Origin of the sequence: Phyllobacterium sp. CCNWLW183, assembly GCF_037203775.1 — a bacterium.
GTDB classification, from domain to species: Bacteria; Pseudomonadota; Alphaproteobacteria; order Rhizobiales; family Rhizobiaceae; genus Phyllobacterium; species Phyllobacterium ifriqiyense.
In genome coordinates, this window is record NZ_JBBCBN010000009.1 from 1 (window position 1) to 228200 (window position 228200).

Sequence of the window (228200 nt, forward strand, 5' to 3'; positions counted from 1 at the left end):
TTATCTTGCCAGCAGTGAGGCTGCCTACGTCACTGGCCAGACGATCCATGTAAACGGTGGCATGGCGATGATCTGATTAATCACTCACGCATCCTGCGATCGAGTGAAGTATAGGAAACAATCACATTTATGAGATTGAGGCCGTGAATAAAGCGTGATAAGTCGCGCACCAGTTGTGACATCAAATGGATTTGCCAAATCGATTAGATGCCCAAGAAATTCCGCAAGGAATAAGCCGCAGGGGTTGGTGTTTTAGCTGTTAAACAGCACTGAACCATCATCTTATTGCTTGATTAGAGTCATCCGTGCCGCTAACCAAGGCATAGGGAAAAACAAACAGGTTGAGGTTTCCACATGAGTGATACTGCAGAACGCGTCAAGAAAATCGTTATTGAACATCTGGGCGTTGATGCCGAGAAAGTCACCGATGGTGCGAGCTTCATCGACGATCTGGGCGCAGACAGCCTTGATACTGTCGAGCTCGTGATGGCTTTTGAAGAAGAATTCGGCGTTGAAATTCCGGATGATGCTGCTGAAACGATTTTGACTGTCGGCGATGCCGTCAAATTCATCGACAAAGCACAAGCCTAATTTTTGTTATGCCTGGCGGCGCATGAGTGAATGAAGTGGCGTAACGCCTTTCTCATTCATGCGTTCGAGGGATACAACCATGTCGCATATGATAATTAAGGATCGGCCATGAGGCGCGTTGTCATAACCGGCCTTGGGCTGGTTTCTCCTCTCGCATCGGGTGTTGAGCTCACTTGGTCAAGGCTTTTGGCCGGCCAGAGCGGTGCCCGGCGCGTTACAGAATTTGATGTTGAAGATCTGCCCTGCAAGATCGCATGCCGTATTCCGGTGGGCGACGGGTCCGATGGCACTTTCAATCCTGACGATTGGATGGAGCCGAAGGAACAGCGCAAGGTTGATCCATTTATTATTTACGCAATGGCAGCTGCCGATCAGGCGCTTGCTGATGCCAAATGGGCACCTGAAAGCGATGAAGACCAGATTCGCACTGGTGTGCTCATCGGTTCAGGTATCGGTGGTCTCGAAGGGATTGTCGAAGCAGGTTACACCCTGCGTGACAAAGGCCCGCGCCGCATTTCGCCCTTCTTTATTCCCGGACGATTGATCAATCTCGCTTCCGGTCAAGTTTCCATCAAACACAAGCTGCGTGGCCCAAACCATTCGGTCGTCACCGCTTGCTCTACCGGTGCGCATGCCATTGGCGATGCGGCCCGTTTGATTGCTTTTGGCGATGCAGATCTGATGGTCGCTGGTGGAACGGAATCTCCAGTCAGCCGTATTTCGCTTGCCGGTTTTGCGGCCTGCAAGGCGCTTTCCACGGAAAGAAATGACGATCCTACAGCTGCTTCCCGCCCGTATGACAGAGACCGCGATGGCTTTGTCATGGGTGAGGGCGCCGGTATCGTTGTTCTTGAAGAGCTGGATCACGCATTGGCTCGCGGCGCCAAGATTTATGCCGAAGTCATAGGCTATGGCCTGTCGGGCGACGCCTACCATATCACCGCGCCTTCCGAGAGCGGTGAGGGTGCACAGCGCTCAATGGAAATGGCGCTCAAGCGTGCGGGCATTACCCCGTCGGATATCGATTACATCAATTCGCATGGCACTTCGACCATGGCTGATACCATTGAGCTTGGTGCGGTGGAGCGGGTTGTCGGCGATTCTGCGTCAAAAATTTCGATGTCGTCAACGAAATCGTCGATTGGGCATCTTCTCGGTGCTGCAGGTTCCACGGAAGCAATCTTCTGCGTATTGGCGATTCGCGACAACATCGCGCCACCGACGCTTAATCTTGAGAATCCATCTGTTGAAACCAAAATCGATTTGGTTCCGCATAAAGCGCGCGAACGGAAGATCGATATCGCCTTGTCTAATTCTTTCGGATTTGGCGGAACCAATGCTTCGCTTGTTCTGCGGCGTTATCAACAGTGATCGGACTTATGGCGAGGGCGCTCGGCGCTTTCGCCATATTACAGTCGATTTTACCGCATAGTGGCTGAATCAGCTTTGATTTGAGCTGTACTATGCGCCATCTGCAAAGTTGCCGTTCCTTCATCCACTGGGTGAACGGCAAAATAACCGCTAATTCGTCCCGAGGTGCTTGCGTGAGTTCAGATCAGCAGTCTGGAGAGACAAATAGTTCCGGTACGCCGGAGCGTAAGCCTATTGTCCCGCAGTCGGCATCTGAAGCTTTGCGTCCAGAACCAGGCACGCCTCCACCAGCGCCGAAACGCCGCTCACGCCGCGCCAGAAGCCAGATCGTCGTTTTTGCAAACTTCATGCTGTCATTGGTTGTGCTGGTTGTGCTCGCCGCGGCTGCTGTTGTTTATTTTGGCAAGGTCGAGTTTAACGAACCCGGCCCAAATGATGTGACCACCAATTATGTGGTCAAGAGTGGCTCCGGTATTATTGAAATAGCCGACGGACTTGAGCGCCGTGGGATTATCTCTGACGCACGCATATTCAAATATGGCGTACAGGCCTATGGCCATCAGGGCAGCATGAAGGCCGGCGAATACGAGATCAAGGCGCACGCATCCATGCGCGAGATCATGGACCTGCTGCGCAGCGGAAAATCTGTTCTGCACTCTCTCACCATACCGGAAGGTCTGACTGTCGAGCAGATATTCCAGCGTATCAGCGAGGATGACGTTCTGACCGGCAATCTACCAGCTATTATGCCAAAGGAAGGCTCGCTTTTTGCTAATACGATGCGGTTTTCCCGTGGCACGACCCGCGAAGAACTCGTGAAGAAAATGCAGGCGGACCAAAAGAAGCTGGTTGAAGATATTTGGGAGCGCCGCGATCCAAGCGTGCCGCTAAAAACCATTGAAGAGTTTGTCACGCTCGCTTCTATTGTCGAGAAAGAGACGGGCAAAGCTGACGAGCGCCCGCGTGTTGCCTCCGTATTCATCAACCGGCTGAACAAGCGCATGCGCCTGCAATCTGATCCGACGATCCTCTATGGTCTCTTTGGAGGAAAGGGCCGCCCTGCGGACCGCGCGATCCTGAAATCGGATATCGAAAAGCCCACGCCATATAATACATACACAATTAATGGTCTCCCGCCTGGTCCTATTGCCAATCCGGGTCGTGACGCTCTTGAGGCTGTTGCCCATCCTTCGCAGACGAAAGATCTATATTTCGTTGCCGATGGCACTGGAGGCCATGTCTTTGCCGCGACGCTGGAAGAGCATAATGAGAACGTAAAGCGGTGGCGCGAAGTCGAAAAGAACAGGCTTGATGAAGCCGCAAAAGCCGCGACGGGGGACGAGAATGCCGTGCCGGTTGAGGGCGGCGTCGCAAATTAACCGGAAAGAATGCCGGGCCAAGGGGGAAGCATATGTCATTGCAGAGTATGACGGGTTTTGCCCGTCACCTCCGGACCTTTCCCGGAGTGCAGATTTCGTGGGAAATCAAATCGGTCAATGGCAAAGGGCTCGATGTACGCTTTCGTCTGCCGCAAGGCTTTGAAGCGATTGATCAAAAAGCCCGGGCTCTTTTCGGACAGCATTTCAAGCGCGGCAATTTTCAGGCCGCATTGACTGTCGACAAAACGGAAGGCGCTTCTGCCAGGACTGTGGTTAACCGGCCATTGCTTGAGGAATTGGCATCAATTGCCGGGCGGTTGCGTGAAGAATTCAATCTCGCGCCCTCAACGCCGGAAGGGTTGATGGCGCTGCGCGGCGTGCTTGAAGTGCCGCAGGATATAGTCACACCGGAAGATCAGTCAAAGCTGGATGATTTAGCGCTAGCGGTTCTCGAAGAGACGCTTGTAAGGCTTGAGCAGGATCGCCGGGCAGAGGGAAGCGCGCTCGGCGAGATATTGTCGCGGCAAGTGTCTGCCGTTGAAGCGCTGGTTGAACGGGCAAAGCGCGATCCAAGCCGGTCGCTTGAAGCGATAAAGGGCAGGCTTTCCGCACAGGTCGCCCTTCTGCTTGATGCCGCACCAGCGCTCGATGAGGCAAGGTTGCATATGGAAGCGGCGTTCCTGGCAACAAAGGCGGACATTCAGGAAGAGCTTGATCGTCTTGAAATGCACGTGACATCAGCGCGGCTTCTTTTGGCGGATGGAAACGGCGCTGGGCGAAAGCTGGATTTTCTGACACAGGAATTTAACCGGGAAGCAAATACACTTTGCTCAAAGGCAAACGCCGCATCAATTACAACCATAGGTCTTGACCTTAAGGCCGTTGTAGATCAATTGCGCGAGCAGATACAGAATTTGGAGTAGATATGCTCAACGCTATCAAAAGACGCGGCCTCATGCTGGTGCTTTCATCGCCCTCCGGTGCCGGTAAATCGACGATCGCCCGCCTGCTGCTGAACGATAAAGAAAAGCTCGAATTGGCGCTGTCAGTCAGCGTTACAACACGAACACGCCGCCCAAGTGAGATCGAGGGTGTCCATTACCACTTTATTTCGGTGCGTGAGTTCGAACGATTGCGTGACAGCGACGAGTTGATCGAATGGGCAGAGGTTCACGGCAATTTTTACGGCACGCCTCGCGAGGCTGCCGAAAATGCGCTCGCCGATGGTCAGGACATGCTGTTCGATATTGACTGGCAGGGTGCTCTTCAACTTCAGGAAAAGATGAAGGGGGATGTTGTGAGCATTTTCATTTTACCGCCTTCCATGGCCGATCTGAAGCAACGTCTGCATCGCCGCGCCGAAGATACGGAAGAAGTGATCGAGATGCGCTTGCGAAATGCGCGCAATGAGATCGAGCGTTGGCGTTCTTATGACTACGTTATCGTCAATAAGGACCTCGACCGTGCCTATAATCAGGTCCAGTCTATCGTCACCGCGGAGCGTCTGCGCCGTGATCGCTCGCCCGGCCTGTTTGATTTCGTCAACGGACTACTGGAAGAAAAGCTGGACTAGAGCGAATTTGCAAGCGCCACAAACTCATCGATAGACAATGTTTCGGCGCGCCGGGTGGGATCAATTCCCGCCTTTGCCAGCAGAGCCTCGCCACCCAGCGATTTGACGCTTTGCCGTAGCATTTTGCGGCGCTGACCGAAGGCAGCCTGCGTAACCTTGCCTAAAACCGTAGCATCACAGGACAATGGTGCCTCCCGTGGCACCAGATGCACCACTGATGAGGTAACCTTTGGCGGCGGGGTGAAGGCCTGCGGCGGCACGTCAAAGGTTATTCTCGCCTCTGTACGCCACCCTGCAAGCACACCAAGTCGCCCATAGGAGTCCGATCCCGGTCGTGCGACGATGCGTTCGGCCACTTCGCGCTGAAACATCAGGGTCAGCGAAGAGTAGAATGGCGGCCAGGGCTCTGCCAATAGCCAGCCGACCAGCAGGGGTGTTCCAACATTATAGGGCAGGTTTGCGACGATCTTTATCTTGCTGTCGCCTGCCAGAGCCGCAAAGTCGGTTTCCATTGCATCGCCCGGGATGACGCGAAGACGGCCCGGGTAATGGTCGGCAATTTCCTGAAGAGCAGCCAGACAGCGCTCATCGCGTTCGATGGCGATGACATTGGCGCCTTGTGCCAAAAGCGCGCGCGTCAAACCACCGGGGCCGGGGCCAACTTCAATAACAGTCTGCCCTTCAAGATCCCCGGCTTGACGGGCGATCTTTGCGGTCAGGTTCAGATCGAACAGAAAGTTTTGGCCGAGTGATTTTCTCGCCATCAGTTCATGACGTTCGATGACTTCGCGTAAGGGGGGAAGGTCGTCGATGCTCATGCGATATTCTTTTCTTCTTTGTTCGATGCGAGTTCATCGGCAAGGCGGATTGCCGCGATCAGGCTGTCGGGCTTGGCCTGTCCGGTCCCCGCAATATTAAATGCAGTGCCGTGGTCGGGCGAGGTGCGTATGAAGGGCAAACCAAGCGTAACATTGACGCTGTCGTCAAATCCAAGCGTCTTTGCCGGTATCAGTGCCTGATCGTGATACATGCATATCGCAACATCATATGTTGCTCTGGCTGCCGGATGGAACATCGTATCGGCTGGCAGGGGCCCGCGTGCGTCAATACCTTCGGCACGAAGAATCTGGATAGCGGGCCCGACGATGATTTCATCTTCGGTACCCATGCTGCCGCCTTCGCCCGCATGCGGGTTAAGCCCGGCTATTGCAAGCCGAGGTTCGGCGATACCAAACTGGTTTTTAAGCGCTGCGGCGGTGATACGGCATATTGCAACGATGGTTGGGATATCCAGAACAACCGGAACCTGAGCAATGCCTATATGTATGGTCACGGGAACCGCTCTAAGCAGTGGCCCGGCAAGCATCATGACGGGCGTGACGTCATGTCCGAGATGTTGAGCGGCAAGATGTGCAAGAAATTCTGTGTGGCCCGGAAAACGAAATCCAGCATCGTAAAGCGGTTTCTTTGCAATGGGGCAGGTAACGACAGCGCGCGCTTCGTCTGACAGGCTTAATGCAACTGCGCGCTCGATAGCCTCCATCGTTCCCGGGGCATTCTCAGCTAGCGGTGTTCCCGGCTGGTCAATTTGTGCGTTTTCAAGCGGCACGACGGGGAGCGCATCAGCGAATAGGCCTTCGGCCTTCGCCGGCGTTGAAACAGCAATCGTGCAATTCTGCCCTGTAAGCTTTGCGCGCGCTTTAATCAGCGCCGGGTCGGCGAGCAGAAAAAACGGCGGCAGACCCAATTGCTTACGCTTCAACCAACAGGCAATGGCAATTTCAGGACCGATGCCCGAAGGGTCGCCGCAGCTTACAGCGATGGCAGTCATGGGCACGCCCCGTCTTCTATGAGGTAGAGCAAGTCTTGTTTATTCGACGCGGCATCGTGCCGGAGGCGAGTATTGCTATTCGTTGGTGATTTTGGCTTTGGCGCGCAGTTCATCAAGGTATTTCTTATCAACGGCCTCTGCTGTCGCATCGCCTTTGCCGCTATTTTGTTCTTGCGCGAATACCATACGGGCTACGCGGTCATCGGAGACCTGGCGTGTTGCACAGACACCCAGATATTCAACGCCCTTATCGGTATCAAGCGTAGCGGTGGCGTGGCCAACTGATGTCGATTTTACCTGAGCTGCCCATTCAGGGGGAAGTTCCTGCTCGATAAACTTGCCAAGGTCACGCACGGTAACGTCAAGCGTACCTTTTGCAATATCGCGCGTGCCATCGCAGCCGTTGAACTTAGCGCGCATTGCATTGGCTTCGCCGCGACGCTTTGCAAGTCTGTCGCGCTTGTTTGCCGGTACAACGAAAATCACCTGTTGAAGCTGATATTCAGTAGAAACAGGTTTCTTGCCGCCATCTTTGAGCATGCGTTGAACTGCATCCTGCTCGGTAAACTTAGCGCCGCCCTGCGAACGATTGCGGGTCGCCAATGCGCGGCCCCAGCTCATCTGAATGCGGATATATTCCTTAAAGTGCTGGGCGGTAACGCCAGCCTTGTCCAGGACGCTATTAAGTTGAGCCAATGTCATCTTGTTATTGGTTGCGAAGCGGGTGAAAGCATCGTTGACTTCGCCATCGCCAACAAGAAGGTTGAGCCGCCGCAACTCCTGGCGCTTCAATGCTTCTTCGGTCAATTCCTCTTTGGCATCGCCCTTTTTACGCTGCAACTTCAGGAAGGCGGCGCGCCGTGAAATATCGTAATCGGTGATGGGAGCACCATTGACAACAACTTTGATTTCGCTTGCGGCTGCAGGTAGAATTGTTCCCACCGTGAGACTCGAGCCGATTACGGCAAACAAAGCCGCTGCAATAATATGGTTCCTCGCCATCATTCCTAATTATCCAATCATTGTCCGCATGTAATAAGCGGGCTGTAGCCTTAGTGCTTTGGTGTAGTAGCGTAATTACTGTCGCTTTACTAAGGCAAAAGCGTGACTGACCGCAAGAGCGGTCGTCAAACGTGATGGTTAGATGCCGCCAATATCAACTGGCTCACCAACGCCCCAGAGCGTTCTGAACGAGATATTGAACCCGAATTTCGTTGTCTTGTCGCCCTCTGCGCCATTAACGGTCACAGGCTGCTCTTGCTGATAATACATGCTGTATGTGAAGCATTCATCATCATAGGCCAGCGCTGCGGTGCGCTTCACCAACGTCTCGGATACGAGATCATAGGTCCCTGAGCCGAGAACACGCCAGTTCGGTGTTACCTTGGCAGAGCCGCCTACCGTCACCTCGTGGCGGTCTGTCGGAAACCCGTAAGTCTCCTGCTTGTCAATGAATGCATATTTGACAAAGGCTGAGCCATACTTGCCATCCGCTGTGCTGGCAACTTCGGCGCGGCGAACCTCAAATGTGTCCTTGTCGAAGCGCCCGCCAGTTGTCACGTTGAACCGGCCATAATTGGCACCGATCATCGCAACATAGTCTGAACGGTCATCTTCAAGGCCAGACTCTGCGCCAACATTCACGAAATCATTCGTATTGAACGAATTTTTTCCGGCGATATGGAATGACTGGCCAGCAATACCATTGAGCGACAGGCCATTGCTGAACGTACCGGAGTAGCGAACGCCGAGATTGACGCGCGTGCCACCTTCAACCCGGTCATAACCGGAGAATTTGTCACGCTCGAACAGGCTGGATGCGTCGAAAACAAAGCTCTGTGCGTCTTCGTTCGGCATCTCGCCCGCATAGGGCTCATTATTACGAACGAATAGCTGAGCAGTCGGCTCAAGCACATGCGTCGAGCTGGTCGTTGAGAACAGGATAGGCCATCTGGCCTCAAGACCCGCTGTTGCCATGCCGCGGAAGGCTTCAGAACGCACCACAGCGGCCGTGTCGGAGTCCACATACATTCCATCGCCGCGCAAAGCGAGGAGGGGTGTAATAACCAGGCCGTTAGGCGCGATGAATGTACGTTTCCATTCCGCTTCAGCGGTCAGACGCCCATCATTGCCTTTGATGCCGGAAATATAGCCTTCACGTGTAAGGTCGCTGAATCCGGTACCACTTAGCCTGTCGCGATGAAGCGCTTGCAAATTAACATCGAAATTCAGTTCGCCGCCTGCAACCGACTGTGTGGGCGTGAAGGCGTAATCCAAACTTGGCATTACCCAAGGCTGCTTTGTTTCCTGAGCACCGGGATTATCATTATCAATCGATTCCTGAACGAGGAAATTATAGAATCGAAGATCGAAGAAATTTCGATCATTGATGCCCGTCAGGTAGACTTCATTGGTGATATCGTAATTGTCGTATTGATCAATGCCATATCGATAGGCGAACGCCTTGTCCGATTGGGCCATGACATTCCAGCCAACAGTCCATCGCGGATTAATCTGCAAAGCACCCTTGGTAGCGATCATGCCCCGGCCTTCGTTGTCGCGGTCAACCTCTTCACCGGGGTTGAAGGCTTCCGGCTCACGCTGGCTGATGCCGGCAACCTTGATCGAATATTCGCCATTGGTCACGCGGTGGCGCCATTCAGCTTCACCGAGGAAACCCTGCTTGCTGTAATAAGTACCGGTAAGCGTCAGGTCATAATTGGGTGCAAGGGCCCAGAAATACGGCACGGAAACGCCTGATCCGAGGTTGGTTTCATGCTTGTAGCTTGGAATGAGAAAGCCACTTTTGCGCTTGACCGTCGGATCTGCAATTTCGAAGGCTGGCAGGAAGGCCAATGGCATGCCGAACATTTCAAAGCGGCCACGCTCGAAACGAATTGTCTTCTTCTTGCCGTTCCAAATGATCTTTTGCGCACGGACCTGCCAGAGCGGAGCTTTGTCCGGCTTTGTACGGCAAGGCTCGCAGGCAGTATATATACCGTTGTTAAAGGTTGTAATTTCGCCGCCAATACGCTCGGCGCTTTCGGCTGCGAACCGCGTATTGTCAGCGGACTCAACGCGCAGGGCATTGACAAAGCCTTCGCGGAAATCGTCGGTGACATCGAGATTCTCGGCATAAATCCGATTGCCGTCTTTTTCGACAATCTCAACTTTGCCCATGGCTTTCAGGCGGCCGGTATTCTGGTCATACGTGACCTGACGCGCGACAAGCCGGTTTCCATCATAGTCAATCTGCACACCACCAACGGCGGAAATCGTCTTGGCATTGATGTCGTAGACAAGCTCGTCTGATTCCAGAAGAAGCTGTGCATTTGGATTAGTCTGGACAGTGCCCACAAGTGCATCACTTGTCTGGGCATAGGCTGGGAGCGAAATCCCGCCTGCTAGGCATAGCACTGCCGTCCCGCACAACAAACGTGCGAGCCACGACGGTAACACCGAGCGCGTTACATTCAATCCCACTCTAACCATCCTCCTTGTGCAACAGAAAGGAGACCCCAAAAAATGTTGCAATCAACACGGGTGTCCATGCGGCTATGAAAGGCGGGACGAATCCCGCATTGCCAAATGCCTTGACCACAACAGTGACGACATAAAGCACGAAGCCCGCCAGGACGCCACCCAGAATCATCGTTCCGGATTGTCCAAAGCGAACAAATTTCAACGAAACTGTCGCGGCGATCAAAGTCATCGCCATCAACAAAGCCGGTAAAGCCAGCAAAGACTGGAAATGCATGTCAAAACTGTTGGCTGAATAACCAAAAGAACGGGCTGCGGCAATTTTGTTACGCAGCTCAAAAAAAGGAATTGTTTCAGGCTTGGCGAGGCTTTCTTCAACGAATTCAGGGCGAAGATGCGTCGGAATACGTATTGAATCCAACGGAACCGGGGTTTCGCCAAGCACAAACTTGGTCACATTGTTCAGTTCCCAATAGCCATCTTTCAAGTCAGCGGTTCGCGCATCAAGCCGTTCCCGAATGTCCTGATTCTTGTCCAGCCGAATGAAAGTCGCGTCAACCAATCGTAAACCACGATTGACGATAGATTTGGCTCCGATGATGGTTTCACCATCTTCAGTCTTTTGGCGGAGCCACGGAACGCGGTTCGTGCCAACATCATTGGCTTTGCCGGAACGCCAGGCAGAGGTGATTTGCTCGCTTCGCTCATAGCCGTGAGCGGCGAGGGGATTGACCAGTAATATGGCAATAAGACCAAAAAGCAGGGCACCTGCGCAGGCTGGCAACAGGAACTGCCACGCTGAAACCCCAACTGAACGAGCGACAACAAGTTCGTACTTGCGATTCAGGGAAATCAACGTTGCCATTGCCGAAAACAGGGCGATGAACGGAAAGACCTGCTGCATGATGAAAGGGATGCGCATCGCCGATATGCCGAATGCGGCGAGCGGCGAATAGTCGGGTAATGCTGATAATTTGCCCGACAGCTCCGTAAAATCGAGAATGAGTGCCAGCGCGAAACTGCCCAGCAAAAAATATGCCGTGATTGTCACGTAGCGCAAAAAGAAATAGCGACCCAGAGTCCAACCTATCATTTGCGGTTGCCTCCGCGTTTGCGACTGAACAGCTTCGTGCCTACGCCGGCAAAAGCTTCCTGCCGCGCCGCCAGGTTTGATTTCAGCCACTTCGTCCAACTATCAGGCAAACCGATTTGCCGGTTTGTGACCAAAGCATAGGTTGCAGCCAGACCCGCAAACAGTGGTATCGCGACCAGCAGTGGCAGCAGGTCTGCATTTTTATTGGTGTTTTGCCCCGTCGAATAGGCCATCCAGAATACGATGAGGCTGAGCGTAATGGCGGTAAACGAGGCCGAAATCCGGGCCTCGCGATGGGAGCGTGAATCGGCAGCCGCCGCCAGCGCAATCAACGCAAACACAAAGGCATAACTCCACTCAGTGAATCGCTTGTATAGTTCAGACGTGTAGCGCAGTGGGTTGCTCTTATACTGCTTGTCGTTCGGATCAGGATTCAACAGTTCATCCAGAGGGCGGTCTTTCGCAAAAATGGTCGGCTCTTTCTCATCTGCCGCCAAAAATGCTGCAAGATCAAGCGCATATGTATTGAACTTGATGATGGAAACATTCCCGGTCTGGACATCGCGGCGATCGATTTCACCGTCTTTCATGACCAGCAGATTCTGGTTGCCCGTTTCAACGACCAGTCCTTCCTTGGCGTAATAAATGAGGTCTGTCGTTGGATCGCGGGAATCGGAAACAAATAGTCCCTTGATGGAGCCGTTGGAATCGCGTGCTTCGATCTGAATGTAAAGATTGTCCGCCAGTTCCTGAAAAGCGCCTTGCTGCACCACAAGATTAACGACGTCAGCATTCGCGTCGGCAATCATCTGGCGCATATTAAGTGTGGAGTAGGGCGCGATGAAATTTGCAATCACGAATGACGATATTGAGACGAAGGCGGCAAAAAGCAGAACGGGGCGGATCACCGCCGAGCGCGGCGCGCCCGCGGCATTGATAACGACAAGCTCTGAATCCTGGTTCATTGTCGAAAGCGTCTGCGTAACAGCAATCACCAGCGCAAATGGCATAACAAGCGGGAAGGCGGATGGAAGCAGATTGGAACTGAATTTGAGAACGTAGAAAAAGCTTTGCCCACTGGTCGTCAGGAAGTTGATGCGCCCCAGCACCTGGACAATCCACGTCACGCCGACTGCCGAAAGCAGCACAGCAAAAAACATGACGACGATCCGTCGCAAGATATATATCTCAATCAGGCGCATGTCATGTTTCGCAAGAAGAGTTCCGCCACCTTGTTTAACCACCGGACCGGAAAGACCGGCTGTTCAGTTTATCCCATGAAGCCCATGGAATTTTGGGACGAACCCGTTACGTGTTCTATATATCGATTTTAGTTCAATCTAGTCAGGCTTGGCTAAAAATAGGCGAAGAAAGCTGGTTAACAAGGTGTTAGTCCACATACTTCGTTGAGTCCCTTATTTCATCACGTTTGATAAATAAGAAAATCACGTTTTGTTCAATCTGGAGATATCATGTCCAAACGCCCATCCATCAGTTTTGCGAAGCACGCGCCAATCGAAGGCAAGACTGCCATTTTGCTGGCCAATGCTGAAGGTAAGATCTCTGCAGAGGCCGAATCTGTTATCGGTGCCGATGCGCTGTCGCGTATCATCAATGTTTCGGATTTTAAAGGTAAACTGGCTTCGGGTATTTCCACAATCGCTCCTGCGGATACTCAACTTGATCGGCTGGTGCTGATAGGAACGGGTGATCCAGACAAACTTAAGGCCGATGATTGGCTGAAAATGGGCGGTGCCGCTCTTGCGAAAGTGGCCGGTGTGAAAGACATATCGATTGTTCTGGCGCTTCCGGATACGCAAATTTCGGCCACAAGCGCCGCTGATTTTGCACTCGGCATATTGCTGCGCTCCTATAGTTTCAACAAATACAAAACAAAAAAGAACAGGGACGGCGAAAAGGATTATCGCTCAGCCCGCATAACCATTCACGTGGCAGATCCTCAAGCGGCAAAAAAAGCTTTTGCTCAAGCCGAAGCGGTCGCAGAAGGCGTTGTGCTGGCGCGTGATCTGGTGAATGAACCTGCCAATATGCTTGGACCCATCGAATTTGCTGAACGCATTGAGGAGCTGAAGAAGCTCGACGTGAAGGTCGAAATATTGTCCGAAAAAGATATGAAAAAGCTGGGCATGGGCTCGCTTCTCGGTGTTGCACAGGGTTCTACCCGCCCGGCGCGTCTGGCCGTGATGCATTGGAACGGAAGCAAGGGCAAGGACCAGCCGATCGCATTTATCGGCAAGGGGGTCACCTTTGATAGCGGCGGTCTCTCCATCAAAACCGCGGGTGGCATGGAGGAGATGAAGGGCGATATGGGCGGCGCTGCTGCTGTCACCGGTCTGATGCATGCTTTGGCCACGCGCAAGGCAAAAGTAAATGTCGTCGGCGTGATCGGCATCGTGGAAAACATGATCAACGGCGATGCACAACGTCCGGGCGATATCGTGACCTCTATGTCGGGGCAAACCATAGAAGTGCTCAATACCGATGCCGAGGGACGTCTTGTTCTGGCGGATGCGCTTTACTACTGCAATGATCGTTTCAAGCCAAAGCTCATGATAAATCTGGCCACGCTAACCGGCGCGATCATGATAGCGCTCGGTCTTCATCATGCGGGTCTATTCTCCAATAATGACGAGCTTGCGGGGCAACTTTTGGAGGCCGGACAGGCTACGGGAGAAAAACTCTGGCGCATGCCTCTTGGGCCGGAATATGACAAGCTTCTCGATACCAAGAATGCCGACATGAAAAATATTGGCGGGCGCTATGGCGGCGCGATCATAGCTGCACAATTCCTGCAGCGCTTTGTCGGCGATACGCCTTGGGCGCATCTGGATATCGCTGCCACGGCGATAGGCGCTCCCACCAATGAATACAGCCAGTCCTGGGCTTCAGGATTCGGCGTGCGGCTTCTGGACAGATTTGTTCAGGATAATTTTGAGGGTTGACCGTGGAGATCAACCTCTATGGAACGCTTGAGAGCGTATATGTACGCATTGTCAGACTTGTCCTCCTCACTAAGGGAGCCAAATTTTCAATGGTGGAGGCTGACCCTTTCGAGGGAGGAAAGCTCCCGGCTCACTATGACCAGCTGCATCCATTCGGAAAAATCCCGGCGATAGAAATAGATGGTTTCGGTCTTTATGAGACCGATGCCATTGTGCATTATATCGACGCAGTTTTTGACGAGCCTGCATTGATACCGTCATCTGTAAAGGATGCAGCACGCATGCGGCAGCTCATGCGAATTGTTGATGCATATGCCTACCGGCCATTGGTCTGGGGGCTTTATGTTCCGATCTATTGGCGTGATGGACTGGCACCGACGGACGAGGCAATTACCCAATCCCGACAAGTGCTGGGTGTTATCGAGGGAATTCTTGACAAGTCGCCTGCCTGCGGCTTCACAACGCCAACACTTGCCACATTCTATATGATGAGCACGCTTGCCGCTGCCGATACAGTGGAACCAGGGGCCGCGCTGATTGACGAGAGGCCACGCTTGCGGGAATGGTGGGATTCGATGCGTGTATCCGCCAGTATGGTCGAGACACGACCGGACTGCATGAAATTCTGACATACGGAATGAAATGACTGAAATTCTCTTCTACCACTTGACTGAATCGACCCTGGAAAATGCGTTGCCCGGGCTCGTTGAGCGTTCGCTTGACCGGAAGTGGAGAGTTATCATCCAGACTGGCTCGCAGGAACGGCGCGACAGCCTGGATAATCATTTGTGGACCTGGTCGGATTCGTCATTTCTTGCCCATGGCACGGATCAGGAGGCCAATCCTGAAGAACAGCCGGTTATCCTGACGACAACGGATGCCAATCCCAATGCGGCAACGGTCCGGTTTCTCGTTGACGGGGCCCTTCCAAGTGATGCCGAAAACTATGAGCGCCTTATTTTGATGTTTGATGGCCATGACCAGCAGCAGCTTGAGCAGGCTCGGGCCCAATGGAAATTATTGAAAGATCAGGGCCATGCGTTGACCTATTGGCAGCAGAATGCCGAGGGGCGCTGGGAAAAGAAGGCTTAAAGCAATTTCAGGAAAAGTGGACACCGGTTTTCCGTCCGGAATTGCGTAAAACAAAGACAGGCAATTTCAGGAAAAGTGGACACCGGTTATCCGTCCGGAATTGCGTAAATTGGAATTGCTTTTGAGGGGAGGCGCCGATGCGTTTCGTTTTCCTGTTTCTGCTTGTTCTAGGTGTTGTTTTCGGCATTGGCGGGCCTTGGGCAGCCTTGAATTTCTCTGGAGAGGAGATCGGAACCTGGCGTGTTTATGACCGGCCCGGCCCATACAAGCCTGTCACGGTTGCCTTGAAAGCTGAAGATGCGCCCGTGCGCGCCTTTGTCGATATGCAAACACTTCGCAATTTTATCCCGACGGTAAGCCGCACCGCCTTAACCGCAGTTGTGACCCATAATGGCAAAGACGTTCTTGTTGAAACATTGAACTATACCGGCTCAAAAGCCACCAATAAAGGTTCGCCACAAGGGCAGCAGATCTATCGCGATGAGATTGGCGATATCAACCCTGCCCAAGACGGAGATTATCTCTTCACGATAGGGCCAGGCGATTTTGATGGGTTGGAAGTGGCTCATGTCGATCTGGTTTTGCGAAAAAACGCTTCAATTGTCGATTGGCGTATCATGCCCGCTGGCATTGCCTTGATCGTAATCAGCATAGTCGGGCTTTTATTTTTGCGTCGCCGCCGCAAGGCAACGCCAGTTTCGGTTCCGCCGCAGTCGAAATGGGGCAGATGATGGCCAGTCAGGCCACAAAATTTCCTGTTATGGTCACGCAAAGACTGCGCTTGCGTCAGTTTGAGCCGAAGGACGATAAGGGTCTCCATGCTTGCCTCGGCAATCAGGAGTTGGTGCAATATTGGGATTTCGCGCCTTGTAGGAATATCCAGGAAACACGGGGTTGGGTAAGGGCTCTTGCGAAGGGAGCCCAGCCGGAAACAGCCATTGCTTGGGCCGTGGCCGATATCAAGACAGATGAATGTATCGGAATGGTCAATTATCACCATCGCGAAGCCTACAGCCGCAAGCTTGAGATTGGCTATATTCTTCGGGCCGAATATCACGGCCAAGGCCTGATGACGGAGGCTGTCCGAAAAATCATGACCCACTGCATTGATGAGCTGAAAACGCGGCGCATTGCGGCGATTATCCATCCAGATAATGCACCTTCAATCCGATTGGCGACGAGACTGGACTTTGCACTCGAAGGCGGACCCCTTCGCGATTATTGGCGGGTAGGGGATCGTTTCATCAGTCCGATGGTCTACAGCTTCATCGCAAGCTGATCGCTTTGTTTTGGCCTTGCTGCAATTGTATAAGCACAACGCCGCGCACCTTTGAGGATGTGCTCGAAACGTGTAACTTCAACATCAGGCCCAAGTGCTGCTTGAAACACTTCAAGCTCGGAGCGGCAGAGTTTTTGACAGGCCTTTGCAGCAACACAAATAGGGCAATGATTCTCGACAAGGACGAGTTTGCCTTCTGCGTTGCGGGTGCTGGTGGCCATATATCCTTCCGCTGAGCGAATGGCTGCAAGCTGTTCCACCTTGGCTTCAAGGGTTTCAATTGGTTCAAGTGCAAGCTGATATTGATTAAGCGTCGCCTGTTCGCGATGAGAAATCAGTTGATCCAGTCCGGACTCCCCGAATACCGCAGAGATTGAAGCGATGAGATCTCTGGTTAACCCGGCATGGTTATCCGGAAACTGGGCGTTTCCTGCCTCAGTCAAATGCCAAAACCTCTTGGGTCTTCCCACGCTCTCACGGCTGTCTTCATAATCGACAAGGCCGGCTTCATGCAGTCGCCCCAGCATCTGGCGAACAGCCACCGCGGTAATATCCAGACGTTCCGCTAATGCCGCAGCCGTTTGAGCCCCGGTCACTTTCAAGGAATATAGCATGCGATTTGTCGTGCGATCCTGCATGGTGCCAATATAGGCATAAAAATTAAAAAAGCTATTGCTTGTTTTATAAAGCGGAATATAAAAACATAAAACTAATTAAATTGAGGAAATGCCATGAGTGACCATGCTCAACCCAGCGATGCCCGCTGGTCGGAACTGCTAACCGCCGACTATTCGGCAGCCACAACGACACTTTGTCTGGGCGTTGCCCTTTTCGCCTTTAACGGTTTTCTGGTGTCGACATCGCTTCCCACTGCCGTGGGCGAAATTGGCGGTATTGAGCTGATATCCTGGGCATTTACCCTTTATCTGGTGTTTTCTATTGTCGGCGGCGCCAGCGGTGCCTTGCTGAAAGCCCGCTTCGGCTCTCGTACCGCGCTTGTCGGTTCGGCCCTGGTATTTTTGGCTGGTACATTGATTGCGGCCTTTGCCTCATCCATGACCGAAGTCCTGATAGGCCGGGCCCTCCAGGGCGTGGGCGAGGGCATTATTGCTGCCACCTGTTACGCGCTGATCCCGGAACTCTTTCCGTCCCGGCTTGTCGCCAAAGTGTTTGGTGCTGAAGCGGTCGTTTGGGCTATTGCGGCATTCGGTGGTCCGTTGGTGTCCGGCATGCTGACCGAGCATCTTTCGTGGCGCGCAGCCTTCCTCATCAATGTTCCCTTGGGGCTGATCTTCATCGCATTGACATTCCGCATCGTTCCGCGCTTTTCCGGCGAGATACAGCGATTAAGCGTACCATTTTTTCGGCTATCTGCCATCGGTGCCGGTATCATGCTCGTTGCGTTAGCCAGCATCATGCAGAGCGTGCCCATGGAAGTGCTTTTCGTGGCCGGTGCAGCCATAGTCCTTGCCTCGGTCATCCTAATTGATCGTCGCAGCGACACACCACTCTTTCCGTCAGATGCCTTTTCGCTCAATTCCACAGTTGGCATTGGCCTTTGGATTGTGCTGCTTATGCCGGTCGCGCAAGCTTCCACCTCGGTCTATCTGGTTATGACCCTGCAAAACCTTTGGGGTTATGGTCCAACCAAAGCTGGTGCTTTCAGCGCAACTTTTGCAATTGCATGGAGCCTTTTTGCCATTCTTGTCGCAAATATTCAGGATCCGCGCCGCCGTGCCTGGATGATCCGCCTTGGACCAACGCTGCTCGTCAGCGGTCTTGCGATCATCGTCTTTGGTTTCTCGCTGGACGAACCTCTGGTGGTCATGCTCGGGCAAATATTGATCGGCACGGGCTTTGGCATAAGCTGGGGCTTCCTCAGCCAAACGGTGATGGAAGCTGCCAAGAGCGGCGAGCGTGATCGCGCTTCTGCCTTGCTGCCAACCCTGCAATCTGCCGGCTATGCGATTGGGGCCGCCATAGCGGGGCTGGCTGCAAATGCTGTCGGCTATCCGCTCGCAACGACGCCAGATGCCTTACGGCATGCATCGATAATCATCTTCGCCGTATCGACGATTATCGGCCTCGGCGCACTGCTTGCCGGCTATGCTTTGCCGCTGCGCAAAAAGACAATGCTTGCAATCGATGTGCCCAAGCTTTGACCGACTTTCGGAGGGCTAGGGTCTTGGCCCTGAAACTCTGAAAAATCCAGGAGAGGGGACTGTTTCGACCTGCACGTTCCCTCTCTTGCGATGTTCTTAATTATAAATCAGCCATGGCCTCTTCATATTCGCTGGAGAGCGCCAGCCATTCTTCCTCGGCACGCGCCAGTGAAGATTTGGCATAGCCAATCTCTTTGCCGATCTGCGTCGCCTTTGCAGGTTCGCGGGAATAGATGATCGGGTCCGCGAGTTGGACTTGCAGCGAGTCGATCTTCTTCTGGAAGCGCTGAACCTGTGCTTCGGCTTCCTGAATCTTTTTCTGCAACGGCTTTAATGCCTCGCGCTTTTGGGCAGCCAGCTTCCGCTGTTCTGCTTTGCTGAGCTTCTGGCCTTCTTCGACCACGATCTTGTTGCCCGAGCGCTCGGCCTTGGCATCAGCCAGAACCAGTGAACGGTAAGCATCAAGATCGCCATCATAAGGCGCAACTGCGCCATCGCGCACCAACCACAGCCGGTCCATTGTCGCTTCGATCAGGTGGCGATCATGGGCAATCAGGATGACAGCGCCGTCGAACTCGTTTAGCGCGTGCATCAAGGCTTCGCGGCTGTCTATATCAAGGTGGTTGGTCGGTTCGTCGAGGATCAGCAGATTTGGCCCTTCAAACGTCGCAAGTCCCATCAAAAGTCGGGCTTTTTCACCACCAGAGAGGTCTTTCGCCGCCGTATTCATCTTGACCGTAGCAAGACCCATGCGCGAGACGCGCGCGCGCACCTTCGCTTCTGGTGCATCCGGCATCAGCTTGCGGACATGCTCGATGGCATTGTCTTCCGGTACGAGATCGTCCAGCTGATGTTGGGCAAAGAAGGAAATTTTCAGGTTCGAAGCAACCGTGATCTTGCCTTTTTGCAAAGGTAGGCGGCCACTGATTAGCTTGGCAAGCGTGGACTTACCATTGCCATTCGACCCGAGCAGCGCAATGCGGTCATCCGCATCGATGCGCAGGTTCAAATGCTTGAGAATGGGTTTGCCCGGCGTATAGCCGACTTCACCGCTTTCAATAGCGATAATAGGAGAGGCCACGACCTTTTCCGGTTCCGGAAAATGGAATGGCATCACATGATCCTCAATGTGCGCGGAAATCGGTTTGAGCTTCTGCAAGGCTTTCAAGCGTGATTGCGCCTGCTTGGCCTTGGATGCCTTGGCGCGAAAACGCTCCACAAAGGCTTCCATGTGCTTGCGATGCGCTTCCTGCTTGGTACGCGCCTTCTGCTGCAATTCCAGTGCTTCCGAACGCAGACGTTCGAACTGATCGTAATTGCCCTGCCAAAGTGTCAGCTTGGTCTGATCCAGATGAATGATAGAGTTGACGGCGGAGTTCAAAAGGTCGCGGTCATGGCTGATGAGGATGACGGTATGCGGATAACGGCGCACATAATCTTCCAGCCATAAGGTGCCTTCCAGATCGAGATAGTTGGTTGGCTCGTCGAGCAGCAGAAGATCCGGCTCAGCAAACAGCACCGCCGCCAGGGCAACGCGCATGCGCCAACCGCCGGAAAAAGACGATGCCGGTCGTTTTTGCGCTTCCGCATCAAAACCAAGGCCAGAAAGAATTGCTCCGGCGCGGGCTTCAGCCGAATGCGCGTCAATGTCGGCCAGTCGGATGTGAATATCGGCAATACGATGCGGATCGGTTGCAGTCTCCGCCTCCGCTAGCAGTTCCGTACGTTCCTTGTCGGCAGCAAGCACGATTTCAATCAATGAATCTTCTGTGCCGGGCGCTTCCTGCGCCACCTGACCGATACGGATATTCTTCGGCAGGAAGAAATCGCCGGTTTCAGCGTGAAGTTCGCCCGTGATGACCTTGAACAGTGTGGATTTGCCCGCACCATTGCGGCCCACAAGCCCGGCTTTTGTGCCGGATGGCAGGTTGAGACTGGCGTGATCGATCAGCAAACGGCCGGCCATCCGCACGGATATATCGTCGAGAATAAGCATGGCCGCGCTTTTGCACGGGAAATCTCATTTCCGCAAGGTATTCGTGTTTAAAAGTCAGATTGCACGGCTGCTATGCGGGGTTCGCCCTTCGACAAGTTCAGGATGGCTCACCATGACGAAGGTTGATGCTCCGCAATAATATCACTGAAGCTGCAATTCTTGATGCCTGCAACCCACCACCTTCCTCATCCTGAGTTTGTCGAAGGGCGCTATTGCGTTCTTGCAAAGATTTTCAATAGTTTGAAGGAAGAGTTCAAGAATAAGGCCTACCTTCTTCAGTCCTTTGAAATTGAGCGAGATCAAACGAAGGCAAGGTCTTTCCAAGACTCGTCAAAATACCGTGAGCCTGACCGCGATGGTGGGTTTGGTGATTAAACAGATGCGCCAGAGCTGGTGCCAGCCGTTGGCTGATGGTGCGCATGTCACTCACGGTCGTATAGGTGAAACGAGAGGCGATTGCCTTGCTGTCCAAGCTCCGTACCCAGTTTAAAATGCGGGCATCTTCCTGCTCCCGCGCCGCTTTCAGCTCATTGAACCTGTCAAAGAGTAGGGCATCGAGAGCCTTGGGAGCATCGCCTTCGCCGCTAAAGCGAAACATCCAGATGCGGTCAGTCACCAGCAGGTGGTTTAGCGTCCTGTGCAACGAGCCAAAAAAGGCGCCCATGTCACGGCGATATTCCTCGTCCTCCAGCTCGGCCACTGCCATATAAAGCCGCTCATTTACCCAGCGGTTATATGCCGCCAGCATCTGAAAATGCTGTTCCATCCGTTGACTTCTCCATTACAAGAGTCAGTATTGCTGACATATTATATCGAGCGAGGTAATTTGCCATGGGAATTGTTCTGCACGAGCTTGTCGGTACTGACAAGAGCCGCCCATTTAGTCCTCATTGCTGGAAGACAGTAATGTCACTCGCTCATAAAGGCCTGCCATTTGATAGGAATGCGGTCTCTTTTATTGATATTCCGAAACTTGAAAACGGCTATTCCGCCAAGGTCCCGGTGGTAAGGGATGGCGAAAAGCTCGTTGCTGATTCATTCGACATCGCGCTCTATCTGGAGGATCATTATCCGGACCGTCCTTCACTTTTCAAAGGCGAGGGCGGCCGCGCCATGGCTCGTTTTGTCGAGGGGTATTCGCAAATGATCCTGCATCCCTTCCTCAATCTGGTCGTGCTGATGCCGGTACACGATGTGCTGGACACACCAAACCAGGCTTATTTTCGCGAAAGCCGCGAACAGATTTTTGGCCGCAAGCTTGAAGATGTCGCCGCTGATCGCGATAGTAAGCGCGACGCATTTACCAAAAGCCTGGCTCCGATCCGCAAGATGCTGCTCTCGCAGCCATTCATTGGCGGTGAAACCCCGCTCTTTGGCGATTACATTATTTTCGGCGCATTCCAATGGGCAAGGGTGTTGACGCCTTACGAGCTGTTTGATGAGGGAGACCCGGTTGCAGACTGGTTCGAGCGGTGTCTCGATCTGCATGGCGGCATAGCCCGTAAGGTATTGGCTGCGGCATAAGAGGGCGGTTCAGGAGGGCATTCAAGCGCATCGGGTAAAAGGTCTCTTGGCAAACGCACTGCCTGCCGCTATAGACCCGCCATCCAATCTCCCCAAAATGACAAGGTTTCATTTCCATGGCAATTGAACGCACTTTCTCGATGATCAAGCCCGACGCGACACGCCGCAACCTCACTGGCGCCATCACCGCCAAGCTTGAGGAAGCCGGTCTTCGTGTTATCGCTTCCAAGCGCGTCTGGATGAGCCGCCGCGAAGCTGAAGGCTTCTACGCAGTGCACAAGGATCGCCCTTTCTTTGGCGAACTGGTAGAATTCATGTCTTCCGCTCCAACCATCGTTCAGGTTCTTGAAGGCGAAAACGCAATCCTGCGCAACCGCGAAGTCATGGGCGCCACCAATCCAGCCAATGCTGACGAAGGCACAATCCGCAAGACTTTCGCCCTGTCGATCGGTGAAAACTCGGTACATGGTTCCGATGCACCTGAAACAGCTGCAGAAGAGATTGCTTACTGGTTCTCCGGTACAGAAATTGTCGGCTGATTCTTAAAAGCTGATGAATAAAAAGCCGGGTTCGCCCGGCTTTTTTATTGGTCTTATGCCACGATTGACAGGATAACCAGCACCAACACTGCGATAAACCCAACAATCAGCGAACCTGTTGCGAGCCGGTTCACAGGCTGTGCCAACGTTTGAATGCGTCCTGATCCTTGGTCCTGGCTTCGACCCAGCCGCGTTCTTCGCCCGTATTCAAATGTTCTTTTTTCCAAAACGGGGCTGTGTTCTTCAGATAATCCATCAGGAATGAAGCGGCATTGAATGCCGCCTCGCGATGGATTGATGCCGCCATGACAAGAACAATGTTCTCTCCGGGTTTGATCAACCCGAAACGATGAATGATTGTGAGGCCGGTAAGTGTCCAGCGGTCCAGCACTTCGGCTGCAACGCGGGTCATTTCTGCTTCCGCCATGCCGGGATAATGTTCAATCTCAAGCGCCGCCAGCGTTCCAGCTTCGTCGCGGCAAAGACCGCTGAATGTTACCACAGCGCCTATATTCCGGTTCTGTCCGGAAATCTGGCTCATCTCAGCGGCGATATTGAAATCGTCACGCTGAACTATGATCCGTGGCTGTACCGCGTCCATATCATCCCCCGGTCATCGGCGGGAACAGGGCGATTTCGGTTGCTCCTTTTACAAAAGCGTCGTGTTCCACATGTTCCTGATTGATGGCAACGCGGATCACATTCTCATATTCGAGAGCCGCGGCATATTCTTCACCGCGGGTTTTCAAATGAGCCAGTAAATCGCTGACTGTGACAATTGCCGGGTCAAGCTCAATCACTTCCTCGCCTTTTCCGATCCGCTCACGCACCCATGCGAAATAGACGAGTTTGGTCATTGATCAATCCACCACATGTTTCAGGCCAGCGCGGAAATAATCCCAGCCGGTATAGAGAGTTATCAGTGCGGCACTCCACAAGAGCACGATACCAAGAATTGTGATGATTGGCACGATCTTGTCGCCAGCCGGGCCCGCAAGGAGAAAAGCCACCGCGACCATCTGAATCGTGGTTTTCCATTTTGCCAGACGGCTCACAGGCACGCTGACTTTAAGCTCTGCCAGATATTCACGCAGGCCAGAGACCAGAATTTCGCGGCAAAGAATAATAATCGCGGCCCAGAGTGTCCAACCGGCGATAGTTTGATCTGCTGCCAAAAGAAGCAGGCAAGCGGAGACGAGCAACTTATCAGCGATAGGATCAAGCATGCGGCCTATTGTTGATGTTTGCTTCCAGATGCGCGCCAGATAGCCGTCAAAAAAATCGGTAACGCTGGCAATGATGAATATGGCAAGCGCGGCCCAACGGGCTGTATCGCTTGATTGCAGGCTTCCTTCAATGAAAAAGCACAGGACAACCAGCGGCACAGCAATAATACGGGCATAGGTCAGGATATTCGGTAGTGAGTAGGCGTTGTTCTTGGGCATATTTCCAACCATTCAAATCATTACCGATCAAAGGGACTTAAGCACCTTACGTCAAGCTCATCATGGCCAAGTCAGGCGCAATTATGTCTGATAGCAGAGCAAAGTTCGCTCCGACCAGTTTCCTTCCTATGTACGGAAATGATCGCGAATTGTAATAGCCATCGCTTCAGATATACCGTCGACCTTCATCAAATCTTCGACAGCAGCCCGGGAAACGGCCTTGGCAGTACCAAATTGATGCAGCAGCGCGCGTTTGCGTGATGGTCCGATGCCTGCAATTTCGTCGAGCGGGTTCTTTATCATCTCTTTTTTTCGCTTCGCTCTGTGCGTGCCAATCGCGAATCGGTGGGCCTCGTCACGCAGCCGCTGGAGGAAATATAGCACCGGATCGCGCGGGGGTAGGGTAAAGGCTGGTTTGCCTTCCATGAAGAAGCGCTCGCGGCCCGCATCGCGGTCCACGCCCTTCGCGACACCAATGGCAGTGACCTTGTCGGTAAGACCCATTTCGTTGAGGATACCTCGCACCGCGCTCATCTGACCTTGCCCGCCGTCGATGAGAATAATATCGGGCCAAGCCGGGAAGGCATCTGAATCATCATCGAATTCATCGATTTCGACATCTTGTGCCGGCATATCCTTGTTTTCAGGCGTGCCATGTTCTTTGACCAATCGGCTGAAGCGGCGCTCAATCACTTCACGCATCATGCCGAAATCATCGCCGGGCGTAATATCTGTCGAGCGGATATTGAATTTCCGGTACTGGTTTTTGACGAAACCCTCGGGTCCGGCAACAATCATGGCGCCTATCGCGTTGGTGCCCATAATGTGGGAATTATCATAGACCTCGATGCGGCGCGGCGTCTTTTCCAGTCCGAATGTCTCCGCTACACCTTTGAGCAAGCGCGATTGCGACGATGTTTCTGCCAATTGCCGCCCTAGAGCTTCTCGCGCATTGCTCAAGGCATGCTCGACCAGATCTTTCTTTTCGCCGCGTTGTGGAACAAGGATCGTGACCTTGCGTTCGGATTTGGCTGTCAGCGCAACTCCCAGTAATTCCTGATCCTCCACTACTTCGGAAAGCAGGATCATTGAAGGGCAGGGCTTGTCATCATAGAACTGCGACAGGAATGCCCCCAGAACTTCGGCACCAGACAAGGATGAATCCGCCTTGGGGTAATAAGCGCGATTACCCCAGTTTTGCCCGGTGCGGAAAAAGAACACTTGAATGCAGGTGACGCCGCCATCCTGGTAGATCGCAAAGACATCTGCTTCCTCGACACCTTGCGGATTGATGCCTGAATGGGATTGCACATGGGATAGGGCCGAAAGCCTGTCCCGATAGATTGCTGCCCGTTCGAAATCGAGATCGGCAGAGGCATCCCGCATCGCATTTGAAAGATGCGTCTTCACCGCCTGACTCTTGCCCGAAAGAAACGCCTTCGTCTCGGCAACGAGCTCATCATAATCGCGCTCGTCAATTTCGCCGGTACAAGGGCCAGAGCAACGCTTGATCTGGTAGAGCAGGCAGGGGCGCGTGCGGTTCTCATAAAATGAATCCGTGCAAGTGCGCAGCAGAAAGGCACGCTGTAGCGCGGTGATTGTTCTGCCCACTGCACCGGCAGAAGCGAATGGGCCGAAATAGTCTCCCTTGCTTGACCGCGCACCGCGATGCTTGAAAATGCCGGGGGCAATGCGCCGCTCTCCCGGTTTTGGCGCTGTCAGCAAAATATAGGGAAACGACTTGTCATCGCGCATCAGCACGTTAAAGCGCGGACGCAAGCGCTTGATAAGATTCGCTTCCAGCAGCAGGGCTTCCGTCTCGGTACGGGTAACCACGAACTCCATTTTCATGGTTTCGCGGATCATGCGCGCAATGCGATTATTGTGGCCCTGTCCACGTGCATAGTTTGAAACGCGTTTTTTCAGACTGTGTGCTTTGCCAACATAAAGCACGTCGCCTGCTTCATTGAACATGCGATAGACGCCAGGTTTGTTGGGCAGGCGTTTGACAAGTTCGGCAATGACATCGGCGCCACTATTGCCGTCGCTGACAATTGCTGAATCCCATTCGATAGCGCTAATCAGCGCTGCAACGTTCCGCACCGGTTCATTGGCCACTCTGGCCGTTTCGTCAGTGTTTTCCGCCATGTCGAAATCGGGGTCGTCCCGTTCGAGGTTAGTCGCTTGTTTTGCCGGTTCGATCATTCTGCGATTCCCGTCGCATCGGCGGTTTTCCAGGCCAGATGCTGTCCGCCATCAAGGGCGATCATTTGCCCCGTAATGGAGCGTGTCTCCCAAAGATAACGAATTGTACGGCCAAATTCTGAAAGGTCCGGGCCTCGCTCCAAAAGGAGGCTGCTGACTTGTTGATTGAAATCATGCTGGTCCTGTCGGTCGCTCGGCATGGTCGGTCCAGGTCCAATCGCGTTGACGCGAAGACGGGGAGCCAATGCCTGCGCCAGCGTTTGGGTAGCAGTCCACAGGGCGCTCTTCGACAAAGTATATGACAGGAATTTTGGGGTCAGTTTCCAGACGCGCTGGTCAATAATATTAACAATCAGCCCATCCTGTCCATCGGGCAGCAACGAGGCAACGGCGTCCGCAAGCAGCACCGGCGCCTTCACATGCACCGCAAAGTGGTTGTTCCAAACAACATCATCTGCGAGATTGCCAATTGCGTCTTCCTGAAAAACCGAAGCGTTGTTGACCAGAAGCTGTACCGGCCCAAGCTCGTGCTGCACCTGGGAAACAAGCCGCCTTGTTGCGTCGCTATCAGTTAGGTCAGCTTCAACAACGCAACCCTTGCCGCCTTTGCTCTCGATTGCGGCAAGTAGGGCCTCACCCTCAGCGCGTGAATGGTTGCTGTGAATTGCAACAGCAAACCCGTGACCGGCCAAATCTTCAACAATTGCCTTGCCGATGCGCTTGGCACCACCAGTTACAAGGGCAATCGGTCGATCAAGCGTCACAGTTTTCTCCTTCATGGGGTGATTCAACGCTAAATATAGGCATGAGCCCGATAAAGCGCGAGGGGCTAACGTCAGCAATGAACAGTTCTAGTCGAACTTTAACGCGGATTGGAAATCAAACACGGAAAACTCTGATAGAGACAGAAAATCATCATTATCGCCAAGTCCAATGTAAATCTTAAGCAAGCGTTAAGTATACTATATTGACCGGCAATATTGTATGACTTTGAATGAAATTTGATTCAAATAGTGTGCGATTTCTATTTTGTAAGCTTATTTATAAATGATTGAATTTGCAGGGAAATTCTAATTGTTGCTGAAAAACCACATCGCATTTCGGCCATTTTCCTGACAGTTTCTTTTCACAGTCCGGCACGAGTCCCGCCACATTGAAGAGCGAATGTCATTCTCGTCAAGCGGACGTAATTTTGGTTTCCCCCCCGACCAAAGGCCCGCTGCGTGTAAATAGAGTTTAAAAAGGAGATTGCGATGCGCACTCTTAAAACAATGATCCTCGCTTCGGCGGCTGTGCTTACGCTCTCCGCCCCGGTTCTCGCTGCTGATGCTATCGTCGAACAGGCGCCAGCTCCTGAGGCTGCACCGTTTGAACAGCCAGTTGGCGGCTGGGATGGTGCTTACGTCGGTGCTTATGGCGGCTATGGCTGGAACAAGAACAAGACATCCGAAGGCAAGCTTGATGCCGATGGCATGAAGGGCGGCGTTTACGGCGGTTACAACCTTCAGAATGGCCAGTTTGTTTACGGTGTTGAAGGCGACGTTGGTTACTCCGGTGCCAAGGAACGCAGTTTTGGTTATAGAGCCAAGCAGGGCGTAGAGGGTTCAGTACGTGCCCGCGCCGGTGTCGCTCTTGATCCGGTCCTGCTTTACGGTACAGGCGGTGTTGCCATGACTGAAGGCAAGCTTAGCGGTCCTGATGGCAGCGATTCCAAGACACATATCGGCTGGACAGCCGGTGTTGGTGCAGAAGCCAAAATCACCGAAAATATCGTTGGCCGTGCTGAATATCGTTACACCGATTTCGGCAAGAAGAACTACGATCTCGGTGGTATCGACGATGTATCGAACAAGATCACAACGAATGAAATTCGTCTGGGTGTTGGCTACAAGTTCTAATACTAGGGTGATTTAACGGAAAAAGCCGGACAGGAGACTGTCCGGCTTTTTTCGTTTCAGGCCTTCCGCAAAATTACTTCGGCAACAATGCCGCCAGTTCGGGATGCAATTCCTCGAACCGCTTTTGCCAGCGTGTCAGTTTAGAGCGCCCCTTTTCCCATTTGCCTTCGAACCGCAAGCTTGCATAGGCGAGGGCTGCCGCCAACGCGATATGGCCGCCATGCAGTTTCTTGCCAAGACGGGGAGGTGCTGCGTTCAAAACATCAAGCACACGCACTGCCTTGACCCATTGGCGATCCAGCCACGGCTCGTAGACTTTTTCTACTGGGCGGAAGCGGCGCTCATAAACATGCGCCAGCAGAACATCACAAAGTCCATCGGCGATAGACTCAAGCTGCTCTGCCTCAAGGCGTTTTTCCGCGTTGCGCGGGAAGAGCTTGTTGCCGGAAAGGCGATTGAGATATTGCGTAATGACGCGGCTATCGAAAATCGCCTTGCCATCATCGAGGATCAGGGTTGGAATTTTACCAAGCGGATTGGCATTGACCAATTCCGGCGGCTGCGCATTGCTGTCAACGAGAACGGCTTCAAGCGGAATATCCGCATAATGCGCCGCCATACGCACCTTGGTACTATAGGGCGATGCGGGTGAATAAAGAACTTTAGTCACGATGAACTCCGATTTTGCGACTCGATGTGAAACGGTAAACTTCGTGTGGGATTATGAAAAGCGCGCATTGATAAAGTGAGTTGCAAGACGGCAAGCGTGTTTTCTTTTCAAAACATACCTTGTCGAAGGGCGAACCATGCAAGAACATTAGTGCAAGCTAAAACGCTCCCGGCATATCAACAGCGCGTCTACGGCACGAGGACCTATCGACCTGCGGGCAGGAACGGAAATTCAGATCCCTTGTCAGGCAGATGCGCACCTCCCGCAAATAATCACGATCGCAGGTCACTGCTATGCCATCTTTCTGCATACCCGGATTGGCGGCTGTGAAAGCCTGTTCAAGCACTAGCGGGTTAATCGGGCTGCGCTGGCTTGGTTGGCGATATGCGGAGGGAATGGAAACCCGCTGCATTGCCTGACGCATCGTTGCAAAATAATCGCGTTGCGTCAGACCGCTGCAAGAGCCGTGCTTGCGCCACTGATAAGTGACGAGGCCTGTCGAAGGCATTATATCGGAGAGCTGCTTGGCTTGGGCAAAAGGTACATTGCGAGGTTGCGAGTTATCGCAATCCTGCGGAAACCCCTGTTCATATTGCGGCCAAAGTCCGTGAACTACAAAACCATAAGGTCTGCCGGAGGCGCATTGCTGCCCATTAGCGCGGTCGCCTTCTGCCGCGCAATAGCTTGGAGACCAGGAGAGCGCGAGAACATAAAAATCAAATCCGCTTCCCGTCGCCAATTTCTCGCCCGAAGGCTGTTTGGGCAACTGGCTGGCTGGCACATTCTCCCTATCCTGCGTTGCAGGGCGAGGTGCCGGAACGTCCTGTTCTCGCAAATAGGTCAGAATACTGATGCCGATCAGCGCCGCAAACAGAAGATAGCGGGCAATCTTTCCAGCTGGCATCAGCTGAATTCAATCAGCGCAGTGTACGGCAGCTTCCGCTATAAACATGCCAGCGATCAAAACCGGCAAGACAGAATTCGACATTGTCTCCAACACCGACAAACCCTTGACCGTGCTCCACGAGATACCAGACAGGCTGCTGGCTTCCGTCGGAAAGATGAGCCGTAGCGCGGCAATAATGCCGTTCAACCGCATCCATTTCAGGATCAGCACTGGGTTCGTGGCGTGTCTGCTGCACATCGGTAAAATTGTCGATACCAACCTGCGGCAGGTTTGGAACATGCCTTACCTGATAAGAAAATTTGTTGACGATGCGGTTAAGCACGCGGGCCTGTCCGCAGGTCTCGTCATAGCTTTGAGCCGGGCCTTCGACGTAATCTGCGGCCATGGCAGGGGCGGCAGATGACAGGGCAACACCAACGGCGAAGCTTGCAGCAATCAATGACGAGAAGCGTGACATGGATATATTCTCCGGGACATATTTTATGTGTGCAATTTCAACCAGGGATAGCGTCAGGTCAAGCGTCAACTTGCTCACCCCTTATCCAATCGACCCTGAACCCCGCATTCGGTTCATCACTGAGGATTTTTGACAACGCCGGAAGGATGGTTTGCAACTCAGCTTCCAGTGTAAAGGGCGGATTGACGATGATCATCCCCGTTCCGTCGAGTCGCGGTTCTGCTGACGGCGCTCGAATCATCAGCTCGGTTCGCAATATCTTGGGAATACCAGTATCCGCCAGCATGTCCGTAAAGCGTCGCAGCTGCTGGATATCTTTTACAGGATACCACAATGCAAATGTGCCGCCCGAAAAGCGCTTATGCGCCCGCGCCAGACCCTCAACCAGGCGGTCGAATTCGCCGCCAACCTCGAAGGGAGGGTCGATCAGCACCAATCCTCGCTTTTCCTTGGGCGGAAGATGGGCTCCAAGCGCCAGCCAGCCATCAAGCTCGGTGACACGGGTTTGAAAATCGCCTTCAAAAACCTCTGCCAGCAGTTTTGCATCCTGAGGGTGCAGCTCCAGTGCTGAAAGCCTGTCCTGTTTGCGCAGCAAATGCCGTACAATAAGCGGACTGCCGGGATAATGACGCATCTGGCCATCGACATTCTCGGCGCGGATAATATCAAGATAGGGCGCCAGTAATTCGGCTACCTGTGGATTGAGCTTGGCTCCCATAAGCCGCCCGACACCGTTTACCCATTCGCCGGTCTTGCCAGCTTCCGTGCCCTTCAAATCATATCGGCCAATGCCCGCATGGGTGTCCATCACACGAAACGCCTGTTCCTTGCGTTGCAGATAAAGGACAATCCGCGTCAGGATGATGTGTTTGACCACATCGGCGAAATTGCCGGCATGATAGGCGTGACGATAGTTCATGCGCCGCTTGTTTCATGATGTTCGCACTCTCGCAAGATGGTTGATGTTAAAGATCAGATTATCCAACTTGCTGCTGTATGCATTTCTGTCATAGAGCAGAAACGTGTGCTCCATCATGCGGCATACGGCAGGTAAATATATAAATGTCCGGAACCGTAGTCCTCGTTGTGCTTTTTGCAGCGCTCATGCATGCAAGCTGGAATGCTGTCGTCAAATCCGAGGGCGACAAATTTCTCAATACAGTCGTGGTTGTCACCTCGGCAGGATTGATAGCAGCTGTCTGCCTGCCGTTTTTGCCTGCTCCCGCACCGGAAAGCTGGCCATTTTTGGCGGCGTCAGGCGTTGCACAGGTTATTTATCTTGCGCTGGTTGCCGCTGCCTATCGCAGCGGTGATATGAGCCAGGCCTATCCTATCATGCGTGGCACCGCTCCCTTGATCGTTGCACTTGCCAGCGGACCTTTGGTTGGGGAAGTTCTTTCCTTGCAAAAATGGATAGGAATAGCCCTGATTTGCGCCGGTGTTCTTGCCCTCGCATTAGAGTCGCGCCGCCGCGTAGGGGCAAATCGCACCACAACTATTCTCGCCTTGGTCAACGCAGTCGTTATTGCGTCCTATACGTTGATTGATGGCTTGGGCGTACGCCATTCCGGTGCGCCTGCAGCCTATACAATGTGGGTGTTCGTGCTCAACGCCGTGCCGCTTCTGGTGTGGACACTTATCATGCGACGCGGCGAGCTCTGGCCGCATTTTGTCAAACGTACCCGCCTGGCAACAATCGGCGGTGTCGGTACACTCGGCTCCTACGGTCTCGCTCTTTGGGCAATGACCATGGCGCCGGTTGCTGCGGTGGCGGCATTGCGGGAAACCTCGATTCTCTTCGCTGTCGCCATTTCTGCATTTATCCTGAAAGAGCGAATTGGCTCCAAGCGTCTCGCCGCAGTGGCGTTCATCGCTGCGGGTGCCGCCGTAATGCGGATCGCCTAATTTACACCAAATCCGGGCACCGCGATCGCAAGTTTGTCACCAAGACAAAAAGCTGCATTTCTGTCGTTGAATTTTTGCGCTATGCCTAGGGTCATGAACAAACCAGTCCTTCTTCGTACAGGGCATTCCGCATGCCCTCATGATTGCCCGTCAACCTGCGCTCTTGATATCGAGATACTCGACTCAGGCATGATTGGACGTGTGCGCGGTGCAAAGGACAACAGCTATACGGCTGGCGTGATCTGCGCCAAGGTTGCCCGTTACGCTGAGCGTATCCACCATCCTGATCGTCTGTTGAAGCCGCTGGTTCGCAGCGGTGCAAAAGGTGAGGGCATCTGGAAAGAGGCAAGTTGGGAAGCAGCGCTTGATCTGATTGCGGAGCGCTTCCTCAAAGCTGAAACCGAATACGGCTCGGAAAGCATCTGGCCCTATATTTATGCTGGAACAATGGGGCTGGTCCAACGCGACAGCGTACACCGGCTTCGCCACGCCAAGAAATACACCAACACATTCGACAGTATTTGCACCAACCTTGCGACGACCGGATTTTATGCCGGAACGGGGAAGTTAGCCGGTGTCGATCCGCGCGAGATGACGAAATCCGATTGCGTGGTTATATGGGGTACGAACGCTGCGGCAACGCAGGTCAATGTCATGACCCATGCCGTCCGTGCCCGCAAGGATCGCGGTGCGAAGATCGTTGCCATCGATATTTATGAAACTGCAACAGTTCGGCAGGCTGATCTTGGTCTTGTGCTGAAACCCGGCACAGACGGTGCCTTGGCCTGCGCGGTCATGCACATTCTGTTCCGCGATGGCATGGCGGATTGGGACTATCTAAACGCTTATACAGATGATCCAAAAGGTCTGGAGCGGCATTTGCAAAGCCGCGGGCCCGACTGGGCGGCAGCCATCACAGGGCTTGCAGTCGCTGAAATTGAAGAATTCGCCAGACTTGTTGGAACGACCAAGAAGACCTTCTTCCGGTTAGGCTTTGGCTTCACCCGGCAACGTAACGGTTCCGTTAACATGCATGCCGCCTTGTCAATTCCAGCCATCACCGGCGCGTGGAAATATGAAGGCGGCGGCGCATTCTATTCGAACGGCGGCATTTACAGCATGGACAAGCGGGAGATTGAAGGCCGCGCCTTTGCCGACCCTTCCATCCGCCATATTGATCAAAGCCGTATTGGCGCTGCGCTGACCGGCGATCCGAGCGCGCTTTATGGTGGTCCGCCTGTTATGGCGATGCTTGTCCAAAATACCAATCCGGCCAATGTTGCACCCGAACAGCGCCTTGTCCGTCAAGGCATGCTGCGCGACGATTTTTTCATGGCTGTGCATGAGCAATTCATGACCGACACCGCCAAGCTGGCAGATGTCGTGTTGCCAGCAACGATGTTCATGGAGCATGACGATATTTATCGCGGCGGCGGCCAGCAGCACATTGTGCTTGGCCCAAAGCTGATTGATGGGCCGGGCGAAACGCGCCCAAATCTGTTCGTTATCAATGAATTGGCTAATCGTCTTGGCGTTGGCGATCTTCCCGGTTTCGGCCTCGACGAAAAGACGTTGATCGATAATATGATGCATTCCAGCAATCTGCCGGGCTTCGACATGCTCAAGGAATTGCGCTGGCTCGATATGCAGCCGGATTTTGAAACGGCGCATTATCAGAATGGCTTCAGCTGGCCCGATGGGAAATTCCGCTTCAAGCCTGACTGGACCGGAACGCTATCGCCAAACAGGCCACCCCAATCCATGGGACCGCAAGGGCCATATCAAACCTTGCCGCAATGGCCCGATTATTTCCAATCTATCGAGCTGGCCGACGAGAAACATCCGTTCCGCCTGGCGACATCGCCCGCGCATAATTTTCTCAACTCGACTTTTGCCGAAACGCCGACATCCCTTCAAAAGGAACGCAGGCCTGAATTATTGATCCATCCGGAAGATGCGGAAATGCTCGGCATTCATGAGGGCGACCGTGTGGAAGTTGGCAATGTTCGCGGTGAGGTCATTCTTCACGCGCGTGTTCAACCTTTGACAAAACGCGGCGTGGTGATTTCAGAAGGAATCTTCGCCAATTCGTCCTTTGAGCGCGGCGAAGGGATCAATGTGCTCACTGGCGCCGATGCACCAGCACCCTATGGCGGCGCGGCGTTTCACGACAACAAAGTTTGGGTGAAGGCGGCGACATAAGGCCCTGCTACAGAGCTTTGGTCTTCTAATCGCTAAAAACCGTCCGCCCATCTTTCATCACGGCCTTGCCTTGTGCAACCAGCGCCAACGCGCGGGTATAGGTCTCGTGCTCTACGGAAAGCACACGCTTAGCAAGCATATCCGGTGTATCGCCGGTTTTCACAGGCACTGCGGTCTGGGCAATGATTGGGCCGTCATCCATACCGGCAGTGACGAAATGCACCGTACAACCATGCACGCGCACGCCTGCTTCAAGCGCCTGCTCATGCGTATGCAGGCCCTTGAAGAGTGGCAGCAAAGAAGGGTGAATGTTGAGCATCTTCCCTTCCCATTGCGCGACAAATTCGGGTGAGATAATCCGCATATAGCCTGCCAGACAGACAATATCCGCTTTGGCTTCGACAAGCGCTGCGCAAACAGCTGCTTCATGCTCGCTCTTGGACGCATAGTCACGGTGAGGAATGGCAATTGCAGGGATGCCTTCTGCCCGGGCCGTTTCCAGCCCACCAGCATCCGCCTTGTTGGCGATGACCGCAACGATTTCCGCCGGATAGTCGTCATGTTTGGCTGCCTCCACAAGCGCGCTCATATTGGAGCCACGCCCGGAAATCAGCACTGCAACGCGTTTCTTGGTCACAGCGCCCTGGATCACAACGCCAATGCGCCCTGATAAACAACGCCGCTATCAGTGCGTGCAATCATTGTGCCTAGCCGTACTGTCTTTTCGCCTTGTGCGTTCAATGCGGCCAATACAGTATCGGCATGTTCCGGCGAAACCACGACTATCATGCCGATGCCGCAATTGAATGTGCGCAGCATCTCATCGCGTTCCACGCCGCCGGTCTTTGCCAGCCATGAAAATACCGCAGGCACGTTAATCGCAGAAAGATCGATGCTCGCCGTCAGATTCTTCGGCAGCACGCGTGGGATATTATCTGGAAAACCGCCACCGGTAATATGCGCCAGCGCCTTGATCGCATTGGTCTCGCGGATCGCTGCAAGCAGCGCTTTCACGTAGATGCGCGTTGGCGTCAGCAGTGCCTGTCCCAGCGTCTTGCCGGTTTCGAATGGTGCATCTGCATCCCAACCAAGACCGGAAAGCTCAACAATGCGCCGCACCAGGGAAAAGCCGTTGGAGTGAACGCCGGAAGAGGCGAGGCCGAGTATAATATCGCCTTCTTCTATATCGCCGGTCGGCAAAAGCTGGTTGCGCTCGGCCGCGCCAACAGCAAAGCCTGCAAGATCATAGTCGCCATCGCGGTACATGCCCGGCATTTCCGCCGTTTCACCGCCAATCAACGCGCATCCAGCTTGCAGGCAGCCTTCGGCAATACCACCGACAATCGCTGCACCCTGATCGGGGTCGAGCTTGCCCGTGGCAAAATAGTCGAGGAAGAAAAGCGGTTCGGCTCCCTGTACGACCAGATCGTTGACGCACATTGCGACGAGATCTATCCCCACAGTGTCATGAACACCCGCATCAATGGCGATCTTGAGCTTCGTGCCCACGCCATCATTGGCTGCAACCAGTACAGGGTCCTTGAAACCCGCGGCCTTTAGATCGAAAAGACCGCCAAAACCGCCGATTTCGCCATCTGCGCCCGGGCGGCGTGTTGAACGCACCAGCGGCTTGATTTTTTCGACAAGCAAATTGCCTGCATCGATGTCGACACCGGCCTGCGCATAGGTAAGGCCATTCTTGCCGGGCTGTTCTTCGGTGCTCATGGTCAACTCCAGATTATTGCCCGCGAAATGACACGACTCTGACCAAGCTGCAAGGTCTGAGTGCCGCAAGGGGCTATAAAACGCCACTTATTGACAGTTAGAGCCTTGACCGCACCTCTACTGACTGCCTATCTCCAGACTGAACAACGAGAATGGCGGTTATGAGCAAGACTCCGGGCAAGGCTGTAACGACAAAAAAACCTCCCGTTCCCGTGGAGATTCCCGACAAGGATATCCATGTCGAGGTGCAGCTAAATTCACTTACCAGCAGTTTCCGTCGTCAGGCCATTTTCTGGACTGCTGCGATGGTCGTGTTTGCGCTGTTCCTGTTTGTATTTTCCTCAATCCTGTTGCCGTTCGTTGCTGGCATGGTGTTGGCTTACTTTCTTGATCCCGTCGCTGACAGGTTACAGCGCCTCGGTCTGTCGCGTCTGCTTGCAACCGTTGTTATCCTTGTCCTCTTCATTGTCACGTTCACGGTTTTGCTGATCATTCTCGTGCCCGTCCTGGCATCGCAGATGAGCGATTTCATCGCGCGGCTGCCAAGTTATGTCTCGCGGCTCCAGGAGCTGATCGCCAGCCGGGATTCGCAGTGGCTCAAGGATTTCATAGGCGTTGATGCTTCCGTTATCCGCAACAGCCTCGATTCGCTGCTTCAGCAGGGTGCTGGCTTCCTCACTACCTTGCTGCAATCGATCTGGAGTTCGGGCAAGACGCTTATTGATGTTGTTGCACTCTTCGTGGTGACGCCTGTGGTGGCGTTTTACATGCTGCTTGACTGGGATCGCATGGTTTCGAAGATCGACCAGCTGGTGCCCCGCGATCACCTCTATACAGTGCGCGGCATCGCTACTGACATGAACAAGGCTATTGCCGGTTTTGTGCGCGGGCAGGGCACCGTCTGTCTGTTGCTCGGGATGATTTACGCAGTCGGCCTTACTGTTGTTGGTCTTAATTTCGGGCTGCTCATCGGGCTTTTCGCAGGCCTCATCAGCTTCATACCCTATGTTGGATCGCTGGTTGGTCTGGTATTGGCCCTCTGCGTGGCATTGGTGCAGTTCTGGCCGGAATGGGGCGGTATCGTCGGTGTCGCGATCGCATTTGGTATCGGCCAGTTCATCGAAGGCAATATCCTGCAGCCAAAGCTGGTTGGTCAATCTGTTGGTTTGCATCCTGTCTGGCTGATGTTTGCGCTTTTTGCCTTCGGCTCGCTCATGGGGTTCACAGGCATGCTGATTGCCGTGCCAACTGCCGCCGCTATTGGTGTGCTGGTGCGGTTTGTCATCAATCGTTATCAGCAATCCCCGCTCTACACAGGCGATTTCCGCAAAACCGACGAGACAAAACAAATCAGGTGACAGTGCGCCGAGCTAGGTTGTATTTGTTCGCGCCATGAATGACACGACAAAGCCCCGCCAACTGCCGCTGGACCTTGGTCACGAGCCAGGCTACTCCCGCGACGATCTCATTGTTTCCGGCACCAACATGGCCGCTGTCGACATTGTGGATCGATGGCCAAACTGGATTTCACCGGTCGTCATACTGGCGGGCCCGACAGGCTCCGGTAAAACCCATCTTGCAGCTGTCTGGAAGGCGGAATCGAACGCAATGGTCATCGATGCGCGCAATATCGCTGCCGCCGCTGGTCAAACCGGGCCTTTTTTGATCGATGATATAGGAACAGGACCAATCGATGAGTCCGCTTTGTTCCATTTGATCAATAATGTCCGACAAAGCGGCAGCAGTCTTTTGATGACCTCGCGCATCTGGCCGGCAAATTGGCCTGTAACCCTGCCGGATCTTGCATCGCGCCTGAAGGCCGCTACCACCGTCGAGATTGGCGAGCCGGATGATCTGCTGCTCTCCGGCGTACTCTATAAGCTTTTCGCAGATCGCCAGATTGCCGTGGACCCGAATGTCATTGGTTTCCTGGTCAGCCACATTGAACGGTCGCTCTCGACCGCGAATCGGGTGGTGGAGCGACTCGACCGTGCCGCCCTTGAGAAAAAATCCAAGATAACCCGCGCTCTGGCGGCGGGGGTCGTTACAGCATTGGACGAAGGGCAGGCGGCTTTCGACCTCTGAGCGCTGCCAAAACCGCTGTCAAACCTGCGACCTTCCGGCACGGTTCAGTTTTTTATTGGATTTGTTGAATTTATAGCTTGCTTCTCGTCTCCGGAAACTCTAGTCAGGCAACCGTTGAAGAACACGGAGCGTAGCGCAGCCTGGTAGCGCATCTGGTTTGGGACCAGAGGGTCGGGAGTTCGAATCTCTCCGCTCCGACCACTTCAACGACGATTGCTGCTGGAACTGAAGCAAAGCCTGTAATATATCGGAATTGCAGACAAAAGGATTTCTTCAATGGCCGCGCGCATTTATCGCCCCGCAAAAACCGCAATGCAGTCCGGCAAGGCCAAAACCGAGGCCTGGATGCTTGAGTTTGAGCCGGAACAACCACGTAAGGTTGAGCCGCTTATGGGTTATACCTCATCGGGCGATATGAAGAGCCAGATACGCCTTTCCTTTGAAACCAAGGAAGAGGCAATAGCTTACGCCCAAAAGAATGGCATTGCCTATTCGGTGCAGGAACCCAAGGAAACACGCCGTCGCGTTGTATCCTATTCGGAGAACTTCCGATTCGACCGCATGCAGCCTTGGACGCATTGATTTACAACAGATTGGTCCCGTAGCTCAGCTGGATAGAGCACCGGCCTTCTAAGCCGACGGTCACTGGTTCGAATCCAGTCGGGATCGCCACTTCTTCAAAATTCAATATTTATGGATGTTCAGGTTTCTTTGGGCTCGGCAATAAGGCCGTTTTTCTGATCGTGCCGCGATATTATTTCTCGTAAATGATGCGATAGCCGCCGATAATGATCTGCTGTCTGTAAAGATATATCTTCTTTTTGCCCGTCGCGAGACGATCGAAATACTTTTTCTTGGCCGCTTTCCAAACGGATAATCCGCTCCTCGTGTTCCCGGACGGCTTTTCTCAGTCTTTCAACAAACTCGCTATGCATAATTCCCATATAACGGCTCCGAGAAAATCCATTATCCAATATAATCGATTCTGCGCATGACACGGATATTGATGTCATTGCACCGGTCTGCCTGCGAACGCAGATCCCCCGCCCACCTCGATATGACAATTTCCTCCTGGGTACCTTGATGAATATCAAGGCGAGGTGAAAGCTGTTGTCATAATACTTAAAATTGTATGCATTCCATGTCGAGGTTTATTTAACCCCATTTTCACAATGTCCTGCCGCTTGCATTGCTGCGCTATAGAGCGCATTCCCCAGGAATCGCCTTTATGAAGTACCATGAAAACGGCGTTTCGCGTCAGCTTGCGCGTCGGTAGAAGGCGAGAGACCCGGCAAGGGCCAGCAATGCGCCGCCACAAATCCGGTCCAGCCACAATGCGCCTGATTGCTTCAACAGCTTGACCGCGCGTGACCCAAGCAGTGCATAGCCAAACATGACAATGGCGTCGATCATTGCAAAGGTCAGTGCCAGCGCCAGATATTGTGGAAATTGGGGCTGATCAAGCACAACGAATTGAGGCAGGAACGCCGAAAAGAACAGGTAACCCTTGGGATTGGTAATAGCGACAAAGAAGCTCTTGAGGAGCACCGAGCGGGAAGAGGGGCCTCCGCCAGCCTCCCTATGCGAATTCGTAACCTCGAGCGTTCCTCTGGACCGCAAAAGCATGATCCCGAGGAAGGTCAGGTATCCAACGCCTATCCATTTGACCACGGAAAACCAGAATTCGGATGCAGCCAAAAGCGCGCCCAAGCCAAGGGCCACTGCCCCGATGAGCACGAAGTCTGAAAGAACTGCTCCCACCATGCCCACGCTTGCTGTTCGAAGGCCGTAGCGCGAACCATTGGTCAGTGCCAGTAATACTGTCGGCCCCGGCGTGGCTATGCCTATGAACGCCACCAATGCGAAAGCCAAAATCGTCAAACTTGTCATCATCTATCCCCCATACGTCAGAACATGGTGACCTCATTCTTGCCCGCCATCAACATAAAATTAAGCCAGCCACAACGCTTCCTGTTCGCAAAATCACCAGCGCCGCCATGTCGGAACTTATCGGTGTCGGGAGAATTGAAGTCTTCAACAGGGTGCGCAAGCTCTCCGGCAGAACGATACTATTTGAGCAAGAACGCGCTCCGGTGTCCTTCGCCATTGATTTGCCGTGGCTTAAAGCGGTAATGCTGACCGATGAATGACGGAGTTGCCAGATAATACATGGAAACCAAAGCCAATTATTTTATCGTGGCGGTCTTTACGGTCGTGGTGGCGCTTCTGGCGGCGGGGTTCTTTTACTGGATCGGACGTTATGGCGAGCGGCGCGATACGAGCACGCTTGAAATCAGAGTTCCAGGCTCCGTGACTGGTCTTACCGTCAAAAGCCCGGTTTTCTTCAATGGCCTGAAAGTTGGTGGGGTAAGCAGGCTTTTTATTGATCAGGAAAATCCTGATGCGGTTATCGTTCAGACTGAAATTGCTTCCACGACGCCGATCACCCGCTCGACAGTGGCAACCTTGGCTTTCGAAATACTTGCTGGCGCTGCACGTATCGAGCTAACCGGAGGCAAGTCCTATGAGCCAAAGCTGCTTGAAGAAGCTGCCAAGGAGGACACGGTTGCACGCGTCGATGTCGATCCAAGTTCGTTGAAAACGCTTGTCCAGACCGCGCAGGACTGGATCGAGCGTGTGGACAAGGCAACTGACGTTACCGAGCGCTACATAGAACAGGCGCGGGGCCCATTGCTTGAAAGCGTTCGCAGCGCCAAGGCTTTTTCCGAAGATTTGGCCAGCAGCACTGAAACCATTGATGAATATGGCCGCAAGGCGCAAAAGCTGGAAACAACAATGCATGATGCACGCGATGTAATTTCGCGCGTCAACAAGGCTTCGACGAAGGTCGATGAGACTTTGCTAAAGGTTGATAAACAGCTTTCCAATGACAAGGACAGCATGGTCAGCGAAATACGCGGCAAACTTGAGGATTATCAGAAACAGGCAAAGGAACTGGATGCGCGCCTGCAAGCGATTGCAGGCAATCTTGACACTCTGACCGGTGAAAAGCTCCGCAACGCCCAGAAAGTGATTTCTGAAAGCCGTCGTGCCGTTGAACGTATTGAGAGGGGTGTTACAAACTTCCAGGACGATCCGCAAAAGTTGCTTTTTGGCGAGGACGATACCGTTCCGGAATATACACCAAAGCGCTGACCGAAAGGTCAGGGCTGATTAAAAGAATTCCAGTATCCGCCATATTGGTGGCCCAGATATAATACGATGGGGATGATAATAAGAAAAAGAATGAGATAGCCCCAAACCGGCGTCAGGTAGGGCGCATAATCGTCTTTTTCTTTGTCACCCTCGTCCATCATGGCTTCAGCTGCCTATCCGTAGGTATTACAGCTAACAAATACGTCGAAATAGAAAGATGCGCCGCGCAAACCAAGCCGCACAGCGCACGCTTCTATAATATATCACAATGCTCCTTGAAGCGTATGCGCCACAAGCACCTATAATTATTTAGAATGCTGCTTGAAACGCCGGTGAGTGAAACCACCTTTGGCGCGTTTCAATATATCCGACAGCTTATTGCTGCTAGCCGGCTTGGTAGGCATTTCCGAGCGAACCTTCTGCAATATTTGTGGGGTCGCGCAGCTTGCATTATGGGGCGTATGAAGGGTCACTTCTCCCATGTTTGTCACTCCCTGAAGAAGAGTAAATATTAGCCGGTTTAAGCCGGTACTCTCCACCCGAACAAGCAGAATACGCCCAATTAATTATTGGCACAATAAATTTTGACATAAGGGATCGATCAGCGCCTGCCGATACATTCAACATGCTGTGATAGCGGTATAGGCAGACACGGCTGGGAAGCTTTAGGCTGGCGCTCCGCATTTTCTGCGATCAATCGAACGGCTCATCGACTCAATCTGACCTTGCAGCGCTCCGGCCTTTTTCTGATTTTCGGTACGATAATCCGGCAGGACGGGACCAAGACCGACAATCACGTCCGGGTCCTGATAGCCTTGGCCATTGGTAAGGCGGCTGACTTCCGCCATGGCCTGGCTGCGCTGTGCAATCAGGGCCGGGCATTGAACCGTGTCATAGCGCAGCGACGAAATTTTCTCGTTATCAAGCTGTCCCTGGATATTCCCGCAACCTGCAAGCAGGGCGGTGAACATGATTACTGGAAAGAGCCTCGTTCTCATATGCCAATATCCTCGATGGTGGGCAGCGGGACATGAATGGGGCAATGAGTTTGTTTTGGCAAGGCGAAACGCGGGTAATCTGCATCAAATTACCAGTTATGGTTGCGTATGTGCCGGAAACACCATCTCGCTTGGTGCATAAATCGATCCCGCAGCGGAAAGCCACTGGTTGATCCTTCGCTGGGTCAGATCGCTTACCCGTCAACTCAAGAGTATAAAGCCCCCGCATTTCTTTAAACATCGTCACACTCAGTCTAAACGATTGAATTATTTGGCGGGTCGAGAAGGAAAACTCAATAATATTAGGCTTTTGGCAAAATTAAATAAGAGTGCAGATTAATAATGAACAGTAAGCCCAGTGCTATCGTTTGATTTAATTAAAAAACTCGATTGAATAAGTATGGATTAACAGTTTTGGCTTGCGGTCCATGGCATGTCGCACGTATGATTCTGTTTCCGGGAGCCCCCGGCAGTGCAACACAAAAGTGAGGAGACAGGAATGCCTGGTTTGCTGCACCCACTTCATGAAGGCCATGCGCCTATCATCTTGCATAACGCCTTTCAGGACGCGATTGACGCCTTGGAAGACTGGGAACTCGGCAGGGACGAACCCGTAATAGACGTCAATGAGAGACAGGTTGCTATCAGCACTGTGTTCCGGCGTTTGGGAACCTGTACGGACATACTCCCAGCGCGCACACTGGCTGTCGTGGAGGATCTTTTGCCTTTGCGTTCAGCCGAATTCAAAGCCGGTACATCGACTTATGCCGATGCCGCCTATAGCCTTTGGGAACTCTGCCTGCAGAAGCGCGCTGCAAGCAATGAAATACGCCAATAGGCTAAACCGACAGTTTGCGTAAAAACACCCGCCGGTCAGTTCAGACCAGCGGGTGTTTTCTTACGTCGCTGAAAGGACCAGCTATTAGCCGCCATTTTTCTCCAGCCAGGCCTTCATATCTTTGATTTCGCCTTCTTGAGCGGCGATGATCGTTTCGGCCAGCTTGCGGATTTCGGCGTCCTTGCCATATTCGAGTTCAACCTTTGCCATGTCGATCGCACCTTGGTGGTGGGCAATCATTCCGAGAACGAAATCCTTATCGGCATTGCCTGTGAACTCGATGGCCATATCCTTGTGCATTTTCGTATTGGCTTCCACGAACGCTTTTGAGGAGGGGGACTGATCACCCTTCTGCGCCTTCATGGAATCCTGTTTCATGGCCTCGTGCCCGCTATGCTCCTGCGCCAAAGCAGGCGAGGCAAAAGCGACGAGGCAGATGAGGGCAGCATTTCGGATGAGTTTCAAAGTCATGATTCAGTCTTTCATCTAAATGATAGTGGCGCTGTTTGATAACAGCCGTTGCTCATCACATTGAAATCAACTTCGGGTTATGCGGCGCGCGCGGCCGCTAATCCTTTGGCAATATCGGCAATCAAATCTTCCCTGTCTTCCAATCCGATCTGCAACCGGATAACGGTCCCTGCATAGTTCTTGCCGGTGATCTGCCTGTCGTTGAGCCGGACATGAACAGCCAGACTTGCAAAACCGCCCCATGAATAGCCCAGGCCGAATATCTCAAGCGCATCCAGAAAAGCGTGCGCCTGTGCCTTGCCGCCCTCAATGACAATCGAAAAAACGCCGCCGCCGCCCGTAAAGTCGCGCTTGTAAATTTCGTGTCCCGCATGACTTGGCAGGGCCGGATGCAGAACTTCCAGAACGCCATCCTGCTTTTCCAGCCATTCGGCAATTGCCAGCGCATTTTCTGCATGCCGTTCCATCCGCAGCCCCATGGTCCGCAAGCCGCGCAGAACCTGATAGGCATCATCACCACTGACGCATAGACCCAGCGCCGTATAGGTCTGCTCCAATGTCTTGAAGTGTTTTTCATTGGCGGAGACTGTGCCCATTAAAATATCCGCATGGCCGGAGGGATATTTGGTCACGGCGTGAATCGAAATATCAACGCCATAGTCCAAGGCCTTGAAATGAATCGGTGTTGCCCAGGTATTGTCCATCATAACCACGGCCCCGGCTGCGTGTGCCTTTTCGGCAATTGCCGGAATATCCTGCATCTCGAACGTGTTTGAGCCGGGCGATTCGGTGAAGACCACTTTGGTGTTTGGCTTAATGAGCTTTTCAATGCCGGCACCGATGAGCGGATCGTAATATTCGACTTCAACACCCAGTCTTTTCAACGTTGTGTTGCAAAAATAATGTGTATTGCCGTAGCAACTATCGACCATCAGCAGATGATCACCCGGCGAAAGGAAGGCCAAAAGTGGCAGCGTTACCGCCAATAGGCCGGATGGAACGAGCAGCGTGCCAGCCGATCCCTCAAGCTCGTCGATAGCGCGGCAAAGCGCGTCTGTGGTCGGTGTTCCGTGGGTGGCATATGTGTAGGGCTGATTGCCCGTTGCCATGGTCTGCGCGTCCGGAAACAGCACGGTTGAAGCATGCACGACCGGCGGGTTGACGAAACCATGATAGTCGGTGGGATCATAGCCGCCATGTGCAAGTCTCGTATTTATCCCAAGTTTTGAACGAGATTGCTTATCCATGACAGGTCCTCCAAATTGTCGGCTTAATTTTAGGCTTGTAGGGTTACGTCGATAATCGCACTGCATGACGGTTGCAACAGGAGAAGGATTTTTGATTGGCTGATACATCGTCCATCGCGCAACGATTGAATCGTTCTCTTGCCCGCTATTTGCATGTCGTCACCGCGCGTCCACATCCGGATGGAGCGGCGGCCTGGACGAGATCAATGTCCATGGCGGTCGCGTTGATCGTCTTTCTTGTACTGTCACTGCATCCTTATGACGAGTATTTGTCGCGCATGTTCACATCGCCGGACAGTGATCTACGCAATCTGCGCTTGATTACAGATATCGGACTGTCAAAATGGTATGTAATTCCGGCCTTCATTATCATTGTCTGCCTGATCGCGATTGATTGGCAGCATTTGCCAGTCCCTCGGCGAAAGCGGCTGCATCTCGTTTACACGCAGGCAACCTATGCCTTTTGGGCAATCTCTCTGGCCGGAACATGTACCGCTATTGCCAAATTCTTTATCGGTAGAGCCCGCCCACCCTTCATTGATACGCTTGGCACGGGTCATTTTTCTCCATTTGCAGGTGGTGATGATCTTGCCAGCTTTCCTTCCGGCCATTCAACCACCATGGGGGCTGTCGGGGCGATACTGGCTTTATGGTTTCCCCGCTGGCGGCTTCCGATCATCCTTGCCACCATGTTCATCGCTTTTACCCGAATCGTTGCACAGGCGCATTATCCGACCGATACCGTGGCGGGCTATAGTATTGGCTTCCTCGTCGCGATAACGCTGGCCAGATTTCTTGCTCGCCGCCACGTTATTTTTCGTTGTGAACGGGGTCGATTTTTCCCGGTTATAGGCTCGTGAATACTTTGCGGCAGTAGTGATTCCATACAGCATCATGGAAATACATCGCGGCATGAGTGCTTTGCGGTCCAATGAGAGCTTGCAATAACCAGTGCTGATCTACTGAGTCCGAATTTCCGGCTTTGGCCGCGAATTTGAAAATTTTGCGCCCGTTTTCATCGAAAAAAGAAAAACTGAGTAGAAAATCAGCGGTTTTTCGCTTCGCGTGCAGCAATTTTGACGTTCTTGCTTCAAAATTGAGCAAATATTCTCCCTTGACCAAACCCTCAGAATGCCCTTCGATAGATAGGTGAATGGGAGAGGCATTGGGGCCCTTTTCGGGGCTGGGGTAAATAAACCGATGTAAACTTACCTCTCTGGGAACGACTACAACAACCAAAGGGCAAATTAATTATGAAAAATCTTGTTTTGAAGGGCGTACTGGCGGCTTCGGCGTTGGTCCTTCTTGCCAACGTCGCTTCAGCAACAGTGCTTGAAGATGTAAAGAAGAAGGGCTTCTTGCAGTGCGGCGTTAACACAGGTCTTCCTGGCTTTGCAGCGCCGAATGACAAGGGCGAATGGTCTGGTTTTGACGTTGACTATTGTAAGGCTGTTGCTGCTGCTGTGTTTGGCGATGCAAGCAAGGTTAAATATACGCCCTTGTCTGCAAAGGATCGTCTTCCTGCTCTGCAGTCCGGCGAAATCGACGTGTTGATTCGCAACACCACATGGACACTCAGCCGCGATACACAGGGTTTTGATTTCCCGGGCGTCAATTATTATGACGGCCAGGGCTTCATGATCAATGCGAAGAAGCTTTCGGGAATCAACTCCGCGCTTCAACTATCGGGCGCATCGGTATGTGTTCAGGCCGGCACAACGACCGAGCTTAACCTTGCTGATTACTTCCGTACCAATAAGATGGAATACAATCCTGTTGTGTTCGAAAAGGTTGAAGAGGTTAACGCGGCTTACGATTCGGGTCGTTGCGATGCTTACACGACCGACCAGTCTGGTCTTTATGCCTATCGTCTGGCGCTGACTGCTCCTGATGACCATGTTGTTCTGCCGGAAATCATTTCCAAGGAGCCACTTGGACCGGTTGTCCGTCAGGGCGATCCACAATGGGCCGATATCATTCGCTGGACTCATTACGCCCTGTTGACTGCTGAAGAATTCGGTATCACCCAGGCCAATGTCGAAGAGTTGAAGAATGGTGAAAACCCTGAAGTCAAGCGTATCCTTGGTCAGGAAGCCAATACCAAGCTCGGTACAGACCTCGGTTTGACCAATGATTGGGTTATCAACATCGTCAAGGCAGTTGGCAATTACGGCGAGATTTTCGAAAAGAATCTCGGTTCCGGTAGCCCGCTCAAGATTGCTCGCGGCATCAATGCTCAGTGGACCAAGGGTGGCTTGCAATACGCGATGCCAATTCGCTAATCGCATATAGCTAATGATGAAATCGGAGAGGGGGCGCTGGCCTCCTCTCAATTTACTATAATAATAAAAATAATAAGAACAAGAACTTAGCAGAAATGAGGGGCCAATGGCATCGCAGGATATTTCGCCTGGCACAGATAGCGGCAAAGTTTCGCTTTTAAACGACCCAAAATTCCGTGGTTATCTTTTTCAGGCTTTAGCACTGCTTATCATCGTTGTGCTGGGGTACTGGATCGTTAACAACACCATCGCCAATCTTCAGCGCGCGCGGCTCGCTACGGGTTTCGGCTTTCTCGATGGCCGCGCTGGTTTTGATATCAGCAGCAGTCCGTATGTCTCCTATTCCAGTGATTCCACTTTTGCCAAGGCGCTTCTGGTCGGCATTCTGAATACGCTGACTGTGGCGATTGCGGGTATCATCACTGCAACCATTATCGGCTTCATTATCGGTATTGGCCGGCTTTCGCATAACTGGCTTATCCGCAAGATTTGTACGGTTTATGTGGAGCTTTTCCGCAATGTTCCGCCGCTTCTGGTTATTTTCTTCTGGTATTCTGGTGTGCTCGCTGTGTTACCGCAGGCACGCCAAAGCATAGCTCTGCCTTTTGGGACATATCTGAACAATCGCGGATTTTATGTTCCGTCATTGATTATGGGTGAGGGTGCCTGGCTGGCGGGTGTCGCTTTCCTGATAGCTGTCGTGGCGACTTTGCTGGTTCGACGCTGGGCCCATAAGCGTCAGATGGCAACAGGTCAGCCGTTTCCGGTTGGTCTGACAGCGATTGCCCTCATTGTCGGTCTGCCGTTGTTGGCGCTGGCCGTCAAAGGCTTTCCTATGACGTTGGACTATCCAATCCTTGGCGCCTTCAATCTGAAAGGTGGCTCGCAGGTCGGACCTGAGTTTATCTCGCTCTATCTGGCTCTGTCGTTCTATACGGCGGCCTTTATCGCCGAAATCGTCCGGGCTGGCATTCGTGGTGTTGGCAAGGGACAGAGTGAAGCTGCCCATGCTCTCGGCTTACGTGCAGGCACGACAACACGGCTTGTTGTTGTGCCACAGGCAATGCGCATCATCACGCCGCCGCTGGCCAGCCAATATCTGAATCTGACCAAGAACTCCTCACTCGCGATTGCAGCCGGTTATCCGGATCTCTTTGCCGTCGGGGGAACGATCCTGAACCAGACGGGCCGCTCGCTTGAAGTGGTCGTTATTTTCATGATCGTTTACTTGAGCCTCAGTATTCTGACGTCGCTGTTCATGAATTGGTACAACGCCAAAATGGCACTGGTGGAGCGCTGATCATGACAGACACCAATATTAGTTTCGTTCGTCAGGAAATGCTGCAGGGTCAAACTCCGCCCTTGGGTGAACGCGGCATTGTGCGATGGGTGCGGGTTAATTTGCTTGCAACGCCGGTCGATGCTGTTCTGACCGTCTTGGCACTTCTCGTTCTGGCATGGTTTTTACCGCCACTGATCAACTGGCTATTTATTCAAGCTGCGTGGGTCGGGCCGAACAGGTCGGTATGTGCGACCGTGGCACAGGGAGGTTTGCAGCCAGATGGCTGGTCCGGCGCATGCTGGGCCTTCGTGAACGCCAAATTCGGCCAGTTCATGTATGGTCCTTACCCCATTGACCAACGTTGGCGGGTCAATCTTGTGGGCATCATGTTCGTTGCCCTCCTGATTCCACTTCTGATTCCAAAAGCGCCCTACAAGGTACTGAATGCGATCGTCTTCTTTTTCGTATTCCCGATCGTCGCATTCTTCCTGCTGGTCGGTGGCTGGTTCGGCCTTCCCTATGTCGAAACCTCCGTTTGGGGTGGCCTGCTGGTTACGCTGGTTATTTCCTTCGTTGGTATTTCCGTCTCGCTTCCTCTCGGCATAGCACTGGCACTTGGACGGCGCTCGAAAATGCCGGTCATCAAGATGCTGTGCGTCATTTTTATCGAAATGGTGCGTGGTATTCCGCTGGTGACGGTCCTGTTCATGGCCAGCTATATGCTGCCATTGTTCCTGCCGCCGGGCGTTTCATTCGATAAGTTCCTGCGGGCGCTGATCGGTGTTGCGCTGTTCGCTTCGGCCTATATGGCGGAGGTGGTGCGTGGTGGTCTGCAAGCCATCCCGAAAGGGCAATATGAAGGTGCGGATTCGCTTGGACTCGGTTACTGGCAGAAAACTGGCCTCATCATTCTGCCACAGGCGTTGAAACTGGTAATCCCAGGTATCGTCAACACCTTTATCGGTCTGTTCAAGGATACATCGCTTGTTTCGATCATCAGCATGTTCGATTTGCTCGGGACGGTGCGTCAGCACTTCAACGATACAAATTGGTCATCGCCGCAAACCCCCATGTCCGGTCTGGTTTTTGCCGGTTTCGTCTTCTGGATTTTCTGCTTCGGCATGTCGCGCTATTCCATCTTCATGGAAAATCGTCTCGACACTGGCCACAAACGTTAGGAGCATACGTATATGACAACTGAAAACATTATCGACCCGGAAGAAATCCACGTCGACCATTCGCTCCTGCAAGTCTCCACGACAGACGTTGCCGTTGAGATCATCAATATGAACAAATGGTACGGGGATTTTCATGTTCTGAAGGACATCAATCTCAAGGTGATGCGCGGCGAGCGCATCGTCATTGCTGGTCCGTCCGGTTCAGGTAAGTCGACCATGATCCGCTGCATCAACCGTTTGGAAGAGCATCAGAGCGGTAAGATTCTCGTTGACGGTATCGAACTTACCAACGATCTGAAAAAGATCGACGAAGTTCGGCGCGAAGTCGGCATGGTGTTCCAGCATTTCAATCTATTCCCACATTTGACTATCCTGGAAAACTGCACGCTGGCCCCAATCTGGGTACGCAAGATGCCGAAGAAGAAGGCGGACGAAATTGCGATGCACTTTCTTGAGCGCGTCAAAATCCCCGAACAGGCCAATAAATATCCGGGTCAGCTTTCCGGTGGTCAGCAGCAACGCGTAGCCATTGCCCGTTCGCTCTGCATGAATCCACGCATCATGCTGTTTGATGAGCCGACGTCGGCCCTTGATCCGGAAATGATCAAGGAAGTGCTCGACACAATGGTGCAGCTTGCTGAAGAAGGCATGACCATGGTTTGCGTAACCCACGAAATGGGCTTTGCGCGCCAGGTTGCAAATCGCGTTATCTTCATGGATCAGGGCCAGATCGTTGAACAGAACGCCCCTGCCGAGTTCTTTGATAATCCGCAGCACGAACGCACGAAGCTATTCCTCAGCCAGATTCTTCATTGAGATAGTTTTCTGCAATGTTACCAAACGGCGGCCTTATGGCCGCCTGTTTGATACTGCAATCCATTTTTCTTATATTTGGCCTGCAAGCCCTTTTGGGCGCTCATGACCCTCGCTTCGGCGAGGGTTTTTGCATTCAAATCTGGCCATCATATCCATAGAGCCAATCCAGCCCTTCGATAAACTTTTCGGCAGGGCGTTTGCGCATAACCATATTGCGCGCCATGGCGATTGGCCCCTTGGCATGATAGGCGAGCTGGTTCATCGCGCCGCGCCGCACCACTGCTTTGATACGTTTGCTGCGGGTCTTGTCAAACGCGTCTAAAGCCGATGGCCATGCTGCGATATTTTCCCCCAAGGCAGATGCCAGCGCCCACGCATCCTCGATGGCCATGGCCGCTCCCTGCGCTGCATATGGCGTCATCGCGTGGGCAGCATCCCCGATCAGCACCAGGCGATCCTTTATCCGGTATCGGCATTTACGCTGCTCAAACAATGGCCATGAAGTCCAAGGTCTTCCCGCCAGCATGATGTCGCGAATACCGGGATGCCAAAGATTGAATTCCCGGATAAAATTTTGGCTTGGCGTTTCCGGCACAGCCCCAGCGTCCCATCGCCGTCCGCCTTGGCGATCCGGGGCAACAGCAATGAAATTGAACATTTCACCGGAACGTATCGGGTAGGCGACCAGATGAGCGTTTGAACCAACCCAGGCAACAACATTGATGCCCTGAGGCAGCAGGGACGTGAAGCTCTTTGGCAACTGGTCAGCGGCGATGGTCGAACGCCAGGCAATCGTCGATGTATAGCGCGCGCGCTCCATGTCGGACATGGCAGTGCGCATATTCGACCAGACGCCGTCGGCACCTACGAGCAAAGCCCCGCGATGTTCCTCGATACGATCGTGATATTGAACGCGAACGATAATGCCATCTGCGCCAGGCTTGTACTGTGTCACCGCTGATTGCAGCTGGATAGCTATATTGGGCTGGCTTCGCGCCTGTTCCAGCAAGGCATTTTGCAGATCGGCCCGGTGGCAGACAATATAGGGTGAGCCCCATCTCGTGCGGGCCACATGACCAACATCAAGCGAAAGCAACATTTCGCCGCTCGAACCATCTGCAAGACAAATCGCCTGCGGTTCAACCGAGGATGGCGTTAATTGCTCGAGAACACCGAGCCGCTTCAATATCCGCGTGGCATTGGGGGAAAGCTGCACTCCGGCACCGGCTTCGGCCAGGGTCGCGCTTTTCTCAAATATCTGAACTGGAAAACCCTTGGTGCTCAAGGCAAGCGCCAGCGTCAATCCGGCAATGCCAGCACCGGCGATAATAATCTGGTCAGGATTGGGATCGCGCCTGTTTCGTTCGGTCTTTAAATCGATGAGCGATGCGTTCAAGCGGCCCTGTCCACATAGGTGCAACCTGCTGGGACTGTCTCATCGGCATGCAGCGAAGCGTCATAGCGATAAAGCGTGGAGCAATAGGGGCAAACTTTTTCATTGTCATCGCCCAGATCGAGAAACACATGCGGATGGTCGAAAGGCGGGTTGGCACCCACGCACATGAATTCCTTCACGCCGATGGCAATGGTCGCATGTCCTGCGCTGTTCTGGAAATGAGGGATGCTGTGACCAGCCATTTTTCGCTCCTGAATCGTCTCGTCAAATACGCATGTTTGGCATTTGACTTCTCTTTCGCTTCGGTTTGTATCATCCTGATTACGATTTCAAGACGATTGCTATCAAACTGTCAAAAGACTTGTCTATGGTGCGCTCTTAAGTCCGCATTTTGCGGGAAATTTTTTTAGCTGGAGAATATTGATGAACGACCAATCGCCCACCATTCCGCAGCCTGTTGAGAATGTCTCTCTGCCGGATCTGCACACCAGCGTTGATCGCTTCGTCAACCGCGAATTCTCCTGGCTGCAATTTAATCGCCGCGTGCTTGAAGAAGCGCAAAATACCCATCAGCCCTTGCTTGAGCGCCTGCGCTTTCTGTCTATTTCGGCTGCCAATCTGGATGAGTTCTTCATGGTGCGCATTGCCGGTCTGGCCGGGCAGGTGCGCGAAAACGTCTCCAGTCGCAGTGATGATGGACGCACGCCGCAGGAACAGCTGGAATTCGTTCTCGAGGAAGTCGGCAAACTTCAAGCCGCCCAGCAGCTGCGTCTGAGTGCCTTGCGCGAGGAATTGATCAGGGAGAACATCGAAATTGTTCGGCCTGATCGTTTGACCAAAGCTGAGCAGGAATGGCTGGAGGATCATTTTCTCGAAACCATCTATCCTGTGCTAACACCCTTGGCCATTGATCCGGCGCATCCTTTTCCATTTATCCCGAATCTCGGCTTCACCATTGCCATGCTGCTGAACCGCAGCACGGATAACCGCCCAATGACGGCGCTCCTGCGCCTGCCGCAGGCGCTCAAGCGCTTTATCCAGATACCGGATGATAGCGGTCGCTACCGTTTCTTGTCTCTTGAAGATGCGATCAGCCTTTTCACGGGGCGGCTGTTCCCTGGCTATGAGGTCAAGGGTGCCGGCACGTTCCGCATCATCCGTGACAGCGATATTGAAGTTGAGGAAGAGGCGGAAGATCTGGTTCGCCTGTTCGAAAGCGCCCTGAAGCGCCGTCGCCGCGGTCAGGTGATCCGCATCGAATTTGATGATGAAATGCCTGAATCCCTGCGCAGCTTTGTGGCTACGGAGCTGGGTGTGCCAGATAATCGCATCAGCGTGCTTGGCGGTCTGCTTGCGCTCAATATGATTTCGGAAATTGTCAGCATCGCGCGCCCGGACCTGAAGTTTGTTCCTTACAATCCGCGTTTTCCTGAACGTGTGCGGGAACATGGTGGCGACTGCTTCGCAGCGATTCGCGAGAAAGACATCATCGTCCATCACCCTTACGAATCCTTCGATGTCGTGGTGCAATTTCTGCGTCAGGCCGCTGCCGATCCGGATGTCGTTGCAATCAAGCAGACACTTTACCGTACTTCAAATGATAGCCCGATCGTGCGTGCGCTGATTGATGCCGCAGATGCCGGTAAGTCCGTTACTGCCTTGATCGAACTTAAGGCGCGTTTCGATGAAGAGGCCAATATTCGCTGGGCCCGCGATCTGGAGCGCGCTGGCGTACAGGTCGTTTTCGGCTTTATCGAGTTGAAAACCCATGCGAAAATGTCGCTGGTCGTGCGCCGCGAAGAAAACAAGTTGCGCAGCTATGTGCATCTGGGCACCGGCAATTATCACCCCATCACCGCAAAGATTTATACGGATCTGTCGTTCTTCACATGCGAGCCTTCAATTGGCCGCGACGTGGCGCAAATCTTCAACTACATCACAGGCTATACGCCGCCTTCCGGCGAAATGCAGCTTGCCGTTTCCCCGATCACGCTGCGTCCTCGCATTCTTCAGCATATTGCCGAGGAAATCGCCCATGCGAAAGCTGGCCGTCCTGCCGCAATCTGGATGAAAATGAATTCGCTGGTCGATGCGAAGATTATCGATGCGCTTTATGAAGCCAGCAGTGCCGGTGTGGAAATTGATCTCGTCGTGCGTGGCATTTGCTGCCTGCGTCCGCAGGTGCCGGGGCTTTCGGAGAATATTCGCGCAAAGTCCATCGTGGGCCGCTTCCTTGAACACAGCCGTATTTTCTGTTTTGGCAATGGCAAGCCGCTCCCATCGGAAAACGCTCTGGTCTATTTCGGTTCAGCCGATATGATGACCCGTAATCTTGACCGCCGTGTTGAAACTTTGGTGCCCATCACCAATCCAACTGTGCATCAACAGGTTCTTTCACAGATTATGCTGGCAAACCTTCTCGACAACCAGCAGAGTTATGAGCTACTTGCAGATGGAACCTCGCGGCGGATCGCTCCCGCCGATGGGGAGGATGCTTTTAATGCGCAGGAATATTTCATGACCAATCCTAGCCTTTCAGGCCGTGGCAAGTCGCTGAAATCTTCTGCGCCTCGATTGATTGCCCATCGCAAGCGGAAAGCGGCGAAAGAAAAATGAATTTAATTGCGACTTTCTCTGGTGACTGCCGATATACCGGTTTGGGAACCCAGACTTTATGATATCGGCAGCACAGGGACGTGTGCAGGGACGCCGCCCGGCCGCTGTCATCGACATCGGCTCGAATTCCGTGCGTCTTGTGGTTTATGAAGGTGTTACGCGTTCGCCCACGGTTCTTTTCAATGAAAAGATATTGTGTGGACTTGGCAAGGGACTGGTCAAAACCAAAAAGCTGAATGCCAAAGCCGTGCAGAGCGCCTTGCGCGCTCTCCGCCGGTTTCGCGCGCTTGCCGAGCAGGCTGGTGCCGTGTCGCTGGATGTGCTTGCCACTGCCGCCGCACGTGAGGCGGAAAATGGTTCGCAATTTATCCGCGAAGCGGAAGCCATCCTTGAAGAACCCATCAAGGTTCTGTCGGGCCGGGAAGAAGCCTATTATTCGGCGCTTGGCATCATTTCCGGTTTTCATGATCCTGACGGCATTGCGGGCGATCTTGGCGGCGGCAGTCTGGAACTTGTCGACGTCAAAGGCCGTAAAATCGGTGATGGCATAACCTTGCCCCTTGGTGGTCTGCGCCTGCAGGATATGTCTGAAGGCGATTTGACCGAAGCGCTGAGCATCGCTCAAAAAACCCTGGGCACAGCCAAGCTTCTTGCCAATGGCAAGGGCAGGGCCTTTTATGCGGTTGGAGGAACGTGGCGAAACCTTGCCAAGCTGCATATGAGTGCGGAACATTATCCGCTCCACGTCATGCATCATTATGAAATTCCGTTCGAAGAAGCCCAACGCTTCCTCAAGCGCGTTGCTGTCGGTGATGTGGACAATATGCGCGGCATTGAGGATGTCTCAAAAAACCGCCGGGCGCTCTTGTCCTACGGCGCCATTGCATTGCTTGAAACAATCAAGATCATGAAGCCGTCGAAAGTAGTCTTTTCGGCACTTGGCGTGCGTGAGGGCTTTCTCTATTCGCTCTTGCCCGAGAGCGAGCAGTTGAATGACCCGCTCATTTCTGCCGCCGAGGAACTGGCGACACTGCGTGCACGTTCGCCTGCCTATGCGCGTGAACTTGCCGACTGGAGCGGCGATGCTTTCGCGGCGCTGGGTTATAAAGAGACTGATGATGAGAAGCGCTACCGGCGCGCGGCCTGCCTGATTGCAGATATAAGCTGGCGGGCGCATCCCGATTATCGCGGCAGTCAGGCGCTGAACATGATCTCCAATGCCGCTTTTGTCGGCATTGATCATCCTGGCCGCGCCTATATAGCGCTTGCCAATTTCTTCCGTCATGAAGGGGTTGCCAATAGCGTACCGGACCCGGAGCTTGCGGCGATTGCCAGCCCGCGACTTTTGGAGTTCTCGCGTCTTCTGGCCGCCATCATGCGGATTACCTATCCATTTTCGGCTTCCATGTCCGGCGTCGTGCCGTATCTTTCGTGGAAAAACACCTCTGATGGCATCAGCCTTGTGGTGGATAAATCGAAAGCTGATCTCATCGGCGATGTCACCGAAGGACGCTTGCAACAATTGGCAAAGCTCATCGGCAAGCCGCTTAAAATGGAAGTCGGCAAGTAGGCGGCTTTCATTTTTGACTTTTACCGGACCGTCGTTTCTCAATGGCTGAAGATCAAGTGGCTGCGGCCATTTTTGCTTGGGGAATATGCAGATTTAGAACCAACGGTACCGTGATTGCGTAAACTGCTATGGCGGAGAGCCAGATTGCGCCCGGCCATTGTTTCTGCACGACAAAGTAGAAGCTTGAAAAGGCAAGCGGGGCGATGATTGATGCGAGGCTTATTGCAGAGGCCAGCACGCCCTGGAATTGGCCCTGTCGGTCATTATCGACCATGCGAGTGGCGAGAGACTGGAGCGACGGCACGCCAATCCCGCCAAGGACAAACACCGGCATGATGGCGAAGACCATCCAAGGATGTGTCGTCAAGCTCATGACGATCAATGCGAGAGATGTACCTGCGACGCCAACCAGAATTGTAGCCCGCTCCCCGAGAAGTTTTACGGCGGGTCCAGGCAAAAAAGCTTGAGCCAATGCTTGGCAAACACCATAGGTTCCCAGCGAGAGGCCGATCCATAAACCGTTCCAACCGAATGCGTCGTGGCCCCACAAGGCCCAGCAGGTGCCGTAAACTTCGCCGACGCCGCTGAAAATGAAAAACACTACGATGATCGGCATCAGTCCTTTCATCGAGAAGATCCAGCGGAATGGGCGAAGCGGATTGAGTGCGGCAAAGTCGATAGGCTGGCGGCTTGGTTTGCGCGACTCCGGCAGCATCAAAAAAGCGAGCAGTAAATTGCTCCCATTGAGAATCGCAGCAGCGATGAATGGAAGTCGCAGCCAGCAATCGCCGAATATCCCGCCAAGAACCGGCCCAATGATGAAGCCTGCGCCAAAGGTGGCGTTGAAAAGACCAAAGCGGCGCGCGCGTGTGTCCTCGGCTGAGATGTCAGTGATATAGGCTGTAGCAACGGAGATATTGGCGCTGGTCAGCCCTGCAATGGCGCGACCGATCAGGAGCATCCATAGTTGCGGCGCAAAGGCCATAATCAGATAGTTGATGGCGGCTCCACCCATTGAAATCAATAAGACCGGTCGGCGCCCAAGCCGGTCGCTAAGTGCGCCAAGCATGGGGGCAAAGACGAATTGCATCATGGCATAAAGGGCGGTCATGATCCCGATCCAGGAGGCCACGTTGCTGGCATGTGTAACCTCTTGGATCAGTCGCGGCAGAATGGGGAAGACCAAGCCAATCCCGACAGCATCGAGGCCTACAGTCGCAAAAATGATGAGAAGAGATCTATTCATCTATTTATACCGAGATTAAAAATGTACTTGGTACATAAATCTACAAGCAATTGCGATATGTCAACGGAAATATGTACTCAGTACAGAAAATGCGTTATCAAGCGGCATGAACCAGCCATCCGAATCAAAACCCGATCTTCGATCGCGTAAGCGCCTTGCCACCCGTCGTGCTATCTCGCGGGTGGCCGATCGCCTGTTTCTCGAACGTGGTTTCGACAACGTCACAGTGGACGATATTGCGGCAGCTGCCGATGTGGGCAGGATGACGGTGTTCAACTATTTTCCCCGCAAGGAAGACATGTTCTTTGATCGTGACGAGGAGGGACGCGAAATTTTGCGCAATGCCTTGCTACAGCGCGATCCCGGGGTTTCTCCGATTGAAGCTCTGCGCCTGCTGGCCCATCGGCTGGTAGCCGAGCAGCGCCCTTATGTTGAGTTTTCGAGCAGGAGCCAGGGCTTTACCAAGACGATTGAGGGCAGCGAAACTCTGAAAGCTCGCGCTCGTGCAATACGAGACGAGCTTGCGCATGTCGTGGCCGTAGAATTATCGGAAGGCGCAGGGCGCGGGCACACAGATGCTGACGCCAATCTGGCCGCGGCGCTTCTATTGGCAGTTTGGAGCGTGGCCTTTATTGAGGCGCATAAGGCCTATCGGCAAAGCGGAGATACCAAGGCAGCGGAAGCCACTTTTCTCGGTATTGTCGATAAGGGGACCATCGGACTGCAAGCCGCCTTGGCGGGTACGCCTTATATCTGACAATCCAGTTTCTGCGACAAGCCGGTATGATCACACGCATGTGAGCGGAGTTGAGTTGCCGTACCGCTTCATGCTCGTCAAAGTCGTCGCATGAAAACCTATCCGGTTAATCGCCGCAGCTTCATCTTGGCCACCCTTGCTGGTGGAGCGGGCGCTTTGGCCCCTTCGATCTCTTTTGCGCAGGTTCCAGGCAAAGCTGTGGCTTTGGATAGTGTTGCGACGAGCCAGATCATTGAACAGGCTTCGTCTTTTCCGGCACTCCAGACGATGATCGTATATGCCGGCGGGCAGACCCAGATTGAGCACCGTTTCCATGGTCCCGCCATAGATCGTCCCGTCAATGTAAAATCCGTTTCCAAGACAATCATTGCGACCTTGGCTGGCATAGCCATTGAGCGCAAAGTTTTTTCCGGGTTGGACGAGCTTGTTGCGCCAATCCTGTCGAATAAGCTGCCGCAGGATCGTGATCCTCGGCTGGCGCGAATAACGCTCGGCAATCTGCTTTCCATGCAGGCGGGGCTTGATCGTACATCCGGCCCCAATTATGGCCGCTGGGTCGAGAGCTCCGATTGGGTTCGTTATGCGCTCGCTCGAGATTTCGTCGATGAGCCGGGCGGGCGCATGCTTTACTCAACCGGCAATTCGCATCTCATATCCGCAATGCTCACCCGCAAGACGGGTCGAACGACATTGCAGATTGCGCGCGATTGGCTGGGCGAACCGCTGGACATCACTATTCCACCTTGGCCACGTGATCCGCAGGGCATTTATTTCGGCGGCAATGACATGGAATTGTCGCCGCGGGCCATGCTCGCCTTTGGCAAAATGTTTCTCGAGGGCGGAAAGAGCGGCGGCAAGCAAATCATGCCAGCTGCCTGGATCGAAGAATCGTGGAAGCCTCGAACCAGCTCGCCATTTACTGGCGATAGCTATGGTCTGGGCTGGTTCATCTCTTATACGCCGGATAGCAAGCCGTTCTATTATGCCTGGGGCTATGGCGGCCAGATGATCTATGTCGTGCCTCATGCATCCGTGGTGGCGGTGATGACCTCAAACACCGCAGCGCCTTCCGGTCGCTCCGGCTATGTGCGCCAATTGCACGATCTTTTGGCAACCCGAATTGTCCCGGCAGCAGAAGCTGCCATAGGTTGATCAGGCGGGCACAGTCTTCTTGCGCGATGGAAATGTCATGGCGGCAACGCCGATGACAACGAATACAAGTCCGATCAATGCGGTCGAGGCCAAAGTTTCACCAAGAAAGATGACGCCGATTCCCACACCAATCGGAACGCGCAGATAGGCCTGCGATGTCGTACTCACCGAGCCAAGTGTGTGGATAAGCCGGAAATAGATAACAAAGGCGAGGGCGGTCGAAAACACCGAGAGACCGAGCAGTGCCAGCAGCGAGTCAGCCGATGGCGCAATGGTCCATGGCTGGTCCACAACCAAGCTGACGGGGATAAGTATCACCGCGCCGCAAACCATTGAACCGGCGGCCGGCATCATCGGATCAAGCCCCTTGAAGCCCCGTCCGAATATGGCAGCGGCGGCATAAGAGATTGTTGCAGCCACAATTGCCAGTTGCGCTACCAGTTCCTTGCCGACCCCCTGAAAGGCTTCCATTCCGATAATCAGGCTGATCCCGATGACACCGGCAATTGTTCCCAAAAGCTTGCGCATCGTCACCGCTTCGTGCCGCGTAATCAGCACCGTCAGCAGAAAGGCGAAAATTGGCGTGGTCGAATTGAGGATAGTCGCCAGTCCGGCATTTACCGTCTGCTCGGCCCAGGCAATCAGGGTAAAGGGGATAACACTGTTGATACAGGCTTGAATGAAAAAGCGCTTCCAGATCGCCGGGTCCTTAGGCAGCGAAAGTCCACGCATTTTAATGATCGCCACCAACAGCCCTCCGGCTATCAATGTGCGTGCAGCAATAAAGGTGATCGGCGGGATGGTTTCAACACCAATTCTGATGAAGGTGTAGGAGGCACCCCATAAAGTTGCGAGTACAGCAAGGAGCGCAACCTCTTTGGCGAGAGCGGGCGTTGTGGTGGAGGAAGCAGTCATGGTTTAAACCTTCGCGGCATAATCATAGCAATGATCAATGTCCTGAATCCTCAGCCCGATGCTTCGATGATGGCCGAATTATCGAAACTCAATAGTGTTGATTGGCCGAATTGAGCAATTTGCAGGAAAACAGCCGGGTCTTCACAGAAAAACCGGCTGTTTTGACTGAATTTTTGTAACTATGGGCTGCAAAATGAGTGCGGTCAGTTGCAACCCTCATTCACTGGGAAGAACCAGCGCCCGAATTTTCTTGTTTTCGAATTTCAGGCAAAGCTCGCCATTGATCAGTTGAAGCGCCTTTTCTCCAAAGACTTCGCGACGCCATCCTTGCAATGCCGGAATGTCATCAACATCACCTTCCGAAGCGATCCTGTCGATTTCATCGGAGGTAGCCACCACCTTTGCGGCAACGCCATGCTCTTCGGTAACAAGCCGAAGAAGCACCTTCAAAAGCTCCGAAGCTGCTCCAGCGCCTTCCGGGGAAGCGCTTTGTTTCGGCAAGCGGGGCATCTCATCCTTCGGCAGGTCGAGTGCCAGATTGACAGCGTTGAGCAAGCCTGTTGCCATGCTGGAGCGTTCCCAACCCTTTGGAATCGTTCGCAAGCGTGACATTGCTTCCGCATCGCGCGGCTGCTGTTGTGCGATCTCGTAAATCGCGTCATCCTTGATGACACGCCCGCGCGGCACATTGCGTTCGCGCGCTTCGCGTTCGCGCCATGCTGCCACACTGCGTAGGACGGCAAGTTCCACCGGCTTGCGCAGGCGCATCTTCAGCCGCTTCCAGGCATCGTCCGGATGCATGTCATAGGTTTCGCGCGCGGTGAGAATTTTCATCTCGTCCAGAACCCATTCGGTGCGGCCCTCGGCTTCAAGGCTTTCCTTCAAATGGAGGTAAATATCGCGCAGATGTGTCACATCCGCCAAAGCATAGTCGAGTTGCTTTTCGGAAAGAGGACGCCTGCGCCAATCGGTAAATCGTGAAGATTTGTCGATTTGTGCCCCAACCACCTTTTGCACCAATTGGTCATAAGCGATGGCATCGCCAAAGCCGCAAACCATCGCCGCAACCTGTGTATCGAACACCGGGTGCGGGATCAGATTGCCAAGGTGGAAGATGATTTCAATGTCCTGGCGGGCCGCATGAAACACTTTCACGATTTTTTCGTCGGCCATCAGCTTAAAAAACGCTGCAAGATCAAGGCCAGGGGCCAGCGCGTCCACAATCGCCGTATGATCGGGCGATGCCAATTGGATAACGCAAAGCTCCGGCCAGAACGTGGTCTCGCGGATGAATTCCGTGTCGACAGTCACGAAGTCTGATTGGGAAAGGGCGGCAACAGCCTGTTCAAGCTGATCTGTGGTTGTAATCATGGTCATGATTTTTCTATAGCGAATGAGAATGGGTTTGTCTCGGTTCTTGACAAATCAGCTCCAAAATGCGCTTGTCCGCCCAAATTCTTTGGCGTGTCGAGGGCTTATCCTCGGTCTTTTCGCCATATTTAATCAGAGGCACATATCATGCACCGTTACCGCAGCCATACCTGCGCCGCCTTGCGTAAATCGGACGTTGGTTCGACAGTTCGTCTTTCAGGTTGGGTCCACCGCGTCCGCGACCATGGCGGAATTCTCTTTATTGATATCCGCGACCATTATGGCCTGACGCAAATCGTCGCCAATCCCGATTCGCCAGCTTTCAAGCTTGCCGAAACCGTACGGGGCGAATGGGTTATCCGCGTTGACGGTGAGGTGAAGGCACGTACCGAAGATACGGTAAATGCCAACATGCCGACCGGCGAGATCGAAGTTTTCGCGCGTGAGATCGAAGTTCTCTCGGCTGCGAAGGAACTACCTTTGCCGGTGTTTGGCGAATTGGATTATCCGGAAGATATCCGCCTGAAGTACCGCTTCCTCGATCTGCGCCGCGATACACTGCACAAGAACATCATGCAGCGCACGAAGATCATCGCTGCGATGCGCCGCCGTATGAGTGAGATCAACTTCACGGAATTCTCGACGCCAATTCTGACAGCTTCTTCGCCGGAAGGCGCGCGAGACTTTCTCGTGCCGAGCCGTATTCATCCCGGCAAGTTTTATGCTCTGCCGCAAGCGCCGCAGCAATATAAGCAGTTGATCATGATGTCCGGTTTCGACCGTTACTTCCAGATCGCACCGTGCTTCCGCGATGAAGATCCGCGCGCGGATCGTTTACCGGGCGAGTTTTATCAGCTCGACGTTGAAATGAGTTTTGTTGAACAGAATGACGTTCTGACCACCATGGAACCGGTTTTGCGCGGCGTTTTCGAAGAATTTGCTGAAGGCAAGCGCGTTACCAAGGAATTTCCGCGCATCGCTTATGATGATGCCATGCGCAAATATGGTTCCGATAAGCCGGACTTGCGTAACCCTATCGAAATGCAGGCAGTGACCGAGCATTTCGCCGGTTCAGGCTTCAAAGTCTTTGCAAACATGATCGCCAATGACCCAAAGGTCGAGGTATGGGCGATTCCTGCCAAGACCGGCGGCTCACGCGCATTTTGTGACCGCATGAACTCCTGGGCGCAGAGCGAAGGCCAGCCAGGTCTTGGCTATATTTTCTGGCGTAAGGAAGGCGAAAGCCTTGAAGGCGCTGGCCCGCTCGCCAAGAATATTGGACCGGAACGCACGGAAGCCTTGCGTGTGCAGCTTGGTCTTGATGATGGCGATGCAGCCTTCTTCGTTGCCGGCGATCCTAAGAAGTTCGTGTCCTTTGCAGGCGCTGCGCGTACGCGCGCTGGTGAAGAGCTGAACCTTGTTGACCGCGACCAGTTTGCGCTTTGCTGGATTGTCGATTTCCCCTTCTTCGAATGGCTTGAAGATGAAAAGAAGATCGACTTTGCCCATAACCCATTCTCAATGCCGCAGGGCGGCATGGATGCGCTCGAAAATCAGGATCCTCTGACGATCAAGGCATTCCAGTATGATATGGTTTGCAACGGTTTCGAAATTGCCTCGGGCGGTATTCGTAACCATCTGCCGGATACAATGGTCAAAGCATTTGAAGCTGTCGGTCATTCACGCGAAACCGTGGAAGAACGCTTCGGTGGTCTTTATCGTGCATTCCAGTATGGCGCACCGCCCCATGGCGGCATGGCAGCTGGTGTTGACCGCATCGTCATGCTGCTAGTCGGTGCGAAGAACTTGCGTGAAATCACCATGTTCCCGATGAACCAGCAGGCCTATGATTTGCTGATGAACGCTCCATCGGATGTTTCGCAGGCGCAATTGCGCGACCTGAATATCCGTCTTAACCCGGTGAAGAAGGAAGTTTAGAGACCTTCTCTAACCGACTCTGGACAAACAAAAATCCCGGCATCGCTGCCGGGATTTTTTCGTTTTATCGCCAGGATTACTGGTTCGCAATAACCGTAACACCGAGTGTCTTGAGCAGAGACTTTGGATCGGCCATGCCGCCCGCTGCAATGATTGCGAATGGAACTGACTTTGGCGGAGCTGCCTTGATCTCGAGGGTCTTTGGATCGTCGAGATATTCGCCGACTGCCGTGCCGAGTGTCTGGGCGAATTCTGCATCGCCCAATTGTGCCGCAGCCATTGGCACGATTGCCTTTGCCTGATTGATCAGGTCTTCGCGCTTGGCGTTCTGCTGCTTGGCAACATAGTCAAGCGCCTTGTAGGTGACTGAGTCGTCCTCAAAACGGATCGAAGCGCCGGTAAAGCTCAACTGCTGCATAAGGCCGAGCATCGCCATGCCTTGTGCGTCGTCAGGCTTGCCTTCCATATTCTTGGTGGCTTCCTGCAGACCCTTGATGAAGTCCAGCGTGTAACCGGAAATGTCGAGCTTAACGCCGAGTGTACCAGCATCATCGGTGATGAAATCCATCTTTTCGATGTTCAACCGGCCATCTGCAACATTCCACGTGCCGTTCATATCGATTTTCCCGGTCAGTGTCTCATAACCAAGAGCGGTCAATGCTTCCTTGGTCTTTGGATCTTCGACTTCTGACAGATCGGCTTTGAAGCTTTCAACATTTGTCGTGAAAGCTACAGGTGACGTTTCAGTCAGCGGGGAAATCGTTGCGGTAAGCGCGTCGGCAACGAAAACATCCTTGCCTTTAGCATTAAAGGCGACGTGCTTTATTTCCGCTTTTTCATACTGCAAAAACTTTGCCAATGGCTCAGTTGCGCCTTCCGCCGGAAGGGTGATCCCTTCAAACGCTATGCCTTCCAGCTTAATTGTTCCCTTGTCTTCGCCTTCAGGAGAAAAGCTGACATCGGGGACCGTCAACGATCCGACCTTGAAGCCACCACCGGAAACGTCGCTCACATCGGAAAGCGTGACGTCACCGGCATTGAACGTTTCTTTAATGCCTGTTGTTGAAACCTTGGCATCCTTCAACACGACTGTCGTGCCGTTTGTTTCAACATTGCTGTATTCAAGGACACCGCCCTGTTCGGTATAAACAGCCTTCAGGCGCGCAGCGACAGCGTTTCCGTCGATGGCATAGGCTGAACCGGCAAATACGACAACGAGAGCAGAGGTTGCAGCCAGCAGACGCAAGCCGGACTTCACAGGGTTTGGACGCATAATTTGTTCCTTGTTGAGATCAATGATCATACCTATTGCATGAGGCGCGGCAAAACTGTGACAGCCATCAACCAAGCGGCAATATTTACGATTCGGGCGCTAGAAAGTCAGATTTGCCGTTCGAAGGCAAGCTTTGTTCAGCAGAACGGTGATTATGGGGCTATCAGCCTGTGATCTGGGCGAATCATTGCTTGCCCGCGAATCCTTGTCTTGATAGTCCATTCACATGGGAAAAAGCCTGATTCCGCCAGACAATGGCGATGATAATGTCGAACCGGTTGATCTGAAGGCAGCGCTGGAAGAGCGCTATCTTGCCTATGCTCTGTCAACGATCATGCATCGTGCCTTGCCGGATGTGCGGGACGGGCTAAAACCCGTTCATCGCCGCATCATGCATGCCATGCGTTTGCTGCGCCTGTCGCCTGATCAATCCTATGCCAAATGCGCCCGAATCGTCGGCGAGGTCATGGGTAAATTTCATCCCCATGGCGACCAGTCGATCTATGACGCGCTCGTTCGCTTGAGCCAGGATTTTGCCGTACGCTATCCCGTGGTCGACGGGCAGGGGAATTTCGGCAATATTGACGGCGATAACCCGGCAGCGATGCGTTATACCGAAGCGCGCATGACCGACGTTGCCATGCTGCTGCTAGAGGGCATTACCGAAGATGCCGTCGATTTCCGCCCGACCTATAATGAGGAAGACGAAGAACCAATCGTTCTTCCCGGAGCCTTTCCAAACCTGCTTGCCAATGGTTCGTCGGGCATTGCGGTCGGCATGGCCACCTCGATTCCACCGCACAACGTATCGGAACTCTGCGCTGCGGCACTGCATCTGATCAAGCATCCTGACGCGACGGTGGAAGAGCTCATGACTTCCCCGGAGGAATGGGCGGCCATCGAAGCTTTGGCGAAGGACGACCCTAAAGCCCTGCTTACCTGCAAGGTGCGTGGTCCCGATTTCCCGACGGGCGGCATTCTTGTCGAAAGTTGGGAAGCAATTGTTGAAGCCTATAAAACCGGCCGTGGCGGTTTTCGTCTGCGTGCCCGCTGGGAAACGGAAGATCAGGGCCGAGGCACGTGGAACATCGTCATTGGCCAAATCCCTTATCAGGTTCAAAAGTCACGGCTCATTGAAAAGATCGCGGAACTCCTGATCGCCAAGAAGCTGCCATTGCTGGATGACGTACGCGATGAGTCGACTGAAGATGTCCGCCTTGTGCTTGAACCCAAGAGCCGAAGCGTCAATCCGGACATTCTCATGGAGTCGCTGTTTAAGCTGAGCGAACTTGAAACGCGCTTTCCGCTCAATATGAATGTTCTGTCGCAAGGCAAGGTGCCGAACGTTCTTTCCCTGCGTGAGGTGCTTAAGCAGTGGCTTGAACATCGCAAGGAAGTGCTTATTCGCCGCTCGCGCCATCGTCTTGGTGAAATAGAGCGGCGTCTTGAAATTCTGGGCGGCATGCTCATCGCCTATCTGAATATTGATGAAGTTATCCGCATCATCCGCGAGGAGGATGAACCGAAGCAGGAGATGATCCGCCGCTTCGAACTCACCGATAATCAGGCGGAAGCTATCTTGAATATGCGCCTGCGCTCCTTGCGCAAGCTTGAAGAGTTTGAAATCCGCAAAGAATTTGACGGATTGAGCGCCGAAAAGAAGCAGATCGAGGAATTGCTGGGATCAGAGCCAAAACAATGGCAGACGATTTCGTGGCAGATCGCTGAAATGCAAAAGAAGTATGGACCGGAGACCTTGGTTGGCAAGCGTCGCACAACCTTCGCCAATGCGCCGACACATGACCTGACCGACATTCATCACGCCATGATCGAGCGCGAGCCGGTGACGGTCGTGGTGTCGGAAAAGGGCTGGCTGCGCGCCATGAAGGGGCATCTGGCAGACTTTGCTACTTTGACCTTCAAGGAAGGCGACAAGCTGAAGCTGGCATTCCACGCTGAAACAACAGACCGCATCCTCGTTCTGACTACCGGCGGCAAGTTCTACACCATCGGTGCAAACAGCCTTCCCGGTGGGCGTGGTCATGGCGAGCCGATCCGCATCATCGTCGATATGGAGAACGACCAGGATATTGTCACCGCTTTCGTGCACAATCCCGAGCGTAAGCTGTTCCTGTCATCGCATGTCGGCAATGGCTTTATCGTTCCTGAAGCAGATGTCATTGCCAATACGCGCAAGGGCAAGCAGGTGATGAACGTCAAGTCTCCGGACGAAGCGCGCCATTGCGTGCCGGTCATCGGCGATAGCGTTGCTATTGTTGGTGAAAACCGCAAGCTGCTTGTCTTCCCGCTGGCCGATGTACCAGAGCTCGGTCGCGGCAAGGGCGTGCGTCTGCAACGCTACAAGGATGGTGGCGTTTCCGATATCCGCATCTTCACAATGGAGCAGGGATTGACGTGGCAGGACGCTTCCGGCCGCAGCTTCACGCGTGGAAAACTCGAGCTTTTGGAATGGGTCGGCCCGCGCGCCACGGCCGGCCGCATGGTTCCAAAGGGTTTCCCGCGCTCGGGCAAGTTCTCGTAAGTCGGGCCCTAGATCGGATGGCGGATTGCCGTCGTCCGGGCTCGCCTGCGTGAGTGGACCATCTGCCAGAGCGAATGGCCGATTAAGGCAGAAATGATGATGATGCCACCCAAAAGGGTGGCGTCGGTTGGGCGTTCGGAAAATACCAGCCAGACCCAGATGGGCGTCAGCACTGTTTCAAGCAGATAAAACATCGCGACTTCCGGTCCTGAAAGAAAGCGCGGGCCGGTTGCGAGGCAGATGAAGGCGATTGTGGTGACCACCGCGCCGTTGAAGATGATCCAGCCAGGAACGGCGACGTTGAATCCATTTTGCGATACCATGAATGCAGCAACGGCTATAGGCACTGCGGTGCCCATCATTGCAGCAAAGCTCATATCCTTGCCGGACGCGCGCGTGACCGTGATGGCCGATGCGAGAATGAACGTCGACAACAGCCCCATCAAATCGCCGAAGACATGACCTGCCGATAAGCCTTCATACACGATGATTCCGACGCCGATCAGCATCAGGAACATGGCAATGAAAGTGATCGCCTTGGGCCGTTCTTTCAGAAATACCCAGGACAAAAGCGCAGCGAATACGGTGTTGAACGCCAAAATGAAAACGAGATTGGCTGTCTTCGTATTATACACTGCGGTCATGAAGGCGATTGAAGCCAAGCCATACAGCGCTGCAACCAGATACCCGATCTTGCCCGGAAGGACTTCTCGGCGCTTTCCGGTGACGAGATTCCAAACGGCCCAAATGATGAGCGCGCAGATGAAGGTTGTCGAGCTGCGCAGCAGCAGCGTCGACCATGTTTCCCCTTGGCCAAGGCGCAACAAAGGAATGTCTGCCGAAAGCACCAGACCTCCGATGCCGGTGATGAGCAAACCTTTGCGATGGTCGAGGTGAAGCTGGGACATGCGGCAGATTTCCGGGGGGATTCATTTGAATTATGCCGCGTTGTCTAGCGGTAGAACAGGCTGCCGTCCAGCGTACCCATCAGGGCGCGCGGCGCTCCCAGCCTTTCATGCCCAGATGTTCCTGCGGCTGGTAGCGGATTTTATATTGCATCTTGCGCGAGCCCTCGACCCAATATCCAAGATACACATGCGGCAGGCCTGCGGCAGCTGCGCGCTGAATATGGTCGAGGATCATAAAGGTGCCAAGAGAGCGGCTTGCATGGTCCGGATTGAAGAATGAATAAACCATGGAAAGCCCGTCACCCATGATATCGGTCAATGCCACGGCAATCAGTTCACCTTCGCCCTTTTGCGTAATGAAGCTATCGGGGCCGCGCCGGCGATATTCGATGATCTGGGTGGGCACGTGGGTGTCTTCCACCATCATGGCATAATCGAGGACGGTCATTTCCGACATGCCGCCCTTATTGTGGCGCGCATTGAGATAATGCCTGAACAGTGAATATTGTTCGGTCGATGGTTCGGCGTGATGAATATTGCCGATCAGGTCACGATTGCGATTCCATACACGTCGCATGGATTTATCCTGCGTGAACTCACCGGCGAGAATGCGCACGGAAACACATGCCCGGCAATTCTCGCAGGCTGGCCGGTAAGCGATGTTTTGCGAGCGCCGAAAGCCACCTTGAGTCAGCAGATCATTCAGCTCACTGGCTCGCCCGCCCACAAGGTGGGTAAATACCTTGCGTTCAAGCTGTCCCTCAAGATAAGGGCATGGCGAGGGGGCTGTCAGAAAAAACTGCGGTGATTGCTGCGGTTGATGGGTCATCCAAGTTCCTGGCACGCTCTGTAACAACTATAGAATCGTATGACCGCCTAAAACGTCAATTCAATTATATTGCATTGCAGAGTGAATGTCGCGTATGTCGTATCAGTGCACGGGTCTTTCGGGGCAGCGTGACCCACTCCATGAATGGATGGGCGGATCGAAATGGCCATTGGTTGAACCACCCCACGCCGCTTTGAAACTTTGATAATCGCTGCTGAAATGTAAAGAGACGAGGCCCGTGCCATCCTTGTCCGTCCAAATCAGCGTGCGGTCTGTCGGGCTGGTTTGGTCTTTTTCGATGACATTGCCATCGGTGCGTCCGGCCAACCCATCTATTTTATACGTCCCGGTAATTCGCCCGTCACGGTCCACGCTTAGATTGGTTTGGATATCCTGGTAATCGCCATAGGAAATAACTTCGCCGCAGAATTTTCCCGCAGGCGAAGCCGCATAGCTCACGCCGCCTGACAAAACGAGCAGGGCAGCTGCTACAGCAACGGATTTGTGTCTGTTCATCATTTCAATGCCGAAGAAGAAAGGCTCCCGGACGGGAGCCTTCAATGTTTAATTATATGCCCTGACGACAACCGTTCCGAGCAGAAGGTCATGCAATGTACGTTTGCGGTCAAGGAAGAAGGTTGCGAGCAGAATAAATGGGGTCAACACGACATTGAGGCCCCAGAAGAGCACAGTATGAACGATTGCGAGCAGTCCGTCCACTTTCCCGCCATCCAGGCGTTCAAGCTTCAGCCCCATCATCTGCATACCTTTGGTAGCCTGACGCGGTCCGCCAAGGGTGCCGTAAATATAAATCAGGGCAACAGCTGGAAACATTACGCCGTAAAGCATCCAACCAAGGCCCAGCGTCGCGATCCCCAGAATGAAAACGAGGATAGCTACCGGAATGCAAAGCAGAAACACGATCGCATAGTCGATCAGGAAGGCAAATATGCGGCTGGTACGCACGCCCTGATACAAGCGCCAATCGTCGAAACGATCAGTAATTATTTCGCCATCAAGGGTTTTCGCGTTCATTTTGTTTCCTGTTTTCAAGTGATAGCCAAATGGCCATTACCCTGAAATTGGGAATTCAGGCAGATAAATTCAAGCGCCCGCCTTCAATCGTTCTGCAACAATGGGTGCGAAGTAGGTGAGAATGCCGTCGCAGCCAGCGCGTTTGAAAGCCAGCAGCGTTTCCATCATCACCCGTTCTTCGTCGATCCAGCCATTGGCGCCGGCGGCTTTGATCATCGTGTACTCGCCCGAAACCTGATAAGCGAAGGTCGGCACAGAAAATGTGTCCTTCAACCGGCGGATAATATCAAGATAGGGCAGGCCGGGCTTTACCATGAGCGAATCTGCGCCCTCGGCAAGATCCTGCTCTGCCTCGCGCACCGCTTCATCGGTGTTGGCAGGGTCGATATAATAGGTTTTCTTGTCGCCCTTCAGCCGACCGGACGTGCCGATTGCTTCGCGGTAAGGGCCATAAAACGCCGAAGCGAATTTGGTGGCATAGGCCATGATCGCGACATCTTGAAAGCCATTTTGATCCAAGGCATCACGAATGGCACCAATGCGGCCATCCATCATATCCGATGGCGCAATAATATCGGCGCCTGCAGCAGCTTGCAGCACTGCACCTTGCGTAATTTGAGCAACAGTCTCGTCATTGATGATGATACCGTCGCGCAAAATACCATCATGGCCATGGCTGGTGAACGGGTCGAGCGCAACATCGGTAATCATGCCAATTTCAGGCACGGCATCTTTGATCGCGCGCGTAGCCCGGTTGATCAAATTGTCAGGGTCAAGAATCCCTGAACCCGTATCGTCGCGCAGGTCAGCGGCAATATTGGCAAATGTAGCTATGGCAGGAATGCCAAGCTTGGCGGCCCGTTCTGCTTCACGCACAGCCATATCCACTGAAAAACGCTGTACGCCCGGCATGGCGGCAATGTCTTCTCGTCGGTTCTCACCTTCGCAAAGGAATATCGGCCAGATCAGATCATTGACTGTCAGCTGGTTTTCCTGAACCAGACGACGCGACCAGTCGGCCTTGCGCATGCGGCGCAAACGGCGGCTCTGGGTAATTTCGTCAACAGTTCTTGGCGCGTGCCTTTGAAATGCGGGATGTTTGTTCATGTTTTCTGCCTGCTGTTTGGAATAGTTTTAACAGGATCGCCACAATAGCATAACCCCAAAATTGCGGCTCGTTCTTGGACCAAATGCCCAAGCTGCCAGCTCTACCTTTGTCCTGAACCACGTCATCCATTGACGCGCCCCGCCGGAGTTTCCTACTTTCGCTTGCAAATAACGGAGAAATGCATGGAAATCGATTTTGGCGGGATGGGTGAAATCGCATTTGAGCGGCGCGGCAAAGCTGGTCTGGTTCGCCTGACGCGGCCAAAAGCGCTTAACGCGCTGACGCGGATTATGGTCAGTGCATTGCATCGTGCGCTGATTGCCTGGTCTACCGACGAGGCGGTCCATTGCATTATCGTTGAAGGCGAGGGACGGGCCTTTTGCGCTGGCGGCGATATTCTCGCCGTTTATCATGCTGGCCGTTCCGGTGCCCCGCTCTATGATTTCTTTGCCGACGAGTATCGACTCAACGCCTATATAAGACACTATCCCAAGCCTTATATCTCGCTGATTGATGGCATTGTCATGGGCGGCGGTGTTGGCATTTCGGTGCATGGGTCGCATAGGGTCGTCACGGAAAACGTCACTTTTGCCATGCCCGAAGTTGGCATCGGCTTTTTCCCGGATGTCGGCGGCAGTGCTTTCCTGCCGCATCTGCCGGAGCATTTCGGCACTTATCTCGCTTTGACCGGCAATAGAATCAAGCAGGGCGACTGCCTGCAAAGCGGTATTGCCACCCATGCGATCAAGGCGGAAGACAAGGAAAAACTCAAACGCAGCCTGATCCGGTCGGGTGATCCCGAAAAGGCGTTAAAGGGCAAGACGATCAATCCTGACTTTGAAACACCCGAAGCAATGCGCGACATGATAAGCGTTCTCTTTGACTCGCCAACATTAAGCGGTTGTCTCATCCGTCTTGCTGCCGCAGGGGTGAACGGCAGCGAAGAAGCACAAAAACTTCTTGATCTGATCAAGACTCGCTCGCCCACAAGTCTGCATGTCAGTTTCCGTCAGATAGAAGAGGGACGCGAACTTGATATGGACCAGTGCATGCAGATGGAATACCGCATTCTTTGCCGTATGCTTGAAAATCACGACTTTTATGAAGGTGTAAGGGCACTTCTTGTGGACAAGGATAATTCGCCCGTGTGGAGTCCCGCAAAAATCGAAGATATAACGCCTGAAATGGTCGATGCCTATTTTGCATCATTGGGCGAGCGGGAACTACAACTGACATGAATGACAAGCCCACCCATTTGCCTTTCGACCCGACTATGGCCCAAACAGGCTTTGTCTGGTTGTTGCGGCTTGTAGCCATCTACTCACTTGTCGCCGGGGTAGGCTACTGGGCGCAGATCAGTGGCTATTATGAAGGGCTGCTCTGGCGCTTCGACCTCATGCCATGGCAATGGAAGGTCGCCTCCGTTTCGCTGGCAATGCTTTATCCCGTTGCTTCAACCGGCCTTTGGATGATGGTGTCCTGGGGGCCGGTTATCTGGTTTGTCGCCGCACTCGGCGAAACGCTGATGTTTACAGTATTCTCGGAGTTCTTCTTTTACAGGCCCCAAATTGCTATTATTCATGGCTGCGTTGCACTGCTTTACATCGTCTTCCGGATAGTGCTGTTTTTGCAGAAACGTCAGCAGGCCATGCCAATCCGCTAATTCTCAAAATATGCTGGCGGTAAGTCTTCATTAAGGTAGAAATTGATTCTGTGATGGTAAGATACTGTTAAGTCTATGTTTTAAGTCGAATTTTATGCGTATTCGATAGTGTCTGCTCAACGGTGAGAAAAATACACCGAAACAACAGTGAGGCAGGTATTATGAACAGCATACAGAGAAAGTCTGGCGCAAGCTCGCATTCTACAGTAAATGACACAGCATTGCGTACATTATATCTTGAAGCACTTCAGTTGGTCGAGCGGTTACATCGCCGGTTGCTTGATGTAGTCAAGGATGAATTCGATCGTAATGGCCGCAGTGACATCAACGCCATTCAGGCATTGCTGCTTTTCAACATCGGCAATGCGGAACTGACAGCCGGAGAACTTCGCAGTCGCGGCTATTATCTGGGATCGAACGTTTCCTACAATCTCAAGAAACTGGTCGAACTCGGCTTTATCTCCCACGAACGCTCACGCACAGACCGTCGTTCGGTTCGCGTCAGCCTCACGGAGAAGGGTTCTGAAGTGGCCGAACTGGTTGCCGGCCTCTATGAGCGCCACGTTGCATCGATCGAGCATGTTGGAGGCATAAAGGCTGAAGAATTCCAGTCCATGAACAAGGCACTTCAGCGTCTTGATCGCTTCTGGAACGACAGCATCGCCTACCGCATGTAATTTTGGGGTAGCTGCAATAACAAAAGCCCGGCTTTGCGCGCAGCAAAGGCGGGCTTTGTCTATTGGTTCACAATACTTGAAGTCCACACGGGGGCAATTCGACTTTGGGCCGAGTTAAGACAGGTTCTGCATCTCGGTGACTGCTCTAGCCCAAGTCATTAATCCGCCATAATGGAATGCAACTGCACGATCCTATACTCAAGTCAGTGCAGCATCATTATCGCCTCAATGGGCGCATATCGCGTAATCATCACAATCGCGCTATACTTCGCGGAAAGTTGATGTTTGTTAACGATGTTCCTGATATTTTTGGAAACCATATCTGCTCGCGCGCATTGCTGTGAGCAGCTTGACTGCGAAGCTTCCAACAGGTTGGACAAGAACATGAAAAAATTTGGATCGTCAGCGCTGGACCGCCGCGCATTTTTGACCGGTGTCGCAACAGCAGGCATGGCGGCCGTTGCTTCGTCTGCCTTTGCGCAACAATCCGATATTGGTGACATTCTCTCCGCTCCAAAACGCGGCAACTGGGATGATCAGTTTGATGCGCGCTCGACAAGCCGCGGCAAGGTTGCAAGTTTCCAGCCTATCGCCAGTCCTGAAACAGTGTCCTTCATCGAGAATGCTATCAACACCTATAGCCAGATTGTCGGCAATGGTGGTTGGCCGACCGTCCCCGGCAATGTGAAAATGCAGCTCGGCGTGGTCGATCCCGCCGTCTCGGTCATGCGCAAGCGCCTGATCATCGCGGGTGATCTTTCGCAGAGCGCCGGCGTTTCCAATTCTTTTGATACGTATGTCGATGCGGCGGTCAAGCGCTTCCAGTCGCGCCATGGTCTGCCCGCCGACGGCGTTATGGGCCAATATTCATTGGCAGCAATGAACGTTACGGCTGACGTTCGTCTCGGCCAGTTGCAGACAAATCTGGAGCGCGTTCGTAAGCTTGCTTCTGAGGATCAAGGCGCTCGTTATGTCATGGTCAATATTCCTGCCGCGCAGATTGAAGCAGTTGAAGCGGGCAGGGTTGCCCAGCGTCACACGGCCATTGTCGGCAAGATTGATCGCCAGACACCCATCCTCGACTCCAGGATTCACGAGGTCATCCTTAATCCATATTGGACAGCGCCGAAGTCGATTATCCAGAAGGATATCATTCCGCTGATGCGTAAGGACCCAACCTATCTGGAGAAGAACAAAATTCGCCTGTTTGACGAACGCACCCGCGAGGAAGTTTCGCCGGAGAGTGTTGACTGGTCAACCGACGATGCTGTCAAGCTGATGTTCCGTCAGGATCCAGGCAAGATTAACGCCATGTCCTCGACCAAGATCAACTTCGCAAATCCCTATGCGGTTTATATGCATGACACGCCCTCGCAGGGCCTGTTTAACAAGCTGATGCGTTTCGACTCGTCAGGTTGTGTCCGCATTCAGAACGTACGCGATCTCAATGTCTGGCTGCTGCGTGACACCCCGGGCTGGGATCGCCAGACAATGGAGGCGACAATTGCCTCCCGCGTCAACACACCGATTGCCGTGACTAACCCTGTTCCCGTGCATTTCGTCTATGTGTCGGCATGGTCCACGGGTGACGGCGTTGTTCACCTGCGTGACGATATTTACGAGATGGATGGTCAGAAAGCCCTGTCGATCGGCACCAACACCTAATTCTGTCTGACTGAGAATTGAAAAAGACCGCTAGTAGCGGTCTTTTTTATGATGGCGGTTTCAAACCATTGGTTTTCGTCCATCGGCCATTGGCCTCTGCCATTTAAGTATGATAATGCGCGGCAACTACCCACGAATATCCAAATGGCAAATGAGGGTTCAGGCACCATGTCGAATGCAGATACATTTTTCAACGCATCGCTCGAAGATATCGATCCGGAAATTTTCAGCTCGATCCGCAAAGAGCTGGGCCGTCAGCGCCATGAAATCGAATTGATTGCATCGGAAAATATCGTGTCGCGCGCTGTTCTTGAAGCGCAGGGTTCGATCATGACCAACAAATATGCCGAAGGCTACCCGGGCAAACGCTATTATGGCGGCTGCCAGTTCGTTGATATTGCTGAAGAACTTGCCATCGAACGCGCCAAGAAGCTGTTTGGATGCAATTTTGCCAATGTGCAGCCTAATTCCGGCAGCCAGATGAACCAGGCCGTGTTTCTGGCCCTGTTGCAGCCCGGCGACACATTTATGGGCCTGGATCTGAATTCCGGCGGTCACTTAACCCACGGTTCTCCGGTCAACATGTCCGGAAAATGGTTCAAGGTCGTTTCCTATGGCGTTCGTCAGGACGATCATTTGCTGGATATGGATGCCATTGAAAAGCAGGCACAGGAAACCAAGCCGAAGCTGATCCTTGCTGGTGGTACTGCCTATTCCCGCATTTGGGATTGGGAGCGGTTCCGTAAGATTGCCGATAGCGTCGGTGCCTATCTGATGGTTGATATGGCTCATATTGCCGGTCTGGTCGCTGCCGGTGTTCACCCTTCGCCGATACCGCATGCCCATGTTGTTACCACCACCACGCATAAATCACTGCGCGGCCCTCGCGGCGGCATGATCCTCACCAATGACGAGGATATTGCGAAGAAGATGAATTCAGCCGTATTCCCCGGTTTGCAGGGTGGCCCCTTGATGCACGTCATCGCTGCAAAGGCAGTTGCCTTCGGCGAGGCGCTCAAGCCTGAATTCAAGGTCTATGCACAAAACGTTGCTGACAATGCCAAGACATTGGCCGCGACATTGAAAAAGAACGGCCTCGACATCGTTTCCGGCGGTACAGACAACCATCTTATGCTCGTCGATCTGCGTCCAAAGAATGCAACCGGCAAGCGGGCGGAACAGGCACTTGGCCGCGCAAACATCACCTGCAACAAGAACGGCATTCCCTTCGATCCGGAAAAGCCATTCGTCACGTCCGGTGTCCGTCTTGGAACGCCAGCAGGCACTACGCGCGGATTTGGCGCAGCAGAGTTCACCGAAATCGGTAATCTCATCTCGGAAGTGCTTGATGGCTTGAAGGTCGCCAATTCCGATGAGGGCAATGCGGCTGTGGAAAAGGCAGTTCAGCAGAAGGTTATTACCCTGACTGACCGCTTCCCTATGTACTCCTATCTGGGCCAATAAGCCTGTTTTGCCTTGGCGATACGCACTTCATTGACAGTGCGTTTCGCCGAGGCGCTTTAATCTCGCTTCGAAAAACACTATCTTCGCGGTGATCTCAGAATCATCTTCGGAAAGTTCCTCGATGCGTTGTCCATATTGCCAGTCTGAAGATACTCAAGTGAAAGATTCCCGTCCTGCTGAGGATGGGGCTGTCATTCGCAGGCGACGTATTTGCACGGTGTGTGGTGGAAGGTTCACGACCTTCGAACGCGTGCAGTTGCGCGATCTTTCCGTCATCAAGAAAAGCGGCCGCCGCGTTCCATTCGACCGGGATAAGCTTATGCGTTCCGTCGAAGTCGCCTTGCGCAAGCGTGAGGTGGATCAGGAACGGGTTGAGCGGGCTGTCTCGGGCATTGTACGCCAGTTGGAAAGCTCGGGTGAACCGGAAGTAAGCTCCGACGAGATTGGCCGTCTTGTCATGGACGCGCTCAAAGGCATTGATGACATTGCCTATATCCGCTTTGCCTCGGTTTATCGCAATTTCAGCGAAGCCAAGGACTTCCATGACGTCATCGATGAAATTACCGCGAGCGATATCGCAACTGGCCCGATCGAGGACGATTGATCCCCATGGCAGCAACTGCACTTGATCGCCGCTATATGGCTGCGGCTATTCGTTTTTCGCGCCGCCATCATGGACTGACCGGCACCAATCCTTCTGTCGCCACGCTTATCGTCAAGGACAATGTCATTGTCGGGCGCGGTGTCACGGCAATTGGCGGACGTCCCCATGCGGAAACGCAGGCCTTGCTTGAAGCAGGCGAACATTCACGCGGCGCAACAGCTTACGTTACGCTTGAACCTTGCGCTCATCACGGCAAAACGCCGCCCTGTGCCAATGCGCTGGTCACTGCGGGCATAACCCGCGTTGTATCGGCCGCGAATGATCCTGACGATCGGGTGGCCGGCAAAGGCTACGCTATTTTGCGGGATGCGGGCATTGAGGTAGTAACGGGTGTGCTTGCCGAAGAAGCAGCTGATGAACTGGCTGGATACTTGATTCGATCTTCCAGGAAACGCCCGGAAGCGACTCTAAAACTTGGGCTTTCTACCGATGGATTCATCGGGAGGAAAGGTGAGGGTCAAATAGCGATAAGTGGTCCCATTTCGAGAGCGCAGGCGCATGTCATGCGTGCCGAGACTGACGCCATCCTGGTTGGCATCGGAACTGTGCTCGCGGATAACCCGCAGCTGACCTGCCGCTTGGCTGGGCTGGAACATCGCTCGCCGATCAGGATTGTCCTCGACAGCCATCTGCGGATTCCGATGGACAGCGAGTTGGTTAAAACAGCTGCAACTGTACCGGTGTGGATTGCCGCCAGAGCAGATGCGGACCCTGCCAAACGGCAAGCGCTCATTGCAGCAGGATGCAAAATTCTAGCAACTGAAACCGATTGCGGAACAACAGCTCTCCCGGAATTGATGGATGATCTTGCCGCGCAAGGCATTTCGACATTGATCGTCGAGGGCGGGGCAGTGGTGGCTGACTCGTTCCTCGAAGAAAAACTGGTTGACCGCATCGTGCTGTTTGAAGGTCCCGTGGAGCTTGGTGAGGGTGGGGTTGCAGCCCCCGACCTGCGCTCCCATATGGCTCATGAATTCAAGCTGTTGTACGAATCCCGCTTCGGCGACGACCGCTACAGCGAGTATGTAAGACCGCTTTAAGGAGCCGCGAATGTTCACGGGAATTGTTACCGATATTGGCAAGGTCGGACAGATCAAGCCACTTAATGAAGGTGTATTGCTGCGTATTGAAACCAATTACGATCCCGAGACGATCGAGATCGGCGCATCCATTTCCTGTTCGGGTGTTTGCCTGACCGTAACAACATTGCCGGAAAAAGGCTCCAATGCCCGCTGGTTTGAGGTTGAAGCGTGGGAAGAAGCGCTACGCCTGACCAGCATTGCCGATTGGAAGACTGGCACGCGTATCAATCTGGAGCGCTCGCTAAAGCTTGGCGATGAAATGGGTGGTCATCTCGTTTCAGGCCATGTAGATGCCATGGCTGACCTGATCAAGCGTGAAGAGGAGGGCGACGCCGTTCGCTTTACCTTGCGTGTCCCGGAACACCTTGCACGCTTCATTGCACCAAAAGGTTCCGTGGCGCTCGACGGCACGTCGCTGACAGTCAACGCGGTGAATGGCAATGAGTTTGACGTTCTCCTCATCCGTCACTCACTGGAAGTTACCACCTGGGGCGACCGTAAGGTCGGAGACAGAATTAATATCGAGATTGATCAGATGGCTCGATATGCTGCCCGACTTGCAGAATATCCTAAATCAGCCTAAAGCATCGAACCGAAAAGTGGAATCCGGTTTTCGGATCATCCGATGCGACAAACAAAAGCCAGATCGCCACTTTGCGCCCGTAAGGGCGTATAGCGATCTGGGACGACACAATCGGCCTTAGCCGATCAAAATTCCTGGAGCGAGCATGTCCAAAAACAAGGCGCGTGCGCCACATCTACTGATTGTGGAAGCACGTTTCTATGAAGAATTGTCCGATGCATTGCTGAACGGCGCCAAGCTTGCGCTGGATGAAGCCAATGCGACCTATGATGTTGTGACTGTTCCAGGCGCGCTTGAAGTGCCCGCCGTCATTTCTTTTGCCCTTGATGGTGCCGAAGATGGCGGCAAGAAATATGATGGCTTCGTAGCGCTTGGCACCGTTATCCGCGGCGAGACTTACCATTTTGATATCGTCGCCAATGAATCATGCCGGGCCCTGATGGATCTGGCTGTGGCTGAAAGCATCGCCATTGGCAATGGAATCCTGACTGTTGAAAACGAGGAACAGGCTTGGGTTCGCGCGCGCCGCGAAGACAAGGATAAGGGTGGCTTTGCCGCCCGCGCAGCGCTGACAATGATTGCCCTCAAGGATAAGCTCGGAGCCTGAACCATGGTCAACTCTAATGATGGACAGACCCCGGCGGTAAAGACCGCAAACAAGCGTGGCGTTGCGCGGCTTGCAGCTGTACAGGCGCTTTATCAGATGGATGTAGCCGGAACCGGCGTGCTGGAAGTTGTTGCTGAATATGAGGCGCATCGGCTTGGCAAGGAAGTAGACGGAAAGCAATATCTGGATGCTGACCCGCAATGGTTCAGAGGTATTGTATCCGGCGTTGTGGCCGATCAAACGATACTAGATCCCATGATCAGGCAGGCATTGACCGAAGACTGGCCGCTATCGCGGCTTGATTCCACATTGCGCGCTATTTTGCGTGCCGGAATTTGGGAACTTCGCGGCAAGGCCGATGTGCCAACTGCCGTTATCGTTTCGGAATATGTTGACATCGCCAAGGCATTCTATTCGGAAGATGAGCCGAAGCTGGTCAATGCCGTTCTGGATCGTCTTGCTTTTGAGCTTCGAGGCGAGAGCAAGGGCGTCAAAAGCCCGAAACGCTGACTACTTCATATCGCGGCGATGCTGATGCTTTGCCGGATATCTCCAGTCATATAAAAAGACAGCACCTGCGAGCAACAGCCAGCCGCAGGCATAATCATAAATGAGATCATTTGTAAGGTTGTCACTGTTTCATCCTCTTCAGGAAGCGGCTTGCTATGTAAGGCAATAGCAGTCAGAAAACTAACGGCGCTCATAAAAGAAATAAATAATGTCGGGCCGGTTTGCCCGTTGAGGCTGGTTATCAGGGGTGCCAATCCTCCTACAGCCAATATCGCCACACCCACACTATTCAGGAATGTAGCAAATAGTTTGATCCGTTCATTGTAGATCACGCTAATGGATACCCTTCCTAGCCATTTCCCCACATAGATTGCCGCGCCATTTCCCTGCCAGCAATCCCTACTTTGGTCTATCGTTTTGATCCGGATACGAAAGACCTTGACGTTTTCGCATTTGCTTCGTTACTCCTTACACATGCGGTCGCGTTTCTGCCGGCCTGGCAGCTGCGTGTGCCGTACTGAACCTGACCCGGGGAGGGGTTTTCCGGTCAAATCTGAGGGAGTGGCATGACAATACTGTTTTTGGTCATTGCCTGCGGTCTGCTGTCCATCGTCTATGCGGTTCTAGCTACCAAATCGGTGCTTGCTGCGGACCAGGGCAATGCGCGCATGCAAGAAATCGCCGGTGCAATTCGAGAAGGCGCACAGGCATATCTCACACGTCAATATACCACGATCGCCATTGTCGGCGTGGTCGTATTCATAGCGGTCTGGTTCCTGCTTACAGGTACAGCCGCTATCGGCTTCCTCATTGGAGCGGTGCTCTCGGGTCTGGCAGGTTTCATAGGCATGCACGTCTCGGTTCGCGCGAATGTGCGAACGGCACAGGCGGCTTCGCGCAGCCTGGCAGCAGGGCTTGAGATCGCGTTCAAATCCGGTGCTATCACCGGCATGCTGGTTGCGGGCCTCGCTCTGCTTGGCGTTGCAGTCTATTATTGGGTGCTCACCGGGCTTCTCGGCTATTCTCCGGCAGACCGCACCGTCATCGATGCACTGGTATCGCTGGGCTTCGGGGCTTCGCTCATCTCTATCTTTGCGCGTCTCGGCGGCGGTATTTTCACCAAGGGTGCGGATGTCGGCGGCGATCTTGTTGGCAAGGTTGAAGCCGGTATTCCGGAAGACGATCCACGCAACCCGGCAACCATCGCCGATAATGTTGGCGATAATGTCGGCGATTGCGCTGGTATGGCCGCTGACCTGTTTGAAACCTATGCGGTAACGATTGTTGCGACAATGGTTCTCGGTGCGATCTTCTTTGCAGCAACGCCAGTATTGAGCAGTGTCATGCTCTACCCGCTGGCGATCTGTGGGGCCTGTATCCTCACTTCAATTGCGGGTACTTTCTTCGTCAAGCTTGGAGCCAATAATTCCATCATGGGCGCCTTGTATAAGGGGCTGATCGTGACAGGTCTTCTGTCGATTGTCGGTCTTGCATTGGCGACGTGGGCAACTATCGGTTGGGGTGAGGTTGGTACGGTAGATGGCCAGAGCATTACAGGGCTCAATCTGTTTTATTGCGGCATTCTTGGTCTGGTCGTCACGGCGCTGATCGTCGTGATTACCGAATATTACACCGGGACTAACAAACGCCCCGTCAATTCAATCGCTCAGGCTTCGGTTACGGGTCACGGAACGAACGTGATCCAGGGTCTTGCCGTATCGCTTGAATCGACTGCTCTGCCGGCATTGGTTATTGTTGGCGGTATCATCTGGACCTACCAGCTGGCCGGTTTGTTTGGGACGGGTATTGCGGTCACTGCCATGCTCGGCATCGCTGGCATGATCGTTGCGCTGGATGCATTTGGTCCTGTCACCGACAATGCCGGTGGTATCGCCGAAATGGCCGGACTTGACCCGGAGGTTCGCAAATCCACTGATGCGCTGGATGCGGTCGGCAATACAACGAAGGCTGTCACCAAGGGCTATGCCATTGGCTCGGCAGGTCTGGGTGCGCTTGTCCTCTTCGCTGCCTACTCCAATGATTTGAAGTTCTTCATTGCTGAGGCCGATAAGGCTGGATCAACTGCTTTCTCTTACTTCAAGGGAATCGGCGCAGTATCGTTCGAGCTGTCCAATCCCTATGTGGTGGCCGGCCTGATCTTCGGTGGTCTTATCCCTTACCTCTTCGGTGGTATCGCGATGACCGCTGTTGGGCGCGCAGCGGGTTCTGTTGTCGAAGAGGTTCGTCGCCAGTTCCGCGAAAAGCCAGGCATTATGGCAGGCACAGAGCGTCCGGATTATGCCCGCGCCGTGGATATTCTCACGCGTGCTGCCATCAAGGAAATGGTTATCCCGTCACTCCTACCGGTTCTTGCGCCGCTCGTCGTCTATTTTGGCGTGTTGCTTATTTCCGGTTCGAAGGCTTCCGCCTTTGCGGCGCTGGGCGCATCGCTTCTTGGTGTTATCATCAATGGTATTTTCGTTGCCATCTCGATGACATCGGGCGGTGGCGCTTGGGACAATGCGAAAAAGTCCTTTGAGGATGGCTTCGTTGACAAGGATGGCGTTCGCCATCTCAAGGGTTCCGATGCCCACAAGGCGTCGGTAACGGGCGATACGGTCGGCGATCCCTATAAGGATACTGCCGGTCCAGCCGTCAACCCGGCAATCAAGATCACCAATATCGTGGCTTTGCTTTTGCTTGCGGTGCTCGCACACGGCTAGCTTTGATTTGAAACGCTTCAAATCTTGATAATAAAAAACCCGCGAAACATGCTGTTTCGCGGGTTTTTGTTTGCTTGAAATTCTATTGACCGGTTGGTCCGCCACCGCCAAGGGATGGCGGAGCCTTGCCTACGCCTTGCAGTAGCTGACCGAGGAAGGTCAGGTCTTTACCGCCTGTAGGTGTGGTTCTGCTGATGAAGTCAAAAACCTTGCCATCCTGCAGACCGTAATTGGCGATGCTGGAAACCTTGCTATCCTTGTCAAAGTAGACAGCAAGGATGCGCCGGTCCGTAACCTTGGGCTGCATGAAAGCCACGCTGCGGTGCCGCTTCTGTGAAATATAGTAGAATACTTCATTGTCGAAGGTCGCGGTTGTCGACGGGCTGCCGAGCGAGAGAATGACTTGTTCGCGGCTTGATCCGACAGGAACGAACTCAAGCGTCTTCTCGTCGAGGACATAGCCTTGGCTCAATGTTTCCGAAGGATTGAGGCTTGCGGTATTGCAACCGGCAAGTCCTGTAGCCAAAACGAAAGTTCCCGCGAGAAAATATCCGCGTGAACTATGGGTCTTGAAAATCCGCTGCAGCAACGACATCTCCATTTCAAAGTGGGCGCAAGTCTTTCGCTGCCCGCAGAACTTCGGTAAACCACCTTGAAGTCCGATGCAACACGCGACTCGTGTTGTGTCCCCGGTTCAAGCGAAAGCCCAATTAATGATTCTCAGTTTATTCAGCCGCAAGGCCAAGGCAAATGAGGCGATAACGATTGCCATCTACGAAACAATCGTGGCGGCGGCGCGGCAGCCCTATTTTTATTCGGACATTGGCGTGCCCGATTCACCCTTAGGCCGCTATGAAATGCTGTCTCTGCACATTTTCCTGTTTATCCGGCGCATCAAGGGCAGGAATGACGCGTTGAAATCAATCGGGCAGGAAGTCACCGATGAGTTCTTCCGCGATGTTGATCATTCGTTGAGAGAACTCGGAATTGGCGATTCCGGTGTGCCAAAACGCATGAAGAAACTTGCGCGAATGTTTTATGGCCGTGTCGAGTCTTATGATAGGGCGCTCGAAAACAACGATCAGACCGAGCTGGCAACTGCCCTGGCGCGCAATATACGTCCAGATAGTGCTGATTGGATTGGCGGCGGCGTGGCGCTGGCAAATTACGTGGAACAGGTGGTATTACTGCTGGAAACGCAGCCAGACGACGTTTTGGCGAGTGGAAAAGTAATATTTCCCGATGCCGCGACCACGCTGCCCGGACAGAGAGATTAAGGAGACCTCAATGGCTAGAAAAATGGATGGGGCTTTGAGTTTTCCGGTTCAGGTCAAGCGATTGCCGCAAAAGGGCCTGACAATTAAAATCGAAGCGGACAGCAAAGAGCGCGATGCGTTGCGTGATTTTCACGAACTCGAGGATGTAAAATCCTTCAAGGCAGATTTGCAGATCGTTCCTTGGAAGAAGGACGGTATCCGTATTCGCGGCAGGGTTAAGGCCGATATTGTTCAATCCTGCGTGGTTACCCTTGAGCCTATCGTCGCAAAAATCGATGCGGAGATTGATAGCCTTTTCGTTCCGCAGGACTCGCGCCTGGCCCGCTTGCCGCTCGATGAGAATGGTGAGTTGATAATCAGCGCCGATGGTCCGGACATACCGGAGACATTTTCTGGCGATAGTCTGGATGCTGGAGCTATCGCCGAGGAGTTTTTCGAGTTGGCAATCGACCCTTACCCGCGCAAGCCCGAGGCGGAAGCCGCCCCGCCAGTGGAGGTAACGTTTGGCACGGACGGAACCGAGGAAAAGCCCATCAATCCATTTGCTGGCTTGAAAGACTGGAAACAAAAAACTTGATTGGCATATCCGTGACGATTTTGTTCGCCCGCGTGCAAATTCAATGAAGGTGTGAGGGGAAACTTGACGATTATTGTCGCCAGCAAGCCGGTTGCGATTAGAATCCGGTTGTGTCTGCGAGCAAAATGGCTATTTTCGCCGAGTCTTTTCAAAAAACATTAAGAACTGAACAGGACAGGACAATCAAGAGTGATTAGAATTTCTATTGACGCCATGGGCGGCGATTTCGGTCCTGAGATCGTAGTTCCCGGCATGGCGACGGCGCTGGAGCGCCACCCCGATATCCACTTTGTGATTTTCGGGCGCGAAGAAGAAGTTCAGCCGCTCTTGGCAAAGCATCAAGCCTTGTCCAAAGCGTCCACGTTTCATCATTGCGATGTATCGGTACGGATGGATGAAAAACCAAGTCAGGCCTTACGCAATGGCCGCTGGAAGTCATCCATGTGGCGTTCGATTGAAGCGGTCAAGACGGGCGGGTCGGATGTTTGCGTTTCAGCAGGCAACACCGGTGCTCTGATGGCCATGTCAAAATTTTGCCTGCGTACCATGGCAAGTGTTGAAAGGCCGGCGATTGCAGGCATTTGGCCAACACTTCGCGGCGAAAGCATTGTTCTGGACATTGGTGCAACCATTGGTGCCGATGCCCAGCAGCTTGTTGATTATGCCGTCATGGGATCTGCCATGGCGCGCGCGCTGTTCGAGATCAAGCGCCCGACGATTGGTCTTTTGAATGTTGGCGTTGAGGAGATCAAAGGCCAGGACGATGTGAAGGATGCAGCACGCATCCTGCGTGAGATACCCTTGCCAAGCCTGGAATATTACGGCTTCGTTGAAGGCGATGATATTGGCAAGGGCACCGTTGATGTCGTTGTGACTGAAGGTTTCACCGGTAATATCGCGTTGAAAGCTGCGGAAGGCACGGCAAAACAGTTTGCCCAATATCTTCGCGAAGCCATGAGCCGCACGCTGATGGCAAAGATCGGTTATATTTTCGCCAAGGGCGCGTTTGACCGCCTGCGGGAGAAGCTCGACCCGCGCAAGACCAATGGCGGTGTGTTTCTCGGGTTGAACGGAATTGTTATCAAGAGCCATGGCGGCACGGATGCTCTCGGCTTTGCTGCTGCCATAGACGTAGGTTACGACATGGCCAAGAATGGGTTGCTGGATAAGATTGCTGCCGATCTGAGCCACTTTCACAAGAGCCCGGTCGGTGTTGCCTTCAAAGGTGAGGGTGATGCCGAGGCGGACGTTGAAATAGACCAACAGGAAATTAAATGATCCGCTCCGTTGTCAAAGGGATAGGGTCGGCAAAGCCGGCTCGTCTGGTAAAAAATGCCGATCTTGAAGGCGTTGTCGAAACCACTGATGAATGGATCGTACAGCGTACAGGCATCCGTCAGCGATATATTGCAGGCGAGGGCGAGACAACTGTAACGCTGGGCGAAGCAGCGGCTCGTGCTGCGCTCGACAATGCGGGAATGACGCCCGACGATATTGATCTCATCATTCTGGCAACATCCACGCCGGACAATACGTTTCCAGCCTCCGCTGTCGACATTCAGGCCCGTCTTGGCATGACCCATGGGTTTGCCTTTGACATGCAGGCTGTATGCTCCGGCTTTGTCTATGCTGTTACAACAGCCGATCTCTATATTCGCGGTGGCATGGCCAAGCGTGTTCTGGTGATAGGCGCTGAAACATTTTCGCGCATCCTGGATTGGAATGACCGCACCACCTGCGTGCTCTTTGGAGATGGCGCTGGTGCTCTGATTCTTGAGGCCAATGAAGGACGCGGCTTGACCTCTGACCGTGGCATACTGACAGCCAATCTCCGGTCGGACGGTTCCCACAAGCAAAAGTTGTATGTCGATGGCGGACCGTCCTCGACGCAGACTGTTGGTCACCTTCGCATGGAGGGCCGCGAGGTTTTCAAACATGCCGTGGGCATGGTCACGGATGTTATTGAAGCATCGCTTTCCGATGCAGGAATTACAGCAGCGGATATCGATTGGTTTGTTCCACACCAGGCCAATAAGCGCATTATCGATGCCACCGCAAAGAAGCTGGATTTGCCTTCCGAAAAGGTCGTCATAACCGTTGACCAACACGGAAATACTTCTGCTGCTTCAGTACCCTTAGCGCTTGAGACGGCTGTTTCGGACGGTCGAATCAAAGAGGGTGATGTTGTGCTGCTTGAAGCCATGGGTGGGGGCTTTACGTGGGGTGCAGTTCTGCTACGTTGGTAGTAATCCGGTTGGGTTGGCAGATTAGGTAACGAAGTTCCCCATCCTGCTTGCCCGATCAGTTTTCATCCTATAACTTCCGCTGTCACCGATAGTTTTGCAATAAAACGAGAGCTTTGAGATCGTATGGGGGGTAAAACCATTACGCGCGCTGATCTGGCTGAAGCAGTCTATCGCAAGGTAGGGCTTTCACGCACCGAGTCAGCGTCACTTGTCGAAACCATTCTTGACGAGGTTTGTGATGCAATCGTCCGCGGCGAGACCGTAAAACTGTCGTCTTTTGCGACATTTCAGGTCCGGGACAAGAATGAACGGATCGGGCGCAACCCGAAAACAGGGGAGGAGGTTCCGATCCTGCCGCGTCGCGTCATGACATTCAAGGCGTCCAATGTGTTGAAGCAGCGCATTTTGCGTTCGCATCAAACCCGGAAGAAAAAGTCGGCCTGATCGGTATTATCATGCATGCTTGGACGAGATTGCTGTGGGCCGATCTCGGACTGAGCTTGAAAAATTGCTGATAAACCGCTGAAATAGACGTCGAATCAGAATTCTCCTTAACGCACCATGCGCTGTAGCATCGGCCAAAAAGTGGAATCCGGTTTTCGGGCAAGCCGATGCGAAAATAAGGATGGATTGAGACCTTGCGAAAGTAAGGCTTGGACTATCCGGCGCAAAGGGTGCAGTAACGCTTTGGCTCAAAGGTGGAATCATGGACAAGAGTCCCGACGCATTTAGAACCATCAGCGAAGTTGCCGAAGATCTGGATTTGCCACAGCACGTCCTGCGCTTTTGGGAAACCAGATTCACGCATATCAAGCCAATGAAGCGGGGCGGTGGACGACGTTATTACCGTCCGCTCGACGTCGATCTGCTCAAGGGCATCCGTCATCTTCTTTATGATCAGGGTTATACGATCAAGGGCGTTCAGCGTCTTCTGCGCGAGAATGGCACGCAATTCATCATAGCTCTCGGCAGTGGTGATATTGCTGCGGCAGAGACGATCAGTCAGCAGAAACAGGCTCATGCACGCCAGGAAGAAGCTTTGGCGGCGGAACAGAGCAGGGCAGATGCTGATGAAGAAGCCGCTGTTATGGGCGCACCAAAAGCGGCGCCACATGGGCGCCGCCTGTTCGGATTGATCAAGGGCGATGATGAAGGGCCTGTAGCTGCCGATGGCAAGCGCTTGTCGAAAGATAATCGCGCTCTGTTGCAGGAAACATTGTTTGATCTTCTTGAATGCAAGCGCCTGCTCGATCAGGTTCGTTAAAGTTTGCCTATCATATGAACCCGGCACTAGGGCCGGGTTGCCAGCATTCCGATGATAACGCCGAGACCGGCGATCATTACCAATGTCGAAATTGAATTTTGGGTCGGAATGTCACCGATCCGTTTGGCCTGATGACCGATTGCTCCGGCAGCTTGAATACCTCGCCGCCGGATTGTTTGCGCAGTCGAGGAATAGTTTTCATCGTCGTCATCTTCGGTAAGGTCATCGAAAACCCTGGCTCCCTTATCCGCCAGCGTTTTCGTTATTGCAGCAAGATCGCGTTTCAACTGGGCGATCTCGCTTTTCAAGCGAGCCTTGTCTGCCTCACTTTGAATTGCATCGGCTATATCGTCCATGATGCTGATCCTTCAAATTAACGGCGTGAGAAGAGACCGATCAACAATGCTGCCCCTGCTACGATGGCGAGGGTGGCAACCGGGTTTTGCTTTGCGGTATCGGCCGCGTAACGTGCTTGTTTAGCCGCAACGCGGCGAACCTCGTCAAACCGCTCGGAGCCCAAATCCGACAGACTTGAAGAAATCTTGGAGATTTCCTTGCGTAATGCAGCAATCTGCGCCTCTACGTCACCCTGCACATCGTCTGCGTTCTTGGAAAATATCGCCATAGTTGAATGCTCCTGTTTAACACACGAGCTATAACGGTGTGGTTCGGTGAATGTTCCGATTTTAATCACCTGGATCAATGCATAGCTTTAGCGGCCATGTTTCGCCATGGCGCTACTGGTCCGTTTGTACCGGTTGATAAGGCCTGTGAGCCTTAGGTTCTGTAGTCAAGTTTGGGATACCAGTCGCTACCCCTTCCTTCGGGTGTCATATCCAGAATGGTCCAAAGCGGCATGGGATCGGGTGCACCTCGCGGATCTTGCCCCGGATCAGCTGTTGCTCCGCCCATTTCGGCACTCCAAAAATGCCGGATGGTGCCGTCCCGCCGGGTAAAAACGTTGATGGCTGTATCGTCCTCGTCATCCGCGCTGACATAGTCCCGGCTGTAGTCTCCCGTCAGATCAGTATAAAGATTGAGGCCCTGCCAGCCGCGCTCTTTCTTGAAAGCGAGCAGCCGGTCAATCGGTGATCGTGCGACGACAGCAAGTGCAGCGCGTTGGCCGACATCCTTTGCCTCGCCATCCCAGGATGACAGAAGTGATGTGCACATGGGGCAGGGTCTTTGGCGTTGGGGACCGAACATATAGCTGTAGATGATCAATGTTTGTTTGTCGCCAAACAGGTCGGCAAAGTCCGCAGGCCCGTTTTCTCCCTCAAACTTGTAGGGCCCCGTCACTGTTCCTCCCAGTGGCAAGGCGCGGCGTTGTTGGGCTACGCGTTCAATATGCCTGCGAAGTTCGATCTCCTCCGCAAGCAGGGCATTGCGGGCTTTTCGATATTCTTCGCTTTCATTGGGATAGCGTGCACCATTTTTCAGGGCCAATTCCTGTGCGGGTACGAGCGTTTCATTGCTGTTCATTAGGCATCTCCTCACATGCGTCAAAAACTGCTGTCTGCTGGAAAGGTGAGTTCAAACCCGGTTGGGCCGTCATGCGATTCATCAGCCCACAATAGGTTGATATCAACTTATTGGCAAGTTTCGATAGGAACAATGTCAGGCAGCCACCCGGTTACGGCGAAAAAATCCTTGCAAAATAAGCGTTTCGGGTTGTGGCATTGGACAAAAATGATCCGGCAATTTGATTACAATTACGCGTCACTCTCGCGTCACGCTGGCCCGCGTATTGGCGGATATATCGACTCACCAATGAGAAAATCAGTTCAGTCTTGGCCATCTGCCAAGGATGGAAGCCCTTTACTGAAAAGAAGGGGATTAAATGGGGTCCCAATGGTTAACCTTGAATTTCTTCCTGTCATCCTGGAAAATAATCAGACCGGTCGGAACGAAACTATTTCGTCAATAAGTGAGGCAGCTGCGTTTTTGCTCAATGGTTGGCCGAAAAAGAGATCTTCTTTGCACCTGGAAGCGCGTGTGGCGTGCTATGAAGCGCAATCCGGCATTGTCTCGGTGAGTGCCGCGCGGACGATATTCGTTGAGGCCGCAATTGAAGCCAATATCTATGTCGGCCAAGAACCTCCTGCCATCCTCGACCAGCGCCGGAACTGACGCGAAATTGCCTGGCATCCGGCGCCAAGCTCCTTGGATGGCATGCATTGTGTGGAGTTTGTCTTATTTCTTTGGCTTTAGGTATTGCTATAAAAAGCTCAGTAATCTAGGGATTTCGCCGTGATTGCGTATCTTGCATCTGAGCAAAGCTTGGTTGCACCACGCACTTATAGAAAATGTCGGAGTGTAGCGCAGCCCGGTAGCGCACTTGACTGGGGGTCAAGGGGTCGTCGGTTCGAATCCGGCCACTCCGACCATTTTCTGTAGGAATCACAAAAGCCTAGTATAGTTTCAAAGCGGAATAAGGTTCGGCATTGCTTGCCCGGCCTTTTTTGCCATTTGCACTGTTATTCTGTGACACTCAGCGCTACTTAAATAATATGACTGGTAAATGGGTCATGGGAGCGAATGAATGCGTATTGTCACCAATCCTCAAATTGCGCGTCGTCTATTGGCATTGCTTGCAGTTATTGCTGGCTTGGCAGTGGCGGGCAGCGCATCAGCTGCACAATGCGGAAGCATGGCGGAGCCGGGGCTTGACTGGAGCGAATGCAACAAGCGCAGCATCATTATCCCTGGAAGTAACCTTGAAGGTGCAAATCTTTCGGGAACCGATTTCACCGGCACGGATTTGAGCACCGCCAATGTGAACAGCGCCAATTTTGAAAAGGCCACGCTGATAAGAGCTTCGCTCGCCGAGGCGTCCGCCACGAAAGCCAACTTCAATCGTATTGAAGCCTATCGCTCAAATTTCACCAAACTGTCTGCCGCCAGTGCCACATTCGCCAGTTCGGAGTTGCAGCGCGCAAATTTCACGCAGGCGGATTTGTCCTCGGCCAATTTGGCCAAAGCCGAGCTTGGGCGTGCCATTTTCCAGAAGGCCAATCTTTCAGGCGTCAATTTCAGTCTGGCCAATCTCTCGCGCGCTGATCTGACGGGTGCGACGACCGAAGGAACGCTGAACTTTGACAAGGCATTCATGTTTCGCACGCGAATAGAAGGACTTGATCTTTCATTATCCAGGGGTCTGCAGCAGTCACAGCTTGATCTGGCATGTGGCGACAGCGCGACGAAGCTACCACAAGGGCTGACCGCACCAGCCAATTGGCCTTGTCCGCCCGAGCAACCCGATTAGCAAGCAGGCGTCAGCGATGTGAGTTTTTGCGCCTGATAAGAATTGCGTTCACAGTGAAACTTGCGATGGCATCCACATCGCGGTTGCCGATGATAAAGGCAGCGCGAACAAACCGGATGAGTGAACTGCGCTCATGTTTGTTCTCTTCGCAAATTCCCAATTTTGCAGCGGCAATATCGAGCGCCTGCTGCATAAGTTCACCATCAGAAGTGGAATAGTTTGGGTTATTCTTTTTTAAAAAATCGACTATGGCCTTCATCCTGTTTCTGGATTTTGCTGGTAGAAATGCCTTATTGAACTAAAAAACCAGCTGAAGTCGATTCATTCAATTGCAGAAAACGACAGCAATTCGTTAAAAACGCGCGCATTGTGCTATTTTCAGTTGCAGGACATGGCAGTATTACTGTCATTTTTCTTGGCGTTTATTTGCCACCTCAAGCGCAACGCATCCCCATATAACCCCGACCAGCAGATAAAAATGGCGCCAATGGTCTGTATCGATAACGTTTCCCACCACCACATGTGTGAGGTAGGCAAGATAGGCGCATAGGAGATATGGCTGCCAGGGCCGGTCACGGAAAAGGATGCGTAACCCAAGTCCGAGAGTGAGCATGGTGAGCAGCAAATAACTGGCAAAACCGATCCAACCATAATCCAGCAGTGCTTTAAGCCAGATATTATGTGTGTCTTCGCCATAGATGGGGCCAAACTCCAACGGCCCAATGCCGAGGGGGTGGTCGATAGACATTAATAAACCATACCAGTGGCGGGCGAAGCGACCGAACTGCGCATCATCATAATCCTGAACCAGTTGTGCGCGCGCATTGAAAAGCTCGGCCACGCTGGGGATCTGCAATGCGATGACAATTGCAATCAATGCCAGCGCAACGGCCACGATCGCCATGATCATGATCCGCAGGCGAAACAACGGGCTGGGGTTGTGAATGAACAGCAGCAGCGCCATCCCGGCAATGATGAGCAGCGCCATGCCCCACGCGGCCCGTGAAAATGAGAGAAAGATTGCCAGTGTCAAAATCAGAATTGGTACGAGGCGCAAGGGAAGGGCGCGCAAACTTCCCGCCAGTATGCCGTGCAATAACCAGGCAAAGGGCAGCATGAGAAATGGCCCGAAAACATTCGGATCCTGAAAAGCACCCATCGCCCGTCCGTAGCGCGTAAAGAGCTCTGAACCGGGAAAGGCATTGAAATAGCCGAGAATGCCGAGCAGCGAGGTACATATCGCTCCCAGCACATAACCGCCAAAGATGATGTTGAGCACGCGGTAGTCGTTTTTAACGATGGCAGCGAAGAAGACGGACGTCAGCGACAAGAACAGCGATACGGCGAGATACATGGGGGCGGTTTTCAGATCGGACATCTGTCCCATCGAGATAACGCCGCCAATATTGAAGATCACCAATATGGCAAGAAGCGCGCCGCTAACCTGCGAGAGCCTGAGGCCGAACAAGGCCCAAATCGCGATCAGGCCCGCCATGTAAAGTTCGTATGGAGCAGGTTCGTCGATGACGAAACCACTCAGGAATACACCGAAACCCACCGCAAAATTTGAAATGAGCCGGATGAGCACGCGGTTCTTGGTGGCGCGATCTATCCCGCTTGGTAAGTCGCGATGCGCAACAGTGCTCAATAGGCGTTGTCCGTATTCAGCAGGCGGATAGGGGTAAGCAGCAGAATTTTCAGATCAAACCAAAGCGACCAGTTTTCGATATAATAAAGATCGAACTCCGTGCGCATCTTGATCTTGTCGTCCGAGTCGATCTCTCCGCGCCAGCCGTTGATTTGGGCCCACCCTGTCACGCCTGGTTTAACCCGGTGTCGGGCAAAGTAGCCATCCACCACATCATTGTAGAGAAGATTGTGGGAGTGGGCCGCTATGGCGTGAGGACGAGGCCCGACAAGCGACAGGGTCCCCATCAGCGAGTTGAAAAATTGGGGCAGTTCATCGATGGAAGTCTTGCGGATGAAACGACCCACACGAGTGACACGCGGATCATTTTTGACAACTGCGTTGCGCGCCGTCGGGTCGCACATTTCCGTATACATGGAACGGAATTTCCAGACCTCGATGATCTCATTATTGAAGCCGTGGCGCTGTTGCTTGAAAATGACAGAACCCTTGCTTTCCAGTCTGATCGCAAGCGCTGTAGCCAGCATGATCGGGCTGAAAACGAGAATGCCGAAGAGACTGAAGAAGATGTCAAAAGCGCGTTTGGCGACCGAGTCCCAATCATTGATCGGCTTGTCAAACAGATCGATCATCGCCACTGAGCCGATATAGGAATAAGCGCGTGGGCGGAATTGCAAATGGTTGTTGTGGGCCGATAGTCTTATGTCAACGGGCAGCACCCAGAGCTTCTTCAAAAGCGAGAGTACGCGCTCTTCAGCCGTTATAGGCAGGCAAACGATGAGCATATCGATATGCGCTATCCGCGCAAACTCGATGAGCTCTGAAATATTGCCAAGCTTCGGGTAACCAGCAACAATAGGCGGTGAACGTTTTGCGTCGCGATCGTCAAAGACCCCGCAAATGCGAATATCATTATAGGGTTGCTGCTCGATGGAACGGATGAGGTCTTCGGCGGGTTTGCCGCCACCGACGAGAACGGCCCGCCGCTCCATCTTGCCATTACGTGCCCAGCGCCGGATCAACCGGGACATGATGAGCCGAAACGCAACAAACAAAACCAGTCCGCAAAGAAACCAGGCGCCAAACCAGACACGCGAATAGTCTTCGGATATTTTGAGGAAGAAGGCTGCCAGCGACATCATCGCGAAAACGCCCGACCATATGATGACAAGCCGCCCGAACTTGCTGAACGGATCGCGCATCGTGGCAAGCTGGTAACTGTCGCTCAGCTCCAACATGAAAACAGTCGCGGTTGCGGTGACCACGACTGCCAGCAAATAGTGCAGAAACAAGCTCGGCGATGCGCCCACATAGAAAATATAGATCGCGATGCCCGTAACCGCCACGATCATGAACTCGATGATCCGCATGATGCCGCTGATCATTACCGGCGAGTTGGTTGATTGCGCATATTGTGACGCAATCGTGTAGGCGACAGGGCTCAGGCTGCTTTTGCCCGTTGAAGATTCTTCATCGGACAGCAGATTACGAACGGACTCGCGAGTGAGCTTCGGTTTTGCGTTGTTATCTCTCATAATACTACCTTAGGTAGCATATAGGCACTAAGAAAGGTTTGATAATTAGCGACCAAGTGAAACGAAATATTCGGTTTCCAACCGGGCTGCCATACTGCTGGCGCTGAAGTTCTTTTTCAGATCGTCCATATCCGGCAGGACGGTGCGATAGGCTGTAACATCGCCAATGGCAGTTAGTATTTTCTGGGCAAGTTCGGTTGCGTCGGGCCTGACCAGTGCTAGCGATTGATCGCCCAGAATTTCTGGAATTCCACCCACCCGGCTGGCGATCAACGCCTTTCCAGCTGCCAATGCCTCCAGAACAATATAGGGCAAGGCTTCAGCGCGCGAAGGCACCACCACAATTTTTGCAAGGCGGAAAGCGTCTCTGGCCTTCATGGGAGGCAGGAACCTTATATCGGTCTGCTCCCGTATCAATACGGCCTGTTCCACCAGTGATGCGCGGTCTCTCCCATCACCAACAATAACGGCAGTAAACTTCCGCGCGCTTGCTTTGCTGGCCTTTGCGAGAGCCTCAATGAAAATATCGGGCCCTTTCAGCGCGCGTAATTCTCCGATGAACAGAAAATCTGCGGCATTGTCGTTCTCGACGACCGGATCAAACTCTTGTGCGGACAGCCCATTATGGATCAAAGCATTGGGGCAGTGGGGCTCTCCAACTTTCCGCACATAGGTTTCGCGCTCGAACTTTGAAACAAATATAATGCGATCCGTCATTCGCTCCATCAGCCGCTCGATCCGGAAAATCAGTTTTCCGGAAAGTTTCGTCGGATCGTAATGGAGACTACCGCCATGCGGCGAATAAAAACGGGCAACGCTTGCACCAGATACCCGTAACAGCGAGCCGAATATTCTTGCATAGGTGCCGCCTTTGGCGCCGTGCCCATGCAGAATCTCAGGCTTCAATTTCTTGATTGTCTTGTATGTCCTGAATGCCGCTACGGCATCGCGGAACCCAATCTGCCTTTGCATTGGAATACGCGTTAGTCCCAAAGCCAGCCCGACGCCAAGTTCGGCGAGGAGTTGTTCCTCAAGTTCGCTTCCAATTGTTGCGTCGCAGATTACGCCAACTTGATGCCCCGCGGCATTCTGCGCAGCAACCAGATCGCGGACATGCCGAAAGACGCCACCTACGGGAGCCCTGAAGCAATGAACAATACGGAGTGACCGGCTGGTCTTCATGTGCGCCGATCAGAAAAAGCGTTCGCGCACGTAGATCGTGTCGCCGGGCAATACCTGATCTGAGATAGTCACACGCCCTGTGAGGCTTTCACCATTAAATTGCCGCGTAATATCGACGTCGCCTTGATTGGCGCGAGCGCTAAATCCACCCGCGGCAGCAATGGCTTTCTGGGCGGTCATGCCCGGAACATAAGAATATTGGCCTGCAGCGCCCACTTCGCCCATGATGAAGATGGGCCGATAGCGATCAATCTCGACGGCAACATCGGGCTCGCGCAAATATCCCTGCTTGAGCTTGGCTGCCACTGCTGCCTCGATCTGCTGGATGGTCTTGCCGCGCGCTGGCACGCTGCCAATCAGCGGAATGGAAATATAGCCGGCCTGATCGACGCTATAGGTGTTGGTAATGCCGTCCTGCTCAAAGACCGTCAGGCGGATTCGGTCACCCGCGTCGAGCATATATGGCTTGTTGATCGCCTCGTTAAATGCAGGCGGCGCTGGGCGATAACTGGCGCAACCACCAAGCGTCATGCAGGCAATGCCGATTGATACCAGAAATATCTGCTTGCTGAACACGATTCGGACCCTAACTTGGCAACGCGCTTGTCGATTCTCTGGGTGCATTATCAATTCATTAGGGTTAATGGCTGGTAAAGCTCGCGATATGAGAAGGCTGTTCTGGGCGCAAAAGTCTTAACTTGGTGGTTACCATAAGTCTTTACCCTTAAGGCATATGGTATGGGGTGATCGCATGGCTCAGGCCAAATCCACAGGCACTGATGTAGACATCGATATGGGTGCGCTGTTTGCCAGTCTATGGCAAAACAAGCGTCGCATCATCATTGGTACATTGCTTGTCACCGTTCTGACCTTCATCGCTCTCTCTATGGTCTCGCCGAAATATCGTGCTGAAACACGTATCCTTATTGAAGCGCGTGAATCCGTATTCACTCGTCCGGCCAATCAGCAGACTGATGATCGTCCTGTGGTTGATCAGGAAGCGATCAAAAGCCAGGTTGAATTGATCGGTTCATCCGATGTTTTGCGCAACGTCATCACCAAGCTTGATCTGGCAAAAAATGCCGAGCTGACCGCAAGCGCCGAACCCTCAATGTTGTCCAGGCTTCTGGATAGTGTGGGGCTTGGCCGTAATTTGAGCGATGAAACGCGTGCAGACTATATTCTTCAGGCACTGCGCGACCGCCTGCTGGTTTACAGTGTTCAGGCGTCCCGCGTTATTGTCGTCCAATTTTCGTCGAAAGATGCGGATTTGTCTGCCTCGGTCGCCAATGCCATCGCAGATGAATACATGGCTATGCAGCAGGCGGCGAAGTCCGAAATAAATACGGATGCCACGGGCTGGCTACAGCCAGAGATCGCGGACTTGAGCAAGCGGGTCAAGGATGCGGAGGCCAAGGTTGCGGCCTATCGCAGTTCGTCCGATCTCTTGATTGGGCAGAATAATGCGGTGCTGGCGACCCAGCAGCTTTCGGAACTTTCCAGTGAATTGTCACGCGTTCGCGCCAACAGGGCCGCAAGCGAAGCGCGCGCAGCAAGCGTACGGGCAGCATTGCAAAGTGGCGCACAGGCGGAAACCCTGCCGGATGTCATTGCTTCGCCTTTGATCCAGCGGCTGCGCGAACGCCAGGTCCAGCTTAACAACGACATTGCTGACCTGTCAGCTTCACTGCTTAGCGGACATCCCAGAATAAGGGCATTGCGCTCGCAGCTTGCCGACTTGAACAATCAGATACGCCTCGAAGCGCGCAAGGTGCTGGCAAGCCTTGAAAACGAAGCAGAAACTGCGCGCTTGCGTGAGGCAGAGCTGAATCGTTCCCTGAACCAGCTCAAGGCGCAGTCATCGCGGGCCGGTGAGGAAGAAGTGGAGTTGCGGGCGCTGGAACGCGAAGCGACGGCCCAGCGCCAACTGCTCGAATCCTATCTTACGCGTTACCGCGAGGCATCGTCGCGCACAGATCGAGGCTACATGCCTGCTGATGCTCGCATTTTCTCTCGCGCCGATCGCCCAATCGAACCTTACTTCCCCAAAAAGGTTCCGATGACGCTCGCTGCCTTCGTGGCTTCATTGTTGATCTTGAGCATTGGGACCCTTCTCCACGCGCTGTTCAGTGGCCGGGCCTTGCGTCCTGTATCGGGCGCTTATGAAGTGCCGGCGCGGCCCATCGATCAGCCCGCAACCATGTCCCCACCTGTAGCGGCAGTGGCTGCTGCACCGGCCACAGAAGAGATTCAATCTGCATCAGACAAGTCTGCTCCGCTGCCGATCATGCCGGAGACGCTTCAGCCTATAGAAACCGATCATACCAGTGTCGCCATTGTCGCTGATCGAATCATGGCAAGTGGCGCGGCGAGGGCGGTCATCGTCTCTCCAGAGGGCGATGAAGCGTCCGCCTTGACGATCCTGCTGGTGCGCGAACTGGCGGACAGGGGCGTACGCGTGATTCTCGTTGATATGACCGGTTCGCCGGAGATCGGGCGTTCCATGCTGGATGATGGTAGCTTACCCGGCATCACCGATCTGCTCGTCTCTGAAAAACACTTCAGCGATGTTATTCATCTCGATCACTACTCACAGGCCGAAATTATTCCGCTCGGCAATCATGATCCGGTAAAGGCTATGCAATCGGCCGGGCGTCTGCCGATGATTCTGACCGCCTTGCAGTCTGCCTATGATCTGGTTGTCGTCGATAGCGGCCCGTCTACTGTTTCCGAGCTGAAGCATTTGCTGGCTGAGGGCACAGAGCTTATTCTCGGCGTGGTCAACCCGGATGATCCGGACGTGACTGCCACTGCAAAAGCCGTTTATGACGCGCGCTTTCTTGAGCCAAATCTGCTGACGCCCTTCCATCCTGGCGAGTTGTGGCTGGAAGCTGGCAGGCTCGTGCGCCGGGCTTAACTTCGGCGCGCGCCGCGCAACATTGAGCGCAGTTTTTTCACCTTTGCCCAGACAAATTCATTCTGCTTCATCATGCGCACCAGCTTGCGGCGAACCTGAAGCCATACCTGGAAAATCCTGCCCTTTGCCGTAAGGCTGATATCGGTATCATAGGTCGGCAGCTCAATATCGCACCAGCTGCGCTTATAGGGTTCATCCCCGATGCCAAAACTATAAATATCCAAATCGGTCTGGCAGCTTGCGGCAATATCTTCGAAGAACAGAAACTCGCCCGGGCTCGTGCTGACCAGATCGTCTTCAGCAATTCCAACGAAATCGATGAAGGTCTGATCTGCAGCATAAGATTTTCCAAGGACTGCACGATATTGCCCGGCAACCTTCAAGGCTTTCAACTGAAAACGCGGCGAGGGCGCGGCGGCTTCCTCCGCAAAAAGCTGCTTGAAGAAGTCCTTCACGCCCGCTGGTTCATAAGTGTTTTTAATCCCCGCCTGTGCCAACCGCGTTGCTTTATGCTCGAAATAATTATCGAGCATCGCATTGGTCTCTTCCGGCGTTGTCGCGGTTATGGTGCTGAAGCCGCCTGCATCCTCGAACCGGCGCATATCGTGCCTGTGCTTTTTCTTTTTGCGCTTCGCATTGCCCATGGCGAGAACCGTCTCGAAATTTCCATCCAACGTGATGGCAAGGCTTATATTTGCGTTAACCCTGCTTGGAATTTTTATCAGGGGATTTGCAAAGCCGCCGAGTTCGCCCATCTGACGGGTCAGCGATACAAGGTCGATATCGGGACGCGCATGGTGCAGGGCATCGAAGAGCAAACGAAGCGCGTCCGCCGTAATGTTTTGACCCGGCAAAATGGCGGGAAAATTGCAATTCGCATGAGGGCCGCCAGCATATATCGCGATACGTAGCGGCCCGGTTTGCCGGATTTCCAGCGGCAGGATAAGAACAGGTTGCTCCTCGCAATAAAGCGCCGCGACAAGGCAATCGCGATTGACCAGAGATTGCCAAAGCGCAAGCCAACGCGGCGTTTGCGAGGCTCCCGAGATGAAATCGGCACCAAGTTCAAACCAGGCAGCCTCAACATCACGGCCATCGATCAGTATTTTTGCTTCAAGCTGCCGATGGTTCATTCTTGCGTTCCACGAAAAGACGATTTACGACGAAGGTATTCGATATATCATCAGCATTCACTATGCTCTATTGGAGCAATAACTATCCTGTTGCTTCTACATAAATCAAAGTTGGTGAAGGAATGGTCCACGCGGCCGATTTAATACGCAAGGCCGTGATGAGGCTGGCTTGGCATAGCGGCTTTGCATCGCGGTCGCGCGCGCGTCTTGGCGGTCTCGGTTCAATCATTATGCTGCACAGGGTGCGGCCGGACTGCACAAGTCCGCTCGGCGTCAATCGTTCGCTCTCAATCTCTCCGGCCTTTCTCGACACAATACTGGTATCCCTTAAGTCGGAAGATATTGAGCTGGTTTCCATGGATGAAGCTGTCGCCCGCATTGCATCCGGCTCAAAGGGCGGGCGCCGTTTTGCGGCGGTCACGCTTGATGATGGCTATAGTGATAATCTCCATCATGCCTATCCGGTCTTTCAAAAACACCGTGCGCCTTTCACGGTTTATGCAACGCCCGGTCTTATAGAAGGCGCGGCTGTTTTGTGGTGGGAGGTGCTGGAACTTCTCGTCGCCAAGGCTAGCTTCATCAAGGCACCGAACGGCCAGGAATGGCGTTGCGCAACAATGTTCCAGAAGCGCGCGACATTTCACGCCTTGATGCGCTATTTCACCGAAACACTGACCGAACTCCAGCAAATGCCTGTCTTGCGGGAAATGTGTGACGCCCAGAACATGATTTGCGGTGTCGCTGCCGATCGCGATGTTATGAACTGGAAAGAATTGCGTCAGATCGCCACCGATCCGCTATGCACAATCGGCGCGCACTCCGTTCATCACTACAATCTCAAGCGATTGACACCTGAGATGGTTTCTTTCGAAATGCGGCAATCCGCAGATATGCTGGAAGAAAAATTGGGCAAACGACCGCAGCATTTCGCCTATCCCTATGGCTCGGTGAGAGCGGCGGGCGATCGTGAGGCATCATTGGCGGCGCAGGAAGGTTTTGTTTCGGCAGTGACAACCCGTCACGGCACCATCCACGCCGAACATCGGGCTCACATGCATATATTGCCGCGCATTTCGATCAATGGGCGTTTCCAGAAGCTGGTTTATGCGAAAACCATGATGAGTGGTGCGACCACACCTATCGCCAATGCGGGCAGGCGGATTATTCAGGCTTGAACTGCCTAGATTTTGGTCTTGGGCGCCTTCTCCATCCAGCTGATGATGAACATCGCCGGGACCACCCATAATATGCCTGTGCCGAAGAAGTAGAGCAGGTGGATCCACGGGCTGGCATTGCCAAGGAGAGCCACAGCAAAAATTGTCGCGACAATGGCGTAGACGCAGACCAGCGCGACCAGGAAAAATGTTCCGATGAGTTTCTTCAGCCTTACGGGCATATTGCTATCCAATTGAGCGTTAGGTTGATCTATCTGTTAAATCCTCACTCGAAAAGCGAAAAAGCCACGCGAGGCTTGCAAACGCGACGGCGTGTCGCGTAAGCGCCGCTTGTCATGCACCGCAAGATGCTTCACCTATCCGGCTCTAAGGAGTTTTTGCATGGCCGCCCATATTACGTCCGAAGACGCGCTTGTCTTGGTGCAGGATCGCGAAGCGAGAAATCGCCAGCATATCCGTATCTGGTTGTATGTGGTGCTGGTGGTGCTGGCGACCATCGTGTTTGTGGGTGGTGCCACGCGTATGACGGGTTCGGGCCTCTCCATCACCGAATGGAAGCCGATCCACGGTATTATTCCGCCTATTGGATATGACCAGTGGATGGAAGAGTTCGATAAGTACAGGCAGATTCCGCAGTATCAGCAATTGAACAAAGGCATGAGCCTGTTTGAGTTCAAGCAGATTTTCTGGTGGGAGTGGTCTCATAGGTTCCTTGCTCGGGGCGTTGGTTTTCTTGTTGCCCTGCCGCTGGCTTTCTTTTGGCTTACGGGCCGACTCGAGCGACGCCTCAGATGGCCCATGATTGGTATTTTGGCGCTAGGCGGTCTGCAAGGTGCCGTAGGCTGGTGGATGGTCGCCTCAGGGCTGGCTGTTCGAGTCGATGTCAGCCAATACCGTCTCGCTACACATTTGACTTTGGCTTGCATTATTTTCGCAGCCGTCATGTACGTGGCAAGAGGTTTGGCGGTCTATACTGAAAAACCGGCAGATCGCCCCATTCAGCGCTTTTCCGGCTGGCTGGTCGTGCTTGTATTCATTCAGATTTATCTTGGCGCCCTCGTTGCTGGCCTTGATGCGGGGCTGTCCTACAATACCTGGCCGCTAATGGATGGCTCAATCATCCCGGGCGACATGTTTCCTATTCAGCCGATTTGGCACAATTTCTTTGAAAACCCGAAGACTGTGCAATTCGTCCATCGCATCTTTGCTTATTTCGTCTTTGCCATGGCGATCTGGCATGCTTTCTCAACCACGCGCATGGCGCCTGAGACAACGCATGCCCGACGTGCAGTTTTCTTCGCGCTGCTGGTCGCTGCTCAGGCCGCAATCGGCATTACCACGTTGCTTATGCAAGTGCCGATCGGGCTCGGATTGCTTCATCAGCTTTTTGCAATTGTTCTGCTTGGCTTTGCTGTGGCGCATTGGCGCGCAACAAAAGGCGCATATCCGCTTGAAACGAAGATTGTACAAGGAAACTGACTGCTTACAGTGAGAGACTCAGTTAGTTTGCAGGTCCTGACGCTAATCCTGTTAAGCATGCATATCGGAAACTAAAATTATGATCATCAGTGCGAGGCGGTCGCTGGCTACGGTAGTTGGCCTCGGTATCACGCAGATCATCGGTTATGGTACGCTTTTCTATAGTTTCAGTATTCTGGCTCCGGTTGTAGGGCAGGAGTTTGCTCAGACCCGAGAATGGCTGTTTGCGGCGTTTTCCGGAACGCTGTTGATTGGCGGCATTGTATCGCCATGGTCCGGTCGCTGGGCAGACAGGTTTGGGGCAGGGCGCGTCATGACCCTCGGCTCACTGGCTGCGGCGCTCTCCCTTGTTTTTTGCGCTGTCTCAACCAATTGGTGGATGTTTGCGGCCGCTTTGGTCACAACAGGCATAGCCACGCCTTTCATCCTTTATAACACTGCCTTTGCCGTGCTGGTACAAGTAGACCCACAGCTCGCGCCGCGCCGGATAACCTATTTGACGCTGATGGGCGGTTTCTCGTCGACACTGTTCTGGCCGCTTGCCACAGCACTTTTGGACACCTTCACCTGGCGCGAAATCTTCCTGTTTTACGCCGTTTTGCAAGTCGCAGTCTGCTTCCCCATCCACTTCTGGCTGTCACAAATGACACGGCGCTCGGCGAAGATGACGCACAATGCTCCGCCTCAACCGCCCCACGCGATGGAGGCTGGCGGCTCGCTACAATATGATGATCGCAAAACTGCTCTTGTTCTTTTGGCAATGGGTTTTTCGCTGACGAGCTTCTCGCTTTCATCAATGCTTATTCATTTTGTACCAGTGCTCGGCGCGGTTGGGCTAGGCGCTTCCTCCGCAGTCTTCGTCGGGACGATGTTTGGACCGGCGCAATTTGCAAGCCGCCTCATCAATATGCTTATGGGTGGCCGATTCTCTGCGATGACCATCGCAATCGTTTCCACGGTAATGATCCCACTCGCATTCATGATGTTGCTGCTGCCAGCACCCATACCTTTGATTGCCGGAGCGGTCATGTTCGCTATTCTGTTTGGCATGGGATCGGGATTGAACAGCATCGTGCAGGGCACATTGCCGTTAGCGTTGTTCGGTCATCAGGGCTATGGCGAAATTCTCGGCAAAATCACCTCGTCTCGCCTGATCGTTTCTTCGGTGGCGCCTTTCATTTTTGCATTTCTGCTTGAGCATTTCGGGCCGACGGCAGCGCTCTTTGTCGTCGCCATTATCGCTATGCTGGGGGTCATGACATTCGTCGTGGTAGCAAGACTCGTAAAACGTTCAGGCGGCTGAGGCGAGCACCTCGCGGATAGTCGTCGCCACGGCAAGGCTGCGCTCTCGCTCTTCGTGGTTCTTGTCTTCATCATGCCATGAAGCAGATAGGCATGCATGCGCCATGCCGAATTCCAGATAGTCTTTGCGATCACGCCTGAACACGTCTTCGAAAATCTTCGCCATGGTGGCCACGCGTTTCGGATCAGTACGCAAGTCAGTCCGTTCCACCGGATTGTAAAACATATTGGCGGCATCATAGGCCGGGTCGCCCAGCAATGCCTGTGGGTCGATAACCAACCAGCCACGTTTGCCAAAAAGAATGTTCTCATGGTGTATGTCACCATGCAGCGGCTGAATATCACGTTGGTTGTCGAGCAACCGGTCTGCAATTGCGGCCACGTCTACAAATATACTTCGCTCACCGGCCTTGCGGTCCTTCTCTGCCTTCTTGAAAAGGCTGGAAAATTGTTTCCGCAATGGCACGAAATCCGGTGAAACCGGTTTCTGACTGCGAAAGGTTTCCTGCAATCGCTGGAATAGATCAGTGAAGATCAATGTTGCCGATGAATCGCCATGTTCATTCAGATGATCGAGCAGGGTGCGCGAGCCGCCATATTCCAGCAGGAGATTATTGTCTTGTTGCTTGAGCACGCGCACGCACCCATGGCCATCATGCCATTCAAGATAGTGCGCGCCGCGCAACTCATTTTCCATGCCGGTGGCATTCAACTGCTTAACCACAGCCTTCTCACCATTTTCCAACCGCACCATAATGATGCGACTGGTATGGGTTTCTGTGAACAGTTCGGGTTCAGAAAGATACCAGTCGGCTGGCAGGCTTTGCAGAAGTTTGTCAGCCATGACCCAACATGAGATCAAGGTTCTGCACTGCCGCGCCCGAAGCGCCTTTGCCGAGATTGTCCAAAAGGGCTACGAGATTGACCTGCCCGGAGCCTTCCGTGCCGAACACGTAGAGCTTCATGATGTCCGTATCGCGCAGTTCTTCAGGGTCGAGACGGGGCAGGGTGGCGCTTGTTTCAAGCGATACGACCTGAACAATATTCTGGCCTTCATAATGGGCGACGAGCGCGGCATGAATGTCAGCCATCGAGACACCGCCGTTCAGCTCGTCCGTATAGATCGGCACCTGCACAATCATGCCCTGTGCAAAGCGGCCAACGCTTGGGCTGAAGATCGGCTTGCGGGCAAGGCGACCATGCAGCTGCAGTTCCGGAACATGCTTGTGCTTGAGTGGCATTGCATAGAGGAAATGATTGGACGCGATATGGTCTGGCGCGTCAGGGTTTTCCATCTGCGCGATCATCTGCTTGCCACCGCCCGTATAGCCCGAAACCGCATTGACCGAAATTGGATAATCGGCCGGCAATATGCCAGCATCACGCAATGGGCGGATCAGCGAAATCGCGCCGGTGGGATAGCAGCCCGGATTGGCGACAAGCCGCGCTTTGGCGATCTTTTCGCGCTGCGCATTGTCGAGTTCCGCAAAGCCATAGGCCCAGTCAGGGTGAACGCGGTGCGCTGTCGCCGTGTCGATAATCTTGGTGGAATTGTTTCCTTCGAGAATAGCAACGGCTTCCTTTGAAGCTTCATCCGGCAGGCAAAGAATCGCCACATCCGCAGCCTTCAGAAACTCCTCGCGCAAATCCTTGTTACGCCGTTCGGCTTCAGGAATGGAGATGACTTCTAGATCATCGCGCCCCGCAAGCCGGGTGCGAATTTGCAAACCTGTGGTGCCGTGTTCGCCGTCGATAAATATTTTCGGTTTCATCAAAATACCCTTGGAAGCTTTGAATTCAGATAGTTAGCGAGAAAAGCGGATTCAATGTGGGAGGTTGGCAGAAAAGCCGTGCGTGGTTCGACAGGGCTCACCATGAGGAAGGCTGCGGGCTGCACGCTAGTCGTAAGCGCCAGTAGATCGCAAGTATTAGCTGCCTGCAATCACCATCCCTCCTCATGGTGAGCCCCGTCGAACCACGCATAACGTCTCTGCCAATCTCTTATCGTCGGTTGGCCTTCTGTTCGGCCAATATACCTAAATAATACATCGCTATTGTGGCACCTGCGATTGCCGTCACATCCGCATGATCATAGGCAGGGGCGACCTCCACCACATCCGCACCGATAATATTTAGATCGGTCAGATGGCGCAGAACCGACAGAATCTTTGCCGATGACGGGCCGCCTGCGACGGGCGTTCCGGTTCCCGGTGCAAAGGCCGGATCAAGACAATCAATGTCAAAGGTCAGGTAGACCGGCTTGCCAGCGGTGCGAGCGATGATCTGCCTGGCAATTTCCGCCGCCGAAAGCTCCTCAACCTCGTAGCCATAAACGATCTTCAGTCCGCAATCATCCGGCGCATGCGTACGGATACCGACCTGAATCGAATGGGCAGGATCGATAACACCATCGCGTGCCGCACGGCCAACAAATGAACCATGATCAATACGCTTGCCATCATCGAACCAAGTGTCCTGATGCGCGTCGAACTGCACGAGAGCAACCGGTCCATGTTTTGCCGCATGCGCCTTCAGGATCGGCCATGTGACGAAATGATCGCCGCCAAGCGAAAGCAGGAACGCCCCGGATTTGATTATTTTGGCCGCTTCCCGCTCAATCGTGGCCGGTGTCTTTTGATGATTGCCATAGTCGAGCAGGCAATCGCCATAATCAATCACGGCCAGATCTTCGAACAGATCGCGCTGGAAGGGATATTGCGGGTCATTGTCAAAGATTGCCGAGGCCCGGCGGATTGCCTGCGGACCAAACCTTGCGCCAGGGCGATTGGAAACTGCAGCATCAAATGGAATGCCCCAGACAACAGCCTCTGCCCCATTGAGATTCTTGGTATAGCGCCTGCGCATGAATGAGAGCGCGCCCGCATGTGTGGGATCAGTCGCTGCGCTGGTCAGCGTGCGAGCTGTAAAGGCATGATCGATGGATTTCGAGGGCATTGGTTTTCCAACTCCGGGAGTTCTGGCATTTCTGTTGTACGTGGTTCCACAAGCTCACCATGAGGAAGGGAGACGCCTGAACCGGCGATCTTGTAGGATATCCCGAAGAGTTCCCATCAGATGAAGGCAACCCGGATTCCTCATGGTGAGCTTGTCGAACCACGCACAGCGGCGAAGCTATCTCAAGTATATCTCAGCGCAACAAAAAAGCGGACCCGAGGGCCCGCTTTCTGTTCTGTCCGTATAAAGCGATATTAGCGCTTCGAGAACTGGAACGAACGACGGGCTTTCGCCTTGCCGTACTTTTTGCGTTCTACAACGCGGCTGTCGCGTGTAAGGAAGCCGCCCTTTTTCAGAACGCCGCGCAGTGCAGGTTCGAAATAGGTGAGGGCCTTGGAAATGCCGTGACGAACAGCACCGGCCTGACCGGAAAGACCACCACCGGCAACGGTAGCGATGATGTCATACTGGCCAGCGCGGTTAGCAGCAACGATTGGCTGCTGCAGGATCATCTGCAGAACCGGACGAGCGAAATATGCGCCATATTCCTTGTCGTTGACAACGATCTTGCCGGAACCTGGCTTGATCCAGACGCGGGCAACCGCATCCTTACGCTTGCCGGTTGCATATGCACGGCCCTTGGCATCGAGCTTCTGGACATGAACAGGTGCAGCAGCCTGCGTCGATGCAGCAGCTGTACCGAGTTCTGCGAGCGAGTTGAGCTCAGCCATTCTTATGCGCTCCTTTTGTTCTTGGAATTCAGCGCGCCAACGTCGAGGACTTCAGGTGCCTGCGCTTCATGTGGGTGGTTGGAACCGGCATAAACGCGCAGGTTCTTCATCTGGCGACGGCCGAGCGGTCCACGTGGAACCATGCGCTCAACTGCCTTTTCGACAACACGCTCAGGAAAACGGCCGGAAAGCAGCTGACCAGCTGTACGTTCCTTGATGCCGCCTGGGTGGCCGGTGTGCCAGTAATAAATCTTGTCCGAAAGCTTCTTGCCTGTGAAGGCAACCTTGTCGGCATTGATGATGATGACATTGTCGCCATCGTCAACATGCGGGGTAAAGGTAGCTTTGTGCTTGCCGCGCAGGATGTTTGCGACGATGGTGGCGAGACGGCCGACGACGAGATCCGTCGCGTCGATCAGGATCCACTTTTTCGTCACATCTGCCGGCTTCTGTGTGAAGGTAGCCATTTGTGTTGTCCTTGAGATCATCCTTCATAAAAGAAGGCTTTTCTTGTTGCTTGGGTTGTGTGGATGGTTGAAATCCGCACAACAATGAAAAACGGCGGGAAGCCCCACCGCAGTCATGGGTCTCAATAAAGGCTCAAATGGAGAGCGTCAAGTCGTTAATTTCGACATATAATATAAATAAATAAGCAAAATCAATAGCTTGTAAGAAAGGTATTATATTACCACATCTTGGCGCATTGTTTTTGCAGCTTGCAACCAGACGTTGGTTGCAATATGTGATCTATTACATCACATTCGAGGAATGATCAGAAGTTTTCGCCATAAGGGACTTGAGGTTTTCTTTGAAACGGGTTCCGCCCGGGGATCAATGCTGCGCATGTGAAGCGATTGTCTCGAATACTGGCCTTTCTCGACCGCGCTTCCGTACCTGAGGATCTTTCTATTCCAGGCTGGAGACTTCACCGGCTTCAAGGGTCTCTGGAAGGTTTTTGGTCGATTTCCGTCAGTGGAAATTAGCGGATCATTTTCCGGTTTAATGATGTCGAACTCGTCGATTATCTGGATTATCATTGAGGAATAACGACATGGGACAGTTTAATCCCCCGCATCCCGGTCAAACCCTCCTGGAGGATGTTTTACCAGCGCTTGCCATATCGGTGACCGAGCTTGCGCGCAGGCTAGGGTTTGCGCGTGAAACCCTGTCCCGCATTATGCATGGTCATGCGCCCATAAGCCCAGACCTTGCTGTACGCTTGGAGCGTGCAGGTATTGGCAGGGCAAAGGTCTGGCTTGGCGTGCAGGCTGATTACGATTTATGGCAAGCGGAGCATCGTGAGCAACCGCCTATCGAACGTTTCGCCAATCTGTCGTAGTTAAAGCGGCACCCCTAAAGTTCGCCAACCTCTCCCTTTAGGGAGTGATTGGTGGTTTTCATGAGCCATCCAATCCGTCAAATAGTGCTGTTGAAAGATAGCGTTCGGCAAAGGAGGGGATGATCACAACGATATTCTTGCCCTTGTTTTCCGGGCGCTTGCCAACCTCGATCGCTGCTGTCAGCGCCGCGCCTGAGGAAATGCCGACGGGCACGCCTTCAATACGCGCGACCAGTCTTGCATTGGCAAAGGAATCCTCATTGGAAACCTGGACCACCTCATCGTAAATATGTGTGTCGAGCACGCTCGGCGCAAAACCGGCGCCGATTCCTTGAATCTTGTGCGGTCCGGGATTGCCGCCTGAAAGCACGGGCGAATCTCTGGGTTCGACTGCAATGATCTGCACACTTGGTTTACGCTGCTTCAGCACCTGACCGACGCCGGTGATCGTGCCGCCCGTGCCGATGCCGGAAATGAGAATATCGACCGCACCGTCCGTATCGTTCCAGATTTCCTCGGCTGTCGTCTTGCGATGAATTTCAGGATTGGCCGGATTGTCGAACTGGCCGGGAATGATTGCGCCCGGCGTGGTTTCAACGAGTTCATTGGCTTTGGCGATAGCGCCCTTCATGCCCTTTGCGCCTTCCGTTAGCACCAATTCGGCACCAAGCAGCTTGAGCATCTTGCGGCGCTCGACGGACATGGTTTCCGGCATGGTAAGGATAAGGCGATAGCCCTTTGCTGCGGCGGCAAAGGCGAGTGCAATGCCTGTATTGCCGGATGTCGGTTCCACAAAAACCGTCTTTCCCGGCACAGCTTTGCCCTGATCTTCCAATGATTGGATCAGCGCAACACCGATACGATCCTTGACGCTGGAAATCGGATTGAAAAATTCAAGCTTAGCCAGAAGATTTGCAACGACGCCGTTTTCCTTGGCGAACTTGTCGAGACGCACAAGCGGCGTGTCGCCAATAGTATCGACAATAGAGTTGTAGATACGGCCACGGCCCGGCTTGCGTAGCGTGTCGCTGCTCATGATATTCTCCCGAATTGAAATTGTTCTGGCCGCGATCTTATGGCTCTTGGCAGAAAATTCATAGTCGGGTACGTGCACAAAGGCGGGGAGAAATGGAAAATTAAACTAATAATCCATTCCTGTTAGAATATGAATCCAAGTCAGCCAGCGCGACCAGCGATAGCCAATGCCGCCCCAGCCATAAAAGCGGCTGCTGTACGATTAAGACGCTTGAGAGCGCGGGGAGAGGCGAGCAGACCGCGTGCCTTGGCGGCCAGCGCAAGATAGGGCACGAGCACAATCATCAGCACAATCACCGTTAAGACAGCGAGAATGGAATAGTCAGCCAGAGTAATGGATTTCAGATCAACCAGCGTCGGTGTCAGCGCGATGTAGAAAAGCATGGTTTTTGGATTGCCTAGTGTCAGCGTCAGTCCAGCTAGAATAGCTGAAATATTGCCGCTGCGGCTTTTACTCGCTTCGATTCTCTCGGTCGAAATGCCAGTCGTCCACAGCTTCCAGGCCAGATAGGTGAGGTAGGCAACACCAGCCCATTTTATAATCAGGAACAACGTACCGAACGTTTGCGCCACAACTGCAAGGCCCAGTACGACCGCGGTAAGATAGGTAAGATCACCAAGGACAAGCCCGATGGACATGAACAGGGAAGAGCGGAAGCCAGAGCCCAGCGCGCGGGCGACAAGGGCAGTTACACCCGGTCCAGGAATGGCTGCGGCAATAGCGAGTGCGCCCGAATAGGCGATAAAACCTGTAAGTGTCATGATGAAATCCGGCACTGGTAATTGAATGGGGCGCAACATACTCCCGCGCCTGCACCGTGTCTATCGGGCCTTTTCAACAGTGTTTATCAATTTTATTGATGGTTGTGGTCAAGTTAATCGGCACACTGCGGTTGTACGGCTACCCAACTCTTACCTTGAAATTTTTGATCAAACGCTCTAGTTTAGAATTATTCTAATTTAGGAATATCCCATGTTCAGCCGTTTTTTTGGTCACCGCCGTTACGACCTTGCTTCCTTGTCGGAACAGCAGATTTTAGCCCTCGCCATTTCCTCCGAAGAGGATGATGCGCGCATCTATCTCGCCTATGCGGATGGTTTACGGGAGGATTTTCCGCAAAGCGCCAAGGTGTTTGAAGACATGGCGGAGGAGGAGAACAGCCATCGCCAGGCGCTGATTGATCTTCACGTTGAGCGGTTCGGCAACCGCATTCCTTTGATCCGCCGCGAACATGTGCGCGGCTATATCGAGCGTAAACCTGACTGGCTCGTGCGCCCACTCGGAATCGATAAGGTCCGTGAGATGGCGGAAAAAATGGAGGAGCAGGCCTATCGCTTCTATATGGAGTCGGTAAAACTCGTTAGCGATGCTTCAACCCGCAAGCTGCTTGGTGATCTGGCCGTCGCCGAAAAAGCCCATGAATCGTTGGCGCATCGCCTTGGCGTGCAACATACGCCGTACGATGTGCAGCAGGAAGAGAAGCAGACGGAGCGCCGCCAGTTTCTGTTGACCTATATCCAGCCTGGCCTGGCGGGTCTTATGGATGGTTCCGTTTCCACGCTCGCGCCAATTTTCGCAGCCGCCTTTGCAACGCAGGACACTTGGCAAACTTTTCTCGTCGGCCTGTCCGCATCGCTTGGTGCGGGTATTTCCATGGGCTTTACCGAGGCTGCGCATGATGATGGCAAGCTGTCCGGACGCGGGTCACCGCTCAAGCGGGGCCTTGCCAATGGTCTGATGACAACAATCGGCGGGCTCGGCCACGCCTTACCCTATCTGATCACCAATTTTTGGACCGCAACAACAATTGCCGCGCTGGTGGTTTTTGTCGAGCTTTGGGCGATTGCATTCATCCAGCACAAATATATGGAAACGCCCTTCTTCCGCGCTGCCATACAGGTTGTGCTTGGTGGCGGATTGGTGCTGGCGACAGGCATTTTGATCGGCAATGCCTGACGCTTATACGTTGGCATGAACGCTTTGCGTGCTTCGACAAGCTCAGCATGAGGGACGTGGATTGAGCGCATGGAGATGTTATTCCGTTGCGTGGAGGTAATGCAATCATTACCCCCACTCATGCTGAGCTTGTCGAAGCACGCAGAGAAGAAATGCAATCTGCTTTGCGGCGAATATCAGCTTCTTGGCGGGATGGAATAGGTTGCTGTTGCATGGGCAACCAGTTCGCTGCTGGCCCCGCTGGTAATGGCAATGTCCACCACGGCAAGACGCTTGCCAAGTTTTAAAAGCGTAGCTCTTGCCTCCAGGGGACCAATTTCAGGCTTGCGCAGGAAATTGATGTTCAGATTGGTTGTAACAGCCAGCGCGACAGGGCCGATTTGAGCAAGAATGGCCATATAGGCGGTAATGTCCGCCAATGCGAACAGGGTTGGCCCTGACACCGTGCCTCCGGGGCGCAAATGTTTCACAGTCGGCTCCAGACGCATCACAGCATAGCCAGCGCCGGCATCAACAACAGTGTAAGCAATGCCGTCTGCGTTAACCTGCGGAAACTCCTCTTCAAGAAACGCTGTCAGGGCTTTTGCGCTCATTAATGCAGCCATTATCGCTGTTCCCTTGCTGTTTTGTTTACACTTAGACTGTTACTATTGACGCTGCTTGGTCTTTACAAGGATGGGGCCGTTTTATGAAACCGCCAGGAATAGTTGTCACCTCTGTTTTGCTTACCGTTGGGTATGCGGGTTTTTTCGCCACGCGGCCCGCGCCGCCCTTGGCGCCTGTTATCGAACGCTACCAAATGCCGGATCGGGCCGTTGCTTTGAATGAAGAGATCGTGACGCGTTTCCTTTATGGCTATGCGCCAGTCGCCGCCGCACAGCGCGAACTTGATGAGGACGATGAAGTATCCGTCCGCACCGCTATACTTGACGCGAAGGCGCGGGAATTCGGCTTTGCCAGCTATGCCGATTGGCTCGATACAAACAACACGATCATGGTCACCTATCATTGGGCCACCCATCCACAACCCCAACAGGAAGTGGAAAAAGCTATCGCTTCGGTTCCCACAATGGTTGCTCTCTCGCCCGAGCAAAAAGCAGAAGCAATCAACGGCTTGAAAAGCGGTCTGGCCCAGATTCAAAATGCCAGACCGTCGCTGGACAACATCGTAATTGTAGAGCGTCATTTGCGCTCATTGAAGCCATTCTATAATCAGTGGGTACGGCAGCAATAAGCAACGAGGCCACATAAGTACGAGGAATGCCATGGGAGAAGTTCACGCCATCCGCAAGGAAGGGCAGGTTAGCCCTATTGTCGGTCATGAGCTGTTGGACGGCATATTGCGTCTGACATTGCAAAACGCTCCGGCCAACGCTTTGTCGATTGCGATGATGCAATTGCTATTGGAACACCTTCGATCGGCAAGAGAAGACAAGGCAGTTCGCGTTATCATTATCGATTCATCGCTGAAATTGTTTTCGGCAGGCCACGACCTCAAGGAATTGTCGAGCCATCGCTCCGACGAAGATCGTGGCCGTGCCTTTTTCGAACAAACCATGCGCTTATGCGCGAAATTGATGCAGGCTATCGTCAGCCATCCAAAACCTGTGATTGCTGGCGTTGACGGGCTTGCAACCGCCGCCGGATGTCAACTGGTTGCCTCTTGCGATCTGGCAGTTTGTTCAGACAAATCCACCTTCTGCACGCCGGGCGTAAATATCGGCCTTTTTTGCTCGACGCCGATGGTCGCGCTGTCGCGCAATGTGTCGCGCAAACAGGCTATGGAAATGCTGCTGACCGGCGAAACCATTGATGCTTCAACTGCGCGCGAGTTTGGACTGGTAAACCGGGTTGTGCCACAGGAGTATCTGAATCAGATTGTCAGGAAATATGCTCAAGCCATTGCAGCCAAATCACCTTTGGTACTGAAAATCGGCAAGGAAGCATTCTACAAACAGGCAGAAATGGACCTTGCCAGCGCCTATGATTACACGGCGCAGGTTATGGTTGAAAATATGCTGGCCCGGGATGCCGAAGAGGGCATCGGTGCCTTTATGGAAAAACGCAAACCCGAATGGACGGGCGAGTGAGCGGCATGGATCACGACCACTACCCCGACGATTATATTCGCGGCATTCTCTCGTCTGTTAAAATTATCGCCATGGTTGGCGCTTCGGCCAATGAGGTGAGGCCGAGTTTCTTTGTGATGAAATATCTCCTTGCAAAAGGCTATCAGGTTATCCCCGTCAATCCGGGACAAGCCGGGAAAAACATTCTCGGGCAACTGACTTATGCACGTTTGGCGGATATTCCGGAGCCCATTGATATGGTCGATGTGTTTCGCGCTTCCGATGCTGTCCCTGCCATTGTCGATGAAGTTCTGGCGCTCAACCCTTTGCCGAAAGTCATCTGGACACAACTTACGGTACGCAATGACGAGGCTGCGCGAAAAGCGGAGGCGGCGGGAATTCAGGTGGTCATGAACCGCTGCCCGAAAATTGAATATGCGCGTCTTTGTGGCGAAATCGGATGGAGCGGAGTGAACTCGCGGGTTCTTTCTTCCAAAAAGCCAATTCTTGGAAAAGGCTTTCAGAGTTTCGGATTGAACCGTCTGAAGTAAGCCGAGGCTTGAATCAAATTCATCGATATTCGGTCCGCATTTCAACGAAACCACACCAATTTCCTGCAAAGCACAGCAATCTTACCCAAAAACTGCCGAAAATTGCTCAAAATTTGAAATCTGAAGATGCAATTTAGTTGTGGCCGGTTGAGTCTGGTAAACTTTGCCGATTGAAAAATCTTTCCTTGGCGGGGGCTCGACTATCCCCTAGCTTGCCTCCATCACTTGCTTTGGAGGAATTGGAATATGGCAAATCGTGCACCCGGAATTGAAACATTGGCAGTTCACGCCGGAGCACAGCCAGACCCGGCGACCGGGGCGCGGGCAACTCCAATCTACCAGACGACCGCGTTCGTCTTCGACGATGCCGACCATGCGGCTTCTCTTTTTGGTCTCAAGGCTTTCGGCAACATTTATACGAGAATTACCAATCCAACCAATGCCGTACTGGAAGAACGTGTTGCAGCGCTTGAAGGTGGTACGGCCGCATTGGCGGTTGCATCAGGTCATGCTGCACAGCTTCTGGTGTTTCATACGTTGATGCAGCCTGGCGATAATTTTGTCGCTTCCAACAAGCTTTATGGCGGTTCGATCAATCAATTCGGCCAGTCGTTCAAATCTTTTGACTGGCGTGTTCGCTGGGCTGACGGCACTGATCCCACGGCTTTTGAAGCGCAGATCGATGAACGCACCAGAGCCATTTTCATCGAGAGCATTGCCAACCCCGGCGGTATCATTTCTGATATCTCTGCCATTGCGGAAATTGCCCATAGGCATGGGATTCCGCTCATTGTGGATAACACTTTGGCATCACCCTATCTCATCCGGCCAATCGAGCATGGTGCTGATATTGTTATACATTCTGCTACGAAATTTCTGGGCGGCCATGGCAATTCCATGGGCGGGATCATTGTCGATGGCGGCACGTTTGACTGGTCGAAATCGGGCAATTACCCGCTGCTTTCCGAGCCTCGTTCGGAATATAACGGCATTGTTCTCCACGAAACTTTTGGCAATTTTGCCTTTGCCATTGCAGCGCGCGTTCTTGGTCTTCGCGATCTTGGCCCGGCTCTTTCGCCCTTCAATGCATTCCTGATTGCCACCGGTATCGAGACCTTGCCGCTGCGTATGCAGCGTCATGTGGACAATACCCTCGAAGTTGCGAAGTGGTTGAAATCTCACGCGAAAGTCAGCTGGGTCAGCTATGCTGGTCTCCCGGACGATCTCTATAATGCGCTTCAGAAGAAATACTCCCCTCACGGCGGTGGTGCTGTTTTTACATTCGGTCTGAAGGGCGGCTATGATGCTGGTGTGAAGCTCGTTGAAAACCTTGAGCTTTTTTCCCATCTGGCAAATATCGGCGATACCAAGTCACTGGTTATTCATCCGGCTTCAACCACCCACCGTCAGTTAGGTGATGCGCAGAAGATTGCTGCCGGTGCGGGCCCTGATGTTGTGCGCCTGTCTATTGGCATTGAGAACGTCACCGATATTATTGCTGACCTCGATCAGGCCTTGGCGAAAGTGTAAGCCTATGACAAACCTAGTGAAAATAGACTTTGGCGATATTGATCCGGAACATGGAGCACCCAATCCAGACCGCATTATTGCCGGAGACCCGCAATTCCGGACTTGGAACTGTGACGAATCTGATGGCGGCATCTATGCCGGAATCTGGGAAGCAACGCCCGGTAAATGGCGCATTGCTTATGATGAATGGGAGTATTGCCACATCCTTTCGGGCCGCTCAATTATTACCGAGGATGGTGGGGACGAGCGTCATATTCAGGCTGGTGACAGTTTCGTGTTGCGTCCGGGTTTTCGCGGAACATGGGAAGTGATCAAAACCACAAGAAAAGAATATGTGATAAGACTTTGACGAATGATGACATGTTCGTTAGCCTCGCAGAAGGTCAGTAAAAACAGAGTCTTATCATGAAAATCATTATTGTTGGGGCTGGTATTGGCGGCCTGTCTTCAGCTTGGTCGTTGACGAAGGCGGGGCATTCCGTCACGCTTATCGAACAGGGAGCCATTCCCAATCCACTGGCAGCTTCAGGCGATCATCACCGTATCATAAGACGCGCCTACGGTGCTGCGGGTGGATATGCCAATGCTATCTCCGAAGCTTATGAGGCATGGGGGGAACTTTGGGCGGACATTGGTGCTGTTCATCTGGATTCGCGTGGTTTTATCGCTGTATCGCGCGAGGCTGGAGACGAAGCGGACGAATATCGGGAAGGCCTCGAGAATGGTGGCTATCCCCTTGAAATTTATGATTCTGTTGAAGCCCTAAAGCGCTATCCATACCTTGAAGAAGGAAGCTTTCGATATGCGTTCTTCTCGCCGGAAGGTGGTGCTTTGCATTGTAAGAAAATTGCGACCGATATGCTGCGCTGGCTGCGCGAAAATGGTGCAGAAGTCCTTGAAAATACCCAAGTTATTGCCGTCGATACTGAAAATGGTTCGGTTACCATTGCTGATGGCACAAAGTTGACGGCGGACAAGGTCGTCGTGACTGCCGGCGCTTGGGTTACAAAGCTTTTTCCGGACATCACTAAAGATTTGACAACCTATCGCACTGCCGTTGTTTATCTCGATCCACCGGCAGATTTGAAGGCCGCATGGGATGCGTCACCTGTGGTTCTTGATGTGGGTGGGCGTACAGACGGCTATATTCTCCCGCCTAGCGGTGGCGGTGGTTTGAAGTTTGGTTCCGGCCTCCACAAGCGCAAAACACCCAGTGCCGATCTTGATCGCGTCCCGGTCGAGGGGGAAGGTGAAACCATCCGCGATCTTTTCGCTCCACCTTTAAAGCGCATCAACGAATATCGCGTCACGAATGTTGTGACTTGCGCTTATACTTTCACCTCCGATGAACGTTTTTTTGCGACAGAAATGGGTAAATGCATCATCGTCTCGGCCTGTTCGGGCCATGGGTATAAATTTGGCGCTGCCGTTGGCCGCCGTGTCGCACGAACCGTCGAAAACGGTGATGTTCCGCTATTAAAGCGTTGGCTGAGGGCAGAGACTTATTAATCTCGGGCCATTCACCTTCATATTGAACCGGCATCCTGACGCGAACATCTTGCGGAAACGGGTGCCAACACCCTATGTAACGAATCCTTGTTCCACGAATCTGAGGCGCTTCCAGCCTCATATTCTCTTAAAAGCTGAGGCCCACCGATGAGAGATCCAATCGAAACAGCTATGAATCTTGTTCCAATGGTCGTCGAGCAGACCAATCGGGGCGAGCGGGCCTATGATATATTTTCGCGCCTGCTGAAAGAACGCATTATTTTCATTACCGGACCAATCGAAGATGGAATGGCGACGCTGATCTGCGCGCAGTTGCTGTTCCTTGAGTCGGAAAATCCGAAAAAAGAAATTAATCTGTACATCAACTCGCCTGGCGGTGTGGTAACATCGGGCATGGCGATTTACGATACGATGCAGTTCATTCGTCCTGCCGTATCAACCCTTTGTTTCGGTCAGGCCGCATCGATGGGTTCGCTGCTGCTGACTGCTGGCGAAAAAGATATGCGTTTCGTCCTCCCAAATGCCCGCATCATGCTTCATCAGCCATCGGGCGGCTTCCAGGGGCAGGCTTCCGATATTGAGCGTCACGCGCAGGATATCATCAAGATGAAGCGCCGCCTCAACGAGATTTATGTTAAACATACAGGCCAGGATTACGAGACAATCGAGCGTACTCTGGACCGCGATCACTTTATGACGGCACAGGAATCACTTGATTTCGGATTGGTCGACAAGATGTTTGAATCGCGTGCTGCGGTCGAAGGCGACGCAAAGTAACCGGCTAAATTGCCCGCATGGGTCGAAAATGAACTTTTTTTGACCCATGTGGGGACTTTCTGCCACATAAGCGGCTTGCATAGAGACGAGCAGACGCTACGTTAAGTTATTGGTGAGTTTGCAGAGCTTATTCTACCAATAATTGATCGAATCACTTCCAACTAACGGAAGTGGCGGCCCCCGCAAGAGGAGGGGCCGATACTGAAAGGAAACTGCAATGAGCAAAGTCAGCAACGGCGGCGGCGATTCAAAGAATACGCTTTATTGCTCGTTTTGCGGGAAGAGCCAGCACGAAGTTCGCAAGTTGATTGCGGGCCCGACTGTTTTCATCTGTGATGAATGCGTCGAATTGTGCATGGACATCATCCGCGAGGAAAACAAATCCTCGATGGTGAAATCTCGTGAAGGCGTCCCGACGCCGCAGGAAATCATGGCTGTTCTGGATGATTATGTCATTGGCCAGAACCATGCCAAGCGTGTTCTATCTGTCGCGGTCCATAACCACTACAAGCGGTTGGCCCACGCATCGAAAAACAATGAAGTCGAATTGGCGAAGTCCAACATTCTTTTGGTTGGTCCAACTGGTTGCGGCAAAACCTATCTGGCGCAATCGCTCGCCCGCATCATTGATGTGCCGTTTACGATGGCAGACGCGACGACGCTGACAGAAGCCGGCTATGTCGGTGAAGATGTTGAGAACATTATCCTGAAGCTGCTTCAGTCCGCCGACTACAATGTCGAACGGGCGCAGCGCGGTATTGTTTACATCGATGAAGTCGACAAGATCAGCCGCAAGTCGGACAATCCTTCGATCACGCGCGACGTATCGGGTGAGGGTGTTCAACAAGCTTTGTTGAAGATCATGGAAGGCACTGTCGCTTCCGTGCCGCCGCAGGGTGGTCGCAAACATCCCCAGCAGGAGTTCCTGCAGGTGGATACGACGAACATCCTCTTCATCTGTGGTGGTGCATTTGCCGGGCTCGACAAGATCATTTCCGCTCGTGGTGAAAAGACGTCGATTGGCTTCAGCGCGGCAGTCAAGGCACCGGATGATCGCCGTGTTGGCGCAATCTTCCGCGAACTTGAGCCGGAAGATCTGCTGAAATTTGGTCTTATCCCCGAATTTGTTGGTCGTCTGCCTGTTATCGCAACGTTGGAGGATCTCGACGAGGTCGCTCTGGTGCAGATTTTGTCCGAACCAAAGAACGCCTTGGTAAAGCAATATCAGCGTCTGTTCGACATGGAGAATGTCGAGCTGACCTTCCATGAGGATGCATTGAAGGCAATTGCAAAGCGCGCGATCGCCCGCAAGACCGGTGCTCGCGGCTTGCGCTCGATCATGGAGAAAATCCTGCTTGATACGATGTACGAACTGCCGACCTTGGATGGCGTTCAGGAAGTCGTCATCTCGGGCGACGTGGTAGAGGGCAATTCACGTCCGCTCTATATCTATGCTGAACGCAAGGAAGAAAAAGGCAATGTTTCCGCGTAATCCTTCGGAAATAGCGCAAAATAACGAGGAGCTCCGCGTTGTGCGGAGCTTTTCTGTTTTCAAAGCTGTGTACGGCGTCGCAAAAGATTGCGCTCCACCCATCCGGAGCGCAGGATAGATTACGATTCTGTGAAGACGCTTGGAGCCCGGTGACTTGAAACAGGAGGGTTGCCACTCCAAGTAATAGGTAAGCCGCATAACTGGTAGTACGCCGCTCTAGCATGGCTCCGGGATTGGAGTTTTCTCCCATCCATTTTCGGAAATTCATGCAACCAAAAGGGTGCCCGGACGCGGTGATCTGACCGAATGGTCTGAGAAAGGACATTGAAATGACGGTTGCAAGCAAGAAGACTCCGGCGGGTGGCGAGAACGGGCTTTATGCCGTTTTGCCGTTGCGCGATATCGTTGTCTTCCCTCACATGATCGTCCCGCTCTTCGTTGGACGCGAAAAGTCAATTCGCGCCCTTGAAGAAGTAATGGGCGTCGACAAGCAGATACTGCTTGCCACACAAAAAAACGCGGCGGATGACGATCCCCAAGCCGACGCAATCTACACAGTGGGCACAATCGCTAATGTCTTGCAATTGCTGAAATTGCCAGACGGAACGGTGAAAGTGCTTGTCGAAGGCATTGCGCGCGCTGAAATTACGAGTTTCAACGATCGTACCGACTATCACGAAGCCAATGCAACAACGCTGGCTGAACCGGAGGAAGATCCGGTTGAGGTCGAGGCGCTTGCCCGCTCGGTGGTGTCGGATTTTGAGAATTACGTAAAGCTCAATAAGAAGATTTCGCCTGAAGTTGTTGGTGCTGCGGGTCAGATCGAGGACTACTCGAAGCTGGCGGATACCGTTGCATCGCATCTGGCAATCAAGATTCCTGAGAAGCAGGATATGCTGTCCATTCTGTCCGTGCGTGCACGGCTGGAAAAGGCGATGTCGTTCATGGAATCCGAAATTTCGGTTCTTCAGGTGGAAAAGCGTATCCGCTCGCGCGTTAAGCGCCAGATGGAAAAGACCCAGCGCGAATACTATCTGAACGAGCAGATGAAGGCCATTCAGAAGGAACTCGGTGACGGCGAAGATGGCCGTGACGAGGCCGCTGAACTGGAAGATCGCATCAAAAAGACGAAGCTTTCGAAAGAGGCCCGTGAAAAGGCCAATGCCGAGCTCAAGAAGCTGCGTCAGATGAGCCCGATGTCCGCTGAGGCGACGGTTGTTCGCAACTATCTCGACTGGTTGCTGTCCATTCCGTGGGGCAAAAAGTCGAAGGTCAAGAACGATCTCAACCTTGCCGATGAAGTGCTGGATGCCGAACATTATGGTTTGGATAAGGTTAAGGACCGAATTGTCGAGTATTTGGCGGTGCAGGCACGTTCGACCAAGATCAAGGGCCCTATCCTCTGCCTCGTTGGTCCTCCCGGCGTCGGCAAGACGTCACTGGCTCGTTCGATCGCCAAGGCAACTGGACGCGAATATGTCCGTATGTCACTGGGCGGCGTGCGTGACGAGGCCGAAATCCGCGGCCATCGCCGCACTTATATCGGCTCTATGCCCGGCAAGGTCATTCAGTCGATGAAGAAGGCGAAGAAGTCAAACCCGCTGTTCTTGCTCGACGAAATCGACAAGATGGGTCAGGATTTCCGCGGCGATCCGTCTTCCGCATTGCTCGAGGTGCTCGATCCGGAACAGAACTCAACCTTCATGGATCACTATCTTGAGGTCGAATATGATCTCTCGAACGTGATGTTTGTGACGACCGCTAATACGTTGAACATTCCGGGTCCTTTGATGGATCGTATGGAAATCATTCGTATTGCCGGCTACACCGAAGATGAGAAGCTGGAAATCGCCAAACGGCACCTGTTGCCCAAGGCAATTCGGGATCATGCGTTGCAGCCTAAGGAGTTCTCGGTCTCTGAGGATGCTATCCGCGCCATTATCCGCAGCTATACGCGGGAAGCCGGTGTACGTAGTCTTGAGCGCGAGTTGATGAAGCTTGCTCGTAAGGCGGTTACGGAAATTCTGAAGTCCAAGAAGAAATCGGTGAAGGTGACGGCAGCCAACATTGATGATTATCTTGGTGTCGAGAAGTTCCGCTTCGGCCAGATCGACGGTGAAGATCAGGTTGGTGTCGTTACTGGGCTTGCCTGGACTGAGGTGGGCGGCGAATTGCTGACCATTGAAGGTGTCATGATGCCCGGCAAGGGCCGCATGACCGTTACAGGTAATCTTCGTGATGTGATGAAGGAATCAATTTCGGCGGCGGCATCCTATGTCCGTTCGCGCGCCATTGATTTTGGAGTTGAGCCACCATTATTCGATCGCCGCGATATCCACGTGCATGTGCCGGAAGGTGCTACGCCTAAGGATGGACCATCGGCCGGTATTGCGATGGTGACTGCCATTGTGTCGATATTGACCGGTATTCCGGTTCGCAAAGATATCGCTATGACTGGTGAGATTACCTTGCGGGGCAGGGTGCTGCCTATCGGTGGGCTGAAAGAGAAACTGTTGGCTGCTCTGCGTGGTGGTATCAAGACGGTTCTGATTCCGGAGGAGAATGCCAAGGATCTGGCAGAGATTCCGGATAATGTGAAGAATGGCCTTGAGATCATACCTGTCTCACATGCCAATGAAGTTCTCAAACACGCCTTGATTCGCCAGCCGGAACCTATCGAGTGGACTGAACCCGCTCATGTTCCAACTCCAGCTGTCGAAGATGACGCCACTGCGCAGATCGCCCATTAGCATCTGACACGTTCAAAGATGGCCGGGTAAGCGATTACCCGGCCATTTTGATTCATAGCCCCTCTCTAAGCTTGATGCTTGCTGACGGTCTTGCTTCGCATTCCGGTAGATGATTGCTTCAAGAAGGCAGAATACTGCCAGAACACACATGCGATCAGGCCGGTAGGCCGTATGCAACATTTCTTATCTTGGAAAGGAATGGTGGGCGATGAGAGACTCGAACTCCCGACATCTTCGGTGTAAACGAAGCGCTCTACCAACTGAGCTAATCGCCCCTCACAGGGTGTGTTCCGGAGCGTTTAGGCGTTTCGAACGACATTGGCAAGAGGGGATGTAGCACTTTTATGAATTGTTTGAAGAGTTTTTCACAATCGCATTTTTCATGGCTACTTGCGCTTGACACTCTCCCGCGAACCCCTTAAACGACCGCTCACGCCGGACAAATTGTTCGGTACGAAAGTGCGCGGGTGTAGCTCAGTTGGTTAGAGTGCCGGCCTGTCACGCCGGAGGTCGCGGGTTCGAGCCCCGTCACTCGCGCCACTTTTCCCTTAGACAAATCAAATATTGTTTAACTACTGGAAAAGTGGCGGGCCCCGCCGCATTCGATACTTCCCGGACTTCTAAAACACCAATTTGAAAAATGGCTGATCGCGTGGCCGGCGTCGATTCCCGCTCGTGCTCAATATATTTTAGCTGGGCCGCAAGCAGTCTTGCTTTAGAAGCTCCTCAAGCCAATCCGCAAAAACCTTTAATCGCCGCGAGAGGTGTTGGCGATGGGGATAGAGCAAGGTCATGGGCATGGGAGCTGCTCGATATTCGGGTAAAACTTCGACAAGATCACCAGCGTTAATATGGGCACGGACATCATAGGCTGGTATCTGAATGAGTCCGAGGCTTGCTAAACAACAGGCTATGTAGGCCTCAGCGCTGTTTACGGTGACGCGGCTGGGCATTTGCAAAGCAAATTGCTCGCCATTTTCAGTCCATTCCCACTCCGTCGTACGCCCGGAGGACGGAGATGCGTAATTTACGGCCCAGTGAGAATGTAGTTCGGCTGGAGAATCAGGAATGCCAAACCGCTTCAGGTATTCCGGGGTTGCAACATTTATCAGCGGCAATGCGCCGATGGTCCGGCCTATCAAGCTTGAGTCTGAAAGCGGTCCAACGCGGAGCACACAATCGATATTATCTTCTACAAGATTAACCGCGCGATCCGTAACACCGAGATCAATGTGGATTTGTGGATATCGATCAAGAAAATCCGGAAGTGCAGGCGCGATAATCAATCGCCCAATCCGACCTGGCACATCGATTCTGAGCTTTCCCGACGGCTGAGCTGCTGTTTGCTTGAAAAGGTTTTCGGCGTCTTCTACGTCGGAAATGAGCCTTTGACAGCGATCATAGAAAACAGTGCCGTCCTGAGTAGGGGATACCTTGCGCGTGGTCCTATGGAGGAGGCGGGCGCCGACTCGTCCCTCAAGTTCTGCGATCGCCGCTGAAACCGAAGATCGCGGAACGCCGAGCGTGTCTGCCGCGCGTGTGAAGCTTGAGCATTCTACGACCCGAGAAAAGATACGGAAGAGGTCAATACGATCCAAATTGCTGTCGCCCCATTGTACGGAAATTCTGACAGGTGATGTCCAATTCTCCAGCTTTATCCAGAAAACCTAGCCTATATTCTGGTTACCTGAAAGCGCCCGCATGATGTGAGCGCACCAAAAGGAGCCGACACATGCCTGATCACGGGATCAAAGGAAAAACTATCATCATCGCAGGTGGCGCAAAGAACCTCGGTGGGTTGATCGCTCGCGATCTGGCTGCACATGGAGCCAAATCAATCGCTGTGCACTATAACAGCTTGGCGACGAAGACAGATGCGGAGGCAACCTTGGCTGCAATCAAGGCTGCGGGTTCGACAGGGGTGGCGTTTCAAGCCGACTTGACGACTGCAGGCGCCATGGAAAAGCTTTTCGATGATGTGGTCAATGCGATAGGACGTCCAGATATTGCTATTAACACCGTGGGCAAGGTGTTGAAGAAGCCTATCGCAGAGATTTCAGAATCTGAATATGACGAGATGAGCGCAGTTAATGCCAAGACCGCTTTTTTCTTCCTCAAGGAAGCAGGCAAAAATCTCAACGATAACGGAAAGATTTGTACGCTTGTCACTTCGCTGCTGGGAGCGTTTACGCCATTTTACGCAGCCTATGCGGGGACTAAGGCGCCCGTGGAGCATTTCACGCGGGCAGCCTCAAAGGAATTTGGTGAGCGAGGCATTTCGGTGACGGCGATTGGTCCAGGCCCAATGGACACGCCGTTTTTCTATCCCGCTGAAGGTGAAGATGCTGTCGCTTATCACAAAACGGCTGCTGCGCTCTCAAAGTTCTCCAAGACAGGACTCACCGACATTGAAGATATCGTGCCCTATATCCGCTTCATGGTGTCGGAGGGCTGGTGGATGACCGGACAGACTATTCTCGTAAATGGCGGCTATACGACGAAATAAAGCCCGCTTGGTTCCGGCGTATGCAGGCCGACCTGATAATTCCTCCGGAATCCGATGGATGCCGGAGGATTTGCCAAGCGCAACCATTTCAGCAGCGAATTTTAATTAGATTTAATCATGCGCGGTAAAGGCCGATTAAGCAATAAAATCAGATAGTTTTTGGTAACCATCTCCATTAATGCGTGCTCAATTCCTGTCACCCTATGTTCACGACGGTTCAACGAAACCAATTATATTTTAAAACCAGACAAACAGGACAGGCACATGACAACTCTCATCACACGTTTCCTCAAGGATGAATCCGGCGCGACTGCAATTGAGTACGGCCTCATCGCAGCTTTAATCTCCGTCGCCATCATCAGTGCGGCAACGACATTGGGTGGCAATATTTCTGCTACGTTCGGCAAAGTTTCCGAAAAGTTGGTTCCGGGCGCACCAGCTGAATAAAAATTAAAGATGAGGCGCGAGATTATCTGATATCCGGGGCTCAAAAAACCAGACCGCTGTCCAGTGGTCTGGTTTTTCGTTTGGTGTTATCAATACCCTCTCATCACAATGATCTCTCGACCGTGGTTCCGTTTAGGTGTATAGCGCACGCCCATTGCAGCTATTTTTAACCGGACCCAAAAATATGGAAGAATTTCATAAAGTTCGCCGCCTCCCGCCTTATGTTTTCGAGCAGGTTAATCGCCTGAAGGCCAGTGCGCGAGCCGCGGGTGCGGACATTGTTGATCTTGGTATGGGCAATCCCGATCTTCCAACCCCTCAGAGTGTTGTAGATAAGTTGTGCGAGGCTGTTCAGGACCCGCGCACGCATCGATATTCGTCATCAAAGGGTATTCCAGGTTTGCGCCGCGCACAGGCCGCCTACTATGAGCGCCGTTTCGGAGTAAAGCTTAATCCGGACACGCAAATCGTAGCGACCCTCGGCTCGAAGGAAGGTTTCGCAAATATGGCGCAAGCCATTACTGCGCCCGGTGATGTTGTTCTTTGCCCAGATCCCACTTATCCAATCCATGCATTCGGTTTCATCATGTCCGGCGGTGTTATTCGCTCGATTCCTGCAATGCCGGACGATCATTTCATCCCGGCTCTGGAACGCGGTATCCGCCATTCCATTCCAAAGCCGCTGGCATTGATCCTGAACTATCCGTCCAATCCTACGGCTCACGTTGCTTCGCTTGATTTCTACAAGGACGTGGTAGCTTTTGCCCGGAAGAACGAAATCATCATTCTTTCGGATTTGGCATATTCGGAAATTTACTTTGACGATGCGCCACCGCCATCCGTACTGCAGATTCCAGGCGCTATTGATGTCGCCGTTGAATTTACTTCGATGTCGAAGACATTTTCCATGCCCGGTTGGCGTATGGGATTCGCGGTTGGTAATGAGCGGCTGATTTCAGCGCTGACGCGGGTCAAATCATATCTCGATTATGGTGCTTTCACCCCTATTCAGGTCGCAGCCGCCGCTGCGCTGAACGGTGATGGCTCAGATATTGCTGAGGTTCGCGCCATCTACAAACATCGCCGCGATGTTCTGGTGGAAAGTTTCGGCCGCGCTGGTTGGCCCATACCAGCTCCTGCAGCGACAATGTTTGCTTGGGCACCAATACCGGAGAAGTTCCGCAGTCTTGGTTCGTTGGAGTTTTCCAAACTTCTGATTGAGCATGCGGATGTCGCCGTCGCGCCTGGTATCGGCTTTGGCGAACACGGGGATGATTACATCCGCATCGCGCTGGTGGAGAACGAGCATCGTATTCGTCAGGCTGCCCGTAATCTGAAGCGTTTCCTCAGCACCGCTGACGAAAAACTACATAATGTTATTCCGCTGAATGCGCGCCGTTAAGTTGGCGTAGACCGAAGCGGAATCAGCGGCGCTGTCTGGCGCCGCTTTAATGAAAATCCAAGGAAGTGAACGATGAGTGAAGCACTGCGCGTAGGAATCGCCGGATTGGGTACCGTTGGTGCCTCGGTTCTGAAAATTTTGCAGGACAAGGGTGAAATGCTCACCCGTCAGTGCGGGAAGCAGATTATCGTCACGGCAGTGTCAGCGCGTGATGCCAAGCGTGATCGTGGTGTGGATTTCTCAGCGGCGACCTGGTTCGATGATCCGGTTGAGCTGGCCAAATCGAATGAGATTGATGTTTTTATCGAGTTGATCGGCGGCGACGAGGGGCCGGCTCGGGCAGCTGTTGAAGCAGCCCTTAAATCGGGACGGCACGTCGTCACTGCAAACAAAGCGCTATTAGCAAAGCATGGTGTCTATCTCGCCAAGATCGCTGAAGAAAAAGGCGTGCTGTTAAACTTTGAAGCTGCCGTAGCAGGCGGTATCCCAGTCATTAAAGCGCTTCGCGAATCATTGACGGGCAATACGGTTTCGCGCGTTTACGGCATCATGAACGGCACCTGCAACTATATCCTTACAAGGATGTGGGACGAGGGTATCTCTTTTGAGGACTGTCTCGCCGATGCACAACGCCTTGGCTATGCGGAAGCTGATCCGACATTCGACATCGAAGGAAATGACACAGCACACAAGCTCGCAATCCTGACGAGCCTCGCGTTTGGAACGCAGATTGCAGCAGATGACATTTATCTGGAAGGTATCAGCAATATATCATTGGCAGATATCAAGGCTGCCGACGAACTTGGTTATCGCATCAAGTTGCTTGGCGTTGCGTTGAAGACTGAAAGCGGCATTGAACAGCGTGTGCATCCCACGATGGTGCCGGTTGAATCGGTTATCGCACAGGTCCACGGCGTTACCAACGCCGTCGCTATCGAAACAGATCTCCTGGGTGAACTGTTGCTATCCGGCCCTGGGGCTGGTGGAGCGGCAACGGCATCTGCGGTTATCGGCGATTTAGCTGATATCGCGAAAAGCCGACCTGGTTTTCAGCATGGCCCTGTTTTTGGCACACCTGCGAAAGCGCTAGCACCCTATAAGCGTGCTAAAATGCGTGCCCATGAGGGGGGGTATTTTATCCGCCTGACTGTCCATGACCGGGCAGGTGTGTTCGCTGCGATCGCAAAACGCATGGCAGATAATGATATTTCGCTTGAATCGATTGTGCAGCGGCAAAGTGCCAATAGCCAGGCAGAGGCGACCAAGACAGTCATTCTGGTAACGCACGAAACGACGGAAGCCGCGGTTAAAAAAGCTCTCGAAGGAATCGTCAAGGATGGTCACGCAACCGATAAACCCCAGATGATTCGTATTGAAAGAGCGGGTTAAAAACCGGCATAGTGCGTTTAATCGATTAGCTTTTTCGGCAAGTGGCTTTTCTTCGGCTCAAGCCCTTGCCGCGTGGTTGCGACTTTGACAAAAGATTTGCATAGCGATGCTACTAAAGCCGCATTGCTGATCTTGAAATGCGGCCATATCCACAAAAGCAGGAAAAACTATGCCGAAAACTTCCGACCAGACTGATGTAGGCCTCGATCGTATTTTGACCCTTGAGCTGGTTCGTGTAACCGAGCGTGCAGCCGTTGCCGCCGCTCGCCTGCGCGGGCGCGGTGATGAAATGGCAGCCGATCAGGCTGCTGTAGATGCAATGCGTCAGGAATTGAATCGCCTGCCCATCGCGGGAACTGTTGTTATCGGCGAAGGCGAGCGCGATGAAGCACCAATGCTGTACATTGGTGAGGAAGTTGGAACACGCAGTGGGCCTGAGGTTGATATTGCGCTCGATCCACTGGAAGGCACGACTATCTGCGCCAAGAACTTGCCAAATTCCCTGGCAGTTATCGCGATCGCCGAAAAAGGCAACCTGCTCTATGCACCGGATGTGTACATGGAGAAGATTGCCGTTGGACCGGGTTATCCAGCCGGAATCATCAATCTCGATGCGCCTGCCATTGAGAATATTATGGCAGTTGCCAAAGCGAAGGGCGTGCCCGTCAGTGAGATAACAGCCTGCATTATGGACCGTCCACGCCATGCACGTTTGATTGAGGAAGTCCGCGCCACGGGCGCTTCCATCCGTTTGATCGGCGATGGTGATGTCGCCGGCGTTATCCATACAACTGACCCCGACGAAACTGGCATTGATATTTATATTGGCATTGGTGGCGCGCCTGAAGGCGTTCTGGCCGCTGCGGCGCTTCGCTGCATTGGCGGGCAGATGCAAGGGCGGCTCCAACTCAACAGCGATGACAAAATCGCCCGGGCAGCCAAAATGGGCATCAGCGACCCCAAGAAAATCTATACGATGGAAGAAATGGCCAAAGGTGACGTGCTTTTTGCCGCAACCGGCGTGACCGATGGCAATATGCTTTCCGGCGTCAAGTTCGCCCGCGACTATATTCAGACCCACACGGTGGTGATGCGCTCACATTCTCAGACAGTTCGCGAAATCAAAGCGAAGCATCAGGATATGAGCAAGTTCCAATAATAGAATGAACTTTCGGGGCATTGCATTCCGGGCCGCCGAGTGATTGAACGCTCAGATGACATCTGAACGGCTTTTTCTCGGCGTTGGACAATCGGCAACCGGTCTGAAGTGGGTCGATCGACTCGGCCAGCGCGAGGCAAATATTGCGCTGGCCATGGCGCAAAATCATGGCTTCCCCGATATCGTCACTCGCGTCCTAGCTGGGAGGGGCGTTGGTTTGGATGACGCGGCGGCTTTTATGGAGCCGACTCTGAAAAGTTTGATGCCAGACCCGACGTCGTTGACGGATATGGCACCGGCAGCAGCGCGCATCGCCAAAGCTATTATTGCTCGTGAGACAGTTGCTATTTTCGGCGATTATGACGTTGATGGCGCTTGTTCTTCAGCCATTCTATCGCGCTTTCTCGCCCATTATGGCATCGCAAATCAAATCTACATTCCAGACAGGATATTTGAGGGCTATGGCCCAAACCCCGCTGCTATGCAGGAATTGGCAAAACAAGCCTCGCTGATAGTCACAGTTGATTGCGGAACAAATAGTGCCGCCGCAATTGATGCGGCCAAAGTCGCTGGTGCCGACGTTGTCGTTCTGGATCACCATCAAGTGGGTGGTAATCTGCCCGAGGCCGCACTCGCTATCGTTAATCCCAACCGTGAGGACGATTTGTCCGGCCAGGGACATCTCTGCGCTGCAGGCGTAGTTTTTCTGACGTTGGTGCAAACCTCGCGAATCCTGCGGGAGCAGGGGGTGAAACTTAACACCAATCCACCAGATCTGCTGTCTTTACTCGATCTCGTTGCTTTGGCCACGATCTGCGACGTTGTCCCATTAAAAGAATTGAACCGTGCTTTTGTGGTGAAGGGGCTTCTTGTCGCGCGCACCCAGCAGAATGTCGGACTTGCGGCATTGGCGCGCGTCTCGCGGATTGGAGAGCCGCTTAATGCGTTTCACTTCGCTTATCTGATCGGTCCGCGAATCAATGCCGGTGGGCGGATCGGCGATGCGGGTCTCGGCGCGCGGCTTTTAACGCTCGACGACCCGGATGAAGCCATGCGCATTGCGCAGGAGCTTGATCGGCTTAATCAAGAGCGTCAGGCGATGGAAACGATCATGCTTGAACAGGCGGAAGCCGAGGCTATGGCCGAGCTTTCCTCCTCATCTGGTCCGGCTATTCTCATTACAGCCAATGACGACTGGCATCCCGGTATCGTCGGGTTGATCGCCGCGCGATTAAAGGAGCGAGCACGTCGGCCTGCTTTTGCCATCGCGTTCAATGCAAACGGAACCGGCAGCGGCTCCGGGAGGTCTATTAACGGCTTTGATTTGGGGAAGCTTGTCAGAGGCGCGGTAGAGCAGGGCCTGTTGGTTAAGGGTGGCGGCCATGCAATGGCTGCCGGAATTACCGTTGAACGTGGGAAAATGGGTGCTTTGCGCGCATTTTTCGAAGAGCAATCCGCAGAGATGGTGGGACAATTGCGTGGAAATGCCTCACTGGCAATTGACGGAGCTTTGAGCGCTGCAGGTGCGACCGTTCCCCTTTACGAAACGATGGAAAAAGCTGGTCCGTTTGGGTCGGGTCATCCTCAACCGGTTCTTGTCCTTCCCCACCACAGGCTGATTGACGCTCGGTCAGTCGGCATCAACCACATCAAGGTGACGCTTGCTGGTGCAGACGGTAAGCGTATCAATGCAATTGCCTTTCGTGCGGTGGGAAGTGACCTCGGCGACTTCCTTTTCAGGCAATTAGGTCAATCTGTGCATGTCGCAGGCAATCTGGCTCTTAATCATTGGAACGGCTCAACGACGACACAATTTCGCATTCTTGATGCGGCAAAGGCTGTCTGAGTCAATATTGTGCTTGCATTTGCAGGGTAGCTATGTTCTGTTTTTGTTCTCATGTGGGAACATTGAAAATGCGCAAGCCGACACATGCTGAGAAGCTTTATCTGGATTTTGACAGCTTTTTTGCCAGCGCTGAACAACAGTTGAATTCTGCGCTGCGGGACAGGCCCGTCGCCGTAGTGCCGCTAGACTCCCCGCACACAAGTGTTATTGCTGCTAGTCGCCAAGCCAAACCCTATGGCATCAAGACGGGTACATCGGTGCGGGAAGCACGCGAGAAATGCCCGGATATCGTGTTTGTGTCAGCGAGACCGGATGTCTATGTAAAGCTGCATAACCGCATTCTGGAAACAATCGAAAGATGTGTTCCAATTGCTGCGGTGCGTTCAATTGATGAGGTCGCCTGCCATTTGCTGGAGTCCGAGGCACGCCAAGCGCAAGCTCTTGCAGTGAGAATAAAACGCGTGCTGCGCGATGAAATTGGGCCAGTTCTTACCTGCTCGATAGGCATCTCTCTCAACGAGCTTTTGGCAAAGATTGCAGCGGAGATGGATAAGCCGGATGGATTTGTCTTGCTTGATCACGAAGACCTGCCAGGCAGGCTGTTTGATCTGGAGTTGCGCGACCTGCCTGGTATCTCCAAGGGTATGGAGGCGAGGTTGGACCAAGCCGGGATCGTTGACATCAAAGGTTTGTGGAGCCTTGCCCCCAAGCACGCTCGGGCTATCTGGAACAGCGTTGAAGGTGAGCGGTTTGTTTCAGCGCTGCACGGTTATGCGATTGAAAAGCCGGAGACCGTAAAACGCATGTTCGGACATGGTCGCAACTTGCCTGCCGATTGGAGGGCGCCTGAAAAGGTACTGCAATGCGCAAGGCTGCTGACGTTGAGCGCGGCGCGGCGTTTGCGTCGTTCCCATTATCGAGCGGCAGCAATGAGCTATACGGTTGGCGTCAGACGCGATAACCGCGTGACGCTGGAGGGACAATTTCGACCCGCGCGTGATGATCGCAGTTTTTTGGATTGCCTGAACAATCTGCACCAAAAAATGGTTGAGGCAGGGGAAATGCGAAACATAAGCTCGGTCACTGTCGTTCTTCACGACCTTTCGGCCGAACAAGAAGGCACTCACGATTTGTTCGATACGGGCGAGAGCGTGAAACAACGGGCTCAGTGGGAAAGCGTTTCTGATTTGATAGACAAGATTCGTGTCCGCCACGGGTCGAAAGCGCTCAGCCTGGGATCCACTCAGGGCCCCGGTGATTATATAGGCTCAAAAATTGCATTCGGGCGTATTCCTGAACCCGAAGATTTTTAGCTGCCCAAGGTGAAGTGGGGCAGCTAAAAAATTAGTAAGCCGCGGTAAAACGTTGCTGCTTGTGCTTTGGACTATGAACTTCATCGACAATCGCAACTGCAAGATCGCTTGCGCTGATTGCACTTTTACCTTCAGCGTCAAAAACCGGGTTTTCCTTACCCAGACGGTATTTTCCGGTGCGAGGACCAGGTACGAGATGGAACGGGGGTGAAACGAAGCTCCAGTCAAGTTCGGTTTCAGTGCGAAGATCATTCAGTGCCTGACGTGCGCCAAGTGCACCTTCCTTATACTCCGCGGGAAAATGTTCGCCGTCTACGAATTGTGTGCCGTCCTCAGCATACAGGCTTCCTGCGCCGCCAATAACGATCAGACGTTTTATGCCTGCCGATTTGGTCGCTTGGGTAATTGATTTGCTGGCTTTGATGTGGACAGCCTGAATGTTTGGATCTGTCCAGCCTGGATTATAGGCAGAAACCACGATGTCATGCCCTTTGAGCCTCTCCGATAAAGCTGCTGTATCCAAGGCATCCGCCTCGATGGCGGTCACGCCATCCAATTTTTCAACCTTTGCGGGATTGCGCACCAAAGCAGTAACGCTGTCTCCGCGAGAAATAGCCTCTTTCAAAATTTCCTGGCCGACAAAACCGGTGGCACCGATCAATGCAATTTTCATCATATGCTCCTTGATGCAGGTACGCATCGTTTTCTGGTTACTAACAATAACTATCTATGCTAGATGCGTGGGTCTGAAAAGAACGCACTTTTTCCGTTTTAAGGCACCCCTAGGTAACTGCCCGGGTGATATCCAAATTTGGTGATGAAGCTATGACGATACACGCAAATACCAGTCGAAACGTCCCCTTGCTCGAATCAATGCCCGCTATGAAGCCCGAAGAGGGTGGTTTATGCCCGATGCGGGAGGTGCTTGATCTTGTCGGTGATTCCTGGAGTCTTTTGACGATCATCAATCTGCAGTCCGGACCACGGCGCTTCAATGTATTGCGACGTATGATCCAAGGCATTTCGCAACGTATGCTGACCGTGACCCTGCGTTCGCTGGAACGCGACGGACTTGTGTTGCGCACCGTAAAGCCGACATCTCCTCCGGAAGTCACTTACGCACTCACGGATATTGGACATTCAATAGCGGTGCCAGTGGGAGCCTTGGGTGAATGGGCGGTGACCAATCGCGATCACCTGCGAAAGGCGCGCGCTGAGTTTGATGCGGCAAAGTCAGAATAACGGAACCCTCCCAAGTGCATTGCGTTTCTCCACCTCAAGGAATGTTTAAAGGGAGAACGAAAATGCCGGCAAAATCTCAGGCTCAACAGAAAGCAGCAGGTGCAGCGCTTTCAGCAAAACGAGGCGACACCAAGAAGAGCGAGCTCAAAGGCGCATCAAAGGGCATGTATGAGTCCATGAGCGAGAAACAGCTCGAGGAGTTCGCTGAAACTGATCGCAAGGATCTGCCCAAGAAGAAAACCAAGCATTGATCCCTGCGAGCGCGCATTACTGGCAGATGCGCGCCTCGCAGCTCTTTCCGTGGCACCCTTGATCAAGATGCAGGTTACCCTGATGTGCGGCGTCCCCGTCCGGGCCGATAACCGTCATGAATCGCTCGCAGCTAAGCTTGTGCAGTGATGACCAGAACGCCTGCTCTTCCGGTTTGCCTTTCCAGCCTGATCCGAGTTCTGTCGTTTTTCCGTTCTTGAACTTGAACGAGATAATGTCCAGCGCATTGGCAAAGGCATGCTCTGAAACGCGTCCCTTATGACCATTATTGACCTTTCGGCACTGATAGTCGGAACCGGTCGCAATGCTTTCTATCTCGGCACCGAAGTTTTTCTGTGCCTCTTTTTGAATTTCGACAACCCAATTGGCCAACGATCCAGCCATTGCGCAATTCGTTATGATCGGCGCGGCAAATTTCACGGGATTGTCTTTGCCAATCGCCGTCACCTTCAATGGCGAACGCTCGCCGCAAACCCCTTCCGAAAGGGGAGGTATCAATTCGCCTTGGATATCGCCATTCATGATTGCGGGGCACGCATTTTGGTAAATCCGATCCGGTGAAGTTGCGGCGTCATTTGTTTCAGTGGCTTCGTCCGGCTTCTTGTTGTCTTCTGTTTGATCCGGCTTAGGACCTTGTTGCTCCGCCTTGGGCGCAATAATTGGCTTTTCATCAGGTTTTGCTACAGGTTCAGCTTCCATCGCAGGTTTTTGGTCAGGTACGGGCGTTTCAGCCTTTTGTTCCGGCGCGACGGTTGCTCGCGGATTATCCAGCGGAAGTGGGGGAATAATAGGCAAGGCAGGCTTCGCGATTCTGGTTTGGTGGTTGCGCCGGGATCGCGCATCCGCATCGCTGGTGAAACTCACCAATGTCAGGCTTGAAACGGATGCTGCAAGAGATAAAAGGATGAATAGATGAAAACGCGTTGGACGCGAGAATAGGGTCATTATCGGCTCTACTCCTGTTTGAGCGTCTACCCTAACGTGCAAATACCAATATCGGTTTCAATTTATATGAGTCGCTGAAACATCGCCTGCGCTTGACATGTTAAGACCTTCGCACTAGAAGCCACAACAGCGCAGGGCCTAACAGCTCTGCGTTTCATTTGACGTGTCCCGTGGGTGATCTCGCAAAGCGTGCGTGGGTCGCTCTGTCAGTCTTCGAAAACGGAAGGCAGAGGAGGGCGCGTTTCCTTGAACCAGGGTATTTAGTCTTGGTTTGGTTTTGTTGAAAGGAAATGCGATGAGCAAGCGCGAATCGTCCAAATATAAAATTGACCGCCGTCTTGGCGAAAACATCTGGGGCCGCCCGAAGTCCCCTGTAAATCGTCGTGAATATGGCCCAGGCCAGCACGGTCAGCGCCGCAAGAGCAAGCTGTCCGACTTCGGTGTTCAGCTGCGCGCAAAGCAGAAGCTCAAAGGCTTCTACGGCGACATTTCGGAAAAGCAGTTCCGCAAGACCTATGAAGAAGCATCACGTCGCAAGGGCGATACTGGTGAGCAGCTCATTGGTCTGCTTGAGTCGCGTCTGGATGCGATTGTGTACCGCGCAAAGTTCGTTCCAACGATCTTCGCAGCGCGTCAGTTCGTCAACCACGGCCACGTAAATGTTAATGGCCGTCGCACCAACATCCAGTCCTACATCTGCAAGGCGGGTGATGTGATTGAAGTTCGTGAAAAGTCAAAGCAGCTTGTGATTGTTTTGGAGGCCGTTCAGCTCGCTGAGCGTGATGTTCCAGAATACATCGAAGTTGATCACACCAAGATGGTTGCCAAGTACAATCGCGTTCCGGCCTTCTCCGATGTGCCATATGCTGTACAGATGGAACCAAATCTGGTCGTCGAATTCTATTCGCGTTAATCGGGTTTTGAAGTTTTTGAAGAAGCCGCCTGGAGCAATCCTGGCGGCTTTTTTGTTCCAGAATCATAGAGGATGCGGGAATGACTGACCTAAAATCCATTGTTGATAGTGTTTATCACGATCTTTCAGATAGGATCGGGGAAGGCAAGCTTGCTGATTATATTCCCGAGTTGGCGACAGTGGATCCAAGGCAGTTTGGCATAGCTTTGGTCACGACCGATGGAAAACTCTACTCTGCCGGCGATGCGGCTACAGCCTTTTCGATCCAGAGTATCTCAAAGGTTTTCACGCTCACTTTGGCGCTCGGCAAGATTGGCGATGGGCTGTGGAAAAGAGTTGGCCGTGAGCCATCAGGCAATTCGTTTAATTCCATTGTGCAGCTTGAGCAAGAAAAGGGAAAGCCGCGTAATCCCTTTATCAATGCTGGCGCAATTGCGGTGGCAGATGTAGTTTTGGCGGGGCATGTGCCTAAAGAAGCCATCGGCGAGATCGTGCAATTTATTCGTCAGTTGGCCGACGATGATACAATAGCGATTGATCACAATGTCGCGCGTTCGGAGACAAATACCGGGTATCGCAATGTTGCGCTCGCAAATTTTATGAGATCGTTCGGCAATCTCAATCACCCCGCCGAGCACGTGCTCGGCGTTTATTTCCATCACTGCGCGGTGGCGATGTCTTGCCACCAACTTGCCCATGCCGGACTCTATCTTGCGTCGGCTGGTCGCAATCCTTTGAGTGGTGGAAGTGTGGTTTCCCCCAGCCGCGCACGCCGGATCAATGCTCTGATGCTCATGTGTGGTCATTATGATGGTTCTGGCGATTTTGCTTATCGCGTAGGTCTTCCCGGCAAGAGCGGCGTTGGTGGAGGAATTCTGGCCATTGCACCCGGTAAGGCTTCGATAGCAGTATGGTCTCCGGGGTTGAACGAAAACGGCAATTCGCAGTTGGGTTCGGCAGCGCTAGAACTTTTGGCACAACGGACCGGCTGGTCGGTATTCGGACAATAACAAGGTCTGCATCGCCTGCATTTATGGGCAATGAAGGTGAAATGAGGTGTTCCCATGACTGTTCATGATCTGGATATTGCCCAAGATTCCGGCTGCCATCCTATGTTTCTGAATGCGCCGCCCGGAGTTGAGTTCAACAAATTGCGCAAGCGTCTGCTGCGCAATACACGACAGGCACTTGAAGATTTTGCCATGATCAATCCGGGCGAACGTTGGCTTGTTGGGCTTTCGGGCGGTAAGGATTCCTATGGGCTTCTAGCACTGTTGCTTGATTTGAAGTGGCGCGGACTGCTGCCGGTCGAGCTTGTTGCTTGCAATCTGGATCAGGGCCAGCCCAATTTTCCGAAACATATTTTGCCGGATTTTCTGACACGAAACGGAATTCAACATCGTATTGAATATAAAGACACCTATTCAATCGTCACAGAAAAGGTTGCCGAAAACCAGACCTATTGCTCGCTGTGTTCACGGTTGCGGCGTGGCCATCTTTATCGGGTAGCGCGGGAGGAAGGTTGTTCGGCATTGGTTCTCGGGCATCATCGGGAAGACATTCTCGAAACGTTTCTAATGAATCTCTTCCACGGCGGCAGGCTCGCGGCAATGCCGCCGAAATTGTTGAATGATGATGGTGATCTGATGCTGCTTCGGCCTTTAAGCTATTGTGCTGAGGACGATCTGGAAAAATTTGCACAGGCGATGCAATTTCCCATCATACCTTGCGATCTGTGCGGAAGTCAGGACGGACTTCAGCGAAACATGATGAAGGCAATGCTTTCCGACATTGAAAAACGCATGCCAGGGCGCAAGGAGATTATGATCCGCGCCCTTGCCAACACACGTCCAAGCCATCTGCTGGACCGCAAGATTTTCGATTTTACAGGACTGTCTCTGATGGCAAACCCCGGCGAATGAACATGCCCGGGTTTGCTAAGACCTTAAACGGGTTGATTGTGTGGCTTGAATAATTTGCCCCGCTCGGCAATCAGAACAAACACCAGCCCGATCAATGAAAGCACGAAGAAGCCTGCTACCAGCGGCGTTGTCGTGCCATCGAAAGCCTGTCCAATTAATGCGCCAATTGCACCGCCACCGGCTGTTCCCATAAAGCCAAGGACCGACGAGGCTGTGCCCGCTACATGCCCCAGCGGTTCCATGGCAAGCGAATTGAAGTTGGAACCGATCCAGCCGAACTGGAACATGGCCACAGCGAAAAACAGGAAATAGAGCACAAACGGCGTTGGGTGTGGTCCAAACAATGTAACCAGCAGCCAGAGGCCGTTGACCGTCAGAAAGGCCAGGAGCGCTCCGTGAGAGAGGCGGCGCATGCCAAAACGACCGACGAAACGCGAATTGACGAATGACGAGAATGCCATAGTTACAGCGACACCCGCAAACGCTACCGGGAACCATACGCCGAGTTCATAAATGCCGACGTAAATTTGCTGGGCAGAATTGATGAAGCCGAAAAGAGCGCCGAAAATGAATGCGCTCGCTAGTGTATAGCAAAGAGCCACACGGTTCGTCAGAACGATGATGAAGCCCCGGCTGACCGATCGCAATGTAAACGGCCGCACGTCGGCTGGATCAAGTGTTTCTGGGAGACGGATATAGAACCAGCACATCACGGCAGCTGCGATAATTGCCATGAAAATGAAGATGAGATGCCAGTTTCCAAACAGCATGACTGCTTGCCCCGTGCCCGGGGCGATGACTGGAACCACCATAAACACCATCATGATGAGAGACATGACTTCTGCCATCATCCTGCCGCCATAAACGTCACGAACGATCGAAATCGTGATGACGCGTGTGGCTGCCGATCCGATGCCTTGAAGCAAGCGAAAAAATAGCAAGGAGGCGAAACTCGGCACAAATACGCATGCTAGCGCGGACAGAATGTAAATCACCAAACCAACGAACATAGGTTTGCGGCGACCAAAACGATCAGAAATTGGACCATAGAATAATTGCGAAACCGCGAAGCCCATGAGATAGGCCGAAATTACATATTGACGATGATTTTCGGTGGCAACGCCAAGGCTGGCACCGATTTCCTGCAATCCTGGCAGCATAATATCAATTGCAAGGGCATTAAGCGCCATGAGCGCTGCCATCATTGCGATAAACTCAATCTTGGTCATTGCGCCAAGTTTGGGAGTTAATCCTGTCGAGGGGGTTTTCATTTTCGAACCTGCAAACATCATCTATAAAATGCCCGAGCGATGACCGCCGGGTCGCCCTTGCAATCGGTTAACGGGCCTGACGCTCGTTTCATTAACCGCTCAAAACACACCATCGTGCTGTCATCTCTTGAGTTCCTACGGAACCTTAAACAACGACAAAGGCGTCGGTATATCCGACGCCTTTAGAATATAATTCCGCTAAACCGCGGAACTGACTGATTTATTTGCGTAATCAGGCTGCCTTGGTGGCAACACCTTTTTCGCTAAAGAGGGATTGCAGTTCGCCAGCCTGAAACATTTCGCGGATAATATCACAGCCGCCAACAAACTCGCCCTTAACATAAAGTTGCGGGATGGTCGGCCAATTAGAATATTCCTTGATGCCCTGACGCAATTCGTCGGAGGTCAGTATATTCACGCCTTTATAATCCACGCCAACATAATCAAGTATCTGCACAACCTGACCGGAAAAGCCGCACTGGGGAAACCCTGGGGTGCCCTTCATGAACAGAACAACATCGTTGCTCTTCACTTCGTTATCGATAAATTCGCTAATACCGCTCATTTCGGCAAACCTTCCTACCAAACACGACGAATCGTCATCGCTGGTCAAAATTGAACTTTCCTAACAAATAGCGCTTCAATTCTGGCAAAACAAGGCTCGGTGTTCCCGAATTGGTTTATTCCGGTGCGCTGGTCTGCAGGGCGAGGGCATGCAGCACACCGCCCATATTGCCCTTCAATGCATCATAGACCATCTGGTGCTGCTGAACTCGTGACTTGCCCCGAAAGCTCTCAGCGACAACCTCAGCAGCATAGTGGTCTCCGTCACCCGCCAGATCGCGGATGGTAATCTTCGCATCGGGAATGGCGTCTTGAATCATTTTTTCGATATCACGCGCGTCCATTGCCATGTGTCGTTCTCCTCAGGCGGCCTGATCTTTTTGGTTCGCCGGACCGTTCATATAGTCAGGGAACCACGATTCGTGGGCATTTGTCAGGTCTGCTACTGATATGGAGACCAACTCTCCGATCGTCAATGCATTGCCCTCTACGACGCCAAGCTTGCGGAACGGAATGCCCGAGCCCTCAGCATTGAGCGTTACGAAGTTTGCCATATCGGCGGGCACGGCGATAATATACCGAGCCTGATCCTCACCAAAGAGCAGGGCATGCGGGGCATCTTCACCAACCGAAACAGATGCACCTTTGCCAGAGGCCATGCACATTTCAGCCAGAGCGATGCCAAGTCCGCCATCCGATAAGTCATGGCAGGCAGTAACCTGGCCATTGCGTATTGCGGAGCGGACGAAATCGCCATTCCTCTTCTCGACTGCGAGATCGACATTGGGAGCCGGTCCATCTGAGCGACCATGAAGATCGCGCAAATAAATCGACTGCCCAAGATGGCTGCCGTCTGTGCCGATGAGGATCAAGATATTTCCGTTTGCCATACCGCCTATCTTGGCAATCTTGGACCAATCAGGGATCAGCCCGACGCCAGCAATGGTCGGGGTTGGCAAAATGGCTTGTCCATTTGTTTCATTATAGAGTGAGACATTGCCCGAAACGATCGGGAAGGCGAGCGCACGGCAAGCGTCGCCTATGCCGCCAATAACTTTAACCAACTGGCCCATAATCTCCGGTCGTTCCGGATTACCAAAATTGAGATTATCGGTGGCGGCGAGAGGTTCGGCGCCAACAGCTGTAAGATTGCGCCAGCATTCAGCGACAGCCTGCTTGCCGCCTTCATATGGATCAGCCTCGCAATAACGCGGCGTGACGTCTGATGAAAATGCGAGTGCTTTGGTAAGATGACCTTCGACACGAACCACGCCCGCATCGCCACCCGGCAATTGCAGTGAGTTGCCTTGAATGAGCGTGTCATATTGCTCGTACACCCAGCGGCGCGATGACAAATCTGGCGAATTAAGCATCTGCAATAATGCTGCGTTATAATCTTCAACCTGTGGAACGTTTGAAGCTGGCAGCGGAGCGTGCTTGCCCGGTTCCATCCATGGGCGGTCATATTCCGGAGCCTGATCGCCCAGATCCTTGATGGGGAGGTTTGCAACTTCCTCGCCCTGATGAATGACGCGAAAGCGAAGGTCGTCGGTCGTATGCCCTACGATGGCGAAATCCAGTCCCCATTTCTTGAAAATGGCCTGGGCTTCTTCTTCTTTTTCCGGGCGCAAAACCATAAGCATGCGCTCCTGGCTTTCGGACAGCATCATCTCATAAGCGGTCATACGCTCTTCACGTACGGGAACTTTGTCCAGAATGAGTTCAATACCGAGGTTGCCCTTGGCGCCCATTTCAACAGCAGAGCAGGTCAAGCCCGCAGCGCCCATGTCCTGAATAGCGATAACAGCGCCCGAAGCCATCAATTCAAGTGACGCTTCCAGCAGACACTTTTCAGTAAAGGGGTCACCAACCTGAACGGTAGGGCGCTTCTCTTCGATTGACTCGTCAAATTCGGCAGAAGCCATCGTTGCGCCGCCAACGCCGTCGCGTCCGGTTTTTGCTCCGAGATAAACGACAGGAAGGCCAACACCCTTGGCTTCCGACAGGAAAATCGCATCGGTTTTGGCCAAACCGGCAGCAAAAGCGTTTACAAGAATATTGCCATTATAGCGCGCGTCGAAATTGACTTCGCCACCTACGGTCGGCACTCCGAAGGAATTGCCGTATCCGCCAACGCCTTCAACCACGCCCGATACAAGATGACGGGTCTTGGGATGTGCAGGTTCGCCGAAGCGCAATGCATTCATGGCAGCAATCGGGCGGGCACCCATGGTGAAGACATCACGCAAGATACCGCCAACGCCTGTTGCAGCGCCTTGATAGGGTTCAATATAGGAGGGGTGGTTATGGCTTTCCATTTTGAAAACCACGCAATCGCCGTCACCAATGTCTACGACGCCAGCATTTTCGCCGGGACCTTGGATAACCTGGGGACCGGTGGTCGGCAATGTACGAAGCCATTTCTTGGACGACTTGTAGGAACAATGCTCGTTCCACATGGCGGAGAAAATACCAAGCTCTGTAAAGCTGGGCTCGCGTCCGATCAGATCGAGAATGCGTTGATATTCATCCGGCTTCAGCCCGTGCGAGGCGATTAGTTCCGGTGTGATCTGAACAGTGTTGGAAAGACCCATGAGCAATATCAGTTCCGTTGTGTGTTAAGCGGTTCTCTTAGAGCAATTTGCAATGGGAATACACCATGTTTGAGAGAAAAAAGAACAGGGAACCACTGAAAAATGCCCGATCAGGCCTGGTACGTGACGCTGTGAGGGCTGGCGGCGGTTTTCCGCCACCAGCCCTCAGTTTCAGCGATTGTCGAGTTCCGACCGGACCAGTTGCAGGCCCCGTCGCGTTACCCGATAAGGTCCACCGCCCGAAGAGGCTATGGCCTTTTTTTGCTTCAGTTTGCGAAACAGCCTTAAATTGCAGGCAGTATAGCGGGCACCATCGCGTGTAAGGCAGATGATATCCCGAATGGTTTTGTCCTCGTCCTTTTCAAGCAGAATTTTACCGCCTTGAGCGAGCAAGTGAAGAATGCGCTGTTCATCGCGCGAAATGTCCATTTGTTGAGTCCTGGAAAACGGGCAAATGCCCATGAGAACACATCCGCAGCCGGTTTAAATTGGCTCGGGGCTCCTGTTTTCATGCCCCTGACTTCAAAGAAGTCGGGGCTTTAGCGGGACTCAGACTGATTGAACATAAAAACTCCATCGTGGATGGCGTTTATATAATGGTGTGCAGAGTGGCTGTCAAAGAGTGCAACCTTGTTAGACAGCGTTCAGCTTCCCATAGGCCAGAATAAACGCAATTAACGATCCTGTGCTGGCAAAGGTGCGTACATGATTCCATGGCACCCACTCTGCAAAATAACGTGTCCACAGTGCCGTGCCTTCCGGACTCGCCGGTGAGATGGCTTGAAGTGCATCATTGAGTGGAACATTAAACACTACGGTAATAGCGATGACGCCGATCAGGTAAAGCAAACTACCTATGAGCAACCACGCAGATCCTGGCTGCGACCAAAGCACGATGCTGGCAATGCCCAGCACAATACAAAGTAGGGCTGTACCGAAGAAGGCCATGCCAAATGTAGCATTTAGGATTGTCACGTTGATTGAATTCATTGCCGCAATGCCCTGTTCGGGCGGAAGTTTTGAAAATGCCGTCATGATGAAGCTGGAGAATGCGAAGAAAAGGCCAGCCATGATGCCGCTTCCCAGGGCAGCAAGCATCGTTAGAACGGGCAAAAGCATGATCATATCTCTTCTCCCAAATTCCCGTCGCTATGATTGTGGTGGTACTGGTCGTTGAACGTTTCGAGCGTATAACTATATGCGGGGTGATGGAAGATACGAACATCCCGACCGAAAACGTCAGAATCACTTGCCTCATAAGCCGGATTGCACTAGCCAGTATTCAGATATTTTCAGCCAGGAACGACAGACCAGCATGACTCTTGTTGATACCCGCACGCCCGAACCCAAGCGTTTTGTCTCAGGTGCCACAGGCGATTGGGAAATCGTCATCGGTATGGAAGTCCATGCCCAGGTAACGTCTAATTCAAAGCTGTTTTCCGGTGCATCCACGACATTCGGTGCTGGCCCCAATGAGAACGTATCGCTGGTAGATGCTGCTATGCCCGGCATGCTTCCGGTTATCAATGAATGGTGTGTGCGCCAGGCTATTCGCACCGGTCTTGGCCTGAAAGCGCAAATCAACCTGAAATCCGTATTCGACCGTAAGAATTACTTTTATCCTGATTTGCCGCAAGGCTATCAGATTTCACAGTTCAAGCAGCCAATCGTCGGCGAAGGCACGATGATCATTTCGGTCGGTCCCGATAAGAAAGGCGAGTTTGAAGATATAGAAATCGGTATTGAGCGCCTGCATTTGGAACAGGATGCTGGCAAGTCGCTCCATGATCAGAACCCCACAATGTCTTATGTGGATCTGAACCGCTCTGGCGTTGCGTTGATGGAAATCGTATCCAAACCCGATATGCGCTCGTCGGACGAGGCCAAAGCCTATCTGACCAAGTTGCGTACTATCGTGCGATATCTGGGCACTTGCGATGGAAACATGGATGAAGGTTCTATGCGGGCCGACGTTAACGTTTCTGTCCGTAAGCCAGGCGGGGAATTTGGCACGCGCTGCGAGATCAAGAATGTGAACTCCATCCGCTTCGTCGGTCAAGCGATCGAATATGAGGCCCGCCGCCAGATAGCTATTCTCGAAGATGGCGGTTCCATCGATCAGGAAACTCGACTGTTTGATCCGTCCAAGGGCGAAACACGTTCGATGCGTTCGAAAGAAGAGGCGCATGATTATCGCTACTTCCCCGATCCAGATTTGCTGCCGCTCGAATTCACGCAGGCCTATGTTGACGAATTGAAGGCTGATCTGCCGGAATTACCTGATGACAAGAAGGCGCGGCTGGTATCCAGTCTTGGGCTATCCGTTTACGACGCCTCTATTCTTGTTACTGAAAAGGCGATTGCCGATTATTATGAAGCGGTTGCCAAAGGTCGTGATGGCAAGTTATCAGCCAACTGGGTAATTAATGATCTTCTCGGAGCCTTGAACAAGGCAGGAAAAGGCATTGAAGAATCGCCAGTTTTACCGGATCAGCTCGGGGCGATAATTGACCTCATCAAGGAAGGCGTGATTTCCGGTAAGATTGCCAAGGATCTGTTCGAGATTATCTGGAACGAAGGCGGCGATCCAAGAGAAGTGGTCGAAAGCCGAGGCATGAAACAGGTCACGGATACCGGAGCCATAGAACGGGCCGTTGATGAAATCATCGCTGCAAATCCTGATAAGGTCGAACAGGCAAAGGCTAAGCCCAGCCTTGCAGGCTGGTTCGTCGGGCAGGTGATGAAATCGACGGGCGGCAAAGCCAACCCGCAGGTTCTCAGCGATCTAGTCAAAGCCAAGCTTGGGATAACAGAATAAATGTGGGTTCGCAGCGCAACCAAGGAAGATCTGAACGCTGTTCACGACTTGCTGGTCGAAACTTGGCATGCGACCTATGACGATGTCTACGGCGTTGAAAGGGTCAACGAGATCACATCTCGCTATCACTCGTTGGAGGCGCTCAAAAAACAATTGGCCAAGCCTTACTCGGAATTCATTATTGCGGATGATGGCGCCGACATTCTCGGTATGGCCTATGCTTCGCAAAAAGATCACAAGCTTTCGATCCTGAATCAGCTTTATGTTCATCCCGAGCATCAGAAAAAAGGTGTCGGCTCTCTGTTGCTCGCCGAGGTTGAAAGTGCATTTCCCGGTGTATTCGCTTTACAGCTGGAAGTAATCGACAAGAATCGGAATGCTGTTGAGTTTTATGAGAGCAGAGGGTTTGAGAAAACCAGCACCAAGATCGATGATTGGGGCCAACCCAATTCGGGCATTTCGGTAATCGTTCTCGAAAAGTCTTTGACTGGGTATGAACTGGCGCCATGAACATCGAAAGTGGTTTGAGCTTTCGGGAAGCAACGATTGAGGATTTGCCTGCGCTTGTTGCATTGTTTGCAGATGATGTTGTTGGCGGCCATAATGACACCACGGATATTGCCGCTCTTCCCATCTATCAGAGTGCCTTTGCTGCAATTCAAAATAGCCCGAATGATCTGATTTTTGTTGGAATCATGAGCGGTGAAATTGTTGCAACGGCACAAGTGACATTCGTAACGTCACTTGTTGGGCGTGGGAGCACACGCATGATAATCGAAGCGGTCCAGACCCGTGCTGATATGCGCGGCAAGGGTATTGGAGGCCTGTTGATTACACATTGCCTGAAAATCGGACAGGAACGTGGAGCAAATTCGGCGCAATTGACATCGAACAATCAGAGACAGGATGCCCACCGTTTTTATGAGCGGCTGGGTTTCAAGAAATCTCATGCGGGCTTCAAGTTGAAACTACAAGCAGGTCCAGCGTCAACTTGACCCTTGCTATCAGCCAATGATACGGCCATAAACCCGGTATCAAAATGACTTCGTTGCAAGCAGGATTGCCATGAAAAACCTCATCACACAGATCTTCACATGGTGGAACGGTCAGACTATCGGCACGCGTTTCTTTACATGGCGCAAGGGTACGAAGGTCGGTGAGGACCAGTTTGGCAACGTCTATTACGAAGGTACATTCGACTCAGAAGGACGTAAGCGCCGTTGGGTAATTTATAACGGATATGCGGAAGCCTCTGCTATTCCTGCCGGTTGGCATGGCTGGATGCACCACCGCGTAGCGACGGCGCCTTCGCAGGAAGACTACAAGCCGCATCCATGGGAAAAGAATCACCAGCAGAATTTAACTGGTTCTTCAGCTGCCTACCGGCCAAAGGGTTCGATCGCCCATGGCGATAATCGACCGACTGTTACTGGCGATTACGATGCTTGGACACCAGGCAGCTAGGCTGATTTTTTGTCGCCACAATTAATCTTTATCGACGAGGGGGAAATGCCCCCTTTGTCGTCCCGCTAAACCGGAAGTGAAATGATCCGTCTGACCCAGTTCTTTCCCTTCTCTCAAATTGTCAGCGTACTGTTTGTGGGTATCGCCATGGTTGCGAGCTATCCTACTGTGGGGTTGGCTCAGGAAAAGATTGCTAACCCAATTGCCGTATTTTCCGGCCTCGACAAGATCACCGGGCGGATCACAACCTTTGATGTCTACATCAACGAGACGGTGCAGTTTGGCGCATTACAATTGACGCCCCGCGTTTGTTACACGCGTCCCGACACGGAAGCACCAAAAACTGACACCTTCGTGGAAGTGGATGAGATCACGCTAGACCGGAAAATTCGCAAGATTTTTTCTGGTTGGATGTTCGCGGATAGCCCGGGGCTGAACGCTGTCGAGCACCCGGTCTATGACGTCTGGCTAAAATCTTGTAAGCTAAAGTCGGACATACCCGCGCCCGACAAAAGCTAGATTCATTTCATGCTGTGTACATTGGTTTCGCACAATTAACGATCCACGGTGTACCAAAGCGATCTGTAAACATTGCAAACTGCTGAGCCCATGATGTCTCACCAAGAGGCATCATCACGCCCTCTGCATCTTTTGAAAGATCTGCAAACAAACGTTTTGCTTCATCAGGCGTGTCAACATTGATCGCGACCGTCATGCCTTGTGCTTTTTGGAAATAGGGCGGCGGTGCGTCCGATCCCATCAATACATTGTCGCCTATCGTCAATAAGGCGTGCATGACGTTCTTTGCCGATTCAGGTGGGAAGTCTCCGCCCTCCGGCATTTCATCATAGCGGATAATCGCTTCTATCTTACCGCCCAGAACGCTTTCATAAAACTTGAAAGCCTCTTCGCATTTTCCATCGAAATTGAGATAAGCATTGATTTTCATCAGAGTTCTCCTGTTGGGTTTATTCCCGGTCAAAGGACGAATGAAAAACTATAAATCCTACTCCGTGACGAAAATATTTTTAGGTCAAAACTCAGCAGGCTGGGTGAGCGCGTTCTCCAGCATCTTCTGGTACTGGCGGCGGGGTACTTCAACAGCGCCAAACGTCTCAAGATGATTGGTGGTAAACTGTGTATCCAGCAGCGTGAAGTTCTTTTCGATCAAATGGCTAACCAGATGAACGAGACAGACCTTTGAAGCATCACGCTCTCGTGAAAACATGCTTTCGCCAAAGAAGGCAGAACCAAGAGATATTCCGTAAAGTCCACCCACGAGCCGGCCATCGCGCCAGGCTTCGACCGTATGACAATAGCCAAGCTTGAACAGCTTGCCATAGGCTTCGCGAATTGGCTGGTTTATCCACGTGCGAGCACGCTCGCCGCTACCACTTGCGCAACCATCAATTACGCCGGCGAAATCCGTATCATAGCGAATATCAAAAAGTGCCTTACGCACCGTTTTGCGCAGACTACGTGAGACGTGGAAGTTTTCAAACGGGATAATACCGCGCTTTTCAGGGCGAACCCAGAAGATTTCCGGATTGTCCGCCTCTTCTGCCATAGGAAAGACCCCGGTTGCATATGCACGAAGCAGCAATTCGGGGTCCAGTATCAATGATTTTTCCGGGTTGTTACCCGCCATGCTTACGCCTTGAATTATTCTTCGGCCGTAACTGGAGCATCACCAGCCAAATATTTTTCAAGCCAGTGAATATCATAGTCGCCATTGGCAATGTCAGGGTTGTTAATCAAATCCTGAAAAAGGGGCAGGGTTGTCTTAACCCCATCGACGACAAATTCATCGAGCGCACGGCGTAGACGCATCATACATTCGACGCGATTGCGGCCGTGCACGATTAGCTTGCCGATGAGGCTATCATAATATGGCGGGATTTTATAACCCGTATAGACACCCGAATCGACACGGATACCAAGCCCGCCCGGCGTGTGCCAATGCGTGATCTTGCCTGGAGACGGCGTGAACGTCCGAGGATCTTCTGCGTTGATCCGGCATTCAATCGCATGGCCAGAAAAACGGATATCTTCCTGCTTGACTGAAAGGCCGCCGCCAGAGGCAACACGTATCTGCTCGTGAACAAGATCAATGCTGGTTATGGCTTCGGTCACTGGATGCTCAACCTGAAGGCGTGTGTTCATTTCGATGAAATAGAACTCGCCATTTTCATAAAGAAACTCGATCGTACCCGCACCGCGATAGCCCATATCGGCCATGGCATTGGCGCAGATCATACCGATCTTTTCGCGTGCATCGGAATTCAGGGCAGGAGAGTTTGCTTCTTCCCATACCTTCTGGTGGCGGCGCTGTAGCGAACAGTCGCGTTCACCGAGATGCACGGCATTACCGAAGCCGTCGCCCATGATCTGAACTTCGATGTGGCGTGGCTTCTGTAGGTATTTTTCAATATAGACCGCATCATCGCCAAAAGCTGCGCCAGCTTCAGAACGTGCAGTCGACAGAGCAACTGAAAGCTCGTCCTCGTTGAGCGCGACCTTCATGCCGCGCCCACCGCCACCAGCCGAAGCTTTGATGATGACCGGATAACCGATCTCGGCGCAAATACGCGCTGCTTCAGCGTCATCCGTCACGCCGCCATCAGAGCCAGGGACGACGGGAATGCCAAGACGTTTTGCAGTCCGCTTGGCTTCGATTTTGTCGCCCATGATACGGATATGAGCTGCGGTCGGTCCAATGAAGGTAATATTATGCGCTTCAAGAATTTCTGCGAACTTGGCATTCTCCGAAAGAAAGCCATAACCGGGATGGATTGCATCTGCCCCGGTGATTTCGCATGCAGCAACGATCTGATGGATATTCAGGTAGCTATCACGTGAAGGCGGCGGTCCAATACAAACGCTTTCGTCGGCGAGCCGTACATGCATGGCATCTGCGTCGGCGGTGGAATGGACGGCAACCGTTTGAATGCCAAGCTCTTTGCATGCGCGAAGCACGCGCAGGGCAATTTCACCGCGATTGGCTATAAGTATTTTCTGAAACATTGCGCTCTCGATCTAATAACGGTTCCGTCTATTCGATAACGACCAGAAACTCGCCATACTCAACCGGTTGGCTGTCTGAAACGAGGATCGAGGTAACCGTGCCAGCGCGAGGTGAGGCGATCTGGTTCATCGTCTTCATGGCTTCGATGATCAGGAGTGTCTGACCTTCCTTGACCTGAGTGCCAACCTCGATAAATGCGCGAGCGCCAGGGGCAGGAGACAAATACACTGTGCCAACCATGGGCGAAGGAACCGCATTCTTCGATGGGTCACTGGCTGGAGTAGCAGGCGCAGCCACGGAAGCCGGGGGCGCAACCGCCGCCGGTGCCTGAGCCTGTGCGTAAACAGGAGCACTCGCCTGCATCGTTATTTGCCGCGATACGCGAATGCGAAGATCGCCCTGTTCAATTTCGATATCTGTAAGGTCTGTCTCGTTCAGGATTTCCGCAAGATCGCGGATCATGACCTTATCGATCCCGTTGGTTTTGGTAGCCATGCTTGTTCAAGCCCCTTATTACTGTTTGGCGAATGCCGATTACTGCGGCGCCAGCTTGATGAGTGCGCGTAAACCCATGACATAGCCATCAACTCCAAAGCCACATAGCACCCCTTTGGCCAAAGAGGAAACGTAAGAGTGATGGCGGAATGACTCGCGCGCGTGAATGTTTGAAATATGAACTTCCACTAGGGTAACACCAGCAGCACGAATAGCATCATGCAGCGCAATGGAAGTATGCGTGTAGGCCGCGGGATTTATCAGCACCAGAGCACGGCGCTCTCCCGCTTCCTGAATCCAGTTTACCAGATCACCTTCATGATTGGATTGGCGAAACTCGATGTCCACACCGAGAACCTCGCCCTCAGCTCGGCACATCGCTTCGATATCGCTCAATGTCGTTGCACCATAAATCCCGGGTTCACGCTTTCCCAGCATGTTGAGATTTGGGCCGTTGAGGATGAAGACTTGCTGTTTCATGTTTACCGGGCAGGTTAAAGGTTCTGGTCCCATATAGACGGCTTACGGCCACGCGGAAAGCCTGCAAATACGCCTTATTGCTTGTCCACAATTCGTTTTGGTAAGAAGCAACAATTATTTGTTGCGAATGTGGCTGATTTTCTCCGCCAATGCGTCTGCTCCCAGTGCCCCGGGGACAACTTCATTGCCTATAATATAAGAGGGCGTGCCGGTAATGCTCAGGCTTTGCGCCAATTCGAAATTGGTGCGGAAAGCATTGGCAATCTCGGGCTGCTTCATTGTTTCGCGCATCTTGGCCTCATCGGCTCCCAGTTTAACGGCGATTGCCATCGCAGATTCTTCTGTCGCGCGCCCCTCCGCGCCAAGAAGGTCTCGGTGAAATTCAAGATATTTTTCAGGCATCAGAGTTTTAAAAGACTTCGCAACAAGATGAGCGCGTGTGGAATCCGGACCAAGAATTGGAAACTCTTTCATGACAAATCGGAGATTGGGATCGCTTTTAAGGAGCGCGTCCATATCTGGCAGGGCCTTTTTGCAGTAGCCGCAATTATAATCGAAAAACTCCACTATCGTAACGTCGCCCTTCGGATTTCCGAAAACAGCATCCATCGGCGATTGAAAAATCTTGTTGTTATTTTCACTTATTATTTCTGTAGAAGCTGCCTGCTGAGCCGCTTCCTGTTTTTCATTAAGTGCTGTTTGAACTTCGATCATAACCTCCGGGTTGTTGATCAGATAGTTCCTGACAATACCCTCAACCTCGGCGCGGTCGATTGCGGGCGCTGCGATAGCTACTGGTTCAGGCGCAGCAAGCGCGATTTCCGAGCGGCCCGCTTGATAACCCAATACCAAAGCGCCGATACCAATAAGCCCGGCGGCAATGCCGATGAGTGGGGCTTTTGTCATGTTATTCGTCCTTTTCATTCCGTAGGCAGATTGCCTGCCCTTGGCAGATCACTTGCTCTTACCGCGCTTGGCATTGATTATGTCTTGCGCTTGTATCCACTCGGGCGAGCCCTTTTGCAAGGCGCGTTGGGCGCGGATCGCAAAGATTTGAGCGTCTTGAATTTTCCCGGAATAGTATTTTTCCTCAGCGCTCGCTAAATCGGAACGTGCCGCATCCCCAAGCTGTCCATAAGCTTGCGCCAGATAAGCATAGCCTGTGGGTGATTCGCGGTCGCGGCCAATACTTGCCTTCAACTCGCTCACCGCGATTTTCAAATTATCGGGCTTCCCGGTAAGCATCAATGTTCGCCCGTAATTCATCCTGATCAGACTCGACTTTCTCGGATCCAGGTCGCTCGCCCTCTGGAAAGCTTTCGCAGCTTGATCAAGCTTGCTCTGTTTCAATAATATTTCGCCGCGAATTTCTTCGAAATAGGGGTTTTTGGGTTGCTGTTTAATCAACGCATTGATCTTGCTGAGCGCCGACTCTGTAGAGCCATTTAGAAAAGTCGCAATTGCGTCTCCGTAACGCGCGCCAATATTGGTTGGGTCTTTGCGGAATGTTTGAAGGACTCTGGCTCCTCCGGCGGTATAGGCGGCAATTTTGCCCCGCATAAGATCATGCCGCTGTTGCAGCGCCGGGCTGTCCTTCTTATCGAAATTCGGACTTCCCCGCGCCAATGTCTCTAGATTGGCAATGCGTTCACGCGGCATGGGATGGCTGATACGGTATGGATCAACCCGCGTTCCCGTAAGGGACAAGGCATTCGAGAAACGTTCGAATGTCGTCAACATGCCTTTGGCAGACTGACCAGTATTTGCCAGATAGGTAATCGCGGAACGATCAGCAGCCATTTCTTCAGTACGCTGATAGTTTAGAAGATTGCGCATTGCAGCTTCGGGAGCACCCATGGCAATACCACCGCCAGCCTGAGCCAAACCACTTTGCTTGCTGGCAGCACCGGCAATTGCAGCCCCAATGCCTAATAACCCGGCAACAACGGCCATTGTCTTTGCTGCTGCAAGCTGTTCGCGCAGTTTGAACTGATGACCTCCGGCCAGATGACCTGTCTCGTGGGCCAATACACCGATGATTTCATTGGGTGTTTCGGCTTCAAGAAGCGCACCGGTATTGATAAATATGCGTCGGCCATCGACAAACGCGTTAAAGCTGGGACTATTGACCAGAACGATTTTAATCGACTGTTTGCCGAGGCCAGCCGTCTTGATAATCGGTGCGGCATAGTCTGTGACCAGTGCCTCGATTTCAGCGTCGCGAACAATGGGTACAGAGGATGACTGGGCGAATGCATTGCCAGTCTGAATTATACCAACCACACTGGCTGTGACGACGGCAACGGCTCCGCGCATAAAACTCGCGATGGACCCAAACAAAACTGTCTTTTGTAATACGATCATATCTATTCGTACCCAAATCAATCTTTGAAAGAAAGAGCACTCTCAAAAGCTCCTTGAAATGTGAAAACTAGGTTTATTTAGGTAAAGTTTGATTTTTTTTATGAAATATTTGCCAAAAAGAAAAACCGGCTATTTGCCGGTTTCTCTTCATTCTAAGAATTTTTTGGGTTTCTAAAAGAAGCCTTTCTTTTGCCACCAGCCTTTTTTGGGAGCTGGTTCGTTATCAGCATTCTTATCTTTTCCAGTAGAAGTGACGACAGGCGTGCTGTCCTCAACTTTTTTGGGTGCAGGTGCAGCCTCAACTGCGGGTTCGGGTGTCGGCTCGCTCTTCGGTTCCGGCGCTGCGGCAATAGGTTCCGTAACAACAGCATCGTCGACAACAGTGGTCTCAGCCTTTTTTCTAGGTTTGCGTGGCGCACGCTTCGGCTTCGCCGGAGTCTCTGCATCCGCTTCGTTTGCAGGCACTTCAGAAGTAACAGTCTCAGCCTTTTCAGGGTTCGCTTTGGCACGCGAACGACGCTTGGTGGGTGCTTTTACCGGCGTTTCTTCAGCAGCCACCGTTTCCGAGTTTTCGGGGGCAACTACCGGCGCTTCTGCGATCACAACAGAAACATCCGCAAGCTTGGCCTTGGAGAAATCTGGAAGAGGGATCGAGACAAAAACAGGCTCGGCGTCCGGCACCGCATTTACAAGGGGACGATTTGCATTGTCACCCTCATCAAAGCGCTTGTTCTTGCGCCCGCCGCGCCGCCCACGACGACGTTTCTTGCGACGCTCATTTTCTTCTTCACGGGCTGCTGCCTGAGCAGCGTTTTCACCCTCTACAGGTGGCTGCTCAGCATCATCGGAGTCGTCTTCGCCGATTGGCTGATCACTTTGTTCAGAACCGCCGTTTTCGTGGCGATCACGACCGCCGCGCCGCCGCCGCTTACGCTTACGCTTGCGCGATGCATCATCGTCTGAACGCGAAGTTTCAGTCGAAATGGTTTCGGTTTCGTCGTCAACTTCTTCGATGACCGGGTCACTCTCGTCAAAATCTTCAGCGATATTAAGTGCCTGCGTTTCTGAGAGGGGTACAATTGGACCGACCGCCAAGGAACCCTTGTCGATGGCGAAGTGCTGGGCACCGACGCTATCATCGGCCTCAATACTGATAGTCAAACCAAAGCGAGCTTCAAGATCTGCAAGATTTTGACGCTTCTGATTCAATACATAAAGTGCCGTTGCAACTGTTGTGCGGACAATGATGTTGTTCTGCGAATGACGCAGCAAGTATTCCTCAATTGAACGCATAACATGTAACGCTATTGATGAAGCGGAACGAACATGGCCCGTGCCACCACACATGGCGCAAACCTGTGTCGTGCTTTCCAGAACACTGGCGCGGATGCGCTGTCGAGACATTTCGAGCAATCCGAAATGCGAAATGCGTCCGACCTGGATGCGGGCGCGATCATCTTTAAGACAATCCTTCATCCGCTTTTCAACCGCACGATTATTGCGGTTTTCTTCCATATCGATGAAGTCGATAACGATTAGGCCGGCGAGATCGCGCAGACGCAATTGGCGCGCTATTTCATCTGCTGCTTCAAGATTTGTCTGGAGCGCTGTGTCTTCAATTGAATGTTCTCGGGTCGAGCGACCGGAATTGACATCAATCGCGACCAGAGCTTCCGTCTGATTGATGATAATATAGCCACCCGATCTCAGCGTAACTTGCGGCTGCAGCATGCGGTCGAGTTGCGCCTCAATCCCATTGCGGGCAAAGATTGGCGTCATGTCACGATAAGGCTGCACAACCTTTGCATGGCTCGGCATAAGCATGCGCATGAAATCCTTGGCTTCGCGATAGCCATTCTCGCCAGCCACCTGAATCTCGGTGATGTCTTTATTGTAAAGATCCCGGATTGAGCGCTTAATCAAGCTGCCTTCCTCGTAAACGAGGGTAGGTGCACTGGATGCTAAAGTAAGACTGCGCACATTTTCCCAAAGGCGCATCAAATATTCATAATCGCGTTTGACTTCAGGCTTCGTGCGCATGGCGCCCGCAGTGCGTAGGATAACACCCATACCTTTCGGTACTTCAAGATCCTTGACTATATCCTTGAGGCGCTTGCGGTCCTGAATGCTGGTAATCTTGCGTGAAATACCACCGCCGCGGGCAGTATTCGGCATAAGCACAGAATAGCGCCCGGCTAGAGAGAGATAGGTTGTAAGGGCAGCACCCTTGTTGCCGCGCTCCTCCTTAACGACCTGAACCAGCAATATCTGACGACGCTTGATAACGTCCTGAATATTATACTGACGGCGCTGAAAGCGCTGATGCGTTGGAACCTCTTCCATGGCATCTTCGGCTCCAACGGACTCGACTTCGTCGAGCTCATCATGTGCTTCTTCTTTATCGTCGTTCGAACGGTGGCGTGAACGCCTGGAGCGTGTTTGACCACCTTCCGATTCCACGATCTTGTCGTCATCGTGGGACACGTCATCCAAATCAGACTGGATTGCCTCTGAAATAACGTCCGTCTCAATGGCTGCAGCCATGGTCTGACCGTTGCCGTCATCAGATGAATCACTATCTTCCAGATCGACGTGGGGCTGTTCAGATGTTTCAGAAACATCGCTGACTTCACCGGCCACAGTGTTATCATCCGAATCGCCGGACTCTAGTTTTGCAGCATCGTCGCCCTGACGCGAACCGCGGCGTCCGCGCCGCCGATTACGCGAGCCACGATCATTACGATCACGTGTGCGTTGTTCGCTGGCGTTTTCGTCATGATCTTCATCTTGGCTGGCTGCTTCCGCTTCCGCTTCGATTAAAGCCTGACGATCTGCAACCGGGATCTGATAGTAATCCGGGTGAATTTCGCTAAAGGCTAGGAAACCATGGCGGTTGCCGCCATATTCCACAAAAGCTGCCTGGAGAGACGGCTCTACGCGTGTTACTCGCGCAAGATAAATATTACCTTTGATTTGTTTCTTGTGTTCTGATTCGAAATCAAATTCTTCAATTCGATTGCCGCGAACCACGACAACGCGTGTTTCCTCCTGGTGGGAGGCGTCGATTAGCATTTTGTCCGACATTATATCTGTTCTCCCCGGCTAAAACGCTGGCAACCCTCAACAGCCAGGATGCCCGTGGGGCTCCTGGCGCGGGGAGTTCACATTTGCCGGATTTATTAAAGTTCGCAGGAACAGACAAAACTGGCGTCGCGCGAAGCTGCCCTGAGGCAACCGCGGCTTGCAAGCCGGTTATGATACTGTCTGTTACAAACATTCCTGTTCCTGACGAAACGACCTCATGAATGGCACGCTTTTCACGCTGTGCCGACCCGTTACTGCGTCGTGCGTCCTTAAACGCACTAAGGACGCAGTAACAAACTTAAGATTCTGCATGATTCAAAAATCGTAGATTTCTGGACCATGCGGTAACACCCTTGATAGGGCTGGCGTGATGCGCCTTGTCCGGGCGATCTGCCGTTCACAAAAAGCGCTACAGACATTCCCTGTCCGCTCGCGCCAAATTCTTTTTCGGTTAGCCACAGCGAAATCGCTCTCGCCACTCCAGATCATGTACTTTTGTCATCCGGTCTTAGCCGTGACATTAAAGTTCCTGATTCCAAGGGGCATGAAACTAACCCACCTTTGCTTTTAGGAGGTGTGCTGCATTATGACAAGGGCTTCTTCATAATCGTGTCATTCTAGTGTCTTTCTTGTTTAAACAGGATCGTTCTTTGGAAGAGAATTTGGACCGAATGTTCGGTTTAGCTTCGCACCATGGACGGTCGTCTGTCTTGCCATCCGCGAGTTGGAACTGATCCTGTTTAAATTCTATTTGAACAAAGAAGGATTCAATGTGCGGTATGCGGCCCATAAGACAATATTAACCATAGCTCTCTACCTAATATTGTAGGATATGGCCCCTGCAGGGTGCAGGCACCTGCCTGATCTGATACAGAAGAGGCGCCCGCGGGGATATTCGCCCCAGTTGGTCTCGATCGGTAAAGAGATGAATGTGATCTGTCGGATAGTTGTAGCCGCATTTGCAGGCTTACTCATTTTTATATCGGCGACTGGAAGTTCTTATGCGTCCGATGGATTGGCTGCTCTGACCTACCAGGCGGCTGGTGATGAGTTGCGCACACGCGTTGTTATCAATTTTGACCGTGAACCCGATATCTCAACCATGTTGCTTGACCATCCGCACAGGCTTGTCGTGGACATGCCAAAGACCGTTTTTGCCTTCGATAAAAAATCCGTTGAATCACGGGGGCTTGTAGATGATGTGCGTTATGGAATGCTCGATTCGGAGCGTTCCAGGCTCATTTTCTCCCTCAAGGGTCCCTTCGCCGTAGAGCGTATTGATGTCATCAAGAACGACAATAGTCCTGGCTACCGGCTGGTTGCCGATCTCGTAGCGTCTTCAGATAGAAAATTTGCTGAAGATCTGAGAACACAGAACGCTACCACCGCGTCTACTGAAAGCACCCCAACGCGGGACAGGGTCGTCGCTGCTACGCCGGACGAAACGAACAAAACTGCCAAGCCTTTTACCGTGGTCATTGATCCGGGGCATGGCGGCATCGATAGTGGCGCGGAAAGCGCGGGCGGCATCATGGAAAAGAATGTTACGCTGATGTTTGCCCAGCAATTGCGCGACGAGCTTGCCAAAATACCCGGTATGCGCATCGAAATGACCAGAACGGACGATACATTCCTGCGGCTTACCGAGAGGGTTCGTGTTGCGCGCCAATATGAGGCGGATCTGTTTATTTCGCTGCATGCGGATACGATCAATCGGGGCAATATTCGCGGTGCCACGGTTTATACTGTTTCCGACAAGGCTTCTGACGCCGAATCTCGCGCTATGGCGGATCGAGAAAATCGAGCCGATGCAGTGGCAGGTATTACATTTGACGGTGAGGCGCCGGAGATTGCCGATATTCTTATGGATCTGACGCGGCGTGAAACCCATAATTTTTCACTGAGGTTTGCCAAAAACGTGGTGGATTCGCTCAGAAAAGAAGTGAACATGATCAATAATCCGCACAGATTTGCAGGATTTCAGGTCTTGCGCGCCCCCGATGTGCCTTCCGTGCTGGTTGAAATCGGCTACTTGTCGAACGCTGAAGATGAAAAACTCATGCTTGATCCGGCATGGCGCGCCCATGTAGCAACTAGACTTGCAACGGCAGTCGCTGCATTTTCCGGATTAAAGACTGCTGGCGCGCAGAATTAGGCCGTGTGAGTTCATCCATGCGTGCGTTGCCGAAACTCCACAATTAGTATTTAAATTGTGAACGCAGATGGGTTGTCCTTGCCTTTGTCACATTTGTCGCCCAATTGCGTCAGCAACATCCGGCGTTCGCCAATGTGATACCGGATATGGAAAACCCTTCGGGGGTTGGTGTTTTCCGCAACACGACCTGCATAAATTCAAATGCAGCAATGTTAAATGCCAACTGGGTAAAATGGATTCCGGATACAGATGATACGCTTGATCGGATATTTTTTCGGAATCGGCACGGTGATGGCACTGCTGGGTGCCGCAGGCGTGGCACTTTACGTTGTCAGTATTTCCAAGGATTTGCCGGACTACGAGGTTTTGGCGAAATACGAACCGCCAGTTATGACGCGGGTTCACTCATCGGACGGGCAACTGATGGCAGAGTTTGCCCGGGAACGCCGGCTATATCTGCCAATTCAGGCAGTTCCGGACCGGGTGAAGGCCGCCTTTATCTCAGCCGAAGACAAGAATTTCTATCAGCATCCAGGTGTCGACATCAGCGGTTTGGCGCGCGCCATTGTCGTAAATATCCAGAACTGGGGTGCACGGCGTCCTGTAGGCGCTTCGACCATCACGCAACAGGTCGCCAAGAATTTTCTTCTCAGTAACGATCAGACCATTGGCCGGAAGGTCAAGGAAGCCATTCTTTCATTCCGTATTGAGCAGGCCTATTCAAAGGACCGTATTCTTGAGCTTTATCTCAATGAGATTTTCTTCGGCTTGAACTCGTATGGTATCGCCGGAGCGGCGCTCACCTACTACAACAAGTCAGTCAATGAACTGACTATCGCGCAGGCAGCTTATCTTGCCGCGCTGCCAAAGGGCCCTTCGAATTATCATCCTTTCCGCCAGCCAGATCGCGCAATTGAGCGCCGAAACTGGGTTATCGATCGCATGGCTGAAAATGGCTATGTGACGATGGAAGAAGCTAAAGAAGCAAAGACTGAGCCTTTGGGTGTAACACCGCGTCACACGGGCAATTACCTCTTTGCGTCGGAGTATTTCACTGAAGAAGTGCGCCGCCAGATCATTCAACGTTATGGCGAGAATGCATTGTATGAGGGTGGACTGTCTGTCCGCACCACCCTCGATCCCAAAATGCAGGTTCAGGCACGCGCCGCGTTGCAGCATGGCCTCTTCAAGTTTGACGAAGGCAAAGGCTATCGTGGCGCATATAAAACCATTTCGACAGCAGGTGATTGGGGTATTCCACTTTCCGAAATCAAAGAGTTTTCGGACGTCCCGGATTGGAAGCTAGCCGTTATTCTGGAAGTCACACCGCAGCAGGCGGTAATCGGATTGCGACCGGAACTGGATGCATCTGGCAAAGTTGTGCAGGAACGCACGCAGGGTACAATCGCTGCTGATGATGTCAAATGGGCGTTCCGCATCATAGACGGTGACAAGCGCACCACTGCCAAATCGCTGGAGGGTGTGTTCAAAGTCGGCGATGTCGTATTTGTCCAGAAAAAAGAAGGAAGCGAGGCTGAATTCGATCTGCACCAAATTCCCAAGATTGAAGGTGGTGCTGTTGCGATGGATCCACATACAGGACGTGTCCTCGCAATGGTTGGCGGTTTCTCCTTCGCTCAATCTGAGTTCAATCGCGCAACGCAGGCCATGCGCCAGCCAGGTTCTTCCTTCAAGCCGTTTGTTTACTCAGCAGCGCTCGATAATGGATATACACCGGCGTCCGTGGTTCTCGACGGACCAATCTCGGTTGACCAAGGTGGAAGCCTCGGCGTTTGGGCACCGAAGAACTACAGCGGCAAATTTGCTGGACCATCGACTCTGCGCTACGGCATTGAACAGTCTCGCAATTTGATGACTGTTCGCCTTGCCCAGGACATGGGCATGAAGCTCGTTGCGGAATACGCCGAACGCTTTGGCATTTATGACAAAATGCTGCCAGTTCTGGCAATGTCACTTGGATCGGGCGAAACGACGGTCTTGCGTATGGTAACTGGCTATTCAATCATCGCCAATGGTGGTCGCAAGATCACGCCTTCCATGGTTGACCGCATTCAGGACCGCTACGGCAAGACTGTGTTCAAGCACGACGAACGCAAATGCGAAAAGTGCTCCGCTGAACAATGGAATGGTCAGGACGAACCGGAACTGATCGATGATCGGGATCAGGTGCTCGATCCGATGACTGCTTATCAGATTACTTCCATGATGGAGGGCGTGGTCCAGCGCGGCACTGCCACTATTCTTAAGAGTCTGAACCGTCCGATTGCTGGAAAGACCGGAACGACGAATGACGAAAAAGACGCCTGGTTCATAGGCTTTACGCCTGATCTCGTTTTCGGCGTTTATCTCGGGTACGACAATCCTCAGCCCATGGGGCACGGTTTTACAGGTAGCGGTCTTGCTGCTCCCGTATTTAAGGCCTTTGCTGAAGCTGCCTTGAAAGATCAAAGGTCAGTTGACTTCCGGGTACCCGACGGGATGACGGTTCTGCCTATTGATCGTAAAACTGGTATGCAGGCGTCCGAAGGTGGTGCCAATGTCATAATGGAGGCTTTCAAGCCGGGTACTGGCCCAGCAGGCAGCTATTCAGTTATCGGCATGGATACTTTCTCCGAAGGTTCACCTGTTGAAGTTCAGTCACCTAACGTCAACCGCGCAATACAGGGCGGCGGCGGCGGACTCTTCTGATCCTCAAACCCTTGTGTCTTGGTCGAAGTTTTCAAGACTTTACATCGCGCGGACCAGTCAATATGGTCCGCCGAAATTTGAATGAACTTTAAGGAATAATACCCCATGCGCGCCGAAATCGAGACGCTGGTCGATGAGATCAAGCAGGCCATAAGCCTGCTGAGGAGGCATCTTTGACTGGGATACTTCAATCAAACGTTTGGGCTATCTGAACCAGCTTGCAGAAGATCCTGCGCTATGGAACGACGCGCAGGAAGCACAAAAATTGATGCGTGAGCGTCAACAGCTCGAAGACAGCATCAATTCCATTCGTACATTGTCGCAAACGCTCGAAGACAACATCGAGTTGATCGCCATGGGCGAAGAGGAAAGCGACAAGTCCATTGTCGACGAAGCTGAGGCCGCTATCCGCGACATTAAAACCGAAGTCGACAGGCGTCAGATTGATACACTCCTGTCAGGCGAGGCCGATGCCAACGATACCTATGTCGAAGTGCATTCCGGTGCCGGTGGTACCGAAAGCCAGGACTGGGCTAATATGCTTTTGCGCATGTATACGCGCTGGGCGGAACGTAAGGGCTATAAGGTGGAATTGCTGGAAGTTCATTACGGGGAAGAAGCAGGTATTAAATCTGCGACAATTCTCGTTAAGGGACACAATGCCTATGGTCTCATGAAGACAGAGTCGGGTGTGCACCGGCTGGTCCGTATTTCGCCTTACGATTCGAATGCACGTCGGCATACTTCGTTCTCCAGCATTTGGGTCTACCCCGTTGTTGACGATAATATCGACATCGCGGTTACGGAAGCAGATGTGCGCATCGACACATATCGTGCGTCTGGTGCCGGAGGCCAGCACGTAAACACCACTGATTCCGCAGTGCGTATCACGCATATTGCCACTGGAATCGTTGTGCAGTGTCAGGCTGAACGTTCGCAGCATAAGAACCGCGCAACCGCATGGTCAATGTTGCGCGCGCGGCTTTATGAAGCTGAATTGGAGAAGCGCGAACAAGCGGCTGACGCCATTTCCGCTTCGAAAACCGATATTGGTTGGGGGCATCAAATTCGCTCATACGTTCTTCAGCCTTATCAATTGGTGAAGGATCTGCGCACAGGCGTTGAAAGCACCAGTCCTCAGGATGTGCTCGACGGCGAAGTCGATATGTTCATGGAAGCCGCACTTGCGCACCGGGTGCATGGTACCGATGTCGAAGTGGAAGATATCGCCTAAGGATTACTATAGCTCGGCTGCAATCTGGCGGCCGATGCTGAGAAAGCTGGCTGGGTTTACAGCATTACCGCTTTTGCGGACTTCGTAGTGAAGGTGAGGGCCAGTCGATCGCCCGGTGCTGCCAGCTTTGCCAATGACATCGCCGATATTGACTTGTTGCCCAGGTGCTACAAGAATCTGGCTCAAGTGGCCATAGCGTGTCGAAAGACCATTATCGTGGTCGAGATCAATCATGTTACCATAACTGCTATTATAATCGGCAGCAGTAACTGTTCCCTTGGCCGTGGCATAGACAGAACTTCCACTTGCCGCTCGAAAATCCATGCCGGAATGGAATGCCAATAGCCCGAGCAGGGGGTCTCTGCGGATACCGAATGAGCTGGAAACCGGCATGCCTGGTACAGGATGAGCGATGGGAGTTGAGTTCGCCAGTGTTTTAGCTTGCTCGAGCTCTACAAGCGCAGCATCAAGATCAGAAATATTTGACTCAAAATCGGTAGCCTGGCTCGCATTTGCCAGGATCAACGGCCCTCCGGTGCCAGCCCGCTCGCCGAGCGCAGGAGAGGTTATACCTGCATTTGCAAGTGCGCCTTTAATTGAATTCGCGCGTTCATAAGCCTTAATTGATAATGCCTGCACCCGCTTGGCTTGAAGTGTTTCAAGTTTACCAAGTGAATAATCAACACGGTCGAATAACAGCTCAGCCTTATCAACGCCAAGCTTTGACGGCTTACCTTGAGTCGGGACGATCTTCCGGCTCGTTGTCGTTGGACCTGTAATAATGGGATCAATTCCATAATATCCATCGGATTCTTCTGAATCAATGCCAGGAACAGTGTTGTCGGCCCGAAGTTGTAAGGGTAGGCTTTCGCTCGCGCGTTGGAGCACAGGTGCCAAACGATTATTCTGTTCGCTCAATATTTTCTGGCGATTAATGAGTTCGCTTATTTTGCCTTCCATAAGCTTCTGATCGAGCATTTGGCGGCTTGTTACCCGATCCAGCTGCGTTCGAAGCGCAGCGATGCGATCCTCATAAGCCTGTTGCAGACGTGCTTGGCGTGCAACACTGCCGTGGATCAGGTCGTCACGAAAGACCAGATAGGATGTGGCCAACAGATAGCAAGCAGCCAGTCCGATCGCGAGGGTCCCTACCGCAATCGTCATCCAAGGTTTCAAAGTGAAATGGCGAATGGTATCGCCCCGTGCGACAATAATCGTGTGGGGCTCATTTGCGCCGTTGAAGATACGTTGATTTTGAAGTTTCTTCACTGCAGCTACACCATCGTTAGCAGCTTCAATCTTTCAACTATTAGACTTCAGTAAGGTTAATAAACTCTAATAAAGTGCAAGATATCAATGCTTTCGATGGCTGTCAGGCAATGAGAGCCTTAGTTTCTTGCAATACTTCGGCTGCGTGACCAGGAACTTTGACCTTGTTCCAAATTTTTGCAATTTTGCCGTCGGCACCAATGAGAATTGTTGTACGCTCAACTCCCATATATTTGCGGCCATACATGCTTTTCTCAACCCAGAGGCCATATGCATCAACAATCTTTTTGTCTTCATCCGCGACCAGAGCGATTTTCAGATCGTGCTTGGCGATAAACTTGTCGTGTTTTTTAACGGGGTCAGGCGACATGCCGATGACTTTTGCTCCCAACTTTTCAAATTCGGTTTTCAGTCCAGAAAATTCAATGGCTTCTTGTGTACAGCCGCTGGTATCGTCCTTGGGATAAAAGTACAGAACCACAGGGCCGCCGCGTAGCGCTGACAATGTGATCGCGCCACCACCATCTTTCGGCAACGTAAAATCCGGAGGTGTGTTACCAATTTCGAGAATTGTCATAGGAATGCCTTTCTTTGATTCTTGTGTGCAGTCTTCAATTACGCAACTATAGCGAGGTACGGGAATCATCTACGGTTTCCCAATTGATTCCTCAATTGGCTTGGGAATTTGACAGAGAAACCGGAAAAAGTCCGCTTTACAAAGCGTGATTTCACTAAGCTGCATAAGCACCCGTCTGCCAGCACTCAAGCTCAGGCGCCTGTTGCCACTTTGCGCCAGCGATCGCTTCTGCACAAGCTCACAAGTGCTTGTATTTCCTTTATTATTCTTTTCGCTGTGCTTGCTGGGATAGCATTTGCAGTGCTGCTTGCCGGTATAGGCGGAGAAGCGCTGACACAGCGTGCCGAACAAGCTCTGAAATCGGTCGCAGGTCCCGATGCGTATGCGACAATCCAGTCAGCGCAAATCTCACTTGATCAGCGCCGGCATGTGGCTTTGGAAGCTCGCAATGTCAATATTACCGATAACAAGCGCGGGATCGCGATCAGTAATGTGCGCGCGGTGCGTATTGGTCTGGCGACCTTGCCCTTGCTTCAGGGCAAGGTGCGCGTGCAACGTTTGGAGCTCGAAGGCGCTCAAATAAAGGTAACGTCACACGCGCCGTTCGATTTCATGAGCCTTGTTCCCAAGGATGAACGCGGACTTATTGATCTGGACGGAGCAGCGGCGGCGATTTTTACCGGTCTGGAAAGCGCAGTATCATTACTTGATCAACGTGAGACGCGGGATATTTCCATCTTGGATACGGCGTTTGACTTCACTTTAGCCGGTGAATCAAAGCGCTTGCGCATAGTAAAGCTTGATCTGTCAGAGACCGGTGGCCCTGTGTCCATCGAGGGAATTGTCGAGTGGGAAGGCAAAGAGATTGAAGTATCTGCACAGGCGAAGAGGTCAGCCACCGGTGGAAAAATCGAGGCTTTCTCACTGGCAATCAACAAGATCCCGCTGGCTGCAAAGCTCGGAACCGCGCCCGTCCCGGATATTGATGGGATCAAGCCGGACGGAGCTTACCTTTCTTACGACAATGTTTCCGATCTGAAGCTTGATGGTATCGCAGCAAATGCCACCGGGTCAGCAAGACTCTGGGGAACTGTCAATATTGGAGAAGGACCTGTCACTATAGGCAATGTTGATGACATGACCGTTGCCTCTGTCATTGCGTTTGAACACGTCTCCGGTTCGGATAAAATCGAGATAAAACCTTCGAGACTTCATTTTGGTGCTTTTGACGGCGTGCTCGAAGGAGCGATCGGACCAGAGCCAGCTAAAATAGACGGCAGTGACGCCTCGAACCCCGGTTACCGGTTCGAGCTTGTAACAGAACGGGCCAAATCCGCGCCACAGGATTCGACCGAACAACCACTGATCTTCAATGCCAGGGTCGCTGGCCGATATGATCCCACAGTGAAACGGCTGGATGTTTCCGAAATTGCTGTTCGCAGTAATGATGAAAGCGAACTTTACGGACAGGCAGGAGCAACGTTCGGGCAGGGGTCGCCTGCCATGAATTTAAATTTGCGAATTCCCCAAATGCCCGTTTCGCAGGTTAAGCAATTATGGCCGATTTGGGCGGCTACCGGAGCACGGCGTTGGGTTCTCGACAACCTTTTCGGCGGCACAGCGAAAGATGGTCGTATTGATGTCGCATTCCAGGCAGGGCATTTTGACGGTCCTGGAAAACCTCCACCTTTAACCAAAGATGAGGTTCAGGTTGATTTTGCTGTTGAGCATTCGCGGTTTGATATTGTCGGCGACTTGCCGCCGGTGCGCGACGCCAATGGAAAGATTAGCGTGCGTGGTGCCTATACAACCATCACGCTTGAAAAGGGATCGTCCTTCACGCCGAATAATCGAGAGGCGCGGATCATTAATGGCAAGCTTATCATTCCGTGGGGTCCGCAAAGGCCAGTATTGTCAGAGCTTGATCTTAATCTGGAGGGGGATGCCTCTGCTGTTGCCGAAATTATTGGTTTCAAGCCAATAAATGGTTTGAAAAGTCTGCCTTTTGGTCCGGACGACATCAAAGGCAATGTGAAGTCACATGTATTGGTAACATTTCCAGTCACCAGGCATTCGCCGCCAGGTAGTCTTAAATGGTCCGCGGATATGCAACTGTCCGATATCTCGATCGGAAAGAAAATCGATGGCCAAAAGGTAGATAATGCCAATGGCAGCTTGTTTGTTACCCAGTCGGAAGCGCGTATAGATGCAGAGGCGGAGCTCAACGGTGTGCCAGCTGAAATCGAGCTTTTCGAGCCTTTGGGCGATAACACCGCCCAACGTGAACAGAAAGTTACGCTTAAGCTCGACGATAAAACCCGCAACACTCTTTTCCCGGCGCTCACCCCGCTTCTGTCTGGGCCAATTTCTGTAGATATTGAAAAAGCGCCTAATGGCTCAAAGCTCGCGGTGGCAGATTTGAGCAAGGCCGAGATCAGATTGGCGCAACTCGGCTGGACGAAGGGAGCTGGCGTCAAAGCGAGTGCAAAGTTTGCTATCAAACAGGACGGCGACAATGTGGAAATCAGCAATCTCGATGTGGCCGGAGACACATTCCGCCTCCGAGGTGATGTGAGCGTCGTCAATGGTGATCTGACAACTGCGGAATTCAGTACAGCTAAACTCAATCGCGGCGATGATGTTGCAGTGAAAGTTACGCGGACCCAGTATGGTTATCGTGTCGATGTGAAAGGCGATACATTCGACGCAAGACCTCTGCTCAATCAGATTACCGAGCGAAAACAGCGTGGCGAAAGCGCCAATGCGGGCGGTAAACAACGTATTCTGGTCAATGCAGACATAGGTTCTGTTACCGGATTTTATTCAGAAGATCTCAGCAACGTGTCGCTGTCTTATGAGGGGGTGGGGACCGCTGTTTCCGGCCTCGCGTTCAACGCATCGACGAAGGCCGGTCGAAAGATATTTGCGGCAGACAGCTCCGAAAGCGGTTCCCGTTCCATAAGTCTGCAGTCGAAGGATGCCGGTGCCGTGCTCCGTTTCTTTGGCTTTTACGACAAGATGCAGGGTGGCGATATCAATGTAACGCTGGATTCTAAAGGCGATGGGCCGTTGCGCGGTCAAATTGATGCGCGAAATTTCACGCTGGTCAACGAGCCAAGACTGGCAAGCCTTGTGTCGTCTTCTCCTAACGGAACAAGTCTCAATGAGGCAGTGAAAAAGAATATCGATGTTTCGACAGTTACATTCGAGCGCGGTTTCTCCCAAATCGAAAAGGGAGATAACTATATTAACTTGGCAAACGGGGTTATCCGCGGCTCCACTATCGGAACGACTTTTCAAGGTGTATTAAGCGATCCCAGCGGAAATATGGCTCTCACGGGTACCTTCATGCCAGCCTATGGCCTTAATCGTATATTTGGCGACTTGCCCGTATTGGGTTTGTTTCTAGGGAATGGTCGTGATCGGGGCTTGATAGGCATCACCTACAAGTTGGTGGGGCCTCTGAAGCAACCTCAGATCATCGTCAACCCGATTTCGGTAATTGCACCGGGTATTTTCCGCTCAATATTCGAGTTTCAATAGTTTTCCTCGAAGTTTGTGCGTGACTTTGAACACGCACAAACATCGGCATTTTACTTACGCTGGGCGAACCAGAATATGCTTCTTCTTGCCGAGCGATAATTTGATTACGCCATCAGTCGTCACTTCGGATGCTCCGACTTGGAGTTTTTCGTCTGAGACGCTCACATCATTCACACGTACGGCACCGCCTTGAACATGGCGGCGCGCTTCACCGTTTGATGCTGCGAGGCCAGCTTTAACCAGAAGGGTGAGAATGCCCACTCCAGTTTCCAAGTCGCTGGCAGCGACTTCGACAGTCGGCAGATTGGTTGCCAGCGCACCTTCTTCGAAAGTTTTGCGAGCAGTCTCAGCCGCATCTTGGGCTGCTTGTCTGCCATGCAACAAAGCCGTAATTTCCGTTGCAAGAACTTTCTTGGTTTCGTTGATTTCCGCACCACCCAACGCCCCGAGCCGTTCAATTTCATCAAGTGGTAAGGTCGTGTAAAGCTTGAGAAAGCGGGTTACGTCGGCGTCTTCTGTGTTACGCCAATACTGCCAGAAATCGTATGGGCTAAGCAGGTCCGCGTTCAGCCAGATCGCACCATTCATCGATTTGCCCATTTTGGCACCCGAAGAAGTGGTCAACAAAGGTGAGGTCAAGGCATATAGCTGCGGCGTGCCAAGGCGATGGCCCAGATCAATGCCATTGACAATATTTCCCCACTGATCCGAGCCGCCCATCTGTAATCGAAGTCCGTACCGCTTGTTAAGCTCGACAAAGTCATAGGCTTGCAAAATCATGTAGTTGAATTCGAGGAATGAAAGCGATTGTTCACGATCAAGCCGCTGTTTGACAGAGTCGAACGACAACATGCGGTTGACGGAAAAATGCTGACCCACATCACGCAGGAACTCAAGGTAGTTGAGAGGCATCAGCCATTCAGCATTATTGACCATAAGGGCATCCTGCGGGCCGTCGCCAAAATTCAGGTAATTGGTAAAAACCTGTTTGATGCCGTTAATATTGTTTTGGATAATTTCAGGCGTCATCAGTTTGCGCGCTTCATCCTTAAACGAAGGGTCGCCAACCATACCTGTGCCACCACCCATCAGCGCGACAGGTCTGTGCCCCGTCTTCTGCATCCAATGCAGCATCATGATCTGAATCAAACCGCCCGCATGCAGGCTGGAAGCTGTAGGATCAAAGCCGATATAAGCCGATACAGTTTCCTTGGTGAACAGTGCATCCAGACCCGCATCATCGGAGGTCTGATGGATGAACCCACGCGTGGAAAGCGTATGCAAGAATTCGGATTTGAAGGCAGACATAGATTTATTCCTGATTAGATCGGCGCTGCGAAAGAAGCGCTACGAGGCGTCTGTGCTTTTTGGGCAATGTGTGACGCGCCCGAATTTTCAGGGCGCGTCATCTAGTGGCTTAACGTAGACGTTTAGGCTTGGCTTCGACCAATTCCCCATTGAGGCGACGGTCGAGATAGTCAGAGCATTCAGCAATAACTTCATCAGTCATGCCGGAAAAGAAGTGGTTTGCTCCAACCATCGTTTTCTGAGTGATGGTTATGCCTTTTTGCGTCTTCAGCTTGTCAACCAGCCCTTGTACATCCTTGGGTGGTGCGACCTTGTCCTGATCGCCATGGAGAATCAGACCGGATGAGGGGCAGGGCGCCAGGAACGAGAAGTCATAGGTATTGGGTTGCGGCGCAACGGAGATAAAACCTTCGATTTCAGGACGGCGCATAAGTAACTGCATGCCAATCCAGGCGCCGAAAGAATAACCCGCAACCCAGCATGTTTTTGAGTCCGGATGTAGGGATTGCACCCAATCAAGCGCTCCTGCAGCGTCAGACAGTTCGCCAGAACCATGATCGAATTCACCTTGGCTGCGCCCAATGCCACGAAAGTTAAACCGCAGTGTCGTAAAACCGCGCTGCTGAAACATGTAGAAAAGATCATAGACGATCTTATTATTCATCGTGCCGCCAAACTGCGGATGCGGATGCAGGATGATGGCTATAGGAGCATTTTTTTCCATAGAAGGCTGATAGCGGCCCTCAAGGCGTCCCGCAGGTCCATTGAAAATTACTTCAGGCATGTATACTCCAGTCTTCGCCAACGGATGCTTCTTGACCAGCCGGGCTTGACGGCAATCAATAGCGCCCATAAAACCAGTTTAGAACCGTTCAAAACTGGTGTAGAAACTATATCGAAGCGGCTTAATAGGCTGGTCTGAGGTGCAATTTCAAGAAAATTGCGCTTTAAGACCACATTGATCGCAAAAGAACAGGATTTGACCGCGTATGGCCCGCAACCGTGCCTATTTCGACTACAATGCTAGCGCCCCGCTGATAACAGCTGCGCGCGATGCAATTGTCGATGCGCTGGCATTGCCGGGTAACCCTTCATCGGTACATATGGAGGGCCGTGCCGCTAAAGCAACTCTGCAAGCTGCCCGACACGACGTGGCAGGACTCGTAAACGCCAAACCTGATCATGTATTCTTTACATCGGGGGCAACCGAGGCAGCTTCAACCCTTCTAACACCGCAATATTTGATGGGACGTGCAGAAATGCGCCTGTCCAAACTATATGTCAGTGCGAGCGAGCATCCTTGCATACTTGCTGGTGGTCGGTTTGCAGCGGAACAGATTGAAATTATCCCCGTTGACGGCAGGGGCTTGTTGAATCGTGATCGGTTGCGGGAACTTTTGGCACTTCATGATCGCAACGAAGGCTTGCCTTTAGTGGCCGTACAAGCAGCCAATAATGAAACCGGTGTTTTGCAACCAATTGCAGAGATCGGCGCTCTGGTAAAGCAGTTCGGCGGTGTATTTGTCGTGGATGCCGTCCAGGCTGCTGGTCGAATTGCATTAGATATTACAACGAGTTCCGTGGATTACTTCATTTTGTCAGCGCACAAGATTGGTGGTCCTAAAGGAATTGGGGCAATTATCGCCGTGTCAGACTTGATCATGCCCAAGCCGCTGATACGTGGTGGAGGGCAAGAAAAAGGGCATCGTGCCGGAACTGAAGCCTTGACGTTGATTGTTGGCTTTGCAGCTGCTGCGCGAATTGCGCGCGAGCGCCTTGAGCAGGGCGGTTGGCCCGTTTTACAGCGGGATAAGATTGAGCGTGGTATTCGTGTCATTGCTCCAAATGCAATAATCTACGGTTCGGATGTAGAACGGCTCCCGAATACGACCTTCTTTTCCTTGCCACACGCCAAAGCAGAAACGGTGCAAATAGCTTTTGATCTGGCAGGGATCGCCTTATCTGCGGGCTCTGCGTGCTCATCCGGTAAAGTTGGCCCTAGTCACGTTCTGGCAGCCATGGGGCATGGCGACGGTACCGGAGGGATTCGTGTGTCTACCGCGCCGGACACGGATGATGATGACATCGAATTATTTCTCGACGCGCTGAAGAAAATCGTTATTCGAAGCGACCGTTCGGGAACCGCCGCTGCTGATGCAGCATAAAAATTTCAATTATTGACGTTTTTCGTCGATAGTTGCAAAAAATCCGGTAAATGCCGGTGTTAAATCGTGCGAATGCACATTACATAAAGGCAAATATTCAAGACGACATACTGCCTTGACGTTTGCAACTGCGGGACCTTGAACCCCGCGAGGATGGAGAACGCCAATGCCTGCAGTGCAGGAAACCATTGATCGGGTCCGTACGCTTGACGTGGACCAATATAAGTATGGCTTTGAAACGCTTATCGAAATGGATAAAGCGCCAAAGGGTCTGAACGCGGACATTATCCGGTTCATCTCAGCCAAGAAAAATGAGCCAGAATGGATGCTGGAATGGCGCCTTAAAGCCTATGAGCGTTGGTTGACGATGGAAGAGCCCACATGGGCCCGGGTCAACTATCCCAAGATCGATTTTCAGGACATGGTTTACTACGCCGGTCCGAAGAATCAGACAGGCCCCACCTCGCTTGCTGAAGTCGACCCGGAGCTTCTGCGTACCTATGAAAAATTAGGTATTCCGCTGAAGGAGCAGGAAATCCTAGCCGGTGTCCGCAAGGTCGGTGAACCAAGCCCAAGCGATGAAGACGAAGAAGCCAGTGACAACGTTTATAAATCAGGCCGCGTTGCAGTTGATGCCGTGTTCGACAGCGTCTCTGTTGTAACGACATTTAAGGCCGAGCTGGCAAAAGCGGGTGTCATCTTCTGTTCCATTTCCGAAGCCATTCGTGAGCATCCGGAACTGGTAAAGAAGTATCTTGCCACGGTCGTACCTGTCTCGGATAATTTTTATGCGACGCTGAATTCGGCGGTCTTCACGGATGGTTCGTTTGTCTATGTACCCAAGGGTGTGCGTTGCCCGATGGAACTTTCCACTTATTTCCGTATTAACGAACGCGATACAGGCCAGTTCGAACGTACATTGATCATCGCCGAGGAAGGCGCATACGTGTCCTATCTGGAAGGATGCACCGCACCGCAACGTGACGAAAACCAGTTGCATGCCGCAGTTGTCGAACTGATTGCACTGGACGATGCCGAGATCAAATACTCAACCGTCCAGAATTGGTTTCCGGGCGATGCGGAAGGCAAGGGTGGCATTTACAACTTCGTCACCAAGCGTGGTGATTGCCGCGGTGTCAATTCCAAGATTTCCTGGACGCAGGTTGAGACGGGCTCAGCGATCACTTGGAAATATCCGTCAGTTATTCTACGCGGTGATAATTCTCGCGGCGAATTCTATTCGATTGCGGTTTCCAATGGCCATCAGCAGATCGATAGCGGCACCAAGATGTTGCATCTTGGTAAAAACACATCAAGCCGCATCATCTCTAAAGGCATTTCCGCAGGTAAGTCTAACAATACCTATCGCGGTCAAGTTTCCGCCCATCGCAAGGCTGAAAACGCGCGTAACTTTACCCAGTGTGACTCGCTGCTGATCGGCAATGATTGCGGTGCGCATACGGTGCCATATATCGAAGCGAAAAATGCGACGGCTCAGTTCGAGCATGAAGCCACAACGTCGAAAATTTCCGAAGATGCGTTGTTCTATGTGATGCAACGCGGCATTCCCGAGGAAGAGGCGATTGCCTTGATCGTTAATGGTTTTGTCAAGGAAGTCATTCAGGAATTGCCGATGGAGTTCGCCGTTGAGGCCCAAAAACTGATCGGTATCAGTCTCGAGGGGAGCGTCGGATAATGGCCGTAACCGTCACGAAGGAAGAACTGGATCGGCTACGCAAGCGCTATAAAGAGCTTGGCGATGTCATCGATGAACTGACCGATACGCTCGGTCGGGCTTCCACCGCGACGGAACGTGTCCTCGAACCGGAACTGATGAGAGCTCGCAAGGAGCTTGTTTCGGTGGTCGAGCGCCTCAAAAGCTTAAGTGGCGAAAGTTCGTCATAGCTCGGCGCCGACTACCATAAAATTTAACTGGGATCATGAGTGTGGATCCACGGAATATCAAAGGGTACTAAAATGCTGGAAATCAGAAATCTCCATGCGAAGATCGCAGACACAGATACCGAAATCATTCGCGGTCTTAATTTGACGGTGAAGGCTGGTGAAGTTGCGGCCATCATGGGACCGAACGGGTCGGGTAAGTCAACTTTGTCCTATATTCTTGCTGGCCGTGACGATTATGAAGTTACTGAAGGCGATATTCTTTATAATGGCGAGTCCATTCTGGAACTTGATCCAGCCGAGCGTGCCGCAAAAGGCATCTTTCTGGCATTCCAGTATCCGATGGAAATACCTGGCGTAGCAACGATGGAATTCCTGAAAGTTGCTCTGAACTCGCAGCGCAAGGCGCGCGGTGAAGAGCCTTTGAAGATTCCTGAATTCATTTCACGTGTTAAAACAGCAGCTGGATCGCTCGACATGGATCTGGCAATGCTCAAGCGTCCCCTGAATGTTGGTTTTTCGGGCGGTGAGAAAAAGCGTGCTGAAATCCTGCAGATGAAACTGTTGGAGCCAAAGCTTTGCGTGCTCGATGAAACAGACTCTGGGCTTGACATTGATGCACTGAAGATCGTGTCCGACGGCGTGAATGCACTACGCTCGCCTGATCGGGCCGTGATAGTTATTACCCACTATCAGCGTCTGCTCGACTATATCGTGCCAGACAGCGTGCACGTGCTTTACAAAGGCCAGGTCATCAAGTCTGGCGACAAGAATCTTGCACTTCATCTCGAAGAGAATGGCTACGCCGATATCATCGGTGAGGCCGCTTGAGGATTGATGTCATGAATGTTCACACAGGGCGTCAGCCCACTGCAGCGGAATCGGCTTTGGTCGACGCTTTTGTTGATCGCATGGGTGAGTTGCCTGGCGATGCCGAGGTTGTTAGTGCTCGCGATAACGCAATTGAGGCTTTGAAGACGCAAGGATTGCCATCAAGGCGCGTCGAAGCTTGGCATTATACCGATCTTCGCACTTTGTTACGCGGCATACCTGACTATGATTCATCCGCCGGTAGCGCGGCCCTACCTTCGGTTATCGCAGGATCATTAGTAGCAACCGTCTCAAACGGTACTGCGTTGAACGCCCCGAAGATTGATTCTGTCACGTTCACGAAGTTCAGCGAGTTACTCGCCAATGGTTCCGCGATACGGCATCTGGCTATTCGGGATGGCGATGACGCTATTGGTCAGATCAACGCAGCTTATGTCACTGACGGTTGGAACATCATTGTTGACGATGGCGTGGAACTCGAAGCGCCATTAGAGATACAAAATGCGCAGCTTCGCGGGCAGGGCCATGTTCGTTTTCCGGTTCAATTCGGAAAAGGCGTCAAGGCTACAGTCATAGAGCGCCAGACCGGCGGCGATGGCGAAGGATTTTCGACAAGCGTCAGTAATTTGACTGTTGCTGATGATGCGGAAGTAAACTGGATCATTTTGCGTGAACAGGGTGCCAATGCAACGCAGTTGGCGCAATTAACGGCGACGCTTGGCAGCAATTCAAAGCTTACACTCTATGTTGTTAATGCAGGTGGTAAGCTCGTACGCCAGGAAGTGCATGTGCTGGTAAAAGGCGAAGGCTCTGATTTCAAGTTGCGCGGCGTAAACCTCCTTGCCGGCGATACGCACACCGACGTTACTATGACGCTGGGTCATTTGGTTGAAAATACGACTTCGGTGCAGGTTGTTCGCAACGTTGTTACGGATCGTGCTCGCGGTGTGTTTCAGGGTCAGATTAAAGTGAACAGGATCGCCCAGAAGACCGATGCACGCATGGCGTGCAATACCCTTCTGTTATCCGATGACGGCGAGTTTGATGCAAAGCCTGAACTTGAAATCTTCGCTGATGATGTCGCTTGCGGTCATGGTGCAACTGTCACTGAAATCGATGGTAATCATCTGTTCTATCTAAAAGCGCGCGGAATACCTGAAAATGAAGCGCGTGGACTTTTGATCAAAGCTTTCGTTGCTGAGATTATTGAAGAACTTGAAAGCGAAGCATTGGTAGAAGCGCTTGAAGCAATTCTCGACAAATGGCTGAGCGCGCATATCTGATCGATAACGCGACAATCCCAAGGACAAGTGCAGCGATCATGGATACGAAGATCATCAATAGCGGGTATGATGTAGACGCGATCCGTAGGGATTTTCCGATCCTATCACGTGAAGTCTATGGCAAGCCACTCGTCTATCTTGACAATGGCGCTTCGGCACAAAAACCGCGGGCCGTTATCGACACGATCTCACAGACCTACTCCAATGAATATTCTAACGTGCATCGGGGGCTGCATTTTCTCTCTAACGCTACCACCGACGCATATGAAAAAGCACGGGAAAGTGTCCGGCGTTTTATAAATGCCGCATCGGTTGACGAGATCATCTTCACGAAGTCAGCCACTGAAGCCATCAACACAGTGTCTTATGGTTACGGTATGCCAAATATCGGCGAGGGCGACGAGATCGTTCTGTCGATAATGGAGCATCATTCGAATATTGTTCCTTGGCATTTCATTCGTGAACGGCAAGGCGCCAAACTTGTGTGGGTACCGGTCGATGAACAGGGCGCGTTTCACGTCGAAGAATTTGAGAAGCGTCTGACGGATCGTACCAAGCTGGTCGCTATTACGCATATGTCGAATGTGCTGGGAACCGTAACGCCGATCAAAGATATTGTGCGTATCGCCCACGCGCGAGGCATTCCGGTTCTTGTCGACGGTAGTCAGGGCGCCGTGCATTTGCCGGTCGACGTCCAGGAGCTCGGTTGCGATTGGTATATTTTCACAGGCCATAAGATTTATGGTCCGTCCGGTATCGGCGTGCTTTACGGCCGCAAACAGATACTCGAATCGATGCGACCGTTTCAGGGCGGAGGCGAAATGATTGAGGAGGTGACTGAGGATTATGTCACCTATAATCATCCGCCGCATCGTTTTGAGGCCGGTACGCCACCGATAGCGCAGGCGATCGGGCTTGGCGCGGCAATTGAATATGTCGAGAAAATTGGACGCCATGCCATTTTGGCACATGAAGAAGATCTGCGCGACTATGCCCACCAACGGCTGCGCGAGATCAATTCACTGCGTATTTTTGGCGATGCCAAAGACAAAGGTGCCATTATCTCATTTGAGCTTCAGGGCATTCACGCACACGATGTGTCGATGGTTATTGACCGTGCCGGTGTGGCTGTCCGTGCGGGAACGCATTGCGCACAGCCGCTCTTGAAACGCTTCGGCGTAACCTCCACATGCCGTGCATCGTTTGCAATGTACAATACCAGAGACGAGATCGATGTTCTCGCCGATGCGCTTGAAAAAGCGCGAAAGTTTTTTGGGTGATGATCATGACCGATAAAGTCGAAACAGAAAATGTGGCCCTCGAAGCCGCGCCGATAGTCGACTCGGAACCAGTCTCTGCCATCCCTGCCGACGAATTGGCGCGCATGACAGATGATGTTATTGGCGCCTTAAAAACTGTCTACGATCCGGAAATTCCCGCCGATATTTATGAACTCGGCCTCGTCTATAAGATTGATATCGAAGATGATCGTTCGGTGAAAATTGAGATGACGCTTACCGCGCCGGGCTGCCCGGTTGCCGGTGAAATGCCTGGCTGGGTACAAGATGCAGTCAGCGCCGTAGAGGGCGTGAGTTTTGTCGACGTAACGATGACGTTCGATCCACCATGGACGCCAGATCGGATGTCTGAAGAAGCCCAAGTCGCCGTTGGTTGGTATTAATAAGCAGTCTTTATTTTTCAACGAGTTAGACTAAAGTCTGGCTGGAATCAGCTTATTCTTTTCGATACATTACATTATTCCCGGAACAGAAATTTTCGTTCTGATTTATCCATTTTTGCTGCTTATTTTACAGTGGAATAAGAATGTTTGATGGTGTGTCTGTGGCTCGGATCCTTTTGGTCTCCGTTAGCCTCTCATTCATAATAAAAGCGTGTTGGCACAGCCACGAATTATCTGAGATATTAAATGCGGCAGATATTGCGGGCCTGTCGGACGGGCGCTGCACGTTGACCCTTTTGGCCGACGTGGCAAAGGAGCGGAAAAAACTGTTGCGCGAGACCTTGGTTTCAATGGGTTTGGCTAGCGCCGCTGTCATTACAGCAACAATATTATACTGTTATTTCGATTGATGGGCGCGATTATACCGCGCCAATGGCCCCGATCTGTGGCACTCTCTCCTATAAATTTCTGAACTTTCAACGAATTCATAAATCGTTTTAATGAGCCGCGTGCAGGGTATTAGACTATAGGCGTACGACTAAGGTACGGATTGTTACTGCAAATATTCCATTCTATTGCAACCAGCAGATGAGAGCGAATGTCATGCAAGGACATTTCTCTTTTAAGAGCTGCACTGTTTGTGGTTGTTGGAGCGATAGTGATGACCAGTTATGTAACCTTAGCGAATATCAATTTTTTGATCACAATTTTCTTCGGTTGCTTCGTGCTGCAAGCGCTGTGGTATCGCCGAACTCTCGCTAGAAATGGCTGGGTCGGTGCTTCGGGCGCTCATGGCATCCAGCGTTTGATCATGGTGAATAGTAGCCGTGCAGTGATGAAGGACAGAAAAAATCGCACCATCGACCTGCTTAGTATTGCTGCGATTATCGGAGCGGTAATCTGCTTCATCTAATCCACGAAAAAGAGTGCCGGAATTCAAGGGGCTTCACAACCTTCCGGCACACTTTCTTCCATGCTTTTTTCGGACTTTTGCAGCGTGCCGTCTATCAATGAAAGCGGCACGAATGGAACGCCCTGTATGGCAGGGTTCGCAAGCTTTAGTCGATAGCAACCGTAAAAGACTTTGATTGAGCCATCTTTCTCTTCGGATTTTACCGCAATGGGTTGGCTCCAATAGGCTGATCCTGCAGCACCTTCGCCTTCCACCTTTCCAAACTGAACCGTCACCGATTTGGTATTTTCATATCCAGCCTGAAACTGTGGAAATGGCTGGGGAGGGCTTTCAGGTAAGTAATAGCTGTACGCTCTCGCATATTCTTGTCGATTGATAGCATTGTAGTAGGATTTGATAAGAGTTTCCGGCGTGCTTCGATTATCCAGGTATTCGGGGGGCGTCTGAGTTGGACTCAGTGCCGTTTCGATTTTGGAAGGTGTGTCAGAAACCGCAGGTGTTTCGCTGCTTGAGGCAGGTGCTTTTGGTTCCTGTGCAATAACTGGAGCCGTGTGGAGAGCCAGCATTGCAATGCCGATAAGGACACAATAACGATTTTTCATGGTCATTGCCTTCCGTTTGTCTGTTTTCGAGCCCATGCCTATTGTGAACACTTGCAGTGACGTCCGTGTAACACTAATTATAGTGGCAGGTGATTGTTGCACCGTCTGAACAAGAAAGCTGATAAATGGGTCGTTTTTCTGTCATAACATTGACTGACGCTGCTGCGAGCCGCGTCGACGAAATTACATCGTCGCGTGAAGATGCGCTGGGTATCCGCGTCGGAATCAAGAAGGGCGGTTGTGCAGGTATGGAATATACAATCGATCTCGTCACTGAGGCCAAGCCGGGCGATGACGTTATCGAGAAAAATGGCTCCAAGGTCTTTGTTGCGCCTGAAGCAGTGCTTTACTTGCTTGGCACCGAAATGGACTTCGAAATTACCAAACTGCGCACTGGTTTTGTATTCAATAACCCAAATCAAACGTCAGCTTGCGGCTGCGGCGAATCGGTTGAATTGACACCGGCTCGCCCCGAAGCTTTGACGCCTGCCATTTCTTGATAGTCGTCACGTGGATAATGATGCGATCCACGATTTGTTTGCGGGATTGGGCGGCGTTAGCATCCGGCGGATGTTTGGTGGTAAGGGCATCTATTTCGAGGGGGTAATTATCGCCCTTGAACTTTCAACCGGAAATGTCCTTCTTAAAGCCGATGAGGTATCAATTCCGGAATTTGAAGCAGCAGGCTGTGAGCAATGGACCTACACAGGTAAGTCCAAGCAGGTAAAAATGCCCTACTGGTCCGTTCCGGAGGAGGCTTTTGATGACCCGGATATCATGACCGAATGGGCCAAGCGGGCTTATGAAGCCGCTCTGCGCGTGGCCAAGTAGTCTCAGATCAAGCCGCGCTGCTCGAGAAAGCCGAGAGCATGCCTTGTGGGCAAGGTCAATAAATTTGGCAATTGTTGAAACGAGAACCAGCCTACTCCCGCATGCTTTTCGGGTTCCAGCAATTGCACTTCACCTGAAAAATTTTCAGCAAGAAACAACACTCCCAGCCAGTGTTGCTGTTCATCATGAAATAGCTGTTCGCTGATGCCGAGCAAACTCATGGTTTTGGCGTAAAGCCCGGTTTCTTCGAGTGCTTCGCGATGCACAGCCTGTTCGGCGGTTTCAAGAAAATCTACTTTACCGCCTGGTATGCCCCAACAACCTATTTCCGGGCTCTTCTTACGCTGCAGAAGAAGAATATGCCCCTCTTTCAGAAATACGATGCCGCACCCAACGCCCGGACTATTCATGCTCAGATTTTAGTATCAATCAGCATAAACGCAGGAATTTCGTCGCCAAAGCCAATGGGGGCTGTCCCCATATCATCACGGTCTCTGCGATGGTCGCGGCGTGGTTCCGGCCGTTGCTCGGGCCGAGCTGCAGCGGGGCGAGCGCGACGTTGTTCATTCTCAGTTTTAATCGCAACCTTGTTGGGCTTATCAGCTGTACGAATAACAGGCTGATCGTCCAAAGGCTCGACTTCAATGTCTTTTGCCTTCTCAGCAGCCGCTATGATGTCAATTTCGGACTGTGGGCGCTCGCGCTCACGACCTTCATTGCGGCGACGCTTTGGTGCTGGCTTGTCACGGCCACCGCGTCCACGACGAGGGGCCTCATCCGGCTCGTTCGATACGGGCAGTGTCGACAGATCACCATCGTACCAGACGATATCTTCGCCGATCAGTTTTTCTATGGATGCCAGATATTTGACGTCTGCTTGTGTTACGAGCGTAAACGCCTTTCCGGAGCGTCCTGCGCGTCCCGTGCGTCCAATACGATGAACATAATCCTCGGAATGAATTGGTACATCGAAATTGAACACGTGACTCACATCGGGTATATCGAGCCCGCGCGCGGCGACATCGGATGCAACAAGTATTTTAAGCTTGTTATCCTTAAAATTCGCCAACATTGTCGTGCGCGCACGTTGATCCATATCACCGTGGAGTGCGCCAGCGTCGAACTCATGTTTAACGAGCGAGCGGAAGAGCTCCGATACATCTTTCTTGCGGTTGCAGAAGATGATTGCGTTTTTAAGTCCATCGGCCTCAGCGCGGATAAGATCGCGCAATATTGCCCGTTTCTCCCAATCCTTCTTGCCGGACTTTACTAGCTTCTGTTCAACCGTCTTTGCAGTCGTTGCAGCCTTCGCCACTTCGATGCGTACTGGCGAGTGCAAAAACTGTTCCGTCAGCTTGGTGATCTCAGGTGGCATGGTAGCCGAGAAAAACAGTGTCTGCCGTGTGAAGGGAATGAGTTTACAAATGCGCTCAATATCCGGGATAAAGCCCATGTCGAGCATCCGGTCAGCTTCATCGATCACGAGAATGTCTACTGCGCTCAGCAGCAGTTTACCGCGCTCGAAATGATCAAGCAAACGGCCTGGCGTAGCGATCAGTACGTCTGCGCCACGTTCAAGCTTGCGCAATTGGTCGTCGAAAGAAACGCCGCCGATGAGCAACGCAACATTCAAGCGGTGGTTTTTTCCATATTTAACAAAATTTTCCTCGACCTGCGCTGCGAGTTCGCGCGTGGGTTCGAGAATGAGCGTGCGGGGCATGCGGGCACGGGCGCGCCCCTGCTCGAGCAGTGTCAGCATAGGCAATACAAATGAAGCGGTTTTGCCGGTTCCCGTCTGGGCAATGCCGAGGACATCCTTGCGTTGCAGCGCATGTGGAATTGCGCCTGCCTGGATGGGGGTCGGGATCGTATATCCTGCTGCTTCTACAGCATCGAGCACTTTCGGTGAAAGGCCCAGATCAGCAAAGGTGGTCAATGGAGATTTAACTTTCTATCTGCAGTCGGTACCATACATGCCTGTTAGTGGCGTAAAGCTGCATTTGCCAGAAGCATCTGACGCTTGATTGCATAGCGTTTGCTGTAATTGCGTTACGGCGCATACCAGCAAAAGTCAACTCTTTGGTATGGTCACATTTAAGCGTTTGTTACAATTGTCCGTCATTTTATTCTAATGTTGTCAATAAAGGAACTGTTCCTTTAGAATTCGTTCGTTCCACGAATGGTTTTTATCAAAGAGAATGGTAGCTCGCAGCTGGGAAGCTTCTTCAATGGTGACCGATAAAACCGACTTTACTTCCGTATGATCTGCAACGGCGTTGACAGGTCGTTTCTCCGGCTCAAGAATATCGAAACGCACAGTCACCTTATTGGGCAGGAGCGCGCCACGCCAGCGCCGCGGCCGGAAAGCCGAAACAGGTGTAAGCGCAAGAAGGCGTGCATCAAGCGGCAGGATGGGCCCTTGGGCTGAAAGATTGTAAGCCGTCGAACCTGCAGGCGTGGCAACCATGACACCATCGCAAATGAGTTCTTCCAGCCGGATTTGATCGTCAACGCTGATACGGATTTTCGCTGCCTGGTATGATTGGCGAAGCAAGGAGATTTCATTGAGGGCGAAGGCCGTGACAGTGCCTTCCTCCACCGATTCCGCTACCATCTTCAGTGGCCGAATCGTCTCGGATTGCGCAGCCTCAATTCGATCCTTCAGGCCAACGCTGCTGAACTCGTTCATTAGAAAGCCAACGGATCCGCGGTTCATGCCGTAGATCATTTTTCCTTGGTTCATGTAGTGCTGCAATGTCTGCAGCATGAAACCGTCGCCACCGAGCGCAACGATCACATCAGCATCGCGAGCGTCGGACTGACCGTAGAATTTGATGAGTTCTTGAGCAGCTTCATCCGAATCCGGCGTGCCGGAGGAAAGAAAAGCAAATGTTTCAATTTTCCGGTTCATGACTGCCTGCGAAATGTAAAGGAATAAGGATATATCGCCTAGCACGCTGGGCGTGATCTGGCAAAACGCGAAAGTGATATTGGTAAAGAAACAACGCCGCTGCAGCGCTTGGACAACTAGCCGGCGAAAAGATCTGGAGCGTGCATCATGCGCGAAGCAGGTAAAGAATTACCAGCGTGCTCGCGTGCAAATATTAAAGGAAAAGGTGGTGCCCCCAGAGAGACTCGAACTCCCGACCCTCTGATTACAAATCAGATGCTCTACCAACTGAGCTATAAGGGCAGCGGCGTTCGATTAGCACAAAGCTCCGAAGTGTAAAACGGAAAATGTGGTTTATACGAAATAATTTTACGAAAAGCCCGAAAACCGGGCCGATACTGTCTTTCAGGGTTAGTCGAATAGGGCAGTCTGGCCAAGCATGTCTCGATATCATCGGAAACGCGCGTAAGCGCCACGATAATCAGGCGCTCAAAGAATCGACGTGCGTAATAACGTTGACGTAAAGGTTATCTGTAGTTCAATGTTGCTTAAGGGGGAGATCTCAGAGATGACATATGATGCTGATGCTATTGTGATTGGGGCGGGGCTGGCGGGGTTGGTAGCTGCCACGGAACTGACCGATGCGGGCAAGCGGGTAATCATTGTTGATCAGGAACCCGAGCAGACATTGGGCGGACAGGCGTGGCGCTCTTTTGGCGGATTGTTTTTTGTAAATAGTCCCGAGCAGCGTCGACTGCGAATTAAAGATTCTTACGAGTTGGCATTGCAGGATTGGATGGGATCTGCGGGCTTTGATCGCGAGGAGGACCATTGGCCGCGAAAATGGGCTGAGGCCTATGTCGATTTTGCTGCCGGCGAAAAACGTTCATGGCTGCATGCGCAAGGGATGCGCTGGTTTCCTATCGTCGGTTGGGCGGAGCGGGGCGGTTCATTGGCGACGGGCCACGGAAATTCTGTGCCACGCTTTCATATTACGTGGGGAACGGGGTTGGGCGTAGTCGAGCCCTTTGTCCGGCGGGCCCGTGAGGCTGAACAAAAAGGACTTTTAAGTTTCCGATTTCGCCACAGGGTCACGTCGCTCGGCACGAATGGCGGCATTGTGGACAGCGTGGAGGGTGAGGTGCTTGAGCCTAGCAATGTCAAGCGCAGTGAGCCCAGTTCACGTGTGGTTGCCAGCTCGTTCATTTTAAGGGCGCAGGTAATTGTTGTTTGCAGTGGAGGCATGGGAGCCAATCACGATCTTGTGCGCAAAAATTGGCCAAAACGCTTGGGTGAAGCTCCTAAACGCCTCATCAGCGGGGTGCCGGATCATGTTGATGGATTGATGCTGGGCATAAGCGAACAAAGCGGCGCGCATCTAATCAACTGCGATCGCATGTGGCACTATGTCGAAGGCGTGCACAATTGGAACCCGATTTGGTCTAGGCATGCTATCCGTATTCTGCCGGGGCCATCATCCTTATGGTTTGATGCCAATGGAAATCGCTTGCCTGCACCATGCTTGCCGGGCTTCGACACATTGGCCACGCTCAGTCACATCATGAAAACGGGACATGATTATTCTTGGTTCATACTCAACGAGACCATTGTGAAAAAAGAATTCACGCTATCAGGCTCAGAACAAAACCCTGATTTCACCAGCAAGAGTTGGCGGCAGGTATTGAAGCGAGCCACCGGTGGCATTCCCTCACCTGTTAAAGCGTTTCTCGATAAGGGCGAAGATTTCATCGTTGAAAATAATCTGACTGATCTGGTGCGGCGAATGAACGCTCTGAGCGGGGATAATTTGATTGATGAGCAAAAACTTCACGCACAAATTGCTGCACGCGATCGCGAAGTCGAGAACACCTACACGAAGGACGCACAAATCACGGCGATAAGGGGCGCGCGCAATTATATCGGCGACAAGCTCGTTCGCGTCGTGCCTCCCCACAAGATACTGGACCCAAAACATGGGCGCCTGATAGCGGTGAGACTCAATATTCTGACGCGCAAGTCATTGGGCGGCATAGAGACTGATCTGAATGCACGTGTTCTGAAACAAGGCGGCGAGCCGCTACCGGGAGTTTACGCGGCGGGCGAGGCGGCTGGCTTTGGCGGTGGAGGAGTTCACGGATATAACTCGCTTGAAGGAACTTTTCTTGGCGGTTGCATATTTTCCGGCCGTATTGCTGGTCGGGCAGCCGCCAAGGTTGTTTAGATCACGCCAATACCGTGGTGGGCAGTTCCTTCATCGCGTCAGATAGCGTTGGGCTGCATAAAGTGAGATTGCAGCCGCGTTGGACACATTCAATGATTTGATAGCGCCGGGCATATCAAGACGGGCGAGGTGGGTAACTGTCTCGCGCGTCTTCTGACGTAAGCCTTTGCCTTCTGCGCCGAGGACCAAGGCAATGCGTCCTGGCTTCATCGTTTTTTCGAGTTCGAGCGGCCCTTCCGAATCAAGCCCAATTGTTGTGAAGCCGAGCTCGTGTAATTCACTGATCGCATCAGCAAGATTGCGAACTTCTATATGGGGAATAAGTTCAAGCGCGCCAGAAGCGGCTTTTGCAAGGACGCCTGATTCTTGTGGGCTGTGCCTTGCCGTTGTGATGATAGCTCCAGCGCCGAAGGCCACTGCGGACCGCATGATTGCGCCGACATTGTGTGGATCAGTAACCTGATCAAGAATCAGCAGGAGATCGCTTTCTTGAAGCACTTTCAAAGATTGGGCTTTTAAAGGCTTTGCTTCGATCATCACGCCTTGATGCACGGCATCAGAGCCGGTTTCCTTATCGATTGCGCGGGGCTCAACAATTTCAACGTCGAATCCCAGGGCGTCTGGATCAGCGATTTCCAGTCGATCGAGAGCATTCTTCGTGACCAGCATGCGTTTGATCTGGCGGGCAGGGTTATCCAGTGCTGCGCGGACCGTATGCAAACCATAGAGCCGGACAAGCCCTTCCGGTGCTTGTGTGCCGGCGACTTGAGGACGCGAAGCTCGTTCAGCCTGTTGCGGTGTACCGCCAGCCTTCTGATCGCGGTACTGGCGGCGCAATGTCGCGTAATGGGAATCTTTTTGCGTATGTGTGGGTTTTTGTGTCGTCATAACGCGACCATATACGCTTTCACTTCGTTCAGCGATACGACTATTCGTTGAATTTATTGGCTTCGGTCGGTTGAACCGCATAATTTGTCAGGCAATTTCCACAACTCATTCATTTTCTGCCAGTAAGTGTTGACACCACGTGACCTAGTCGGCATAAGGCCCTCCGCAAGCAGCAGCCTGATGAACTGTCCGGCGGTTGTTTGCGAAGTGCCAAATGGCGCGGTTCCATCGGCAGTGACCGGAGGAGTGCCCGAGTGGTTAAAGGGGACGGACTGTAAATCCGTTAGCTTGGCTTACGTTGGTTCGAATCCAACCTCCTCCACCACTGCCGGAACCGCCCGCCTGGCGCATAATCCCAAGACGAATTGGTCTTGGTGGAGATTATGTGCCAATTTGAGTGTTGTGCGGGTATAGCTCAGTGGTAGAGCAGCAGCCTTCCAAGCTGAATATGCGGGTTCGATTCCCGCTACCCGCTCCAGTTTCGACAGAGAGCACCGCGTACACGCGAGAGCGCGTATGGTGCTCTTCGATTTTGTCTTGAGCTTGTACGCCGCTCATGTGTCCCCATATGAACGAGCATATCCCAAGACGAACCCAACCCGGATCGGTCGTGTTTGGCCGGGCGGGTGACTGTGCTGACGGACGGCTCGCTGTCTCGTCTGACTACAAACATGGTACCGGCCTCTAGACCGGTTGTGATGACGAGAGAACGACGATTATGGCTAAGAGCAAGTTTGAACGTAATAAGCCGCACGTAAACATCGGCACGATTGGTCACGTTGACCATGGCAAGACGTCGTTGACGGCAGCGATTACGAAGTATTTTGGTGAGTACAAGGCGTATGACCAGATTGACGCTGCACCGGAAGAGAAGGCACGCGGCATCACCATTTCGACGGCACACGTTGAGTATGAGACGCCTGCGCGTCACTATGCACACGTTGATTGCCCTGGCCACGCCGACTATGTGAAGAACATGATCACCGGCGCTGCGCAGATGGATGGCGCTATTCTGGTTGTGTCTGCCGCTGACGGCCCGATGCCCCAGACCCGCGAGCACATTCTGCTTGCCCGTCAGGTTGGCGTTCCAGCGATCGTCGTGTTCCTGAACAAGGTTGATCAGGTTGACGATGCTGAATTGCTCGAACTGGTTGAGCTTGAAGTTCGTGAGCTTCTTTCCAAGTATGATTTCCCGGGCGACGATGTACCGATCGTCAAGGGTTCGGCTTTGGCTGCACTTGAAGACAGCAACAAGGAAATCGGCGAAGACGCAGTTCGCGCGCTGATGGCTGAAGTTGACAAGTACATTCCAACGCCAGAGCGTCCTATTGACCAGCCATTCCTGATGCCGATCGAAGACGTGTTCTCGATCTCGGGTCGTGGTACGGTTGTGACTGGCCGCGTTGAACGCGGTATCGTCAAGGTTGGTGAAGAAGTTGAAATCATCGGCATCAAGCCGACGACAAAGACAACAGTTACCGGCGTTGAAATGTTCCGCAAGTTGCTCGATCAGGGCCAGGCCGGCGACAACATCGGTGCACTGGTTCGCGGTGTTGGCCGTGAAGACGTTGAGCGCGGTCAGATCCTTGCCAAGCCAGGTTCGGTCAAGCCGCACACGAAGTTCAAGGCAGAAGCCTATATTCTGACGAAGGACGAAGGTGGCCGTCATACGCCATTCTTCTCCAACTACCGTCCACAGTTCTACTTCCGCACGACTGACGTGACGGGTGTAGTGACTTTGCCGGAAGGTACGGAAATGGTCATGCCTGGCGACAACATCTCGGTTGATGTGACGCTGATCGTGCCAATCGCCATGGAAGAGAAGCTCCGCTTCGCTATCCGTGAAGGTGGCCGCACCGTCGGTGCTGGCATCGTCGCTTCTATCATTGAGTAAGACTGTCGCCTGACAGTTCGAATCGGGAAGGGCGGTCCATTGGATCGCCCTTTTTGTTTGCAAAGAATTTGGTTCCGAATCGGAAATGGACGCAGTCAGGCGCAATTGTTGGCAAGCTAAACAGATAATTTTTCAGCAAGGCGCAAGAAGTCGCGTATTGGCCCTTGAAAAGGCCACGGCTTTGTGGAATGTACGCCCCGAAGATAGGGGAGTAGCTCAGTTGGTAGAGCGGCGGTCTCCAAAACCGTAGGTCGCAGGTTCGAATCCTGTCTCCCCTGCCATCTATATAGTCTGCTGGGTACACGATTGGATGGTGTAACTGCAGATGTTGAGAAGGAATTGACTCCGGGGCCTTGTGTTTTACCGGAATCGGTTCTATGTAACGTCAACAGACACGCGGTGCGTGGAGCTGAATAATCAGCTTTACGGGCCGTAATGGTGTGAACAGTCGGCATTTAAATATTAATGCAGTGTGTTTGCAGCGAAATGACACGCACGAGCGGTAAATGGCATCCAAAACGAATCCAATAACTTTTTTTCAGCAAGTGCGCGCTGAAACCGCAAAGGTCACATGGCCTTCGCGTCGCGAAACGCTCATTTCCACTGCGATGGTGATGATAATGGCGTTCTTTGCTGCGATCTTTTTTTTCGCAGCTGATCAGTTGATGGCATACGGGATTGATCTCATTCTCGGTCTTGGTCGTTAACGCAGGCTGACAAGAAAATCGGGATTGGGAATTCAACAATGACCGCGCGCTGGTATATCGTTCACGCCTATTCGAATTTTGAGAAGAAGGTCGCCGAGTCGATCGAAGAAAAGGCGCGACAGAAGGGTCTGTCGCATCTTTTTGAAAAGATCCTCGTTCCGACCGAAAAAGTGGTTGAAGTGCGCCGTGGCCGTAAGGTTGATGCTGAGCGTAAATTCTTCCCGGGCTATGTCATGGTTCGTGCTGATTTGACGGATGATGCATATCATTTGATCAAGAACACGCCGAAGGTAACCGGTTTTTTGGGTTCGGATAATAAGCCGATCGCAATTTCCGACAAGGAAGCAGAGCGCATCCTGACCCAAGTTCAGGAGGGTGTTGAGCGTCCTAAGGCATCGATCTCGTTTGAGATTGGTGAAAGCGTTCGTGTTGCTGATGGACCCTTTGCGTCGTTCAACGGTACGGTACAGGAAGTTGATGAGGAGCGTTCGCGCCTCAAGGTCGAGGTTTCGATCTTTGGTCGTGCAACTCCTGTCGATCTGGAATTTGGTCAGGTGGAAAAAGTCTGATCATAAGGGTGGCTCTCGAAGTTGTCCTGTCACTCCGGTGACGAAGAGGTGGGAGGTGAGAAACCTTAGCCGGGTTTTAAACCGAACCACCAAACTGCAACCGCTGGTTTTTCAGCATAATGTAAAGGTGCCGGTTTATCCGGCATAACCATAAGGCAGAGTATAATGGCTAAGAAAATAGCAGGCCAGCTCAAGCTGCAGGTTTCGGCAGGATCGGCAACGCCATCCCCGCCAATCGGACCGGCACTTGGTCAGCGCGGCATCAACATCATGGAATTCTGCAAGGCCTTCAATGCGGCTACGCAGGAAATGGAAAAGGGCTCGCCCGTTCCAGTCGTGATCACATATTATCAGGACAAGTCCTTCACTTTTGCAATGAAGACCGCTCCGGTTTCCTACTTCCTCAAGAAGGCTGCAAATCTGAAGTCCGGTTCCAAAGAACCAGGTAAGGTAGTTGCCGGTAAGGTTACGCGCGAGAAAGTCCGCGAAATCGCTGAAGCGAAGATGAAAGACCTGAACGCAGCAGATGTTGAATCTGCAATGCGCATGGTCGAAGGTTCTGCCCGTTCGATGGGCCTGGAAGTGGTGGGCTGATCCGATGGCAAAAGTAGCAAAGCGCGTAGCGAAGGTTCGTGAAGGCATTGACCGCAACAAGCTCTATGATCTGACTTCGGCAATTGCCATGGTCAAGGAGCGTGCAGTCGCCAAGTTCGACGAAACTATCGAAGTTGCAATGAATCTCGGCGTTGATCCTCGTCATGCGGACCAGATGGTTCGTGGTGTTGTCAATCTGCCAAACGGCACTGGCCGTACAGTTCGTGTTGCCGTGTTTGCACGCGGTGCCAAGGCTGATGAAGCCACGGCTGCCGGCGCAGATATCGTTGGTGCAGAAGATTTGTTCGAGATCGTCAATGGCGGCAAGATCGATTTCGATCGCTGCATTGCAACACCGGACATGATGCCGCTCGTTGGCCGTCTCGGTAAGGTTCTAGGACCTCGCGGCATGATGCCAAACCCAAAGGTTGGCACGGTTACGACTGACGTTACAGCTGCAGTTAAGGCTTCGAAGGGCGGCGCTGTTGAGTTCCGCGTTGAGAAGGCCGGTATTATTCATGCTGGCGTCGGTAAGGCTTCTTTTGATGCCAAGGCGCTTGAAGAGAATATCAAGGCTTTCGCTGATGCGGTAACCAAGGCCAAGCCTGCTGGTTCCAAGGGCGAATATGTCAAGCGCGTCGCGATTTCCTCGACAATGGGCGCTGGCGTAAAGATCGACCCGGCAACAGTACGCATTGCGTAACTGTTGATTGAGTTTTCAAGCTTAACCGCTTGATTGAAAAGAATTCCAGGCCTTTCGGGGCCTGGATAACCGGATGAAAATCCGGTTATCCTGTCCGAGATTGCGGGTGGTTCGCCTTAATTCGTAAGAACCTGCATGAGACGTGGAAAAACTTTGATTTGAGGGCTCTGCCCAAAGAACAAGGTTCGAACCGTAGTTGCCTTTCGCTTGCAGCCAATCCGGCGAAGCAGGGGGGACAGGATCCTCAACTGTTGTTTGGTTTCAGTTTTCGGACTGAAGGCTTGCAACAAAAGGCAACCCGGCAGGAATGCAATATCGCATTACTGTCAAATGGAGAGAGACAGTGGAAAAAGCGGAAAAGCGCGAATTTGTCACTTGGCTGAATGGGGTCTTCAAGGATTCCGGTTCAGTTGTCGTGGCCCACTATACCGGTCTCACCGTTGCGCAGCTGAGCGATCTTCGCTCCAAGATGCGTGATGCTGGTGGCACTGTTAAAGTCGCGAAGAACCGCCTTGCCAAGATCGCTCTTCAAGGCACGGAATCGGAAGGCATTTCTGATCTATTCGTAGGTCAGACACTTGTTGCCTATTCCAATGATCCGATTACGGCACCAAAGATCGCCATTGAATTTGCCAAGGGCAACGAAAAGCTCGTTATCCTCGGTGGCTCAATGGGAGCAACAACTCTTGATGCAGATGGCGTGAAGGCTCTGGCCGCACTTCCATCACTCGACGAGTTGCGCGCAAAGCTGGTTGGTATGATCCAGACACCAGCTTCTCGCATCGCTCAGGTCGTAAACGCACCGGCAGCTCAGCTTGCCCGCGTTTTTGGCGCCTATGCCCGGAAGGACGAAGCGGCATAAGGCCGTTCTCGCTGTCAATATATCGAACCTTGTAAAGGAATATCACAATGACTGATCTCGCAAAGATCGTAGAAGACCTGTCCAACCTTACAGTTCTTGAAGCTGCGGAACTTTCCAAGCTTCTTGAAGAGAAGTGGGGCGTTTCTGCTGCCGCTCCTGTTGCTGTTGCCGCGGCTGGCGGTGGTGCAGTTGCAGCTGCTGTTGAAGAAAAGACTGAATTCGACGTCGTTCTGACCGATGCCGGCGCTAACAAGATCAACGTGATCAAGGAAGTCCGCGCAATCACCGGTCTTGGCCTGAAAGAAGCCAAGGACCTCGTTGAAGCTGCTCCTAAGGCAGTTAAAGAAGCAGCGACTAAGGACGAAGCTGACAAGATCAAGGCACAGCTCGAAGCAGCTGGCGCCAAGGTTGAACTCAAGTAATCCTTGCGTTATTGGCGGGCAGGGTGACCTGTCCGCCGACTACCCTCTCCGGAGGGCCCGGTACTCAACCCTTTTCCTGATGGCAATTTGGTGCTTTCAGGAAACGGGTTTTGTCCCGTTCACGGGGCCGCATACGCGGTTTTAAGAAACAGGCCAGTTTCTGGCATAAAGACGAGGAGCGACGATGGCTCAGACCCATTCTTTCAATGGTCGTAGGCGCGTACGCAAGTTTTTCGGTAAGATTCCGGAAGTCGCAGAGATGCCGAACCTCATCGAGGTTCAAAAGGCTTCCTACGATCAGTTTCTGATGGTGGAAGAGCCCAAGGGCGGACGTTTGGACGAAGGTTTGCAGGCTGTATTCAAGTCTGTTTTCCCGATCCAGGATTTCTCTGGTGCTTCCATGCTCGAATTCGTCAAGTACGAGTTCGAAGCTCCAAAATTCGACGTTGACGAATGCCGTCAGCGCGATCTGACATATGCTGCGCCGCTTAAGGTGACGCTGCGCCTTATCGTGTTCGATATCGATGAAGATACCGGCGCGAAGTCGATCAAGGACATCAAGGAACAGGACGTTTACATGGGCGATATGCCGCTCATGACCGATAATGGTACGTTCATTGTAAACGGCACCGAGCGCGTGATCGTTTCGCAGATGCACCGTTCACCGGGCGTCTTCTTTGATCACGACAAGGGCAAAACCCATTCGTCCGGCAAGCTTCTGTTTGCTGCGCGCGTCATTCCGTATCGCGGCTCATGGCTCGATATTGAATTCGATGCAAAGGACGTTGTGTATGCGCGTATCGACCGCCGCCGCAAAATTCCGGCGACATCGCTGTTGATGGCGCTCGGCATGGATCCAGAAGAGATTCTGTCGACTTTCTACAATTCGCTCACATTCAACCGTGACGGCGAGACATGGCGTATTCCATTCTCAGTCGACCGTTTCCGCGGCTTCAAGGCGACCACTGACGTTATCGATGCTGATACGGGCGAGGTTATCCTCGAAACCGGTAAGAAGCTGACTGCGCGTAGCGCCAAGCAGCTTGCTGAAAAAGGCTTGAAGTTCATCAAGGCGACCGAAGACGATCTGCTCGGCTCCTATCTAGCCGAAGATATCGTCAACATGGAAACTGGTGAAGTTTATCTCGAAGCAGGCGACGAGCTTGACGAGAAGACCCTCAAGGTTCTGCTCGACACGGGCGTTTCGGAAATCAACGTTCTCGATATTGATCATGTCAATATCGGACCATACATCCGTAACACGCTCGCCGTGGACAAGAACGAGAGCCGCCAGGACGCATTGTTTGACATTTACCGTGTCATGCGCCCGGGTGAGCCACCGACAATTGACTCGGCTGAAGCCATGTTCAAGTCGCTGTTCTTCGACAGCGAACGTTATGATCTGTCGGCTGTTGGTCGCGTCAAAATGAACATGCGCCTTGATCTGGATGCGGAAGACACTGTCCGTATCCTGCGCAAGGAAGACATTCTTGCCGTGGTCAAGATGCTGGTTGATCTGCGCGATGGCCGTGGTGAAATCGACGACATCGACAATCTCGGCAATCGCCGTGTGCGTTCGGTCGGCGAATTGATGGAAAACCAGTATCGTGTTGGTCTGCTTCGCATGGAGCGTGCCATCAAGGAACGTATGTCATCCATCGAAATTGACACTGTCATGCCGCAGGATCTGATTAACGCAAAGCCAGCAGCAGCGGCGGTTCGTGAGTTCTTCGGTTCTTCGCAGCTTTCGCAGTTCATGGATCAGACCAACCCGCTGTCCGAGATTACGCATAAGCGTCGTCTTTCGGCTTTGGGACCTGGCGGTTTGACTCGCGAACGTGCAGGCTTTGAAGTTCGCGACGTTCATCCGACACATTACGGCCGTATCTGCCCGATTGAAACGCCGGAAGGCCCGAATATCGGTCTGATCAACTCGCTCGCAACCTTTGCTCGGGTCAACAAGTACGGCTTTATCGAAAGCCCGTATCGCAAGATCATTGATGGTAAGGTTACCGACGACGTTGTTTATCTGTCGGCAATGGAAGAAGCCAAGTATCACGTGGCGCAGGCCAATGTGGAGCTCGACTCTTCCGGCGGATTCACAGATGAATTCGTTGTCTGCCGTCATGCGGGTGAAGTCTTGATGGCCCCACGTGAAAACGTGGATTTGATGGACGTTTCACCAAAGCAGCTTGTATCGGTTGCCGCCGCACTTATTCCGTTCCTTGAAAACGACGACGCCAACCGCGCTCTGATGGGCTCGAACATGCAGCGTCAGGCCGTTCCTCTGGTTCGTGCTGAGGCGCCATTCGTCGGAACAGGTATGGAGCCGGTTGTTGCTCGCGACTCCGGTGCTGCTATTGGTGCCCGCCGTACAGGTATCGTCGATCAGGTTGACGCAACCCGTATCGTTATCCGTGCGACGGAAGATCTCGTACCGGGCAAGTCTGGCGTTGATATTTATCGCCTGATGAAGTTCCAGCGCTCGAACCAGAACACCTGCATCAATCAGCGTCCGCTGGTACGTGTAGGCGACCGGATCGAAAAGGGCGATATCATTGCTGACGGTCCTTCGACGGATCTGGGTGATTTGGCTCTTGGCCGTAACGTGCTGGTCGCGTTCATGCCGTGGAATGGCTACAACTACGAAGATTCCATCCTGCTTTCTGAAAAGATCGTTTCGGATGACGTCTTCACCTCGATCCATATCGAGGAGTTCGAAGTTATGGCTCGCGACACGAAGCTTGGACCGGAAGAAATCACGCGTGACATTCCGAACGTTTCGGAAGAAGCGCTGAAGAATCTGGACGAAGCCGGTATCGTCTACATCGGTGCTGAAGTTCAGCCGGGCGATATTCTTGTCGGCAAGATCACTCCGAAGGGCGAAAGCCCAATGACGCCGGAAGAGAAGCTTCTTCGCGCCATTTTCGGTGAAAAGGCTTCGGACGTTCGTGACACCTCGATGCGCATGCCGCCCGGGACTTACGGTACGGTAGTGGAAGTTCGCGTTTTCAATCGCCACGGCGTTGAAAAGGACGAACGTGCCATGGCTATTGAGCGTGAGGAAATCGAACGCCTGGCCAAGGACCGCGACGACGAACAGGCTATCCTGGACCGCAACGTCTATGGCCGTCTTGCTGATGTTCTCAACGGCAAATCTGCTGTTGCCGGACCGAAAGCGTTCAAGAAAGGCACAGTCGTTACGCAGGACATCATGGGTGAATACCCACGTTCGCAGTGGTGGCAGTTTGCTGTCGAAGACGAAAAGATCCAGGGCGAAATCGAAGCTCTGCGCAACCAGTATGACGACTCCAAGAAGCTGCTTGAACAGCGCTTCATGGACAAGGTCGAAAAGGTCCAGCGCGGCGATGAGATGCCTCCAGGGGTCATGAAGATGGTCAAGGTCTTTGTCGCTGTGAAGCGCAAGATCCAGCCAGGCGACAAGATGGCTGGCCGTCACGGCAACAAGGGTGTTGTTTCGCGTATTGCTGCTGTTGAGGATATGCCGTTCCTTGAAGATGGAACGCATGTTGACATCGTTCTCAATCCGCTTGGCGTGCCAAGCCGAATGAACGTTGGTCAGATCCTTGAGACGCATCTGGGCTGGGCTTGCGCCGGAATGGGCAAGAAGATCGGGGAACTAATCGAAGCCTATAAGGCACAGCACGCACTAGGCGAGCAGGGCGACATTGCTCCGCTTCGGGCGACGATTGAGTCGATCATCCCGGACAATGACCGCAACGAACCGGTTCGCAACTATGATGATGAAAGCATCATTCGTCTTGGCGAACAGATGAAGCGCGGTGTGTCGATTGCAACGCCGGTATTTGACGGTGCGCATGAACCAGACATCAATGTGATGCTGGAGCAGGCCGGCCTAAAATCCTCCGGTCAGTCGACACTGTACGACGGACGTACGGGTGAAACTTTTGATCGTCAGGTGACTGTCGGCTACATCTATATGCTGAAGCTGCACCATCTGGTTGACGACAAGATCCACGCCCGTTCGATCGGACCTTACTCGCTCGTTACGCAGCAGCCTCTGGGTGGTAAAGCCCAGTTCGGCGGTCAGCGCTTCGGTGAAATGGAGGTCTGGGCACTGGAAGCATATGGTGCGGCTTACACGCTGCAGGAAATGCTTACGGTCAAGTCCGATGACGTTGCCGGTCGTACCAAGGTCTATGAGGCGATTGTCCGCGGCGACGATACGTTCGAAGCAGGCATTCCCGAGAGCTTCAACGTTCTCGTCAAGGAAATGCGTTCGCTCGGACTTAATGTCGAGCTGGACGATACACGCCAGCAGGAACAGCAACAGGCATTGCCCGACGCTGCAGAGTAAAAAACGTCAGGGTGCGCGATTAGTTTCCGCGCACCCCGGCATTCGTTTCGAGCCGCTGAAGAAGCGGCATTTGATCTAGATGGACCGCGGTGGCGGATATTCATCGCAAGGAGAGGGCACTTTTTTGCCCCATGGAGAAACGGCATGAACCAAGAGGTCATGAATCTTTTCAATCCTCAGGCGCCTGTGCAGGCATTCGATTCCATCAGGATTTCGATCGCCAGCCCTGAGAAGATTCTGTCCTGGTCATACGGTGAGATCAAGAAGCCGGAGACGATCAACTACCGCACCTTTAAGCCGGAGCGGGATGGTCTTTTCTGTGCTCGGATCTTCGGGCCGATCAAGGACTACGAATGCTTGTGCGGCAAGTACAAGCGCATGAAATACAAGGGCATCATCTGCGAAAAGTGCGGTGTGGAAGTCACGCTGTCACGCGTTCGCCGTGAGCGCATGGGCCATATTGAACTTGCTGCGCCGGTTGCGCACATCTGGTTCCTGAAGTCCCTGCCAAGCCGTATCGGCACATTGCTTGATATGACCCTTAAGGGCATCGAGCGCGTTCTCTATTTCGAGAACTACATTGTGACCGAGCCAGGCCTGACTGCACTGAAGGAGCACCAGCTTCTTTCGGAAGAAGAATACATGATTGCTGTCGATGAGTATGGTGAAGATTCCTTCACTGCGCTGATCGGTGCGGAAGCAATTCATGAGCTGCTCGCTTCCATGGATCTGGAAAAGATTGCTGGCGATCTGCGCGAAGATCTGGCGACAACAACGTCTGATCTGAAGCAGAAGAAGCTGATGAAGCGTCTTAAGATCGTCGAAAACTTCCTGGAGTCGGGTAACCGTCCGGAATGGATGATCATGAAGATCGTTCCGGTCATTCCTCCGGATCTTCGTCCTCTGGTACCGCTGGATGGCGGACGTTTCGCTACATCCGATCTTAATGATCTGTATCGTCGCGTAATCAACCGTAACAACCGCTTGAAGCGCCTGATCGAACTGCGTGCTCCTGGCATCATCATCCGCAACGAGAAGCGCATGCTTCAGGAATCGGTCGATGCGTTGTTCGACAACGGCCGTCGTGGCCGTGTTATCACCGGTGCCAACAAGCGTCCGCTGAAGTCGCTGTCCGATATGCTCAAGGGCAAGCAGGGCCGCTTCCGTCAGAACCTTCTGGGCAAGCGCGTCGATTATTCCGGCCGTTCAGTTATCGTGACTGGTCCTGAACTCAAGCTTCACCAGTGCGGTCTGCCAAAGAAGATGGCGCTCGAACTGTTCAAGCCATTCATCTACGCCCGTCTTGACGCAAAGGGTTATTCCTCAACCGTCAAGCAGGCCAAGAAGCTGGTTGAAAAGGAAAAGCCGGAAGTCTGGGATATTCTTGATGAGGTCATTCGCGAGCATCCGGTTCTGTTGAACCGCGCTCCGACGCTGCACCGTCTTGGTATTCAGGCATTCGAACCCACCCTGATCGAAGGCAAGGCAATCCAGCTGCATCCGCTCGTTTGTACCGCTTTCAACGCGGACTTTGACGGTGACCAGATGGCTGTTCACGTACCGCTTTCGCTGGAAGCGCAGCTTGAAGCCCGCGTTCTGATGATGTCGACGAACAATATCCTGCATCCTGCAAATGGTCTGCCGGTTATCGTACCGTCTCAGGACATGGTTCTCGGCCTTTACTATCTGTCGATCGTTGCGGTTAAAGAGCCGGGCGAAGGCATGGCGTTTGCCGATATGGGCGAACTTCATCATGCTATCGGCAATGGTTCGGTCACTCTTCACACGAAGATCAAGGGCCGCTTCAAGAGCATCGACGCTGACGGCAAGCCAACGTCGAAGATTTTCGACACGACGCCTGGCCGCATGATCATCGGTGAGCTTCTTCCGAAACACCACAATGTGCCTTTCGATATCTGCAATCAGGAAATGACCAAGAAGAACATCTCCAAGATGATCGACACGGTTTATCGCCATTGCGGACAGAAAGAGACGGTCATTTTCTGCGATCGCATCATGCAGCTTGGCTTTAGCCATGCTTGCCGCGCCGGTATCTCGTTCGGCAAGGACGACATGGTTATTCCGGAAACCAAGGCGAAGCTGGTTGCTGAAACCGAAGCTTTGGCGACCGAATACGAACAGCAGTACAATGACGGCCTGATCACTCAGGGCGAGAAGTACAACAAGGTTGTTGACGCTTGGGGTAAGTGCACCGAGAAGGTCGCCGACGAAATGATGGCCCGCATTAAGGCCGTTGAGTTTGATCCTGTTACTGGTCGCCAGAAGCAGATGAACTCGATCTATATGATGTCGCACTCCGGCGCTCGTGGTTCTCCGAACCAAATGCGTCAGCTGGGCGGTATGCGCGGTCTGATGGCCAAGCCTTCGGGCGAAATCATCGAAACGCCGATCATTTCGAACTTCAAGGAAGGTCTGACCGTGAACGAGTACTTCAACTCGACCCACGGTGCCCGTAAGGGACTTGCAGATACTGCATTGAAGACGGCTAACTCCGGCTATCTGACACGCCGTCTGGTTGACGTCGCTCAGGATTGCATCGTCATCTCTGTTGATTGTGGCACCACAACCGGTCTCACAATGCAGCCGATCGTTGATGCGGGTCAGGTCGTTGCGACAATTGGCCAGCGCGTTCTCGGTCGTACCGCGCTTGAAGATATCTTGCACCCGATTTCAGGCGACGTGCTTGTAACAGGTGGCAATATCATCGACGAGTTCGATATCGATGCCATTGAGAAGGCTGGTGTTCAGTCGATTCGCATTCGCTCGGCTCTCACCTGTGAGACGCGCGGCGGTATCTGCGCCAAGTGCTACGGCCGCGATCTTGCCCGTGGTACGCCGGTCAACCAGGGTGAGGCGGTTGGTGTTATTGCTGCTCAGTCCATTGGTGAGCCAGGCACGCAGTTGACCATGCGTACGTTCCATCTTGGTGGTACAGCGCAGGTTGTCGATCAGTCGTTCCTCGAAGCCAGTTATGAAGGCACCGTACAAATCCGCAACCGCAACGTGGTGCGTAACTCCGATGGCCATCTGGTTGTCATGGGCCGCAACATGGCAGTTGTCATCCTGGATGCAACGGGCAAGGAACGCGCAACACACCGCGTTACCTATGGTTCGCGCATCTATGTTGATGACGGCGACACGGTTAAGCGCGGTCAGCGCGTTGCCGAGTGGGATCCTTATACCCGCCCGGTCATGACGGAAGTCGAAGGTCACGTCGAATTCGAAGACATGGTCGACGGTCTCTCGGTTACGGAAACGACGGATGAGTCCACCGGTATCACCAAGCGTGTGGTTATCGACTGGCGCTCAACACCGCGTGGTTCGGATCTGAAACCGTCAATCGTGGTCAAGGACAAGGCAGGCAAGGTTCTGAAACTGGCAAAGGGCGGCGACGCACGCTTCCAGCTGTCAGTGGAATCCATCCTTTCGGTCGAGCCAGGCTCGCACGTTAAGGCTGGTGACGTTCTTGCGCGTATTCCGATGGAAAGCGCCAAGACCAAGGACATCACCGGTGGTCTTCCACGCGTTGCGGAACTATTCGAAGCCCGTCGTCCGAAGGACCACGCTATCATCGCTGAGATTGATGGTACGGTTCGTTTTGGCCGCGACTATAAGAACAAGCGCCGCATTGTCATCGAACCGAACGACGAGACTCTAGAGCCTGTTGAGTATCTGATCCCCAAGGGCAAGCCTTTCCATCTTCAGGATGGCGATGCGATCGAAAAGGGCGATTATATCCTCGACGGCAACCCGGCACCGCACGACATTCTGGCGATCAAGGGCGTGGAAGCTTTGGCTTCATATCTCGTCAATGAAATTCAGGAAGTCTATCGCTTGCAGGGCGTTCTGATCAACGACAAGCACATCGAAGTGATTGTCCGTCAGATGCTGCAGAAGGTCGAAATCACCGAGTCTGGTGACACCGGCTTTATTGCTGGCGATCACGTTGACCGGATCGAGCTGGACGAAATTAACGAGCGTCTTGAAGAAGATGGCAAGAAGCCAGGCTACGGCACTCCGGTGCTGCTCGGCATCACCAAGGCTTCTTTGCAGACACCGTCGTTCATCTCGGCAGCGTCCTTCCAGGAAACAACACGCGTCCTCACGGAAGCTGCTGTTGCCGGTAAGATGGATGCTCTGCAGGGCCTGAAGGAGAACGTCATTGTTGGACGTTTGATCCCGGCAGGTACAGGCGGAACGGTCAAGCAGATCCGCCGCATTGCCGGAGCTCGCGACGAGTTGATCATCGACGAGCGCCGCAAGGAAGCTGGAGCAAGCGCCGCGAAAGCTGGCCCGATGCTGACAGACATGACAGGCCAGCCAGCCGAGTAAGCTGGTTAGCTGTACCAAATCAAAAGGCCGCCCCGGAGAAATCCGAGGCGGCCTTTTTCATGGGCTTTTCAACCGACTGCAACCAAACTACTACTCACGATGGAAAATCTTCAGCAAAAATCGGCGGTTTTTCAGCAAAAATGCTTCAAATCTCTCAGAGACGTTGCCGATGTTTGAGATAATGAAGGAATATGTCGGAAAGGGCAGGGAGGCGATCTGAAGGATTGTCCCGAAACGCCCATGAGCTCGCAATCAATAAGAGTGTCCAGTTGTATTGTTCGGCAGTACCTGCGTTGTCGGAAGCAAACACCCACTGTGGTGCTCTGGTGCGAATTTCAAAAAATCTGTAGATCGGCCGGTGACAGCTATTCGTTGAACTCTATCATCGCGATCTGCCCAGTCAGGGCATTCTTGTAGGCTGACAGATGGGGTTCTTCAGTTGGCTCTTCGGTGAGGGTGCCGATCTCGAGTAGCTCTGCTTCATCATAGCCTTCATTGGCGAGAATCTGCAGGGCGAAGTCGACCAGCCCTTCAGAATCGTCCCGCATAAGAAGTAGATGAACCTGTCGCGGCTCATCCTGCTTCTCTTTCCATACATCGGCAATGACGAGATGGACGATTTTCGGTTCAGGCTTGTCTGATGGCATTGGTTTGATTCCCGATTCTTCGATTCTACGGTCAGAATAGACGTAACGAGTCGGTCTGGCATGCGAGTCGGCAAGAATCCCTGTGAAGAAGACGAAATTTAACTTGAATTAACGATTGTTCAACGAAACTATCGGTCGTCGGGATGCAAAAGCGCCAGCAAATGCTGTGCGCTCAAAGAATATTGGGGGTTCAGGCTTGACGAAAGGCTGAAACACCAGTATCAGCAGCCCATCTGAGCCGATGTGAGATTGGCCATTTCGGAGCGACACGCTCTGGAGTTCATCTCAAACAGGGTTCGTTTTACGAACGAAATGCAATTTGCCGCTCGCATGAGGCCTTATGGCTTCCTCTGCTTTTATTCGGGCAACCACCCTTGGGGTGGTTTAGTTGCCCGAATTCGTGCATGAGCATGGCGCTGAAACGGCCCTGACGGGCGAAGATACGAGATTTGTGCCGAAGCGCTAGCGCTTTGATACGCATTACAAAGAGGGAAGGTTGAATGCCTACCGTAAACCAGTTGATCCGCAAGCCGCGCACTGCGCCGGTAAAGCGCAATAAAGTCCCTGCATTGCAGGAAAACCCGCAAAAGCGCGGCGTTTGCACTCGCGTCTATACGACGACACCGAAGAAGCCAAACTCGGCTCTCCGTAAGGTCGCCAAGGTGCGTTTGACCAACGGCTTCGAAGTTATCGGGTATATTCCGGGTGAGGGTCACAACCTTCAAGAGCACTCTGTCGTGATGATCCGCGGCGGCCGTGTAAAGGATTTGCCAGGTGTTCGTTACCACATCATCCGTGGTGTTCTGGATACTCAGGGCGTCAAGAATCGTAAGCAGCGCCGTTCCAAGTACGGTGCAAAGCGTCCGAAGTAAGATTTTCCGGGAATTTGGCCACCAGGTAGGTCAACCCGATGCAGATAAGAGACAGAGAATATGTCCAGACGCCATAGTGCAGAAAAGCGTGAGATTAACCCGGATCCAAAGTTCGGCGATCTCGTTCTGACAAAGTTCATGAATGCAGTTATGCATCATGGCAAGAAGTCGATTGCTGAGCGTATCGTTTACGGTGCGCTTGAGTCAGTCGAAGCCAAGAGCAAGCAGGAGCCAGTTGCCCTGTTCCATCAGGCTCTCGACAATGTAGCGCCACACGTAGAAGTACGTTCGCGCCGCGTTGGTGGTGCGACTTACCAGGTTCCGGTCGATGTTCGTCCGGAGCGCCGTCAGGCTCTTGCAATCCGTTGGCTGATCAATGCAGCCCGTGGTCGCAACGAGACGACAATGGTTGATCGCCTGTCGGGTGAACTTCTGGATGCTGCAAACAACCGTGGCTCGGCTGTGAAGAAGCGTGAAGACACGCATCGCATGGCAGAAGCCAACCGCGCATTCTCGCATTACCGCTGGTAATCGTCGAAACCCTATTCTTAGAGGCACCAGATCATGGCCCGCGAATATAAAATCGAAGACTACCGTAACTTCGGTATCATGGCGCACATCGACGCCGGCAAGACAACGACGACCGAGCGTATTCTTTATTACACCGGCAAGTCGCACAAAATCGGTGAAGTCCATGACGGCGCCGCTACGATGGACTGGATGGAGCAGGAGCAGGAGCGTGGTATCACGATCACTTCCGCTGCAACCACGACTTACTGGACTGGCCGTGATGGCAAGAAGCGTCGCTTCAACATCATCGATACGCCTGGTCACGTTGACTTCACGATTGAAGTAGAGCGCTCTCTGCGCGTGCTCGATGGTGCGATTGCACTTCTCGATGCAAACGCCGGTGTAGAGCCACAGACTGAAACCGTATGGCGTCAGGCTGAGAAGTATCACGTTCCACGCATGATCTTCGTCAACAAGATGGACAAGACCGGCGCCGATTTCTATCGCTGCGTTGATATGGTCAAGACACGTCTTGGTGCCAAGGCACTCGTCATGCAGCTGCCAATCGGCGCTGAGACAGAGTTCAAGGGCGTTATCGATCTGATCGAGATGAAGGCACTTGTATGGCGCGACGAACAGCTCGGTGCTGAATGGGATGTCGTTGAAATTCCTGCCGATCTTAAGGATCGTGCTGAAGAATTCCGCGAAAAGCTCATCGAAACCGCTGTTGAAGTCGACGAAGCTGCTACCGAGGCTTACCTCGAAGGCAATATGCCAGACAATGACAAGCTGCGTGAACTGATCCGTATCGGTACATGCCGCGTTGAATTCCATCCGGTATTCTGTGGTTCGGCATTCAAGAACAAGGGCGTACAGCCTCTGCTCGACGGTGTTGTTGACTTCTTGCCTTCGCCTGTTGATGTTCCTTCGATCAAGGGCCTCGACCCGAAGACCGATGCGGAAACAGTTCGCAAGTCCTCGGACGAAGAGCCACTGTCAATGCTCGCGTTCAAGATCATGAACGATCCGTTCGTTGGTTCGCTGACATTCTGCCGCATCTATTCCGGCAAGCTGACCAAGGGCATTTCGCTTGACAATACTGTTAAGCTGAAGCGTGAGCGTATCGGCCGTATGTTGCAGATGCACTCCAATTCCCGCGAAGACATCGAAGAAGCCTTTGCTGGCGATATCGTTGCTCTTGCTGGCCTCAAGGAAACGACAACAGGTGATACGCTTTGCGATCCTCTGAAGCCGGTAATTCTTGAACGCATGATCTTCCCGGATCCGGTCATCGAGATTTCGATCGAACCAAAGACCAAGGCCGACCAGGAAAAGATGGGCCTCGCGCTCAACCGCCTGGCAGCTGAAGATCCTTCATTCCGCGTCAAGACGGATGAAGAATCCGGTCAGACAATCATCGCCGGCATGGGCGAGCTTCATCTCGACATTCTCGTTGACCGTATGCGTCGCGAGTTCAAGGTTGAAGCAAACATTGGTAACCCACAGGTTGCTTATCGTGAATCGATCACCCGCAAGGCTGAAATCGACTACACGCATAAGAAGCAGTCCGGTGGTTCGGGCCAGTTCGCTCGCATCAAGGTTATCTTCGAGCCGCATGAAGGTGATGATTTCATCTTCGAATCGAAGATCGTCGGTGGTGCTGTACCAAAGGAATACATTCCAGGCGTACAGAAGGGCATTGAAAGTGTTATGGGTGCGGGTCCGCTCGCAGGCTTCCCGATGCTCGGCGTGAAAGCCACGCTGATCGACGGTGCCTACCATGATGTCGACTCCTCGGTTCTCGCCTTCGAAATCGCAGCTCGCGCTGCATTCCGCGAAGGTGCACAGAAAGCTGGTGCCCAGCTTCTTGAGCCGATCATGAAGGTCGAGGTTGTTACGCCTGAAGATTACGTCGGTGACGTAATTGGCGATCTGAATTCACGTCGTGGTCAGATCTCGGGTACCGAAGCGCGTGGTATTGCCACTGTTGTCAACGCAAACGTCCCACTGGCCAACATGTTTGGTTATGTGAGCAATCTGCGTTCGATGAGCCAGGGCCGTGCACAGTACACCATGCAGTTCGACCACTACGAACCTGTCCCGGCAGCAGTCGCGCAGGAAATTCAGAAGAAGTTTGCGTAACCATAAGGTTGCGCGTGACAGTTGAAGTTAAGCCTGAGCAGGCGAACATATAACGGAGAGCTCAGATGGCTAAGAGCAAGTTTGAACGTAATAAGCCGCACGTAAACATCGGCACGATTGGTCACGTTGACCATGGCAAGACGTCGTTGACGGCAGCGATTACGAAGTATTTTGGTGAGTACAAGGCGTATGACCAGATTGACGCTGCACCGGAAGAGAAGGCACGCGGCATCACCATTTCGACGGCACACGTTGAGTATGAGACGCCTGCGCGTCACTATGCACACGTTGATTGCCCTGGCCACGCCGACTATGTGAAGAACATGATCACCGGCGCTGCGCAGATGGATGGCGCTATTCTGGTTGTGTCTGCCGCTGACGGCCCGATGCCCCAGACCCGCGAGCACATTCTGCTTGCCCGTCAGGTTGGCGTTCCAGCGATCGTCGTGTTCCTGAACAAGGTTGATCAGGTTGACGATGCTGAATTGCTCGAACTGGTTGAGCTTGAAGTTCGTGAGCTTCTTTCCAAGTATGATTTCCCGGGCGACGATGTACCGATCGTCAAGGGTTCGGCTTTGGCTGCACTTGAAGACAGCAACAAGGAAATCGGCGAAGACGCAGTTCGCGCGCTGATGGCTGAAGTTGACAAGTACATTCCAACGCCAGAGCGTCCTATTGACCAGCCATTCCTGATGCCGATCGAAGACGTGTTCTCGATCTCGGGTCGTGGTACGGTTGTGACTGGCCGCGTTGAACGCGGTATCGTCAAGGTTGGTGAAGAAGTTGAAATCATCGGCATCAAGCCGACGACAAAGACAACAGTTACCGGCGTTGAAATGTTCCGCAAGTTGCTCGATCAGGGCCAGGCCGGCGACAACATCGGTGCACTGGTTCGCGGTGTTGGCCGTGAAGACGTTGAGCGCGGTCAGATCCTTGCCAAGCCAGGTTCGGTCAAGCCGCACACGAAGTTCAAGGCAGAAGCCTATATTCTGACGAAGGACGAAGGTGGCCGTCATACGCCATTCTTCTCCAACTACCGTCCACAGTTCTACTTCCGCACGACTGACGTGACGGGTGTAGTGACTTTGCCGGAAGGTACGGAAATGGTCATGCCTGGCGACAACATCTCGGTTGATGTGACGCTGATCGTGCCAATCGCCATGGAAGAGAAGCTCCGCTTCGCTATCCGTGAAGGTGGCCGCACCGTCGGTGCTGGCATCGTCGCTTCTATCATTGAGTAAATTAAGGTTTTATGCGGAAGACGCCTGTTATAAGGCGTCTCCGCTAAACAAGGAAAAGATGAAATGAACGGTCAAAACATCCGCATTCGCCTCAAGGCGTTTGATCATCGGATCCTTGACGATTCGACGCGGGAAATCGTGTCGACTGCCAAGCGTACCGGTGCCAATGTGCGCGGACCGATCCCGCTACCTACACGGATCGAGAAGTTCACGGTTAACCGCTCGCCGCACATCGACAAGAAGAGCCGCGAGCAGTTCGAGATGCGCACACATAAGCGTCTTCTCGATATCGTAGACCCGACCCCCCAGACTGTGGACGCGCTGATGAAGCTCGATCTGTCTGCTGGTGTTGATGTCGAGATCAAGCTGTAAGGCTTGAGGACGGAAGGATGAACCGATGCGTTCAGGTGTAATTGCACAGAAACTGGGTATGACTCGCGTCTACAACGACGCTGGCGAGCATGTGCCGGTAACAGTTCTTCGCATGGAGAACTGCCAGGTTGTGGCTCAGCGTACAGTCGAGAAGAATGGCTACACTGCCGTTCAGCTCGGTGTTGGTCTGGCCAAGGTAAAGAATACGACGAAGAGCTTGCGCGGTCATTTCGCGACAGCTTCGGTCGAACCAAAGGCGAAAGTAGCGGAATTCCGCGTCTCTGCTGACAATCTTCTAGATGTCGGCGTCGAGATCACCGCCGAACATTATGTTGCAGGCCAGAAGGTCGATGTGACTGGTACTTCAATCGGTAAAGGTTTTGCCGGTTCAATGAAGCGCCATAACTTCGGCGGTCACCGCGCAACACACGGTAACTCGGTTACTCACCGCGCTCACGGTTCTACCGGTCAGCGTCAGGACCCGGGTAAAGTGTTCAAGGGCAAGAAGATGGCCGGTCATATGGGTTCAACCCGTATCACCACCCAGAACATCGAAGTTGTTTCGACTGATCTGGATCGCGGCCTTATTCTGGTTCGTGGTGCTGTTCCTGGTTCGAAGGGTGCATGGATCCTCGTGCGTGATGCCGTCAAGGTAGCGCTGCCCGAGAATGCTCCGAAGCCAGCTGGCCTTCGCGCATTGATCGACGATGCCGCAAACGCCGCAGCAGCTGTGTCTGATGCAGAAGTAGCGCAGACAACTGAGGGGGCCGAATAATGGATCTCACGATTACAACACTTGAAGGCGCGGACGCCGGCAAGCTGAAACTCTCCGAAGAGATTTTCGGTCTTGAGCCACGCGACGACATCCTTCAGCGCATGGTCCGCTATCAGCTTGCACGCAAGCAGCAGGGCACGCATAAGGCAAAGACCCGTTCGGAAATCGCACGGACCGGCGCCAAGATGTACAAGCAGAAGGGTACGGGCCGCGCTCGTCACCATTCAGCACGTGCACCGCAGTTCCGCGGCGGTGGTAAGGCTCATGGACCGGTTGTTCACAGCCATGCCCATGACCTGCCAAAGAAGGTTCGCGCTCTTGCACTTCGTCATGCCCTGTCCGCCAAGGTCAAGGCATCCGATCTGATCATCATCGATGATCTGCTCGCGACAGAAGCCAAGACAAAGACACTTGTTTCGCAGTTCGCCAAGCTTGGCTTGCAGAATGCGCTCCTGATCGGCGGTGCCGAGATTGATGCGAACTTTGCTCGCGCTGCTTCGAACATCCCGAACATCGATGTTCTACCAATTCAGGGCATCAATGTTTATGACATTCTGCGTCGCGGCAAGCTCGTGCTTTCCAAAGCTGCAGTTGAAGCACTCGAGGAGCGTTTCAAATGACCGATCTTCGCCATTATGACGTGATCGTCAGCCCGGTAATTACTGAAAAGTCGACCATGGTTTCCGAAAACAACCAGGTTGTCTTCAATGTAGCCAAGAAGGCGACGAAGCCGGAAATCAAGGCCGCAGTCGAAGCGCTGTTCCGCGTGAAGGTTACTGCAGTCAATACTTCTGTGCGCAAAGGCAAGGTGAAGCGTTTTCGCGGCATCGTCGGACGCCAGAGTGATGTCAAGAAAGCAGTCGTGACGTTGGCCGAAGGCCAGTCAATCGACATTTCGACTGGTCTCTGAGGGGCCGTGGAGTAAAGACAATGGCACTCAAACATTATAATCCAACCACGCCAAGCCAGCGCCAGCTGGTCATCGTGGACCGTTCGGAGCTTTACAAGGGCAAGCCTGTCAAGGCATTGACCGAAGGTCTGTCGTCGAAGGGTGGTCGCAACAACACTGGTCGCATTACCGTGCGTTTCCAGGGTGGCGGTCACAAGCGCACATACCGCTTCGTTGATTTCAAGCGCCGCAAGCATGACGTGGCTGCAAAGGTTGAACGGCTTGAATACGATCCGAACCGGACCGCATTCATTGCGCTGATCCGCTATGAAGATGGTGAGCTGAGCTACATCCTTGCTCCGCAGCGTCTTGCAGTTGGCGACAGTGTTATTGCCGGCGCACAGACAGACGTGAAGCCAGGCAATGCGATGCCATTGTCAGCCATGCCAGTCGGCACCATCATCCACAATGTGGAGATGAAGCCAGGCAAGGGCGGTCAGATTGCCCGTTCGGCTGGAACTTATGCGCAGCTCGTTGGCCGCGACCAGGGAATGGCGATCCTTCGCCTGAACTCGGGCGAACAGCGTCTTGTACATGGTTCTTGCTTTGCAACGGTTGGTGCAGTATCGAACCCCGACCATGGCAACATCAACCTGGGTAAAGCAGGTCGTAGCCGTTGGCTCGGTCGCAAGCCTCACAATCGTGGTGTCACCATGAACCCGGTCGATCACCCCCATGGTGGTGGTGAAGGCCGTACATCCGGTGGACGTCATCCGGTTACTCCGTGGGGCAAGCCTACGAAGGGCAAGAAGACGCGCTCCAATAAGTCGACGGACAAGTTCATCGCTCGTTCGCGTCATCAGCGCAAGAAGTAAGAGAGGTAGTCTGAAATGGCTCGTTCAGTTTGGAAAGGCCCGTTCATCGATGGCTATCTTCTCAAGAAAGCTGAGAAGGTACGTGAGGGCGGTCGCAGTGAAGTTATCAAGATCTGGAGCCGTCGCTCCACGATCCTGCCACAGTTCGTCGGTCTGACCTTCGGTGTGTATAATGGTAACAAGCATGTGCCGGTTTCGGTCAACGAAGAGATGATCGGACACAAGTTTGGTGAATTCGCTCCGACGCGTACCTATTACGGTCATGGCGCGGACAAGAAAGCGAAGAGGAAATAACGATGGGCAAGGCTAAGGCTTCGCGCCAGCTAAAGGACAACGAGGCGAAAGCCGTTGCCCGCACGCTCCGCATCAGCCCTCAGAAGCTCAATCTGGTGGCTGCTCTGATCCGTGGCAAGAAGGTTAACGCCGCTCTTGCCGATCTGGAATTTTCGCGCAAGCGCATTGCAGGAACGGTGAAAAAGACTCTCGAATCAGCTATCGCCAACGCAGAGAACAACCATGATCTGGATGTTGATACTCTGGTTGTTGCTGAAGCCTATGTAGGCAAGTCAATCGTGATGAAGCGTTTCCACGTTCGTGGCCGCGGTCGTGCAAGCCGGATCGAGAAGCCATTCTCGCATCTGACGATCGTTGTTCGCGAAGCTGAGGAAAAAGGGGAGGCCGCATAATGGGCCAGAAGATTAATCCGATTGGTTTCCGCCTGGGCATCAATCGCACCTGGGACTCGCGTTGGTACGCGAACACTGGTGAATATGGCAAGCTGCTGCACGAAGACCTGAAGATCCGCAAGTATCTGATGGATGAGTTGAAGCAGGCTGCCATTTCCAAGGTAGTTATCGAGCGTCCGCACAAGAAGTGCCGCGTTACGATCCATGCTGCCCGTCCAGGTCTGATCATCGGCAAAAAGGGCGCCGATATCGAGAAGTTGCGCAAGAAGCTGTCAGAAATGACCAATGCGGATACAACGCTCAATATCGTCGAAGTCCGCAAGCCAGAGACAGACGCTGTTCTGGTTGCTCAGTCGATCGCGCAGCAGCTTGAACGCCGCGTCGCTTTCCGCCGTGCCATGAAGCGCGCCGTTCAGTCGGCAATGCGTCTTGGTGCAGAAGGCATTCGTATCAATTGCTCGGGTCGTCTTGGCGGCGCGGAAATTGCTCGTATGGAATGGTACCGTGAAGGCCGCGTGCCTCTGCATACCCTTCGTGCCGATATCGATTACGGAACTGCTGAAGCGCACACTGCCTACGGCATTTGCGGTGTTAAAGTCTGGGTATTCAAGGGCGAAATCCTTGAGCATGACCCAATGGCTTCCGAACGCCGTGCTGTTGAAGGCGATGCCAGTCATCAGGGTTCAGGCCGTCGTCGCGAAAACGCTTAAAATAGCGTCTTTCGTAACTGAGAATTTTGGAGTAGAGAACAATGCTGCAGCCTAAGCGCACAAAGTTCCGCAAGCAGTTCAAGGGCCGTATTCACGGCGCATCGAAGGGCGGCACGGATCTGAATTTTGGTGCTTTCGGCCTGAAGGCCCTCGAGCCGAACCGCGTTACAGCGCGTGAGATCGAGGCCGCTCGCCGTGCAATTACCCGTCACATGAAACGTGCCGGTCGCGTGTGGATCCGGATTTTCCCGGATGTGCCAGTTACATCGAAGCCTACTGAAGTCCGCATGGGTAAAGGTAAGGGTTCGGTTGATTATTGGGCGTCCCGTGTCGCACCAGGCCGCATCATGTTCGAGCTCGACGGTGTTTCGGAAGAAACCGCCCGTGAGGCACTTCGCCTCGGAGCTGCGAAACTTTCGGTCAAGACGCGCTTTATTCAGCGCATCGCAGAATAAGGGGTGGATGTTATGAAATCCGCAGAAGTTCGGGCCTTGAGCCTCGATCAGTTGAATGAAGAACTTGGTTCGCTGAAGAAAGAGCAGTTTAACCTGCGCTTCCAGAAGGCAACCGGTCAGTTGGAAAAAACCGCTCGCGTTCGGCAGATCCGCCGTGATATTGCGCGCATCAAAACTGTCGCCCGCCAAAAAGCGGTCGAGAGCAAGGCTTAAGGAAGAAAACCATGCCTAAACGCATTCTGCAGGGCGTTGTCGTGAGCGACAAAAACGACAAGACCATCGTGGTCAAGGTCGAGCGGCGCTATTCGCACCCGCTCCTCCAGAAGACTGTGCGCCAGTCCAAGAAGTACAAGGCGCATGATGAGAGCAACCAGTTCAAGGTTGGCGACCGGGTTTCCATCGAGGAATCCAAGCCAATTTCGAAAGACAAGTGTTGGGTTGTCGTAACTGACGCCCCAGCAAGTTAATATTAATATCTGTATGTAAGTACGCAACAATCGCGAGGGGCAAAGAAAGCCCAGTCCGGTTGAACAAGAAGAAGGCGGCTAGTCATGATTCAGATGCAAACAAACCTCGACGTGGCGGATAATTCCGGCGCACGTCGTGTCATGTGCATCAAGGTGCTGGGCGGCTCGAAGCGGAAATATGCTTCGGTCGGCGACATTATTGTCGTTTCGATCAAGGAAGCAATTCCGCGCGGCCGTGTTAAAAAGGGTGACGTGATGAAGGCTGTGGTTGTTCGTACAGCCAAAGACATCCGTCGCGCAGATGGTAGCGTAATTCGTTTCGACAAGAACGCTGCTGTTTTGATCGACAATAAGAAAGAGCCTATCGGCACGCGTATCTTCGGACCGGTTCCGCGCGAACTTCGCGCAAAGAGCCACATGAAGATCATCTCGCTGGCTCCAGAAGTTTTGTAAGGAGCAGACGATGCAGAAGATCCGTAAAGGCGACCGCGTTGTCGTTCTGGCTGGTAAGGACAAGGGCCGTACCGGCGAAGTAATCAAAGTTTTGCCGAAGGATGAGCAAGCGCTCGTTCGCGGCGTTAATCTTGTAAAGCGTCACCAGAAGCAGACACAGAGCCAGGAAGCCGGCATTATTTCGAAAGAAGCGCCGCTCCATCTGTCGAACATTGCTATTGCCGACAAGGACGGCAAGCCAACTCGCGTTGGTTTCAAGGTCCTAGAGGACGGCAAGAAGGTACGTGTAGCAAAGCGTTCAGGAGATCTGATCGATGGCTGATGCAAACATTACACCTCGTCTGAAGACACAGTACTTCGACGTGGTTCGTAAAGCTCTTCTCGAAGAGTTCAAATACGAAAACGAGATGCAGATCCCACGCATCACCAAGGTTGTTCTCAACATGGGTGTAGGCGAAGCAACAGCTGACTCGAAGAAGCCAACTGTCGCAGCTGAAGATCTGGCATTGATTGCTGGCCAGAAGCCGGTTATTACCCGTGCGCGCAATTCGATCGCTACCTTCAAGGTGCGTGAGAATATGCCGATCGGTACGAAGGTAACTCTTCGTAAAGAGCGCATGTACGAATTCATTGACCGCCTGATCACGATCGCGCTTCCACGCGTTCGAGATTTCCGCGGCCTGAATCCAAAGAGCTTTGACGGCCGTGGCAACTTTGCCATGGGTATCAAGGAACACATTGTGTTCCCGGAAATCAACTACGATAAGGTTGATCAGATCTGGGGCATGGACATCATCGTTTGCACGACTGCAAAAACGGATGATGAAGCCCGCGCTCTTCTGCGCGCCTTCAACTTCCCTTTCCGCCAGTAACGGCAAGCGTAGCGAGGTATTTGAAATGGCAAAGACGAGCGCAGTCGAAAAGAACAAGCGCCGCGGTCTTCTGGTTAAGCGTTTCGCTGCAAAGCGGGCGCGCCTGAAGGCTGTCGTGATGAATCAGTCGCTTCCTCTGGATGAGCGCTTCCGCGCCACAATCCAGCTGGCAGAACTGCCACGCAATTCCACCAAGGTTCGTATTCGCAATCGTTGCGAAGTATCGGGTCGTCCGCGCGGTTATTACCGCAAGATCAAAATGTCGCGTATCGCATTGCGCCAGCTGGGTTCGCTCGGCCAGGTGCCTGGCATCGTGAAATCGAGCTGGTAAGGAGAGAACGCGATGTCTATGACAGATCCTCTCGGCGATATGCTGACACGTATCCGTAACGCAATCATGCGCAAGAAGGGCAAGGTTTCAACACCAGCCTCCAAGCTTCGCGCTCGCGTTCTGGATGTTCTTCAGTCCGAAGGTTATATCCGTGGATATAGCCAGGTTGACTTCGATAACGGCAAGTCCGAAATCGAAATCGAACTGAAGTATTTTGAGAATGTACCGGTAATTCGTGAGATTACCCGTATTTCGAAGCCCGGTCGCCGCGTTTACGTGTCGGTCAAGTCGATCCCGCAGGTTGCGAACGGTCTTGGTATTTCGATCCTGTCGACGCCGAAGGGCGTTATGGCAGACCACGAGGCACGTGAACAGAATGTCGGCGGCGAACTGCTCTGCCGTATATTCTAAGCACCGGCTTGAAAAGGTTTGAAAAATGTCTCGTATCGGTAAAAAACCAGTGGCAGTCCCGCAAGGCGTAACAGCCAGCGTAGACGGCCAGACCATCAAGGCCAAAGGCCCGAAGGGCGAATTGTCCTTCGTTGCCAATGACGACGTAGTGGTCAAGTTTGAAGACGGTGCTGTCAGCGTTAACCCGCGTGACAACTCCAAAGTCGCTCGTTCAAAGTGGGGCATGAGCCGCACTATGGTCGTCAACATCTTCACGGGTGTTAAGGACGGTTTTGAAAAGCGTCTTGAAATCAGCGGCGTCGGCTATCGTGCAGCCATGCAGGGCAAAAACCTGCAGCTGTCACTTGGCTTCAGCCACGAAGTTGTCTATCAGGTGCCGGAAGGCATCACAGTTGCAGTGCCGAAGCCGACGGAAATCGTCGTAACCGGCATCGACAAGCAGCAGGTAGGCCAGGTCGCAGCTGAAATTCGCGAATATCGTAGCCCAGAGCCTTACAAGGGCAAGGGCGTGAAATATGCGGGCGAGAAGATCGTTCGCAAAGAAGGTAAGAAGAAGTAAGGAACTCGTGTCATGGCATCGCCGAAAGAAATCATTCAGCGTCGCGCTTCGCGTGTTCGCCGCCAGCTCAAGGCGGTTGCCGGTGACCGTCCGCGGCTCAGCGTCCACCGTTCTTCAAAGAATATCTATGCGCAGATCATTGATGATGCGCATGGTCACACTATTGCATCCGCATCCACTCTCGAAGCTGACCTCAAGGGCGAGCTGAAGACTGGTGCAGATTCGGATGCAGCGGCACTGGTTGGCAAGCTCGTTGCAGAGCGCGCCGTCAAGGCTGGCATCAAGGAAGTTGTCTTCGATCGTGGCGCGTATATTTACCACGGCCGTGTAAAGGCGCTTGCTGAAGCTGCCCGCGAAGCAGGTCTTAGTTTCTAAGATCGGACTTCAGGGTCAAGACTTTCGAAGTCCGGGACTGCAAGGGCTCGTCTCTTGTAAGCCGGACTTCGCGTACTAAAACTGTTACGCGATCTATGTGGATCAATTCATATCCACGGCGCTGTAATGTCATTCGTGCTACCGGAAAAGAAAAAGGAATTAGGAGCATGGCACAGGAAAAGAGAGGCCGCGACGATCGTGGTGGCCGTAACGAAGAGCGCGATAGCGAATTCGTTGACAAGCTAGTACACATTAACCGCGTCGCCAAAGTTGTTAAGGGCGGACGTCGTTTCGGTTTTGCTGCTCTCGTCGTTGTCGGCGATCAGAAGGGCCGCGTTGGTTTTGGTCATGGCAAGGCGCGCGAAGTGCCGGAAGCTATCCGTAAGGCAACTGAAGCTGCCAAACGCGAAATGATCTTCGTTCCGCTGCGTTCGGGCCGTACATTGCATCACGATGTGCATGGCCGTCACGGCGCCGGCAAGGTTCTGCTTCGTGCAGCTACAGCTGGTACGGGTATCATCGCCGGTGGTCCAATGCGCGCAGTCTTCGAGACTCTCGGCGTACAGGACGTTGTTGCCAAGTCACTCGGTTCGTCGAACCCATACAACATGGTTCGCGCGACATTCGATGCTCTCAAGCATCAGATGCACCCGAAGGACATCGCTGCACAGCGCGGTATCAAGTATTCGACACTGCAGGCTCGCCGCCGCGATGTGGTCGGTTCGGAAGAATAGGCCATAAAGTGGCGCAGCAGGGCAGGGCCTACGGCTTTGCTCACTGTAGAGACTAAAGGACAAAGTCATGGTTGAGAAGAAGAAGGGTAAGACGGTTACGGTCGAACAGATCGGCAGCCCTATCCGCCGTCCGGCAGAACAGCGTGCAACGCTTGTTGGCCTGGGCCTCAATAAAATGCATCGTCGTCGCACACTTGAAGATACGCCTTCAATTCGCGGCATGATTGCCAAGGTTCAACATCTCGTCCGCGTCGTGGACGAGGCTTGATACCGGAGATTAGACAAATGAAACTCAATGATCTGAGTGAAAATCCAGGCGCAACCAAGGCTCGCAAGCGCGTCGGCCGCGGTATTGGTTCTGGTTCCGGCAAGACAGCCGGTCGTGGTGTCAAGGGTCAGAAGTCCCGTTCGGGCGTTGCCATCAACGGTTTCGAAGGCGGACAGATGCCAGTTTACCGTCGCTTGCCAAAGCGCGGTTTCACCAACATCTTCTCGAAGAACTTCAACACCGTTTCAGTCGGCCGCGTGCAGACTGCAATCGATGCCAAGAAGCTCGACCCGAAGGCTGCTGTCACGATTGAAACGCTCAAGGCTGCCGGCGTTATCCGCCGCGCCAAGGATGGCGTTCGTCTTCTGTCTGACGGCGAAATCACGACTGCGGTAACTTTCGAAGTTTCCGGTGCATCAAAGGCTGCGATCGAAAAGATCGAAAAGGCCGGCGGTACAGTCAAGCTGCCAGCTGCACCTGCAGCAGCAGAATAATACGGACAGGCAAGCGGCGATCTTTACGATCGCCGCTTGTACCTTTTCTCCCCACATCATATTTGGGGGTAAGACCGTCGATTCTCGATACCGGGTTTAGAACGGGCTCTAACGCAATTTCAGGAAAAGTGGCTGCCGGTTTTCCGTTTGAAATGGCGAAAGAACAAAAGTCGAAGCGGGATACCGCTCTGACGGCACAGACCGGAGACTATAATGGCTTCAGCCGCTGAACAGCTCGCGTCAAATCTCAATTTCTCAGCTTTTTCAAAAGCCAGTGAGCTCAAGAAGCGTATCTGGTTTACACTTGGCGCATTGCTGGTTTACCGGCTTGGCACCTATATCCCGTTGCCGGGCATCAATCTCGGCGCATTCGCTCAGGCTTTCAACAATCAGGCGCAGGGTATCCTCGGCATGTTCAACATGTTCGCAGGCGGTGCGGTTGAACGCATGGCGATCTTTGCGCTTGGTATCATGCCTTATATCTCGGCATCGATCATCGTCCAGCTCATGACGTCCGTCATTCCTGCTCTCGAGCAGTTGAAGAAGGATGGCGAGCAGGGCCGCAAGGTTATCAATCAATATACACGCTACGGCACCGTGCTGCTTGCGACTGTACAGGCCTATGCGATTGCTGTCGGTTTGCAGGGCAGTCAGGGCATTGTCACCGATCCGGGGCCCTTCTTCCTGTTCTCGACAGTGATCACTCTTGTCGGCGGCACAATGTTCCTGATGTGGCTTGGCGAGCAGATTACTGCGCGCGGCATCGGTAACGGTATTTCGCTGATCATCTTCTCGGGCATCGTTGCCAACCTGCCGCAAGCCATTTCCGGTACACTGGAGCTTGGCCGTACCGGCGCTTTGTCCACAGGCGTGATTCTGGCGATTATCGTGCTGACGATTGCTGTTATCGGTATTATCGTCTTTGTTGAACGCGCACAGCGCCGCCTTCTGATCCAGTATCCGAAGCGTCAGGTCGGTAACCGCATGTTCCAGGGCGATACTTCGCATCTGCCTTTGAAGCTGAACACTGCTGGCGTTATCCCGCCGATCTTCGCTTCCTCGTTGCTGCTTTTGCCTGCAACCGTTGCCGGATTTGCCCAGAATGAACAAATGCCTGCCTGGGCGACGAGCATCCTGTCTTCGCTTGGCCATGGCCAGCCTGCCTATATGTTCCTGTACGCTGCGATGATCGTTTTCTTCGCCTTCTTCTACACGGCGCTTGTCTTCAATCCGAAGGACACTGCCGATCAGTTGAAGAAGCATTCAGGCTTCATTCCTGGCATTCGTCCCGGTGAGCGTACAGCAGAATATATCGATTTTGTACTCACCCGTATCACAGTCCTCGGCGCAGCCTATCTGGTTCTGATCTGCATGCTGCCGGAGTTCCTTATTTCGTGGGCTGGTGTTCCTTTCTATCTCGGCGGCACGTCGCTGCTGATCGTCGTGAGCGTTACGCTCGATACGGTTGCACAGATCCAGGGGCACCTGATCGCGCATCAATATGAGGGGCTTATCAAGAAGTCGAAGCTCCGTGGAGGGAAACGCAACAGATGAGATTAATACTTCTCGGACCACCGGGGGCAGGTAAGGGAACTCAATCTCAGCGCTTGGTCGAAAAGTTAGGCATACCGCAACTCTCCACGGGGGACATGTTGCGCGAAGCAGTCACTAAGGGAACAGATGTAGGCCTGAAGGCCAAAGCCGTCATGGATGCCGGCAATCTGGTTTCTGACGAGATCGTCAATGCGATCGTCTCCGAACGCATTGATCAGCCGGATGCAGTCAAGGGATTTATTCTCGACGGCTATCCGCGCACTCTGGTTCAGGCCGATGCAGTAGAGCGCATGCTCGCTGATAAGGATCTGGAGTTGGATTGCGTGATCGAGCTTGAAGTGGACGACAACGTTCTCGTCGAGCGCATATCGGGCCGATATACCTGCGCAAAATGCGGGACCGGGTATCACGATACCAATAAAAAGCCGAAAGTTGCGGGTGTCTGCGACAAATGCGGCTCGACGGAATTCAAACGCCGTCCGGACGACAATGCTGAAACGGTGCGCACGCGCCTTGAGGCATACTACAAGCAGACTTCGCCGTTGATTGGCTACTACTATGCCAAGGGCAAGTTGAAGAAGGTTGATGGCATGGCCGACTTTGAAGAGGTCACGGCATCGATCGAGAAAATTCTGTCGGAACTCTAGGACTGACTTAATTTTCTTGGAGGAGTTGACTTTTGACAGCGATTCCTTCAAGTACGGCGCAAATTCGCTTGGATATAAAGCGGTCGGCGCCGATCCAGTAATAAAGGTTCGGGGCTGATCGTTTATGTTTGTCCTCGAATATTAATTTTCATCCCGTCATCTGGCCGCCGTATCGGTAATCCAGCTCTGCCGGTTAACAAGGAGAACAGACGTGGCTCGTATCGCTGGCGTCAACATCCCGACGAACAAGCGCGTTGTTATCGCGCTTCAGTACATTCACGGGATTGGTCAAAAATTTGCACAGGAAATCGTCGAGAAAGTCGGCATTCCTGCAGAGCGTCGCGTCAATCAGTTGACCGATGCCGAAGTGTTGCAGATCCGTGAAACGATCGATCGTGATTACCACGTTGAGGGTGATCTGCGTCGTGAAGTTTCCATGAACATCAAGCGTCTGATGGATTTGGGCTGCTATCGCGGTCTGCGTCATCGCCGCTCGCTTCCGGTCCGCGGTCAGCGCACGCATACAAATGCGCGCACCCGTAAGGGTCCTGCCAAGGCAATTGCCGGCAAGAAGAAGTAATATTGTCCGGCGCGGTTCGCTGCGCCGGTTCTGCCTTTTGGGGCGGACGTGCTGGTTTCACACGTTAACTGAACCACGGTGGAGCCTCTGGAAATACGGAGGCGTCGAGATCAACTGAAAGGACTACTATGGCCAAGGAAGCCACACGCGTTCGCCGCCGCGAGCGGAAGAACATTTCGTCGGGCGTTGCCCACGTGAATTCGACATTCAACAATACAATGATCACCATCACTGATGCGCAGGGCAATGCAATTGCTTGGTCGTCGGCTGGTGCGCAGGGCTTCAAAGGCTCGCGCAAGTCCACACCATTTGCTGCTCAGATGGCTGCTGAAGATTGTGCAAAGAAGGCACAGGAACACGGCATGCGTTCTTTGGAAGTTGAAGTTTGCGGACCTGGTTCCGGCCGTGAATCCGCTTTGCGCGCATTGCAGGCTGCAGGTTTCACAATCACATCGATCCGTGACGTGACACCGATCCCGCACAATGGCTGCCGTCCGCGCAAGCGTCGTCGCGTCTAGTCTTTTGCTCTAGGATTTGGCCGGTGGGTTGATTTCAACTCATCGGCTTCAAGCCCCTGACGGGGTTTCCACGCTTCAAGGCCACGATTGGATGGTGGCACTGGCAAGGATAAGGAAAACATAGATGATCCAGAAAAACTGGCAAGAATTGATCAAGCCGAACAAGGTCGAGTTTCAGACTTCCGGCTCGAAGACCAAGGCTACTGTCGTCGCTGAACCGCTAGAGCGCGGTTATGGCTTGACGCTGGGCAATGCCTTGCGCCGCGTTCTTCTGTCTTCGCTGCGCGGTGCTGCCGTGACTGCGGTACAGATCGACGGCGTTCTGCATGAATTCTCGTCGATCCCTGGCGTTCGCGAAGATGTTACAGACATCGTCCTCAACATCAAGGAAATCGCTATCCACATGGAAAGCGATGGTCCAAAGCGCATGGTCGTCCGTAAGGAAGGCCCAGGCGTTGTAACAGCTGGCGATATCCAGACTGTTGGCGATATTGAAATTCTCAACCCGGAACACGTTATCTGCACGCTCGATGAAGGCGCTGAAATCCGCATGGAATTCACTGTCAACACCGGCAAGGGTTATGTTCCAGCTGACCGCAACCGCGCAGAAGATGCTCCGATTGGTCTTATTCCAGTCGATAGCCTTTACTCACCGGTCCGCAAGGTTTCCTATAAAATCGAGAACACCCGTGAAGGTCAGGTTCTCGATTATGACAAGCTGATCCTCCAGATCGAGACAGATGGTTCGATCTCCGGTGAAGATGCTGTTGCTTACGCAGCACGTATTCTTCAGGACCAGCTGGCGATCTTCGTCAACTTTGACGAGCCGCAAAAAGAAGTTCAGCAGGAACAGGTTACTGAACTCGCGTTCAATCCTGCTCTGCTCAAGAAGGTCGATGAACTCGAACTTTCGGTTCGCTCGGCAAACTGCCTGAAGAATGATAATATCGTCTACATTGGCGATCTCATTCAGAAGACAGAAGCAGAAATGCTGCGCACACCGAACTTCGGTCGCAAGTCGTTGAACGAAATCAAGGAAGTTCTGGCTTCCATGGGCCTCCATCTTGGTATGGAAGTTCCAGCTTGGCCGCCAGAGAACATCGAAGATCTCGCCAAGCGTTACGAAGACCAGTACTAATCCGGGCTCTGCCCGACAAATAAGCCCGGGCAATGAGCCCGAACTGAATAATTAGCCCGGGCAATGAGCCCGAAAAGAAAACTGAAGGAGAAGGCTCATGCGCCACGGTAATTCAGGCCGCAAGCTTAACCGGACTGCCAGCCATCGTAAGGCGATGTTTGCCAATATGGCTGCATCTTTGATCGAGCATGAGCAGATCGTGACAACGCTGCCCAAGGCCAAGGAAATTCGTCCAATCGTAGAAAAGCTTGTCACACTCGGCAAGCGCGGTGATCTGCACGCTCGTCGTCAGGCCATCTCGGCTATCCGCGATGCCAAGCTGGTTGCCAAGCTGTTCGATACGCTTGCACCACGTTATGGTCAGCGTAATGGCGGCTACATCCGCATCATGAAGGCAGGCTTCCGCACCGGTGACAATGCACCGCTCGCAGTTGTCGAATTCGTTGATCGTGATGTCAGCGCAAAGGGTTCTAAGGATTTGGCCCGCGTTGAAGAAGAGCGCGCTAACGAAGCCGAAGCAGCGTAATCAACGCTTCTACGGTAGAAAGTTTAAAGGGAGCTTCAGCTCCCTTTTTCTGTTTGTGGCTTTGGGGACTATCCAACCAGCGCAGAGGGTGCGCAACATTGTGGCTCTCGTTGGTAAGCGAGGCGTATCGACTGCCTATCGATAGCTTAGTGATTGTGGAGATCTTGAAGGCACCCACCCGAACTTAGCGCTGTGTCAAAGCAAGCTTTATACCCAACCCGATAAAAGCAGCGGCGAATGAGCGGCGCATCCATGTGAGAACGATGGGCCGGGAAATTACCTTGTCTCGAACAGAAGCTGCAAAGAGCCCATAAATGGCGAAGACAACGAATGTCATTGCCATGAACACACCGCTGAGACCGAGCATGGTCAGCACGGGTCGCCTTTCATCTGCGGTTACGAATTGCGGCAGGAAAGCGAGAAAGAAGATCGATAGTTTCGGATTAAGAATATTAATGAGGATTGCGGTCAAAGTTACACGACTAAATGAGCTTTCGGTGTTTTCCTGATCCACCCGTAGTGAGCCGTTATCGCGCAAAGCATTCCACGCCATGAACAAAAGATAGATAACGCCGAGATATTTGAGCGTCTGAAACGCAATGGCGCTCGTATGCATGATAGCAGCCAGCCCGCCTATCGCCGCTGCCATATGGGGAATTATGCCGATTGTGCAACCAAACGCCGCGGCGATGCTCGCTCTTGCGCCCCGCGTCAATCCGGTCGCCAGCGTATAAACCACGCCGGTACCGGGCGATATGACAATGATCAGTGATGTGATGATAAATTCCAGACTCATAGTCTAAGCTCCTTACTCTTATGGAGAAGGATTAAATCAAGGAATGCTGGCAGCGTCTTGGACAGGATTGCAGCGCTTATCGCCAGATGGCCGGAGGCTTAACTATAGCGATGCCGCATAGGAACCGGGCGACAATCCAAACTTTTGCGCGAAAATGCGGTTCATGTGGCTTTGGTCGGCAAAGCCGCTTGCTGCCGCAGTTTCTGCAAGCGCCATGCCTTGCAAGATCAGGCGGCGGGCAATATCGGCGCGTCGCTGCATAAGATAGGCGTGGGGGGTAAAGCCAGTTGCCGCTGCAAAGCCTCGCAGAACCTGAAAACGGCTAAGGCCGCTTATTTTTGCCAGATCCGACAAAGTATATGATGCGGTTGGTGCATCATCTATGTGCTGCCTCACCATATGAATGGCAGGGGGGATCGGTTCTGATTTAGCTGGTTTTTTGTGCGTGATGGAAAGCAGGTCAATCAGTTTTTCTTCAGGAAGAAGCGGCTCATGCGCATTGCGCGTCAAGGCGCTGAAAAGCTCCTGAAATTGTTTGGCGGCGAGGGCGTTATCCATGGCCGGTTCAGTGAATTCTGTTGTGGTCGCACCACCTTCGTTAATATCATCAATGATATTTTCAATGAGAGCGGGGTCAAAATAGATCATCCGCCAAGAGCGGCCTGAATCGCCGATTGGTACGCCATCATGTATTTCGCCGGGATTGACGGTGATGACATAACCCGGTCCGGCTTCCACAGTACCGCGCCCGCTAAGGGATTTTTGTGCGCCTTGATGAATGACGCCAATGCCGAACTGGTCATGTGTATGGCGGGCAAAAGAATGGCGCGTGGTCGCCTCGACAATTTGTATGCCAGGATTGCCGCTCGGATAAATCCGGAAATGGCCTCTTATATTGCCCAATCGTCCATCGCCTGTTTGGTGCATATTATCTGAATGCCGATTAAAGAGGAAGTCGCATCAAATAAGCTGATGGTGAAACGATATGTCTCAAATTTGCTTTGTTTAATAGCTGGTATCCTCGCTCGAAATCACCACATTGGTCGAAGCAGTTTGACTGATTCATTAGCTATCGGAGATTAATATGGGTTCTGTTTCGCGAAGCTCGACAATAGGCGCTTCGGCCCGGGCGATTTTGCTTGGTGCGGCTGTCTTTTCCGCTACCGCTCTTCCGGTTTATGCGCAAACTGCAGATACTACAAAGCAAGTGCCGGAAAGCCGTACTGAGGCGCAACTATCCTTTGCGCCGCTGGTCAAACAGACAGCGGGCGCTGTGGTCAATGTCTACGCGGCCCATTCGGTTCAGCAACGCTCGCCTTTTGCGGGGGATCCATTTTTTGAACAGTTCTTCGGTGGGAGACAGTTTAGCGGTCCGCCTCGCGTTCAGTCGTCCCTTGGCTCCGGCGTGATTGTGGACGGTTCGGGTATTATCGTAACCAATAATCATGTCATCCGCGACGCTGACACCGTAAAAATCGCGCTGTCAGATGGCCGCGAGTTTGAATCGAAAGTCCTTCTCAAGGATGAGTCGACAGATCTGGCCATATTGAAAATTGATGCCGGCGAACCGCTGCCATCTTTGAAACTTGCAGATTCCGACAAGGTTGAGGTGGGTGATCTGGTTCTGGCTATCGGTAACCCGTTCGGTGTCGGTCAGACTGTGACGAGCGGTATCGTCTCGGCACAGGCGCGCACGCGCGTCGGTATTTCCGACTTTGATTTTTTCATTCAGACCGATGCGGCCATCAATCCTGGTAATTCGGGCGGCGCCTTGATTGGCATGGATGGAGAACTTGTCGGTGTGAATACCGCAATTTTCTCCAAGTCCGGTGGCTCCGTTGGAATCGGATTTGCCATACCGGCCAATATGGTGCGCGCAGTTGTTGATACAGCCAAGGGCGGCGCAGACACATTCGAGCGCCCCTATATCGGTGCTGCTTTCCAAAACGTGACCGCTGATGTGGCCGAAAGTCTTGGAATGAGACAGCCTTACGGCGCGCTCGTAACCGATATCACCAAAGGTGGCCCGGCTGATAAAGGCGGACTGCAGGTTGGCGACGTGGTGTTGAATGTTGATGGCGTTCGCATTGAAAATCCGGATGGGCTTGGATATCGCATGACGACGGCGGGCATCGGCAAGACAGTCAAGTTCGACATATTGAGCCGTTCCAAGGAAAAGTCCGTCTCAGTGACTTTGCAAAAGCCCGATCCTGACTCTGCGGACAATAAACTGATGATTCAAGGCAAGAACCCGCTTTCGGGTGCACTTGTTCTCAAGCTAAGCCCTGCAAGCCTGGCGCGTTTGCGCTTGCCGGAGGGGACGGACGGTGTTGCTGTTGACAAGGTCTATCCAAACTCTCCAGCTGCGCGTATCGGTTTGCAACCCGGCGATATTATCCGGGGCATAAATGGCACCTCAATTGACAGTATTGCCGATCTTAGCAAGGCAATGTCGACCAATCCCGTGCTTTGGCGCTTCGAATTTGAGCGCGGGGGTGCCATAATTCGTCAGATCATTCGGTAGAGCGTTTTGCTTTTTAAAAACGACGCTCTAAACTTTTTTACGCAATTTCGGACGCAAAACCGCTTCACACTTTTGCTGGAATTGCTTTAGACGCGACAAGGCAGCAAGAGCATGGCGGATTTATTTTCAGTAAGCGGCGATCCTGCTTCGAACAGGAGCAGACCGCTTGCTGACCGCCTGCGACCGCGTAACCTGAGCGAGGTCACCGGCCAGACACATCTGACGGGACCGGAAGGCGCGCTGACGCGGATGATCGATTCCGGTTCGCTCGGATCGATGATCTTCTGGGGACCGCCTGGAACAGGCAAGACCACCGTTGCCCGGCTGCTCGCCAATGAGACAAATCTCGCATTTGAGCAGATATCTGCAATATTTTCCGGTGTGGCCGACCTGAAAAAGGTCTTTGAGATGGCACGGTCACGGAAAATGTCCGGCCGCCAGACATTGCTCTTTGTCGACGAAATTCATCGCTTCAACCGCGCCCAGCAGGACTCTTTTCTGCCGGTCATGGAGGATGGAACGATCGTGCTGGTGGGCGCCACGACGGAAAATCCCTCCTTTGAACTCAATGCGGCTTTGCTATCGCGGGCGCGGGTTCTGGTGTTTAAACCCCATGATGAAACCAGTCTTGTGGCATTGCTCGAGCGGGCGGAAAGCCATGAGGGCAAAGCGCTGCCGTTGAATGACGAGGCGCGGGCAAGTCTGGTACGCATGGCGGATGGTGATGGCCGCGCAATTTTGACGCTGGCTGAAGAGGTTTGGCGCGCGGCGCGTGAAGGCGAGGTTTTTGATGCGGAACGGGTGCAGCAGATCGTGCAACGGCGCGCTCCTGTCTATGATAAGGGGCAGGATGGCCATTACAATCTGATCTCTGCCTTGCATAAATCCGTGCGCGGCTCTGATCCCGACGCGGCATTATACTATTTGTGCCGCATGTTCGATGCTGGTGAAGACCCGTTGTTTCTGGGACGCAGGCTCGTTCGCATGGCAAGCGAAGACATTGGCCTTGCCGATCCGCAGGCTCTGGTCATCTGCAATGCAGCAAAGGATGCCTATGATTATCTGGGGTCGCCTGAAGGTGAACTGGCGCTGGCGCAAGCCTGCGTCTATCTCGCTACGGCGCCGAAATCCAATGCAGTTTATACAGCCTATAAGGCAGCAATGGGAGCGGCCAAGGCCAATGGCTCACTGCTTCCGCCCAAACATATTCTCAATGCGCCGACAAAGCTGATGAAGGGTGAGGGTTATGGCAAGGGTTATGCCTATGATCATGACCAGCCTGACGCCTTTTCCGGGCAGAACTATTTTCCGGAAGCGCTTGGACGGCAAAGCTTCTACGATCCGCCGGAGCGCGGGTTCGAACGGGAAATCCGCAAGCGCATGGAATATTGGCAAAAGCTGCGCCAGGAACGCGGCGAGGAGTAGCGTTGGCTGCACAATCGCTATGCGTGGTTCGACGGGGCTCACCATGAGGAAAGATCGGTGTCTGCAATAATGGTCTCCAGCGTGGAAAATTCAACTTTCTGCAATCAACGAGTTTCCTCATGGTGAGCCCCGTCGAACCACGCACATGATCTATGCATGCTTTTATCCCAAACCTCTTTACCTCAAAGCAATCTGCATTTAGAAGTCCGCGACCGGATAAGAAATCCGGGAGTTTTAGAAAACCACCCGCAATCGTTGGCGGGACTGGATAGGAGAAGCCTTATGTCGCAAGCAGTTGCCAAAACTGTATCCATGCAATTCCCCGATGGCTCAAAGCGTGATTATGACGCCGCCATGACCGGTGCGGAACTTGCAGAATCCATTTCAAAATCGCTCGCCAAGAAAGCTGTGGCCTATGCTGTCGATGGCACGGTCCGCGATTTGTCTGATCCGCTTGGTGCCTCAGGCGCTATCGAAATATTGACCCGCGATGATCCGCGCGCGCTTGAACTCATCCGTCATGATTGCGCGCACGTTCTGGCGGAAGCGGTACAGGAGCTTTTCCCCGGCACGCAGGTTACAATCGGGCCTGTTATTGAAAACGGCTTCTATTATGATTTTGCCAAGAATGAGCCGTTCACGCCGGAAGATCTTCCGCTGATCGAGAAGAAGATGCGGGAGATCATCGCCCGCAACAAGCCTTTTACCAAGGAAATCTGGTCGCGTGAAAAGGCCCGTCAGGTCTTTGCCGAAAAGGGCGAAGTCTACAAGGTTGAGCTCGTTGATGCGATTGCCGAAGGGCAGGACCTGAAAATCTATGCTCAGGGCGACTGGTATGATCTATGCCGTGGACCCCATATGGCCTCAACAGGGCAGATCGGCAACTCCTTCAAGTTGATGAAGGTTGCAGGTGCCTATTGGCGCGGTGATAGCAACAATCCGATGCTGAGCCGCATCTATGGCACCGCCTTTGCCAATGATAATGATCTCAACGCCTATCTTCATATGCTGGAAGAGGCAGAAAAGCGCGACCATCGCAAGCTCGGCCGTGAAATGGACCTGTTTCATTTCCAGGAAGAGGGCCCGGGCGTCGTGTTCTGGCATGCCAAGGGCTGGCGCATGTTCCAGTCTCTGGTCAGCTATATGCGTCGGCGGCTTGATGGCGTCTATCAGGAGGTCAACGCACCGCAAGTGCTCGACAAGTCGCTTTGGGAGACTTCCGGTCACTGGGGCTGGTATCGTGACAATATGTTCAAGGTGACGGTCGCAGGCGACGAGACCGACGATGAACGCGTCTTTGCGCTTAAGCCGATGAACTGTCCGGGTCATGTGCAGATATTCAAGCATGGCCTGAAATCATACCGCGATCTGCCGGTGCGCCTTGCAGAATTTGGCAATGTGCATCGCTATGAGCCATCAGGCGCGTTGCATGGTTTGATGCGTGTGCGTGGCTTTACGCAGGATGACGCGCATGTGTTCTGCACGGATGAGCAGATGGCCGCAGAATGTCTGCGCATCAATGATCTGATCCTTTCAGTGTACAAGGATTTCGGCTTCGAAGGGATCACGATCAAGCTCTCGACCCGTCCTGAAAAACGCGTTGGCTCGGATGAATTGTGGGACCGTGCCGAGGCGGTCATGACCGGCGTACTTGAGCAGATCCAGCAACAGTCAAACGACATCAAAACTGGAATTCTGCCGGGCGAGGGTGCGTTTTACGGCCCCAAATTCGAGTATACGCTGAAGGACGCTATTGGCCGTGAGTGGCAATGCGGCACGACTCAGGTCGACTTCAACCTGCCGGAGCGTTTCGGTGCATTTTATATCGACTCAACATCGGAGAAGAAGCAGCCGGTTATGATCCATCGCGCCATTTGCGGTTCCATGGAGCGCTTTCTTGGCATTTTGATCGAGAACTTTGCGGGTCACATGCCGCTATGGTTCGCGCCGGTGCAAGTTGTGGTTGCGACGATCACGACGGAAGCCGATGATTATGGCCGTCAGGTCGCCAAGGAGCTGAAAGCCGCAGGTCTTCAGGTCATAACCGACTTCCGCAATGAGAAGATCAACTACAAGGTGCGTGAGCATTCCTTGCAGAAAGTTCCGGTGATTCTCGTTTGCGGCATGCGTGAAGCGGAAGAGCGAACAGTGAATATGCGCCGTCTTGGTTCGCAAAACCAGACTTCTCTCTCATTGGACGAGGCAATACAGCAACTGAAGCACGAGGCTACGCCTCCCGATCTTCTGCGTCTGGCTGCCGAATGACAATGCCGTTGACAGCGCGGTGATTTCATCGCGCTGTCACAAATATCCGGGATAATCCCCGAATTAACCTCCGGGGTTTTCACGCGGTGCAGTTTTCCGAACTTTCCTATGCCAACGATACCCAGACGCGCCTTACGCAATGGCTGATCCGCTCGATTGAGGCGATCTCGGGCAGAAATCATTATGTCGGGCTGTATAATGTATGGCGAACTGAGATAGTCCCCGCTGGTATCGATGTTTTTTGCCGCATGATGGAACTGATCAACATCAGGTTAGAGGGGCCGGATCAGTGGCCGCCGCAAAATCTGCCTAACACGCCGCTGGTGCTTATTGCTAATCATCCATTCGGTATTGGAGACGGCATCGCAGCTTTGGCGCTGGCCGAACAATTGGGCAGGCCTTTCCGCGTGCTGATCAATAATGATCTGCTGAAAGTACCGGAAATCCGCCCTTATGCCTTGCCGGTATGTTTCGACGAAACCAAGGAAGCCATGGCGATGAACATGGCAACGCGGCACGAAGCAGTGCGCTTGCTCAAGGAAGGCGTGACAATCATTGTCTTTCCAGCAGGCGGTGTTGCGACAGCGCGCAAGGGTTTTGGTCGTGCGGAAGATCTGCCTTGGAAAATATTCCCTGCCAAGCTCATCAGGCAAGCACAGGCTTCTGTCATTCCAGTCTACTTCAGCGGGCAGAATGGCTGGCTATTTCACCTCGCCAGCAAAGTATCGATGACGCTGCGCATATCATTGTTGATTCGAGAATTCCGGCGTCTTTCCGGTAAATCCATCAATGTGCGGATCGGCAATATCATCAGTTGGGATGAATTGAAGGTGCTGGAAGATCGCCAGACGCTTTTGCAATATCTCTATAATGCTGTTTTTTCGCTGCAGCCGGGTTCATCGAGCAAATAAGAGCTCAATACTCATGTCGCTGGCGTTTAGTGAATTTGCGCATGTGGTGCGTGGTTCGACAAGCTCACCATGAGGAAGGTGGTGAATTGCCCGCCAGCTTCCAGCGCGGGAGATTTGCCCCTGCAATCCCCACACTTCCTCATGGTGAGCCCCGTCGAACCACGCAAAGCGGTTATGCAGCTAATAAGCGAGGTTTAGCCTTTTTCCCCGGCAAATCCATCAATGTGCGATGAGCTGAATGTTACCGAGCAAACAAGATTTGCAAATGCGTGATGCGTGGTTCGACACGCTCACCATGAGGAAAGGTGGAGGCTGGCATGCATCAGGTGGGAGGGATTTGAGGTAGGGGGAGATTGGCATGCAAGCTCACCACGCTCCTCATGGTGAGCTTGTCGAACCACGCAAAGCAGCCATGCAGCCTGTTTTGAGCAGATGTTAGGGGTCAGTCCAGCGGCTCTTCGCCTTTCGCCGGCTGGTTGGCGCTTGCCGCCGTGCTTGCGCCATTGGAGGCGATGACCTCCACATCCTGATTGCGACCGGCAACAACCTTGAAGTCACGCTGGTAAATCTTGTCCTTGTTCTTGGCGATGA

At 52.8% G+C, this 228200-nt stretch carries 231 protein-coding genes and 9 tRNA genes (1 of these 240 running past the window's edge); 151 read left to right on the forward strand and 89 right to left on the reverse strand.

Features of this window, described 5'->3' with window-relative positions; genetic code table 11:
* Window positions 1-354 precede the first annotated feature (354 nt).
* The 5 genes from V9K95_RS19225 (at window position 355) to gmk (ending at window position 4914) form a co-directional block, all read left to right on the forward strand.
* On the forward strand, window positions 355-591 hold the full coding sequence (locus V9K95_RS19225; RefSeq protein WP_008128530.1) for an acyl carrier protein: 237 nt from the start codon (window positions 355-357) through the stop codon (window positions 589-591).
* Window positions 592-699: 108 nt separating this feature from the next.
* Window positions 700-1962: a beta-ketoacyl-ACP synthase II gene (gene fabF / locus V9K95_RS19230; RefSeq protein WP_336441921.1), complete on the forward strand. Its 1263-nt coding sequence runs from the start codon at window positions 700-702 to the stop codon at window positions 1960-1962.
* A 143-nt stretch (window positions 1963-2105) separates the two neighbouring features.
* On the forward strand, window positions 2106-3341 hold the full coding sequence (gene mltG / locus V9K95_RS19235; RefSeq protein WP_442958593.1) for an endolytic transglycosylase MltG: 1236 nt from the start codon (window positions 2106-2108) through the stop codon (window positions 3339-3341).
* Between the two features lie 32 nt (window positions 3342-3373).
* Window positions 3374-4264 (forward strand): YicC/YloC family endoribonuclease, encoded by an 891-nt coding sequence (locus V9K95_RS19240; protein WP_336441919.1) that lies wholly within the window; start codon window positions 3374-3376, stop codon window positions 4262-4264.
* A 32-nt stretch (window positions 4265-4296) separates the two neighbouring features.
* Complete coding sequence (gene gmk / locus V9K95_RS19245) at window positions 4297-4914, forward strand: guanylate kinase (protein ID WP_307286473.1); 618 nt, start codon at window positions 4297-4299, stop codon at window positions 4912-4914.
* Here the strand turns inward: gmk and rsmA are convergent.
* The 6 genes from rsmA to lptF all read right to left on the reverse strand — a co-directional run bounded on the left by rsmA (window position 4911) and on the right by lptF (window position 12520).
* Window positions 4911-5732 (reverse strand): 16S rRNA (adenine(1518)-N(6)/adenine(1519)-N(6))-dimethyltransferase RsmA, encoded by an 822-nt coding sequence (gene rsmA / locus V9K95_RS19250; protein ID WP_115051791.1) that lies wholly within the window; start codon window positions 5730-5732, stop codon window positions 4911-4913. The genes gmk and rsmA overlap by 4 nt on opposite strands.
* Window positions 5729-6745: a 4-hydroxythreonine-4-phosphate dehydrogenase PdxA gene (gene pdxA / locus V9K95_RS19255; protein WP_336441918.1), complete on the reverse strand. Its 1017-nt coding sequence runs from the start codon at window positions 6743-6745 to the stop codon at window positions 5729-5731. Before pdxA ends, rsmA begins: the two co-directional genes overlap by 4 nt.
* Window positions 6746-6820: 75 nt before the next feature.
* Window positions 6821-7750: a peptidylprolyl isomerase gene (locus tag V9K95_RS19260; protein ID WP_336441917.1), complete on the reverse strand. Its 930-nt coding sequence runs from the start codon at window positions 7748-7750 to the stop codon at window positions 6821-6823.
* 135 nt (window positions 7751-7885) lie between these two features.
* Entirely contained in the window at window positions 7886-10228 is a 2343-nt protein-coding gene (locus tag V9K95_RS19265; RefSeq protein WP_336441916.1) for an LPS-assembly protein LptD, read from the reverse strand.
* Window position 10229: 1 nt separating this feature from the next.
* On the reverse strand, window positions 10230-11318 hold the full coding sequence (lptG, locus tag V9K95_RS19270) for an LPS export ABC transporter permease LptG (protein WP_115051787.1): 1089 nt from the start codon (window positions 11316-11318) through the stop codon (window positions 10230-10232).
* Entirely contained in the window at window positions 11315-12520 is a 1206-nt protein-coding gene (lptF, locus tag V9K95_RS19275) for an LPS export ABC transporter permease LptF (RefSeq protein WP_115051786.1), read from the reverse strand. The genes lptG and lptF overlap by 4 nt, the downstream gene beginning before the upstream one ends.
* A gap of 270 nt (window positions 12521-12790) precedes the next feature.
* Between lptF and V9K95_RS19280 the strand changes: the two genes are divergently transcribed.
* From V9K95_RS19280 to V9K95_RS19300, 5 genes are all read left to right on the forward strand, one after another.
* Window positions 12791-14281, forward strand: a complete 1491-nt coding sequence (locus V9K95_RS19280; protein ID WP_336441915.1) for a leucyl aminopeptidase — start codon at window positions 12791-12793, stop codon at window positions 14279-14281.
* Window positions 14282-14283: 2 nt separating this feature from the next.
* Complete coding sequence (locus V9K95_RS19285; RefSeq protein WP_336441927.1) at window positions 14284-14910, forward strand: glutathione S-transferase family protein; 627 nt, start codon at window positions 14284-14286, stop codon at window positions 14908-14910.
* A 13-nt stretch (window positions 14911-14923) separates the two neighbouring features.
* Window positions 14924-15373, forward strand: a complete 450-nt coding sequence (locus tag V9K95_RS19290) for a DNA polymerase III subunit chi (protein ID WP_336441914.1) — start codon at window positions 14924-14926, stop codon at window positions 15371-15373.
* Between the two features lie 137 nt (window positions 15374-15510).
* Window positions 15511-16104 carry a hypothetical protein gene (locus tag V9K95_RS19295; protein WP_336441913.1) on the forward strand — a complete coding sequence of 198 codons (594 nt, stop codon included), beginning with the start codon at window positions 15511-15513 and terminating at the stop codon, window positions 16102-16104.
* Window positions 16104-16652, forward strand: a complete 549-nt coding sequence (locus V9K95_RS19300; protein WP_336441912.1) for a GNAT family N-acetyltransferase — start codon at window positions 16104-16106, stop codon at window positions 16650-16652. Before V9K95_RS19295 ends, V9K95_RS19300 begins: the two co-directional genes overlap by 1 nt.
* Here V9K95_RS19300 and V9K95_RS19305 read toward each other — a convergent pair.
* Window positions 16631-17266 carry a helix-turn-helix transcriptional regulator gene (locus V9K95_RS19305; RefSeq protein ID WP_336441911.1) on the reverse strand — a complete coding sequence of 212 codons (636 nt, stop codon included), beginning with the start codon at window positions 17264-17266 and terminating at the stop codon, window positions 16631-16633. The genes V9K95_RS19300 and V9K95_RS19305 overlap by 22 nt on opposite strands.
* Before the next feature lie 117 nt (window positions 17267-17383).
* Between V9K95_RS19305 and V9K95_RS19310 the strand changes: the two genes are divergently transcribed.
* Entirely contained in the window at window positions 17384-18814 is a 1431-nt protein-coding gene (locus V9K95_RS19310) for an MFS transporter (RefSeq protein WP_115051779.1), read from the forward strand.
* 100 nt (window positions 18815-18914) lie between these two features.
* Here the strand turns inward: V9K95_RS19310 and V9K95_RS19315 are convergent, their stop codons facing one another.
* Window positions 18915-20810, reverse strand: a complete 1896-nt coding sequence (locus V9K95_RS19315; protein WP_115051778.1) for an ABC-F family ATP-binding cassette domain-containing protein — start codon at window positions 20808-20810, stop codon at window positions 18915-18917.
* A gap of 253 nt (window positions 20811-21063) precedes the next feature.
* Window positions 21064-21576 (reverse strand): DinB family protein, encoded by a 513-nt coding sequence (locus tag V9K95_RS19320; RefSeq protein WP_336441910.1) that lies wholly within the window; start codon window positions 21574-21576, stop codon window positions 21064-21066.
* Window positions 21577-21641: 65 nt separating this feature from the next.
* Here V9K95_RS19320 and V9K95_RS19325 point away from each other — a divergent pair, with 65 nt between their 5' ends.
* Entirely contained in the window at window positions 21642-22334 is a 693-nt protein-coding gene (locus V9K95_RS19325) for a glutathione S-transferase family protein (protein WP_115051776.1), read from the forward strand.
* A 116-nt stretch (window positions 22335-22450) separates the two neighbouring features.
* Window positions 22451-22873 carry a nucleoside-diphosphate kinase gene (gene ndk / locus V9K95_RS19330; protein WP_115051775.1) on the forward strand — a complete coding sequence of 141 codons (423 nt, stop codon included), beginning with the start codon at window positions 22451-22453 and terminating at the stop codon, window positions 22871-22873.
* A gap of 130 nt (window positions 22874-23003) precedes the next feature.
* Here the strand turns inward: ndk and V9K95_RS19335 are convergent, their stop codons facing one another.
* The 5 genes from V9K95_RS19335 to V9K95_RS19355 all read right to left on the reverse strand — a co-directional run bounded on the left by V9K95_RS19335 (window position 23004) and on the right by V9K95_RS19355 (window position 27302).
* Window positions 23004-23474: a molybdenum cofactor biosynthesis protein MoaE gene (locus tag V9K95_RS19335; RefSeq protein ID WP_336441909.1), complete on the reverse strand. Its 471-nt coding sequence runs from the start codon at window positions 23472-23474 to the stop codon at window positions 23004-23006.
* Window position 23475: 1 nt separating this feature from the next.
* Window positions 23476-23730 (reverse strand): molybdopterin converting factor subunit 1, encoded by a 255-nt coding sequence (gene moaD / locus V9K95_RS19340; protein WP_115051773.1) that lies wholly within the window; start codon window positions 23728-23730, stop codon window positions 23476-23478.
* 3 nt (window positions 23731-23733) lie between these two features.
* Entirely contained in the window at window positions 23734-24318 is a 585-nt protein-coding gene (pgsA, locus tag V9K95_RS19345; protein ID WP_115051772.1) for a CDP-diacylglycerol--glycerol-3-phosphate 3-phosphatidyltransferase, read from the reverse strand.
* A gap of 126 nt (window positions 24319-24444) precedes the next feature.
* Complete coding sequence (gene uvrC / locus V9K95_RS19350; protein ID WP_442958591.1) at window positions 24445-26523, reverse strand: excinuclease ABC subunit UvrC; 2079 nt, start codon at window positions 26521-26523, stop codon at window positions 24445-24447.
* Window positions 26520-27302, reverse strand: a complete 783-nt coding sequence (locus V9K95_RS19355) for an SDR family oxidoreductase (protein WP_115051770.1) — start codon at window positions 27300-27302, stop codon at window positions 26520-26522. The genes uvrC and V9K95_RS19355 overlap by 4 nt, the downstream gene beginning before the upstream one ends.
* A gap of 474 nt (window positions 27303-27776) precedes the next feature.
* Between V9K95_RS19355 and V9K95_RS19360 the strand changes: the two genes are divergently transcribed.
* Window positions 27777-28421 carry an outer membrane beta-barrel protein gene (locus V9K95_RS19360; RefSeq protein ID WP_115051769.1) on the forward strand — a complete coding sequence of 215 codons (645 nt, stop codon included), beginning with the start codon at window positions 27777-27779 and terminating at the stop codon, window positions 28419-28421.
* A 73-nt stretch (window positions 28422-28494) separates the two neighbouring features.
* Here V9K95_RS19360 and V9K95_RS19365 read toward each other — a convergent pair whose 3' ends face one another.
* From V9K95_RS19365 to V9K95_RS19380, 4 genes are all read right to left on the reverse strand, one after another.
* Complete coding sequence (locus V9K95_RS19365) at window positions 28495-29091, reverse strand: glutathione S-transferase (RefSeq protein WP_336441908.1); 597 nt, start codon at window positions 29089-29091, stop codon at window positions 28495-28497.
* A 157-nt stretch (window positions 29092-29248) separates the two neighbouring features.
* Window positions 29249-29995 carry a ribonuclease T2 family protein gene (locus V9K95_RS19370; RefSeq protein ID WP_336441907.1) on the reverse strand — a complete coding sequence of 249 codons (747 nt, stop codon included), beginning with the start codon at window positions 29993-29995 and terminating at the stop codon, window positions 29249-29251.
* Between the two features lie 13 nt (window positions 29996-30008).
* A complete protein-coding gene (locus tag V9K95_RS19375; RefSeq protein WP_307286481.1) occupies window positions 30009-30455 on the reverse strand; it encodes a hypothetical protein in 447 nt (148 codons plus the stop codon).
* A gap of 58 nt (window positions 30456-30513) precedes the next feature.
* Window positions 30514-31374, reverse strand: coding sequence for a 23S rRNA (adenine(2030)-N(6))-methyltransferase RlmJ (locus V9K95_RS19380; RefSeq protein WP_336441906.1), 861 nt, complete (start codon window positions 31372-31374; stop codon window positions 30514-30516).
* A gap of 143 nt (window positions 31375-31517) precedes the next feature.
* On the opposite strand from V9K95_RS19380, the gene V9K95_RS19385 reads away from it, so the two are divergent.
* Both V9K95_RS19385 and V9K95_RS19390 read left to right on the forward strand, forming a co-directional pair.
* The gene (locus V9K95_RS19385) at window positions 31518-32360 is read left to right on the forward strand and encodes an EamA family transporter (protein WP_115051765.1); all 843 of its coding nucleotides are present in this window, start codon (window positions 31518-31520) and stop codon (window positions 32358-32360) included.
* A 93-nt stretch (window positions 32361-32453) separates the two neighbouring features.
* Complete coding sequence (locus V9K95_RS19390; protein ID WP_336441905.1) at window positions 32454-34562, forward strand: molybdopterin oxidoreductase family protein; 2109 nt, start codon at window positions 32454-32456, stop codon at window positions 34560-34562.
* A 25-nt stretch (window positions 34563-34587) separates the two neighbouring features.
* Here the strand turns inward: V9K95_RS19390 and purN are convergent, their stop codons facing one another.
* Both purN and purM read right to left on the reverse strand, forming a co-directional pair.
* Window positions 34588-35199 carry a phosphoribosylglycinamide formyltransferase gene (purN, locus tag V9K95_RS19395; RefSeq protein WP_336441904.1) on the reverse strand — a complete coding sequence of 204 codons (612 nt, stop codon included), beginning with the start codon at window positions 35197-35199 and terminating at the stop codon, window positions 34588-34590.
* An 11-nt stretch (window positions 35200-35210) separates the two neighbouring features.
* Complete coding sequence (gene purM, locus V9K95_RS19400) at window positions 35211-36287, reverse strand: phosphoribosylformylglycinamidine cyclo-ligase (protein ID WP_336441903.1); 1077 nt, start codon at window positions 36285-36287, stop codon at window positions 35211-35213.
* 152 nt (window positions 36288-36439) lie between these two features.
* Here purM and V9K95_RS19405 point away from each other — a divergent pair, with 152 nt between their 5' ends.
* The 5 genes from V9K95_RS19405 (at window position 36440) to V9K95_RS19425 (ending at window position 39044) form a co-directional block, all read left to right on the forward strand.
* The gene (locus V9K95_RS19405; protein WP_370878816.1) at window positions 36440-37645 is read left to right on the forward strand and encodes an AI-2E family transporter; all 1206 of its coding nucleotides are present in this window, start codon (window positions 36440-36442) and stop codon (window positions 37643-37645) included.
* Between the two features lie 34 nt (window positions 37646-37679).
* On the forward strand, window positions 37680-38372 hold the full coding sequence (hdaA, locus tag V9K95_RS19410; protein ID WP_115051762.1) for a DnaA regulatory inactivator HdaA: 693 nt from the start codon (window positions 37680-37682) through the stop codon (window positions 38370-38372).
* Between the two features lie 124 nt (window positions 38373-38496).
* A tRNA-Pro gene (locus tag V9K95_RS19415) sits at window positions 38497-38573 on the forward strand.
* A 75-nt stretch (window positions 38574-38648) separates the two neighbouring features.
* Window positions 38649-38954 (forward strand): NADH dehydrogenase ubiquinone Fe-S protein 4, encoded by a 306-nt coding sequence (locus V9K95_RS19420; RefSeq protein WP_115051761.1) that lies wholly within the window; start codon window positions 38649-38651, stop codon window positions 38952-38954.
* A 13-nt stretch (window positions 38955-38967) separates the two neighbouring features.
* A tRNA-Arg gene (locus V9K95_RS19425) sits at window positions 38968-39044 on the forward strand.
* Window positions 39045-39073: 29 nt separating this feature from the next.
* On the opposite strand, the gene V9K95_RS19430 is transcribed toward V9K95_RS19425, so the two are convergent.
* The gene (locus tag V9K95_RS19430) at window positions 39074-39316 is read right to left on the reverse strand and encodes a hypothetical protein (RefSeq protein WP_115051760.1); all 243 of its coding nucleotides are present in this window, start codon (window positions 39314-39316) and stop codon (window positions 39074-39076) included.
* A gap of 313 nt (window positions 39317-39629) precedes the next feature.
* Complete coding sequence (locus V9K95_RS19435; protein WP_115051759.1) at window positions 39630-40262, reverse strand: LysE family transporter; 633 nt, start codon at window positions 40260-40262, stop codon at window positions 39630-39632.
* Between V9K95_RS19435 and V9K95_RS19440 the strand changes: the two genes are divergently transcribed.
* Together V9K95_RS19440 and V9K95_RS19445 are read left to right on the forward strand one after the other, a co-directional pair.
* Window positions 40256-40522: a hypothetical protein gene (locus V9K95_RS19440; RefSeq protein WP_336441902.1), complete on the forward strand. Its 267-nt coding sequence runs from the start codon at window positions 40256-40258 to the stop codon at window positions 40520-40522. The two genes, V9K95_RS19435 and V9K95_RS19440, sit on opposite strands and share 7 nt — an antisense overlap.
* A 19-nt stretch (window positions 40523-40541) precedes the next feature.
* On the forward strand, window positions 40542-41528 hold the full coding sequence (locus tag V9K95_RS19445) for an MlaD family protein (RefSeq protein WP_115051758.1): 987 nt from the start codon (window positions 40542-40544) through the stop codon (window positions 41526-41528).
* 8 nt (window positions 41529-41536) lie between these two features.
* Here the strand turns inward: V9K95_RS19445 and V9K95_RS19450 are convergent, their stop codons facing one another.
* Window positions 41537-41689, reverse strand: a complete 153-nt coding sequence (locus V9K95_RS19450) for a hypothetical protein (protein ID WP_162802410.1) — start codon at window positions 41687-41689, stop codon at window positions 41537-41539.
* Window positions 41690-42193: 504 nt separating this feature from the next.
* A complete protein-coding gene (locus V9K95_RS19455) occupies window positions 42194-42526 on the reverse strand; it encodes a hypothetical protein (protein ID WP_162802409.1) in 333 nt (110 codons plus the stop codon).
* A gap of 499 nt (window positions 42527-43025) precedes the next feature.
* Here V9K95_RS19455 and V9K95_RS19460 point away from each other — a divergent pair, with 499 nt between their 5' ends.
* Entirely contained in the window at window positions 43026-43364 is a 339-nt protein-coding gene (locus V9K95_RS19460) for a hypothetical protein (RefSeq protein ID WP_115051756.1), read from the forward strand.
* A gap of 84 nt (window positions 43365-43448) precedes the next feature.
* On the opposite strand, the gene copM is transcribed toward V9K95_RS19460, so the two are convergent.
* Entirely contained in the window at window positions 43449-43835 is a 387-nt protein-coding gene (gene copM / locus V9K95_RS19465; protein ID WP_115051755.1) for a CopM family metallochaperone, read from the reverse strand.
* A gap of 77 nt (window positions 43836-43912) precedes the next feature.
* The gene (locus tag V9K95_RS19470) at window positions 43913-45082 is read right to left on the reverse strand and encodes a cystathionine beta-lyase (RefSeq protein ID WP_336441901.1); all 1170 of its coding nucleotides are present in this window, start codon (window positions 45080-45082) and stop codon (window positions 43913-43915) included.
* 95 nt (window positions 45083-45177) lie between these two features.
* Between V9K95_RS19470 and V9K95_RS19475 the strand changes: the two genes are divergently transcribed.
* The 5 genes from V9K95_RS19475 (at window position 45178) to V9K95_RS19495 (ending at window position 50640) form a co-directional block, all read left to right on the forward strand.
* Window positions 45178-45942, forward strand: coding sequence for a phosphatase PAP2 family protein (locus V9K95_RS19475; RefSeq protein ID WP_115051753.1), 765 nt, complete (start codon window positions 45178-45180; stop codon window positions 45940-45942).
* Window positions 45943-46335: 393 nt separating this feature from the next.
* Entirely contained in the window at window positions 46336-47364 is a 1029-nt protein-coding gene (locus V9K95_RS19480; protein ID WP_115051751.1) for an amino acid ABC transporter substrate-binding protein, read from the forward strand.
* 106 nt (window positions 47365-47470) lie between these two features.
* The gene (locus tag V9K95_RS19485; RefSeq protein ID WP_307284121.1) at window positions 47471-48664 is read left to right on the forward strand and encodes an amino acid ABC transporter permease; all 1194 of its coding nucleotides are present in this window, start codon (window positions 47471-47473) and stop codon (window positions 48662-48664) included.
* Window positions 48665-48666: 2 nt separating this feature from the next.
* On the forward strand, window positions 48667-49824 hold the full coding sequence (locus tag V9K95_RS19490) for an amino acid ABC transporter permease (protein WP_115051749.1): 1158 nt from the start codon (window positions 48667-48669) through the stop codon (window positions 49822-49824).
* A 12-nt stretch (window positions 49825-49836) separates the two neighbouring features.
* Window positions 49837-50640, forward strand: coding sequence for an amino acid ABC transporter ATP-binding protein (locus V9K95_RS19495; protein WP_115051748.1), 804 nt, complete (start codon window positions 49837-49839; stop codon window positions 50638-50640).
* A 133-nt stretch (window positions 50641-50773) separates the two neighbouring features.
* On the opposite strand, the gene V9K95_RS19500 is transcribed toward V9K95_RS19495, so the two are convergent.
* Together V9K95_RS19500 and V9K95_RS19505 are read right to left on the reverse strand one after the other, a co-directional pair.
* Entirely contained in the window at window positions 50774-52036 is a 1263-nt protein-coding gene (locus tag V9K95_RS19500) for an FAD-dependent monooxygenase (protein ID WP_336441900.1), read from the reverse strand.
* Window positions 52033-52278 carry a zinc-finger domain-containing protein gene (locus V9K95_RS19505; RefSeq protein ID WP_115051746.1) on the reverse strand — a complete coding sequence of 82 codons (246 nt, stop codon included), beginning with the start codon at window positions 52276-52278 and terminating at the stop codon, window positions 52033-52035. Before V9K95_RS19505 ends, V9K95_RS19500 begins: the two co-directional genes overlap by 4 nt.
* A gap of 181 nt (window positions 52279-52459) precedes the next feature.
* Between V9K95_RS19505 and V9K95_RS19510 the strand changes: the two genes are divergently transcribed.
* A complete protein-coding gene (locus V9K95_RS19510) occupies window positions 52460-54652 on the forward strand; it encodes an RNA degradosome polyphosphate kinase (protein ID WP_115051745.1) in 2193 nt (730 codons plus the stop codon).
* A gap of 58 nt (window positions 54653-54710) precedes the next feature.
* Entirely contained in the window at window positions 54711-56222 is a 1512-nt protein-coding gene (gene ppx / locus V9K95_RS19515) for an exopolyphosphatase (RefSeq protein ID WP_115051744.1), read from the forward strand.
* A gap of 52 nt (window positions 56223-56274) precedes the next feature.
* On the opposite strand, the gene V9K95_RS19520 is transcribed toward ppx, so the two are convergent.
* Window positions 56275-57468 carry a TCR/Tet family MFS transporter gene (locus V9K95_RS19520; RefSeq protein ID WP_336441899.1) on the reverse strand — a complete coding sequence of 398 codons (1194 nt, stop codon included), beginning with the start codon at window positions 57466-57468 and terminating at the stop codon, window positions 56275-56277.
* Between the two features lie 106 nt (window positions 57469-57574).
* On the opposite strand from V9K95_RS19520, the gene V9K95_RS19525 reads away from it, so the two are divergent.
* Together V9K95_RS19525 and V9K95_RS19530 are read left to right on the forward strand one after the other, a co-directional pair.
* Window positions 57575-58225, forward strand: a complete 651-nt coding sequence (locus V9K95_RS19525) for a TetR family transcriptional regulator (RefSeq protein WP_336441898.1) — start codon at window positions 57575-57577, stop codon at window positions 58223-58225.
* A 90-nt stretch (window positions 58226-58315) separates the two neighbouring features.
* The gene (locus tag V9K95_RS19530) at window positions 58316-59377 is read left to right on the forward strand and encodes a serine hydrolase domain-containing protein (RefSeq protein WP_336441897.1); all 1062 of its coding nucleotides are present in this window, start codon (window positions 58316-58318) and stop codon (window positions 59375-59377) included.
* Here the strand turns inward: V9K95_RS19530 and V9K95_RS19535 are convergent, their stop codons facing one another.
* On the reverse strand, window positions 59378-60292 hold the full coding sequence (locus V9K95_RS19535; protein ID WP_336441896.1) for a DMT family transporter: 915 nt from the start codon (window positions 60290-60292) through the stop codon (window positions 59378-59380). It abuts the gene before it with no gap.
* 216 nt (window positions 60293-60508) lie between these two features.
* Complete coding sequence (gene rnd / locus V9K95_RS19540) at window positions 60509-61669, reverse strand: ribonuclease D (RefSeq protein WP_115051740.1); 1161 nt, start codon at window positions 61667-61669, stop codon at window positions 60509-60511.
* A 141-nt stretch (window positions 61670-61810) separates the two neighbouring features.
* Here rnd and aspS point away from each other — a divergent pair, with 141 nt between their 5' ends.
* Entirely contained in the window at window positions 61811-63601 is a 1791-nt protein-coding gene (gene aspS, locus V9K95_RS19545) for an aspartate--tRNA ligase (RefSeq protein WP_115051739.1), read from the forward strand.
* A 76-nt stretch (window positions 63602-63677) separates the two neighbouring features.
* Here aspS and V9K95_RS19550 read toward each other — a convergent pair whose 3' ends face one another.
* On the reverse strand, window positions 63678-64874 hold the full coding sequence (locus V9K95_RS19550) for a hypothetical protein (RefSeq protein WP_162802407.1): 1197 nt from the start codon (window positions 64872-64874) through the stop codon (window positions 63678-63680).
* A gap of 226 nt (window positions 64875-65100) precedes the next feature.
* On the opposite strand from V9K95_RS19550, the gene parC reads away from it, so the two are divergent.
* Window positions 65101-67416, forward strand: a complete 2316-nt coding sequence (gene parC, locus V9K95_RS19555) for a DNA topoisomerase IV subunit A (protein ID WP_307284148.1) — start codon at window positions 65101-65103, stop codon at window positions 67414-67416.
* 8 nt (window positions 67417-67424) lie between these two features.
* Here the strand turns inward: parC and V9K95_RS19560 are convergent, their stop codons facing one another.
* The 5 genes from V9K95_RS19560 to hemB form a co-directional block, all read right to left on the reverse strand.
* A complete protein-coding gene (locus V9K95_RS19560) occupies window positions 67425-68324 on the reverse strand; it encodes a DMT family transporter (RefSeq protein WP_336441895.1) in 900 nt (299 codons plus the stop codon).
* A 79-nt stretch (window positions 68325-68403) separates the two neighbouring features.
* Complete coding sequence (locus V9K95_RS19565; protein ID WP_307284154.1) at window positions 68404-69153, reverse strand: arginyltransferase; 750 nt, start codon at window positions 69151-69153, stop codon at window positions 68404-68406.
* Window positions 69154-69255: 102 nt separating this feature from the next.
* Window positions 69256-69669: a hypothetical protein gene (locus tag V9K95_RS19570; protein ID WP_336441894.1), complete on the reverse strand. Its 414-nt coding sequence runs from the start codon at window positions 69667-69669 to the stop codon at window positions 69256-69258.
* 48 nt (window positions 69670-69717) lie between these two features.
* Window positions 69718-70188, reverse strand: a complete 471-nt coding sequence (locus tag V9K95_RS19575; RefSeq protein WP_307284157.1) for an RDD family protein — start codon at window positions 70186-70188, stop codon at window positions 69718-69720.
* Window positions 70189-70257: 69 nt separating this feature from the next.
* On the reverse strand, window positions 70258-71295 hold the full coding sequence (gene hemB, locus V9K95_RS19580; protein WP_115051732.1) for a porphobilinogen synthase: 1038 nt from the start codon (window positions 71293-71295) through the stop codon (window positions 70258-70260).
* Window positions 71296-71478: 183 nt separating this feature from the next.
* Between hemB and V9K95_RS19585 the strand changes: the two genes are divergently transcribed.
* From V9K95_RS19585 to nusB, 10 genes are all read left to right on the forward strand, one after another.
* Window positions 71479-72534 carry an enoyl-CoA hydratase/isomerase family protein gene (locus V9K95_RS19585; protein ID WP_115051731.1) on the forward strand — a complete coding sequence of 352 codons (1056 nt, stop codon included), beginning with the start codon at window positions 71479-71481 and terminating at the stop codon, window positions 72532-72534.
* Complete coding sequence (locus V9K95_RS19590) at window positions 72531-72959, forward strand: DUF6163 family protein (protein ID WP_115051730.1); 429 nt, start codon at window positions 72531-72533, stop codon at window positions 72957-72959. Before V9K95_RS19585 ends, V9K95_RS19590 begins: the two co-directional genes overlap by 4 nt.
* A gap of 161 nt (window positions 72960-73120) precedes the next feature.
* On the forward strand, window positions 73121-73636 hold the full coding sequence (ldtR, locus tag V9K95_RS19595; RefSeq protein WP_115051729.1) for a transcriptional regulator LdtR: 516 nt from the start codon (window positions 73121-73123) through the stop codon (window positions 73634-73636).
* Between the two features lie 372 nt (window positions 73637-74008).
* Window positions 74009-75301 (forward strand): L,D-transpeptidase family protein, encoded by a 1293-nt coding sequence (locus V9K95_RS19600; protein WP_370878863.1) that lies wholly within the window; start codon window positions 74009-74011, stop codon window positions 75299-75301.
* Between the two features lie 144 nt (window positions 75302-75445).
* On the forward strand, window positions 75446-76765 hold the full coding sequence (gene glyA / locus V9K95_RS19605; RefSeq protein WP_307284166.1) for a serine hydroxymethyltransferase: 1320 nt from the start codon (window positions 75446-75448) through the stop codon (window positions 76763-76765).
* A 121-nt stretch (window positions 76766-76886) separates the two neighbouring features.
* Window positions 76887-77369 carry a transcriptional regulator NrdR gene (nrdR, locus tag V9K95_RS19610; RefSeq protein WP_115051727.1) on the forward strand — a complete coding sequence of 161 codons (483 nt, stop codon included), beginning with the start codon at window positions 76887-76889 and terminating at the stop codon, window positions 77367-77369.
* A 5-nt stretch (window positions 77370-77374) separates the two neighbouring features.
* Window positions 77375-78469, forward strand: a complete 1095-nt coding sequence (ribD, locus tag V9K95_RS19615) for a bifunctional diaminohydroxyphosphoribosylaminopyrimidine deaminase/5-amino-6-(5-phosphoribosylamino)uracil reductase RibD (protein ID WP_336441893.1) — start codon at window positions 77375-77377, stop codon at window positions 78467-78469.
* 10 nt (window positions 78470-78479) lie between these two features.
* Window positions 78480-79094, forward strand: coding sequence for a riboflavin synthase (locus tag V9K95_RS19620; RefSeq protein WP_115051725.1), 615 nt, complete (start codon window positions 78480-78482; stop codon window positions 79092-79094).
* Window positions 79095-79239: 145 nt separating this feature from the next.
* A complete protein-coding gene (ribH, locus tag V9K95_RS19625) occupies window positions 79240-79701 on the forward strand; it encodes a 6,7-dimethyl-8-ribityllumazine synthase (protein ID WP_115051724.1) in 462 nt (153 codons plus the stop codon).
* 3 nt (window positions 79702-79704) lie between these two features.
* The gene (nusB, locus tag V9K95_RS19630) at window positions 79705-80211 is read left to right on the forward strand and encodes a transcription antitermination factor NusB (protein ID WP_307284173.1); all 507 of its coding nucleotides are present in this window, start codon (window positions 79705-79707) and stop codon (window positions 80209-80211) included.
* A gap of 5 nt (window positions 80212-80216) precedes the next feature.
* On the opposite strand, the gene V9K95_RS19635 is transcribed toward nusB, so the two are convergent.
* A complete protein-coding gene (locus tag V9K95_RS19635) occupies window positions 80217-80543 on the reverse strand; it encodes a hypothetical protein (RefSeq protein WP_336441892.1) in 327 nt (108 codons plus the stop codon).
* Window positions 80544-80777: 234 nt separating this feature from the next.
* Between V9K95_RS19635 and V9K95_RS19640 the strand changes: the two genes are divergently transcribed.
* Window positions 80778-82934, forward strand: coding sequence for a sodium-translocating pyrophosphatase (locus tag V9K95_RS19640; RefSeq protein WP_115051721.1), 2157 nt, complete (start codon window positions 80778-80780; stop codon window positions 82932-82934).
* A gap of 82 nt (window positions 82935-83016) precedes the next feature.
* On the opposite strand, the gene V9K95_RS19645 is transcribed toward V9K95_RS19640, so the two are convergent.
* The gene (locus tag V9K95_RS19645; RefSeq protein WP_370878817.1) at window positions 83017-83523 is read right to left on the reverse strand and encodes an outer membrane protein assembly factor BamE; all 507 of its coding nucleotides are present in this window, start codon (window positions 83521-83523) and stop codon (window positions 83017-83019) included.
* 124 nt (window positions 83524-83647) lie between these two features.
* Between V9K95_RS19645 and V9K95_RS19650 the strand changes: the two genes are divergently transcribed.
* From V9K95_RS19650 to V9K95_RS19675, 6 genes are all read left to right on the forward strand, one after another.
* Complete coding sequence (locus V9K95_RS19650) at window positions 83648-84211, forward strand: ubiquinol-cytochrome C chaperone family protein (RefSeq protein ID WP_336441891.1); 564 nt, start codon at window positions 83648-83650, stop codon at window positions 84209-84211.
* 10 nt (window positions 84212-84221) lie between these two features.
* Window positions 84222-84788: a YceD family protein gene (locus V9K95_RS19655; protein ID WP_336441890.1), complete on the forward strand. Its 567-nt coding sequence runs from the start codon at window positions 84222-84224 to the stop codon at window positions 84786-84788.
* A 189-nt stretch (window positions 84789-84977) separates the two neighbouring features.
* Window positions 84978-86066: a phosphate acyltransferase PlsX gene (gene plsX, locus V9K95_RS19660; RefSeq protein WP_336441889.1), complete on the forward strand. Its 1089-nt coding sequence runs from the start codon at window positions 84978-84980 to the stop codon at window positions 86064-86066.
* Window positions 86063-87034, forward strand: a complete 972-nt coding sequence (locus tag V9K95_RS19665; RefSeq protein ID WP_115051716.1) for a beta-ketoacyl-ACP synthase III — start codon at window positions 86063-86065, stop codon at window positions 87032-87034. Before plsX ends, V9K95_RS19665 begins: the two co-directional genes overlap by 4 nt.
* A gap of 123 nt (window positions 87035-87157) precedes the next feature.
* Complete coding sequence (locus V9K95_RS19670) at window positions 87158-87478, forward strand: integration host factor subunit alpha (RefSeq protein WP_008128366.1); 321 nt, start codon at window positions 87158-87160, stop codon at window positions 87476-87478.
* A gap of 262 nt (window positions 87479-87740) precedes the next feature.
* Window positions 87741-88298: a MerR family transcriptional regulator gene (locus V9K95_RS19675; protein WP_115052180.1), complete on the forward strand. Its 558-nt coding sequence runs from the start codon at window positions 87741-87743 to the stop codon at window positions 88296-88298.
* Between the two features lie 26 nt (window positions 88299-88324).
* On the opposite strand, the gene V9K95_RS19680 is transcribed toward V9K95_RS19675, so the two are convergent.
* The 3 genes from V9K95_RS19680 to V9K95_RS19690 all read right to left on the reverse strand — a co-directional run bounded on the left by V9K95_RS19680 (window position 88325) and on the right by V9K95_RS19690 (window position 89780).
* The gene (locus V9K95_RS19680) at window positions 88325-88654 is read right to left on the reverse strand and encodes a hypothetical protein (protein ID WP_336441888.1); all 330 of its coding nucleotides are present in this window, start codon (window positions 88652-88654) and stop codon (window positions 88325-88327) included.
* A gap of 17 nt (window positions 88655-88671) precedes the next feature.
* On the reverse strand, window positions 88672-88923 hold the full coding sequence (locus tag V9K95_RS19685; protein ID WP_336441887.1) for a hypothetical protein: 252 nt from the start codon (window positions 88921-88923) through the stop codon (window positions 88672-88674).
* Between the two features lie 152 nt (window positions 88924-89075).
* On the reverse strand, window positions 89076-89780 hold the full coding sequence (locus V9K95_RS19690; RefSeq protein ID WP_336441886.1) for a DUF899 family protein: 705 nt from the start codon (window positions 89778-89780) through the stop codon (window positions 89076-89078).
* Window positions 89781-89912: 132 nt separating this feature from the next.
* Between V9K95_RS19690 and V9K95_RS19695 the strand changes: the two genes are divergently transcribed.
* From V9K95_RS19695 to V9K95_RS19705, 3 genes are all read left to right on the forward strand, one after another.
* Window positions 89913-90428 carry a DUF982 domain-containing protein gene (locus V9K95_RS19695; protein ID WP_336441885.1) on the forward strand — a complete coding sequence of 172 codons (516 nt, stop codon included), beginning with the start codon at window positions 89913-89915 and terminating at the stop codon, window positions 90426-90428.
* 180 nt (window positions 90429-90608) lie between these two features.
* Window positions 90609-90685 (forward strand) — tRNA-Pro (locus tag V9K95_RS19700).
* A 155-nt stretch (window positions 90686-90840) separates the two neighbouring features.
* Window positions 90841-91563 carry a pentapeptide repeat-containing protein gene (locus tag V9K95_RS19705; protein ID WP_336441884.1) on the forward strand — a complete coding sequence of 241 codons (723 nt, stop codon included), beginning with the start codon at window positions 90841-90843 and terminating at the stop codon, window positions 91561-91563.
* Window positions 91564-91573: 10 nt separating this feature from the next.
* Here the strand turns inward: V9K95_RS19705 and V9K95_RS19710 are convergent, their stop codons facing one another.
* From V9K95_RS19710 to V9K95_RS19730, 5 genes are all read right to left on the reverse strand, one after another.
* Entirely contained in the window at window positions 91574-91756 is a 183-nt protein-coding gene (locus V9K95_RS19710; RefSeq protein ID WP_307284217.1) for a hypothetical protein, read from the reverse strand.
* Window positions 91757-91969: 213 nt separating this feature from the next.
* Window positions 91970-93211, reverse strand: coding sequence for an O-antigen ligase family protein (locus V9K95_RS19715; RefSeq protein ID WP_336441883.1), 1242 nt, complete (start codon window positions 93209-93211; stop codon window positions 91970-91972).
* Window positions 93208-94746: an undecaprenyl-phosphate glucose phosphotransferase gene (locus tag V9K95_RS19720; protein WP_336441882.1), complete on the reverse strand. Its 1539-nt coding sequence runs from the start codon at window positions 94744-94746 to the stop codon at window positions 93208-93210. The genes V9K95_RS19715 and V9K95_RS19720 overlap by 4 nt, the downstream gene beginning before the upstream one ends.
* Before the next feature lie 45 nt (window positions 94747-94791).
* The gene (locus tag V9K95_RS19725) at window positions 94792-95928 is read right to left on the reverse strand and encodes a glycosyltransferase (RefSeq protein WP_336441881.1); all 1137 of its coding nucleotides are present in this window, start codon (window positions 95926-95928) and stop codon (window positions 94792-94794) included.
* A gap of 9 nt (window positions 95929-95937) precedes the next feature.
* Window positions 95938-96459 carry a polysaccharide biosynthesis/export family protein gene (locus tag V9K95_RS19730; RefSeq protein ID WP_336441926.1) on the reverse strand — a complete coding sequence of 174 codons (522 nt, stop codon included), beginning with the start codon at window positions 96457-96459 and terminating at the stop codon, window positions 95938-95940.
* Window positions 96460-96679: 220 nt separating this feature from the next.
* On the opposite strand from V9K95_RS19730, the gene V9K95_RS19735 reads away from it, so the two are divergent.
* Window positions 96680-98845 (forward strand): GumC family protein, encoded by a 2166-nt coding sequence (locus tag V9K95_RS19735; RefSeq protein WP_336441880.1) that lies wholly within the window; start codon window positions 96680-96682, stop codon window positions 98843-98845.
* Here the strand turns inward: V9K95_RS19735 and V9K95_RS19740 are convergent.
* Window positions 98842-99978 carry a GNAT family N-acetyltransferase gene (locus V9K95_RS19740; protein ID WP_336441879.1) on the reverse strand — a complete coding sequence of 379 codons (1137 nt, stop codon included), beginning with the start codon at window positions 99976-99978 and terminating at the stop codon, window positions 98842-98844. The genes V9K95_RS19735 and V9K95_RS19740 overlap by 4 nt on opposite strands.
* A 122-nt stretch (window positions 99979-100100) precedes the next feature.
* Here V9K95_RS19740 and V9K95_RS19745 point away from each other — a divergent pair, with 122 nt between their 5' ends.
* Window positions 100101-101153, forward strand: coding sequence for a polysaccharide deacetylase family protein (locus V9K95_RS19745; RefSeq protein WP_336441878.1), 1053 nt, complete (start codon window positions 100101-100103; stop codon window positions 101151-101153).
* Between the two features lie 5 nt (window positions 101154-101158).
* Here the strand turns inward: V9K95_RS19745 and V9K95_RS19750 are convergent, their stop codons facing one another.
* Window positions 101159-101374 carry a DUF2842 domain-containing protein gene (locus V9K95_RS19750; RefSeq protein WP_115051702.1) on the reverse strand — a complete coding sequence of 72 codons (216 nt, stop codon included), beginning with the start codon at window positions 101372-101374 and terminating at the stop codon, window positions 101159-101161.
* Between the two features lie 160 nt (window positions 101375-101534).
* On the opposite strand from V9K95_RS19750, the gene V9K95_RS19755 reads away from it, so the two are divergent.
* Complete coding sequence (locus tag V9K95_RS19755; protein WP_115051701.1) at window positions 101535-102632, forward strand: COX15/CtaA family protein; 1098 nt, start codon at window positions 101535-101537, stop codon at window positions 102630-102632.
* Window positions 102633-102711: 79 nt separating this feature from the next.
* Window positions 102712-103935: an arsenite efflux MFS transporter ArsK gene (gene arsK, locus V9K95_RS19760; RefSeq protein WP_336441877.1), complete on the forward strand. Its 1224-nt coding sequence runs from the start codon at window positions 102712-102714 to the stop codon at window positions 103933-103935.
* On the opposite strand, the gene V9K95_RS19765 is transcribed toward arsK, so the two are convergent.
* From V9K95_RS19765 to rplM, 5 genes are all read right to left on the reverse strand, one after another.
* The gene (locus tag V9K95_RS19765; RefSeq protein ID WP_336441876.1) at window positions 103924-104778 is read right to left on the reverse strand and encodes an aminoglycoside phosphotransferase family protein; all 855 of its coding nucleotides are present in this window, start codon (window positions 104776-104778) and stop codon (window positions 103924-103926) included. The two genes, arsK and V9K95_RS19765, sit on opposite strands and share 12 nt — an antisense overlap.
* Window positions 104771-105706, reverse strand: coding sequence for an N-acetyl-gamma-glutamyl-phosphate reductase (argC, locus tag V9K95_RS19770; protein ID WP_336441875.1), 936 nt, complete (start codon window positions 105704-105706; stop codon window positions 104771-104773). Before argC ends, V9K95_RS19765 begins: the two co-directional genes overlap by 8 nt.
* Before the next feature lie 229 nt (window positions 105707-105935).
* Window positions 105936-106889 (reverse strand): agmatinase, encoded by a 954-nt coding sequence (speB, locus tag V9K95_RS19775; RefSeq protein ID WP_336441874.1) that lies wholly within the window; start codon window positions 106887-106889, stop codon window positions 105936-105938.
* A 254-nt stretch (window positions 106890-107143) separates the two neighbouring features.
* A complete protein-coding gene (gene rpsI / locus V9K95_RS19780) occupies window positions 107144-107620 on the reverse strand; it encodes a 30S ribosomal protein S9 (protein ID WP_122084539.1) in 477 nt (158 codons plus the stop codon).
* A 2-nt stretch (window positions 107621-107622) separates the two neighbouring features.
* Window positions 107623-108087 (reverse strand): 50S ribosomal protein L13, encoded by a 465-nt coding sequence (gene rplM / locus V9K95_RS19785; protein ID WP_115051695.1) that lies wholly within the window; start codon window positions 108085-108087, stop codon window positions 107623-107625.
* A gap of 378 nt (window positions 108088-108465) precedes the next feature.
* Here rplM and V9K95_RS19790 point away from each other — a divergent pair, with 378 nt between their 5' ends.
* Window positions 108466-108603, forward strand: coding sequence for a type II toxin-antitoxin system RelE/ParE family toxin (locus V9K95_RS19790; RefSeq protein ID WP_336441873.1), 138 nt, complete (start codon window positions 108466-108468; stop codon window positions 108601-108603).
* A 68-nt stretch (window positions 108604-108671) separates the two neighbouring features.
* Window positions 108672-108959, forward strand: coding sequence for a HigA family addiction module antitoxin (locus V9K95_RS19795; protein ID WP_115051694.1), 288 nt, complete (start codon window positions 108672-108674; stop codon window positions 108957-108959).
* A 58-nt stretch (window positions 108960-109017) separates the two neighbouring features.
* Here V9K95_RS19795 and cysK read toward each other — a convergent pair whose 3' ends face one another.
* On the reverse strand, window positions 109018-109995 hold the full coding sequence (gene cysK, locus V9K95_RS19800; protein WP_115051693.1) for a cysteine synthase A: 978 nt from the start codon (window positions 109993-109995) through the stop codon (window positions 109018-109020).
* Between the two features lie 140 nt (window positions 109996-110135).
* Window positions 110136-110756 (reverse strand): LysE family translocator, encoded by a 621-nt coding sequence (locus V9K95_RS19805; protein ID WP_115052179.1) that lies wholly within the window; start codon window positions 110754-110756, stop codon window positions 110136-110138.
* A gap of 211 nt (window positions 110757-110967) precedes the next feature.
* On the opposite strand from V9K95_RS19805, the gene mbfA reads away from it, so the two are divergent.
* On the forward strand, window positions 110968-111951 hold the full coding sequence (mbfA, locus tag V9K95_RS19810) for an iron exporter MbfA (RefSeq protein WP_336441872.1): 984 nt from the start codon (window positions 110968-110970) through the stop codon (window positions 111949-111951).
* Window positions 111952-112127: 176 nt separating this feature from the next.
* Here the strand turns inward: mbfA and V9K95_RS19815 are convergent, their stop codons facing one another.
* The gene (locus tag V9K95_RS19815; RefSeq protein ID WP_115051691.1) at window positions 112128-112556 is read right to left on the reverse strand and encodes a PaaI family thioesterase; all 429 of its coding nucleotides are present in this window, start codon (window positions 112554-112556) and stop codon (window positions 112128-112130) included.
* Window positions 112557-112639: 83 nt separating this feature from the next.
* Between V9K95_RS19815 and V9K95_RS19820 the strand changes: the two genes are divergently transcribed.
* The 9 genes from V9K95_RS19820 (at window position 112640) to lon (ending at window position 122629) form a co-directional block, all read left to right on the forward strand.
* Window positions 112640-113185 carry a hypothetical protein gene (locus V9K95_RS19820; RefSeq protein WP_336441871.1) on the forward strand — a complete coding sequence of 182 codons (546 nt, stop codon included), beginning with the start codon at window positions 112640-112642 and terminating at the stop codon, window positions 113183-113185.
* 31 nt (window positions 113186-113216) lie between these two features.
* Window positions 113217-114041 carry an enoyl-CoA hydratase gene (locus tag V9K95_RS19825; RefSeq protein WP_336441870.1) on the forward strand — a complete coding sequence of 275 codons (825 nt, stop codon included), beginning with the start codon at window positions 113217-113219 and terminating at the stop codon, window positions 114039-114041.
* Between the two features lie 5 nt (window positions 114042-114046).
* Window positions 114047-114571 carry a CoA-binding protein gene (locus V9K95_RS19830; RefSeq protein WP_336441925.1) on the forward strand — a complete coding sequence of 175 codons (525 nt, stop codon included), beginning with the start codon at window positions 114047-114049 and terminating at the stop codon, window positions 114569-114571.
* 246 nt (window positions 114572-114817) lie between these two features.
* Window positions 114818-116101, forward strand: coding sequence for an O-acetylhomoserine aminocarboxypropyltransferase (locus V9K95_RS19835; protein WP_336441869.1), 1284 nt, complete (start codon window positions 114818-114820; stop codon window positions 116099-116101).
* Window positions 116102-116105: 4 nt separating this feature from the next.
* Entirely contained in the window at window positions 116106-116450 is a 345-nt protein-coding gene (locus V9K95_RS19840; protein WP_336441868.1) for a cupin domain-containing protein, read from the forward strand.
* Window positions 116451-116506: 56 nt separating this feature from the next.
* Window positions 116507-117610: an NAD(P)/FAD-dependent oxidoreductase gene (locus V9K95_RS19845; protein ID WP_336441867.1), complete on the forward strand. Its 1104-nt coding sequence runs from the start codon at window positions 116507-116509 to the stop codon at window positions 117608-117610.
* A 147-nt stretch (window positions 117611-117757) separates the two neighbouring features.
* Entirely contained in the window at window positions 117758-118387 is a 630-nt protein-coding gene (locus tag V9K95_RS19850) for an ATP-dependent Clp protease proteolytic subunit (protein WP_115051684.1), read from the forward strand.
* Window positions 118388-118604: 217 nt separating this feature from the next.
* Window positions 118605-119879, forward strand: a complete 1275-nt coding sequence (clpX, locus tag V9K95_RS19855; protein WP_008120789.1) for an ATP-dependent Clp protease ATP-binding subunit ClpX — start codon at window positions 118605-118607, stop codon at window positions 119877-119879.
* 329 nt (window positions 119880-120208) lie between these two features.
* Window positions 120209-122629: an endopeptidase La gene (lon, locus tag V9K95_RS19860; protein WP_336441866.1), complete on the forward strand. Its 2421-nt coding sequence runs from the start codon at window positions 120209-120211 to the stop codon at window positions 122627-122629.
* A 199-nt stretch (window positions 122630-122828) separates the two neighbouring features.
* On the opposite strand, the gene V9K95_RS19865 is transcribed toward lon, so the two are convergent.
* A tRNA-Val gene (locus tag V9K95_RS19865) sits at window positions 122829-122904 on the reverse strand.
* A 188-nt stretch (window positions 122905-123092) separates the two neighbouring features.
* On the opposite strand from V9K95_RS19865, the gene V9K95_RS19870 reads away from it, so the two are divergent.
* A tRNA-Asp gene (locus tag V9K95_RS19870) sits at window positions 123093-123169 on the forward strand.
* Window positions 123170-123318: 149 nt separating this feature from the next.
* Here V9K95_RS19870 and V9K95_RS19875 read toward each other — a convergent pair.
* Window positions 123319-124227 carry a LysR family transcriptional regulator gene (locus V9K95_RS19875; protein WP_307284302.1) on the reverse strand — a complete coding sequence of 303 codons (909 nt, stop codon included), beginning with the start codon at window positions 124225-124227 and terminating at the stop codon, window positions 123319-123321.
* A gap of 134 nt (window positions 124228-124361) precedes the next feature.
* On the opposite strand from V9K95_RS19875, the gene V9K95_RS19880 reads away from it, so the two are divergent.
* The 7 genes from V9K95_RS19880 (at window position 124362) to V9K95_RS19910 (ending at window position 132691) form a co-directional block, all read left to right on the forward strand.
* Entirely contained in the window at window positions 124362-125135 is a 774-nt protein-coding gene (locus V9K95_RS19880) for an SDR family oxidoreductase (protein ID WP_307284305.1), read from the forward strand.
* Between the two features lie 264 nt (window positions 125136-125399).
* Window positions 125400-125582 (forward strand): Flp family type IVb pilin, encoded by a 183-nt coding sequence (locus tag V9K95_RS19885; RefSeq protein WP_307284307.1) that lies wholly within the window; start codon window positions 125400-125402, stop codon window positions 125580-125582.
* A 184-nt stretch (window positions 125583-125766) separates the two neighbouring features.
* Window positions 125767-126984: an LL-diaminopimelate aminotransferase gene (locus V9K95_RS19890; RefSeq protein WP_115051679.1), complete on the forward strand. Its 1218-nt coding sequence runs from the start codon at window positions 125767-125769 to the stop codon at window positions 126982-126984.
* Window positions 126985-127056: 72 nt separating this feature from the next.
* On the forward strand, window positions 127057-128373 hold the full coding sequence (locus V9K95_RS19895; protein WP_336441865.1) for a homoserine dehydrogenase: 1317 nt from the start codon (window positions 127057-127059) through the stop codon (window positions 128371-128373).
* Window positions 128374-128542: 169 nt separating this feature from the next.
* Window positions 128543-129532: a class II fructose-bisphosphatase gene (glpX, locus tag V9K95_RS19900; protein WP_115051677.1), complete on the forward strand. Its 990-nt coding sequence runs from the start codon at window positions 128543-128545 to the stop codon at window positions 129530-129532.
* Between the two features lie 55 nt (window positions 129533-129587).
* Window positions 129588-131378 carry a single-stranded-DNA-specific exonuclease RecJ gene (recJ, locus tag V9K95_RS19905; protein ID WP_115051676.1) on the forward strand — a complete coding sequence of 597 codons (1791 nt, stop codon included), beginning with the start codon at window positions 129588-129590 and terminating at the stop codon, window positions 131376-131378.
* A 68-nt stretch (window positions 131379-131446) separates the two neighbouring features.
* The gene (locus tag V9K95_RS19910; RefSeq protein WP_115051675.1) at window positions 131447-132691 is read left to right on the forward strand and encodes a Y-family DNA polymerase; all 1245 of its coding nucleotides are present in this window, start codon (window positions 131447-131449) and stop codon (window positions 132689-132691) included.
* A gap of 31 nt (window positions 132692-132722) precedes the next feature.
* Here the strand turns inward: V9K95_RS19910 and V9K95_RS19915 are convergent, their stop codons facing one another.
* Entirely contained in the window at window positions 132723-133367 is a 645-nt protein-coding gene (locus V9K95_RS19915; RefSeq protein ID WP_336441864.1) for an NAD(P)-dependent oxidoreductase, read from the reverse strand.
* Window positions 133368-133516: 149 nt separating this feature from the next.
* On the opposite strand from V9K95_RS19915, the gene V9K95_RS19920 reads away from it, so the two are divergent.
* The gene (locus V9K95_RS19920) at window positions 133517-133933 is read left to right on the forward strand and encodes a winged helix-turn-helix transcriptional regulator (RefSeq protein ID WP_307284329.1); all 417 of its coding nucleotides are present in this window, start codon (window positions 133517-133519) and stop codon (window positions 133931-133933) included.
* Window positions 133934-133995: 62 nt separating this feature from the next.
* A complete protein-coding gene (locus V9K95_RS19925; RefSeq protein WP_115051672.1) occupies window positions 133996-134184 on the forward strand; it encodes a DUF3008 family protein in 189 nt (62 codons plus the stop codon).
* Between the two features lie 16 nt (window positions 134185-134200).
* Here V9K95_RS19925 and V9K95_RS19930 read toward each other — a convergent pair whose 3' ends face one another.
* The gene (locus V9K95_RS19930; RefSeq protein WP_336441863.1) at window positions 134201-135148 is read right to left on the reverse strand and encodes an extensin family protein; all 948 of its coding nucleotides are present in this window, start codon (window positions 135146-135148) and stop codon (window positions 134201-134203) included.
* A 295-nt stretch (window positions 135149-135443) separates the two neighbouring features.
* Between V9K95_RS19930 and rpsD the strand changes: the two genes are divergently transcribed.
* From rpsD to ttcA, 3 genes are all read left to right on the forward strand, one after another.
* Entirely contained in the window at window positions 135444-136061 is a 618-nt protein-coding gene (rpsD, locus tag V9K95_RS19935) for a 30S ribosomal protein S4 (RefSeq protein ID WP_008120815.1), read from the forward strand.
* Window positions 136062-136141: 80 nt separating this feature from the next.
* On the forward strand, window positions 136142-137071 hold the full coding sequence (locus V9K95_RS19940; protein WP_115051670.1) for a glutaminase: 930 nt from the start codon (window positions 136142-136144) through the stop codon (window positions 137069-137071).
* Window positions 137072-137125: 54 nt separating this feature from the next.
* Entirely contained in the window at window positions 137126-137983 is an 858-nt protein-coding gene (ttcA, locus tag V9K95_RS19945) for a tRNA 2-thiocytidine(32) synthetase TtcA (RefSeq protein ID WP_336441862.1), read from the forward strand.
* Between the two features lie 23 nt (window positions 137984-138006).
* Here ttcA and V9K95_RS19950 read toward each other — a convergent pair whose 3' ends face one another.
* From V9K95_RS19950 to V9K95_RS19975, 6 genes are all read right to left on the reverse strand, one after another.
* Window positions 138007-139212, reverse strand: coding sequence for a Bcr/CflA family efflux MFS transporter (locus tag V9K95_RS19950; protein WP_115052178.1), 1206 nt, complete (start codon window positions 139210-139212; stop codon window positions 138007-138009).
* Between the two features lie 274 nt (window positions 139213-139486).
* Window positions 139487-139819 carry a Grx4 family monothiol glutaredoxin gene (gene grxD / locus V9K95_RS19955; protein ID WP_115051668.1) on the reverse strand — a complete coding sequence of 111 codons (333 nt, stop codon included), beginning with the start codon at window positions 139817-139819 and terminating at the stop codon, window positions 139487-139489.
* Between the two features lie 115 nt (window positions 139820-139934).
* Window positions 139935-140168 carry a BolA/IbaG family iron-sulfur metabolism protein gene (locus V9K95_RS19960; protein WP_008120822.1) on the reverse strand — a complete coding sequence of 78 codons (234 nt, stop codon included), beginning with the start codon at window positions 140166-140168 and terminating at the stop codon, window positions 139935-139937.
* 12 nt (window positions 140169-140180) lie between these two features.
* Complete coding sequence (gene purL, locus V9K95_RS19965) at window positions 140181-142412, reverse strand: phosphoribosylformylglycinamidine synthase subunit PurL (RefSeq protein ID WP_336441861.1); 2232 nt, start codon at window positions 142410-142412, stop codon at window positions 140181-140183.
* A 171-nt stretch (window positions 142413-142583) separates the two neighbouring features.
* Entirely contained in the window at window positions 142584-142841 is a 258-nt protein-coding gene (locus V9K95_RS19970; RefSeq protein ID WP_115051666.1) for a YjhX family toxin, read from the reverse strand.
* Window positions 142842-143045: 204 nt separating this feature from the next.
* Window positions 143046-143537 carry an anthrone oxygenase family protein gene (locus tag V9K95_RS19975; protein ID WP_336441860.1) on the reverse strand — a complete coding sequence of 164 codons (492 nt, stop codon included), beginning with the start codon at window positions 143535-143537 and terminating at the stop codon, window positions 143046-143048.
* 190 nt (window positions 143538-143727) lie between these two features.
* On the opposite strand from V9K95_RS19975, the gene gatB reads away from it, so the two are divergent.
* From gatB to V9K95_RS20000, 5 genes are all read left to right on the forward strand, one after another.
* Complete coding sequence (gene gatB / locus V9K95_RS19980) at window positions 143728-145230, forward strand: Asp-tRNA(Asn)/Glu-tRNA(Gln) amidotransferase subunit GatB (RefSeq protein WP_307284353.1); 1503 nt, start codon at window positions 143728-143730, stop codon at window positions 145228-145230.
* A complete protein-coding gene (locus tag V9K95_RS19985) occupies window positions 145231-145740 on the forward strand; it encodes a GNAT family N-acetyltransferase (RefSeq protein ID WP_115051663.1) in 510 nt (169 codons plus the stop codon).
* A complete protein-coding gene (locus tag V9K95_RS19990; RefSeq protein WP_336441859.1) occupies window positions 145737-146225 on the forward strand; it encodes a GNAT family N-acetyltransferase in 489 nt (162 codons plus the stop codon). The genes V9K95_RS19985 and V9K95_RS19990 overlap by 4 nt, the downstream gene beginning before the upstream one ends.
* Window positions 146226-146295: 70 nt before the next feature.
* A complete protein-coding gene (locus tag V9K95_RS19995; RefSeq protein ID WP_115051661.1) occupies window positions 146296-146694 on the forward strand; it encodes an NADH:ubiquinone oxidoreductase subunit NDUFA12 in 399 nt (132 codons plus the stop codon).
* Window positions 146695-146841: 147 nt separating this feature from the next.
* Window positions 146842-147213: a DUF2155 domain-containing protein gene (locus V9K95_RS20000; RefSeq protein ID WP_307286496.1), complete on the forward strand. Its 372-nt coding sequence runs from the start codon at window positions 146842-146844 to the stop codon at window positions 147211-147213.
* A 7-nt stretch (window positions 147214-147220) separates the two neighbouring features.
* On the opposite strand, the gene V9K95_RS20005 is transcribed toward V9K95_RS20000, so the two are convergent.
* The 8 genes from V9K95_RS20005 to V9K95_RS20040 all read right to left on the reverse strand — a co-directional run bounded on the left by V9K95_RS20005 (window position 147221) and on the right by V9K95_RS20040 (window position 156142).
* Window positions 147221-147643, reverse strand: a complete 423-nt coding sequence (locus V9K95_RS20005; protein ID WP_336441858.1) for a VOC family protein — start codon at window positions 147641-147643, stop codon at window positions 147221-147223.
* An 84-nt stretch (window positions 147644-147727) separates the two neighbouring features.
* Window positions 147728-148342 carry a leucyl/phenylalanyl-tRNA--protein transferase gene (aat, locus tag V9K95_RS20010; RefSeq protein ID WP_336441857.1) on the reverse strand — a complete coding sequence of 205 codons (615 nt, stop codon included), beginning with the start codon at window positions 148340-148342 and terminating at the stop codon, window positions 147728-147730.
* 14 nt (window positions 148343-148356) lie between these two features.
* Window positions 148357-149718: an acetyl-CoA carboxylase biotin carboxylase subunit gene (accC, locus tag V9K95_RS20015; RefSeq protein WP_336441856.1), complete on the reverse strand. Its 1362-nt coding sequence runs from the start codon at window positions 149716-149718 to the stop codon at window positions 148357-148359.
* 28 nt (window positions 149719-149746) lie between these two features.
* A complete protein-coding gene (accB, locus tag V9K95_RS20020) occupies window positions 149747-150214 on the reverse strand; it encodes an acetyl-CoA carboxylase biotin carboxyl carrier protein (protein WP_115051657.1) in 468 nt (155 codons plus the stop codon).
* A 39-nt stretch (window positions 150215-150253) separates the two neighbouring features.
* Window positions 150254-150694 (reverse strand): type II 3-dehydroquinate dehydratase, encoded by a 441-nt coding sequence (gene aroQ, locus V9K95_RS20025; protein WP_115051656.1) that lies wholly within the window; start codon window positions 150692-150694, stop codon window positions 150254-150256.
* A gap of 114 nt (window positions 150695-150808) precedes the next feature.
* Entirely contained in the window at window positions 150809-151600 is a 792-nt protein-coding gene (locus V9K95_RS20030) for a DsbA family protein (protein ID WP_115052176.1), read from the reverse strand.
* A 48-nt stretch (window positions 151601-151648) separates the two neighbouring features.
* Window positions 151649-153058 carry a M48 family metalloprotease gene (locus tag V9K95_RS20035; RefSeq protein WP_307284380.1) on the reverse strand — a complete coding sequence of 470 codons (1410 nt, stop codon included), beginning with the start codon at window positions 153056-153058 and terminating at the stop codon, window positions 151649-151651.
* Between the two features lie 171 nt (window positions 153059-153229).
* Window positions 153230-156142: an Rne/Rng family ribonuclease gene (locus V9K95_RS20040; RefSeq protein WP_336441855.1), complete on the reverse strand. Its 2913-nt coding sequence runs from the start codon at window positions 156140-156142 to the stop codon at window positions 153230-153232.
* Between the two features lie 925 nt (window positions 156143-157067).
* Here V9K95_RS20040 and V9K95_RS20045 point away from each other — a divergent pair.
* From V9K95_RS20045 to prfB, 3 genes are all read left to right on the forward strand, one after another.
* Entirely contained in the window at window positions 157068-158297 is a 1230-nt protein-coding gene (locus V9K95_RS20045) for an N-acetylmuramoyl-L-alanine amidase (RefSeq protein WP_307284385.1), read from the forward strand.
* 249 nt (window positions 158298-158546) lie between these two features.
* Window positions 158547-161006: a penicillin-binding protein 1A gene (locus V9K95_RS20050; RefSeq protein WP_115051652.1), complete on the forward strand. Its 2460-nt coding sequence runs from the start codon at window positions 158547-158549 to the stop codon at window positions 161004-161006.
* Between the two features lie 105 nt (window positions 161007-161111).
* Window positions 161112-162240, forward strand: a protein-coding gene (prfB, locus tag V9K95_RS20055) for a peptide chain release factor 2 (protein ID WP_336441854.1) whose coding sequence is annotated in 2 segments (ribosomal slippage) — window positions 161112-161180 and window positions 161182-162240 — 1128 coding nt in all. Because the reading frame shifts where the segments join, the coding sequence is not laid out codon by codon here.
* A 6-nt stretch (window positions 162241-162246) separates the two neighbouring features.
* Here prfB and V9K95_RS20060 read toward each other — a convergent pair.
* Window positions 162247-163509, reverse strand: a complete 1263-nt coding sequence (locus tag V9K95_RS20060; RefSeq protein WP_336441853.1) for a M23 family metallopeptidase — start codon at window positions 163507-163509, stop codon at window positions 162247-162249.
* A 103-nt stretch (window positions 163510-163612) separates the two neighbouring features.
* Window positions 163613-164086 (reverse strand): peroxiredoxin, encoded by a 474-nt coding sequence (locus V9K95_RS20065; RefSeq protein ID WP_115052174.1) that lies wholly within the window; start codon window positions 164084-164086, stop codon window positions 163613-163615.
* A 108-nt stretch (window positions 164087-164194) separates the two neighbouring features.
* Between V9K95_RS20065 and V9K95_RS20070 the strand changes: the two genes are divergently transcribed.
* Window positions 164195-167629 carry a YhdP family protein gene (locus tag V9K95_RS20070; RefSeq protein WP_336441852.1) on the forward strand — a complete coding sequence of 1145 codons (3435 nt, stop codon included), beginning with the start codon at window positions 164195-164197 and terminating at the stop codon, window positions 167627-167629.
* Window positions 167630-167683: 54 nt separating this feature from the next.
* Here the strand turns inward: V9K95_RS20070 and tyrS are convergent, their stop codons facing one another.
* Both tyrS and V9K95_RS20080 read right to left on the reverse strand, forming a co-directional pair.
* Entirely contained in the window at window positions 167684-168937 is a 1254-nt protein-coding gene (gene tyrS, locus V9K95_RS20075) for a tyrosine--tRNA ligase (protein ID WP_115051649.1), read from the reverse strand.
* A gap of 109 nt (window positions 168938-169046) precedes the next feature.
* Window positions 169047-169721: an alpha/beta hydrolase gene (locus tag V9K95_RS20080; protein WP_008120868.1), complete on the reverse strand. Its 675-nt coding sequence runs from the start codon at window positions 169719-169721 to the stop codon at window positions 169047-169049.
* A 205-nt stretch (window positions 169722-169926) separates the two neighbouring features.
* Between V9K95_RS20080 and V9K95_RS20085 the strand changes: the two genes are divergently transcribed.
* The 8 genes from V9K95_RS20085 (at window position 169927) to V9K95_RS20120 (ending at window position 177712) form a co-directional block, all read left to right on the forward strand.
* The gene (locus V9K95_RS20085) at window positions 169927-171102 is read left to right on the forward strand and encodes a cysteine desulfurase family protein (RefSeq protein ID WP_336441851.1); all 1176 of its coding nucleotides are present in this window, start codon (window positions 169927-169929) and stop codon (window positions 171100-171102) included.
* Window positions 171103-171268: 166 nt separating this feature from the next.
* Window positions 171269-172798, forward strand: a complete 1530-nt coding sequence (gene sufB, locus V9K95_RS20090; protein ID WP_115051647.1) for a Fe-S cluster assembly protein SufB — start codon at window positions 171269-171271, stop codon at window positions 172796-172798.
* Entirely contained in the window at window positions 172798-173007 is a 210-nt protein-coding gene (locus V9K95_RS20095) for a hypothetical protein (protein ID WP_307284406.1), read from the forward strand. Before sufB ends, V9K95_RS20095 begins: the two co-directional genes overlap by 1 nt.
* Window positions 173008-173079: 72 nt before the next feature.
* Window positions 173080-173835, forward strand: coding sequence for a Fe-S cluster assembly ATPase SufC (gene sufC / locus V9K95_RS20100; RefSeq protein ID WP_115051645.1), 756 nt, complete (start codon window positions 173080-173082; stop codon window positions 173833-173835).
* A 2-nt stretch (window positions 173836-173837) separates the two neighbouring features.
* A complete protein-coding gene (gene sufD / locus V9K95_RS20105; protein ID WP_442958592.1) occupies window positions 173838-175118 on the forward strand; it encodes a Fe-S cluster assembly protein SufD in 1281 nt (426 codons plus the stop codon).
* A 38-nt stretch (window positions 175119-175156) separates the two neighbouring features.
* On the forward strand, window positions 175157-176398 hold the full coding sequence (locus V9K95_RS20110; protein WP_307286499.1) for a cysteine desulfurase: 1242 nt from the start codon (window positions 175157-175159) through the stop codon (window positions 176396-176398).
* Window positions 176398-176799 carry an SUF system Fe-S cluster assembly protein gene (locus tag V9K95_RS20115; RefSeq protein ID WP_370878865.1) on the forward strand — a complete coding sequence of 134 codons (402 nt, stop codon included), beginning with the start codon at window positions 176398-176400 and terminating at the stop codon, window positions 176797-176799. Before V9K95_RS20110 ends, V9K95_RS20115 begins: the two co-directional genes overlap by 1 nt.
* A 661-nt stretch (window positions 176800-177460) precedes the next feature.
* The gene (locus V9K95_RS20120) at window positions 177461-177712 is read left to right on the forward strand and encodes a hypothetical protein (protein ID WP_307284414.1); all 252 of its coding nucleotides are present in this window, start codon (window positions 177461-177463) and stop codon (window positions 177710-177712) included.
* A 23-nt stretch (window positions 177713-177735) separates the two neighbouring features.
* Here the strand turns inward: V9K95_RS20120 and V9K95_RS20125 are convergent, their stop codons facing one another.
* Window positions 177736-178314 (reverse strand): hypothetical protein, encoded by a 579-nt coding sequence (locus V9K95_RS20125; protein WP_336441849.1) that lies wholly within the window; start codon window positions 178312-178314, stop codon window positions 177736-177738.
* Window positions 178315-178439: 125 nt separating this feature from the next.
* Between V9K95_RS20125 and sufA the strand changes: the two genes are divergently transcribed.
* Complete coding sequence (gene sufA / locus V9K95_RS20130; RefSeq protein WP_115051640.1) at window positions 178440-178814, forward strand: Fe-S cluster assembly scaffold SufA; 375 nt, start codon at window positions 178440-178442, stop codon at window positions 178812-178814.
* A gap of 10 nt (window positions 178815-178824) precedes the next feature.
* A complete protein-coding gene (locus tag V9K95_RS20135; RefSeq protein ID WP_115051639.1) occupies window positions 178825-179145 on the forward strand; it encodes a TfoX/Sxy family protein in 321 nt (106 codons plus the stop codon).
* Between the two features lie 2 nt (window positions 179146-179147).
* On the opposite strand, the gene V9K95_RS20140 is transcribed toward V9K95_RS20135, so the two are convergent.
* The 4 genes from V9K95_RS20140 to V9K95_RS20155 form a co-directional block, all read right to left on the reverse strand.
* Window positions 179148-179555 carry an NUDIX domain-containing protein gene (locus V9K95_RS20140; RefSeq protein ID WP_336441848.1) on the reverse strand — a complete coding sequence of 136 codons (408 nt, stop codon included), beginning with the start codon at window positions 179553-179555 and terminating at the stop codon, window positions 179148-179150.
* A 2-nt stretch (window positions 179556-179557) separates the two neighbouring features.
* Entirely contained in the window at window positions 179558-181081 is a 1524-nt protein-coding gene (locus V9K95_RS20145) for a DEAD/DEAH box helicase (RefSeq protein WP_307284428.1), read from the reverse strand.
* Window positions 181082-181282: 201 nt separating this feature from the next.
* Entirely contained in the window at window positions 181283-182089 is an 807-nt protein-coding gene (locus tag V9K95_RS20150; RefSeq protein WP_336441924.1) for an NAD kinase, read from the reverse strand.
* 173 nt (window positions 182090-182262) lie between these two features.
* Window positions 182263-182338, reverse strand: a tRNA-Thr gene (locus V9K95_RS20155).
* A 265-nt stretch (window positions 182339-182603) separates the two neighbouring features.
* Here V9K95_RS20155 and V9K95_RS20160 point away from each other — a divergent pair.
* Entirely contained in the window at window positions 182604-184256 is a 1653-nt protein-coding gene (locus V9K95_RS20160; protein WP_336441847.1) for an FAD-binding dehydrogenase, read from the forward strand.
* Between the two features lie 30 nt (window positions 184257-184286).
* On the opposite strand, the gene rlmB is transcribed toward V9K95_RS20160, so the two are convergent.
* Window positions 184287-185144 carry a 23S rRNA (guanosine(2251)-2'-O)-methyltransferase RlmB gene (gene rlmB, locus V9K95_RS20165; protein WP_307284438.1) on the reverse strand — a complete coding sequence of 286 codons (858 nt, stop codon included), beginning with the start codon at window positions 185142-185144 and terminating at the stop codon, window positions 184287-184289.
* Between the two features lie 240 nt (window positions 185145-185384).
* On the opposite strand from rlmB, the gene V9K95_RS20170 reads away from it, so the two are divergent.
* The 12 genes from V9K95_RS20170 to rpoC all read left to right on the forward strand — a co-directional run bounded on the left by V9K95_RS20170 (window position 185385) and on the right by rpoC (window position 199587).
* A tRNA-Tyr gene (locus tag V9K95_RS20170) sits at window positions 185385-185469 on the forward strand.
* Between the two features lie 79 nt (window positions 185470-185548).
* A tRNA-Gly gene (locus V9K95_RS20175) sits at window positions 185549-185622 on the forward strand.
* Between the two features lie 240 nt (window positions 185623-185862).
* On the forward strand, window positions 185863-187038 hold the full coding sequence (gene tuf / locus V9K95_RS20180) for an elongation factor Tu (protein WP_115055874.1): 1176 nt from the start codon (window positions 185863-185865) through the stop codon (window positions 187036-187038).
* Between the two features lie 205 nt (window positions 187039-187243).
* Window positions 187244-187319 (forward strand) — tRNA-Trp (locus V9K95_RS20185).
* 225 nt (window positions 187320-187544) lie between these two features.
* Window positions 187545-187745, forward strand: a complete 201-nt coding sequence (secE, locus tag V9K95_RS20190; RefSeq protein ID WP_008121726.1) for a preprotein translocase subunit SecE — start codon at window positions 187545-187547, stop codon at window positions 187743-187745.
* A gap of 38 nt (window positions 187746-187783) precedes the next feature.
* On the forward strand, window positions 187784-188314 hold the full coding sequence (gene nusG / locus V9K95_RS20195) for a transcription termination/antitermination protein NusG (RefSeq protein ID WP_008121728.1): 531 nt from the start codon (window positions 187784-187786) through the stop codon (window positions 188312-188314).
* Between the two features lie 165 nt (window positions 188315-188479).
* Entirely contained in the window at window positions 188480-188908 is a 429-nt protein-coding gene (rplK, locus tag V9K95_RS20200) for a 50S ribosomal protein L11 (protein WP_115055815.1), read from the forward strand.
* Between the two features lie 4 nt (window positions 188909-188912).
* Window positions 188913-189611: a 50S ribosomal protein L1 gene (gene rplA / locus V9K95_RS20205; RefSeq protein ID WP_115055813.1), complete on the forward strand. Its 699-nt coding sequence runs from the start codon at window positions 188913-188915 to the stop codon at window positions 189609-189611.
* A gap of 343 nt (window positions 189612-189954) precedes the next feature.
* Window positions 189955-190473 (forward strand): 50S ribosomal protein L10, encoded by a 519-nt coding sequence (gene rplJ / locus V9K95_RS20210; RefSeq protein ID WP_115055811.1) that lies wholly within the window; start codon window positions 189955-189957, stop codon window positions 190471-190473.
* A gap of 47 nt (window positions 190474-190520) precedes the next feature.
* Entirely contained in the window at window positions 190521-190895 is a 375-nt protein-coding gene (rplL, locus tag V9K95_RS20215; RefSeq protein ID WP_115055809.1) for a 50S ribosomal protein L7/L12, read from the forward strand.
* A gap of 184 nt (window positions 190896-191079) precedes the next feature.
* The gene (rpoB, locus tag V9K95_RS20220; protein ID WP_115055807.1) at window positions 191080-195234 is read left to right on the forward strand and encodes a DNA-directed RNA polymerase subunit beta; all 4155 of its coding nucleotides are present in this window, start codon (window positions 191080-191082) and stop codon (window positions 195232-195234) included.
* Between the two features lie 144 nt (window positions 195235-195378).
* Window positions 195379-199587, forward strand: a complete 4209-nt coding sequence (gene rpoC, locus V9K95_RS20225) for a DNA-directed RNA polymerase subunit beta' (protein WP_115055805.1) — start codon at window positions 195379-195381, stop codon at window positions 199585-199587.
* A gap of 365 nt (window positions 199588-199952) precedes the next feature.
* Here rpoC and V9K95_RS20230 read toward each other — a convergent pair whose 3' ends face one another.
* Complete coding sequence (locus tag V9K95_RS20230) at window positions 199953-200234, reverse strand: hypothetical protein (RefSeq protein WP_115055803.1); 282 nt, start codon at window positions 200232-200234, stop codon at window positions 199953-199955.
* Window positions 200235-200734: 500 nt separating this feature from the next.
* On the opposite strand from V9K95_RS20230, the gene rpsL reads away from it, so the two are divergent.
* From rpsL to rplQ, 31 genes are all read left to right on the forward strand, one after another.
* Window positions 200735-201106 carry a 30S ribosomal protein S12 gene (rpsL, locus tag V9K95_RS20240; protein WP_008121760.1) on the forward strand — a complete coding sequence of 124 codons (372 nt, stop codon included), beginning with the start codon at window positions 200735-200737 and terminating at the stop codon, window positions 201104-201106.
* A 60-nt stretch (window positions 201107-201166) separates the two neighbouring features.
* On the forward strand, window positions 201167-201637 hold the full coding sequence (rpsG, locus tag V9K95_RS20245) for a 30S ribosomal protein S7 (protein ID WP_008121762.1): 471 nt from the start codon (window positions 201167-201169) through the stop codon (window positions 201635-201637).
* 33 nt (window positions 201638-201670) lie between these two features.
* Window positions 201671-203758: an elongation factor G gene (gene fusA / locus V9K95_RS20250; RefSeq protein WP_336441846.1), complete on the forward strand. Its 2088-nt coding sequence runs from the start codon at window positions 201671-201673 to the stop codon at window positions 203756-203758.
* Window positions 203759-203823: 65 nt separating this feature from the next.
* Entirely contained in the window at window positions 203824-204999 is a 1176-nt protein-coding gene (tuf, locus tag V9K95_RS20255) for an elongation factor Tu (RefSeq protein WP_115055874.1), read from the forward strand.
* A gap of 63 nt (window positions 205000-205062) precedes the next feature.
* Window positions 205063-205371 carry a 30S ribosomal protein S10 gene (rpsJ, locus tag V9K95_RS20260; protein WP_008124902.1) on the forward strand — a complete coding sequence of 103 codons (309 nt, stop codon included), beginning with the start codon at window positions 205063-205065 and terminating at the stop codon, window positions 205369-205371.
* A 25-nt stretch (window positions 205372-205396) separates the two neighbouring features.
* The gene (gene rplC / locus V9K95_RS20265; protein WP_115055397.1) at window positions 205397-206146 is read left to right on the forward strand and encodes a 50S ribosomal protein L3; all 750 of its coding nucleotides are present in this window, start codon (window positions 205397-205399) and stop codon (window positions 206144-206146) included.
* Window positions 206146-206766: a 50S ribosomal protein L4 gene (gene rplD / locus V9K95_RS20270; protein ID WP_115055395.1), complete on the forward strand. Its 621-nt coding sequence runs from the start codon at window positions 206146-206148 to the stop codon at window positions 206764-206766. Before rplC ends, rplD begins: the two co-directional genes overlap by 1 nt.
* Window positions 206763-207056: a 50S ribosomal protein L23 gene (locus V9K95_RS20275; protein WP_008124907.1), complete on the forward strand. Its 294-nt coding sequence runs from the start codon at window positions 206763-206765 to the stop codon at window positions 207054-207056. The genes rplD and V9K95_RS20275 overlap by 4 nt, the downstream gene beginning before the upstream one ends.
* Window positions 207057-207076: 20 nt before the next feature.
* Window positions 207077-207910, forward strand: a complete 834-nt coding sequence (gene rplB, locus V9K95_RS20280) for a 50S ribosomal protein L2 (RefSeq protein ID WP_008124910.1) — start codon at window positions 207077-207079, stop codon at window positions 207908-207910.
* A 15-nt stretch (window positions 207911-207925) separates the two neighbouring features.
* Window positions 207926-208204 carry a 30S ribosomal protein S19 gene (gene rpsS / locus V9K95_RS20285; protein ID WP_008124912.1) on the forward strand — a complete coding sequence of 93 codons (279 nt, stop codon included), beginning with the start codon at window positions 207926-207928 and terminating at the stop codon, window positions 208202-208204.
* A 2-nt stretch (window positions 208205-208206) separates the two neighbouring features.
* Window positions 208207-208596: a 50S ribosomal protein L22 gene (rplV, locus tag V9K95_RS20290; RefSeq protein WP_336441845.1), complete on the forward strand. Its 390-nt coding sequence runs from the start codon at window positions 208207-208209 to the stop codon at window positions 208594-208596.
* Window positions 208596-209306: a 30S ribosomal protein S3 gene (rpsC, locus tag V9K95_RS20295; protein WP_115055393.1), complete on the forward strand. Its 711-nt coding sequence runs from the start codon at window positions 208596-208598 to the stop codon at window positions 209304-209306. Before rplV ends, rpsC begins: the two co-directional genes overlap by 1 nt.
* A gap of 41 nt (window positions 209307-209347) precedes the next feature.
* Window positions 209348-209761, forward strand: a complete 414-nt coding sequence (rplP, locus tag V9K95_RS20300; RefSeq protein WP_115055391.1) for a 50S ribosomal protein L16 — start codon at window positions 209348-209350, stop codon at window positions 209759-209761.
* Between the two features lie 12 nt (window positions 209762-209773).
* Complete coding sequence (rpmC, locus tag V9K95_RS20305; protein ID WP_008124920.1) at window positions 209774-209974, forward strand: 50S ribosomal protein L29; 201 nt, start codon at window positions 209774-209776, stop codon at window positions 209972-209974.
* Between the two features lie 11 nt (window positions 209975-209985).
* On the forward strand, window positions 209986-210228 hold the full coding sequence (rpsQ, locus tag V9K95_RS20310; RefSeq protein ID WP_115055388.1) for a 30S ribosomal protein S17: 243 nt from the start codon (window positions 209986-209988) through the stop codon (window positions 210226-210228).
* An 84-nt stretch (window positions 210229-210312) separates the two neighbouring features.
* A complete protein-coding gene (gene rplN, locus V9K95_RS20315; protein ID WP_008124924.1) occupies window positions 210313-210681 on the forward strand; it encodes a 50S ribosomal protein L14 in 369 nt (122 codons plus the stop codon).
* A 10-nt stretch (window positions 210682-210691) separates the two neighbouring features.
* On the forward strand, window positions 210692-211003 hold the full coding sequence (gene rplX, locus V9K95_RS20320; protein ID WP_008124927.1) for a 50S ribosomal protein L24: 312 nt from the start codon (window positions 210692-210694) through the stop codon (window positions 211001-211003).
* Window positions 210996-211553, forward strand: a complete 558-nt coding sequence (gene rplE, locus V9K95_RS20325) for a 50S ribosomal protein L5 (protein ID WP_115055386.1) — start codon at window positions 210996-210998, stop codon at window positions 211551-211553. The genes rplX and rplE overlap by 8 nt, the downstream gene beginning before the upstream one ends.
* 25 nt (window positions 211554-211578) lie before the next feature.
* Entirely contained in the window at window positions 211579-211884 is a 306-nt protein-coding gene (gene rpsN, locus V9K95_RS20330; RefSeq protein ID WP_008124931.1) for a 30S ribosomal protein S14, read from the forward strand.
* Between the two features lie 12 nt (window positions 211885-211896).
* Window positions 211897-212295: a 30S ribosomal protein S8 gene (gene rpsH, locus V9K95_RS20335; protein ID WP_008124933.1), complete on the forward strand. Its 399-nt coding sequence runs from the start codon at window positions 211897-211899 to the stop codon at window positions 212293-212295.
* A 25-nt stretch (window positions 212296-212320) separates the two neighbouring features.
* Window positions 212321-212854 carry a 50S ribosomal protein L6 gene (gene rplF / locus V9K95_RS20340; protein WP_115055384.1) on the forward strand — a complete coding sequence of 178 codons (534 nt, stop codon included), beginning with the start codon at window positions 212321-212323 and terminating at the stop codon, window positions 212852-212854.
* A gap of 12 nt (window positions 212855-212866) precedes the next feature.
* A complete protein-coding gene (gene rplR, locus V9K95_RS20345) occupies window positions 212867-213229 on the forward strand; it encodes a 50S ribosomal protein L18 (RefSeq protein ID WP_336441844.1) in 363 nt (120 codons plus the stop codon).
* 167 nt (window positions 213230-213396) lie between these two features.
* Window positions 213397-213963, forward strand: a complete 567-nt coding sequence (gene rpsE / locus V9K95_RS20350) for a 30S ribosomal protein S5 (protein ID WP_008124939.1) — start codon at window positions 213397-213399, stop codon at window positions 213961-213963.
* 67 nt (window positions 213964-214030) lie between these two features.
* Window positions 214031-214231 carry a 50S ribosomal protein L30 gene (gene rpmD / locus V9K95_RS20355; RefSeq protein WP_008124941.1) on the forward strand — a complete coding sequence of 67 codons (201 nt, stop codon included), beginning with the start codon at window positions 214031-214033 and terminating at the stop codon, window positions 214229-214231.
* 17 nt (window positions 214232-214248) lie between these two features.
* Window positions 214249-214725 (forward strand): 50S ribosomal protein L15, encoded by a 477-nt coding sequence (rplO, locus tag V9K95_RS20360; RefSeq protein ID WP_115055382.1) that lies wholly within the window; start codon window positions 214249-214251, stop codon window positions 214723-214725.
* A 213-nt stretch (window positions 214726-214938) separates the two neighbouring features.
* Window positions 214939-216279 (forward strand): preprotein translocase subunit SecY, encoded by a 1341-nt coding sequence (gene secY, locus V9K95_RS20365; protein WP_115055380.1) that lies wholly within the window; start codon window positions 214939-214941, stop codon window positions 216277-216279.
* Entirely contained in the window at window positions 216276-216926 is a 651-nt protein-coding gene (locus V9K95_RS20370) for an adenylate kinase (protein WP_307284552.1), read from the forward strand. The genes secY and V9K95_RS20370 overlap by 4 nt, the downstream gene beginning before the upstream one ends.
* Before the next feature lie 211 nt (window positions 216927-217137).
* Window positions 217138-217506 (forward strand): 30S ribosomal protein S13, encoded by a 369-nt coding sequence (gene rpsM / locus V9K95_RS20375; protein WP_008124949.1) that lies wholly within the window; start codon window positions 217138-217140, stop codon window positions 217504-217506.
* A 128-nt stretch (window positions 217507-217634) separates the two neighbouring features.
* Complete coding sequence (rpsK, locus tag V9K95_RS20380; RefSeq protein ID WP_008124952.1) at window positions 217635-218024, forward strand: 30S ribosomal protein S11; 390 nt, start codon at window positions 217635-217637, stop codon at window positions 218022-218024.
* 124 nt (window positions 218025-218148) lie between these two features.
* Window positions 218149-219162: a DNA-directed RNA polymerase subunit alpha gene (locus V9K95_RS20385; RefSeq protein WP_008124954.1), complete on the forward strand. Its 1014-nt coding sequence runs from the start codon at window positions 218149-218151 to the stop codon at window positions 219160-219162.
* A 97-nt stretch (window positions 219163-219259) separates the two neighbouring features.
* Window positions 219260-219688, forward strand: a complete 429-nt coding sequence (gene rplQ / locus V9K95_RS20390) for a 50S ribosomal protein L17 (RefSeq protein ID WP_115055376.1) — start codon at window positions 219260-219262, stop codon at window positions 219686-219688.
* Window positions 219689-219872: 184 nt separating this feature from the next.
* On the opposite strand, the gene V9K95_RS20395 is transcribed toward rplQ, so the two are convergent.
* Both V9K95_RS20395 and V9K95_RS20400 read right to left on the reverse strand, forming a co-directional pair.
* The gene (locus V9K95_RS20395) at window positions 219873-220484 is read right to left on the reverse strand and encodes a LysE family translocator (protein ID WP_115055374.1); all 612 of its coding nucleotides are present in this window, start codon (window positions 220482-220484) and stop codon (window positions 219873-219875) included.
* Window positions 220485-220586: 102 nt separating this feature from the next.
* A complete protein-coding gene (locus V9K95_RS20400; protein WP_336441843.1) occupies window positions 220587-221411 on the reverse strand; it encodes an AraC family transcriptional regulator in 825 nt (274 codons plus the stop codon).
* Window positions 221412-221568: 157 nt separating this feature from the next.
* Here V9K95_RS20400 and V9K95_RS20405 point away from each other — a divergent pair, with 157 nt between their 5' ends.
* The 4 genes from V9K95_RS20405 (at window position 221569) to V9K95_RS20420 (ending at window position 227609) form a co-directional block, all read left to right on the forward strand.
* The gene (locus tag V9K95_RS20405; RefSeq protein ID WP_307284568.1) at window positions 221569-223008 is read left to right on the forward strand and encodes a DegQ family serine endoprotease; all 1440 of its coding nucleotides are present in this window, start codon (window positions 221569-221571) and stop codon (window positions 223006-223008) included.
* 111 nt (window positions 223009-223119) lie between these two features.
* On the forward strand, window positions 223120-224433 hold the full coding sequence (locus V9K95_RS20410; RefSeq protein WP_336441842.1) for a replication-associated recombination protein A: 1314 nt from the start codon (window positions 223120-223122) through the stop codon (window positions 224431-224433).
* Window positions 224434-224715: 282 nt separating this feature from the next.
* Window positions 224716-226698: a threonine--tRNA ligase gene (gene thrS, locus V9K95_RS20415; protein WP_307284576.1), complete on the forward strand. Its 1983-nt coding sequence runs from the start codon at window positions 224716-224718 to the stop codon at window positions 226696-226698.
* An 86-nt stretch (window positions 226699-226784) separates the two neighbouring features.
* A complete protein-coding gene (locus tag V9K95_RS20420; protein ID WP_336441841.1) occupies window positions 226785-227609 on the forward strand; it encodes a lysophospholipid acyltransferase family protein in 825 nt (274 codons plus the stop codon).
* Window positions 227610-228051: 442 nt separating this feature from the next.
* Here V9K95_RS20420 and V9K95_RS20425 read toward each other — a convergent pair whose 3' ends face one another.
* On the reverse strand, window positions 228052-228200 hold the 3' portion of the coding sequence (locus V9K95_RS20425) for a hypothetical protein (protein WP_115055364.1). The gene runs 919 nt beyond the window's last position; only the last 149 of its 1068 coding nucleotides appear in the window; the start codon falls outside the window, past its right edge; the stop codon is at window positions 228052-228054.

Bases quoted from the DNA above. Each gene is read 5' to 3' on its own strand.
- rpsH (WP_008124933.1), top strand. From the start codon at position 211,897: ATGTCTATGACAGATCCTCTCGGCGATATGCTGACACGTATCCGTAAC.
- secY (WP_115055380.1), top strand. From the start codon at position 214,939: ATGGCTTCAGCCGCTGAACAGCTCGCGTCAAATCTCAATTTCTCAGCT.
- ribH (WP_115051724.1), top strand. From the start codon at position 79,240: ATGTCCAAAAACAAGGCGCGTGCGCCACATCTACTGATTGTGGAAGCA.
- rpsQ (WP_115055388.1), top strand. From the start codon at position 209,986: ATGCCTAAACGCATTCTGCAGGGCGTTGTCGTGAGCGACAAAAACGAC.
- rnd (WP_115051740.1), bottom strand. From the start codon at position 61,669: ATGACCATGATTACAACCACAGATCAGCTTGAACAGGCTGTTGCCGCC.
- rplM (WP_115051695.1), bottom strand. From the start codon at position 108,087: ATGGCTACCTTCACACAGAAGCCGGCAGATGTGACGAAAAAGTGGATC.
- parC (WP_307284148.1), top strand. From the start codon at position 65,101: ATGGGAAAAAGCCTGATTCCGCCAGACAATGGCGATGATAATGTCGAA.
- rplN (WP_008124924.1), top strand. From the start codon at position 210,313: ATGATTCAGATGCAAACAAACCTCGACGTGGCGGATAATTCCGGCGCA.
- V9K95_RS20385 (WP_008124954.1), top strand. From the start codon at position 218,149: ATGATCCAGAAAAACTGGCAAGAATTGATCAAGCCGAACAAGGTCGAG.
- rpsK (WP_008124952.1), top strand. From the start codon at position 217,635: ATGGCCAAGGAAGCCACACGCGTTCGCCGCCGCGAGCGGAAGAACATT.
- V9K95_RS19455 (WP_162802409.1), bottom strand. From the start codon at position 42,526: ATGAGAACGAGGCTCTTTCCAGTAATCATGTTCACCGCCCTGCTTGCA.
- tuf (WP_115055874.1), top strand. From the start codon at position 185,863: ATGGCTAAGAGCAAGTTTGAACGTAATAAGCCGCACGTAAACATCGGC.
- V9K95_RS20085 (WP_336441851.1), top strand. From the start codon at position 169,927: ATGGCCCGCAACCGTGCCTATTTCGACTACAATGCTAGCGCCCCGCTG.
- rpsG (WP_008121762.1), top strand. From the start codon at position 201,167: ATGTCCAGACGCCATAGTGCAGAAAAGCGTGAGATTAACCCGGATCCA.
- V9K95_RS19240 (WP_336441919.1), top strand. From the start codon at position 3,374: ATGTCATTGCAGAGTATGACGGGTTTTGCCCGTCACCTCCGGACCTTT.
- V9K95_RS20095 (WP_307284406.1), top strand. From the start codon at position 172,798: ATGGCCGTAACCGTCACGAAGGAAGAACTGGATCGGCTACGCAAGCGC.
- V9K95_RS19755 (WP_115051701.1), top strand. From the start codon at position 101,535: ATGGCCGCCCATATTACGTCCGAAGACGCGCTTGTCTTGGTGCAGGAT.
- fabF (WP_336441921.1), top strand. From the start codon at position 700: ATGAGGCGCGTTGTCATAACCGGCCTTGGGCTGGTTTCTCCTCTCGCA.
- V9K95_RS19835 (WP_336441869.1), top strand. From the start codon at position 114,818: ATGGCAAATCGTGCACCCGGAATTGAAACATTGGCAGTTCACGCCGGA.
- mbfA (WP_336441872.1), top strand. From the start codon at position 110,968: ATGTTCAGCCGTTTTTTTGGTCACCGCCGTTACGACCTTGCTTCCTTG.
- V9K95_RS19695 (WP_336441885.1), top strand. From the start codon at position 89,913: ATGTCAGGCAGCCACCCGGTTACGGCGAAAAAATCCTTGCAAAATAAG.
- rplQ (WP_115055376.1), top strand. From the start codon at position 219,260: ATGCGCCACGGTAATTCAGGCCGCAAGCTTAACCGGACTGCCAGCCAT.
- rpsE (WP_008124939.1), top strand. From the start codon at position 213,397: ATGGCACAGGAAAAGAGAGGCCGCGACGATCGTGGTGGCCGTAACGAA.
- V9K95_RS19445 (WP_115051758.1), top strand. From the start codon at position 40,542: ATGGAAACCAAAGCCAATTATTTTATCGTGGCGGTCTTTACGGTCGTG.
- aroQ (WP_115051656.1), bottom strand. From the start codon at position 150,694: ATGAAACAGCAAGTCTTCATCCTCAACGGCCCAAATCTCAACATGCTG.
- V9K95_RS19725 (WP_336441881.1), bottom strand. From the start codon at position 95,928: ATGAAGACCAGCCGGTCACTCCGTATTGTTCATTGCTTCAGGGCTCCC.
- V9K95_RS20040 (WP_336441855.1), bottom strand. From the start codon at position 156,142: ATGTCGGACAAAATGCTAATCGACGCCTCCCACCAGGAGGAAACACGC.
- V9K95_RS20110 (WP_307286499.1), top strand. From the start codon at position 175,157: ATGGATACGAAGATCATCAATAGCGGGTATGATGTAGACGCGATCCGT.
- V9K95_RS20045 (WP_307284385.1), top strand. From the start codon at position 157,068: ATGAATGTGATCTGTCGGATAGTTGTAGCCGCATTTGCAGGCTTACTC.
- lptF (WP_115051786.1), bottom strand. From the start codon at position 12,520: ATGCGCCTGATTGAGATATATATCTTGCGACGGATCGTCGTCATGTTT.
- V9K95_RS20405 (WP_307284568.1), top strand. From the start codon at position 221,569: ATGGGTTCTGTTTCGCGAAGCTCGACAATAGGCGCTTCGGCCCGGGCG.
- rpmD (WP_008124941.1), top strand. From the start codon at position 214,031: ATGGTTGAGAAGAAGAAGGGTAAGACGGTTACGGTCGAACAGATCGGC.
- V9K95_RS19325 (WP_115051776.1), top strand. From the start codon at position 21,642: ATGGGAATTGTTCTGCACGAGCTTGTCGGTACTGACAAGAGCCGCCCA.
- V9K95_RS19460 (WP_115051756.1), top strand. From the start codon at position 43,026: ATGCCTGGTTTGCTGCACCCACTTCATGAAGGCCATGCGCCTATCATC.
- V9K95_RS19295 (WP_336441913.1), top strand. From the start codon at position 15,511: ATGCGTTTCGTTTTCCTGTTTCTGCTTGTTCTAGGTGTTGTTTTCGGC.
- V9K95_RS19435 (WP_115051759.1), bottom strand. From the start codon at position 40,262: ATGACAAGTTTGACGATTTTGGCTTTCGCATTGGTGGCGTTCATAGGC.
- aspS (WP_115051739.1), top strand. From the start codon at position 61,811: ATGCACCGTTACCGCAGCCATACCTGCGCCGCCTTGCGTAAATCGGAC.
- V9K95_RS19485 (WP_307284121.1), top strand. From the start codon at position 47,471: ATGGCATCGCAGGATATTTCGCCTGGCACAGATAGCGGCAAAGTTTCG.
- moaD (WP_115051773.1), bottom strand. From the start codon at position 23,730: ATGACCAAACTCGTCTATTTCGCATGGGTGCGTGAGCGGATCGGAAAA.
- clpX (WP_008120789.1), top strand. From the start codon at position 118,605: ATGAGCAAAGTCAGCAACGGCGGCGGCGATTCAAAGAATACGCTTTAT.
- arsK (WP_336441877.1), top strand. From the start codon at position 102,712: ATGATCATCAGTGCGAGGCGGTCGCTGGCTACGGTAGTTGGCCTCGGT.
- V9K95_RS19670 (WP_008128366.1), top strand. From the start codon at position 87,158: ATGGGGGGTAAAACCATTACGCGCGCTGATCTGGCTGAAGCAGTCTAT.
- gatB (WP_307284353.1), top strand. From the start codon at position 143,728: ATGACTCTTGTTGATACCCGCACGCCCGAACCCAAGCGTTTTGTCTCA.
- V9K95_RS19960 (WP_008120822.1), bottom strand. From the start codon at position 140,168: ATGGCAATGGACGCGCGTGATATCGAAAAAATGATTCAAGACGCCATT.
- V9K95_RS19225 (WP_008128530.1), top strand. From the start codon at position 355: ATGAGTGATACTGCAGAACGCGTCAAGAAAATCGTTATTGAACATCTG.
- V9K95_RS19520 (WP_336441899.1), bottom strand. From the start codon at position 57,468: ATGAATAGATCTCTTCTCATCATTTTTGCGACTGTAGGCCTCGATGCT.
- V9K95_RS19260 (WP_336441917.1), bottom strand. From the start codon at position 7,750: ATGATGGCGAGGAACCATATTATTGCAGCGGCTTTGTTTGCCGTAATC.
- speB (WP_336441874.1), bottom strand. From the start codon at position 106,889: ATGCCCTCGAAATCCATCGATCATGCCTTTACAGCTCGCACGCTGACC.
- V9K95_RS19405 (WP_370878816.1), top strand. From the start codon at position 36,440: ATGGCGGTTATGAGCAAGACTCCGGGCAAGGCTGTAACGACAAAAAAA.
- accC (WP_336441856.1), bottom strand. From the start codon at position 149,718: ATGTTTCAGAAAATACTTATAGCCAATCGCGGTGAAATTGCCCTGCGC.
- pgsA (WP_115051772.1), bottom strand. From the start codon at position 24,318: ATGCCCAAGAACAACGCCTACTCACTACCGAATATCCTGACCTATGCC.
- V9K95_RS19450 (WP_162802410.1), bottom strand. From the start codon at position 41,689: ATGATGGACGAGGGTGACAAAGAAAAAGACGATTATGCGCCCTACCTG.
- tuf (WP_115055874.1), top strand. From the start codon at position 203,824: ATGGCTAAGAGCAAGTTTGAACGTAATAAGCCGCACGTAAACATCGGC.
- V9K95_RS20005 (WP_336441858.1), bottom strand. From the start codon at position 147,643: ATGAAAATCAATGCTTATCTCAATTTCGATGGAAAATGCGAAGAGGCT.
- purM (WP_336441903.1), bottom strand. From the start codon at position 36,287: ATGAGCACCGAAGAACAGCCCGGCAAGAATGGCCTTACCTATGCGCAG.
- V9K95_RS19550 (WP_162802407.1), bottom strand. From the start codon at position 64,874: ATGCGTCCAAACCCTGTGAAGTCCGGCTTGCGTCTGCTGGCTGCAACC.
- V9K95_RS20080 (WP_008120868.1), bottom strand. From the start codon at position 169,721: ATGCCTGAAGTAATTTTCAATGGACCTGCGGGACGCCTTGAGGGCCGC.
- V9K95_RS19335 (WP_336441909.1), bottom strand. From the start codon at position 23,474: ATGGACGCGGTACAGCCACGGATCATAGTTCAGCGTGACGATTTCAAT.
- secE (WP_008121726.1), top strand. From the start codon at position 187,545: ATGGCATCCAAAACGAATCCAATAACTTTTTTTCAGCAAGTGCGCGCT.
- lptG (WP_115051787.1), bottom strand. From the start codon at position 11,318: ATGATAGGTTGGACTCTGGGTCGCTATTTCTTTTTGCGCTACGTGACA.
- V9K95_RS19310 (WP_115051779.1), top strand. From the start codon at position 17,384: ATGAGTGACCATGCTCAACCCAGCGATGCCCGCTGGTCGGAACTGCTA.
- V9K95_RS19575 (WP_307284157.1), bottom strand. From the start codon at position 70,188: ATGAACGCGAAAACCCTTGATGGCGAAATAATTACTGATCGTTTCGAC.
- rplF (WP_115055384.1), top strand. From the start codon at position 212,321: ATGTCTCGTATCGGTAAAAAACCAGTGGCAGTCCCGCAAGGCGTAACA.
- rplV (WP_336441845.1), top strand. From the start codon at position 208,207: ATGGGCAAGGCTAAGGCTTCGCGCCAGCTAAAGGACAACGAGGCGAAA.
- V9K95_RS20125 (WP_336441849.1), bottom strand. From the start codon at position 178,314: ATGAAAAATCGTTATTGTGTCCTTATCGGCATTGCAATGCTGGCTCTC.
- rlmB (WP_307284438.1), bottom strand. From the start codon at position 185,144: ATGACGACACAAAAACCCACACATACGCAAAAAGATTCCCATTACGCG.
- rplC (WP_115055397.1), top strand. From the start codon at position 205,397: ATGCGTTCAGGTGTAATTGCACAGAAACTGGGTATGACTCGCGTCTAC.
- V9K95_RS19985 (WP_115051663.1), top strand. From the start codon at position 145,231: ATGTGGGTTCGCAGCGCAACCAAGGAAGATCTGAACGCTGTTCACGAC.
- V9K95_RS19560 (WP_336441895.1), bottom strand. From the start codon at position 68,324: ATGTCCCAGCTTCACCTCGACCATCGCAAAGGTTTGCTCATCACCGGC.
- rpoB (WP_115055807.1), top strand. From the start codon at position 191,080: ATGGCTCAGACCCATTCTTTCAATGGTCGTAGGCGCGTACGCAAGTTT.
- V9K95_RS19665 (WP_115051716.1), top strand. From the start codon at position 86,063: ATGATCCGCTCCGTTGTCAAAGGGATAGGGTCGGCAAAGCCGGCTCGT.
- V9K95_RS19690 (WP_336441886.1), bottom strand. From the start codon at position 89,780: ATGAACAGCAATGAAACGCTCGTACCCGCACAGGAATTGGCCCTGAAA.
- V9K95_RS19885 (WP_307284307.1), top strand. From the start codon at position 125,400: ATGACAACTCTCATCACACGTTTCCTCAAGGATGAATCCGGCGCGACT.
- V9K95_RS19370 (WP_336441907.1), bottom strand. From the start codon at position 29,995: ATGCCAGCTGGAAAGATTGCCCGCTATCTTCTGTTTGCGGCGCTGATC.
- V9K95_RS19950 (WP_115052178.1), bottom strand. From the start codon at position 139,212: ATGACCAAGATTGAGTTTATCGCAATGATGGCAGCGCTCATGGCGCTT.
- V9K95_RS20230 (WP_115055803.1), bottom strand. From the start codon at position 200,234: ATGCCATCAGACAAGCCTGAACCGAAAATCGTCCATCTCGTCATTGCC.
- V9K95_RS19820 (WP_336441871.1), top strand. From the start codon at position 112,640: ATGAAACCGCCAGGAATAGTTGTCACCTCTGTTTTGCTTACCGTTGGG.
- rplA (WP_115055813.1), top strand. From the start codon at position 188,913: ATGGCAAAAGTAGCAAAGCGCGTAGCGAAGGTTCGTGAAGGCATTGAC.
- V9K95_RS19890 (WP_115051679.1), top strand. From the start codon at position 125,767: ATGGAAGAATTTCATAAAGTTCGCCGCCTCCCGCCTTATGTTTTCGAG.
- V9K95_RS19685 (WP_336441887.1), bottom strand. From the start codon at position 88,923: ATGGCGATATTTTCCAAGAACGCAGACGATGTGCAGGGTGACGTAGAG.
- V9K95_RS19380 (WP_336441906.1), bottom strand. From the start codon at position 31,374: ATGAACTATCGTCACGCCTATCATGCCGGCAATTTCGCCGATGTGGTC.
- V9K95_RS19745 (WP_336441878.1), top strand. From the start codon at position 100,101: ATGGTCCACGCGGCCGATTTAATACGCAAGGCCGTGATGAGGCTGGCT.
- V9K95_RS19420 (WP_115051761.1), top strand. From the start codon at position 38,649: ATGGCCGCGCGCATTTATCGCCCCGCAAAAACCGCAATGCAGTCCGGC.
- V9K95_RS20050 (WP_115051652.1), top strand. From the start codon at position 158,547: ATGATACGCTTGATCGGATATTTTTTCGGAATCGGCACGGTGATGGCA.
- grxD (WP_115051668.1), bottom strand. From the start codon at position 139,819: ATGAGCGGTATTAGCGAATTTATCGATAACGAAGTGAAGAGCAACGAT.
- rplK (WP_115055815.1), top strand. From the start codon at position 188,480: ATGGCTAAGAAAATAGCAGGCCAGCTCAAGCTGCAGGTTTCGGCAGGA.
- V9K95_RS20410 (WP_336441842.1), top strand. From the start codon at position 223,120: ATGGCGGATTTATTTTCAGTAAGCGGCGATCCTGCTTCGAACAGGAGC.
- rpsD (WP_008120815.1), top strand. From the start codon at position 135,444: ATGAGCAAGCGCGAATCGTCCAAATATAAAATTGACCGCCGTCTTGGC.
- V9K95_RS20275 (WP_008124907.1), top strand. From the start codon at position 206,763: ATGACCGATCTTCGCCATTATGACGTGATCGTCAGCCCGGTAATTACT.
- V9K95_RS19765 (WP_336441876.1), bottom strand. From the start codon at position 104,778: ATGGCTGACAAACTTCTGCAAAGCCTGCCAGCCGACTGGTATCTTTCT.
- V9K95_RS19940 (WP_115051670.1), top strand. From the start codon at position 136,142: ATGACTGACCTAAAATCCATTGTTGATAGTGTTTATCACGATCTTTCA.
- V9K95_RS20160 (WP_336441847.1), top strand. From the start codon at position 182,604: ATGACATATGATGCTGATGCTATTGTGATTGGGGCGGGGCTGGCGGGG.
- V9K95_RS19840 (WP_336441868.1), top strand. From the start codon at position 116,106: ATGACAAACCTAGTGAAAATAGACTTTGGCGATATTGATCCGGAACAT.
- ndk (WP_115051775.1), top strand. From the start codon at position 22,451: ATGGCAATTGAACGCACTTTCTCGATGATCAAGCCCGACGCGACACGC.
- rplP (WP_115055391.1), top strand. From the start codon at position 209,348: ATGCTGCAGCCTAAGCGCACAAAGTTCCGCAAGCAGTTCAAGGGCCGT.
- V9K95_RS20140 (WP_336441848.1), bottom strand. From the start codon at position 179,555: ATGAATAGTCCGGGCGTTGGGTGCGGCATCGTATTTCTGAAAGAGGGG.
- rpsI (WP_122084539.1), bottom strand. From the start codon at position 107,620: ATGGCTGAGCTCAACTCGCTCGCAGAACTCGGTACAGCTGCTGCATCG.
- V9K95_RS20400 (WP_336441843.1), bottom strand. From the start codon at position 221,411: ATGCACCAAACAGGCGATGGACGATTGGGCAATATAAGAGGCCATTTC.
- sufC (WP_115051645.1), top strand. From the start codon at position 173,080: ATGCTGGAAATCAGAAATCTCCATGCGAAGATCGCAGACACAGATACC.
- V9K95_RS19375 (WP_307286481.1), bottom strand. From the start codon at position 30,455: ATGTCACGCTTCTCGTCATTGATTGCTGCAAGCTTCGCCGTTGGTGTT.
- V9K95_RS19975 (WP_336441860.1), bottom strand. From the start codon at position 143,537: ATGATCATGCTTTTGCCCGTTCTAACGATGCTTGCTGCCCTGGGAAGC.
- rplD (WP_115055395.1), top strand. From the start codon at position 206,146: ATGGATCTCACGATTACAACACTTGAAGGCGCGGACGCCGGCAAGCTG.
- V9K95_RS19510 (WP_115051745.1), top strand. From the start codon at position 52,460: ATGAACGACCAATCGCCCACCATTCCGCAGCCTGTTGAGAATGTCTCT.
- rplX (WP_008124927.1), top strand. From the start codon at position 210,692: ATGCAGAAGATCCGTAAAGGCGACCGCGTTGTCGTTCTGGCTGGTAAG.
- nrdR (WP_115051727.1), top strand. From the start codon at position 76,887: ATGCGTTGTCCATATTGCCAGTCTGAAGATACTCAAGTGAAAGATTCC.
- V9K95_RS20000 (WP_307286496.1), top strand. From the start codon at position 146,842: ATGGTTGCGAGCTATCCTACTGTGGGGTTGGCTCAGGAAAAGATTGCT.
- thrS (WP_307284576.1), top strand. From the start codon at position 224,716: ATGTCGCAAGCAGTTGCCAAAACTGTATCCATGCAATTCCCCGATGGC.
- hdaA (WP_115051762.1), top strand. From the start codon at position 37,680: ATGAATGACACGACAAAGCCCCGCCAACTGCCGCTGGACCTTGGTCAC.
- V9K95_RS20035 (WP_307284380.1), bottom strand. From the start codon at position 153,058: ATGATCGTATTACAAAAGACAGTTTTGTTTGGGTCCATCGCGAGTTTT.
- V9K95_RS19315 (WP_115051778.1), bottom strand. From the start codon at position 20,810: ATGCTTATTCTCGACGATATATCCGTGCGGATGGCCGGCCGTTTGCTG.
- V9K95_RS20115 (WP_370878865.1), top strand. From the start codon at position 176,398: ATGATCATGACCGATAAAGTCGAAACAGAAAATGTGGCCCTCGAAGCC.
- V9K95_RS19570 (WP_336441894.1), bottom strand. From the start codon at position 69,669: ATGAACAGACACAAATCCGTTGCTGTAGCAGCTGCCCTGCTCGTTTTG.
- V9K95_RS19680 (WP_336441888.1), bottom strand. From the start codon at position 88,654: ATGGACGATATAGCCGATGCAATTCAAAGTGAGGCAGACAAGGCTCGC.
- V9K95_RS20030 (WP_115052176.1), bottom strand. From the start codon at position 151,600: ATGACAAAAGCCCCACTCATCGGCATTGCCGCCGGGCTTATTGGTATC.
- V9K95_RS19525 (WP_336441898.1), top strand. From the start codon at position 57,575: ATGAACCAGCCATCCGAATCAAAACCCGATCTTCGATCGCGTAAGCGC.
- ttcA (WP_336441862.1), top strand. From the start codon at position 137,126: ATGACTGTTCATGATCTGGATATTGCCCAAGATTCCGGCTGCCATCCT.
- rpsJ (WP_008124902.1), top strand. From the start codon at position 205,063: ATGAACGGTCAAAACATCCGCATTCGCCTCAAGGCGTTTGATCATCGG.
- V9K95_RS19895 (WP_336441865.1), top strand. From the start codon at position 127,057: ATGAGTGAAGCACTGCGCGTAGGAATCGCCGGATTGGGTACCGTTGGT.
- V9K95_RS19590 (WP_115051730.1), top strand. From the start codon at position 72,531: ATGAATGACAAGCCCACCCATTTGCCTTTCGACCCGACTATGGCCCAA.
- V9K95_RS19990 (WP_336441859.1), top strand. From the start codon at position 145,737: ATGAACATCGAAAGTGGTTTGAGCTTTCGGGAAGCAACGATTGAGGAT.
- glpX (WP_115051677.1), top strand. From the start codon at position 128,543: ATGCCGAAAACTTCCGACCAGACTGATGTAGGCCTCGATCGTATTTTG.
- V9K95_RS19825 (WP_336441870.1), top strand. From the start codon at position 113,217: ATGGGAGAAGTTCACGCCATCCGCAAGGAAGGGCAGGTTAGCCCTATT.
- accB (WP_115051657.1), bottom strand. From the start codon at position 150,214: ATGGCTACCAAAACCAACGGGATCGATAAGGTCATGATCCGCGATCTT.
- V9K95_RS19300 (WP_336441912.1), top strand. From the start codon at position 16,104: ATGGCCAGTCAGGCCACAAAATTTCCTGTTATGGTCACGCAAAGACTG.
- lon (WP_336441866.1), top strand. From the start codon at position 120,209: ATGACGGTTGCAAGCAAGAAGACTCCGGCGGGTGGCGAGAACGGGCTT.
- V9K95_RS19830 (WP_336441925.1), top strand. From the start codon at position 114,047: ATGGATCACGACCACTACCCCGACGATTATATTCGCGGCATTCTCTCG.
- sufB (WP_115051647.1), top strand. From the start codon at position 171,269: ATGCCTGCAGTGCAGGAAACCATTGATCGGGTCCGTACGCTTGACGTG.
- pdxA (WP_336441918.1), bottom strand. From the start codon at position 6,745: ATGACTGCCATCGCTGTAAGCTGCGGCGACCCTTCGGGCATCGGTCCT.
- V9K95_RS19360 (WP_115051769.1), top strand. From the start codon at position 27,777: ATGCGCACTCTTAAAACAATGATCCTCGCTTCGGCGGCTGTGCTTACG.
- V9K95_RS19705 (WP_336441884.1), top strand. From the start codon at position 90,841: ATGCGTATTGTCACCAATCCTCAAATTGCGCGTCGTCTATTGGCATTG.
- V9K95_RS19505 (WP_115051746.1), bottom strand. From the start codon at position 52,278: ATGGCTGGTCACAGCATCCCTCATTTCCAGAACAGCGCAGGACATGCG.
- V9K95_RS19585 (WP_115051731.1), top strand. From the start codon at position 71,479: ATGGAAATCGATTTTGGCGGGATGGGTGAAATCGCATTTGAGCGGCGC.
- V9K95_RS19565 (WP_307284154.1), bottom strand. From the start codon at position 69,153: ATGACCCATCAACCGCAGCAATCACCGCAGTTTTTTCTGACAGCCCCC.
- ppx (WP_115051744.1), top strand. From the start codon at position 54,711: ATGATATCGGCAGCACAGGGACGTGTGCAGGGACGCCGCCCGGCCGCT.
- V9K95_RS19930 (WP_336441863.1), bottom strand. From the start codon at position 135,148: ATGACCCTATTCTCGCGTCCAACGCGTTTTCATCTATTCATCCTTTTA.
- V9K95_RS20370 (WP_307284552.1), top strand. From the start codon at position 216,276: ATGAGATTAATACTTCTCGGACCACCGGGGGCAGGTAAGGGAACTCAA.
- ribD (WP_336441893.1), top strand. From the start codon at position 77,375: ATGGCAGCAACTGCACTTGATCGCCGCTATATGGCTGCGGCTATTCGT.
- V9K95_RS19675 (WP_115052180.1), top strand. From the start codon at position 87,741: ATGGACAAGAGTCCCGACGCATTTAGAACCATCAGCGAAGTTGCCGAA.
- rplB (WP_008124910.1), top strand. From the start codon at position 207,077: ATGGCACTCAAACATTATAATCCAACCACGCCAAGCCAGCGCCAGCTG.
- argC (WP_336441875.1), bottom strand. From the start codon at position 105,706: ATGAAACCGAAAATATTTATCGACGGCGAACACGGCACCACAGGTTTG.
- hemB (WP_115051732.1), bottom strand. From the start codon at position 71,295: ATGAACAAACATCCCGCATTTCAAAGGCACGCGCCAAGAACTGTTGAC.
- V9K95_RS20395 (WP_115055374.1), bottom strand. From the start codon at position 220,484: ATGAGTCTGGAATTTATCATCACATCACTGATCATTGTCATATCGCCC.
- V9K95_RS19490 (WP_115051749.1), top strand. From the start codon at position 48,667: ATGACAGACACCAATATTAGTTTCGTTCGTCAGGAAATGCTGCAGGGT.
- V9K95_RS19880 (WP_307284305.1), top strand. From the start codon at position 124,362: ATGCCTGATCACGGGATCAAAGGAAAAACTATCATCATCGCAGGTGGC.
- recJ (WP_115051676.1), top strand. From the start codon at position 129,588: ATGACATCTGAACGGCTTTTTCTCGGCGTTGGACAATCGGCAACCGGT.
- rpoC (WP_115055805.1), top strand. From the start codon at position 195,379: ATGAACCAAGAGGTCATGAATCTTTTCAATCCTCAGGCGCCTGTGCAG.
- aat (WP_336441857.1), bottom strand. From the start codon at position 148,342: ATGGCGGGTAACAACCCGGAAAAATCATTGATACTGGACCCCGAATTG.
- rpsC (WP_115055393.1), top strand. From the start codon at position 208,596: ATGGGCCAGAAGATTAATCCGATTGGTTTCCGCCTGGGCATCAATCGC.
- V9K95_RS19620 (WP_115051725.1), top strand. From the start codon at position 78,480: ATGTTCACGGGAATTGTTACCGATATTGGCAAGGTCGGACAGATCAAG.
- V9K95_RS20065 (WP_115052174.1), bottom strand. From the start codon at position 164,086: ATGACAATTCTCGAAATTGGTAACACACCTCCGGATTTTACGTTGCCG.
- ldtR (WP_115051729.1), top strand. From the start codon at position 73,121: ATGAACAGCATACAGAGAAAGTCTGGCGCAAGCTCGCATTCTACAGTA.
- V9K95_RS19815 (WP_115051691.1), bottom strand. From the start codon at position 112,556: ATGGCTGCATTAATGAGCGCAAAAGCCCTGACAGCGTTTCTTGAAGAG.
- purL (WP_336441861.1), bottom strand. From the start codon at position 142,412: ATGGGTCTTTCCAACACTGTTCAGATCACACCGGAACTAATCGCCTCG.
- V9K95_RS19920 (WP_307284329.1), top strand. From the start codon at position 133,517: ATGACGATACACGCAAATACCAGTCGAAACGTCCCCTTGCTCGAATCA.
- rpsL (WP_008121760.1), top strand. From the start codon at position 200,735: ATGCCTACCGTAAACCAGTTGATCCGCAAGCCGCGCACTGCGCCGGTA.
- copM (WP_115051755.1), bottom strand. From the start codon at position 43,835: ATGACTTTGAAACTCATCCGAAATGCTGCCCTCATCTGCCTCGTCGCT.
- V9K95_RS19850 (WP_115051684.1), top strand. From the start codon at position 117,758: ATGAGAGATCCAATCGAAACAGCTATGAATCTTGTTCCAATGGTCGTC.
- V9K95_RS19995 (WP_115051661.1), top strand. From the start codon at position 146,296: ATGAAAAACCTCATCACACAGATCTTCACATGGTGGAACGGTCAGACT.
- gmk (WP_307286473.1), top strand. From the start codon at position 4,297: ATGCTGGTGCTTTCATCGCCCTCCGGTGCCGGTAAATCGACGATCGCC.
- rsmA (WP_115051791.1), bottom strand. From the start codon at position 5,732: ATGAGCATCGACGACCTTCCCCCCTTACGCGAAGTCATCGAACGTCAT.
- rplE (WP_115055386.1), top strand. From the start codon at position 210,996: ATGGCTGATGCAAACATTACACCTCGTCTGAAGACACAGTACTTCGAC.
- V9K95_RS19290 (WP_336441914.1), top strand. From the start codon at position 14,924: ATGACTGAAATTCTCTTCTACCACTTGACTGAATCGACCCTGGAAAAT.
- V9K95_RS19640 (WP_115051721.1), top strand. From the start codon at position 80,778: ATGACAATACTGTTTTTGGTCATTGCCTGCGGTCTGCTGTCCATCGTC.
- rplL (WP_115055809.1), top strand. From the start codon at position 190,521: ATGACTGATCTCGCAAAGATCGTAGAAGACCTGTCCAACCTTACAGTT.
- V9K95_RS19385 (WP_115051765.1), top strand. From the start codon at position 31,518: ATGTCCGGAACCGTAGTCCTCGTTGTGCTTTTTGCAGCGCTCATGCAT.
- fusA (WP_336441846.1), top strand. From the start codon at position 201,671: ATGGCCCGCGAATATAAAATCGAAGACTACCGTAACTTCGGTATCATG.
- V9K95_RS19320 (WP_336441910.1), bottom strand. From the start codon at position 21,576: ATGGAACAGCATTTTCAGATGCTGGCGGCATATAACCGCTGGGTAAAT.
- V9K95_RS19280 (WP_336441915.1), top strand. From the start codon at position 12,791: ATGTCCAAACGCCCATCCATCAGTTTTGCGAAGCACGCGCCAATCGAA.
- V9K95_RS19650 (WP_336441891.1), top strand. From the start codon at position 83,648: ATGATTCTCAGTTTATTCAGCCGCAAGGCCAAGGCAAATGAGGCGATA.
- V9K95_RS19430 (WP_115051760.1), bottom strand. From the start codon at position 39,316: ATGGGAATTATGCATAGCGAGTTTGTTGAAAGACTGAGAAAAGCCGTC.
- rpsS (WP_008124912.1), top strand. From the start codon at position 207,926: ATGGCTCGTTCAGTTTGGAAAGGCCCGTTCATCGATGGCTATCTTCTC.
- V9K95_RS19750 (WP_115051702.1), bottom strand. From the start codon at position 101,374: ATGCCCGTAAGGCTGAAGAAACTCATCGGAACATTTTTCCTGGTCGCG.
- V9K95_RS19470 (WP_336441901.1), bottom strand. From the start codon at position 45,082: ATGGATAAGCAATCTCGTTCAAAACTTGGGATAAATACGAGACTTGCA.
- V9K95_RS19795 (WP_115051694.1), top strand. From the start codon at position 108,672: ATGGGACAGTTTAATCCCCCGCATCCCGGTCAAACCCTCCTGGAGGAT.
- V9K95_RS19535 (WP_336441896.1), bottom strand. From the start codon at position 60,292: ATGACTGCTTCCTCCACCACAACGCCCGCTCTCGCCAAAGAGGTTGCG.
- nusG (WP_008121728.1), top strand. From the start codon at position 187,784: ATGACCGCGCGCTGGTATATCGTTCACGCCTATTCGAATTTTGAGAAG.
- rpmC (WP_008124920.1), top strand. From the start codon at position 209,774: ATGAAATCCGCAGAAGTTCGGGCCTTGAGCCTCGATCAGTTGAATGAA.
- nusB (WP_307284173.1), top strand. From the start codon at position 79,705: ATGGTCAACTCTAATGATGGACAGACCCCGGCGGTAAAGACCGCAAAC.
- V9K95_RS19390 (WP_336441905.1), top strand. From the start codon at position 32,454: ATGAACAAACCAGTCCTTCTTCGTACAGGGCATTCCGCATGCCCTCAT.
- V9K95_RS19710 (WP_307284217.1), bottom strand. From the start codon at position 91,756: ATGCAGCAGGCGCTCGATATTGCCGCTGCAAAATTGGGAATTTGCGAA.
- V9K95_RS19655 (WP_336441890.1), top strand. From the start codon at position 84,222: ATGGCTAGAAAAATGGATGGGGCTTTGAGTTTTCCGGTTCAGGTCAAG.
- V9K95_RS19735 (WP_336441880.1), top strand. From the start codon at position 96,680: ATGGCTCAGGCCAAATCCACAGGCACTGATGTAGACATCGATATGGGT.
- V9K95_RS19530 (WP_336441897.1), top strand. From the start codon at position 58,316: ATGAAAACCTATCCGGTTAATCGCCGCAGCTTCATCTTGGCCACCCTT.
- V9K95_RS19720 (WP_336441882.1), bottom strand. From the start codon at position 94,746: ATGAGAGATAACAACGCAAAACCGAAGCTCACTCGCGAGTCCGTTCGT.
- tyrS (WP_115051649.1), bottom strand. From the start codon at position 168,937: ATGTCTGCCTTCAAATCCGAATTCTTGCATACGCTTTCCACGCGTGGG.
- V9K95_RS19910 (WP_115051675.1), top strand. From the start codon at position 131,447: ATGCGCAAGCCGACACATGCTGAGAAGCTTTATCTGGATTTTGACAGC.
- uvrC (WP_442958591.1), bottom strand. From the start codon at position 26,523: ATGATCGAACCGGCAAAACAAGCGACTAACCTCGAACGGGACGACCCC.
- rplR (WP_336441844.1), top strand. From the start codon at position 212,867: ATGGCATCGCCGAAAGAAATCATTCAGCGTCGCGCTTCGCGTGTTCGC.
- V9K95_RS19845 (WP_336441867.1), top strand. From the start codon at position 116,507: ATGAAAATCATTATTGTTGGGGCTGGTATTGGCGGCCTGTCTTCAGCT.
- sufA (WP_115051640.1), top strand. From the start codon at position 178,440: ATGGGTCGTTTTTCTGTCATAACATTGACTGACGCTGCTGCGAGCCGC.
- V9K95_RS19495 (WP_115051748.1), top strand. From the start codon at position 49,837: ATGACAACTGAAAACATTATCGACCCGGAAGAAATCCACGTCGACCAT.
- V9K95_RS19805 (WP_115052179.1), bottom strand. From the start codon at position 110,756: ATGACACTTACAGGTTTTATCGCCTATTCGGGCGCACTCGCTATTGCC.
- V9K95_RS19915 (WP_336441864.1), bottom strand. From the start codon at position 133,367: ATGATGAAAATTGCATTGATCGGTGCCACCGGTTTTGTCGGCCAGGAA.
- rpsN (WP_008124931.1), top strand. From the start codon at position 211,579: ATGGCAAAGACGAGCGCAGTCGAAAAGAACAAGCGCCGCGGTCTTCTG.
- V9K95_RS19970 (WP_115051666.1), bottom strand. From the start codon at position 142,841: ATGGACATTTCGCGCGATGAACAGCGCATTCTTCACTTGCTCGCTCAA.
- V9K95_RS19480 (WP_115051751.1), top strand. From the start codon at position 46,336: ATGAAAAATCTTGTTTTGAAGGGCGTACTGGCGGCTTCGGCGTTGGTC.
- V9K95_RS20120 (WP_307284414.1), top strand. From the start codon at position 177,461: ATGACCAGTTATGTAACCTTAGCGAATATCAATTTTTTGATCACAATT.
- V9K95_RS19355 (WP_115051770.1), bottom strand. From the start codon at position 27,302: ATGAAGGAGAAAACTGTGACGCTTGATCGACCGATTGCCCTTGTAACT.
- V9K95_RS19740 (WP_336441879.1), bottom strand. From the start codon at position 99,978: ATGAACCATCGGCAGCTTGAAGCAAAAATACTGATCGATGGCCGTGAT.
- rplO (WP_115055382.1), top strand. From the start codon at position 214,249: ATGAAACTCAATGATCTGAGTGAAAATCCAGGCGCAACCAAGGCTCGC.
- V9K95_RS19925 (WP_115051672.1), top strand. From the start codon at position 133,996: ATGCCGGCAAAATCTCAGGCTCAACAGAAAGCAGCAGGTGCAGCGCTT.
- glyA (WP_307284166.1), top strand. From the start codon at position 75,446: ATGGCAAATGAGGGTTCAGGCACCATGTCGAATGCAGATACATTTTTC.
- V9K95_RS19305 (WP_336441911.1), bottom strand. From the start codon at position 17,266: ATGCTATATTCCTTGAAAGTGACCGGGGCTCAAACGGCTGCGGCATTA.
- V9K95_RS19730 (WP_336441926.1), bottom strand. From the start codon at position 96,459: ATGACGCTTGGTGGTTGCGCCAGTTATCGCCCAGCGCCGCCTGCATTT.
- cysK (WP_115051693.1), bottom strand. From the start codon at position 109,995: ATGAGCAGCGACACGCTACGCAAGCCGGGCCGTGGCCGTATCTACAAC.